General features: G+C 67.6%; 202 protein-coding genes, 3 tRNA genes and 13 pseudogenes (2 of these 218 running past the window's edge). 98 read left to right on the top strand and 120 right to left on the bottom strand.

The window, feature by feature from the left end; genetic code table 11:
* From NC4_RS45170 to NC4_RS22525, 3 genes and pseudogenes are all read left to right on the top strand, one after another.
* Positions 1–88 (top strand): annotated as a pseudogene (locus tag NC4_RS45170) (DUF7873 family protein) (it extends 890 nt beyond the left edge of the window).
* Between the two features lie 566 nt (positions 89–654).
* Positions 655–2,301, top strand: coding sequence for a CocE/NonD family hydrolase (locus NC4_RS22530; protein WP_169814851.1), 1,647 nt, complete (start codon positions 655–657; stop codon positions 2,299–2,301).
* Between the two features lie 87 nt (positions 2,302–2,388).
* Entirely contained in the window at positions 2,389–3,054 is a 666-nt protein-coding gene (locus NC4_RS22525; RefSeq protein WP_067541528.1) for a DUF998 domain-containing protein, read from the top strand.
* An 18-nt stretch (positions 3,055–3,072) separates the two neighbouring features.
* On the opposite strand, the gene NC4_RS22520 is transcribed toward NC4_RS22525, so the two are convergent.
* Positions 3,073–3,561, bottom strand: a complete 489-nt coding sequence (locus NC4_RS22520; RefSeq protein WP_067541526.1) for a MarR family winged helix-turn-helix transcriptional regulator — start codon at positions 3,559–3,561, stop codon at positions 3,073–3,075.
* A 56-nt stretch (positions 3,562–3,617) separates the two neighbouring features.
* On the opposite strand from NC4_RS22520, the gene NC4_RS22515 reads away from it, so the two are divergent.
* The 3 genes from NC4_RS22515 (at position 3,618) to NC4_RS22505 (ending at position 5,669) form a co-directional block, all read left to right on the top strand.
* Positions 3,618–4,232 carry a DoxX family membrane protein gene (locus NC4_RS22515; protein ID WP_157555075.1) on the top strand — a complete coding sequence of 205 codons (615 nt, stop codon included), beginning with the start codon at positions 3,618–3,620 and terminating at the stop codon, positions 4,230–4,232.
* Positions 4,233–4,249: 17 nt separating this feature from the next.
* Entirely contained in the window at positions 4,250–4,663 is a 414-nt protein-coding gene (locus NC4_RS22510) for a nuclear transport factor 2 family protein (protein WP_067541522.1), read from the top strand.
* Between the two features lie 151 nt (positions 4,664–4,814).
* The gene (locus NC4_RS22505; RefSeq protein ID WP_218021265.1) at positions 4,815–5,669 is read left to right on the top strand and encodes a hypothetical protein; all 855 of its coding nucleotides are present in this window, start codon (positions 4,815–4,817) and stop codon (positions 5,667–5,669) included.
* Between the two features lie 3 nt (positions 5,670–5,672).
* Here NC4_RS22505 and NC4_RS22500 read toward each other — a convergent pair whose 3' ends face one another.
* Positions 5,673–6,350, bottom strand: coding sequence for a FadR/GntR family transcriptional regulator (locus tag NC4_RS22500; protein WP_067541520.1), 678 nt, complete (start codon positions 6,348–6,350; stop codon positions 5,673–5,675).
* 218 nt (positions 6,351–6,568) lie between these two features.
* Between NC4_RS22500 and NC4_RS22495 the strand changes: the two genes are divergently transcribed.
* Genes NC4_RS22495 through NC4_RS22485 form a run of 3 tightly spaced genes read left to right on the top strand, consistent with a single transcriptional unit; the run spans position 6,569 to position 10,516 of the window.
* Positions 6,569–8,056: an amino acid permease gene (locus NC4_RS22495; RefSeq protein ID WP_067541746.1), complete on the top strand. Its 1,488-nt coding sequence runs from the start codon at positions 6,569–6,571 to the stop codon at positions 8,054–8,056.
* A complete protein-coding gene (locus NC4_RS22490; protein ID WP_067541518.1) occupies positions 8,053–9,084 on the top strand; it encodes an asparaginase in 1,032 nt (343 codons plus the stop codon). Before NC4_RS22495 ends, NC4_RS22490 begins: the two co-directional genes overlap by 4 nt.
* A 16-nt stretch (positions 9,085–9,100) precedes the next feature.
* Positions 9,101–10,516 carry an aspartate ammonia-lyase gene (locus NC4_RS22485; RefSeq protein ID WP_067541516.1) on the top strand — a complete coding sequence of 472 codons (1,416 nt, stop codon included), beginning with the start codon at positions 9,101–9,103 and terminating at the stop codon, positions 10,514–10,516.
* Between the two features lie 16 nt (positions 10,517–10,532).
* Here the strand turns inward: NC4_RS22485 and NC4_RS22480 are convergent, their stop codons facing one another.
* The 8 genes from NC4_RS22480 to NC4_RS22450 all read right to left on the bottom strand — a co-directional run bounded on the left by NC4_RS22480 (position 10,533) and on the right by NC4_RS22450 (position 19,692).
* Complete coding sequence (locus NC4_RS22480; RefSeq protein WP_084529613.1) at positions 10,533–11,612, bottom strand: serine hydrolase domain-containing protein; 1,080 nt, start codon at positions 11,610–11,612, stop codon at positions 10,533–10,535.
* A gap of 82 nt (positions 11,613–11,694) precedes the next feature.
* Positions 11,695–12,708 (bottom strand): YncE family protein, encoded by a 1,014-nt coding sequence (locus NC4_RS22475; RefSeq protein ID WP_157555072.1) that lies wholly within the window; start codon positions 12,706–12,708, stop codon positions 11,695–11,697.
* 95 nt (positions 12,709–12,803) lie between these two features.
* The gene (locus NC4_RS22470) at positions 12,804–13,274 is read right to left on the bottom strand and encodes a hypothetical protein (protein WP_067541512.1); all 471 of its coding nucleotides are present in this window, start codon (positions 13,272–13,274) and stop codon (positions 12,804–12,806) included.
* 48 nt (positions 13,275–13,322) lie between these two features.
* The gene (locus NC4_RS22465; RefSeq protein ID WP_067541510.1) at positions 13,323–14,063 is read right to left on the bottom strand and encodes a fumarylacetoacetate hydrolase family protein; all 741 of its coding nucleotides are present in this window, start codon (positions 14,061–14,063) and stop codon (positions 13,323–13,325) included.
* A 9-nt stretch (positions 14,064–14,072) separates the two neighbouring features.
* Positions 14,073–16,982, bottom strand: coding sequence for an FAD-binding and (Fe-S)-binding domain-containing protein (locus tag NC4_RS22460; RefSeq protein WP_067541508.1), 2,910 nt, complete (start codon positions 16,980–16,982; stop codon positions 14,073–14,075).
* Complete coding sequence (locus NC4_RS22455; RefSeq protein WP_067541506.1) at positions 16,979–18,295, bottom strand: MFS transporter; 1,317 nt, start codon at positions 18,293–18,295, stop codon at positions 16,979–16,981. The genes NC4_RS22460 and NC4_RS22455 overlap by 4 nt, the downstream gene beginning before the upstream one ends.
* 229 nt (positions 18,296–18,524) lie before the next feature.
* Complete coding sequence (locus tag NC4_RS41750; protein WP_218021264.1) at positions 18,525–18,710, bottom strand: hypothetical protein; 186 nt, start codon at positions 18,708–18,710, stop codon at positions 18,525–18,527.
* Positions 18,711–18,759: 49 nt separating this feature from the next.
* On the bottom strand, positions 18,760–19,692 hold the full coding sequence (locus NC4_RS22450) for a pyridoxal-phosphate-dependent aminotransferase family protein (protein WP_218021263.1): 933 nt from the start codon (positions 19,690–19,692) through the stop codon (positions 18,760–18,762).
* A gap of 92 nt (positions 19,693–19,784) precedes the next feature.
* Between NC4_RS22450 and NC4_RS22445 the strand changes: the two genes are divergently transcribed.
* The gene (locus NC4_RS22445; protein ID WP_067541504.1) at positions 19,785–20,522 is read left to right on the top strand and encodes an IclR family transcriptional regulator; all 738 of its coding nucleotides are present in this window, start codon (positions 19,785–19,787) and stop codon (positions 20,520–20,522) included.
* A gap of 18 nt (positions 20,523–20,540) precedes the next feature.
* On the opposite strand, the gene NC4_RS22440 is transcribed toward NC4_RS22445, so the two are convergent.
* The 3 genes from NC4_RS22440 to NC4_RS22430 all read right to left on the bottom strand — a co-directional run bounded on the left by NC4_RS22440 (position 20,541) and on the right by NC4_RS22430 (position 24,452).
* Positions 20,541–21,920, bottom strand: a complete 1,380-nt coding sequence (locus tag NC4_RS22440; RefSeq protein ID WP_157555069.1) for an FAD-dependent oxidoreductase — start codon at positions 21,918–21,920, stop codon at positions 20,541–20,543.
* Positions 21,921–22,056: 136 nt separating this feature from the next.
* Positions 22,057–22,866, bottom strand: coding sequence for a S1 family peptidase (locus NC4_RS22435; protein WP_067541500.1), 810 nt, complete (start codon positions 22,864–22,866; stop codon positions 22,057–22,059).
* Between the two features lie 98 nt (positions 22,867–22,964).
* Positions 22,965–24,452 (bottom strand): glyceraldehyde-3-phosphate dehydrogenase, encoded by a 1,488-nt coding sequence (locus NC4_RS22430; RefSeq protein WP_067541742.1) that lies wholly within the window; start codon positions 24,450–24,452, stop codon positions 22,965–22,967.
* A gap of 231 nt (positions 24,453–24,683) precedes the next feature.
* Here NC4_RS22430 and NC4_RS22425 point away from each other — a divergent pair, with 231 nt between their 5' ends.
* The 3 genes from NC4_RS22425 to NC4_RS22415 all read left to right on the top strand — a co-directional run bounded on the left by NC4_RS22425 (position 24,684) and on the right by NC4_RS22415 (position 27,161).
* A complete protein-coding gene (locus NC4_RS22425) occupies positions 24,684–25,580 on the top strand; it encodes a bile acid:sodium symporter family protein (protein WP_067541498.1) in 897 nt (298 codons plus the stop codon).
* A gap of 121 nt (positions 25,581–25,701) precedes the next feature.
* Entirely contained in the window at positions 25,702–26,418 is a 717-nt protein-coding gene (locus NC4_RS22420; protein WP_067541740.1) for a TVP38/TMEM64 family protein, read from the top strand.
* 152 nt (positions 26,419–26,570) lie between these two features.
* Positions 26,571–27,161 (top strand): ABC transporter permease, encoded by a 591-nt coding sequence (locus NC4_RS22415; RefSeq protein ID WP_067541496.1) that lies wholly within the window; start codon positions 26,571–26,573, stop codon positions 27,159–27,161.
* Here the strand turns inward: NC4_RS22415 and NC4_RS22410 are convergent.
* Both NC4_RS22410 and NC4_RS22405 read right to left on the bottom strand, forming a co-directional pair.
* Positions 27,145–28,350 carry a lipid-transfer protein gene (locus NC4_RS22410; RefSeq protein ID WP_067541494.1) on the bottom strand — a complete coding sequence of 402 codons (1,206 nt, stop codon included), beginning with the start codon at positions 28,348–28,350 and terminating at the stop codon, positions 27,145–27,147. The genes NC4_RS22415 and NC4_RS22410 overlap by 17 nt on opposite strands.
* Entirely contained in the window at positions 28,343–28,789 is a 447-nt protein-coding gene (locus NC4_RS22405; RefSeq protein WP_439957546.1) for a Zn-ribbon domain-containing OB-fold protein, read from the bottom strand. Before NC4_RS22405 ends, NC4_RS22410 begins: the two co-directional genes overlap by 8 nt.
* A 133-nt stretch (positions 28,790–28,922) precedes the next feature.
* Here NC4_RS22405 and NC4_RS22400 point away from each other — a divergent pair, with 133 nt between their 5' ends.
* The 3 genes from NC4_RS22400 (at position 28,923) to NC4_RS22390 (ending at position 32,521) form a co-directional block, all read left to right on the top strand.
* Positions 28,923–29,672: a GTP-binding protein gene (locus NC4_RS22400; protein ID WP_067541492.1), complete on the top strand. Its 750-nt coding sequence runs from the start codon at positions 28,923–28,925 to the stop codon at positions 29,670–29,672.
* A gap of 320 nt (positions 29,673–29,992) precedes the next feature.
* Positions 29,993–31,462, top strand: a complete 1,470-nt coding sequence (locus tag NC4_RS22395; RefSeq protein WP_157555066.1) for a hypothetical protein — start codon at positions 29,993–29,995, stop codon at positions 31,460–31,462.
* Between the two features lie 102 nt (positions 31,463–31,564).
* Complete coding sequence (locus NC4_RS22390) at positions 31,565–32,521, top strand: hypothetical protein (RefSeq protein WP_067541488.1); 957 nt, start codon at positions 31,565–31,567, stop codon at positions 32,519–32,521.
* 27 nt (positions 32,522–32,548) lie between these two features.
* Here the strand turns inward: NC4_RS22390 and NC4_RS22385 are convergent, their stop codons facing one another.
* Complete coding sequence (locus NC4_RS22385; protein WP_067541485.1) at positions 32,549–33,757, bottom strand: cytochrome P450; 1,209 nt, start codon at positions 33,755–33,757, stop codon at positions 32,549–32,551.
* Positions 33,758–34,010: 253 nt separating this feature from the next.
* A complete protein-coding gene (locus NC4_RS22380; RefSeq protein WP_067541483.1) occupies positions 34,011–34,697 on the bottom strand; it encodes a hypothetical protein in 687 nt (228 codons plus the stop codon).
* Positions 34,698–35,023: 326 nt separating this feature from the next.
* Here NC4_RS22380 and NC4_RS22375 point away from each other — a divergent pair, with 326 nt between their 5' ends.
* The 6 genes from NC4_RS22375 to NC4_RS22350 all read left to right on the top strand — a co-directional run bounded on the left by NC4_RS22375 (position 35,024) and on the right by NC4_RS22350 (position 41,624).
* Complete coding sequence (locus tag NC4_RS22375) at positions 35,024–36,343, top strand: extracellular solute-binding protein (RefSeq protein ID WP_067541481.1); 1,320 nt, start codon at positions 35,024–35,026, stop codon at positions 36,341–36,343.
* A gap of 8 nt (positions 36,344–36,351) precedes the next feature.
* Entirely contained in the window at positions 36,352–37,308 is a 957-nt protein-coding gene (locus NC4_RS22370) for a carbohydrate ABC transporter permease (RefSeq protein ID WP_067541479.1), read from the top strand.
* A 71-nt stretch (positions 37,309–37,379) separates the two neighbouring features.
* Positions 37,380–38,180: a carbohydrate ABC transporter permease gene (locus NC4_RS22365; protein ID WP_245721846.1), complete on the top strand. Its 801-nt coding sequence runs from the start codon at positions 37,380–37,382 to the stop codon at positions 38,178–38,180.
* Positions 38,180–39,586, top strand: coding sequence for a beta-N-acetylhexosaminidase (locus tag NC4_RS22360; RefSeq protein WP_084529611.1), 1,407 nt, complete (start codon positions 38,180–38,182; stop codon positions 39,584–39,586). Before NC4_RS22365 ends, NC4_RS22360 begins: the two co-directional genes overlap by 1 nt.
* Before the next feature lie 85 nt (positions 39,587–39,671).
* The gene (locus NC4_RS22355) at positions 39,672–39,971 is read left to right on the top strand and encodes a trypco2 family protein (protein WP_067541475.1); all 300 of its coding nucleotides are present in this window, start codon (positions 39,672–39,674) and stop codon (positions 39,969–39,971) included.
* Positions 39,972–39,977: 6 nt separating this feature from the next.
* Complete coding sequence (locus NC4_RS22350; RefSeq protein ID WP_067541473.1) at positions 39,978–41,624, top strand: trypsin-like peptidase domain-containing protein; 1,647 nt, start codon at positions 39,978–39,980, stop codon at positions 41,622–41,624.
* Positions 41,625–41,633: 9 nt separating this feature from the next.
* Here NC4_RS22350 and NC4_RS22345 read toward each other — a convergent pair.
* The 4 genes from NC4_RS22345 to NC4_RS22330 all read right to left on the bottom strand — a co-directional run bounded on the left by NC4_RS22345 (position 41,634) and on the right by NC4_RS22330 (position 43,501).
* A tRNA-Val gene (locus NC4_RS22345) sits at positions 41,634–41,708 on the bottom strand.
* A 63-nt stretch (positions 41,709–41,771) separates the two neighbouring features.
* Positions 41,772–42,236: a peroxiredoxin gene (locus NC4_RS22340; RefSeq protein ID WP_067541471.1), complete on the bottom strand. Its 465-nt coding sequence runs from the start codon at positions 42,234–42,236 to the stop codon at positions 41,772–41,774.
* Positions 42,237–42,326: 90 nt separating this feature from the next.
* Positions 42,327–42,749, bottom strand: coding sequence for a DUF3052 domain-containing protein (locus tag NC4_RS22335; protein ID WP_067541733.1), 423 nt, complete (start codon positions 42,747–42,749; stop codon positions 42,327–42,329).
* Between the two features lie 194 nt (positions 42,750–42,943).
* Positions 42,944–43,501 carry an Rv2240c family protein gene (locus NC4_RS22330; protein ID WP_067541469.1) on the bottom strand — a complete coding sequence of 186 codons (558 nt, stop codon included), beginning with the start codon at positions 43,499–43,501 and terminating at the stop codon, positions 42,944–42,946.
* Positions 43,502–43,783: 282 nt separating this feature from the next.
* On the opposite strand from NC4_RS22330, the gene aceE reads away from it, so the two are divergent.
* The 8 genes from aceE to NC4_RS22290 all read left to right on the top strand — a co-directional run bounded on the left by aceE (position 43,784) and on the right by NC4_RS22290 (position 55,740).
* Positions 43,784–46,582: a pyruvate dehydrogenase (acetyl-transferring), homodimeric type gene (gene aceE, locus NC4_RS22325; protein ID WP_245721845.1), complete on the top strand. Its 2,799-nt coding sequence runs from the start codon at positions 43,784–43,786 to the stop codon at positions 46,580–46,582.
* 45 nt (positions 46,583–46,627) lie between these two features.
* Complete coding sequence (locus tag NC4_RS22320; protein WP_439957548.1) at positions 46,628–47,926, top strand: PucR family transcriptional regulator; 1,299 nt, start codon at positions 46,628–46,630, stop codon at positions 47,924–47,926.
* Between the two features lie 128 nt (positions 47,927–48,054).
* Positions 48,055–48,969, top strand: a complete 915-nt coding sequence (locus tag NC4_RS22315) for an ACP S-malonyltransferase (protein ID WP_067541465.1) — start codon at positions 48,055–48,057, stop codon at positions 48,967–48,969.
* 107 nt (positions 48,970–49,076) lie between these two features.
* Positions 49,077–49,376, top strand: coding sequence for a meromycolate extension acyl carrier protein AcpM (gene acpM, locus NC4_RS22310; protein WP_067541463.1), 300 nt, complete (start codon positions 49,077–49,079; stop codon positions 49,374–49,376).
* Positions 49,377–49,385: 9 nt separating this feature from the next.
* Positions 49,386–50,636: a KasA/KasB family beta-ketoacyl-ACP synthase gene (locus NC4_RS22305; RefSeq protein WP_067541461.1), complete on the top strand. Its 1,251-nt coding sequence runs from the start codon at positions 49,386–49,388 to the stop codon at positions 50,634–50,636.
* A gap of 106 nt (positions 50,637–50,742) precedes the next feature.
* The gene (locus tag NC4_RS22300) at positions 50,743–52,173 is read left to right on the top strand and encodes an acyl-CoA carboxylase subunit beta (RefSeq protein WP_067541459.1); all 1,431 of its coding nucleotides are present in this window, start codon (positions 50,743–50,745) and stop codon (positions 52,171–52,173) included.
* A gap of 175 nt (positions 52,174–52,348) precedes the next feature.
* Positions 52,349–53,728, top strand: a complete 1,380-nt coding sequence (dctA, locus tag NC4_RS22295) for a C4-dicarboxylate transporter DctA (RefSeq protein WP_067541457.1) — start codon at positions 52,349–52,351, stop codon at positions 53,726–53,728.
* Positions 53,729–53,973: 245 nt separating this feature from the next.
* Positions 53,974–55,740 (top strand): penicillin-binding transpeptidase domain-containing protein, encoded by a 1,767-nt coding sequence (locus NC4_RS22290; protein WP_067541455.1) that lies wholly within the window; start codon positions 53,974–53,976, stop codon positions 55,738–55,740.
* Positions 55,741–55,826: 86 nt separating this feature from the next.
* Here the strand turns inward: NC4_RS22290 and NC4_RS22285 are convergent, their stop codons facing one another.
* From NC4_RS22285 to NC4_RS39245, 5 genes are all read right to left on the bottom strand, one after another.
* On the bottom strand, positions 55,827–56,243 hold the full coding sequence (locus NC4_RS22285; protein ID WP_067541453.1) for a hypothetical protein: 417 nt from the start codon (positions 56,241–56,243) through the stop codon (positions 55,827–55,829).
* Between the two features lie 144 nt (positions 56,244–56,387).
* Positions 56,388–56,921: a DUF3145 domain-containing protein gene (locus tag NC4_RS22280; protein ID WP_067541729.1), complete on the bottom strand. Its 534-nt coding sequence runs from the start codon at positions 56,919–56,921 to the stop codon at positions 56,388–56,390.
* Between the two features lie 119 nt (positions 56,922–57,040).
* Entirely contained in the window at positions 57,041–57,853 is an 813-nt protein-coding gene (locus NC4_RS22275) for a serine hydrolase domain-containing protein (protein WP_067541451.1), read from the bottom strand.
* A gap of 129 nt (positions 57,854–57,982) precedes the next feature.
* The gene (locus NC4_RS22270) at positions 57,983–59,419 is read right to left on the bottom strand and encodes an amino acid permease (protein ID WP_439957545.1); all 1,437 of its coding nucleotides are present in this window, start codon (positions 59,417–59,419) and stop codon (positions 57,983–57,985) included.
* 240 nt (positions 59,420–59,659) lie between these two features.
* Complete coding sequence (locus NC4_RS39245; protein ID WP_084529654.1) at positions 59,660–60,451, bottom strand: MerR family transcriptional regulator; 792 nt, start codon at positions 60,449–60,451, stop codon at positions 59,660–59,662.
* 352 nt (positions 60,452–60,803) lie between these two features.
* Between NC4_RS39245 and NC4_RS43015 the strand changes: the two genes are divergently transcribed.
* The 3 genes from NC4_RS43015 to NC4_RS43005 all read left to right on the top strand — a co-directional run bounded on the left by NC4_RS43015 (position 60,804) and on the right by NC4_RS43005 (position 62,593).
* Positions 60,804–61,271: an alpha/beta fold hydrolase gene (locus NC4_RS43015; protein ID WP_245721844.1), complete on the top strand. Its 468-nt coding sequence runs from the start codon at positions 60,804–60,806 to the stop codon at positions 61,269–61,271.
* 131 nt (positions 61,272–61,402) lie between these two features.
* Positions 61,403–62,059, top strand: coding sequence for a serine hydrolase domain-containing protein (locus NC4_RS43010; protein ID WP_245721843.1), 657 nt, complete (start codon positions 61,403–61,405; stop codon positions 62,057–62,059).
* Between the two features lie 9 nt (positions 62,060–62,068).
* Positions 62,069–62,593: a serine hydrolase domain-containing protein gene (locus tag NC4_RS43005; RefSeq protein WP_245721842.1), complete on the top strand. Its 525-nt coding sequence runs from the start codon at positions 62,069–62,071 to the stop codon at positions 62,591–62,593.
* Between the two features lie 42 nt (positions 62,594–62,635).
* On the opposite strand, the gene NC4_RS22255 is transcribed toward NC4_RS43005, so the two are convergent.
* From NC4_RS22255 to NC4_RS22245, 4 genes are all read right to left on the bottom strand, one after another.
* Entirely contained in the window at positions 62,636–63,727 is a 1,092-nt protein-coding gene (locus NC4_RS22255) for an RNA ligase (ATP) (RefSeq protein ID WP_067541447.1), read from the bottom strand.
* A 69-nt stretch (positions 63,728–63,796) separates the two neighbouring features.
* A complete protein-coding gene (locus tag NC4_RS45165) occupies positions 63,797–64,072 on the bottom strand; it encodes a hypothetical protein (protein WP_439957544.1) in 276 nt (91 codons plus the stop codon).
* A complete protein-coding gene (locus NC4_RS45160; protein WP_439957543.1) occupies positions 64,069–64,395 on the bottom strand; it encodes a hypothetical protein in 327 nt (108 codons plus the stop codon). Before NC4_RS45160 ends, NC4_RS45165 begins: the two co-directional genes overlap by 4 nt.
* Before the next feature lie 89 nt (positions 64,396–64,484).
* Positions 64,485–65,540: a phosphotransferase family protein gene (locus NC4_RS22245; RefSeq protein ID WP_067541445.1), complete on the bottom strand. Its 1,056-nt coding sequence runs from the start codon at positions 65,538–65,540 to the stop codon at positions 64,485–64,487.
* A 148-nt stretch (positions 65,541–65,688) separates the two neighbouring features.
* Between NC4_RS22245 and pabB the strand changes: the two genes are divergently transcribed.
* Positions 65,689–67,812, top strand: coding sequence for an aminodeoxychorismate synthase (gene pabB / locus NC4_RS22240; RefSeq protein WP_067541443.1), 2,124 nt, complete (start codon positions 65,689–65,691; stop codon positions 67,810–67,812).
* A gap of 37 nt (positions 67,813–67,849) precedes the next feature.
* Here pabB and NC4_RS40445 read toward each other — a convergent pair whose 3' ends face one another.
* Positions 67,850–68,368 (bottom strand): hypothetical protein, encoded by a 519-nt coding sequence (locus tag NC4_RS40445; RefSeq protein ID WP_245721841.1) that lies wholly within the window; start codon positions 68,366–68,368, stop codon positions 67,850–67,852.
* Positions 68,369–68,487: 119 nt separating this feature from the next.
* Here NC4_RS40445 and NC4_RS22230 point away from each other — a divergent pair, with 119 nt between their 5' ends.
* Positions 68,488–70,134, top strand: a complete 1,647-nt coding sequence (locus NC4_RS22230; RefSeq protein ID WP_067541439.1) for a TerD family protein — start codon at positions 68,488–68,490, stop codon at positions 70,132–70,134.
* A 149-nt stretch (positions 70,135–70,283) separates the two neighbouring features.
* Complete coding sequence (locus NC4_RS22225; protein ID WP_067541437.1) at positions 70,284–71,066, top strand: SDR family oxidoreductase; 783 nt, start codon at positions 70,284–70,286, stop codon at positions 71,064–71,066.
* A gap of 209 nt (positions 71,067–71,275) precedes the next feature.
* Here the strand turns inward: NC4_RS22225 and NC4_RS22220 are convergent, their stop codons facing one another.
* Positions 71,276–72,352: a hypothetical protein gene (locus NC4_RS22220; protein WP_067541435.1), complete on the bottom strand. Its 1,077-nt coding sequence runs from the start codon at positions 72,350–72,352 to the stop codon at positions 71,276–71,278.
* A gap of 119 nt (positions 72,353–72,471) precedes the next feature.
* Here NC4_RS22220 and NC4_RS22215 point away from each other — a divergent pair, with 119 nt between their 5' ends.
* The 3 genes from NC4_RS22215 to NC4_RS22205 all read left to right on the top strand — a co-directional run bounded on the left by NC4_RS22215 (position 72,472) and on the right by NC4_RS22205 (position 76,089).
* On the top strand, positions 72,472–73,710 hold the full coding sequence (locus NC4_RS22215; RefSeq protein ID WP_067541433.1) for an MFS transporter: 1,239 nt from the start codon (positions 72,472–72,474) through the stop codon (positions 73,708–73,710).
* Positions 73,711–73,714: 4 nt separating this feature from the next.
* Positions 73,715–74,083: an ArsR/SmtB family transcription factor gene (locus NC4_RS22210; protein WP_067541431.1), complete on the top strand. Its 369-nt coding sequence runs from the start codon at positions 73,715–73,717 to the stop codon at positions 74,081–74,083.
* A gap of 392 nt (positions 74,084–74,475) precedes the next feature.
* Positions 74,476–76,089 carry a flavin-containing monooxygenase gene (locus NC4_RS22205; RefSeq protein WP_067541429.1) on the top strand — a complete coding sequence of 538 codons (1,614 nt, stop codon included), beginning with the start codon at positions 74,476–74,478 and terminating at the stop codon, positions 76,087–76,089.
* A gap of 1 nt (position 76,090) precedes the next feature.
* Here NC4_RS22205 and NC4_RS22200 read toward each other — a convergent pair.
* Positions 76,091–77,129: pseudogene (locus tag NC4_RS22200) on the bottom strand (alpha/beta hydrolase).
* 294 nt (positions 77,130–77,423) lie between these two features.
* Here NC4_RS22200 and NC4_RS22195 point away from each other — a divergent pair.
* Positions 77,424–78,806, top strand: coding sequence for a serine hydrolase domain-containing protein (locus tag NC4_RS22195; protein ID WP_174566875.1), 1,383 nt, complete (start codon positions 77,424–77,426; stop codon positions 78,804–78,806).
* A 254-nt stretch (positions 78,807–79,060) separates the two neighbouring features.
* Here the strand turns inward: NC4_RS22195 and NC4_RS44075 are convergent, their stop codons facing one another.
* On the bottom strand, positions 79,061–81,949 hold the full coding sequence (locus NC4_RS44075) for an ATP-binding protein (protein ID WP_305781639.1): 2,889 nt from the start codon (positions 81,947–81,949) through the stop codon (positions 79,061–79,063).
* Positions 81,950–81,961: 12 nt separating this feature from the next.
* Entirely contained in the window at positions 81,962–82,219 is a 258-nt protein-coding gene (locus tag NC4_RS41745; protein WP_218021261.1) for an AfsR/SARP family transcriptional regulator, read from the bottom strand.
* Between the two features lie 138 nt (positions 82,220–82,357).
* Between NC4_RS41745 and NC4_RS22185 the strand changes: the two genes are divergently transcribed.
* Positions 82,358–82,774 (top strand): PaaI family thioesterase, encoded by a 417-nt coding sequence (locus tag NC4_RS22185; RefSeq protein ID WP_067541426.1) that lies wholly within the window; start codon positions 82,358–82,360, stop codon positions 82,772–82,774.
* 7 nt (positions 82,775–82,781) lie between these two features.
* On the opposite strand, the gene NC4_RS22180 is transcribed toward NC4_RS22185, so the two are convergent.
* The 3 genes and pseudogenes from NC4_RS22180 to NC4_RS22170 form a co-directional block, all read right to left on the bottom strand.
* Positions 82,782–83,036, bottom strand: coding sequence for a hypothetical protein (locus tag NC4_RS22180; protein ID WP_157555060.1), 255 nt, complete (start codon positions 83,034–83,036; stop codon positions 82,782–82,784).
* 115 nt (positions 83,037–83,151) lie between these two features.
* Positions 83,152–84,914: pseudogene (locus tag NC4_RS22175) on the bottom strand (AMP-dependent synthetase/ligase).
* 94 nt (positions 84,915–85,008) lie between these two features.
* Positions 85,009–85,362: an Rv2640c family ArsR-like transcriptional regulator gene (locus NC4_RS22170; RefSeq protein WP_067541422.1), complete on the bottom strand. Its 354-nt coding sequence runs from the start codon at positions 85,360–85,362 to the stop codon at positions 85,009–85,011.
* Between the two features lie 96 nt (positions 85,363–85,458).
* Between NC4_RS22170 and arsM the strand changes: the two genes are divergently transcribed.
* Positions 85,459–86,223 (top strand): arsenite methyltransferase, encoded by a 765-nt coding sequence (gene arsM, locus NC4_RS22165; RefSeq protein ID WP_067541420.1) that lies wholly within the window; start codon positions 85,459–85,461, stop codon positions 86,221–86,223.
* 54 nt (positions 86,224–86,277) lie between these two features.
* Positions 86,278–86,661, top strand: coding sequence for an ArsR/SmtB family transcription factor (locus tag NC4_RS22160; protein WP_067541418.1), 384 nt, complete (start codon positions 86,278–86,280; stop codon positions 86,659–86,661).
* A 13-nt stretch (positions 86,662–86,674) separates the two neighbouring features.
* On the opposite strand, the gene NC4_RS22155 is transcribed toward NC4_RS22160, so the two are convergent.
* Entirely contained in the window at positions 86,675–86,905 is a 231-nt protein-coding gene (locus NC4_RS22155; RefSeq protein ID WP_067541416.1) for a hypothetical protein, read from the bottom strand.
* 155 nt (positions 86,906–87,060) lie between these two features.
* Here NC4_RS22155 and NC4_RS40440 point away from each other — a divergent pair, with 155 nt between their 5' ends.
* From NC4_RS40440 to NC4_RS22140, 4 genes and pseudogenes are all read left to right on the top strand, one after another.
* On the top strand, positions 87,061–87,234 hold the full coding sequence (locus NC4_RS40440) for a DUF6374 family protein (protein ID WP_157555057.1): 174 nt from the start codon (positions 87,061–87,063) through the stop codon (positions 87,232–87,234).
* Between the two features lie 81 nt (positions 87,235–87,315).
* Positions 87,316–88,221 carry a metal-dependent hydrolase gene (locus tag NC4_RS22150; RefSeq protein ID WP_067541415.1) on the top strand — a complete coding sequence of 302 codons (906 nt, stop codon included), beginning with the start codon at positions 87,316–87,318 and terminating at the stop codon, positions 88,219–88,221.
* Positions 88,218–89,326: pseudogene (locus NC4_RS22145) on the top strand (PDR/VanB family oxidoreductase). Before NC4_RS22150 ends, NC4_RS22145 begins: the two are co-directional and overlap by 4 nt.
* Before the next feature lie 18 nt (positions 89,327–89,344).
* Complete coding sequence (locus NC4_RS22140) at positions 89,345–91,114, top strand: SDR family oxidoreductase (protein ID WP_067541413.1); 1,770 nt, start codon at positions 89,345–89,347, stop codon at positions 91,112–91,114.
* A gap of 536 nt (positions 91,115–91,650) precedes the next feature.
* Here the strand turns inward: NC4_RS22140 and NC4_RS22135 are convergent.
* The 3 genes from NC4_RS22135 to NC4_RS22125 form a co-directional block, all read right to left on the bottom strand.
* Positions 91,651–92,106 (bottom strand): UCP032817 domain-containing protein, encoded by a 456-nt coding sequence (locus NC4_RS22135; protein WP_157555051.1) that lies wholly within the window; start codon positions 92,104–92,106, stop codon positions 91,651–91,653.
* Positions 92,107–92,196: 90 nt separating this feature from the next.
* A complete protein-coding gene (locus NC4_RS22130) occupies positions 92,197–93,162 on the bottom strand; it encodes a TerC/Alx family metal homeostasis membrane protein (RefSeq protein WP_218021260.1) in 966 nt (321 codons plus the stop codon).
* Between the two features lie 208 nt (positions 93,163–93,370).
* Positions 93,371–93,799: a nitroreductase/quinone reductase family protein gene (locus NC4_RS22125; RefSeq protein WP_067541725.1), complete on the bottom strand. Its 429-nt coding sequence runs from the start codon at positions 93,797–93,799 to the stop codon at positions 93,371–93,373.
* 114 nt (positions 93,800–93,913) lie between these two features.
* Here NC4_RS22125 and NC4_RS22120 point away from each other — a divergent pair.
* The 3 genes from NC4_RS22120 (at position 93,914) to NC4_RS22110 (ending at position 96,197) form a co-directional block, all read left to right on the top strand.
* Positions 93,914–93,987, top strand: a tRNA-Ile gene (locus NC4_RS22120).
* Positions 93,988–94,174: 187 nt separating this feature from the next.
* The gene (locus tag NC4_RS22115; RefSeq protein WP_067541409.1) at positions 94,175–95,011 is read left to right on the top strand and encodes a hypothetical protein; all 837 of its coding nucleotides are present in this window, start codon (positions 94,175–94,177) and stop codon (positions 95,009–95,011) included.
* On the top strand, positions 94,899–96,197 hold the full coding sequence (locus NC4_RS22110; protein WP_369690781.1) for an epoxide hydrolase family protein: 1,299 nt from the start codon (positions 94,899–94,901) through the stop codon (positions 96,195–96,197). The genes NC4_RS22115 and NC4_RS22110 overlap by 113 nt, the downstream gene beginning before the upstream one ends.
* Positions 96,198–96,202: 5 nt before the next feature.
* Here NC4_RS22110 and NC4_RS22105 read toward each other — a convergent pair.
* The 6 genes and pseudogenes from NC4_RS22105 to NC4_RS22080 all read right to left on the bottom strand — a co-directional run bounded on the left by NC4_RS22105 (position 96,203) and on the right by NC4_RS22080 (position 102,903).
* Positions 96,203–98,064 (bottom strand): annotated as a pseudogene (locus NC4_RS22105) (APC family permease).
* A gap of 228 nt (positions 98,065–98,292) precedes the next feature.
* A complete protein-coding gene (locus tag NC4_RS22100; RefSeq protein ID WP_245721839.1) occupies positions 98,293–99,009 on the bottom strand; it encodes an N-acetylmuramoyl-L-alanine amidase in 717 nt (238 codons plus the stop codon).
* A gap of 76 nt (positions 99,010–99,085) precedes the next feature.
* Complete coding sequence (locus NC4_RS22095; RefSeq protein ID WP_067541405.1) at positions 99,086–99,505, bottom strand: MarR family winged helix-turn-helix transcriptional regulator; 420 nt, start codon at positions 99,503–99,505, stop codon at positions 99,086–99,088.
* Positions 99,495–100,871: an MFS transporter gene (locus tag NC4_RS22090; RefSeq protein WP_067541403.1), complete on the bottom strand. Its 1,377-nt coding sequence runs from the start codon at positions 100,869–100,871 to the stop codon at positions 99,495–99,497. The genes NC4_RS22095 and NC4_RS22090 overlap by 11 nt, the downstream gene beginning before the upstream one ends.
* Before the next feature lie 155 nt (positions 100,872–101,026).
* Positions 101,027–101,599 carry a hypothetical protein gene (locus tag NC4_RS22085; RefSeq protein WP_157555045.1) on the bottom strand — a complete coding sequence of 191 codons (573 nt, stop codon included), beginning with the start codon at positions 101,597–101,599 and terminating at the stop codon, positions 101,027–101,029.
* 314 nt (positions 101,600–101,913) lie between these two features.
* Entirely contained in the window at positions 101,914–102,903 is a 990-nt protein-coding gene (locus NC4_RS22080; RefSeq protein WP_067541399.1) for a zinc-binding dehydrogenase, read from the bottom strand.
* A 147-nt stretch (positions 102,904–103,050) separates the two neighbouring features.
* Between NC4_RS22080 and NC4_RS22075 the strand changes: the two genes are divergently transcribed.
* The 10 genes from NC4_RS22075 to NC4_RS44070 all read left to right on the top strand — a co-directional run bounded on the left by NC4_RS22075 (position 103,051) and on the right by NC4_RS44070 (position 109,551).
* A complete protein-coding gene (locus tag NC4_RS22075; RefSeq protein WP_067541397.1) occupies positions 103,051–103,329 on the top strand; it encodes a hypothetical protein in 279 nt (92 codons plus the stop codon).
* Between the two features lie 223 nt (positions 103,330–103,552).
* A complete protein-coding gene (locus tag NC4_RS22070) occupies positions 103,553–104,758 on the top strand; it encodes a sensor histidine kinase (protein ID WP_245721838.1) in 1,206 nt (401 codons plus the stop codon).
* A gap of 73 nt (positions 104,759–104,831) precedes the next feature.
* Positions 104,832–105,443, top strand: a complete 612-nt coding sequence (locus NC4_RS22065; protein WP_067541395.1) for a hypothetical protein — start codon at positions 104,832–104,834, stop codon at positions 105,441–105,443.
* Positions 105,440–105,853, top strand: coding sequence for a roadblock/LC7 domain-containing protein (locus NC4_RS22060; protein WP_067541393.1), 414 nt, complete (start codon positions 105,440–105,442; stop codon positions 105,851–105,853). Before NC4_RS22065 ends, NC4_RS22060 begins: the two co-directional genes overlap by 4 nt.
* Positions 105,850–106,203 (top strand): DUF742 domain-containing protein, encoded by a 354-nt coding sequence (locus NC4_RS22055; RefSeq protein WP_067541391.1) that lies wholly within the window; start codon positions 105,850–105,852, stop codon positions 106,201–106,203. The genes NC4_RS22060 and NC4_RS22055 overlap by 4 nt, the downstream gene beginning before the upstream one ends.
* The gene (locus tag NC4_RS22050) at positions 106,184–106,786 is read left to right on the top strand and encodes a GTP-binding protein (protein ID WP_084529600.1); all 603 of its coding nucleotides are present in this window, start codon (positions 106,184–106,186) and stop codon (positions 106,784–106,786) included. Before NC4_RS22055 ends, NC4_RS22050 begins: the two co-directional genes overlap by 20 nt.
* On the top strand, positions 106,783–107,643 hold the full coding sequence (locus tag NC4_RS22045) for a cytochrome P450 family protein (protein WP_245721837.1): 861 nt from the start codon (positions 106,783–106,785) through the stop codon (positions 107,641–107,643). The genes NC4_RS22050 and NC4_RS22045 overlap by 4 nt, the downstream gene beginning before the upstream one ends.
* Positions 107,644–107,697: 54 nt before the next feature.
* Positions 107,698–108,042, top strand: coding sequence for a cytochrome P450 family protein (locus tag NC4_RS42995; RefSeq protein WP_245721836.1), 345 nt, complete (start codon positions 107,698–107,700; stop codon positions 108,040–108,042).
* Positions 108,039–109,265, top strand: coding sequence for a cytochrome P450 family protein (locus NC4_RS22040; RefSeq protein WP_067541389.1), 1,227 nt, complete (start codon positions 108,039–108,041; stop codon positions 109,263–109,265). The genes NC4_RS42995 and NC4_RS22040 overlap by 4 nt, the downstream gene beginning before the upstream one ends.
* 163 nt (positions 109,266–109,428) lie before the next feature.
* The gene (locus NC4_RS44070) at positions 109,429–109,551 is read left to right on the top strand and encodes a hypothetical protein (protein ID WP_281186356.1); all 123 of its coding nucleotides are present in this window, start codon (positions 109,429–109,431) and stop codon (positions 109,549–109,551) included.
* A 1-nt stretch (position 109,552) separates the two neighbouring features.
* Here NC4_RS44070 and NC4_RS22035 read toward each other — a convergent pair whose 3' ends face one another.
* The 7 genes and pseudogenes from NC4_RS22035 to NC4_RS22005 all read right to left on the bottom strand — a co-directional run bounded on the left by NC4_RS22035 (position 109,553) and on the right by NC4_RS22005 (position 119,728).
* Entirely contained in the window at positions 109,553–110,350 is a 798-nt protein-coding gene (locus NC4_RS22035; RefSeq protein WP_067541387.1) for an IclR family transcriptional regulator, read from the bottom strand.
* 55 nt (positions 110,351–110,405) lie between these two features.
* Positions 110,406–111,965: a GMC family oxidoreductase gene (locus NC4_RS22030; RefSeq protein ID WP_067541385.1), complete on the bottom strand. Its 1,560-nt coding sequence runs from the start codon at positions 111,963–111,965 to the stop codon at positions 110,406–110,408.
* On the bottom strand, positions 111,962–113,509 hold the full coding sequence (locus NC4_RS22025) for an APC family permease (protein ID WP_067541383.1): 1,548 nt from the start codon (positions 113,507–113,509) through the stop codon (positions 111,962–111,964). The genes NC4_RS22030 and NC4_RS22025 overlap by 4 nt, the downstream gene beginning before the upstream one ends.
* Before the next feature lie 38 nt (positions 113,510–113,547).
* Positions 113,548–115,045 (bottom strand): annotated as a pseudogene (locus tag NC4_RS22020) (aldehyde dehydrogenase family protein).
* Positions 115,039–116,175, bottom strand: a complete 1,137-nt coding sequence (locus tag NC4_RS22015; RefSeq protein ID WP_067541719.1) for an aromatic ring-hydroxylating oxygenase subunit alpha — start codon at positions 116,173–116,175, stop codon at positions 115,039–115,041. Before NC4_RS22015 ends, NC4_RS22020 begins: the two are co-directional and overlap by 7 nt.
* Entirely contained in the window at positions 116,166–117,305 is a 1,140-nt protein-coding gene (solA, locus tag NC4_RS22010) for an N-methyl-L-tryptophan oxidase (protein WP_067541381.1), read from the bottom strand. The genes NC4_RS22015 and solA overlap by 10 nt, the downstream gene beginning before the upstream one ends.
* A gap of 2 nt (positions 117,306–117,307) precedes the next feature.
* A pseudogene (locus NC4_RS22005) lies at positions 117,308–119,728 on the bottom strand (GcvT family protein).
* A 335-nt stretch (positions 119,729–120,063) separates the two neighbouring features.
* Between NC4_RS22005 and NC4_RS22000 the strand changes: the two are divergent.
* On the top strand, positions 120,064–120,819 hold the full coding sequence (locus NC4_RS22000) for a class I SAM-dependent methyltransferase (protein ID WP_067541379.1): 756 nt from the start codon (positions 120,064–120,066) through the stop codon (positions 120,817–120,819).
* Between the two features lie 3 nt (positions 120,820–120,822).
* Here NC4_RS22000 and NC4_RS21995 read toward each other — a convergent pair whose 3' ends face one another.
* Positions 120,823–121,785 carry a cytochrome c oxidase assembly protein gene (locus NC4_RS21995; protein WP_067541377.1) on the bottom strand — a complete coding sequence of 321 codons (963 nt, stop codon included), beginning with the start codon at positions 121,783–121,785 and terminating at the stop codon, positions 120,823–120,825.
* A gap of 159 nt (positions 121,786–121,944) precedes the next feature.
* Here NC4_RS21995 and NC4_RS21990 point away from each other — a divergent pair, with 159 nt between their 5' ends.
* Positions 121,945–122,211, top strand: coding sequence for a GlsB/YeaQ/YmgE family stress response membrane protein (locus NC4_RS21990; RefSeq protein ID WP_067541375.1), 267 nt, complete (start codon positions 121,945–121,947; stop codon positions 122,209–122,211).
* A gap of 73 nt (positions 122,212–122,284) precedes the next feature.
* Complete coding sequence (locus tag NC4_RS21985; RefSeq protein WP_067541373.1) at positions 122,285–122,980, top strand: nitroreductase family protein; 696 nt, start codon at positions 122,285–122,287, stop codon at positions 122,978–122,980.
* Positions 122,981–122,984: 4 nt separating this feature from the next.
* Here NC4_RS21985 and NC4_RS21980 read toward each other — a convergent pair whose 3' ends face one another.
* The 4 genes from NC4_RS21980 to NC4_RS21965 form a co-directional block, all read right to left on the bottom strand.
* Positions 122,985–123,530 carry a hypothetical protein gene (locus NC4_RS21980; protein ID WP_067541717.1) on the bottom strand — a complete coding sequence of 182 codons (546 nt, stop codon included), beginning with the start codon at positions 123,528–123,530 and terminating at the stop codon, positions 122,985–122,987.
* 61 nt (positions 123,531–123,591) lie between these two features.
* Positions 123,592–125,160, bottom strand: a complete 1,569-nt coding sequence (locus NC4_RS21975; RefSeq protein ID WP_067541372.1) for an AMP-binding protein — start codon at positions 125,158–125,160, stop codon at positions 123,592–123,594.
* An 18-nt stretch (positions 125,161–125,178) separates the two neighbouring features.
* Complete coding sequence (locus NC4_RS21970) at positions 125,179–126,135, bottom strand: zinc-binding dehydrogenase (RefSeq protein ID WP_245721835.1); 957 nt, start codon at positions 126,133–126,135, stop codon at positions 125,179–125,181.
* A gap of 242 nt (positions 126,136–126,377) precedes the next feature.
* Positions 126,378–126,450: transfer RNA gene (locus tag NC4_RS21965), tRNA-Asn, on the bottom strand.
* A 175-nt stretch (positions 126,451–126,625) separates the two neighbouring features.
* On the opposite strand from NC4_RS21965, the gene NC4_RS21960 reads away from it, so the two are divergent.
* Complete coding sequence (locus tag NC4_RS21960; protein WP_067541715.1) at positions 126,626–126,871, top strand: hypothetical protein; 246 nt, start codon at positions 126,626–126,628, stop codon at positions 126,869–126,871.
* 15 nt (positions 126,872–126,886) lie between these two features.
* Here NC4_RS21960 and dnaG read toward each other — a convergent pair whose 3' ends face one another.
* Entirely contained in the window at positions 126,887–128,815 is a 1,929-nt protein-coding gene (gene dnaG / locus NC4_RS21955) for a DNA primase (RefSeq protein ID WP_067541368.1), read from the bottom strand.
* Positions 128,816–128,912: 97 nt separating this feature from the next.
* Between dnaG and NC4_RS21950 the strand changes: the two genes are divergently transcribed.
* From NC4_RS21950 to NC4_RS21940, 3 genes and pseudogenes are all read left to right on the top strand, one after another.
* Positions 128,913–129,503 carry an energy-coupling factor transporter transmembrane component T family protein gene (locus NC4_RS21950; RefSeq protein ID WP_067541366.1) on the top strand — a complete coding sequence of 197 codons (591 nt, stop codon included), beginning with the start codon at positions 128,913–128,915 and terminating at the stop codon, positions 129,501–129,503.
* 256 nt (positions 129,504–129,759) lie between these two features.
* A pseudogene (locus tag NC4_RS21945) lies at positions 129,760–130,209 on the top strand (biotin transporter BioY); the annotation flags it as partial.
* Positions 130,206–130,886: an energy-coupling factor ABC transporter ATP-binding protein gene (locus NC4_RS21940; RefSeq protein ID WP_067541364.1), complete on the top strand. Its 681-nt coding sequence runs from the start codon at positions 130,206–130,208 to the stop codon at positions 130,884–130,886. The pseudogene NC4_RS21945 and the gene NC4_RS21940, both read left to right, overlap by 4 nt.
* Positions 130,887–130,891: 5 nt before the next feature.
* Here the strand turns inward: NC4_RS21940 and NC4_RS21935 are convergent, their stop codons facing one another.
* From NC4_RS21935 to NC4_RS21925, 3 genes are read right to left on the bottom strand one after another with little or no spacing between them, the layout of a single operon-like run.
* On the bottom strand, positions 130,892–132,160 hold the full coding sequence (locus NC4_RS21935; RefSeq protein ID WP_067541362.1) for a deoxyguanosinetriphosphate triphosphohydrolase: 1,269 nt from the start codon (positions 132,158–132,160) through the stop codon (positions 130,892–130,894).
* Positions 132,161–132,163: 3 nt separating this feature from the next.
* On the bottom strand, positions 132,164–132,829 hold the full coding sequence (locus tag NC4_RS21930) for a YdcF family protein (protein WP_067541360.1): 666 nt from the start codon (positions 132,827–132,829) through the stop codon (positions 132,164–132,166).
* Between the two features lie 32 nt (positions 132,830–132,861).
* Positions 132,862–133,557 (bottom strand): MBL fold metallo-hydrolase, encoded by a 696-nt coding sequence (locus NC4_RS21925; protein WP_067541358.1) that lies wholly within the window; start codon positions 133,555–133,557, stop codon positions 132,862–132,864.
* A 171-nt stretch (positions 133,558–133,728) separates the two neighbouring features.
* Here NC4_RS21925 and NC4_RS21920 point away from each other — a divergent pair, with 171 nt between their 5' ends.
* Entirely contained in the window at positions 133,729–135,564 is a 1,836-nt protein-coding gene (locus NC4_RS21920; protein ID WP_245721834.1) for a TPM domain-containing protein, read from the top strand.
* A 124-nt stretch (positions 135,565–135,688) separates the two neighbouring features.
* Here the strand turns inward: NC4_RS21920 and NC4_RS21915 are convergent.
* The 9 genes and pseudogenes from NC4_RS21915 to NC4_RS21880 form a co-directional block, all read right to left on the bottom strand.
* Positions 135,689–136,292 (bottom strand): annotated as a pseudogene (locus NC4_RS21915) (response regulator).
* Positions 136,289–137,437, bottom strand: coding sequence for a sensor histidine kinase (locus NC4_RS44065; protein WP_157555042.1), 1,149 nt, complete (start codon positions 137,435–137,437; stop codon positions 136,289–136,291). The pseudogene NC4_RS21915 and the gene NC4_RS44065 overlap by 4 nt, the downstream one beginning before the upstream one ends.
* 191 nt (positions 137,438–137,628) lie before the next feature.
* Positions 137,629–139,065 (bottom strand): molybdopterin-dependent oxidoreductase, encoded by a 1,437-nt coding sequence (locus NC4_RS21905; protein WP_157555039.1) that lies wholly within the window; start codon positions 139,063–139,065, stop codon positions 137,629–137,631.
* A 34-nt stretch (positions 139,066–139,099) separates the two neighbouring features.
* The gene (locus tag NC4_RS44060; RefSeq protein ID WP_281186355.1) at positions 139,100–139,234 is read right to left on the bottom strand and encodes a hypothetical protein; all 135 of its coding nucleotides are present in this window, start codon (positions 139,232–139,234) and stop codon (positions 139,100–139,102) included.
* A gap of 43 nt (positions 139,235–139,277) precedes the next feature.
* On the bottom strand, positions 139,278–142,346 hold the full coding sequence (locus NC4_RS21900) for a condensation domain-containing protein (protein ID WP_067541354.1): 3,069 nt from the start codon (positions 142,344–142,346) through the stop codon (positions 139,278–139,280).
* Between the two features lie 15 nt (positions 142,347–142,361).
* On the bottom strand, positions 142,362–149,411 hold the full coding sequence (locus tag NC4_RS42985) for a non-ribosomal peptide synthetase (protein ID WP_245721858.1): 7,050 nt from the start codon (positions 149,409–149,411) through the stop codon (positions 142,362–142,364).
* On the bottom strand, positions 149,326–153,114 hold the full coding sequence (locus tag NC4_RS21890; RefSeq protein WP_067541349.1) for a non-ribosomal peptide synthetase: 3,789 nt from the start codon (positions 153,112–153,114) through the stop codon (positions 149,326–149,328). Before NC4_RS21890 ends, NC4_RS42985 begins: the two co-directional genes overlap by 86 nt.
* A 6-nt stretch (positions 153,115–153,120) precedes the next feature.
* Positions 153,121–153,834 carry a DUF6875 domain-containing protein gene (locus tag NC4_RS44795; protein WP_369690777.1) on the bottom strand — a complete coding sequence of 238 codons (714 nt, stop codon included), beginning with the start codon at positions 153,832–153,834 and terminating at the stop codon, positions 153,121–153,123.
* A 216-nt stretch (positions 153,835–154,050) separates the two neighbouring features.
* Positions 154,051–155,442 (bottom strand): glycine--tRNA ligase, encoded by a 1,392-nt coding sequence (locus NC4_RS21880; RefSeq protein WP_067541345.1) that lies wholly within the window; start codon positions 155,440–155,442, stop codon positions 154,051–154,053.
* Positions 155,443–155,699: 257 nt separating this feature from the next.
* On the opposite strand from NC4_RS21880, the gene NC4_RS21875 reads away from it, so the two are divergent.
* The 3 genes from NC4_RS21875 to NC4_RS21860 all read left to right on the top strand — a co-directional run bounded on the left by NC4_RS21875 (position 155,700) and on the right by NC4_RS21860 (position 157,549).
* Positions 155,700–156,641, top strand: coding sequence for a hypothetical protein (locus tag NC4_RS21875; RefSeq protein ID WP_067541343.1), 942 nt, complete (start codon positions 155,700–155,702; stop codon positions 156,639–156,641).
* A gap of 191 nt (positions 156,642–156,832) precedes the next feature.
* Entirely contained in the window at positions 156,833–157,132 is a 300-nt protein-coding gene (locus NC4_RS21865) for an ArsR/SmtB family transcription factor (protein WP_067541339.1), read from the top strand.
* 3 nt (positions 157,133–157,135) lie between these two features.
* A complete protein-coding gene (locus NC4_RS21860) occupies positions 157,136–157,549 on the top strand; it encodes a Fur family transcriptional regulator (RefSeq protein WP_067541337.1) in 414 nt (137 codons plus the stop codon).
* A gap of 91 nt (positions 157,550–157,640) precedes the next feature.
* On the opposite strand, the gene NC4_RS21855 is transcribed toward NC4_RS21860, so the two are convergent.
* Positions 157,641–158,606 (bottom strand): hypothetical protein, encoded by a 966-nt coding sequence (locus NC4_RS21855; protein WP_067541335.1) that lies wholly within the window; start codon positions 158,604–158,606, stop codon positions 157,641–157,643.
* A 104-nt stretch (positions 158,607–158,710) separates the two neighbouring features.
* Here NC4_RS21855 and NC4_RS21850 point away from each other — a divergent pair, with 104 nt between their 5' ends.
* On the top strand, positions 158,711–159,334 hold the full coding sequence (locus NC4_RS21850) for a TetR/AcrR family transcriptional regulator (protein ID WP_067541333.1): 624 nt from the start codon (positions 158,711–158,713) through the stop codon (positions 159,332–159,334).
* Positions 159,335–159,349: 15 nt separating this feature from the next.
* Here NC4_RS21850 and NC4_RS21845 read toward each other — a convergent pair whose 3' ends face one another.
* The 4 genes from NC4_RS21845 to recO all read right to left on the bottom strand — a co-directional run bounded on the left by NC4_RS21845 (position 159,350) and on the right by recO (position 162,161).
* Complete coding sequence (locus NC4_RS21845; RefSeq protein WP_157555034.1) at positions 159,350–159,757, bottom strand: CesT family type III secretion system chaperone; 408 nt, start codon at positions 159,755–159,757, stop codon at positions 159,350–159,352.
* Positions 159,754–160,557, bottom strand: coding sequence for an isoprenyl transferase (locus NC4_RS21840; RefSeq protein WP_174566879.1), 804 nt, complete (start codon positions 160,555–160,557; stop codon positions 159,754–159,756). The genes NC4_RS21845 and NC4_RS21840 overlap by 4 nt, the downstream gene beginning before the upstream one ends.
* A gap of 87 nt (positions 160,558–160,644) precedes the next feature.
* Positions 160,645–161,343: a thiaminase II/PqqC family protein gene (locus NC4_RS21835; RefSeq protein ID WP_169814850.1), complete on the bottom strand. Its 699-nt coding sequence runs from the start codon at positions 161,341–161,343 to the stop codon at positions 160,645–160,647.
* A gap of 44 nt (positions 161,344–161,387) precedes the next feature.
* On the bottom strand, positions 161,388–162,161 hold the full coding sequence (recO, locus tag NC4_RS21830; protein ID WP_067541329.1) for a DNA repair protein RecO: 774 nt from the start codon (positions 162,159–162,161) through the stop codon (positions 161,388–161,390).
* Positions 162,162–162,519: 358 nt separating this feature from the next.
* On the opposite strand from recO, the gene NC4_RS21825 reads away from it, so the two are divergent.
* Together NC4_RS21825 and NC4_RS21820 are read left to right on the top strand one after the other, a co-directional pair.
* Positions 162,520–163,041 (top strand): GNAT family N-acetyltransferase, encoded by a 522-nt coding sequence (locus tag NC4_RS21825; RefSeq protein ID WP_218021258.1) that lies wholly within the window; start codon positions 162,520–162,522, stop codon positions 163,039–163,041.
* A 48-nt stretch (positions 163,042–163,089) separates the two neighbouring features.
* Positions 163,090–164,511, top strand: a complete 1,422-nt coding sequence (locus NC4_RS21820; RefSeq protein ID WP_067541328.1) for an amidase — start codon at positions 163,090–163,092, stop codon at positions 164,509–164,511.
* Positions 164,512–164,784: 273 nt separating this feature from the next.
* On the opposite strand, the gene era is transcribed toward NC4_RS21820, so the two are convergent.
* The 6 genes from era to NC4_RS21790 form a co-directional block, all read right to left on the bottom strand.
* Positions 164,785–165,726, bottom strand: coding sequence for a GTPase Era (era, locus tag NC4_RS21815; RefSeq protein ID WP_067541326.1), 942 nt, complete (start codon positions 165,724–165,726; stop codon positions 164,785–164,787).
* 89 nt (positions 165,727–165,815) lie between these two features.
* Positions 165,816–166,133 carry a cytidine deaminase-like protein gene (locus tag NC4_RS21810; RefSeq protein ID WP_067541707.1) on the bottom strand — a complete coding sequence of 106 codons (318 nt, stop codon included), beginning with the start codon at positions 166,131–166,133 and terminating at the stop codon, positions 165,816–165,818.
* Positions 166,126–167,451 (bottom strand): hemolysin family protein, encoded by a 1,326-nt coding sequence (locus NC4_RS21805; protein WP_067541324.1) that lies wholly within the window; start codon positions 167,449–167,451, stop codon positions 166,126–166,128. The genes NC4_RS21810 and NC4_RS21805 overlap by 8 nt, the downstream gene beginning before the upstream one ends.
* On the bottom strand, positions 167,448–168,002 hold the full coding sequence (gene ybeY, locus NC4_RS21800) for an rRNA maturation RNase YbeY (RefSeq protein WP_067541322.1): 555 nt from the start codon (positions 168,000–168,002) through the stop codon (positions 167,448–167,450). Before ybeY ends, NC4_RS21805 begins: the two co-directional genes overlap by 4 nt.
* 23 nt (positions 168,003–168,025) lie before the next feature.
* Positions 168,026–169,096: a PhoH family protein gene (locus NC4_RS21795; RefSeq protein WP_067541705.1), complete on the bottom strand. Its 1,071-nt coding sequence runs from the start codon at positions 169,094–169,096 to the stop codon at positions 168,026–168,028.
* Positions 169,097–169,296: 200 nt separating this feature from the next.
* Positions 169,297–170,190 carry a LysR family transcriptional regulator gene (locus tag NC4_RS21790; RefSeq protein ID WP_067541321.1) on the bottom strand — a complete coding sequence of 298 codons (894 nt, stop codon included), beginning with the start codon at positions 170,188–170,190 and terminating at the stop codon, positions 169,297–169,299.
* A gap of 132 nt (positions 170,191–170,322) precedes the next feature.
* On the opposite strand from NC4_RS21790, the gene NC4_RS21785 reads away from it, so the two are divergent.
* On the top strand, positions 170,323–171,555 hold the full coding sequence (locus NC4_RS21785) for an MFS transporter (protein ID WP_067541319.1): 1,233 nt from the start codon (positions 170,323–170,325) through the stop codon (positions 171,553–171,555).
* Between the two features lie 90 nt (positions 171,556–171,645).
* On the opposite strand, the gene NC4_RS21780 is transcribed toward NC4_RS21785, so the two are convergent.
* The 8 genes and pseudogenes from NC4_RS21780 to NC4_RS21750 all read right to left on the bottom strand — a co-directional run bounded on the left by NC4_RS21780 (position 171,646) and on the right by NC4_RS21750 (position 177,900).
* Entirely contained in the window at positions 171,646–172,398 is a 753-nt protein-coding gene (locus tag NC4_RS21780; protein WP_067541316.1) for a 16S rRNA (uracil(1498)-N(3))-methyltransferase, read from the bottom strand.
* A gap of 4 nt (positions 172,399–172,402) precedes the next feature.
* Positions 172,403–173,554, bottom strand: a complete 1,152-nt coding sequence (dnaJ, locus tag NC4_RS21775) for a molecular chaperone DnaJ (RefSeq protein WP_067541315.1) — start codon at positions 173,552–173,554, stop codon at positions 172,403–172,405.
* A 35-nt stretch (positions 173,555–173,589) separates the two neighbouring features.
* Positions 173,590–174,630, bottom strand: a complete 1,041-nt coding sequence (gene hrcA / locus NC4_RS21770; protein WP_067541313.1) for a heat-inducible transcriptional repressor HrcA — start codon at positions 174,628–174,630, stop codon at positions 173,590–173,592.
* 152 nt (positions 174,631–174,782) lie between these two features.
* Entirely contained in the window at positions 174,783–175,067 is a 285-nt protein-coding gene (locus NC4_RS42975) for a thioredoxin domain-containing protein (protein ID WP_245721866.1), read from the bottom strand.
* A 76-nt stretch (positions 175,068–175,143) separates the two neighbouring features.
* A pseudogene (locus tag NC4_RS42970) lies at positions 175,144–175,305 on the bottom strand (redoxin domain-containing protein); the annotation flags it as partial.
* A 37-nt stretch (positions 175,306–175,342) separates the two neighbouring features.
* Complete coding sequence (locus NC4_RS21760; protein WP_067541311.1) at positions 175,343–176,488, bottom strand: epoxide hydrolase family protein; 1,146 nt, start codon at positions 176,486–176,488, stop codon at positions 175,343–175,345.
* A 97-nt stretch (positions 176,489–176,585) separates the two neighbouring features.
* Positions 176,586–176,861 carry an alpha/beta fold hydrolase gene (locus NC4_RS45155; RefSeq protein WP_067541309.1) on the bottom strand — a complete coding sequence of 92 codons (276 nt, stop codon included), beginning with the start codon at positions 176,859–176,861 and terminating at the stop codon, positions 176,586–176,588.
* A gap of 49 nt (positions 176,862–176,910) precedes the next feature.
* Positions 176,911–177,900 carry an SDR family NAD(P)-dependent oxidoreductase gene (locus NC4_RS21750; protein ID WP_245721832.1) on the bottom strand — a complete coding sequence of 330 codons (990 nt, stop codon included), beginning with the start codon at positions 177,898–177,900 and terminating at the stop codon, positions 176,911–176,913.
* A 94-nt stretch (positions 177,901–177,994) separates the two neighbouring features.
* Between NC4_RS21750 and NC4_RS44790 the strand changes: the two are divergent.
* Both NC4_RS44790 and NC4_RS42955 read left to right on the top strand, forming a co-directional pair.
* Positions 177,995–178,705: pseudogene (locus NC4_RS44790) on the top strand (histidine kinase); the annotation flags it as partial.
* Between the two features lie 573 nt (positions 178,706–179,278).
* A complete protein-coding gene (locus NC4_RS42955) occupies positions 179,279–179,935 on the top strand; it encodes a response regulator transcription factor (protein WP_281186370.1) in 657 nt (218 codons plus the stop codon).
* A gap of 641 nt (positions 179,936–180,576) precedes the next feature.
* Here NC4_RS42955 and hemW read toward each other — a convergent pair.
* Complete coding sequence (hemW, locus tag NC4_RS21735; RefSeq protein WP_084529646.1) at positions 180,577–181,803, bottom strand: radical SAM family heme chaperone HemW; 1,227 nt, start codon at positions 181,801–181,803, stop codon at positions 180,577–180,579.
* A 222-nt stretch (positions 181,804–182,025) separates the two neighbouring features.
* Here hemW and NC4_RS21730 point away from each other — a divergent pair, with 222 nt between their 5' ends.
* A complete protein-coding gene (locus NC4_RS21730; protein WP_169814848.1) occupies positions 182,026–182,928 on the top strand; it encodes an immunity 49 family protein in 903 nt (300 codons plus the stop codon).
* 30 nt (positions 182,929–182,958) lie between these two features.
* Here NC4_RS21730 and NC4_RS21725 read toward each other — a convergent pair whose 3' ends face one another.
* Positions 182,959–183,366: an SgcJ/EcaC family oxidoreductase gene (locus NC4_RS21725; RefSeq protein WP_067541305.1), complete on the bottom strand. Its 408-nt coding sequence runs from the start codon at positions 183,364–183,366 to the stop codon at positions 182,959–182,961.
* Between the two features lie 173 nt (positions 183,367–183,539).
* Here NC4_RS21725 and NC4_RS44785 point away from each other — a divergent pair, with 173 nt between their 5' ends.
* The 6 genes from NC4_RS44785 to NC4_RS21700 all read left to right on the top strand — a co-directional run bounded on the left by NC4_RS44785 (position 183,540) and on the right by NC4_RS21700 (position 189,276).
* Positions 183,540–183,632, top strand: a complete 93-nt coding sequence (locus tag NC4_RS44785) for an Ms4527A family Cys-rich leader peptide (protein WP_353526446.1) — start codon at positions 183,540–183,542, stop codon at positions 183,630–183,632.
* A 119-nt stretch (positions 183,633–183,751) separates the two neighbouring features.
* A complete protein-coding gene (locus tag NC4_RS21720) occupies positions 183,752–185,548 on the top strand; it encodes a nitrite/sulfite reductase (RefSeq protein ID WP_084529580.1) in 1,797 nt (598 codons plus the stop codon).
* Positions 185,549–185,563: 15 nt separating this feature from the next.
* On the top strand, positions 185,564–186,274 hold the full coding sequence (locus NC4_RS21715) for a phosphoadenylyl-sulfate reductase (protein WP_067541302.1): 711 nt from the start codon (positions 185,564–185,566) through the stop codon (positions 186,272–186,274).
* Positions 186,253–187,179, top strand: coding sequence for a sulfate adenylyltransferase subunit CysD (gene cysD / locus NC4_RS21710; protein ID WP_067541300.1), 927 nt, complete (start codon positions 186,253–186,255; stop codon positions 187,177–187,179). Before NC4_RS21715 ends, cysD begins: the two co-directional genes overlap by 22 nt.
* The gene (locus NC4_RS21705; RefSeq protein WP_067541298.1) at positions 187,179–188,477 is read left to right on the top strand and encodes a sulfate adenylyltransferase subunit 1; all 1,299 of its coding nucleotides are present in this window, start codon (positions 187,179–187,181) and stop codon (positions 188,475–188,477) included. The genes cysD and NC4_RS21705 overlap by 1 nt, the downstream gene beginning before the upstream one ends.
* Before the next feature lies 1 nt (position 188,478).
* Positions 188,479–189,276 carry a sirohydrochlorin chelatase gene (locus NC4_RS21700; protein ID WP_084529578.1) on the top strand — a complete coding sequence of 266 codons (798 nt, stop codon included), beginning with the start codon at positions 188,479–188,481 and terminating at the stop codon, positions 189,274–189,276.
* A 23-nt stretch (positions 189,277–189,299) separates the two neighbouring features.
* Here the strand turns inward: NC4_RS21700 and NC4_RS21695 are convergent, their stop codons facing one another.
* Positions 189,300–190,193, bottom strand: coding sequence for a CE1 family esterase (locus NC4_RS21695; RefSeq protein ID WP_084529576.1), 894 nt, complete (start codon positions 190,191–190,193; stop codon positions 189,300–189,302).
* A gap of 118 nt (positions 190,194–190,311) precedes the next feature.
* Here NC4_RS21695 and NC4_RS21690 point away from each other — a divergent pair, with 118 nt between their 5' ends.
* Positions 190,312–190,959, top strand: a complete 648-nt coding sequence (locus tag NC4_RS21690) for an HAD family hydrolase (RefSeq protein WP_174566872.1) — start codon at positions 190,312–190,314, stop codon at positions 190,957–190,959.
* A 124-nt stretch (positions 190,960–191,083) separates the two neighbouring features.
* Positions 191,084–191,845: an SDR family NAD(P)-dependent oxidoreductase gene (locus NC4_RS21685; RefSeq protein WP_067541296.1), complete on the top strand. Its 762-nt coding sequence runs from the start codon at positions 191,084–191,086 to the stop codon at positions 191,843–191,845.
* Here the strand turns inward: NC4_RS21685 and NC4_RS21680 are convergent.
* The 10 genes from NC4_RS21680 to NC4_RS21635 form a co-directional block, all read right to left on the bottom strand.
* The gene (locus NC4_RS21680) at positions 191,832–192,371 is read right to left on the bottom strand and encodes a hypothetical protein (RefSeq protein WP_157555031.1); all 540 of its coding nucleotides are present in this window, start codon (positions 192,369–192,371) and stop codon (positions 191,832–191,834) included. The genes NC4_RS21685 and NC4_RS21680 overlap by 14 nt on opposite strands.
* The gene (locus NC4_RS40430) at positions 192,364–194,274 is read right to left on the bottom strand and encodes an Hsp70 family protein (protein WP_067541292.1); all 1,911 of its coding nucleotides are present in this window, start codon (positions 194,272–194,274) and stop codon (positions 192,364–192,366) included. The genes NC4_RS21680 and NC4_RS40430 overlap by 8 nt, the downstream gene beginning before the upstream one ends.
* Before the next feature lie 548 nt (positions 194,275–194,822).
* Positions 194,823–196,409 carry an FAD-dependent oxidoreductase gene (locus tag NC4_RS21670; protein ID WP_067541289.1) on the bottom strand — a complete coding sequence of 529 codons (1,587 nt, stop codon included), beginning with the start codon at positions 196,407–196,409 and terminating at the stop codon, positions 194,823–194,825.
* Positions 196,410–196,425: 16 nt separating this feature from the next.
* The gene (locus tag NC4_RS21665) at positions 196,426–197,430 is read right to left on the bottom strand and encodes an AurF N-oxygenase family protein (RefSeq protein ID WP_067541287.1); all 1,005 of its coding nucleotides are present in this window, start codon (positions 197,428–197,430) and stop codon (positions 196,426–196,428) included.
* Between the two features lie 145 nt (positions 197,431–197,575).
* Positions 197,576–198,673 carry an Hsp70 family protein gene (locus tag NC4_RS21660; protein WP_067541285.1) on the bottom strand — a complete coding sequence of 366 codons (1,098 nt, stop codon included), beginning with the start codon at positions 198,671–198,673 and terminating at the stop codon, positions 197,576–197,578.
* A 337-nt stretch (positions 198,674–199,010) separates the two neighbouring features.
* Complete coding sequence (locus NC4_RS44780; protein WP_067541283.1) at positions 199,011–200,723, bottom strand: N-acetylmuramoyl-L-alanine amidase; 1,713 nt, start codon at positions 200,721–200,723, stop codon at positions 199,011–199,013.
* 254 nt (positions 200,724–200,977) lie between these two features.
* Complete coding sequence (locus NC4_RS21650; protein ID WP_067541281.1) at positions 200,978–201,418, bottom strand: QcrA and Rieske domain-containing protein; 441 nt, start codon at positions 201,416–201,418, stop codon at positions 200,978–200,980.
* A gap of 91 nt (positions 201,419–201,509) precedes the next feature.
* Positions 201,510–202,085 carry a DUF6529 family protein gene (locus tag NC4_RS21645; protein ID WP_067541278.1) on the bottom strand — a complete coding sequence of 192 codons (576 nt, stop codon included), beginning with the start codon at positions 202,083–202,085 and terminating at the stop codon, positions 201,510–201,512.
* Positions 202,069–202,665: a hypothetical protein gene (locus NC4_RS21640; protein WP_067541276.1), complete on the bottom strand. Its 597-nt coding sequence runs from the start codon at positions 202,663–202,665 to the stop codon at positions 202,069–202,071. The genes NC4_RS21645 and NC4_RS21640 overlap by 17 nt, the downstream gene beginning before the upstream one ends.
* A 12-nt stretch (positions 202,666–202,677) precedes the next feature.
* On the bottom strand, positions 202,678–203,256 hold the full coding sequence (locus tag NC4_RS21635; protein WP_084529644.1) for a sigma-70 family RNA polymerase sigma factor: 579 nt from the start codon (positions 203,254–203,256) through the stop codon (positions 202,678–202,680).
* A 174-nt stretch (positions 203,257–203,430) separates the two neighbouring features.
* On the opposite strand from NC4_RS21635, the gene NC4_RS21630 reads away from it, so the two are divergent.
* From NC4_RS21630 to NC4_RS21615, 4 genes are all read left to right on the top strand, one after another.
* A complete protein-coding gene (locus tag NC4_RS21630; RefSeq protein ID WP_245721831.1) occupies positions 203,431–203,769 on the top strand; it encodes an Rv1352/Rv1906c domain-containing protein in 339 nt (112 codons plus the stop codon).
* Positions 203,770–203,909: 140 nt separating this feature from the next.
* Positions 203,910–204,131, top strand: coding sequence for a DUF397 domain-containing protein (locus tag NC4_RS21625; protein WP_067541272.1), 222 nt, complete (start codon positions 203,910–203,912; stop codon positions 204,129–204,131).
* A gap of 72 nt (positions 204,132–204,203) precedes the next feature.
* Positions 204,204–204,953 carry an SDR family oxidoreductase gene (locus tag NC4_RS21620; RefSeq protein WP_067541270.1) on the top strand — a complete coding sequence of 250 codons (750 nt, stop codon included), beginning with the start codon at positions 204,204–204,206 and terminating at the stop codon, positions 204,951–204,953.
* A 40-nt stretch (positions 204,954–204,993) separates the two neighbouring features.
* On the top strand, positions 204,994–205,746 hold the full coding sequence (locus NC4_RS21615) for an alpha/beta fold hydrolase (protein ID WP_067541268.1): 753 nt from the start codon (positions 204,994–204,996) through the stop codon (positions 205,744–205,746).
* 11 nt (positions 205,747–205,757) lie between these two features.
* Here the strand turns inward: NC4_RS21615 and NC4_RS21610 are convergent, their stop codons facing one another.
* The 3 genes and pseudogenes from NC4_RS21610 to NC4_RS21600 form a co-directional block, all read right to left on the bottom strand.
* Positions 205,758–207,173, bottom strand: a complete 1,416-nt coding sequence (locus NC4_RS21610) for a bifunctional lysylphosphatidylglycerol flippase/synthetase MprF (protein ID WP_084529575.1) — start codon at positions 207,171–207,173, stop codon at positions 205,758–205,760.
* A gap of 60 nt (positions 207,174–207,233) precedes the next feature.
* Positions 207,234–208,217 carry a DUF5996 family protein gene (locus NC4_RS21605; protein ID WP_067541266.1) on the bottom strand — a complete coding sequence of 328 codons (984 nt, stop codon included), beginning with the start codon at positions 208,215–208,217 and terminating at the stop codon, positions 207,234–207,236.
* 67 nt (positions 208,218–208,284) lie between these two features.
* Positions 208,285–209,365 (bottom strand): annotated as a pseudogene (locus NC4_RS21600) (LLM class flavin-dependent oxidoreductase).
* Positions 209,366–209,612: 247 nt separating this feature from the next.
* On the opposite strand from NC4_RS21600, the gene NC4_RS21595 reads away from it, so the two are divergent.
* The gene (locus NC4_RS21595; RefSeq protein ID WP_067541264.1) at positions 209,613–210,017 is read left to right on the top strand and encodes a hypothetical protein; all 405 of its coding nucleotides are present in this window, start codon (positions 209,613–209,615) and stop codon (positions 210,015–210,017) included.
* 100 nt (positions 210,018–210,117) lie between these two features.
* Here the strand turns inward: NC4_RS21595 and NC4_RS21590 are convergent, their stop codons facing one another.
* Entirely contained in the window at positions 210,118–211,077 is a 960-nt protein-coding gene (locus NC4_RS21590) for an ARPP-1 family domain-containing protein (protein ID WP_067541262.1), read from the bottom strand.
* Complete coding sequence (locus NC4_RS21585; protein ID WP_067541260.1) at positions 211,074–212,369, bottom strand: hypothetical protein; 1,296 nt, start codon at positions 212,367–212,369, stop codon at positions 211,074–211,076. Before NC4_RS21585 ends, NC4_RS21590 begins: the two co-directional genes overlap by 4 nt.
* 152 nt (positions 212,370–212,521) lie before the next feature.
* On the opposite strand from NC4_RS21585, the gene NC4_RS40425 reads away from it, so the two are divergent.
* Positions 212,522–212,686, top strand: a complete 165-nt coding sequence (locus tag NC4_RS40425) for a hypothetical protein (protein ID WP_157555026.1) — start codon at positions 212,522–212,524, stop codon at positions 212,684–212,686.
* A 100-nt stretch (positions 212,687–212,786) separates the two neighbouring features.
* Here NC4_RS40425 and NC4_RS21580 read toward each other — a convergent pair whose 3' ends face one another.
* Positions 212,787–214,685 (bottom strand): alkyl/aryl-sulfatase, encoded by a 1,899-nt coding sequence (locus NC4_RS21580; protein WP_067541258.1) that lies wholly within the window; start codon positions 214,683–214,685, stop codon positions 212,787–212,789.
* An 11-nt stretch (positions 214,686–214,696) separates the two neighbouring features.
* Positions 214,697–216,736 (bottom strand): alkyl/aryl-sulfatase, encoded by a 2,040-nt coding sequence (locus NC4_RS21575; protein WP_084529642.1) that lies wholly within the window; start codon positions 216,734–216,736, stop codon positions 214,697–214,699.
* A 206-nt stretch (positions 216,737–216,942) separates the two neighbouring features.
* Here NC4_RS21575 and NC4_RS21570 point away from each other — a divergent pair, with 206 nt between their 5' ends.
* Positions 216,943–217,539 (top strand): TetR/AcrR family transcriptional regulator, encoded by a 597-nt coding sequence (locus NC4_RS21570; protein WP_067541256.1) that lies wholly within the window; start codon positions 216,943–216,945, stop codon positions 217,537–217,539.
* 7 nt (positions 217,540–217,546) lie between these two features.
* Here NC4_RS21570 and NC4_RS21565 read toward each other — a convergent pair whose 3' ends face one another.
* The 3 genes from NC4_RS21565 to NC4_RS21555 are packed head-to-tail and all read right to left on the bottom strand — an operon-like array spanning position 217,547 to position 220,956.
* Positions 217,547–218,659, bottom strand: coding sequence for a zinc-binding dehydrogenase (locus NC4_RS21565; protein WP_067541254.1), 1,113 nt, complete (start codon positions 218,657–218,659; stop codon positions 217,547–217,549).
* A complete protein-coding gene (locus NC4_RS21560; RefSeq protein WP_067541252.1) occupies positions 218,659–219,783 on the bottom strand; it encodes an acyl-CoA dehydrogenase family protein in 1,125 nt (374 codons plus the stop codon). The genes NC4_RS21565 and NC4_RS21560 overlap by 1 nt, the downstream gene beginning before the upstream one ends.
* 9 nt (positions 219,784–219,792) lie before the next feature.
* The gene (locus tag NC4_RS21555) at positions 219,793–220,956 is read right to left on the bottom strand and encodes an acyl-CoA dehydrogenase family protein (protein WP_067541250.1); all 1,164 of its coding nucleotides are present in this window, start codon (positions 220,954–220,956) and stop codon (positions 219,793–219,795) included.
* A 130-nt stretch (positions 220,957–221,086) separates the two neighbouring features.
* On the opposite strand from NC4_RS21555, the gene NC4_RS21550 reads away from it, so the two are divergent.
* Positions 221,087–222,040 (top strand): patatin-like phospholipase family protein, encoded by a 954-nt coding sequence (locus NC4_RS21550; RefSeq protein ID WP_067541248.1) that lies wholly within the window; start codon positions 221,087–221,089, stop codon positions 222,038–222,040.
* Entirely contained in the window at positions 222,037–222,621 is a 585-nt protein-coding gene (locus tag NC4_RS21545; protein WP_084529571.1) for a TetR/AcrR family transcriptional regulator, read from the top strand. Before NC4_RS21550 ends, NC4_RS21545 begins: the two co-directional genes overlap by 4 nt.
* Here the strand turns inward: NC4_RS21545 and NC4_RS21540 are convergent.
* Positions 222,597–223,238: a DUF3159 domain-containing protein gene (locus tag NC4_RS21540; protein WP_067541244.1), complete on the bottom strand. Its 642-nt coding sequence runs from the start codon at positions 223,236–223,238 to the stop codon at positions 222,597–222,599. The genes NC4_RS21545 and NC4_RS21540 overlap by 25 nt on opposite strands.
* Positions 223,235–223,360 (bottom strand): hypothetical protein, encoded by a 126-nt coding sequence (locus NC4_RS44055; protein ID WP_281186352.1) that lies wholly within the window; start codon positions 223,358–223,360, stop codon positions 223,235–223,237. The genes NC4_RS21540 and NC4_RS44055 overlap by 4 nt, the downstream gene beginning before the upstream one ends.
* Positions 223,361–223,551: 191 nt before the next feature.
* Here NC4_RS44055 and NC4_RS21535 point away from each other — a divergent pair, with 191 nt between their 5' ends.
* Complete coding sequence (locus NC4_RS21535) at positions 223,552–224,994, top strand: DUF1254 domain-containing protein (RefSeq protein WP_067541242.1); 1,443 nt, start codon at positions 223,552–223,554, stop codon at positions 224,992–224,994.
* A gap of 168 nt (positions 224,995–225,162) precedes the next feature.
* Here NC4_RS21535 and NC4_RS21530 read toward each other — a convergent pair whose 3' ends face one another.
* Positions 225,163–227,526, bottom strand: a complete 2,364-nt coding sequence (locus NC4_RS21530) for a heavy metal translocating P-type ATPase (RefSeq protein ID WP_067541240.1) — start codon at positions 227,524–227,526, stop codon at positions 225,163–225,165.
* 521 nt (positions 227,527–228,047) lie between these two features.
* Positions 228,048–228,617, bottom strand: a pseudogene (locus tag NC4_RS42945) (serine hydrolase domain-containing protein); the annotation flags it as partial.
* A 475-nt stretch (positions 228,618–229,092) separates the two neighbouring features.
* Here NC4_RS42945 and NC4_RS21520 point away from each other — a divergent pair.
* Positions 229,093–229,437 (top strand): ArsR/SmtB family transcription factor, encoded by a 345-nt coding sequence (locus NC4_RS21520; RefSeq protein ID WP_084529567.1) that lies wholly within the window; start codon positions 229,093–229,095, stop codon positions 229,435–229,437.
* The gene (locus NC4_RS21515) at positions 229,437–230,132 is read left to right on the top strand and encodes a cation efflux transmembrane domain-containing protein (protein WP_067541685.1); all 696 of its coding nucleotides are present in this window, start codon (positions 229,437–229,439) and stop codon (positions 230,130–230,132) included. The genes NC4_RS21520 and NC4_RS21515 overlap by 1 nt, the downstream gene beginning before the upstream one ends.
* A gap of 39 nt (positions 230,133–230,171) precedes the next feature.
* On the opposite strand, the gene NC4_RS21510 is transcribed toward NC4_RS21515, so the two are convergent.
* Positions 230,172–230,686, bottom strand: partial view of a DUF2867 domain-containing protein gene (locus NC4_RS21510; RefSeq protein WP_067541236.1) — the 3' portion only. Its footprint extends 70 nt past the window's final position; 515 of the gene's 585 nt are visible here — the last part of the coding sequence; the start codon falls outside the window, past its right edge — the gene reads right to left on this strand; it ends in the stop codon at positions 230,172–230,174.

The raw sequence follows: 230,686 nt of genomic DNA, 5'->3' as shown, positions 1-230,686 counted from the left end.
GGTGAAGTTCGCCCGCGAGGAGGCCAACAATGCCGAGATCACCCAGCGCACGCTGGGCGACGAGGTCTTCGGATATTTGTTTGGCTGACCCGCGCGCCACCGGCTAGGGTCGGTGGTGCGCAAGGAGCGCAAGCTGAAACAGAAGTTCAATGTGACAGGCCCAGCGGTCAAGTGGAGGTTCGAATCCTCCTCCCGCAACACACGGCGGGATAGCCCAATCGGCAGAGGCACCGCGCCTTCAAGCTCACGTTATCGCTCCAGTTTCAGTATTCGCCGCCGAACGCCGAATCGAGAGAACGGTTTCTCAACGTGAAGGCTGCGGGTTCAACTCCCGCCGGCCCAGCCACCAATGGGCCGTAGCTCAATCGCAGAGCGTCACGTCAACCTGAAACTGACTCCGTTCTTAAACGTGTCGGCGTGTTGCAAATGGGCGGACACCGAAGCCCCGGGGCAGGCTAGGCCCCGGGGCTTCCCGCATATGAAACCGATTGGCACGATGCCGGATTCGACCGTGCGGCCCAACCACGGGCGGTAGCATCTGATCCAGTCTGGCCTGACTATTCAAAGTCCTTGTTTCGAACCACAATTCGTGAGTCCTGCGCTGCCATGATCATGAACTGCGTTCGGGCGGAGCAGGATCGAAAGGATACGGTCATGTCAGAAGCTCATCAGTATCGGTTGCGGTTGCTGGCACCCGACCAGGAGGCCATGGCCGACGCGGTCGTACAGGCCCTGCTCAACGGGAGCACCGCCGGTGTTCCCGAATACCTGGCCGACGATATCGCGGCCGTCCGGAGTCAGAGCAACCTCGGCGCGGTGACCATCGAAGGCGATGGCGGCGTATCGCTCGACGGATTCGCCGCACGTCCGCTGCTCGGCGGCCCGCACCCGCTGATCGTCATGCCCGCGGGCCTGGATGCCACCGGGTGGAAGATGTACGCCGGTGCGATTATTCGACTGTTGATGCGCGGCTACGCCGTTGTCGCCTATACCGAACGCGGACTGCCCGGCTCCGGGGGCGATCTGACCGTCGCCGGGCCCGAGGACGTCGCGGACGGGCTCGCGGTCATCAAATGGGCCATCGACAACAGCGACCTGAACATCGACGAGAATCGGATCGGCATGGCCGGGATCTCCTACGGTTCCGGCATCAGCCAGCTGGTCGCGAACAATCCCGAATCGAAGGTCAAAGCCGTTGCCGCGCTCAGCACCTGGGCGGATCTGGGCGAAGCGCTCTACGACAACGACACCCGGCACATTCTGGCCGCGACCGCCCTGGGGTCGGTCAGCGAGAGTCCCAGCGCCGAATTGGTGAAGATCCTCGCCGACTTCCAGGACAACACCAATATCGAAGGCGTCCTGGATTACGCGAAACCCCGATCACCCGCGCAGATCCCGGAGGCAGAACTGCGGCCCGTGCCGACCTTCTTCACGAGCTTCTGGCACGAAACGATCTTCCCGCAGAACCAGTTGCTCGCCTATTTCGACCGCTTCCCCGGCCCCAAGCGACTGGACCTGGCCGTGGGCGACCATGGCGCGGTGGAGATCCCGGGCCTCATGCTCGGCGTGTACACCCGCACCACGGAGGCCGCCTACGACTGGCTCGACCATTACGTGCGCGAGCAGGACAACGACATCACCCGCGACGGCGTCGTCCACACCGAGTCCATGCACGCGTTCACCACGGCGGCCGCCCCGGATCTGCGCTCCTGGTCGCTTCCCGTGCGGCGCTACCATCTCGCCGCGCCGAACTCCGAATCCACCGACGGCACTTTGACACTGAGCCCGCCGCCATCCTTCGGCCACAGCTTCCAGGCGGACGAGAAGCAGGTCCAAGCCGTGGAGAAGCTCGTCATGGACGGCTTCGCCGAGCGTCTCCTCATGCCCAAGCGCCAGCGCTTCGCGGAGATCGACCGCGCCGCCGCCGGGGTCTGGACCACCACGCCCGTCTTCCTGAAACCGCAGCACATCGCGGGCATCCCGCACCTCGAACTGACCGTCACCCCGTCCACCGAAGCCGTCACCCTGGTGGCCTACCTCTTCGACCACAACCCCTTCACCGGCGCCATGCGCATCATCACCCATGCCGCGACCACGGTGAAGAACCAGCAGCCCAATCACCCGTCTCCGGTGCGCCTGCACCTGCAGGCCACCGACTATCGCATTCCGGTCCTGCACAGACTCGTGCTGGTCATCGACCCGAAGGACCCTCTCTACGGCGACGAAACCGACGCGGGCGCCACCATTGCCCTGTCCGCCGGACAGGACGGGGCCTACATCGACATCCCCATGACATCCTGACCGAATCCGATCCGAAGCCCCGGGCCGGTCCCGGGGCTTTCGGCAGATCAGCGGTCATTCTCGCGCCCTCGCACCGTCTTCATCGGTATGACAACCACATCCACCCCCACGACACAGGCCCGCCGCCTCGTCCCCGCCGTCGGCGCGGGCGCGACGCTGTTCATTGCCGCGGGCATCCTCGGCGGACTCACCCGCGACGGCTTCGACATGGTGAAGAACCCGCTCAGTCAGTTGAGCACCGGCGACCTCGGCTGGCTCAATATCGCCAACTTCGTCATCTCCGGTCTGCTCGTCATTGCGGGCGCCTACGGCGTGCGCGAGGTCCTGCGCGGTCAGCCCGCGGGCGCCTGGGGTCCGCGCTGGCTGGCATTGCACGGGATCGGTCTGATCGCGGGCGGCGTCTTCGTCACCGATCCGGCCTTCGGATATCCGGAGGGCGCGCCCGCGCTCGGCCCCGACACGCTGAGCTGGCACGGCTGGCTGCACGCGGTCGCACCGATCGTCGGCATGATCGGCGCGGTCGGCGCGATGGTGGTCTTCGCCCTGCGCTGGCGTCGCGCCGGACGGAACGGGCTCGCGGTCTACACCGTCGTCACGCTGATCGCGTATGTCGTCCTGGGCTTTTCGGTGCAAGCCACCGTGAACGCCGAGGGTTACTACAACTTCATCCCGCTGTGGATCGCGGGCGTCGTGGTCGCCGCCTGGATGATCGTGCTCTCCCTCCAGGTCCTGTCCGAAACCCGCACCCGCTGACCGGTTTCCGGCCGGGTCTCAGGACTCGGGTTGCGGTTTCGCCCGCACATGGGTCGATCCGGCTCCACCGATAATGGCGTGCAATGTCTTCCGCAGCCGCTGCACCTCGGCGCGCCCCACGATCGCGTCGAGGTGTTCGTCGAATCGGGCCACGATGGCGAGCCCGGCCTCGGCCACCGCCCACCCGGCTGCGGTGAGCCGGATGAGCCGCGCACGCCCGTCCGAGGGATCGGCGACGGTTTCGACATACCCGCGGGTGCCCAGGTAGCGCACCAGTTCGCCCATCGCCTGCTTGGTCATTCCCGCTCGTTCGGCCAGCACCGTGAGCCGGGTGCCGTCCGGATCGATCACCTGGAAGACCGGTGCGTGCGCCGCGCGCACATCATCGAATCCTGCCGCCGCAATGCCCGCGTCCAGCTCCGCGGCCAGGGTGCGCGCGGCCGCGGTCAGCAGATTGCCCAGCGGCGCAGGCCGATCCGCTAGCGGATTAGTCAGGCGATTGACCATCTCCGGACTCCTCTCTACCCTTTGGTCAAGCACCTTACTATCTAGTGGAGTTCGCCATGACAGCACGCACGACAGCACTCGCCTGCATCGCAATCACCGTAGCAATCGAACTGGCCTGGCTACTGATCGGCCACGGTTCCCTCGGCTGGATCACCGCCACCGTGGTCATCGCGATCGCTCTGACGGCCCTCACCGCAGCCAAATACACTCCCCCGCTCCGCATTCCGCGGGTTCTCATCGCCCTGCTGCTGCTCGGTTCGGTCGCCGACCGATTCGGAGCCTTCGGCGGCCCCGGCGCCGCGGGCGTCTCCTGGGGCGATTACAGCGCATTCGTCGACTACACCCGAACCCTGCTGCCCCACTTCGCCACCCCCCTGGCCGCGGTCACCGCCACCACCGCCACCACTCTCGAACTCGGCCTCGGCATCGCCCTCGCCCTGGGCATCCGCACCCGCTACACGGCCACCGCCACCGCAATCCTGCTGGCGGCCTCCACCATCGCCATGCTCACCTCGGTCGGCGTCGACGACATGCTGACCTACGCTGTCCCGGTGATCGCGGCGGGCGCGGCGCTCATCGCGGTCACCGCCGATCGCCCCCCTTACCTCAGAGGTAATCGACCCGCTTCCCGGACCCTGCAAACATCCTCTGCACCAAAAGTTACCGACTAGGCCCGCTGGAGCACCGCATGAGCGTCACTGCCGAAGACACCCGCGCCACCGTCAATGCCTTCCTCGCCGCCCGCGCCGCCGCCGATACCGCCGCCATGACCGCACTCTTCGCGGACGAAGTCGACTGGGTCATCGCCGACAATCCCGGCGTCCCCTGGATTCGCCCCCGCAGCACCGCCGCCGAATGCGGCGCTCAGTTCGCCGAACTCATGTCGCACGTCGTCCCCGAGGACGCCCGGGCCACCATCGACGCCTTCCTCGTCGATGGGACCGAGGCCGCGCTGTTCGGATACGTCTCCGGTACGGTCCGCGCCACCGGCAAGTCCTTCGAGGGCCCGTTCGCCCTCCATGTGACCGTCGAGAACGGCCGCATCACCCGCCATCACCTCTACGAGAACAGTCTCTCCATCTCCCGGGCGTGCACTCCGTAGTCTCCGGCGCGAGCGCCCGGCCGACCTCGTCGGCGGTATCGCGGAGCTCGGTGAGCAGGGCGCCCGCACACGACTCCGGATTCGAGACCGGCCAACTCGCCGTGCAGAATGGCGGTCGGTTCACGCACTCGATCGAGCCGGAGGAATCGCCTTGTCCAGTCCCGCAATTCCGTCGCGATCCGCGGAGGTGCCCACGCGCACGCTGTCGGTGCTGGCCGCCCTGGCCGCGGTCCTCGCCGTCGCCTTCGTCGTCGCTCCGCGCACACTGGCGGCGCGGGAACCGGGTGCGAGCTTCGCCGACGAGCCCGATATTCGTGAGAATTTCGGCGCGGCGTTCGTCGACTACTGGAGTTCCGGGGATCCGGAGTTCTCCGCGGGCCTGGTGCGGATTGTCGATTTCTGGCTTCGCTACCACGCGGCCAAGGCCGTGATCGCCGCGCTCTTGCTGATCGTGCTCGTTTCGCTCGGCGCGCTGCTCTGGAAGGCATTTCTGGGGTCGGGTGGTCGCGGCCCGGGGCGGCAACGCGCCCTGGCATCCGGTGGCGTCCTCGTCACCATGCTCGCGCTGTTCTCGGCGGTGCTGGTCATGGCCAATATTCAGGGTGTGGTGGCGCCGTTCTCGTCGCTGTTCCCGATGCTGACCGACGGGGCCGCGGACGGGCGGCTCGCCGAGACCCTCGGCCAAGTCGGGCAGCGATTGGCCGAATCACCGGATGCGGGCGACCAATCGACGCCCGTAGAGGTGATGGTCGACGACTTCGCGCGCTATCACGTGGCCATGGCGGTGATCGCCGCGAGCGTGGCGGTCGCCCTGATCGGCATGAGCGTGGTGTCGTGGCTGGGCGTCGCGCGATCCACGGACCGGCGCGCCAAACGATTGTCCGGAGCGTTCGGTGCGTTCTCGGCCCTGCTGGCGCTGGCGATGATCGTTGTCACCGTGGCGAATACGACCACCGCGGCGGACTCCGCCCCGGCGCTCGCCGCCCTCTTCGACGGGAGCTGGTGACCCTCAGTCCCCGATGCGGGCGATGGTTTCGGCGACGCGTTCCAAGTGATCGGCCATGGCCAGGCGCGCGCGCTCGGCGGAGCGGGCCTCGATGGCGCGCACGATGGCCTCGTGTTCGCGGTCGGAGTCGGCGCGGCGGTCCTGGGTCAGATTGAGGAATTCGGACTGCACGTCCAGGGCGCGGCGGGTATCGGCGACCGTCGAGGTGAGCATGGTGTTGCCGCTGGCGGCCGCGATGGCGGTGTGCAGTTCGCCGTCGAGGCGGACCCATTCGTGAGCGTCGGTGGTGGCGGCCAGCTGGTCGAGGATGTCGAACAAGCGGCGTAACTGGTCGGGACTGTGGCGATCGGCGGCGAAACCGGCGGCCGGGATCTCGACGAGCTGGCGCGCCTCGATGAGGTCGCGGGCGTCGATTCCGGCGAAGGTCAGTTTGGCGCTCTCCTTGGCGGAGATGACGAAAGTGCCGCGGCCGGTGTGTGTCTCGGTGAGCCCGAGAATGGCGCAGGCTTGCAGCGCCTCGCGCACGACCGGGCGGCTCACGCCGAACTCCTTGGCGAGGGCGATTTCACCGGGCAGACGGTCGCCGACCGCGTATTCGCCATCCTGGATCAGGCTCTTCAGTCGCCGAAAGACCGCCTCCGTAGCGCCGATGCGCTGCACCTGTCCTTCTCCGACCGTCACGCGACCAGTATGGAGACTCGGCCGATGCGGTGCAAAAAGGCTCGGTCCTGCGGTTTCACGGAGTGGGATGACCCGGAATAGACGGGTCGGGGAGCACCGCATTGACAGCGGGTGTGATCCCAATTACCTTCTACCTGTCTTACAGCCTGACAGCCTTACTGCCTGAGCGCTCGAATGCCGTGCTCACGAGGCTGAAGGGGTCCGAGGAAGGTTTCTCCATGCAGCACCACCAACCGCCGCAACCCGCGGCCGACACCCCCGCGCCCAAAGTCGACCTGGGCGACGTCGGCTATCAGAAGGGCCTGCGCAAGCGGCACATGCAGATGATCGCCATCGGCGGTTCCATCGGCACCGGCCTGTTCCTCGGCGCCAGCGGCCGCATGGCGCTGGCCGGGCCGTCGCTCGCCATCGTCTACATCACCTGCGGCATCTTCACCTTCATGGTGGTGCGTGCCCTGGGCGAGCTGGTCATGTACCGCCCGTCGTCCGGCGCATTCGTGTCCTACGCCCGCGAATTCCTCGGCGAGCGCGGCGCGTACTCGGTGGGCTGGCTGTACTTCCTCAACTGGTCCACAACCCTGGTCGCGGATATCACCGCGGTCGCGCTGTACGCGCACTTCTGGTCGTTCTTCGTGCCGGTTCCGCAGTGGGTGCTCGCGCTCGTCGCGCTGGCCGTCGTGGTGGTGCTCAATGTGGTGTCGGTCCGGCTCTTCGGTGAGCTGGAGTTCTGGTTCGCCTTGATCAAGGTCGGCACCATCGTGGTGTTCATGCTGGTGGCCATTGGTTTCATCGTCACCGGGACCGCCATCGACGGCCATGTGCCGGGCATCTCCACCATTACCGACAATGGCGGCCTGTTCCCGAAGGGCCTGGCGCCCATGCTGACCATCGCGCTCGGCGTGGTGTTCGCCTTCGGCGGCACCGAGATGATCGGCGTCGCCGCGGGCGAATCCGACAATCCGCGCGCCGTGGTGCCCAAGGCCGTCAACTCCATCATGTGGCGGATCATCCTGTTCTACGCCGGTTCGGTCGTGCTGTTCACGCTGCTGCTGCCGTGGACGGCCTACTCCGGGGACGAGAGCCCGTTCGTCACGGTCATGAGCAAGATCGGCATTCCGCATGCCGGAGACGTCATGAACCTGGTGGTGCTGACCGCCGCCATGTCCAGCCTGAACGCGGGCCTGTACGCCACCGGCCGCACCCTGCGCTCCATGGCGGTCGCCGGGGCCGCGCCGCGCTTCGCCGCGCGCATGAACCGCAATGGCGTCCCCTACGGCGGCATCCTCATGACCAGCGTGGTCGGCATCGCGGGTGTGGTGCTCAATATGGTGATGCCGCACAAGGCTTTCGAGATCGTGCTGAACCTGGCGGGCCTGGGCATCGTCGGCACCTGGGCGTCGATCATGATCTGCCACTGGATCTTCGTGCGCAAGGCCGAGCGGGGCGAATACCAGCGGCCCGAATTCCGGTTGCCGTTCGCGCCGGTGCTCAATATCGCGACGCTGGGCTTCCTGGTCGCGGTGGTCGTGCTCATGTTCTTCGACGACGAGATCGGACGCATCACGCTGGTGGTGTTCCTGGGCGTGGTGGCCGCCATGGTGGCGGGCTGGTATCGGGTGCGCGGACGGCTCGATTCGGAGGTGCTCGCGCCCTTGACCCCCGCAAGCGATACGGCGCCCGTGAGCGATGAGGCCAAGGGCCTATGAGTGGCCTAGCCGAGCGGGAGCTGCGCGTCGACATCCTGTACACCGGAGGCACTTTCGGCATGGCCGACAGTGGCGACGGGCTGCTCCCGCGTTCCGGAATCGGCGATGAGATCACCGCCCTGGTCGCCGAATTCGCCGCCGCGTCGGGCATCGCGGTCGAGGTCCGGTACGCCGAACTCGACCGCGTCATCGACAGCGCGAACGCCGATCCGGGCACTGCCCGGCGGATCGCGGCGCGGGTGCGCATGCACCTGGCCAAGTCCGCCGCCGACGGCGTGATCGTCGTGCACGGCACCGACACCATGGCCTATGTCGGTGCGCGCATGGCGTTCGACCTGATCGACGTCCCGGTGCCGGTGGTGCTCACCGGCGCCCAGATTCCGCTGGGACTGCCCGGCAGCGATGCCCGCGACAATCTGCACCTGGCCTTGGATTCCATTGCCGCGCAGCCGGGTCCGGGCACCTTCATCGCCTTCGGCACCGCGCTGCATCCCGCCGTGCGGGCCAGCAAGCGCAGCAGCGACGGTTACGACGGCTTCGTGACGCTGCGCAAACCCACGCCGCCGCAGGCGCCGCCCGCGCTTCCGCTGTCCCGGGTGCACACCGGCGAAACTCGTTCGCCGGTCGGTCTTTTCACCGTGTTCCCGGGCATGGATTCGGATCTGCTGGATGCGGCGCTGCGCATTTACCACGGCGGCGTGGTGCTCGAATGCTATGGCGCGGGCACCATGCCCATGCACGGTGATACCGCCATCGAGGCGGTCCGCCGGGCCACCGGCCGCGGCACCCCGGTCGTCGTGATCACCCACTGCGACAGCGGCGCGGTCGATTTGAGCCTTTACGAGCCGGGCCGCGCCCTGCTCGCGGCGGGCGCCATCGGCGGCGGGGATATGACCCGCGAGGCCGCGCTCGCCAAACTGTCCCATCTCGCCGGACTCGACCTGTCCCCCGGTGAACTGTGCCGGTGGATGACCACCAATGTGCTCGGCGAACTCTCCGATTCCAGCCAATCCATCCACGAACACTGACCGCACGGAGCAGAGGATGACCGCAGAAACCCGCACCGAAACCGATTCCCTGGGCACGCTCGAGGTGCCGCGCGCCGCCTATTGGGGCATCCACACCGCCCGCGCGCTGGACAATTTCGCTGTCTCCAGCGAGCAGATCGGGCGGTATCCGGCGCTCATCGCCTCGCTGGCCGCGGTCAAACAGGCCGCGTGCCAGGCCAATCGGGAGCTCGGTCTGCTGGACGACCGGCGCGCGGACGCCATTGCGGCGGCCTGCGCCGAAATCCGTTCCGGCGCACTGCACGACCAATTCCCGATCAATCCGATCCAGGGCGGCGCGGGCACCTCGACCAATATGAACGCCAATGAGGTCATCGCCAATCGTGCGCTGGAGTTGCTCGGCTTCGAGCATGGCGCGTACTCCGAACTGGATCCGCTGGATCACGTGAATCTCGGCCAGTCCACCAATGACGTGTACCCCACCGCCGTCCGGCTCGCGGTCGTCGCGCACATTCGGCTGCTCGTCGCCGCGCTGGGTCGGCTCATCGACGAATTCGCGGGCAAGTCGGCCGAATTCGCCGATGTCATCAAGATGGGCCGCACCCAACTCCAGGATGCGGTGCCCATGACGCTGGGCCAGGAGTTCGGCACCTTCGCGGTCATGCTGCGCGAGGATTGCGCCCGCCTCGAAGAGGGCATCGCGCTGCTGCGCGAATGCAATCTCGGCGGCACCGCCATCGGCACCGGAATCAATGGCCACCCCAGCTATCCGGCGCTGGCCTGCGCACATCTGAGCGAGCTCACCGGGGAGCAGGTCGTCCCCGCGGAGAACCTCATCGAGGCCACCCAGGACTGTGGCGCGTTCGTGCAGGTCTCCGGCATTCTCAAGCGCGTCGCGGTCAAGCTCTCCAAGGTCTGCAACGACCTGCGGCTGATGTCCTCTGGTCCGCTCACCGGTCTGCGCGAGATCAATCTGCCGCCGGTGCAGGCGGGTTCGTCGATCATGCCCGGCAAGGTCAATCCGGTCATTCCCGAGATCGTGAACCAGGTCGCCTTCGAGGCCATCGGCGCCGACCTCACCGTCACCATGGCGGCCGAGGCGGGCCAGTTCCAGCTCAATGCCTTCGAGCCGATCATCGGCTACAGCCTGCTGCGCACCACCGCGCACCTGACCGCCGCGGCCGACACCCTGGCCACCAAGTGCGTCACCGGCATCACCGCCAATCGCGATCTGCTGGAGCAGAACGTGCACCGCTCCATCGGCATCGTCACCGCGCTGACCCCGCACATCGGCTACGCCGCCAGCGCCCGAATCGCCAAGCAGGCCTTGCAGACCGGCCAGCCCGTGAGCGAAATCGCCACGGAGTTCGGCCTGCTCGAACCCGAGACGGTGAAAGCGCTACTGGCTCCGCACCGTCTGGCGGGCCTGCCCGCGCCCACGGCCACCGTCTGATTCGCCGAACTCTCGGCTACCCGCACACGGCGCCGTGGATCATCCGATCCACGGCGCCGCCGCCCGCACCGCCGGTGATCGACAGCACGATGCCCCGGCTGCCGTCGGCGCTGCGCATCGCATGCGAGCTGAACCCGTTGACATAACCCTCGTGGCCGTACGCGACACACCCGCCACCCAGGTAGTACTCGTAGATCCCGAGACCGTAACCGTGGGAACCGTTCACGGGCCGGACAGCGCGCATCTCGGCCAGCAGATGCGGCGGAAGCAGGCGGCCACCGAGCAGCCCCGCCAGGAAGGTATCGAGATCCCGTGCGGTCGAGACGATTCCACCGGCCGCCCAGACATAGGACGGGTTCTGGTCGGTGACATCGACCGCACCCCCGCCGTAGTCGTAGTACGCGCGAGCATTCGGGCCGAGGATGGTTTCCCCCGTCTGCGGGACGCTGGTGGCGAACATCAACAGCGGCAAGGTGATTCGGGAGTAGATATTCGCGTGATAGGGCATGCCCGAGACCCGCTCGATGAGCAGCCCCGCGAGGATGTAGTTGGTGTTGGAGTACGCCCAGCCGCTGCCCGGCGTGAACTGCAACGGCTTGCTGGTCGCCCAGTGCACGAAATCCGAAGGCTCCCAATCACGCCGGATATCGGCGAGGGTATCCCGCACCAGCGGCCCGTGGCCGCCCCCGCCATTGAGATAGTCGGCGAGCCCACTGGTCTGCCCGAGCACCATGCGCACGGTGATCCGGGGATCGACCCCGTATTCCGGCAACCGATCGGCCACCGCATCCTCGAGCCCGATCCGCCCCTCCCCCACCAACTGCAACAGCGCGGTGGCGGTCATGGTCTTGGTGACGCTCCCGATCCGGAACCGCCCGCCGCCGAGCACCGGCACGAGCCACTCCATCTCCTCGACCCCCGCCGACCCGTCCCAGTCCCCGCCGGGCCCGTGCACATGGGCCTGCACACCGGTGGCTCCCGACGCGACGATCCCATCCAGCGCCCGCTGCCACCTCCCGACATCGGCGACAGCGGAAGTCTCGACGGCGCCCGCGAACAGCATCGCGGCGGACAGGACGAGCAGCACTCGACGCATTGGGCGCACAGTAGTAGACAGCAACCCCTCAGCATCGGCGACACGCTAGTCCGAACCGGACGAGATCAGCCGACCCCGCGAATCAGCCCGCCGCACCCGGCTTCAGCACCGTCACATTCCCGGCCAGGAACACATTCACGTAGACCTTGTGCGACACCGGGTCCACGACCACGGTCTGCGGGCTGTCGCCGACCAGCAGCGTCGTGGTCACCGCATTGGTATCGGTATCGATCACCACCACCGGCCCGCCGTCCCCACCGGACGACTTCCGCTTCCCATCGTTCTTGGTGAGGTAGAGCGCGTGCGCCGCGGGATCGATCGCCATTCGGAAGGGCGTCTCCCCGACCTCGATCGTGGCGACCGTCTGGGTCGTATTGGTGTCGACCACGGCAATCGAACCGTCATCGTTCGCGCAGTACGCCCGCTGCGCAGACGGCGCGACCGCCACGCCGTTGGGCGGCCCGCCGCACAGAATCAGAGAGTTCCTCTTGTTCGTCAACGTATCGACCACCGTCAGCAGCCCATTGCTGTAGGTCGTGAGGTACAGCCGGTGCCCGACGGGATCGAACGCCACATCCTCGACGAACTCCCTGACGTCGATGACGTCCTTCTCCCGCTTGGCGACCGCGTCGATCACCGTGACGAACTGCTCGCCGAAATGGGTGACGAACAACGTGTTGGTCGCCGGTTCGAAGACGACGAAGTCCGGATGGTCGTCGACCTCGATGGTGCCGGTCCGCTTCTTCGCGACAGTGTCGACCACCGAGATCGTATTGTCCTGATAGTCAGCGGTATACAACGTGTGCGACTCGACATCCAGCGCCAACCCCTGCGCCCCCGCCCCCACTTCGATCTTGTCGGTCACCTGATCGGTCCGCGTGTCGATCACCCACACGAGCCCCTCGAAATCACTCACATACAGCGCATGCGCCTCCGGATCGATCGCGAACCTCCGCATCGTCCCCTCCGTCGGAATGGTCGCCCCGATCTCGGTCGCGGGCTCGACCTCCCCACCACCGGACCCACCACACCCCACACTGCCCGCCACCGCCACCCCGAGCACCACCGCACAGACCGCAGACCTGAACGAAAGCATTGGACCCTCCTGCGTGACCCGGCATCCGGGGAATTCACGAACCTTTCCCCCTCACGATCGCCCGCCCACCTTCCAATCTCCTTAACAACCACGGCTCAGGCCCGCCGCAAGCTCCGGGATTTCCCCCGCCCGAGCAGCCGAGTCTGCTCACCCTTCAGCAGCGCGAACCGTTCCCGGGTGTACCGGCTCAGTTCTTCTCCCGGGAACTTGATGAGCGAGAGATGCTCGTCGTAATGTCCGGCGGACCACCGCGCCGCCGTGACCTCATAACCGGAGACGTGCGCGCACAACTCCAGCAGCACCGGCGGCACCTCCGTCTCGACGAGCAGATCGGCCTTGGTCACGATCACCTCGCGCATGGCGCGGATGTTCGGGATGAATACGGCCGTGGCCTCGTACGTCCGGGTATTCGACTCCATGAGCGCGAACAACGGCCCGTAGAAATCGCTCAGTTGCAGGTTGATCCGAGTGATTCGCGCCTGCCGCTGGGCGAGCCTCAGGCCGTTGAGGTACGTCGCGAGATATCCGAGGAAGGCCAGTCCGATAGTTACGCTCACGGTCACCACGGATCAGATCGTAAAGCTCAGGGCCTCAGGAGGATCAGCAGTTATCGGTCACCCTGGAGCCGCGACCGTATTGCGGAGGGTGCCGATGCCGGTGATCTCTACTTCGATGGTGTCGCCGGGGGTCATGGGGCCTACGCCGGAGGGGCTGCCGGTGAGGAGGAGGTCGCCGGGGTGGAGGGTGATCCAGCGGGTTATGTAGGAGAGGAGGGTGGGGATGTCGAAGATCATGTCGGCGGTGGATTCGGATTGGACCGTTCGGCCGTTGCGGCGGGTGGTTATTCGCAGGTTCGAGGGGTCTGGTGGGTCGGTTTCGATCCAGGGGCCCAGGGGGCAGAAGGTGTCGGCGCTTTTGGCTCGGGTCCATTGGCCGTCGGCGCGCCAGTCGGCGGCGGTGACGTCGTTGGCGCAGGTGTAGCCGAGGATGTAGTCGTGGGCGCGGGCAGCGGGGATGTTGTGGGCGGGGCGGGAGATCACTACGGCCAGTTCGCCTTCGTATTCGAGGCGGTGCACCTCTGCGGGATGGCGGATTGCGGTGTCGGGGGCGGTGATTGCGTTGGGGGCCTTGAGGAATAGGGAGGGGTGTGGGGGGCGGGGGTGGCCTTTTTCGGTGAGTTGGCTCGTGTAGTTGCTTCCGGCGCAGACGATGGTGCGGGGTTCGCAGGGTGGGAGGAGGGTCAGGTCGGCGAGCTTTCCCACCAGCTCGCAGGGTTCGGCGAGGTCTCGTACCGTGTCGCCTTCGACGACTCCGGTGGCGGCCTGGCCGTCGAGGGTGTATCGGACTATGCGCATGGTGGTCTCCTAGGCTCCGGCCAGGGCGGCGCGGACCAGTTCGACGGGGTGCCAGGCGGTGCGGTCCGCGCCGTGGAAGATCTGCTGGCGGCACGAGACTCCGGTGGCGGCCACGATGGTGTCGTCGGGCTCGGCGGCCAGGGCGGGGAAGAGGCGGTCGCCGCCTACGGTGAGCGAGGTGTCGTAGTGTTCGGATTCGAAGCCGAACGAGCCTGCCACGCCGCAGCATCCGGAGTCGATCTCCGCCACGGTGACGCCGGGGATGCGGCGCTGCAGGGACATGGTGGCCGCGGTGCCGACCTCGGCCTTCTGGTGGCAGTGGCCGTGGTAGACGATTCGCCGCCCGGCGAGCCGGGAATCCGTGCGCACAGTGAGTCTGCCCGCGTCGATCGCTTCGACCAGGAGCTCTTCGACCTGCTTGACCCGGCCCGCCACGTCTCGCACCGCCGCCGAGTCGGGCAGTAGCGCCTTGTGCTCATCGCGCAGCATGAACAGACATGATGGCTCGCACCCGACGATCGGGCCCGGATCAGTTTGTGCGGCAAGGGAATCGATCAGTCCCGCGGCCTTCTTCCGCGCGTCGTCGAGCAGGCCCTTGGACATGCTGGACCGGCCACAGCAACCGCCGCTGGCGAGTTCGACTCGCCAGCCCGCCAGCTCCAGTAGCTCGATGGCCGCCTGTCCGATATGCGGTTCGGTGAAGGTGGTGAACGAGTCGGCGAGCCAGGTGACGGTGCCCAGCGGGGCCGTGGCCACCGTTCGCGGGTGGCGGCGGAACCAGCGAATCAGGTTGGCCCGCTGGAAGACCGGTAGTGGACGGGCGGCGGTGATGCCGAGGGAGCGGTCCATGATCCGGCGCAGGAATCCGACTCGGCCCGCCACGTTCGAGAGCGGAGCGGTTGCCGAGCCGATCCGGTTGAGCAGCCGGATCGATCCGAATATCCGTGAGCGCAAGGGCGTTCCGTGTATTTCGTGGTGATGCGCCAGCGCTTCGGCCTTCAGCGAGGCCATATCCACGCTCATCGGGCATTCGCTCTTGCACGCCTTGCACATCAGGCACAGATCGAGAATCTCGTGCAGCCGTTCATCGCCGAGCGCGGCATGGGGATCCGGTTCGGACAGCGCCTTCACCAGCGCATTGGCGCGCCCGCGGGTGGCGTGTTCCTCATTGCGGGTCGCTATGTACGACGGGCACATCACGCCCGGACCGGCCTTGCGGCACAGGCCGATATTCATGCACCGATCGGCGGCGCCGCGCATACCGCCGACGACCTCGAAGCTCAGCGTCGTCGTCACCGGCGGTGCGGGCGGCAGATGGTCATGGTCCCGCAGGTTCTCGGTCATGGACGGCGCGTCCACGATCTTGCCCGGATTCATGATGTTGCCGGGATCGAAGAGCCGCTTGACCTTTCGCATGACCTCGTACAGCTCATCGCCGAATATCTCGCGATTGAACTCGCTGCGGGCCAGGCCGTCGCCGTGCTCGCTAGAGTTCACCCCACCGTATTCGGCGACCAGATCCTTGACCGCTTCGGCGACAGCCCGCATGGCGACCACCTCGCTCGGCTCGGTGAGATCCACTAAGGGTCGAATGTGCAGGCAGCCCACCGAGCAGTGCCCGTAGAACCCCGCCTCCATCCCGTGCTCGTCGAGAATCTCCTTGAACCGCTTGGTGTATTCGGCAAGATGCGCCGGATCGACGGCGGTGTCCTCCACGAAGGGGAGCGGCCGCCGCGTGCCCTCCCCCGCCGCCATCAACAGGCCGAGACTGGACTTGCGGACCTTCAGCAAGGCCGTCTGATCGGCGGGCGTGACGGCCCGCAGCGTGTGATAGCCGTGCCCGTTCCGCCGCCACAGCGCATCGAGCCGATCGAGATCCTCGACCAGCATCGCCTCGTCGTCACCGCTGAAGGAGACGAACAGCAGTGCACCCGGATCGCCGACGAGAATATCGCCGAGCGCGGCGTATTCGATTTTGCGCCGGGACAATTCGAGAATGGTGCGGTCCATCAACTCGACCTGATGCGCATGCAGGCTCAGCGCGTCGGTGGTGGCCGCGATGGCGCTCACCGCATCGGTGAAGTGACCGACCGCGTACACCGTGCGCGCGGGCTTGGGCACCAGCCGCACCAGGGCATGCGTGGCGATCACCAGGGTGCCCTCCGCACCCACCACGAAGGCGGCGAGATCGAACGGATCGCCCGAATCCGCCAGCCGATCGAGCCGATACCCGCCCGCCCGCCGCCAGAACTCCGGCATGCCCGCCGAAATGACCTTCCGATTGGCGTCGACCAGCTCCGAAAGTCCCCGGTATATCCGGCCTTCCAGCGTCGGCTCGGCGGCCCGGCGCTCCCGTTCGGCCGCGTCGACCGGCTCCAGCCGAGCCCGCGAACCATCCGAGAGCACCACCTCCAGCGCCAGCACGTGATCGATGGTCATGCCGTAGATCAGCGACCCGCTGCCAGCGGAATTGTTGCCGATCATCCCGCCGATGGTCGCGCGATTGCTGGTCGAGGTATCCGGCCCGAACATCAGCCCGTGCGCGGCCACGGCCCGGTTGAGCTGATCCTGCACCACACCGACCTCGACCAGCGCGGTGCGCGCCACCGGATCGACCTCGACAATGCGATTCATATGCCGCGACAGATCCAGCACCAGCCCGGGACCGATGGTCTGACCGGCCAGGCTGGTCCCCACCCCGCGCGCCACGATCGGCGCCCCGACCTCCCCGGCGGCGCGCACCGCCGCGGCCACATCGCCCGCGTGCCGCGGAAACGCCACACCCAGTGGGGTTATCGAGTACATGCTGGCATCGCGGGCGAAGATATGGCGGCTGTAGTCGTCGAAGCCGACCTCACCGTCCATGGTCGAGCGCAGCCGCTGCTCCAGCAGTTCCGCGATAGCCCACGGCCGGGTCATTTGGTAACCTGCGCAACGGATTCGGCGATCGGTTCGGCGGCCGTCGCCGCCCGCAGCTGCTTGCGCAGGGTCAGTACCAGCAGCCCCGCACACCCGAAGGCGACGCCGAAGAACACCTGGGTGAGCGCATATCCGCCCCCGCTGAGGTCACTGAGCCACCCGCCGATGTACGGCCCGAAGAAGCTGCCGAGATTGCCGACGCCATTGATCAGCCCCAGTCCGGCGCCCGCCGCCGCGACCGGCACCAGCTTGGTGACCGTCGCCCAGAACGGCCCGTACCAGGCGATCGAGGCCGCCGTGCCCAGGATCATGGCCAGCAGCACCAGCCATTTCTGTTCCGCCGGAATCAAACTCGCGACGGTGAGGGTCAGGCACGCAAAACCCAGCACGACCGCCATGTGCGCGATATGCCCGCCGCGCCGATCCGCCGAGCACCCGACCGCGATGATGGCGATGCCCGCCGCGAGCTGTGGCAGCATGGCGACCAGCCCCACCTTCATATCGGTGTGGAAGGCCTCCTTCAGCACGCTGGGCAGCCACAGCGTCAGCCCCAGCAGACCCATCTGGGTCAACGTGTAGATGAGCGCGAAGTGCCACACGATCCGGCTGGTGAACGCGGCCTTCAACGTCCCGCGGTGTTGCAGCGGTTCACCTTCGGCGAGTTTGGCCTGCTCGATGTAGTCCCGCTCGACCGCCGACAGCCATCCGGCCTTGGCGGGCGTATCGCGCACCACCGCCAGCCAGGCGATGAGCCCGACGATGAGTGGCGCGCCACCCTGCACGATGAACATCCACCGCCAGTCGAAGTAGGTCAGCAGGGTGCCGGAGAACGGGGCGGCGACAATCGCCGCGATCGGGGTGTACAGCTTGAAGATGGCGTAGGCCCGGCTGCGCTCGGCGAACGGGAACCAGGACCGGATGGTGGCCATGAGCGCGGGCTGCACCCCGCCCTCGGCGACGCCGAGCAGGAAGCGGACCAGCAGCAACTGCCCGACCGACTGGGTGAGACCCGAAGCCATGGCCGCCAGGCTCCACAACACCATCAGGATCGCGATCCACTTTCTGGCGCTCCATCTTTCGGCCATATACCCGCCGGGGATCTGCAACAGCAGATACCCCCAGAAGAAGATGCCGCTCGCCAGCCCCTGCTGCGCCTTGCTCAGCCCCATCTCGTCTTCCAGATGCGGCAGCGCGAAACTGATATTGGTCCGGTCGATGTAGCAGATGACGTAGATGAAGACGATGACCAGCAAGATGTATATCCAGCGTTTCTGGTGTGCGAGACGCTGAATCGGGGAAGTTCGCTTGAACACGACCTACCTCCTCGTAGGCGGCCGGGCGCGCGTGAACGCCGGGCCTGTTTTCGAATCCCAAGCTCGGGCTGGAGCATTGGGGTGAGTCGCCCGGGGCGGAGCATCGAGAGTCGAAACCAGGAGGACGTGTCGCGCGAAGCGGCGATCCAGCGGTGCCGTGGGGATGACGGCGTGCCCAGCGGAGAGCGAAGTGGGGTAAAGCGATCCGGGCCGGTGACCGGCCCCCGCGTCAGGCGGCGCGCAGGACCTCGAGCGCGTCGTTCAGTCCGGCCGGGTCGACGGCGACCCCGGCCAGTTCGAGGCCCATCTGGACACCGCAGAGGGTTCCGGCGAGCATCAGATCGTTGAAATCACCGAGATGCCCGATGCGGAACACCCGGCCCGACAGCTTGCCGAGGCCCGCGCCCAGTGACATGTCGAAGCGGTCCAGGATGATTCGGCGGACCTTGTCCGCATCGTGCTCTTCACCGAGCAGGACGGCGGTCAGCGCGCCGGAATGCTCTCTCGGGTCGGCGCAGAGGATTTCGAGCCCCCCAGCCGCGCACGGCCGCCCGGGTCGCCGCGGCATGTCGCTGGTGGCGCGCGAAAACCGCTGGCAGTCCCTCCTCTTCGAGCATGATCAGGGCTTCGCGCAGCCCGTAGAGCAGATTGGTGGCCGGTGTGTAGGGGTAGAAGCCGCGCGCATTGCTGTCGAGCAGCGGTGTCCAATCCCAATACGACTTCGGTAGTCGCGAATTCTCGGCCGCCGCAAGCGCTTTCTCGCTGATGGCATTGAATCCGAGCCCCGGGGGCAGCATGAGCCCCTTCTGCGAACAGCCGATGGTGACATCGACGCCCCATTCGTCGTGCCGGTAGTCGATCGACCCGAGCGAGGAGATGGTGTCGACGAGAAGCAGTGCGGGATGGTCGATCTCGTCGATGGCCGCTCGGATCTCCGGTATCCGGCTGGTGACGCCGGTCGAGGTCTCGTTGTGCACGACCATGACCGCCGCGATGCGATGGGCCGGATCGGCGGCCAGCCGTTCGGCGACGGCCTCGGGCTCGACGCCGCGCCGCCAGTCCCCGGGAACGAAGTCGACCACCAATCCCAGCCGTTCCGCCATATCCCGCCACAGGCTCGCGAAATGCCCGGTTTCGAAGGCCAGCACGTGATCTCCGGGCCGGAGGGTATTGACCAGCGCCGCCTCCCAGGCCCCGGTGCCCGACGAGGGATAGACGACGACCGGCCCGGTGGTGCCGAACACCGGTTTCAGCCTTTCCATCAGATCGAGCGTCAGTTCGGCGAAATCGGGTCCCCGGTGGTCGATGGTGGGTTGCGCAATGGCGTGCAGCACGCGATCGGGGACATTGGTCGGGCCGGGGATCTGCAGGAAATGCCGTCCACTGTGAGCGGTCATCACACCGAATTCCATTCTGTGCCGTGATATGTCACACTGTGCCCTGAGAAGGTGCAGCAAGGGTAGGGATGCCCGGTCGAGGAGTCAAGACTTTGCGCAATGTCCTGAATACGCTCCGCGTACTCGAAGAAGTCGCCGCCCGCCAGCCCATCGGCGTCGGCGAACTCGCCCGCATCGTGGCCATGCCGAAAAGCACTGTCCAGCGGGCACTTCTGACCCTCGACGAAGCCGGATGGATCCGCCCCGCCGCCGGTAAGATCACCCGCTGGGTCCTCACCACCAAGGCCCTCGCCGTCGGCAGCCGCGCGGGCGGCGACCTCGGCATGCGCGGCGCCGCCCTCCCCATCATGGAAGATCTGCGCAGGCACACCGAGGAGACCGTGCACCTCACCGTCCCCGAAGACGGCCGCATGGTCCTCATCGAACGCCTGGAAACCGACAAACCAGTACGCACGAGCATGGCCCTCGGCCACTCCCTCCCCCTGCACGCCTCCGCCAACGGCAAGGCCCTACTGGCCTTCAGCTCCCCCGAAACCCTCGAACAACTCCTCACCGCCGAACTCCCCCGCTACACCGAAACAACCATCACCGACCCCGACGCCCTCCGCACCGAACTGACCACCATCCGCACCCGAGGCTTCGCCGTCAACCACGGCGAATGGCGCAACGATGTCGGCGCGGTCGCAGCCGCCGTCCTGAACAACGACGGCCACCCCATCGCCAACCTCAGCGTGAACGTCCCGATCAGCCGCCTGAACAACGACACCGAGGCCGCCTGGGGCGTCGCCGTGCGCGAGGCGGCCAGAAGCATCAGCGCCCGGCTGGGCTGAGAACCCAGCCGGACAAGGTCAGCCGCGGCTGTCTCGCCGGACGGCCGTCACCGCCTTGCGGGCGGCTACCAGGACGGGATCCCACACCGGGGAGAACGGTGGGGCGTAGCCGAGGTCGAGGGCGACCATTTGTTCCACGGTCATGCGGGCGATGAGGGCTACGGCGGCTATGTCGATGCGTTTGCCCGCGCCTTCGCGGCCGACGATCTGGACGCCGAGGAGGCGGCCGGTGCGGCGTTCGGCGAGCATTTTGACGGCCATGGGGGCGGCGCCGGGGAAATAGCCGGAGCGGCTGGTGGATTCGATGACGACGGTGACGAATTGGAGTCCGGCGGCGCGGGCGTCCTTCTCGCGCAGGCCGGTTCGGGCCACTTCGAGGTCGCAGACCTTGCTGACGGCGGTGCCGACCACGCCGGGGAAGGTGGCGTAGTCGCCGCCGACGCCGGAGCCGATGATCTGGCCGTGTTTGTTGGCGTGCGTGCCGAGCGGGATGTGCCGTTGGGAGCCGGAGACCAGGTCCAGTACCTCGATGCAATCGCCTCCGGCCCAGATGTTCTCATGGCCGCGGACGCGCATGGCGAGGTCGGTGAGGAGGCCGCCGGAGGCGCCGAGGGGCAGTCCGGCCGCGCGGGCCAGGTCGGTGGCGGGGCGGACGCCGATGCCGAGAACTACTACATCGGCCGGGTATTCGGCGTCGGCGGTGGCCACGGCGCGGACACGGTTGTCGGCATCGGTGCGGATCGAGATCACCTCGGCGTCATCGACGACCTGAATGCCCATGCCCTGCATGGACTTCCGGATCAGGACGCCCATATCGGGGTCCAGCGTGGACATGAGCTCGGAACCGCGGTTGACCATGGTGACCTCGTAGCCGCGGTTGATGAGCGCCTCCGCCATCTCGACGCCGATATAGCCCGCCCCCACCACGACCGCTCGCCGCCTTTGCGTGGATTCCAGGGTGTCGATGAGTGCCTGCCCGTCGTCGAGGGTCTGTACCCCGTGCACCCCCGCCGCATCGATTCCGGGCAGCGGCGGGCGGATCGGCGTCGCCCCGGTGGCGATCACTAGTTTGGCGTACTCGGTCCAACTCTCCGTGCCGGTCTCCAGATCGCGGGCCCGCACCCGCTGTTCGGCGATATCGATCTCGACCGCCTCGGTCCGCAGCCGCAGGTCGATGCCGCGAGCCCGATGCTCCTCGGGCGTCCGCGCGATGAGCTGGTCCCGATCCTCGACATCCCCGCCCACCCAATAGGGAATCCCGCACGCCGAATACGAGGTGAAATGCCCCCGCTCGAACACCACGATCTCGAGCTCGTCAACCGTCTTCAACCGGCGCGCCTGCGACGCCGCCGCCATTCCGGCCGCATCCCCACCGATGATCACCACGCGTTCGCTCATGGGAACCACGGTACGAGCGATCGGCCGCATCCGGCCGCTCCGCCCACGCCTACGGTCCCGCCGACCACAATCACCGTCCGGGACGCCACACCGACCAGCGCACCCGCCGCAGTCCGCGCGCGCCCGTGAATTCGCGCTAGGAGTGGCCGATCGCTTGCCGGAGGAAAGCGGCGTGGACGGCGGTCCGGACGTACACGCCCGGGAATCCCGATCGGGCGCAACCGCTTCCCCACGAGACCAAGCCGACGAGCAGCCCGTCGACAACCGCGGGGCCACCGCTGTCGAAGTTGCAGGAGTCCCGCCCGGGTGCGGCCGCGCACATCATCTGGACGGGATCGAAGACCGAGCCATAGGCGGTCGCGCAGGCCGCATCCTCGATGACCGCGACCGTGGTCCGGCGTAACCGGGCGTTGGACAAGTCGGCGGCGGAGGTCTGCCCCCACCCCTGGACGACAACGGCCGTACCGGGCGCGGAAGAATCCGCCCGATCGCGCTCGAACAATGCGATCACGGCCCGGTCGGGCAGCGGCGGTTCGATCGTGATCACCGCAATGTCATTGTAGTGGAAAGGATTCTGCTCACCATCCAGCGAAATGAACACCGACTCCGCATATTCGGGATGAATGGCTATTTCCGTTGCCGTGACCGTCTCGCCCACATCGGTATTCAGATCCACCCGCCCGAAGGTCAGCCGAAGCAGACCCGGGGCGGCACGGAAGTGCGTCACGCAATGCGCGGCCGTGACCACCTTGTCCGGAGCCACCAGTTGCCCGGCGCAGAACTGCCCCGAAGGCCGCAGCGCCTCGGCCCCGGCAAGGCCGATGGCCGCCAGCCAGGATGGCGATTCCGCCACGACCGTTCCACCGACGACCGCGCGCGCCGGAGCGGGGGCCACCGCCAGAACGATCACGGCACGATTCCACCAGCGCCACATGGGAATAGTCATACCGAATATCCAATGTGGATCCAACGCGACGTTCCGATCGGCGGAGAAAACGAAACCGGCAGATACCCGTGGATATCTGCCGGTTCGGAAAGCGCCGATTACTGTGCGTCGGCCCCCGCCAGCGCGGGCACGGCCGCAGCGTCGTCTTGTGCGCTCAGACGCGGGTACGTCGGGTACTCGATGCCCGAGACGTACTGCACCGTCCGCACGACCTGGCACGAGTAGCCGAATTCGTTGTCGTACCAGAGGTAGAGGATCTCGGTGTCGCCGTCGACGATGGTGGCATTGGCGTCCACGATCGAGGCGGCGCGCGAGCCGATGAAATCGCTCGAGACCACATCGGTGGCGGCGGTGAAATCGAGGTTGCGGCTCAGCGGTCCGGTCAGCGACGTCTGGCGCAGGTACTCGAGCACCTCGTCCCGGGTGACCTCGCGCTGGAGCTGCAGGTTCAGGATCGCGACCGAGACATCCGGCGTGGGAACGCGAATCGAGTTACCCGTGATCTTGGCCTTGAAGTCGGGCATGGCCTTGGCGACCGCGGACGCGGCGCCGGTCTCGGTGAGCACCAGGTTGAACGGCGCGGAACGGCCGCGGCGGTCGGCCTTGTGGTAGTTGTCCAGCAGGTTCTGGTCATTGGTGAACGAGTGCACCGTCTCGACGTGCCCGCGGACGATGCCGAATTCGTCGTCCATGGCCTTGAGCGGCGGCACGATCGCATTGGTCGTGCAGGACGCGCAGGAGACGATCCGCTCGGACTGATCCAGCGCGCGGTGGTTGACGCCGTGCACGATATTCGGGACATCGCCCTTGCCGGGCGCGGTCAGCAGCACCTTGGCGATACCGGGGCGCAGGTGCTGGGCCAGGCCCTCGCGGTCGCGCCACTTACCGGTGTTGTCGATGAGGATGGCGTCGTTGATCCCGAACGCGGTGTAGTCGATCGTGGTCGGGTCGTCGCTGTAGATGAACTTGATCACGCTGCCATTGGCGGTGATCGTGCTGTTCTCGGCGTCGACCTTGATGGTCCCGTTGAACTGCCCGTGCACCGAGTCCCGCCGCAGCAGCGACGCGCGCTTGACCAGATCGTCCGCGCCGCCCTTGCGCACGACCACGGCGCGCAGGTTCAGGCCATTGCCGGATCCGGTCTTCTCGATGAGCAGCCGCGCGACCAACCGGCCGATCCGCCCGAAGCCGTACAGCACCACATCGCGGGGCCCCTGCGGCTCGGCCTTGTTGCCATCGGTGACATCGGCCAGCACCGCGGCGGTGAACTCGGGAATCGAGCGCCCGTCCGCATCGGTCCGGTAGGCCATGACCAGGCGGCCGAGGTCGATCTTGGAGGGTCCCAGATCCAGCTGGGTGAGCGCCTCGAGGAACGGCAGCGTCTCCTCGATCGACAGCTCCTCGCCCTCGATCTGCCGCGCGAACCGGTGGGTCCGCAGGATGCTGATCACCGACTTGTTCACCAGCGATCGGCTGTGCAGCAGGATCGTCACCCCCTTCTCGCGATACAACCGTCCAATAATCGGAATCATCGCTTCCGCGGATGCCTCGTGAGCGTTCCAGCGGTCAAGGTGGTCGTTCGTCAACACAAGTCCTCAGGATTTCCTCGATGTTTGTCGACCGATGCTATCGAGGCCCGCACTATCACATGGCCCCGCTACCCCCTTGTGAGATCGCGGGCGATACCGGCGGAGACGCGCATCACATCGCGGCCACGCCGCTCCGGCCCCACCAGGACTCGGGGCTCGCGCGCGGCCGCCGCCGTGACTACCCTCGTCTGCTGTTGTCTGTGGGGGCTGGGTGATGAGGAGATCCGCATGGGTTCAACGATTTTCGCGGTAGGTTTGCCGATCGCGCTGGCGCTCATAATGTTCGGCCTGGGTCTGACCCTCACCGTCGATGATTTCGCCAGGGTCCTGCGCTATCCCAAAGCGGCCGTCATCGCCCTGGTCTGCCAGATGCTCCTGCTCCCCGCCGTCTGCCTCGGCCTCATCTACCTGTTCGGCCTCAATGGCGCACTGGCCGCGGGCATGATGCTGCTCGCCGCCTCCCCCGGCGGCCCGTCGGCAAACCTGTTCAGCCATATCGCAGGCGGCAATGTCGCCCTCAATATCACTCTCACGGCGGTGAATTCGGTCCTGGCCGTCTTCACCCTGCCCCTGGTGGTAGCCCTGTCCTACAGCCTGTTCCTCGACGACTCGGAGTCGATCGGCCTGCGCCCCGACAAGTTCGCGCAGGTCTTCGCCATCGTCCTGATCCCCGTCGCCCTCGGCATGGTCGTCCACCACCATTTCACCGCCTGGTCCGAACGCAAACGCGGCGCCGTGAAGATCCTCTCGATCGTCGTCCTGATCCTCGTGGTCACCGCCGCCGTGGCCAAGAACTTCGACACCCTCACCGAGAACATCGGCAAACTGGCCTCGATCTGCCTGGTCTTCGCCGTAATCAGCCTCACCGTAGGCTTTTTCGCCCCGAGGCTCCTCCATGTCGACACCGACCTGGCCATCGCCTCCGCCATGGAGATCGGCATCCACAACGGCGCCATCGCCATAGCCGTGGCCACCTCCGTCCTGCACAACAACCCCATGGCCGTCCCCGGCGCCGTCTACGGCGTCCTCATGAACCTCCCCGCCGCAGCCGCCGCTTACCTCCTGGCCCGCCACACCCGCCGACAGCTGCCCACCGGGCGCCAGCCCGTACCGGGCGCCGCCTGACGAACCCGCATGCATCCGGCGGCCGGAAGCGTGATCGGGCCGCCGGTTCGCAGCGCCGAGCGCTTCCGCCCGGCGACCCCGATTCGCACGCCCGGCCGACATGCGGCAGGGTGGGCTCACCATGACGAGCATCGACGGTCCAGCTCCGGCCGGGCGACGGCGGCACGCCGTACGCCTCGCGGTGTGCGCCGCGTTTCTGCTGGGGATGTTCTATCTGGTCGCCATCGCTCGGGTGATCGATGTCGACGGGGTGCGCGAGATGGTCTCGGCGACGGGTCCGGCGGCTCCGCTGGCCTACGCGGTGGCGGCGGCGCTGCTCGGGGCCACATTCGTGCCGGGACAGATTCTGGCGGCGGGGAGCGGCATTCTGTTCGGGCCGTTGACCGGTACGTTCGTGACGCTCGCGGCGACGGCGGGCACGGCGACCATCTCCGCGTTCCTCGGCCGCCGCGCCGGACACGAGAGCGCACGCGCGCTGCTCGGCACGCAGCGCGCCGAGCGGCTCGATGCGCTGATCGAGCGTCGCGGGCTGTGGGCGGTGGTCGGGCAGCGTTTCGTGCCCGGCATCTCGGATGCGCTGGCGTCCTACACCTTCGGTGCACTGGGAATGCCGCTGTGGCAGATGGCCGTCGGCGCACTGATCGGCTCGGCTCCGCGTGCCTTCGTCTACACCGCGCTCGGCGCATCGATCGGTGACCTGTCCGCGCCGCTGACCTACGCCGCGATCACGGTCTGGTGCGTGGTCGCCATTGTCGGAGCCTTCGCGGCGCACCACGGCTATCGCACCTGGCGGCGGTCGGGCGAACCCGCCGAGACCGAAACCACGCCGCCGCGATAGAACCGTCCGGTACCGTCCGAGACGCTGGGACATCGACGCGAGACGCTCACTGATGGAGCGGCCCCGCCGAGCTGCGATCTACTTTTCATGTCACATCGATGTGCACGAAAAACCCACGAAGATCGCAGTTTTCGGAGCAAAGGAGGGGTGTCGTGCCCCAACCGGATCCCCACGGCGCATCCGCCGGGAATGTCCTGAACAACCAGCTCTCGTATCTGAGTTTCGGCCTCACCTGGCTGCTCGGATACGCCGTGTTCGCCTTGGCGCACGGCGACGATCCCCGTCTGCCGCTGCCCTCCGCGGTGCCGATCGTTCTCCTCGCCGGAGGGCTGTTGACGGCCGTGACCATTACCGTCGTGATCTCCACCCGCGCGCAACGCGGCGCCCGCGGTCATGCCGCGGTCATCGGCAACCTGCTGTCCGGGTCCTGGCTGGTCGGCTTCGCCGCGCTGTTCCTCATCATCACCGCCCTCAGCACGGCGCTGGACGAGCCCCTCGTGCACACACTGCTGTGGCCGACCGGCGCGGGTCTCGTCGTCGGACTGCTCTATCTCACAGGCGGAGTCGCCCACCGTGACGTCCTGCAGTACACCCTCGGCGCCTGGCTCGCCGTGACCTCGTCAGCGGCGCTCTTCCTCGACGGGGCGAACCTGTACTGGATGTTGGCCTCGGCGGGTGGCGGCGCCTATCTCGCCGCGGCCGCGCTGGAGCCGCGGCGACGCCGGTTCAGCGCGTGGCGATGATTGCCGACCCGTGACCGAACAGTCCCTGGTTCACCGCGATTCCCGCGCGGGCGTTCTCCACTTGGCGTCCATCGGCCTGACCGCGCAACTGCCAGGTGAGTTCACAGATCTGGGCAATGGCCTGCGCAGGGATCGCCTCGCCGAAGCAGGCCAGGCCGCCGCTGGGGTTGACCGGGACGCGACCGCCCAAGGTCGTTGCGCCGCTGCGCAACAGCTCCTCGGCCCCGCCCGGCTCACATAGCCCGATGTCCTCGTACCAGTCCAGTTCCAAGGCGGTGGACAGGTCGTAGACCTCCGCGAAGGACAAGTCGGCGGGCCCGAGTCCGGCCTCTTCGTAGGCGGCGTGGGCAATGGCCGAACGGAAGGTACGGGGCTGGGGCTGGGGCTGGACGGCCACGGAGGAGTCCGTGGCGAAATCCGGGAGATCGAGCACGGTTTTCGGGAAGGTGGGGGTGACCGTCGACAGCGCGCTGATGCGGACCGGATCGGTAATCCCGTGGCGGCGAGCGTAATCCATCGAGGTCAGCACCAGGGCCGCGCCGCCGTCACTGGTGGCGCAGATATCGAGCAGGCGCAAGGGATCCGAGACGACGGCCGAGGCCGCGATCTCTTCGACCGAAACCTCTTTGCGGTAGCGGGCATACGGGTTGTTCAGGCCGTGCTTGCCGTTCTTCACCTTGACCGCGGCGAAATCGTCGAGGGTGGCGCCGTGCAGGGCCATCCGGCGCCGGGCATAGAGCGCGAAGTAGATCGGGTTGGTGGCGCCGAGCAGGTGGAAGCGCAACCAGTCCGGATCATCGCGGCGCTCACCGCCGACCGGCTGGAAGAAACCCTTCGGCGCGGCGTCCGCGCCGACCACCAGGGCCACATCACACAATCCGGCCAGAATCTGGGCGCGGGCATTGGCAATGGCCTGCGCACCGGAAGCGCAGGCGGCGTAGCTGCTCGAGATCCGCGCACCCGACCAGCCCAGCGCCTGGGCGAAGGTCGCGCCCGCGACGAACCCCGGATAGCCATTCCGAATCGTGTCCGCACCGGCGATATACCCGACATCGCGGTGGTCCACCCCGGCATCCGCCAGCGCGGCGCGGGCGGCGACCAGCCCGTATTCGACGAAATTCCGCCCCCACTTGCCCCATTGGTGCATGCCCGCGCCGAGGACGGCGATATCGCGATTCGTCTCAGTCATTGACCGGCCTCCACATCCACACCGTGTGCTCGGCGTCCTCGTCCTCGTAGAGCGTGCCGACGGCCAGCTCGACCGGCATGCCGACGGCCAGATCGTCCACCGTGTACCCGCGCACGACCTGCCCGAGGATCACCATCTGCTCGACCTCGAGCTCCACCGCCGCCACGACGTACGGTTCGAACGGCTCGGGCGAGACATAGGGCGCGGGCGGCTTGTAGCGCGCGTCCGCATAGGACCAGATCCGCCCGCGCGTGGAGAACAGGTACTCGACGAGCTCGGACCCGTCCTTCGGCGCGCTGCACTGCGGATTACGGCAGGCCAGCGTGTTCCGCGGGAAATACGGTGTGCCGCAGGCACTGCAGCGACTGCCTCGGAGCCGCGCCACACCGTCCTCCGCAGTGAACCAATCGGCCACGGCGGGGCGTTGTTCTTTCTGCACAAGCCGACGGTATAGGAACACGTTCTACTTTGGGGGCGGAATCCGATCCGCCGCCGGGCCCGCGGCGGTACGGTGAGGGCGGATCGAGGACGCGACCACCCCTCCTCGAATCGATCGGGAGTACCGCAACGCGATGGGCGCCGAAGCCATTGACCCTCAGACGATCCGCAATGTCACCATCCTCGGTGAGCCGAGCGAGACGGCGCCCGTCGTGCACCGCCTGCTCCGCCGCGCCACCGGCGCGCAGCCCACGCTGCACTGGGTGACGGACCGCGTCGAGCACATCATCCGCATCGGCGAACGACCGAGCGGTTCCCCCATCCCGGACCTGGAACGATCCATCCGGACCGCCGATGCCGTGGTCGCGGTCGTCGACGCCACGCTGCGCAATGCCGCGCGACTCGACACCGTGCTGCGGATCGCCGATGACCACCAGGTCGCCCGCCTGTGCCTGATCGACGGTCTCGATCGGCTCGGCGCCGATTTCGACCACTGCGTCCGCGCCATCGCCGCCACTCGCGGGGCCATGCCGGTCGTCCTGCAACTTCCCATGGGCGTCGGCGCCGATTTCGACGGTGTCATCGACCTGATCCCGACGGGGGCGACCGAGCCGGTGACCGCCGAATTTCCCGGCAGCCATGGGGAAACCGCCGAACGGTGGTACCGCAGGCTCGTGCGAACGGTGCTCGAGCAGGACACCGCGGAGTCGGTGCGGCAGCTGCATCGGCGCATCCGCGAGCGCACGCGCATCGGCGATGTCGTACCCATTCTGTGCGGCGCACCGCCCCGGACCGAGGACATCACCCCGCTGCTGGATGCCATCACCCGCTGCCTACCGTCCCCCATGGATGTCTGCCAGCCCGAACACGTCCTCGACTATTGACGAATTCGGTAGCTGGACAGCTATTTTCGAATGGAAGCTCGTCGAAACCGGTCGGATGGATATTGAAATAAGCGGATTCGCTTGAGAATTCAACGCAAACCGAGCGCTATTGGAGTTATGCGGTAGTAGCATGATGAGCGGGATCAATGAGTAACTCCCAGTGAGGTAAAGCCATGCCCGCCAACAGTATTCTAGACAAAGCATTGAAAGACGCATTGTCGAAGGCCGCCAAGCTCGATAAACAAGGAATTCCTCCGGCCGATACCGAAGATCTTTTTCCCGGCCGCACACCCACCAATGTAGAGCTCGTTCAAGCGTGCGTGGACTTCTACCAAAAGAACCGCTCCGTATTGGACGGCGCGGTGCGCGATGTCGTCAACTTCTACGACAGCCCCGACGGCGTCGCCTATGTCAAGGCACTCGAGGGTTCGTTCGAGAGCGGGCTGCCCAATCACCCCCTCAGCGTCGACCTCGCCTCGGAAATACTGCGCACCGGCGACTTCGAGGTGGCGTCCGCCCATCCACAGGGGTTGCGCGGCTTCGGCATCGGCGTCTCCGCCGGGGTGAGCGCCGTGATCGGCCTGCTGGCGGGCGCCGACGTCGTCTTCGATTTCAAGGATGAGGCGCAGGTGCACGGCCGCGTCTGGGCGGGCGGTTCCGTGAAGGGCGGCCTGTCCGTCAATACCGGTCTGGAACTGAGCTTCTGGGTCGACAAACCCGTCACCGGCGCCATCGCGGGCTGGCTGCTCGATCTCTACGTCCCGATTCCGGAGTTCCCCTCCACCATCGTGTTCATCCGCTTCATGTACATCAAGCAGCGCGCCGAGGGCACGAAGGATTTCGACTTCAGCGGCGTATCCCTGCAGTTCCCGCTGGGCATCGGCCTTCCCATTCGCCGCTCCAAGGGTATGGACGGCGTCGTCGCCCTCTTCGCCGCCAGCCAACACGCCTGGGACCGGCCGCGCCGCGCCACCCTCCAGGTCGTCAACAAGGCCACCGGCGTCTCCACCATCGCCGTGCGCGAAACCGCCACCCTCCAAGCCACACTCACCAATACCTCCGGCCGCGACGTCGCCCTGAGTTCGGGCGCGACCATGACCATCAATATGCCGTCGTATTTCACCGACGCCGATGTCAGCGCAATGAACATCAACTATCCCGGATGGACATTCGCCGATGTGGACGGCAAATTGACGCTGACCCTGTCCAAGAACTCCACCTGGACCTCCGGCACCGACATGCTCCTCGTCATAACAAATGTCGCGAGCAGTAACCAGCCCCCGGCAGGTCAGCAGTCCTACCCCGGCAAAATCCTCGTCGGCCTCAACGACATCTCTTTCGACGCCCCCATCGCGGTCTCCGCCGACTTCAGCCTCGTCTGGGCCAACTCCCAGGCAAAGCTGGATTGGACGGCAACCGTCGACCCCACCCTGTTCAAACTCACCGGCGACGGCGCGGGCACCGTCACCGCCTACGCCCAACCCGGCAGCGTCTTCGTCACCCTGACCACCGCCGTGGACACCACCGGCGCCACGTGGCAACTCGGCTACGTCTTCAACTACAACACCAGCATTCCCGGCAAATCCATCCCCAAGGTCACCGCCGCCTGGTGGAAGGCGGACACGACGAAAACCAGCAAGACCTACTACCCCGGCACCCCCTCCGACCAGTCCGGCGTTCCCTCCGTCGCCTGGTACGGCGGCACCAAGCAAAGCAGTAGCTCGATATCGGTCACCCCGACCTTCAGCACCCAATCCCCCCGCCCCGGCGGTGAAAAACCCCGGCGCTGACCACCTCTGATAAACGCGACCCCCGGATTCCCACCGGGGTCGCCTTTTCGCGCAGGAGCGAAACACGGTGAGCGCCCGGAGGCGGCGCGTAGCATCGATTGCATGTCCGACGCGGAGGGGATCGGCGGGCTGGGGCGAAAGTACCACGGCCGCAATGATCGGATGCTGACCAAAATCAACTTCCTGGCAGGGCGTCTCGAGGCCGCCATGCCATGGGGAACCGCGGCCCACCAGGTAGGGCCCGAATCGATAATGCACGGTCCGGAGCCACTGGAACAAAGATCGAGGGCGGTCCTCGACAGCGGTGACGAGCGGTTCGTGATTGTGGCGAGGGAGGATCTCGAGTACTGCACGGAGAACTTCGTGTCGGACTCGCAGGCGATCATGCGCGTGTGGGACCCGCCTGCCGCCATTTCGACGGTTCCTGGTCGAGGCGGCGTCGAGTCGGTGGTCGGCATTCTCCGCGACCCGGTCGAGCACACCGATTTCATACAGATCGCGACCGCGTATGTACGGCAACCGGATACCACCGTTCAAACCCTGAACTTCATTGTGTCGCCGAATGCGGCTCACGATTTGGAGGGTGTCCGACTACTCGTACTCGGAGTCCTCGCCACACTTGCCCCCGGCCCGCGGCGGCTCGAAACCTCAGCCGGGGTACGACAACTCACCGAACCGGGCGACCCATTCGAACTACGGATCGCCGTTCCCGACGGATGGGTGGCGACCCTGCAGCACGGCCCCGACTTCCTGGTGTACCAGGTCGAGCGAATGAGCCCGTTCAATGGCGCCACCGCGGTATTCAGCTTCTACGTGGGCCACCACCCCCGTGTGCTGCCGCCACCGGAACCAGACGACCCGATCATGCCGATATTCGGAGAACCCCGCACATGGGTGCGGCAGCGCGAGGACCATTCCGACCATCACGAAAAACGCGAGCTCATCGTTGCACTGCCGAACGAACGCGGCCTGGTCTACGCCATAGCCGTCACCAACGACCCCGCGCTCTGGTCGGAACTGGAATCGATCGCGGCATCGGTCACCGCGCCGTACTCCTGAGAAATAGCCGCCTGCAATGGATTCCGGCTATGCGGTGCCGAATCGAAGCGGCAGGATAATCGGGCCGGTCGGGCCGAGGGTGGGCCCCGGCTGGGCGGGTCCGGCCGCCATCGGATGCGGCAGCCTGCGGGCGAGAATCGGCAGCGCTTCGGCGATTTCCGCGCGAGCCAGCGGTGCGCCGAGGCAGTAGTGAATGCCGCCGCCGAAGGTGAGTTGGGGGGCGGATCGTAGTGCGGTGATATCGAATTCGGCATCACCGAAGGCGGCCGGGTCGGTGTGGGCGGCATTGGAGAGGATATTGATGAAGCTGCCCGCCGGAATGGTGAGGCCCTCGAAGTCGATGGTCTCATCGGTGACCCGCCAGATCGTATTGACGCCCGGGGCGACCCGCATGATCTCCTCCACGGCGCGTGGCGCCAGGCCGGGATCAGCCGCGAGCATGCGCCACTGGGCGGGGTAGTCCAGCAGGGTCTGGACGGCCAGCCCGAGCTGCTGCCGCGTGGTGTCATGCCCGGCGAAGAGCAGTGCGCTGGCCATATTCCGCAGCTCGACCGGCGAGAGCCGGTCACCGGCTTCCTCCGCTGCGATCAGCTCGGTGAGCAGGTCATCGCCCGGACTGCTGCGGCGCTGTTCGATGAGCGCGTCGATGGCGTCGCCGAGCGTGCGGATGGCCGTCTCGATTCGGTCCAGATGCGCGGCCGCCGACACCGTGAAGATCAGCCCGATCTCCTTGGGCAAGCGCCGGAAAACCTCGCGCTGCTCCGGCGGAACGCCCAGCAGCTCGGCCAGGATTCGCGCCGGATACCTGTCCGCGAAGTCCGCCATGAACTCGCATTCCCCCGCCCGCACAAGGGGTTCGACCAGTTCCTCGGTGACAGCGCGCATGACCGGCCGCAGCCGGTCCACCGCGGTGCGCGTGAACGCCTGACTCACCAGCCGTCGCAACCGCGCATGATCTGCCCCCCCGATACTGGGTAGCACCGACCCGATCCACTCGACCGCCGGACCGGAGGTAATGCCCTGCGCGGCAAGCGATTCCACTCCACCCCAGCGAACCCTGCGATCGGCCAGGAATGCGGTGGCCTCCCGATGCCGCAGGATCGCGTAGCCGATCGGGGTTCGGGCGTACCAGTTCGCGGCGCGGGCGGCGGCGACCTCGGGCGAGTCCGGCCGGAACTGCGGATCGAGCACATTCAACTCGGCGACGCCACTGTGGATGTTCGCGCTGGCTGACATGGGATCTCCCTCCCACCCATCGGCCCGCCCACTGCGAACCGGTCCACCCGACGCTACGGAGCGTCGACGGCCCGGCCCATCCCAGATTTCTCGTATTTATCCGCCCGGGCCGCCGGTGAGCAGTCCGGTGAGCTGCCGTCTGCTCCGAATCCCGGCCTTGACGAATATCGAGGTCAAATGCGTCTGCACGGTCAACGGGAAATGAACAACCGTTCGGCGATCACCCCCGTGCTGCATCCCGCCAGGACGAGATCTACGATCTCCCGCTCCCGGGCAGTGAACCCGAACGCCGCGTACAGCAGTGGGGCCATCGCCCCCCGGATTGGCTTCCTGCACCACGAATGCCACCTGATCCCCCCTCCGCGGACGCATGCAGCGAGACCCACCGCCCGGTATCCGCCAGTACCCGGGCCCAGGCCCGCCCCTCGACCCGAGCCCGCTCCGCGAGCGCCAACATCGCGAACGGCGCTCCTTCTCCCGCGGACGCGTCACCCGCACCCAACTCGGTGAGCCAGGACCGCGCGGGTTCGGACACCGACACCACCTCCCCCGCCGCGCCCAGCACCACCACGCCCGGCCACCGATTCACCCCGCCCGGCACCGCGCGAGCCCGCACGCCCGCCCGGCGCAGCCCCCGCCCCAGCACTCCCGCCAGATCATTGGCGAAGTCCCGCTCGTCACCCGTGAAGTCGCCCGGCGCCTCCCGAAACAGCGAAACATTCCCCCAGCACTCCCCGTCGGCAATCAGAGCCGTCCGCAGCTCCCCGGTAATATTGTTGGGCCGCAACAACTCCCGGTACCGGACACTCCGATCCAACTTCCCGCCGGTCACCTCGCTGAGCACCCCGCTGTGCCGCGGCCCTCCGGCCAAGCGGGCAAACGAGTTGTAGTCCTCCGGAAGATAGGCGAACCGAGCCACCCCGGCATCCGGCGCGGGCATATTGTGCGCCCGATACCGGTCTCGATGAAGCTCCCCGGATCCATTGTGTGCCAGCACCCCGCATCGTGCGGCACGGCCGCGGCCAGCAGCGCCCCGGCCGCATCGATCAACTCGGCGGTATCGACCTCCGCCTCCGCCAACCGAACCAGGCGTTCGAACACTCGCTCGCGACTGCGACTGGTCACTCCCCCAGTGTCGCAGAGTGTGAAGCAGGCCACATGCGCCTATTGAATGTGATCCAGGTTGATGCTAAAATTTAGATGGCATAACCCGCAATGATCGTTGCATAATTTGCAATCGTTGAGCGTGACCTTAGAAGGTACCTGATGTCGCACCGAGACTTCCGGCCGAAAGTCGTTGGCGGACTGACTAAACGCGCACTCATCGCCGGAGCCGCGATACTCCTGTTCGCCGGATGCGCACCGGTGCAGTCGAATCCGGCGGGCGAGGGCGGCGACGCGAAGACCGGCACCGTCCGGGTCTGGCTGTTCGACGAGGCCAACCGCGCACCCAAGGAAGCGGTCATCAACGAGGCCATCGCCGAATTCACCTCGGGCAAGCCGGATGTCGAGGTCGATGTGCAGTGGGTGCCGGTCGCGGCCCGCGCCGACAAGTTCGCGGGCGCGTTCAACGATCCGAGCAACGCCCCCGATCTGGCCGAGTTCGGCAATACCGATCTCGCCGGGTACGCCGTCACCGGCGCGTTCGCCGATCTCAGCGGCGATATCGCGTCCTGGCCGGAAGGCAAGGACCTCATCGGCTCGGTACTCGACACGGCGAAATTCGATGGCAAAACCTACGGATTGCCGTGGTTCACCGGTATTCGCGCGCTCTACTACCGCACCGATGTGTTCACCGAACTAGGACTGCGCCCACCGTCGACGCTCGCCGAACTCGCCGACACCGCCCGCCGCATCCGCGCCGCCAAACCCGATCTGTACGGAATCGCGGTCGGCGGCAAGTACACCTACGCCATGCTGCCGTTTCTCTGGGCGCACGGCGGTGAACTCGCCGTCAATGACGGCAGCGGCTGGAACGCCGCGGTGAACTCGGACCGGGCGAAGGAAGGCATCACCCGCTACACCGAACTGATCCATGACGGCATCTGCCCGCCCGCGCAATGCGCCGATCTCACCGGCACCCAGAGCGTCACCGCCTTCACTGGCGGCAAAGCCGGAATGACCATCGGCGGCGACTTCAACCGCAAGGCAATCGATCAGGGCGCGGTCAAAGGCAATTACGCGGTGATCCCGCTACCCGGCGCCCGAACCGATTCGGTCGCCCCGGCCTTCGCGGGCGGCAACCTGCTCGGGGTGTTCAAGGCGAGCGAACGGCGCGGCCTGGCAGTCGAATTCGCCGAACTGCTCGCGGGCCCGAAGTATCAGGAGAAGATGTACCAGGCGATGGGCAACCTGCCGACCTTGAGCGGCGTCCAGAACAAGCTCGCGGCGAACGATCTGTTCCTGCTGCCGTTCGTCCAAACCCTGCAGGCGGGAACGAAGTTCGTGCCGATCACCCCGGCATGGTCGAAGATCGACAGCCAGAACATCCTGCCCACCGCGCTGCAGCGGATCTCCACCGGCGCCGAAGCTCCCGGTCCGGCGTTGGATACCGCGGCGGCCGAGATGAACAAGGCGTTCAAGTAGGCCCACCCATGGCTGTCACTGAACTGCCGGTGCTGAACCCGGCCACCCCACCCGTCCCGAAACCCCGCCGCCTGCACCGGGATACCGTCACCGCGTGGCTGTATCTCGCCCCCGCCGGGTTGCTGCTGCTCGCGATCCTGGTATATCCGATCTATCAGATCGTGCTGATCTCGTTCTACGACTACGGGCAGGAGCAGGCCGCGGGCGCGGCGCCGCCGCGCTGGGTCGGGCTGGGCAACTATCGCGAGCTGCTCGGTGACGGCCAGTTCTGGACGGTGCTGGCCAATACCTTCGGGTTCGGCGCGGTCTGCGTGATCGGCGCCTTGGCGGTCGGCACCGGTCTGGCGGTGCTCGCCACCCGGGTGCGCACGGTGCCGCGCACGCTGTTGTTCCTCGCCGCACTCGGCGCGTGGTCGACACCCGCCGTGGCCGGTTCCTACGTCTGGCTGTTCTTGTTCGACACCGACTTCGGCCTGGTCAACGAGACGCTGTCCGGCATCGGCTTCCGCTCCATGGACGGCCACTCCTGGACCTACGGCACCCTCAGCGCGTTCGGATTGGTTGCCGCCGAGGTGATCTGGTGTTCCTTCCCGTTCGTCATGGTGACCATGTACGCGGGCATCAAGGCGATACCGCGGGAGGTGCTCGAAGCCGCGGCCCTGGACGGCGCGTCGACCTGGCGCACCACGCGTTCGGTGATCCTGCCCATCCTGCGACCGCTGCCCTTCATCGCGACGGTGCAGTCGATCATCTGGGATTTCAAGATCTTCACCCAGATCTACGTCATGACCAATGGCGGCGGCGTGGCAGGCCGCAACCTGGTCCTCAACGTGTACGCCTACCAAAAGGCGTTCGCCGGACAGGAATACGGGCTCGGCTCGGCAATCGGCGTCGTCATGACCCTGCTGCTGTTGTCGATCACCGGCCTCTACATACGCACCCAGCGACGGAGCGACGCATGGTAGTTAAATCCTTGTCGCCCAACCGAACTCATCCACGACGAGTAGGCCGTCTGGTCACCGAGACGATTACGGTGGTGATCGCCAGACTGGTCGCCTTCCCGCTGTACTGGATGGTCCTGTCGGCGATCAAACCACCGGGCGAAATCCAATCGGCCGCACCGAAACCGTGGACTCTCGCCCCGAGTTGGGACAGCTTCGGCCGGGTCCTGTCGATGAACGGTTTCGGCCGCTACTTCCTCAACAGCCTGCTCATCGCCGTTGTGGTAGTGGCATTCTCACTGCTGCTGTCCTTCCTGTCCGCGGTGGCGCTGACCCGTTTCCGCTTCCGCGGCCGAACCGTGCTGCTGGTCATGATCCTCGTCGCCCAGATGATTCCGGTGGAGGCGCTCACAATCCCGCTGTTCTTCCTGATGCGATCCATCGGCGACACCGCCCCCGCCTTCGGTCTCAACGAACTCGGCTCGATCATTCTGGTGGACTTGGTGTTCAGCCTTCCGCTGGCAATCTGGCTATTGCGCGGTTTCACCGCCGCGGTGCCCGTCGAACTCGAGGAAGCCGCCAAAATCGACGGCGCGAGCCGACTTCGATTCACCTGTCAAATCCTGCTCCCCCTGGTGCTGCCCGGCCTGGCCGCGGTGAGCGTCCTGTCGTTCATCCACGCCTGGAACGACTTCCTCTTCGCCAAGACGTTCATCATCTCGAAGACCGAGAATCAGACTCTGCCACAAGCGGTTCTGGTCTTCTTCAAGCCGGAGGACACGGACTGGGGCGCAGTGATGGCAGCCTCGACCCTGATGACGATTCCGGCGCTCGTGGTGTTCATTCTGGTGCAACGCAAGCTGGTGTCCGGTCTCGACGGGGCGGTGAAGGGCTGATGCCAGGTTTCGACACGCTGCTCCCCCGCCCGGTCTCGGCCACTCCGCTCCCCGGAGTCTGCCCCTACCCCGCCGAAATCGTAGAGCGCACCGACACCTCCCTCCCCGCCGAGGGCTACCGCCTGACGATCACCCCAACCGGCATCGAACTGCACACCTCCGACAACGCGGGGCGGATCCATGCCCGGCAGACGCTCCGGCAATTGGCCGGGCCGGACGCCTTCCGCGCCGCCCCCATCCCCGGCCGCCCCCTCACCGTCCCGTGCGGCGTCATCGAGGACTACCCCCGATTCAGCTGGCGCGGTTGCCTACTCGACGTCGCCCGCCATTTCCGCACCAAGGCCGAGGTGCTGCGCTTCATCGACCTGCTCGCCGCACACAAACTCAACGTCCTGCAACTACACCTCACCGACGACCAAGGCTGGCGCATAGAAGTCCCCGACTTCCCCCGCCTAACCGAAATCGCCTCCTGGCGAACAGGTTCCATGGTGGGCCGCCACGACGGCCCAGAACGCGACGGCCGCCCCCACGGCGGCTACTACACCACCGACGACCTCCACGAAATAGTCGCCTACGCCGCCACCCGAGCAATCACCGTAGTCCCCGAAATCGACATCCCCGGCCACTCCCGCGCCGCCATCGCCGCCTACCCCGACCTAGGCCCCGCCCCCGAAACCCCGTGGGAGGTCTGGACATCCTGGGGCATCAGCACAAACCTCCTACACCCCTCCAACTACTCCCTGACCTTCTTCCGCCAAGTCTTCGACCACGTCCTCACCATCTTCCCCTCCCAATTCATCGGCCTAGGCGGCGACGAGGTCCCCGGCGCCACCCCCGCCCACGCCCAATTCGTAGCCGACCTGGCCACCCACCTGACAGCCCGCGGCCGCACCCCCCTGGGCTGGGACGAGGTCCTCGAAATCGCCCCCCTCCCCCCAATGGTGATCGGCGCATGGCGCGACAACGCCGCAGCCACCCGAGCCACCCGAGCAGGCCACCAGGTCGTCCTATGCCCCGAATCCCACTACTACCTGGACCACCGCCAATCCGACCACCCCGCCGAGCCCATCCCGGTCGGCTACGTCCAATCCCTCCAACACGTCCACTCCTACACCCCCGCCGACAACCCCCGAATCCTCGGCATCCAGGCCCAAATCTGGACCGAACACCTGGACACCGCCCGCCGCATCGACTACGCCACCTTCCCCCGCCTGTGCTCGATAGCCGAAACCGCCTGGAGCCCACCCCCTCACAACTTCACCGAATTCCTCCCCCGCCTCCGCGACCACCACCTCCCCCGCCTATCCGCCCTCGGCGTCAAATACCGCCCCCTCGACGGCCCCCACCCCTGGCAAACCCGCCCCGACGTCCCGCCCACCGCACACCGACCCCTGCCGACTCCCTAGCAGCATCAGTACCGTTGCAGTGCGGGGTAATTCGCAAGATACTACTGCGAACGCCCACCCTCGCCGACGCACGCTGGAGGTACCCGTGATCGAACTCTCCGCCTTCATCCAGGACCTCCGGGAGGAACTGAGCCAGGCGATCGCCACCGGCGCGGGCCACGATCTGCGATTCGAGCTCGGACCCATCGAACTGGAGGCATCGGTGGCGGTCACCCGGGAGGCCGGGGCCGGTGCGAAGGTTCGCTTCTGGGTGGTGGACGCGGATGCACAGGGGAAACTTGCCGATGCGAGGACACAGACCGTGCGCCTCACGCTGAGCCCGGTGCTGAATTCGACCGGACGCAGTCCCTATGTGTCGGGCGACGAGGCTCCCGGCGAACGCTGACCGTAGATGAGCGCCGGAGGCGCCGGTGGGTTGGACGCCGACCGGGTCGCCCAAATCGTCACCGGGTCACGCGGATCGGGGTACCGGGTCACCACCGACCATGTGCTGACCGCGAATCACGTTGTTGCCGAGTCGGATACAACCTTGGTCCGGTTCCGACCCGACCAGCCCGGCGAGTGGGAGGCCGACGGAACTGTCGTCTGGCGCAATGCACGAATCGATGTCGCGGTCCTCCGGCTGGACCTGAGCCGACGACCCTCGCAGGCGCTGCCACCGGTGGAGTACGGCCGACTCCCGGAGCGGGACCTGCAGCTGGAATGCAGTCTCATGGGCTATCCGCTGTTCAAGTTGCGCGAGGACCCGCCGATCCCGGGTCTGGAAACCACCCGCTACCGCGACTCCGCGCATGTGCGCGGACACACCTCCCCCTGGTCCAATCTCCGGGAGGGCACGCTGGCCGTGGTCGGGCTTCCAGAGCCCGCGGAACTCCCGAACCCACCGACGGGTACCGCCCCGTCACCCTGGGAAGGCATATCAGGATCCGCACTGTGGTCCGGTGGCTGCCTCATCGGCGTGGTCCAATCACACCATCGCACTGACGGTTTGGGTCAGCTCGCGGCCAGCAGAGTCGACTTCTGGCATCGGTATCTGACCGAGGACGATGCCGCGCGGTTGCGCGACCTCATCGGGCTGCGCTCCACGGCAGAACTGCCTGTCGTGGACGCACCGCACCGCAGCCACTTGCCCGATGGGCCCGGTCGGCTGGGCGAGCAGATCCTCGAGCACAAACTCGATGGTTCCGTCACGAGTCTGTGCTTCGGGCCGGATCGCAGTCTGTTCGCCGCGGCCGACAAGGGCCCGATTCGCCGCTGGCGCACCGATACCGGCGCCCAGCTCGAGTCCTTGTCACCACGCACCTGGCGCGGAATGCACGACGGCGTACGGGTGGCGGCCAGCGAGGAGGACGGCACACAGATATTCCTGCGCCACGGCCATTCCGTCGTGGTGCAGGAGCAGAGCGAGTTGCGCGAAATCGTCAGGTTGATACCGCTCGGCTTCCTCAACCACCAGAGCAATGGCCGCTACGCCATTACCGACTGGTTGTGGAGATTCAAATTGCACACCGCGGCAGGCGAATCCGTCGCGAGCTTCAGCAATGCGGTGGCTGTGGCGCTCTCCGGCGACGGCAGTACGCTGGCCGTTGCCACCGACATCCTGCGAGGCGGCAGCACGGTGCGGGTGTACCAGCTCACGGACATGTCCACGCACACGGTGATCGAGCCGGACCAGGCTTGGGGCCGCGCCATCCAGATCGCGCTGTCCTACGACGGCACCCGCCTCGGCTACGTCACCGCCCGCACCGCAGGCGTCATCGACGTCCACACCGGCCTCCCCATCATGCCCCGCGCGGGCAGCGGCGACCTTCTGACCCAATCCTTCCCCGGCGCAATGGGCTTGGTCTGCACCCCCAACAGCCACCTACTGTGGCTGGCCAGCGGAAAGGTATGGCAACTACGCGGAAACCGGCGTGACGACCGCGCAGTCCTCCCCCGCAGCTCCGGCTACATCCGAATCACGATCAACCGAGACGGCACACAACTAGCGGCAGGAGACCGCGACGGATGGGTCCGACTCTGGAAATGGATCGACTAACAAATCGAATGGTGAGCGCAGAGGGGTTCGAACCCCCGACCGCTGGTGTGTAAAACCAGTGCTCTACCGCTGAGCTATACGCCCGGACGGGTCCCGGGTAGCCGGGCGCCGGATGGTGTCTCGGACCTTGCGGTCCGGGGCAACGGTCTATGAATCTAGCGCGGTTAGGGCTTTCTCCCAAGCCTGCTGGTCACGGGGCTCTCCGGGGCCGTTCATTTCGGCGAAGCGGATGATGCCGTCCTTGTCTACTACGAAGGTGCCGCGGTTGGGGTAGCCGGATTTTTCGTTGAAGACGCCGTAGGACTGGGCTACTTCGCCGTGGGGCCTGAAGTCGGAGAGGAGAGGGAAGGTGTAGTCCTGTTCGGCGGCCCAGATTTTGTGGGTGGGCGGGGGGCCGACCGAGATGGCGAGGATTTCTGCGTTGTCGTTCTGGAACTTGGGGAGTTCGTCGCGGACCTTGCAGAGTTCGCCTTGGCAGATGCCGGTGAAGGCCAGGGGGTAGAAGACGATCAGGACGTTCTTCTTGTCACGGAAGGACGAGAGGGTTACTTCCTGGTTGTTCTGGTCCTTCAGGGTGAAGTCCGGGGCGACTACGCCGACCTCTAGCGGCATGCGGGAACCTCCATCTGTCGGGCATTCGGGCAGGCGGCGGCTCACCGAGAGGTGAGCGCCGTCTGGCGAAAACCTTAGCGAAGACGCGAGTTAGCGCTGCTTCGAGGGCGTTTTGGGCTGCGTGAGTTTGGTACCGGTCCAGGTGCCGAGGCTTACCGGGGTGGTGGAGGTCAGTCCGGCCGGTGTGGCCGATTCTGCGATCTCGCTCGGGTCGACATGCCCTGGCTGGCCGGTTTTGGGTGTGAGGACCCAGACGATACCGTCGTCTGCGAGCGGGGTGGTGACATCCATCAGCTCGTCGACCAGGTCGCCGTCGCCGTCCCGCCACCAGAGCAGTACGACGTCCACCACCTCGTCGGTGTCCTCGTCCAGGAGTTCGGAGCCGACGACCTCTTCGATATCCGCCCGCAGGTCGTCGTCGGTATCCTCGTCCCAGCCCAGTTCCTGAACCACCATGCCGTGTGCAATGCCAAGCTTCTGAGCGTAGTTCTGCGCGTCCGCCGCGGCGACCACGGTGGTGTCCTCCTCAACTCCCGAGACAATAGGTAGTTGCAAGCGAACATGGTTATGGCCTTCAGCGCAAGCCGATCGACCGAATTCGCACCCCAAATGTCTTATGTGAGACCCGTGAGTCTGTGCACCGACACGCCGCGCCGGGCACATTTCACCCGACACGCCGCCCATATTCGCGCCGCTCACAACCGGTTTCACCGTGCGGGGCAGGCGCTCCGCACCGCGTTCAGCGCGTCGTTCACGGTCCGACTCGCCTCGTTGAGCGGCGCGACCGAGGAAGTCGACGACATCTTGCGCACCTCGGCCGCCAGCGCCCGCGCCGCGTTCACGTAGTCGGTCAGCTTGGTCGCCAGATCCGTCGGCAGGTCCGCTCCGGAAGCGTTCACCTGTGTCTCGACCGTGCGCGCCGCGTCATCGAGCGCATTGGCCGCGGTGTCCCGCTTCTGCGCTTGATCCGCCGTGTTCCCGTCGTGGGCGTCGACGAAGTCGTTGTAGCGATCCACAGCCGTCCCGGTCGTGGTCCGGAACGGATTGCAGTTGTCAGCTATCGCCTTCGCCTGCGCCGCGGCCTTCTTCGAGGATGTGGCCGCCGCCGAAGACGAAGCCGCTTCGGCCCGAAACGACGTGGCCGCAGCCTGATCGGCCGTCGGAGTACCCTCGACCGAGTTGGCGCAACCTACGAGAACTAAGCCGACGCCAAGGGTCGCAGTAGTGCAAAACATCCCGAACCCGCGCGGGTTCAGCAGCTTCATCGTCCTCCCCGTTCCGCCTCGGCCGGTTCCCTGGAGACCGTACTGGATTTCCGTCTGACATGATGACCTGGGACGCATCATGCACAAGGATGTAAGATGTGCCCCAAACCAATCGTTACGGGTATGCCGCACATCAGCGACTACCCGGGGTAATGACGCCATGATGTCCCACCCCTGTGTACGAGGAGCAAATGTCTTGACCGACCTGATGCACCCGACCTCTTCGTCGAGTCCCACCAACGGACCGGCGCGCAAACCCCGGCGGGGGCGGGGCGGGTCCGAGTGATCCGCGAGGGGGTGGCGTCATATCTGCCGGACATCGATCCGGAAGAGACCAGCGAATGGCTGGATTCCTTCGACGAGATGCTCCAGCGCGAAGGCCCGGGCCGCGCCCGCTACCTCATGCTGCGCCTATTGGAGCGCGCCGGTGAACGCCGCGTCGCTATCCCGGCGCTGACCTCCACCGACTACGTCAACACCATCCCCACCGAGAACGAGCCGTGGTTCCCGGGCGACGAGGAGGTGGAGCGCCGCTTCCGCGCCTACATTCGCTGGAACGCCGCGGTCATAGTGCACCGCGCGCAGCGCCCCGGTATCGGTGTGGGCGGCCATATTTCGACCTACGCCTCGTCAGCGGCTCTTTACGAGGTCGGCTTCAATCACTTCTTCCGCGGCAAGGACCACTCGGGCGGCGGCGACCAGATCTTCATCCAGGGCCACGCCTCCCCCGGCATCTACGCCCGCGCCTTCCTCGAGGGCCGCCTGACCGAAGACCAGATGGACGGCTTCCGCCAGGAGTACTCGCACGGCGGTCCGGGCCACGGCCTGTCCGCCTACCCGCACCCGCGGCTCATGCCCGACTTCTGGGAATTCCCCACGGTCTCCATGGGTCTGGGCCCGATGAACGCCATCTACCAGGCGCGCTTCAACCACTACCTGCACGATCGCGGCATCAAGGACACCGCCGATCAGCATGTCTGGGCGTTCCTCGGCGACGGCGAAATGGACGAGCCGGAATCGCGGGGCCTCATCCAGGTCGCGGCCAACGAGGGCTTGGACAATCTGACCTTCGTCATCAACTGCAACCTGCAGCGCCTCGACGGCCCGGTCCGCGGCAACGGCAAGATCGTGCAGGAACTGGAGTCGTTCTTCCGCGGCGCGGGCTGGAATGTCATCAAGGTCGTCTGGGGCCGCGAGTGGGACGCCCTGCTGCAGGCCGACCGCGACGGCGCGCTGGTGAACCTCATGAACACCACCCCCGACGGCGATTTCCAGACCTACAAGGCCAATGACGGCGCCTACGTGCGCGAGCACTTCTTCGGCCGCGACCCGCGCACCAAGGAACTGGTCAAGGGCCTGTCCGACGGCGATATCTGGAACCTCAAGCACGGCGGCCACGACTACCGCAAGATCTACGCGGCCTACGCCGCGGCCATGGCCCACAAGGGTCAGCCGACGGTCATTCTCGCCAAGACCATCAAGGGCTACGGCCTGGGCAAGCACTTCGAGGCCCGCAATGCCACGCACCAGATGAAGAAGATGACCCTCGACGATCTGAAGGCGTTCCGCGACGTGCAGCGCATTCCGATCACCGACGCCGAGCTGGAGCGCGACCCGTACCTGCCCCCGTACTACCACCCCGGCCAGGACGCTCCGGAAATCCAGTACCTGCTGGACCGCCGCAAGCAGCTCGGCGGCTACCTGCCCGAGCGCCGCACCAAGGCCAAGCCGCTGCAGCTCCCGGGCGACGAGCCCTACTGCTCCATCCGCAAGGGTTCGGGCAAGCAGTCCGTCGCCACCATCATGGCCTTCGTCCGCCTCATGAAGGAACTGTTGCGCGACAAGGGGATCGGCAAGCGCATCGTGCCGATCATCCCGGACGAGGCCCGCATCTTCGGCATGGACTCCTGGTTCCCGTCGCTCAAGATCTACAACCGCAACGGCCAGCTCTACACCTCGGTCGACGCGGAACTCATGCTCGCCTACAAGGAGTCGAGCATCGGCCAGATCCTGCACGAGGGCATCAACGAGGCCGGTTCGACCTCGAGCTTCACCGCGGTCGGCACCTCCTACGCCACGCACGGCGAGCCGATGATCCCGCTCTACATCTTCTATTCGATGTTCGGCTTCCAGCGCACCGGCGACGGCATCTGGGCGGCCGCGGATCAGATGGCCCGCGGTTTCGTGCTCGGCGCCACGGCGGGCCGCACCACCCTGACCGGTGAGGGCTTGCAGCACAACGACGGTCATTCGCTGCTGCTGGCGTCGACCAACCCGGCGTGTGTCCCCTACGATCCGGCGTTCGCCTTCGAGATCGCCCACATCGTGCGCGACGGTCTGCGCCGCATGTACGGCGGCGGCGTGGCCAACAGCTATCAGGAGGCCCTGCCCGGCACCGATCCCGAGGCGCATTCCCAGCACCGCGAGTTCGGCGGCGAGGACATCTTCTACTACATCACCCTCTACAACGAGCCGCAGTCACAGCCCGTGGAGCCGGAGAACCTGGATGTGGAGGGCCTGCTGCAGGGCATCTACCTCTACAAGCCGGGCGCGGCGGGCGATGTGCGCGCCCAGATCCTGGTCGCGGGCGTCACCATGCCCGACGGCCTGCGCGCCCAGCAGATGCTGGCCGAGGAGTGGGGCGTTCAGGCCGATGTCTGGTCGGTGACCTCGTGGGGCGAGCTCCGCAAGGAGGCCCTCGCCAAGGAGATCGCCAAACTGCGCCACCCGGAACAGGATCCGGGCCTGCCCTATGTCACCAAGGTCCTCTCCCAGGCGCAGGGCCCGTTCGTGGCCGCCTCGGACTGGATGCGCGCGGTCCCGGATCAGATCCGCCAGTGGGTCCCGGGCCAGTTCATCTCCCTGGGCACCGACGGTTTCGGTTTCTCCGACACGCGCCCCGCGGCGCGCCGTGTCTACAACGTGGACGCGGCGTCGATCGTGGTGGCCGCGCTGTCCGGTCTGGCCAAGGAAGGCAAGATCGACCAGGCCAAGGCCGCCGAGGCCGCCGCCAAGTACAGCATCGACGATGTGAACGCGGCTCCCAAGGCGGCACCCGGTTCCGAGGGTGGCGACGCATAACGCACGATTAACACTGTGGAACGTAAACCGCCGAGGCCGCGCCGGATCAACGAAGGTTCCTCCGAACACGAGGTGTACCTCCCGACCGGCGCGCTCTCCCCGAACCGGCAGACCCGCGATCCGCTTCCCGACACGCTGCTCAAGCGGGTGAAGCAGTTCTCGGGTCGGCTCTCCACCGAGGCCGTGGCCTCGATGCAGGAGCGGTTGCCGTTCTTCGCCAATCTGGATGCCGCGCAACGCGCGGGAGTCCAGTTGCTGGTGCAGACGGCGGTGGTGAACTTTCTGGAGTGGTTGCAGGACCCGGAAAGCGATATCCGGTTCAGCCTGGACGCTTTCCAGGTCATCCCGGACGATCTGGCGCGGCGGCTGACGCTGCGCCAGACCGTCGACATGGTCCGCGTGGCCATGGAGTTCTTCGAACAGTGGCTACCGGCCTTGGCGCGCAACGACCGGCAGCTGGTGGCGCTCACCGAGGCGGTACTGCGATACGGGCGGGAGCTCGGTTTCGCGGCCGCCTCGGTGTACGCCAGCGCGGCGGAATCCCGCGGCGCGTGGGATACCCGCCTGGAGGCCCTCGTCGTAGACGCCGTGGTGCGCGGCGATACCGGCCCCGAAATGCTCTCCCGCGCGGCCACTCTCAACTGGGACGCCACCGCCCCCGCCACGGTCCTGGTCGGCACACCCCCGAAAGATCAAGTGGCGGCGGTCGTCGGCTCCGTACACGGCATCGCCGCGCGACACGGCCGCAATGCTCTCGCCGTCGTGCAAGGCACCCGCCTGGTGATGGTCGTCAGCGGCCATCTGGGCGACACCATGTACCCCTCCCCCTTCCTGGCCGACCTCCTCGGCGAGGTCTTCTCCGACGGCCCGGTCGTCATCGGCCCCACGACACGCACGCTGTCCGCCGCGCACATCAGCTCCGTGGAAGCCATGGCCGGAATGGAGGCCGTCGTCGGCTGGCGCGGCGCGCCACGCCCGGTGCACGCCTCGGAATTGCTACCCGAGCGAGCTCTGCTCGGCGACCGCGCCGCTGTGGAGGCTCTCAACGACAACATTGTGTTACCGATGGCCGCCGCCGCGGACTTGTCCAATACCTTGGACGCCTATCTGGATTGTGGTGGAGCAGTCGAGACCTGTGCTCGGCAACTGTTCATCCATCCAAATACCGTGCGTTATCGGTTGAAGCGCGTAGCCGACATCACTGGCCGCGATCCGATGAATCCGCGCGATGCCTACGTGTTACGTATCGCCGCCACCATAGGCAGGCTGACACGAACCCGTAACGAATCACCTACTCCTACCTCAGAGATCCCAGTAGTCACAGATCCGAAAGAGGGGATGTAACGCGTCCACCGAATCGGACGATCGGCGCAACTCACCTCCCCTTTTGTGGACTCCCCACAAAAGACCCTCCGAAGCTTCATTCGCGCCGACATCTCTGGAGACCGGCCTCACAGTGTTCTCTTAGAGGCGTGATCGCATTGCTCGCCCCTGGACAGGGCTCTCAGACACCCGGCATGCTCACTCCTTGGCTCGAACTTCCCGGCGCTGCTGATCGCATCGCGCTGTGGTCGAAGGCCTCGGGGCTGGACCTGCTGCGGTTGGGCACCACCGCGACCGCCGAAGAGATCACCGATACCGCGGTTACCCAACCGCTGGTCGTCGCGGCTGCCCTGCTTGCTTTCGCGGAAATCCCGCAGGACTCGCTTCCCGCGGACACCATCGTCGCCGGACACTCTGTCGGCGAACTCGCCGCTGCCGCCGTCGCCGGAGTCATCTCCGCCGACGACGCCGTGGCACTGGCCGCCCTCCGCGGTGCGGAGATGGCCAAAGCGTGCGCCCTCGAGCCGACCGGCATGTCGGCGGTGCTCGGCGGTGACGAGAACGCCGTGCTCGCCCGGCTCGAGGAACTCGGCCTGATCCCGGCCAACCGCAATGCGGTGGGTCAGATCGTGGCAGCGGGTAAGCTCGGGGCGCTCGAAGAACTCGCGGCCAACCCGCCCGAGAAGGCTCGCGTTCGAGCACTGCCGGTCGCCGGCGCCTTCCACACCGCGTTCATGGCTCCGGCCCAGGACGCTGTCACGGAGGCTGTTTCCAAGATCGTGCCCGGCGAGCCGACGCGAGTGCTGCTGTCGAACTTCGACGGTCAGCCGGTCGTCTCCGGCCAGGATGCGATCGATAAGCTCGCCGCTCAGGTCACCCGCCCCGTGCGCTGGGACCTGTGCACCGAGACGATCCGCGCGGCAGGCGTTTCCGCGGTGGCAGAATTGCCGCCCGCGGGCACCCTGGTCGGCATCGCCAAACGGGAGCTCAAGGGCACCCCGAACCTGGCGCTGAAGACCCCCGCGGACCTCCCCGCGCTGGCAGAACTCACCACCGCGGACTAGCTTGACTCGCGGCCTGCTCCACCAACGGCGATGGAGCGCTTCAGGTCGTGGCAGGAAATCAGTACCCCACATCCCCACTACACGAAGACAAGAAGGGAGCCACCACAGTGGCCGCTCTGACCCAGGAACAGATCGTCGAAGAGCTCGGCAAGATCATCGAAGAGGTGACCGGTATCGAGCCCTCCGAGGTGACCATCGAGAAGTCCTTCGTCGACGACCTGGACATCGACTCGCTGTCGATGGTCGAGATCGCCGTTCAGACCGAGGACAAGTACGGCGTCAAGATCCCCGATGAGGACCTGGCGAGCCTGAAGACCGTCGGCGACGCGGTGGCCTACATCCAGAAGCTCGAGGCCGAGAACGCGGACGCGGCCGAGGAGCTCAAGGCCAAGTTCGGCGACAAGTAAGGCCGACACGTGACCACTCCTTCCACCTTGAATGGGAACTTCCCCAACGTCGTCGTAACGAGCATGGCGGCGACCACGGCGATCGCCGGTGACGTCGATGCGACGTGGAAGGGCCTCCTCAACGGCGAGAGCGGGATCGACGTCCTCGAGGACGACTTCATCGAGGAGTACAACCTTCCGGTTCGTATCGGCGGGCACCTGAAGGTGTCGCCGGACACCCTGCTGGATCGCGTCGAGATCCGCCGCATGGCTTATGTCGAGCGGCTCGCCATGGTCCTCGGTCGTGAGGTCTGGAAGAACGCCGGTACCCCGGAGGTCGACCCGCTGCGGCTGGGTGTGGCCATCGGCACCGGTCTCGGTGGCGGCGACGCCCTCATCGATTCGGTCGACAAGCTGAAGAACGGCGGCTACCGCAAGATCTCGCCGCTGGCCGTTCAGATGGTCATGCCGAACGGTCCGTCGGCCGTCGTCGGTCTCGAGCTCAAGGCGCGGGCGGGAGTGATCACTCCGGTCTCGGCGTGCTCGTCGGGTTCGGAGGCCATCGCCAATGCGTGGCGGATGATCGTCATGGGTGACGCCGATATGGTCGTCACCGGTGGCGTCGAGGGCTTCATCGACTCGGTGCCGATCGCCGCGTTCTCGATGATGCGTGCCATGAGCACCCGCAACGACGATCCAAAGGGCGCCTCGCGTCCGTTCGACAAGGATCGCGACGGCTTCGTCTTCGGCGAGGCGGGTGCGCTCATGGTCATCGAGACCGAGGAGCACGCCAAGGCTCGTGGCGCCACCATCCACGCCCGTCTGCTGGGCGCGGGTATCACCTCCGACGGCTTCCACCTGGTGGCGCCGGATCCGGAGGGCAGCGGAGCGGCTCGCGCCATGCAGCGCGCGATGCAGACCGCGGGTCTGTCCGCCAAGGACATCACCCATGTGAACGCGCACGCGACTGCCACCCCCATCGGTGACACCGCGGAGAAGAACGCGATTCACAAGGCGGGCGTTCAGCACGCCTCGGTCTACGCGCCCAAGTCCGCCCTGGGCCACTCGATCGGCGCCGTCGGCGCGCTCGAGTCGGTGCTCACGGTCCTCAGCATCCGGGACGGCATCGTCCCGCCGACGCTGAACCTGGACAACCAGGATCCGGAGATCGACCTGGATGTCGTGCACGGCGAAGCTCGCCGTCAGGACATCGAGTACGCGATCAACAACTCCTTTGGTTTCGGTGGGCACAATGTCGCGCTCGCCCTCGGCCGGTACTGACATCAGATCCGGTCAGTAAGACAAGCGGTCCCGGCGGGGCTCTCGGATGGCGATCCCGCACCCGAGTTCCCCGCCGGGACTTCGACATTCTTCAGAGGAGTCCGCCATGACCATAATGGCTCCCGCGCATGCTGGTACCGCGACCGATCCCCGTGATCCGCTGGGCCGGTTGCAGCGCTTCTTCGATCCCGGCACCGTGCTCCCGCTGCACCCGCGCGACAAGTCCGGCGTGCTCGCCGCCATCGGCGAGGTCGACGGCGTCCGCACCGTGGCCTACTGCTCCGACGCGACCGTTATGGGCGGCGCCATGGGCGTCGAGGGGTGCAAGCACATTGTCGATGCCATCGATACGGCCATCGACTCCCAGATTCCCGTTGTGGGCCTGTGGCATTCGGGCGGCGCCCGCCTCGCCGAAGGCGTCGAGGCGCTGCACGCGGTCGGACTGGTCTTCGAGGCCATGGTCCGAGCGTCCGGTCAGGTTCCCCAGATTTCGGTGGTGCTCGGCTTCGCCGCCGGTGGCGCCGCCTACGGTCCCGCGCTGACCGATATCGTGATCATGGCCCCCGAGGGCCGTGTCTTCGTCACCGGCCCGGACGTGGTCCGCAGCGTCACCGGTGAGAACGTGGACATGGCGACTCTGGGCGGGCCGGTCACCCACGGCAAGAAGTCCGGTGTCTGCCATATCGTCGCCGATGACGAGGCCGATGCCATGCACCGCGCGCGTCGCCTCGTCTCGATGTTCGCCGAGCAGGGCGAATTCGATCTGGTCGCCGCCGCGCACGGCGATGTCGACCTCAAGGCCATGCTGCCGGAGTCGGCCAAGCGCGCCTATGACGTGAAGCCGATCATTCACGAACTGCTCGACAATGTCGGCGAAGAAAGCTCTTTCGAGGAATTGCAGGGCGGGTACGCGCGCTCCATCGTCACCGGGCTGGGTCGGCTCGGCGGGCGCACCGTGGGTGTGCTGGCCAACAACCCGATTCGCCTCGGCGGCTGCTTGAACTCCGAAAGTGCCGAGAAGGCAGCGCGTTTCGTGCGGCTGTGCAACGCCTTCGGCATTCCGATGATCGTGGTCACCGATGTGCCGGGCTATCTGCCGGGCGTCGGTATGGAGTGGGAGGGCGTGGTGCGCCGCGGCGCGAAGCTGTTGCACGCCTTCGCCGAAGCTCGGGTTCCGCGCGTCACGCTGGTGACCCGCAAGATCTACGGCGGCGCCTACATCGCCATGAACGCCCGCTCGCTGGGCGCGACGGCCGTGTATGCCTGGCCGGGCTCCGAGGTCGCGGTCATGGGCGCCAAGGCCGCGGTCGGCATTCTGCACAAGAAGGCCATTGCCGCCGCGCCGGAGGAGGAGCGCGAGGCGCTCATCGAGCAGCTGACCGAGGAACACGAGCGGATCGCGGGCGGCGTCGAGCGCGCCATCGCCATCGGCGTCGTGGACGAGGTCGTCGATCCGGCCAAGACGCGGTCCACCCTTGCCGCCGCACTGGCCGCGGCGCCCGCCACGGCGCAGCACAACAAGAACATTCCGCTGTAACCAGCCGAAACGGGGAACGCGGGCGGTCTCTCCATTGAGACGGCCCGCGTTCTTGTTGTGGGAGTACCCATTTCGGCGGCGACTATGCCTGCCGTCCGGCGGATATATGGGTTCGTTTCGCGGTGGGCAACAGCGGCGACATCCCGGTGACACGGACTGCTTCTAGCGTTCCGGCATGTGCGAAACTCTCGAAAAGCCCGCGGAATCGGCTCCGGCGCGCCGGACACCCTGGTATCGATCGCTGTTCGCGCAATTGGCGGTGGCGGTGGTCGCCGGGATCCTCGTCGGCGCGGCCTGGCCGGAGTTCGGGGCGGATCTGAAGCCGCTCGGGGACGGGTTCATCAAGCTGATCAAGATGGTGATCGCGCCCATCGTGTTCTGCACGGTGGTGCTCGGCATCGCCCATGTCGGCAATCTGAAGTCGGTGGGGCGGATCGGGATCAAGGCGCTCATCTACTTCGAGGTGATCACCACCTTCGCGCTGGTGTTCGGGCTGGTCGTGGGCAATCTGGTCGAGCCCGGATCGGGGTTCAGCATCGATCCGCAGACGCTGGCGACCGACGCGGATCAGATCGCGAAGAAGACCGGCAATGGCGAGCTCCCGCACACCGTGGAGTTCCTGATGAACATCATCCCGGGCTCGCTGATCTCGGCGTTCGCGGAGAACAAGCTGCTACAGGTGCTGTTCGTGGCGGTGCTGTTCGGCGTGGCGCTGGCCAAGTACGGGGAGAACGGGCCGCCGATCCTGCTCGAGCTCATCGATCATGCGAGCCGGATCCTGTTCATCGTCATCGGCTGGATCATGAAGCTGTCGCCGATCGGGGCGTTCGGGGCGATGGCGTTCATCATCGGGCAGTACGGGCTGAAATCCCTTGGCAGTTACGGGAAGCTGATCGCCTGCTGTTACGGTGCGGCCGCCCTGTTTCTCGTCGTGCTGGCTGTGGTGACGCGGGTCTTCGCGGGTGTGAGTCTCTGGAAGTTCGTGCGCTACATCAAGGATGAGCTGTTCATCGCGCTCGGTACCGCGTCGACCGAAGTGGTGCTGCCGCGCATCATGGCCAAGCTGGTCGATGCGGGCGCTTCCCGGGCGACCACGGGTCTCGTTGTGCCGACCGGCTATTCGTTCAATCTGGATGGCGCGACGCTGTATCTTGCCGTCTGCGTGCTCTTCCTGGCCCAAGCCGTCGGCGTGGATCTGAGCCTCGGCGAGCAGATCACCGCGCTCCTGGTACTCATGCTGACCTCCAAAGGCATGGCGGGCGTTCCCGGTTCCTCGTTCCTGGCCTTGTCGGCGACCGTCAGCGCCATCGGCCACGGCTCCATTCCCGTTGCCGCCGTGGCCATCCTGCTGGGCGCGGACCGCATCATGGACTCCATGCGGGTCACGGTGAACCTGCTCGGCAATTGCGTCGCCACGCTGGTGGTCGCGAACTGGGAAGGTCAACTCGACAAGAACCGCCTGACCCGAATCCTGAACGGCGAACCCGTCGAACCCCTCGACGACCCGGATCCGATGTCGGAGGCGACCCGGCCGATGACACCCGAATTGGCATGATGCCCGATCCTGCTGCGCAAGGTGAACCACGAGCGGCCGCGTAGAGGACACATACGCGGGCCACAGGATGTGGCTCGCGCAGCGGCGGGGCGAGGTTCGCGCTGGAACGCACTGCACCGGTGAAACACTGGTTCAGGTCCCGGCCGCGAAGGGTCTGCGGTCGTCTACATCGGCAACTGCTCCCCCGAGCGCGCGGCCAGGCGCGTCTACCTGGGAATACGGGAACGGTTGGTAGGGTCGCGACGGTGCGTACCCCCTCCAGGATTGTCACCCTGTTCGCGGTGCCCGCGTTGGCACTGGCCGCTTGTTCATCGGGCCCGGAGCAGCCGGAGACGGTCGCCCAGCAGTTCGCCGATGCCTTGAACGCCGATGATGTCGCAGCCGCTGCGGCGCTGACCGATGATCCGAACGCGGCGTCGGCAGCGCTCGGCGGGCTTTACGACGGGCTGGGCAAGGAGGTACGCTACGAGGTGCGCGAGTCCGGGAAGGACGGCGACAAAGACACTTTCACGCTCGCCGCCACCTGGAAACTCGGGACCGACGGCAAGCACGAGTGGTCCTACACGACCTCCGGCACCGCGGCGGATTCCGGCGGTTGGAAGGTGCACTGGAATCCGGCCACCGTCGCACCGGGTCTGGACCAGGGTCCGCTGTCCTTCGGACCTTCCTATCCGCAACAGCCCGCCCGGGTATTGGACTCGACGGGCGGCGAACTCATGGCCCAGCAGATCGTCACTCTCGTCAATCTCTCCCCCGGTGCGGACACCGGCGCGGTCGCGGGCTTACTGAGCCCTATCGCCCCCGGCATCACCGCCGCCTCCCTGCAATCGGAACTGGACGGCGCACAGGGCAAGTCGATCACCGCGATCAGCCTGCGTCCCGCCGATCTGGCCCCGATCGAAGCGCAGCTCGCGGCCCTGCCCAATGTCACCCTGGCCCCGCAGACCCGCCTGCTGACCACCGATAAGACCCTCGCCTCCCCCACCCTGTCCGGCCTGGCCGACCTGTGGCAGCAGAACGCCGACGCCGCGGCAGGCTGGGCGGTGCGCGCCAAGACCGCCGACGGCAGCACGGTGCGCATCGCCGGTCAGGATCCGAAGCCCACCACGGACATCCGGACAACCATCGACCTGGCCCTGCAACAGGCCGCCGAATCCGCCCTCGCGCCAATCGAACAGCCCGCCGCGATCGTCGCCCTCCAGCCCTCCACCGGCAATGTCCTTGCCATGGCCCAGAACCCGGCCGCCGACGCCCAGGGCCCCATAGCCCTGACCGGCCTCTACCCACCCGGCTCCACCTTCAAAACGGTCACCGTCTCCGCCGCCCTGCAAGCGGGCCTGGTAACCCCCGACACGGTCGTCCCCTGCCCCGGCAGCGCGAATATCGAAGGTCGCCGCATCCCCAACGACAACAACTTCGACCTCGGCCAGGTCCCCCTCCACACCGCCTTCGCCCAATCCTGCAACACGACAATGGGCCAGTTAGCCGTACAGTTACCCGCCGACGGACTAACGAATGCCGCCGCCCAACTCGGCCTCGGAATCGATTACGTAACCCCCGGACTCACCACCGTCACCGGCAAAGTCCCCCTCACCGAAACCCCCGCCGAACGCGTCGAAGCCGGAATCGGCCAAGGCAAGGTCACCGCCACCCCCTTCGGCATGGCCCTGGTCGCCGCCTCCATCGCCCACGGCTCCGTCCCCGCCCCCACCGTGGTCACCGGTCAGCCCGGCCCCCCCGACCGCGCCCCGACAGCCCTCCCACCCGGCATAGCCGACCAAATCAAATCCATGATGCGCGAAACGATCACCGGCGGCACCGCCACCGCCCTCCGCGACATCCCCAACCTCCTAGGCAAAACCGGCACCGCCGAATACATCGACGACACCCACGCCCACGGCTGGTTCGTAGGCATAGCCGACGACCTGGCCTTCGCCGTCTTCATCAGCGACGCAGGAAGCTCCGCCCCCGCAGTAGAAACCGCAGGCCGCATCCTCCGCACCCCCCGCTAACCGCAAGCAGGTAATGGTGTGGGTTGTTTGCGGCGTGTCGCCTGCACCATTACCTGCTCATTGACCCATGGGTGGTCGATGGCGCGTCAGGAGAGGAGGCGGATCTTGTCTTGGGATTCGTTTTGGCTGGCGCACTGTTGGAAGGGGTTTGAGTCGCCTTGGCGTTCGCCGCAGACCCAGCGGATGTTGTCGATGACCACCGGGATGTCGCCTTCGGGTTGTTGTTTGCGGGCGTCGGCGTAGGCGTTGACTACCGACAGGGCGGTCGGGCAGAAGTCTGGGCCCTTGGTGGTGAAGGCTACGACGGCGAGGTCCCAGGGGCCGGTGCCGCAGTGGACCGGGTCGCCGAGGGTGGGGGTGTCGTCGGCGCGGACGGTGGTGGGGGCGGGGGTGGTGTGACCCGTGTGGGGGTCGGTGTCGGTGTCGGAGCAGGCCGTGAGGGCGGCCAGAGTGAGGGTGCCCGCGGCGATCAGGGTGAGCGGACTGGTGGTCCTCTGCTTCAAGGGGAAACTCCCTTCGTGGCAGCGCGTTTCGGGGATGGGGCATCGTTCGTCCGGCGGTCCCGGGCGGTGGTGCTCATCGTGGGCAATCCGGGCCGGCAGCTCGTTCGTGCGGGACGGGCGGAGCTCCGTCGTAGAGCGGTGCGGTCAGCCTACGTCGCGGCGGAGCCAGGTGATCTCCGCGCCTTCGCCGCCGAGGCGGTAGGGCTCGAGGGCATCATCCCAGGCGGTGCCGAGGGCGCGGTCTATTTCGGCGGCGATGTCGGAGGCGGAGTGGCGGCCTTGGGCGCGGGCCGATTCGACAATCGAACGCAGGCGCATTTCGCCAACCATGACGTCACCGTTCGCGCTCATGGCGCCGTTCCAGAGGCCGAGGCCGGGGACGAAACTGTAACGTTCGCCGTCGACGCCTTCGCTGGGGTCCTCGGTGACTTCGAAGTAGAGCACGGGCCAGTCTCGCAATGCCTTGGCTAACCGGCCTCCAGTACCGACCGGACCGTACCAATCGGTGGTCGCACGCAGATTTCCCGATGATGCGGGCTGAGCTGTCCAGCGGAGTTTGGCGGGCGCCTTGAGCGTTGAGGTGAGCGCCCATTCAATGTGCGGGCACAGCGCGGCCGACGACGCATGAATATAGACGACTCCAGACGTCGCCTCCGCGAACTGACTAGACGCGCGCACCACTGACACCTCCGGCTTCGACGAGGGACGTCTTCCCCAACGACCCCGAGAGCCGACGTTGCCCGAGTTTACTGGAGTGCCCGGAGTTACGAGTGTTACTTCTTGGACGTGTCGGAGTTCTACCCGAACTCCGCGATCACGGCATCGCTGAGGGTCGGCCACGCCATCCGCGCCCAGTCGCCGAAATTTTCGTCCGCCAGCGCCAGACACGCCATGCCGACTTCCGGGTCGACCCACAGAAAGGTACCGGATTGTCCGAAATGGCCATATGTTCCGGGCGAGTTCGAACCACCCGTCCAGTGCGGCAATTTGTGATCGCGGATTTCGAAGCCCAGGCCCCAGTCGTTGGGGCGCTGCGAGCCATAGCCGGGGAGCACGCCATTGCGATCCGGGAATTGCACTGTGGATGCTTCGGCGAGCAATTCCGCACTCACGATCTCGGGGTTCAGCAATTCGACAGCGAACCGCAGCATGTCTGCGACCGAGGAGCGCGCGGCATGTCCGGCGGACCCGGACAGCCCGGAGGAGGTCATGCCGAGCGGCTCGAAGACGGCCTCATACAGATAACGCTCGAAGGGAATGCCGGTCTGCCCGGACACGAAATCGGCCAGCACCTCGAAACCGGCACTGGAGTAGATCCGCCGCGCACCAGGTTCGGCCAGCACCTCGGTGGTGTCGAAGGCCAGCCCGGAGGTATGCGCGAGCAGATGCCGCACGGTGGACCCGGGCGGCCCGGCGGGCTGGTCGAGCTCGACCGCACCCTCCTCCACCGCCACCAGAACCGCGTACGCCACAAGGGGTTTGGTCACCGAAGCGAGCCGGAACACCCGCTCGAGATCCCCCTCGGCGTCGACCACTCCCCTGTCCTTGACCACGACACCCGCCGCCGCATGTCGAACCGGCCACCGTTGAATCTGCTCCAGCGCTCGCACACCAAGAGCCTACGAGCTACGCCGCCCCCGCAACCGCCCGCCCCGAAATCCCGCGCCAATCTGAAACAACGTCGACCGGGAACTGGTGGCGGTGGCCTCTCGGCCGATGCCGCCACGGATTCCCGGTGATCAACTGTCCAGGGCTGGCTGGGGTTCGGTCTGGGCGGGTTTGTTCAGGGCGGAGCGGCGGCGGCCGTAGGTGAAGTAGACGACCAGGCCGACGGCGGACCAGAGGGCGAAGGCGAGCCAGGTCACGCCGGGGAGGTGGGCCAGCAGCCAGACGCACATGGCGACGCCGAGCACGGGGACCAGCGGCACCAGCGTGCGGAAGGTGCGCGGCAGATCGGGTTTCGTGCGGCGCAGCACCAGGACTCCGATATTCACCAGCGCGAAGGAGAGCAGGGTGCCGATATTGGTGGCGTTCACCAGCTCGCCCAGCGGGACCAGCGCCGACAGGACGGCGACCACGCCGCCGACGACGAGCGTGTTGACGGTCGGCACCCGCTTGGCCCCGACCTTCGACAGCACCTTCGGCATGAGCCCGTCACGGGACATGGCGACCAGGATGCGCGTCTGCCCATACAGCACGGTCAGCACCACCGATGCGATGGCGATCACCGCGCCCGCGGCGAGAATGGTTGCGGGCCAGCCCCTTCCGATCACCTGCTCCAGCACGGTGGCCAGCGACGCACCCGAGCTGCTCACATCGTCCACACCGACGGCGGCGACGGCGGTCAGCGCCACCAGCACGTAGACGAGGGTGACGATGCCGAGCGAAATAATGATGGCGCGCGGCAGATCCCGCTGCGGATTCTTGGCTTCCTCACCGGCGGTGGAGGCGGCGTCGAATCCGATGAAGGAGAAGAACACCATCGAGGCCGCGGCGCCGATGCCCGCGACCCCGGCGGGCGCGAAGGGCTGCAGGTTGTCGGAGTTGAACGCGGTCACGGCGACGACCACGAAGAAGATCAGCACCGAGATCTTGATCAGCGTGGTGATGGTTGTGACCCGCGCGCTCTCGCGGACGCCTTCGAGAAGCACCGCGGTAGCGATGAGCACCACGACCGCTGCGGGCAGATCGATGATGCCGCCCTCACTGGGCGCGGCCGACAGGGCTTCGGGGATGCGCCAGCCGATGGTCGAGCCTAGGAACTCGTTCAGATACGAACCCCAGCCGACGGCCACTGCGGCGACGGATACGCCGTACTCGAGCAGCAGGCACCAACCACAAACCCAGGCGATGATCTCGCCGAGCGTGGCATAGGTATAGGAGTACGCCGAACCGGACACCGGGACGGCGCTGGCCAGTTCCGCGTAGGACAGCGCGGAGAACAATGCCGCGAGGGCTGCGATGGCGAACGAGATCACGACCGCCGGACCGGCGAGCGGTGCGGCCTCGCCCAGTACGACGAAGATGCCGGTACCCAGCGTCGCGCCGACGGACAATGCGATCAGCGGGATCAGGCCCATGCTCCGCCGGAGCGCGGAGTGCTCCCCATCCGAGGCGAGTTGTTCAACAGGCTTGGTCCGCAGCAATGATGCGGTAATCCGATTCAGTCCGGGCACGTGCTGCCACGCTACCCGGTGGGGTCGCATCAGCTAAAAGACAGCACTCCATCGGGTGTGTCCGCTTCAACCCCGGTGGGGTCTGAAATACACCTCGCTCCGAAACCGCTCGTGCGGCTCTACCGGCGTTCGCAAAGCGAAACGAATAGTGGGGTCACCTCGCCTGCCGTACCCGGCCTCGGCTCCCCAGTTGGGAGCCGCCCCTCACGCCCCAGCCTGGCTGGATGGCCCTGGTTACGTTCACAGACCAACCCCAAAGAGCAAAAGCTCGAGACCCAAGCGCAAAAGCTCGAGTTCACACCCACTGCGTTTGGTGCACACCCGAAATGGGCGGCCAAATTGGGGTGTGAACCGACGGTAGGGGGTGTGAAGTGGCGGGACGGCCCGACCGAAGTGGACAAAACGGGTGCTGGGGCGGGCGGGACGGCGAGTGCGGTGTGGCGCGGCCCCGGAGCGGCAGCGGCCAGGGTTCACACCCACTGTGCTTGGTTTACACCCGATATCGGCGGCCAATTGGGGGTGTGGACCGGCGATTGTGGGTGTGAACGCTGGGTGGGCGACAGGCAGAGGTAGCTCGGGTCGGGTTGGCAGAGGCGGGTTTGCGCACGCTGGTTGGTGCCGCGCGCCCTCCAGGGGGCGGGGATGTGGAGGCGGCTTGGTTATGTCGGCTGGGTGGGGGGGTGAGGGGGTGGTCAGGAGGGATTGCTGGTGGCGGGTTAGGAGGGCGTGGCGGCGGGTTAGGGATTCGATTTGGGCTTCTAGGTGGGATAGGCCGTCGGTGACTACTTTTCGGGATTGGTCGCAGTGTTGGTAGCCGGTGTCGGTGGCGCAGGGGAGGAGTTGTCGGATGGCGCGGGTGGGGAGGCCCGCTTCGAGGAGGTCGCGGATGCGGGTGACGGTGGCGGGGGCGTCGTCGGCGTAGGTGCGGTAGCCGTTCGAATCGCGCTGCGGGACAAGTAGTCCCTGTTCCTCGTAGTAGCGGAGCAGGCGGGTGGGGACGCCGGTTCGGTGGGACAGTTCGCCGATCAGCATTGTGAGCTCCCGCACGTCGAGTTGACCTTCACACCCATGTCAATGCCTAACGTCGCCGCCATGACGAACATTTCATCGCAGCTTCCGGTGCTCACCACGACGGTGACCGGGTCGGGTCCGGCGATCGTGCTCGCGCACGGTGCGGGCGGCGGGATCGCGGCCAACTTCGGATCGTTGATTCCGCTGCTGGCGGCGGACCACCTGGTGATCGGGTCCGACTATCCCGCAGACGACACCGTTCTCGAATTGGATTCCCTGGCCGATGCTCTGGTCGCCGAGGCGGTGGCGGCGGGTGCGGAGGAGTTCACGATCGTCGGGTATTCGCTCGGCACGGCGGTGGCCGTGCGGGCTGGTGCTCACGGCCGGTTTCGCACGGGCGGACAATCGGGCGCGGGCCAATGTCGAGCTGTGGCAGAAGTTGCTGGAAGCCGGGGATCGGGAATCGTTCGCGCGGGTGACCCTGCTCGCAGGGTTCAGCGCGGACTTCGTGAATGCGATTCCGGCCGAACAGCTTCCAGGACTCCTCGACCAGATGGCGGCAACCGTTCCGGGCGGTACCGCGGCGCAGGCCGCACTGGTGGCCGCGGTCGACATCACCGCAGACCTCCCTCACATCGCGGCGCCGACCCTGGTCATCGGACTGACCGGCGACCTGCTGGTCGACCCGGCCGGTGCGCGCGCACAAGCGGCAGCCATCCCGGGCGCCCGCCACCTCGAGTTGCCCGGCGGGCACGTCGTCATGGCCGAGCAGCCCGAACCCTGGCATGCAGCCGTCCTCGAATTCCTGGCAAACAACCCGGCCGCCACAGCCGCAGCCTGACCGCATTCGGTGGCGCCCCGGCACCGATGCGCGCGACGGCTGGCCGGGCGGGGGGGGGCGGCGCTCGGGTTTTTGGCGAGGGCGTCGCCGCTGGCGGGTTGTTTGGGCGGGCTCTATACGATCGGGGCATCATGAGTGCGCGTGTCGAGATCCATGGCGAGGTGGAGCCCGGTTTTGGGCCCGTCGCCGATGCTTTCCGCCGGAATTTCGCCCGACATGGGGAGATCGGGGCGGCGGTGGCCGTGTTCGAGGGGGATCGGCCGGTGGTGGATTTGTGGGCGGGGCATCGGGATCGGAAGCGGGGGCGGGCGTGGGAGCGGGACACCATGGCTCCGGTGTGGTCGTCGACCAAGGGGATGGCTGCGTTCGTGATCGCGTCGGCGGTGTCTCGGGGGCTGCTGGAGTATGAGGCGCCGGTGGTGAAGTACTGGCCGGAGTTCGGGGTGCGCGGGAAAGAGTCGATTACCGTGCGGCAGTTGCTGGATCATCAGGCGGGGCTGGCGGCGCTGGATCGGGCGGTGAAGCTGAAGGATATGGCCGATCTGGATGGGCTGGCGGCGATACTGGCCGATCAGAAACCATTGTGGCGGCCGGGGACTCGGCACGGGTATCACCCGATTACGGCGGGGCTGTATCAGGGAGAACTGATTCGGCGGGTGGATCCCGCGCATCGCACGCTGGGGCGGGTGTTCGCGGAGGATTTTGCGGGGCCGCTGGGCGTGGATTTCCATATCGGCATGCCGGAGGAGATCCCCATGGATCGCGTCGCCGAGCTGTCGGCGACCTAGGGGCTCGATGTGCTGCGATACGAGCGGGATCTGCCGGTGCGCATCGGAATTCAGCTGTTCGCCAAGCACGGGCTGTCGTTCGAGGCGTTGAACAGCCCGCAGGTCGGTGCTCCGGCGCGGGCCGCGCGGCGGGAATTCCTCTCGGTGGAGAGCCCGGCGGCCGGTGGGGTCGGCACCGCTCGCGCCCTGGCGCGGGTTTATGGTGCGGCGGCGGGGCAGACCGGTGAACTGCCCATCGATCGGGAACTGCTGGAGCGCTTGGGTTCCGCGAATACGGCGGATGACGTCCCGGCCGAGGATCTGGTCCTGCTCACGCCCAGCCGGTATCACCTGGGTTTCCGGAAGTCGCGGGGCGGCTTCCGATTCGGGTCGGACAAGCGGGCCTACGGCACCACCGGATACGGCGGATCGTTCGGATTCGCCGATCCCGCAACGGGTTTGGGTTTCGGGTATGTCATGAACCGGCTCGGGATGGCCGTGCTTGACGATGTCCGGTCGCGCAATCTGCGCGACGCGCTGGTGCGCTGCCGCTGAACCGCGGCGGGCGGGCGGCCCGGAATGGGGCCGCCCGCTTGCTCACTCGTATTCGGTGCCGCCGTCGCGCAACAGGTACGCATTTGAGACGATCTTGCCGATGGCGCGGCCGCCGAGGATTGGCGACTGCGGCTCCACGACCGGACGGACCACCAGGCCCTCACGGATATTCGCCGCCGAACCGGAGACGGTCTCCTTGCCTTCCGCCAGGGCCAGCAGCAGCTCGGCGTCGTACGGTCCCTCGTACAGCACCGGCACCCGCGGCACGGTAATGCCGAGATCGCCCAGCACCGTGCCGATTTCGGCGTGGGCGAGCCAGCGCACCGGCTCCGGAGCCGGATCGACCACGACGTCGAACAGCGCGAAGCCGAGGGTTTCGTCATGGGCCGCCGCGGCGCCGTAGTGCAGGTCCTGCACACCCGCGCCGAACACCTCGCCGAAGAAGCCGACGCGGGTCAGCCCGAGGGCTTCGCTGAGCTTGCGCGCGGCCTCGACCAACCCGAACTGCCGGATGGCGCGCCAGTACAGGTTGCCGTCGGTAGGCGTCAGGGCCAGGGACTGGCCGCCGAGCCCCTTGGAGGACACCAGGACCTGGTCGCCGTCGCGCAGATAGGTCATCAGGCAGGCGGTGCCGTGGATCTTCTCGGTGGCGACCACGGCCTCACCGGGCTCGAAGATGTCCGGGTAGCGCTTGATGTTCTCCACGTCGATCCAGCGGATCAGATCCGGCGCGGATTCCACCTGACCCGACATGGCGACCGGTACCGGCGGCGCCCATTTGGTGATGCCGAGCAGTTCGGCGAAATCGGTGCGATCCGCCTCGGCCGCAGCGAGATCGACATCGGCCAGCGCGGCGGGTAGCGCCACGATGCCCTGCGAGATCTCCCCGCGCAGCCGCACGATCTTCACCCGATTCTTCTGCGACCCCGCGAGTTTCCCGGTCAGCCCCAGCTCCTCGATCAATGCCTCGGGCAGGACCGCCTGCTCGGGAATATAGATCGCGAAATCACCGGTCGTGAACTGTCCCTTGGCGACAACGGCGCGATACAGCCCGACCTGGGCGAGTTCGAGCCGGTCCGCATTGGTGTGCGGGTGGACGGTCAGTCGTTCGACGGCGACTTGCAGGGTTGACATCGGAATCCCCTCCTCTGGATCGGGCCAGAGTAGGGTGCGGGACCGGTTCCGGTCGAAGGGTTTTCCGCGCTAGACCTGCTCGACATCGTGCACGTGGTGCACGAGATCGTGGATGAAGTAACTGGCCAGGGATTCCACCGTGAACTGGGAACCGTTGCTGCGCTTGGCCACCCGGCCCAGCTCGGCGCCGGGGACCGCGGCGAAGGCACGCGAGACGGTGTCGGCGGCGGCGCGCAGTTCGGTCGCGACCGCGGCGGGCCGCTGGCTGCCGTAGTCCTCGGCGAGGGCGGTGACGTCCTGATCCCAGTTGGCGAACATGGGGATGCCGTCGGCGTCGATGGTCACCGACGGGTCGTAGCCGCCGACGGGTCGTAGCCGCCGATGACGGGGCCGGGGCGGGCGGAGGCGGTGCGCGTGATGTCGAGGCGGTGCTCGAAGATGCGGCAGACATCGCGCACATGGGCCGCGTACTCCAGGGCCGACCAGGTCGAATCGCCCGGGCGCACGGCGGCGTCCGGGCGTTCGAGGGCGGCGGCCAAGCGCGCGGCGCTGTCGCGGGTCAGACCCGGGACCGCCTCGAACGAGATGGTCTCCGGATCGAATCCGCAATCGGTGCAGGTGCGCTCGAGCACCCAGGTCCAGTCCTTGGCATCGGGAACGATCGACATGCCCGATAACTTACGGTGTCTGAATCTTTTTGGCCAGCAATATTCTGCCATCGATCGGCAACATCGCGACAAGTTGCCGGACCGGCCGTTCAGTCCATGATCCGGTGCGCCTTGTCGAAGAGCTCCAGGGTGATGGCGTGCAGGAAATCGCCAACCTGCTTGGGCGCCTTGCCCGCACACGCCCGGGCGTAGGTGCCCTCCAGGACGATGCCGAGCTTGAAGCAGGCCAGCACGGTGTACCAGGCGACATTGCTGATGTCGCGATCGGAGAACTTCGCGTAGTGCGCCGCCATCTCCTCGGGCGTGGGCAATCCGCCGACCGCGCCGAGGCTGCCGACCAACGACGCACCGGTGGTGCCGGGTTCGAAGCGGGTGGCGATCTGCCAGCCGAGGTCCAGCAGCGGGTCACCGATGGTGGACATCTCCCAGTCGACCATGGCCGCGACCTCGGGGCCGTCGTAGCGGAACATCATATTGACCAGATGACAGTCGCCGTGCAGGATGCCGGGGCGGGCGGGCGCGGGGCGATTGCGGTCCAGCCAGTCACCCACCTGCTCGAGACCCGGGATCTGCGGACCGGCGTAGCCCTCGTTGCTGCCGTAACCCTCGAGCTCGGAAAGCCAGCGCGGGACTTGACGTTCCAGGAAGCCCTCCGGCTTGCCGTAATCGGCCAGCCCGAGCGCCTCGTGGTCGAGGGAGCCGAGGCGGGAGATGGCCTCGACGGCGGACAGACCCATCTGCCGCCGGATCTCGGGATCGTTCGCATGCAGTTCGGGGAGTTCGGTCTGCGGGTTGAAGCCGGTGATCGGCTCCATCAGGTAGAAGGCCGCGCCGATGAGACCCTCGTCGCCACAGGCCGCGATCACCTTGGGCGCGCGGATACCGGTGCCGTCGAGGGCGCCGAGAATGCGGGATTCGCGGCGGATGACATTGTTGCTGGCGGTGCACAGATGCTTGGGGCCGCGGCGCAGGACATAGTCGCGGTCGCCCCGGGTGAAGCGCAGCATGATGTTCTGCGTTCCGCCGCCGAGGGGTTTGACGCCGGTGAATTCGCCACCGGGCAAGCCCTGTTCATCCATCCATTTACCGACGATCGCGAAATCCACGACGTCGCGATCCACCTCGACGGGCTGCGCTACAGACATGCCTCACATTGTGCCGTAGGCCACCAAGAGAACTGCAGGCATACGCCCGCAGTAGCCGGGGTGGCGGAATTCACCCAGGTCAGACGCATGCGTGTCGTAGGCACCGGTACACCGTGCGTGGCGCGGGTAGGCGTAATGTGCGTGCCAAATGCGCACGCTGCTGATCGACAACTACGACTCGTTCACCTACAACCTGTATCAGCTGATCAGTGAGGTGAACGGGATCGAGCCCGTGGTCGTGCGCAATGACGAGGTCGCCCGGGTGAGCGAACTCGATCTGGACGGGTTCGACAATATCGTCGTCTCCCCCGGGCCCGGGCGTCCGGATGTTCCCCGCGATTTCGGGATTTCGGCCGCGGTGATCGCACAGGCGGAGCTGCCGTTGCTGGGGGTGTGCCTGGGGCATCAGGGCATTGTGATCGCGGCCGGGGGTGTGGTCACCGCCGCGCCCGAGGCGCGGCACGGGTATCCGGATCTCATTACCCACGACGGGCGCGAGTTGTTCGCCGATGTGCCGCAGGGGTTCACGGCGGTGCGGTATCACTCGCTGTGCGCGGGAACGCCGCTGCCGGATGAGCTCGAGGTGACGGCCACCTCGCCGGACGGGGTCGTCATGGGCGTGCGGCATCGGACCCGGCCGCAGTGGGGCGTGCAGTTCCATCCCGAATCCATTGCCAGTGAGCACGGGAAAACGATCCTGCGCAATTTCGCGGAGCTGACCGAGGCGCGACGCAAGGGGCCCATAGCCTTTCGGAGAACCGAAGCGGCGCGGCGAGTTTCCCATCCTGCGCCGCCACAGCACGCCGACCCGGGCGTCGAGTACCGGGTGGAGCAGGTGGCGCTGGAGCGCGCCGTGGACGCGGAGATCGTGTTCGATCGGCTGTATGCGCAGTCGCCCAGTGCTTTCTGGCTGGACAGCGAGCATGTCGAACCGGGCCTGGATCGATTCTCCTTCCTGGGCGATGCGGCCGGGCCGCTGGCGGAGACGGTGCGCTACCGGGTCGGTTCGGGGCACGTGGAGGTCGAGTCCGCGGCGGGACGTCGCCTGGTCCCCGGCGGGGTCCTCGACTATCTGGCGGCTGAGCTACACCGACGCCGGATCGAATTCCCGGACGTGCCTTTCGATTTCGTCGGCGGCTATGTCGGCTATCTCGGCTACGAGATGAAGGCCGAGTGCGGCGCGACCGCGGCGCACCGCGCGCCCACGCCCGATGCGCAGTGGATCTTCGCCGATCGGCTGATAGTGGTCGATCACGAGGCGGGGCGAACCCATCTGCTGGCCTTGGCGGAGCCGAATTCCGTTGCCGCCGCGCGGGAGTGGCTCAGCGCGACGGAAGCCATCCTGGAAACCGTTCCGAACTGGGAGAATCCGCCGGAGACGGTATTGCGCACCGAGGAGCGGACCGTCGCGCCGCTGCTGACCAGGGGCCGGGAGCGCTATCTCGCCGATGTCGAGGTCTGCCGGGAACAGCTGCACGCGGGCGAGTCCTACGAAATCTGCATTACCGACAGCGCCTACGTCCCCGCCAAACCGACCCCGGACAGCGCGGGCCTGAGCGTCTACCGCACCCTGCGCCGCTGCAATCCCGCACCCTACGCGGCCTTCCTGCGCTTCGCGGATCTCGAGGTGGCCTGCTCCTCCCCCGAACGCTGCCTCAAGATCGACCGCGCCCGCACGGTCGAAAGCAAGCCCATCAAAGGCACCGCCCCCCGCGGCCACACCCCCGCCGAAGACGAGGCCCTGGCAGCCGAACTGGCCCTGAGCCCCAAAACCCGCGCCGAGAACCTCATGATCGTCGACCTGCTCCGCAACGACCTCGGCCGCGTCTGCGAGGTCGGCTCGGTCCACGTCCCCAAACTCATGGCCGTCGAGACCTACACGACCCTGCACCAATTGGTATCCACCGTGCGCGGCACCCTCCGCCCCGACCACGACGTCATCGACTGCCTGCGCGCCTGCTTCCCCGGCGGCTCCATGACCGGCGCACCCAAACTCCGCACCATGGAAATCATCGACACCCTCGAAACCGAAGCCCGCGGCATCTATTCGGGCACCATAGGCTTCCTGGGCCTGGGCGGCACCGCGGACCTCAACATCGTCATCCGCACCGCAGTCCGCCACAACGGCCGCTGGCGCATAGGCGCCGGTGGCGCCGTAGTCCTCGATTCCGACCCGCTGGACGAGTACCACGAAATGGTCTGGAAAGCCGCCGCCTCCCTCCGCGCCCTCCCCGGCCTGGCCGCCACCCCCACCCCCTCCCTCCCCTCCTGACCGCCGGTTCACACCCACTGCCGCTGGTTCGCACCCCTTATCGACCGCCCGAAGTGGTGTGAACCAACGGAAAGGGGTGTGTACCCGGGCTACTTGCGGCGGGACCGGGGCGGCTTCTCCTGCGGGGGCTCCGGTTCGGGGGGGGTGTGCGGGTGCCGGTTAGGCGGCCCAGGAGGGAGACGCCGGGGAGCTTGTCGAGGCGGTGGAAGACGTCTTCAGTGAGCGCCGTGACGGCTTCCAGGCGGGTGAGCATGCGGTCGTAGGCGGCGAAGGCGGGTTCGGCCAGGGCCAGGGTGCGGTCGAGACGGTCGATGGTCGAGTTGAGGCGGTCGACGGCGATGGTCAGGTTTTCGATGAGGTCGGGGAGTTGGGTGGCCAGCTGGACCGAAGCCGGGGGGAGGCGGACCGCGGTGTCGAAGGCTGTGCTGGCGGTGAGCTGGGCCGAGTCGAGGGCTTGACCGGCGGCGGTTTGGGCGGCGGCGGTGGGGACGCGGGAGCTCTGCGGTTTGGCGCGGGCGGGCGGGGGTTTGCGCGCCGGGTCGGTCGGATTGCTCATGGTTCCACTGTGCATCACCGAGTGGCGCGTGGATGTTTCGGATCGGGCACGGTGCGGCGACCGGGGGATCGTGCAGGCTGGCGGGCGTGTCGGGGGCGCGTGGCAAACTTCGAATCACAATGAAACTCACCAAGGGTGGCCATGCGCCGGTTCCGACATCGCTTCTGACGGTTGTCCTTTCGTGGCAGTCGGAGCACGAGGTGGATGCGCATGCCTTACTCCTGACCGAGGGCGGGCAGGTGCGCTCGGATCGGGATTTCGTGTTCTTCAACGCACCCCGGCACGTGTCGCAGGCGGTGACGCTCGATCAGGAGCCGGGGCCGGGGACCGCGCGGTTGTCGGTGTCGTTGCCGCGCACCGAGTCCGAGGTGCGGCGGATCGTGCTGACCGGGTCGGTGGACGGCGGGTCCTTCACCGATGTGCCGGGGCTGGTGCTGACGGTGTTCGATCACAACCGCCCGGTCGCCTGGTTCGAGATCGCCGATTCGGATTCGGTGCAGGCCATGATGTTCGGGGAGTTCTATCGCCGCGAGGGGCAGTGGCGGTTCCGGGCCATCGGGCAGGGGTGGGCCAGCGGGCTGGCGGGGATCGTGACCGAGTTCGGCGTGCAGGTGGACGAGCCGGGGGCACCACGGCGGTCGCCGGAGCCGGAGCGGTTCTCGATCGAGCGGGAGCGGCGGGTGATGCCGCCGCAGCCGCCGCCGAATCCCGAACGCGCCGACTGGCATCCGGATCCGGGGGTTGGGGCGAGGTTGCGGTGGTGGGACGGGTCGGAGTGGACGGGTGCGACGCGGCCGCGGTTGCCGGTCGATGATCGGCACTGTCCGCGGTGCGGGCGGCCGCGGCGGCGGCGGTTGTTCGGCGCGCCCGGCCCGTGCCGGGAGTGCACCGGTGAGATCGAGGACTATCTGACGGCCTGGCGCGGGCGGGTCGAGCGGATGCTGCGCACGGTGGGCACGCAGGGCGAGGACTGGGACGCGCTGTGGACCGCCCTGCGCTACCAGCGGATCGAGGAGGCCAGGGCGTTGGAGACGCTGCGGCCGCTCGCGCACGATCATGTGGAGCGGCTGGTGGCCTTCGCCTTCGCCGACGGCGCCATCGAACAGCCGGAGATGGAGGCCTTCGACCGGGCGGTCACCGCGTTCGGGCTGGGCGGACCGCTCATCGAGGATCTGCGCCGCCGAATGCAGCGCGGCCGCATGCTCACCCGGCTGCGTTCGGGCGAGCTGCCGGTGCTCCCGGCCACGGGCCTGCACCTGGATCCGGAGGAGCAGCTGCACCTGGACGTGCCCGCCATTCACATCCGGCAGCTGGCCCGCGGGCCGAAGCACACCGAGGGCCGCCTCATCTGCAGCAATAAGAAACTGCGCTTCACCGGCTCCGATACCGGCTCCGAAATGCTGTGGACGCGTGTGGTTTCGGTGACCTCGGAAGGCGGCCGGGTCATGGTCGCCGCGACCTCCGCGCGCGGCGGGGCGGTCTTCGAGGTGGCCGATCCCGACCATGTGGCCGCGGCCATGGAAGGCGCGCTGCGCGTGGCGAAGCGGCTCGCCCTCACCCCGGGCCGCCGCGACACCCGTTCCATCCCACAGGAAGTCAAGGCACAGGTGTGGCAGCGCGACGGCGGCAAGTGCGTGGAATGCGGCGACAGCCACTATCTGGAGTTCGACCACGTCATCCCGCTCAGCCGCGGCGGCGCGACCAGTGCGGCGAATCTGCAAATCCTGTGCCGCGCATGCAATCGCGCCAAGGGGGCGCGCATCTGACGCGCGGGCAGCGCACCGGCATCCAACCGCACCGACGCGCGGGCGGCACCCGAATGTGGGCTGTCCGACACGATGCGATGAATCATGTTGAAGTACCGGTTCGAAGGGTCCTAACGTCCGCAGGGAGCGCATCGGAAAGGGGATTCGACATGCAGGTGGCGGTTTTGGGCGGGACCGGAATGCTCGGCGCGCCGGTGGTGCGTGATCTGGCGGCGCGCGGGCATACCGTGCGCGTGCTCACCCGCAACCCACCCGCCGATCCCGTGCCCGGAACCAGCCACCATCCGGTGAATCTCGCTACCGGCGCGGGTCTGGACGAGGCGCTCGACGGCGTCGCCACGGTCGTCGACGCGGTCAATCACGCGGGTGTGCGCAGCGCGAAAGTCATGGTGGACGGGGTACGTTCGCTGCTGGCGGCCGAGCAGCGCGCCGGGATCGAGCATCACGTGGAGATCTCGATCGTCGGCTGCGATCGGGTGCCGTTCGGCTACTACCGATCCAAGGCGGCTCAGGTACACGTGGTCACGCAGGGCCCGATCCCGTGGACCCTGTTGCGCGCCAGCCAGTTCCACGAACTCATCGACAGCATTCTGGGCCTGTCCGCGAAACTGCGCGTGGCGCCGCGCAGTTCGATCCGTTTCCAGACGGTCGACGTGACGGCGGTGGCCGCGCGGCTCGCCGAGGCGGTCGAGGCCGGGCCGTCCGGCCGCATGCGCGACATGGGCGGCCCGGCCGTCCACACGCTGACCGAGCTCGCCGCGATCCGCCGCGAAGTGCTCGGTCACGCCCTGCTTCCCGTCCCGCTTCCGCCGCTGGGCCGGGTGCTACGACGCCTGCGCGACGCTGCGCTGTGCCTCGACGACAGTGGCGAGGCGGTGTCGTACGACTACGCCGAATGGGTGCGGCGGCGATACGGGAAGCCAGGGAGCTGACTCCGGTTTCGTCTGGTTGAACTGCTTCCATCCTGGTCTCGCGGCGCTCGTTCGAACATCGGGAATTCCCCCGATAAACCACGTATTCGTGCCCGGGGTGGGTGCGCCGCAAGAGGTAGGGCCGAGCCGTCCGAGGTACGACTTCGAGGCCGGTCGGGGGCTACTTCGTGCGCAGTCGACAGGGTTCACGCAGGGGATGCGGTCGCTCGTCAGCGCATGACGCGGCCGACGGCCGGTTCGGTGCAGAACCGGGCGGTGGCCTCGTCCGGGGACAGCCCGAGCCCGGCGAGCCCGCCGTCGTCGGCCACCGTGCAGGTGTATCCGGTGACCGTGCCGTTGGCATCCTCGGTCGGCCGCACCTCGGCGGTGACGAGGGCGCGCAGCGTATCCGCGTCGAAGGTCCAGAATTCGATATCCCAGCTGGCATGGCCGATGCGGGCGGAGACCACGGTGCTCCCCGACTCGGACGTGTCGATGCCGATACCGGTCAGCTCCCCGGCCCGCCGGAGTTCGCCCGCATCGTCCGCACGGTAGACGGCGTAGCGGGTGTTCGCGTCGGCGAGTGCCAGCGGAATCATGAGTTCATCGCGCCCGTCGGCGTCCAGATCCCGGACGCGCGGGCCGGATGGTACGCCGGTGTCCTTCTCGGTGAGGGTCTGCACGCGGGCGCCGGAGGCGTCGAGCACGGTCACGGTGGTGATGGTGCGCCCGTCATTGCCGGTATGGCGCACCTCGAACGACAGCCCGGTGCTGTCGCGAGATTCCAACAGGCAGTCGGGAGGCGTTGCGGCCGTGCCGATATCGCCGCACGGCGGTAGGTCCGAGATCGGCTCGCCCGGCGCGGCCCCGGTGGTGGGCGCGACGCTCGGACCGGCCTCCGGCGCGCCGGATTCGGGCTGCGCGGTGCCGTGCACGGTGCAGCCGGTCACCGCCAGCGCCGAAACCGCGGCCAGGCAACAGGCCGCCAGGTGCCTCCCCATGAGGGCGAGGATAGCGGCGGATTGCCCGGGTCGACAGGGAACAACAGGACAATTCACCAACTCCGGCGCATAAACCGTGGGCAGCGGCAATGCGGTGGCGGTCGGGTTCGGATACCGGTCGCACTCGGCATGGACAGCCGCCAGCGCCCGCGTGGACGGGGTGGCCGTGACGCCGGGGGCGATGCGCACGCCGACGCGCTCGGGACCGATGGCGACGGCCCATCCCGTGGGGGAAGGGACGCAATCCATAGCCGCATCGGCGGTGGCGATGCGGCCGAGGCCGGATTCGGCCGCGCCGCCGAGCACCGGTCACCAACGGCGCGATGGCAGTTCGCCGGTGCCGGATTGCCGCCGACAGCGCGCAGGCGCCTGCCCACAGGACATCATGTGCACATCTGCGCACACATTGGCCTATAGTGGGCGGCATGATGGGCGTACTGCGGCACCGGCGATTCCGGAGGTTGTACACCGCGCAGGTGGTTGCGCTGGTGGGCACGGGGCTGCTGACGGTGGCCCTGGGGTTACTGGCCTACGACCTGGCCGGGGCGGACGCGGGAGTCGTGCTGGGGACCGCGCTGGCGATCAAGATGGTGGCGTATGTGGCTGTGGCGCCGGTTATTTCGGCGCTCGCCGAGAAGGCGCCGCGGACGACGCTGCTGGTGTCGGCCGATGCGGTGCGCGCCGGGATCGCGGTGCTGCTGCCGTTCGTGACGCAGACCTGGCAGATCTATGTGCTGATCGCGCTGCTGCAGTCGGCGTCGGCGACCTTCACACCGGCGTTCCAGTCCGTGATTCCGGCGGTGCTGCCGGACGAGGAGGACTACACGCGGGGATTGTCACTGTCCCGGCTGGCCTACGATCTGGAGTCGCTGCTGAGCCCGATGCTGGCCGCGGCCTTGCTCAGCGTGATCAGCTACCACCTGCTGTTCGTCGGCACCGCAGCGGGTTTCGTGGCCTCGGCGGCGCTGGTGCTCACCACTCACCTACCCCGGCTCAGCGCCGATCGCGCGACCGGCCCACTCGTGCAACGCATTACACACAGCGCACGCCTCATGCTCGACCGCCCGGTGCTGCGCGGCCTGCTGGCCATGAATCTGGTCGTGGCGGCCGCGACTTCGCTGGTGGTCGTGAATACCGTGGTGTACGTGCGGGATCGGCTCGGCGGCAGCAATACCGGTGTGGCACTCGCGCTGGGCTGCTTCGGATTCGGGTCCATGGCGGTGGCCCTGGCGACGCCGCGAGCCTTGCGGGCCGGGAGCGAACGCCGGTTCATGATGACCGGCTGCCGGATCCTGCCGGTCGCCTTGGCCGCGGCGGCGGCCATCCCCCTGCTGCCTCCGGCCGCGGGCGCATCCTTGCTGGCCATGACCTGGATCGCGCTCGGCGCGGGCACCTCCATGATCAACACCCCGGCCGCGCGCCTGCTGCGCGCCCAGACCGATCCGGCCTCCCGCACCGCCGTCTTCGCCGCGCAGTTCTCGCTCTCGCACGCGTGCTTCCTGCTCACCTATCCGATCGCGGGCGTGCTCGGAGCGGTGGCGGGACTGCCGATGACGGCGGTCACACTGGCCCTCCTCGGTACACTGGCAGCTACAACAGCTGCCCGCGCATGGCCGGTATCCGTGCCGGTGCGCACCGAGGCGGTGGTATCGGCAGGAAGGTGACTCGATGGTGAGCAAGAGCAATGCGAAGGCGTTGCCCTCCGCCAGCCTCACCCACCCCGTCGACCCGGATCAGGCCCGCCTGGACGCGGCGACCGCCACCTTCCGCATGCTGTCCGATCCCACCCGCCTGCACATCCTCTGGATCCTCGCCGACGCCGAGGCCGATGTCACCGCGCTCACCGAGGCCTGCGGCGCCTCGCGCACCGCGGTCAGCCAGCATCTGGCCAAGCTGCGTTTCACCGGGCTGGTGGACACCCGCCGCGACGGCCGCCGCATCATCTACCGCATTCGCGACGGACACCTGGCCCGTCTGGTGCGCGAGGGCCTGAATCACGCCGATCACGTGGTCACCGGCGAACCGGTCCACGAATAACCCTGTACCGCAGACACCCCCGCCGGCTCGGCGGAGACGCCCCTCATTGACGCCTCCGCCCAAACCGTTCGCCGCCCCGTACGAGGAGGCCGGCCGTTCGGCGAGTCGCTTCCCGCCATAGCTTCATGATTCCCCCTCGGCCGGTGATCACACCACCGAAATCGCAAGTACGGCAATGTCATATCTGCGAAGTTGGGCGCTTACCTGGACGAGCGATCACCGGGAAACCATGGCGGCGTTTCGCGAGTGGCCGCCGCCACCAGTTCCCGGTGGTCGATGTTTCACCTTCGTATGGGCTCCTGGTCAGTGGGACGAGAGGTCGCGACCTGGCGTTCGGGCGCTGACGATATGCCTATTCGAAATATCGCTAGACGAATGGTGAGAGGTCACGCATGCATCCCAGCGCCGAGCAGGCCGGTCCCTACGATGTGATCATCATTGGCGCCGGATTCGCCAGACTCTATGGCGTCCACCGGGCGGCGCGGGCCGGGCTGAACGTGCTCGGACTCGAGGCGGGCGAGGGTGTGGGCGGGACCTGGTTCTGGAATCGCTATCCGGGCGCGCGGTGCGATGTGGAGAGCGTGGACTACTCCTACTCGTTCGATGCGGAGCTGGAGCAGAGCTGGACGTGGACGGAGCGGTTCGCGGCGCAACCGGAGATCCTCGCCTATATCAACCATGTGGCGGATCGGTTCGGGCTCGAGCAGCGGTATCGGTTCGGGCGGTTCGTGACGGCGGCGCACTTCGACGAGGCGGAGTCGGTGTGGACGCTGCGCACCGAGAGCGGCGAGGAATACCGGTCCCGCTTCGTGGTTTTCGCGACCGGATGCCTGTCCGCGCCGATCAAGCCGAATATCCCGGGCGTGGAAACCTTTGCGGGCGAAGAGCTTTTCACCGCGCGCTGGCCGGAGGAGGGAGCGGCGCTGGAGGGCAAGCGGGTCGGCGTGATCGGCACCGGTTCGTCCGGCATCCAGGTCTCCCCCATTATCGCGCGGCAGGCGCGGGCGCTCACCGTATTCCAGCGGTCGGCCAATTTCAGTGTGCCCATGCCGAATCGGCCGTGGACGCCGCGGGAGCAGGAGGAGATCCGCGCGACCTACCGGCAGCGGCGGGAGAAGTCGTACTACGCACCGGCCGCGACACCGCACGCCAGCATTCAGACCAAGGCCCTGGAGTTGAGCGCCGCCGAGCGCGAGGAGGCCATGGAGGATCGCTGGAATCAGGGCGGGGTGCTGTTCAACAAGGTCTTCCCGGATCAGAACAGCGATATCACCGCCAATGAGCTGGTCCGCGATTTCGCGGTGGCCAAGATTCGCGCCAAGCTCGACGATCAGCAGGTGGCGGACGATCTGATTCCCACCGATCATCCGATCGGCACCAAGCGGATCTGCACCGATTCCGGCTACTACGAGATGTTCAACCGGCCCAACGTGTCACTGGTGAACCTGTGGCGCGAACCGATCGAGGAGATCACGCCGACCGGCGTACGCACCGCGAACAAGTTCATCGAACTCGACACCCTGGTGTACGCCACCGGTTTCGATGCCATGACCGGCGCCCTGCTGCGCATCGACATTCAGGGGGCGCGCGGGTCGCGACTGGGCGAGACCTGGGCCGACGGTCCGCTCACCTACCTCGGCTTCGGCATCCCGGGTTTCCCGAACATGTTCAGCATCAACAGTGTCGGCACGCCCTCGGTGATGGCGAATATGGTCCTGCACTCCGAGCAGCAGCTGGACTGGGTGCTCGCGCTGGTGGAACACTGCCGCGCCAAGGGGATTCGCAGTGTCGAGGCGCGGGAGGAGTCGGCCGTGAAGTGGACCGATCACCTCATGGAGGTCGCCGAGGGCACGCTGTTCGTGAAGGCCAACTCCTGGTACATGGGCGCCAATGTCGAGGGCAAGAAGCGCGTATTCATGCCCTACATAGGCGGATTCGGCAACTACCGCCGCTTCTGCGACGAGGAGCGCGACAACGGCTACCCGAACTTCGAGCTCGGGACGTAGGTCAGGCGGGCAGGCCCAGTCCGGCCGCCAGCACCGGCCAGGACTTCTTCAGGTCGTCCTGCCAGTAGCCCCAGGAGTGAGTGCCGGTCGGCTGGAAGTCGAAGGTGGCCGGAATACCCAGCTGGCCCAGCTTGGTCGCCAGATTGTGGGTGCAGTAGTTGGTGCCCGCCTCGATGACGCCGCCGACGGTCACCTGATTGGCCAGGCCGCCCGGGCCGGGCAGGGTGTGCGGGCCATCGAGGGTGTCCCACTGGCCGGGCACGCCGGAACCGCTGGAGATGAACAGGTTCAGTCCGCGCAGCTAGCCGGCGTGCACGTAGGGATCGTTCTCCGCCCACATAGGATCGCCCTTGGGCCCGTACATATTGTCGGTATTGCCGCCGCCCGCGGCGACCACCAGGTTCACCATGTCGTAGCCCAGCGGATCACTGATCTGCGCGCAGCCGCTGTAGGAGGCCACCGACTGGTAGAGCCCCGGCTTGGCGATCGGCAGCTGCAGCACCGAGGTACCCGCCATGGACAGCCCGGCAATGGCATTGCGCCCGTTGGTGTTCAGCGCGCGATCGATGAGCGGCGGCAGCTCCTCGGTGAGGAAGGTCTTCCACATGTTCACGCCGAGTTTGGGATCCGGTGCGCGCCAATCGGTGTAGTAGCTGAACGCGCCGCCCACCGGCTTGCACCACATTGACGTTCTTGTCGGCCAGGAAGTTCAGCACATCGGTCTGCTGCTGCCAGGTGGCCTTGTCCTCGCCGCCACCCGCGCCATTGAGCAGATACAGCACCGGCGCCGGACCCGAGGTATCCGCGGCCCGCTGCACATCGATCTCGATGTTCTTGCCCATGGCGGCGGAGTAGACCTGCAGTTTGACGGTGCGGTCGCCGGTGACTTCGCTCGAGACGATGCGCGAGCCGGCGGCGGAGGTGCCCGAGGGGTCCACGGCGGGCGCCGGGGCGGCGGTCGCGGTGCCCGCTGCGACCGGTAGCAGGACGGTAGCGGTCAACGCTACAACTGCGCCGCCCCAGGTCTTCGAAACACGCACGCCGGATAACTCCTCAGCAAATCGGTGAATTTTCCAATCGGAAAGATCAACCGCTCACACTGCCGGAGAGCGCTGAGCGTTTGCTGGCCTGAACCTGACAGCAGCCTGAGAGGGCCGTTACACAACACGCGGACATCTCCCACCACGCATCAGGTGTGCGCCGGGTCACTGCCGCAAGAGGCTGTCGGCGCACTGTCAGGGCGCTATCAGCGGCGGTGAGCACTGTGAGTGCACACCGGATGCACGGCCGACAACACAGGGGCCGGGCGCGAAGAGAGAAAGAGAATCGCTGAAATGTCGAACGCCGAACTGTCGAATGTCGCGCTGGCGGAGATCGTCGAGACCATGGCCACCACGTTCGGGATTCCCGGCGTCGTGGCGGGCGTGTGGGTGCGGGGCCGGGCGGTCTTCGCGGCGCACGGCGTGACCGGCGTCGAGCACCCGCTCCCCGTGGACGAGCACACGCTCTACCAGCTGGGCTCGATCAGCAAGTCGTACACGGCGACCGCGATCATGAAGCTGGTCTCCGAAGGCAAGATCGACCTGGATGCGCCGGTCCGGACCTACGTCCCGGAGCTGGTGCTCTCCGATGAGACGCACGCCGCCGCGATCACTGTGAAGCAGCTGCTCAACCACACCGCCGGATTCGATTGGAGCCTGGTCAACGACACCGGCGAGGGCGATGACGGGCTGGCGAAGTTCGTGGGATCGCTGCGCGAGATCCCGCTGATCGGCGCGCCCGGCGCGCGGGCCTCCTACAGCCAGGGCGCCTACAATCTGGTCGGCCGGATCATCGAGAACGTGACGGGCCTGACCTTCGAGAAGGCCATTGCGACCCTGATCCTGGAACCGGCCGGTCTGTCCAATACCCACTACTTCCTGAACGACATCATGACCCGCCGCTTCGCCATCGGCCATGAGCGCGAGGAGGACGGCGCCCTGTCGGTGCAGCGGACCTGGAAGGGCGCCCGCGCCAATAATCCGGGCGGCGGCATCTCCTCCTCGGCCGACGACCTGTTGCGCTGGGCCCGTGTGCATCTCGCCGACGGCCGCGCCGACGACGGCGCCACCGTGCTGCCCGGTGACGCCGTGCGGCAGATTCAGCAGCCCACCGTCGAACTGCGCGCCAGCCTGCTCGGCGACGCCTTCGGCCTGTGCTGGTTCCTGCGCGAGATCGACGGCGTGGCCACCTACGGCCACGGCGGCTCGGTCTACGGCCAGTTCGCCGAACTGCTCATCGTCCCCGAGCACGACTTCGCGATCGTCGTCATGTCCAATGCCAGCCCCGACGGCATCCCTGCCAACCAGGCGATCGTCCGCTGGGCGCTGCGGCACTACCTCGGCGTGATCGACGCCGACCCCGAGCCGCTCCCCTACGACGCGACCCGCGCCGCCGAGATCGCGGGCGAGTACGGCATCGACGCCATGACCGCGACCGTCGCCACCGACGGCGATATCCTCACCCTGGACTGCCGCATCCGCCCCGAGCTCCGCGCGGCCTCGGAAGCCGAACTCCCCCAGGATCACCCGCCGTTCGTCCTCGGACTGCTCCCGAACGACGAATACATCATCACCGAGGGCTCCTTCAAGGGTCAGCGCGGCTTCTTCAGCCGCGACGACTCCGGCGCCATCACCGGCCTCGACCTGGCGGGCCGCCTCTTCACCCGCGCCTCGTAGCAACCCGATCGACCACCGTGCAGCCGGGAATTCGGCAGCGGCCTCCCCGAGAGATCGCCGCCGAATTCCCGGCTGTCGGCGTGCGCCGCGCATTCCGGCGGCACTGCAGCGACCTTCACCCGAACTACTCGCGACGCTCACCTCCGGGTGCGAGCCCGCGCAGAGGCGGCTGGGCCCAACCTATTCGGCGCATTCGAACCGGCGCGGTCGACGGTGGCTCACCGCTCCTCGCCGCGCACCCGGGTGCGCGGCGGTCAAGAGGTCGTGAGCGGTTGGCCACACTCCTCGGACAGGCTGGTCAGGGCGGCTTCGTGAGGAAGATCGGCGCCGCGGTGGTAGGCCGAGTGGAAGGCCTCACTGCCCAGGCGGGTGGTGAGGGTTGCTCGGAGGGCGTGCAGTTCGGGCTCGCCCGAGTCGAATACGCCGCGGATCGCGGCGCTCAGGCCCAGTGCGGTCGCGGCGGCCTCGGGGCGGTCTTCCAGGAGGTGCAGTTTGGCCAGGAGTTCGGCGATCTGGGCGGCGGACTGTGCGGTGGAGGCCGTATCACCATTGACGGCGGAGGTGGTGAGCAGGGACGGGAGGATCGCGCGGGTTTCGGCGGTTGCACCGGCGGTGAGGCGATTGGCGGCGCGGGTGAACAGGATTCGGTTCGCGGCGGACTTGGCGATGGCGGCGGGGAGGCGTTCGAGGCGCTGTTCCAAGTGGTCCAGGTCGCGGTCGGCTTGTGGGATGTCGCCTGTGCGGCGGTGGTATTCGGCGCGGATCAGCAGGATGAGGGCGTCCAGGCGGGTGTAGCCGAGCGCGGCGGCCAGTTGCTGGGCGGCCTCGATGTCCCGGAGGGCTCCGGGCAGGTCACCGGCCCGCATGCGCTCTGTCGCCAATTCGGTTCGGCTGACCAGAATGTCGTCTTCCATGCCCAGTTCGGAGGCGACGGCCACCGCGCGCGAGTAGGCGGCGAGGGCGGGCTCGTGCTCGCCGCGCAGCGAGTGATCGCGCGCCACGGCGAGCAGCGTCATGCCCAAACCCCAGCGGTCGCCGACAGTTTCGAAGCCGCGCAAGGCTTCTCGCCGGGCGTCGGCCCCGGCGGGCTGGTCGCCATTGCCGGTCAGGGCGATATCGCGGGCGAAATTCGCACTGGCCCGCACCCAGGGATCCGGCCAGGCCAGCGCCAATTCGAGCTGCCGCTCACCGAGTTCCGCATCACCGGTGATCGACGCGAGCATCGAAGCCCACAGCGGCAGTCCCGGATGGAAATGCAGCGCCCCGGTCCGCTCACTCTCCGCGAGCAGCGACTCCGCCGACGCAGACTCCGTGAGACCCGACCCCGCCATCGACTGAATCACCCGGAACGCAGCCCGAGTCGCCTCCGGCAGCGCATCCCCCAACCGCAGCACCTCCGCCAGCGAGGTCTCGAACTGCGTGCTCATCCCCCGAATTCCCCAGTACCAGAACAAGGCCCGAACGAACCGCGCCGCCTGCTCCGCCCCGGCCGCAGGGGAAGCCGGATCCGATGCCGCGGCGGCCAGGGTCATGCGGAGGGCGGCGGCCATATTGGGGTGTTCGGCGTCGAAGACGGCGATGGCGCGGAGTTGGTCACCGGCGCGGAGGAGGGGTTCGTTTTCCTCCGCGAGGGATAGGAAGTGGTCCGCGAAGCGAGGGGTGAGGTCGTCGAGAGAGTCGGTGAGTTGGTCTGCGGCGTAGGCGCGGACGGTTTCCAGCATGCGGTAGCGGGGGTGGTCGTCGTTGGATCGGGTGACGATGGATTTCTCAACGAGGGTGTCGAGGGTGTAGATGATGTCGGCGGCGGGGAGGTCCGGACCGGAGCAGATCGCTTCCAGGGCTTCGACTGTCGCGCCGCCGGGGAAGAGGGACAGGCGGCGGGCGAGGATGCGCTCGGGCTGTTCCAGGAGGTCCCAGCTCCATTCGACCAGGGCGAGCAGGGTGCGCTGGCGAGGTAGGGCGGTGCGGCTGCCGGAGGTGAGCAGGCGGAAGCGGTCGTCGAGGCGGCGGGCGATCTGGTCGACGGTCATGGAGCGGAGTTTGGCGGCGGCCAGTTCGAGAGCGAGGGGCTGGCCGTCGAGTTGGCGGCAGATTTCCACGACCGGGCCGACGGTGCGGTCGTCGAGAGTGAAGTCGGGGCGGACCGCGGTGGCACGGGCCAGGAACAGCTGCACGGCCGAGAACTGCTGTGCCGCAGTTGGTTCGGGGGTGCCCGCCGGGATGGCGAGGGGATCCAGATGCCAGAGCGTCTCGCCGGTGATTGCGAGGGGCTCGCGGCTGGTGGCGAGGATGCGCAGGAGCGGCAGGCGGTCGAGGAGATGTTCGGCCAGTTCGGCGGCGGCGCCGATGAGGTGTTCGCAGTTGTCCAGAACCAGTACGGCCGCACCGACATTCAGGAGTTCGACGAGGCGGGCGGTCTGGTCGGCGCGGCGTTCGTCGGAGCTGTCGTCGAGTGCGCCCGCCACGGCATCCGCCAGCTGGTCCGGTGCGCCGACTTCGGCGAGAGGTACGAAAAACACTGGGCCGCTGTCATACCGGTCCATGGCTTCCAGGGAAAGGCGGGTCTTGCCCGCTCCGCCCGGGCCGACAATGGTGACCAGCCTGGAGTCGGCGAGCAGGTGACTCAGCCGATCCAGTTCGGCATCGCGGCCGATGAAGCTCGTCAATCTCGCGGGCAGCCGGTTGGCAACGGGTTCCCTACGCGCGACCGGTGTTTCGAGCTCCCCACGCAACAGCGCCAGATGCGTCTCGCGCAGTTCGGCGGACGGGTCGATGCCCAGTTCGTCGTCGAGGCGGGCGCGCATCTCCTCGTAGGCGGCCAGCGCATCGGACTGCCGCCCGGCTGCGGCCAGCGCCCGCATGCGCAGTGCCGCCAGTCGTTCGCTGAGCTGGTTCTCCTCGGCCGCCTTCTCCAGCTCTCCCATGATGTCGGCGTACCGGCCCACCCGCAGTTCGGCCTCGAACCAGTCCTCCGTGGCACCGGCCCGCAGATCGGTCAGGCGCGCGGCGACCGCGCGCACGAACGGCGCGTCCGCCACATCACCGAGCGCCTCGCCGCGCCACAGCCCCAGGGCCTCCCGGAATATCGCGGCGGCGGCCTCTACGCGCCCGGCCGCGAGTTCCTTGCGCCCCTGCCGCACCAGGTCTTCGAACCGCTATGCGTCCAGCCGCACCTCCGGCAGCCGATACCCGCCCGCCCCGAGCTCCACGGTTCCGACCCCGCGCAGGGCTTTCCGCAGCCGCGACACCAATGCTTGCAGTGCACCGGCCGCCTCGCCCGGCGCCTCCTCGCCCCACAGCCCGTCGATCAGCGCACCGACCGGCACCGCCCCGCCGCCTTCGAGCCCCAGCCGAGCCGCCAGCATCCGCACCCGCACCCCGCCGATCTCCACCGGAGACCCGTCATCCGCCACAACCTGAACCGGCCCAAGCACACCTACCCGCACCGGGAGAGTCTCGCAGAACCCGGCCGCGGGTGACACTTCCGCTGACCGCGGGCTTTACCCGGGAGGTAATCGACCTGCCGCGCGCACTGCGGCAGAGTCGATCCCATGACCGATATCGACACTGTTCTGGACCCGATCGGCACACAGCTGTTCGCCACCATGCCATTCAGCGAGAAGCTCGGTATCGAGGTGCTCGAACACGGGCCCGAACTGGTGCGCACCCGATTGGCGTGGGACGAATCGCTGTGCACGCTGGGCGGGACGATGCACGGCGGTGTCCTGATGTCACTGGCCGATTCGACCGGCGCGGTCTGCGCATTCCTCAATCTGCCCGACGGCAAGCAGGGCACCACGACGGTCGAATCGAAGACGAATTTCCTGCGCGCGGTCCGCTCGGGCCACGCCACCGCCTCGGCCCGGCCCATTCACGCGGGTCGCAGCTTCATCGTCGTCGAAACCGAAATCCACGACGACGCCGGAAAACTCGTCGCGAAAGTCACTCAGACGCAGGCGGTGCTCTGAGAGTCGGTCAAACCGGCGTGCACTCGATGGTTTCGAACTTGGCCTGACCGCGCCATTCCGGCCGGGCCGCATAGCGCGCCTGGTTCTTGCCCTTGCGCACCTCGACCGTGACGGCGGGCAGCTGATTACCGGACCAATCCTCGGCGGTACAGCGGTAGGTGAAGCTGACCTCCGCGTTCGCGGTGCCCACGGCGGTGACCGAGAGCGCCGACAGCCCCATGGCTTCCGCGACGGACCAGCGGACGATATTTCCAGTGCGCACGAAATCTCCTGCACGGATCGGGGTCACGAGCACGCCGATTCTCGCACGATCGCCGCGGATTCGCGGCGGGAGCGGGATATCGGCTGCTCGGGGACGTATTCCGGATGGCTCCGGATCAGGAGTACATCTCCTCGATGACACTCGCGTAGCGCTCGTTGATCGGCTTGCGGCGCGGTTTCATGGTGGGGGTGAGCAATTCCCCGCCGGGCTGCCAGAACTCGCTGACGATGCGGAACTTCTTCACCTGTTCGATGCGCGAGAGTTTGGCGTTGGCCTGCTCGATCGCCGCGGCGATAACACGCTCCACCTCGGGATTCGCGGCCAATGCCGCGGGATCGGCGGCAATGCCGTGCTTTTCGGCGAAAGCGGCGGCCGCATCCGGATCGAGGGCGATCAGCGCGCAATTGTATTTACGATTGTCGCCGATGGCGATGGCCTGGCCGACGAGCGGCGCGAACGCCTTGATCCAGTTCTCGATATTGGACGGCGACATATTCTTGCCACCGGCATTGATGATGAGTTCCTTTTTACGGTCGACAATGCGCAGGTAGCCGTCGGCGTCGAGTTCGCCGATATCGCCGGTGTGCAGCCAGCCCTCCGAATCCAGGATCTCGGCGGTCTGCTCGGGCCGGTTCAGATAGCCCTTCATGATGAGCGGCCCGGCCACCAGCACCTCGCCGTCCTCGGCAATGCGGATCCGCATGCCCTGCACCGGCTTTCCGACCGTGCCCAGGAGCAGCCGTCCCGGCGGGCACAGCGTGGCCATGCCCGACAGCTCGGACATGCCCCAGGCATCGCTGACCTCGATGCCGAGGCCGTTGAAGTAGCGCAGCAGTTCCGGCGAGACCGGCGCGGCGCCGGAGATGGCGACCTTGATGTCGTTCAGGCCCAGTGCGGCACGCACTTTCGACAGCACCAGGGCATCGGCAATGGCGTGCTGGATGCCCAGCAGCGGTCCGACCGACTCACCCGCGAGCCGGGCATAGGAGACCTGACGGCCGACGCCGACCGCCCAGTGCGCGAGTGCCGCCTTGGCTCCGGTGGATTCGGCCAGCTTGTCCTCGATGCCGGTGCGCAGCTTCTGCCACACCTGCGGGACCGCGCCGAGCAGGGTGGGGCGGCAATCGGCAAGGCCCGGGGCGAATCCGGTGCGATCGGCGACGGTGGTGATGGTGGAACCGACGTACATGCTCAGATACAGCGCCGACCAGCGATCGGCGATGTGAGCCGACGGCAGGAACGACAGCACGCGTTCGTTGTGGTCGGCTCCGGCCAGGCTGACGGTGGCCTCCGACATGGCGACCATATTGGCGTGAGTGATCTGCACGCCCTTGGGCGCGCCCGTGGTGCCGGAGGTGTAGATGAGGGTCAGCACATCATCGGGTTGCACCGCGCGCCAGCCGATTCGAAATCGAAGTCCGCATCGACCCGCGCGGCGAGGTCCTCGAGGCTCAGGGTTTCCGCATCGCCGCCGTCGATGCACACGATGTGCCGGACCGCGGTTCCCGTGCGCCCCTTGGCGATCACCGGCAGGAACTGGGATTCACACACCACGACCTCGGCCCCGGAATCGCCGAGCAGATGGTTCAGCTGCTCCGGCGAGGAGGTATTGTACATCGAAAACGGCGCCGCCCCAAGGTGAACCACCGCGGTGTCGATTGGATAGAACTCCGGCCGATTGGCCAGCATGAGTGCGACCTTGCTGCCGTGCCCGACGCCCAGCGCGGCGAATCCGCCCGCCAGCGTGCGCACCTGTCGTCCCCAGTCGCCGAAGGTCAGCGTGCTCGCATCCCCGGCCGTGCGTACCGCGACCTCCCCCGCATACCGGGCGATAGTCGCCTGAAACGCCGCGCACATGGTGGCCGGTGCTGCTGTCATGAATCCGGGTGCTCCTCGTTCGATCGGTTCGACCGCGCGTCAGCATACGCAGGGTGAACCGATTTGCCCGATTCAGGCAGGGGAAGCGCGGTTCTCAGCAGCAGTTCGGATCCAGCACCAGACACAATGCCGCGAGCGCCTCGCGGCGGGCGCCGTGCTGCACGGCCATCCCTTGCCGCTCGGATTCCACGAATCCGGCCTTGCGCAATTGCCCCAGGTGATGACTGACGGTGGACTCGGCGAGCTCCACCAGCGCAGCCAGTTCACCGGTGCTCATGGTGGCGCGCGAGGTCAGCAGGATCGACATCAGGCGCACCCGCGCCGGATCGGCGATGGCCTTGAGCCGCAAGGCCACTTCGAGCGCCATCGGCTCGTCGATCGGCTCGGCGGCAACCGGTACGCAACAGACCGGGGCGGACATATCGATCACGGGCAGCGGCTTGGGCACGAATCCACCCTATCGAGGATATTGACATATGTCGAAAGGGTGGCAAGCTGGAGGTGTCCGATGATTTCGATATATGTCTCACAGGTAGGTGTCATCATGAGCGATCCCGGACAGGACGAGATCCGCGAGGCGGTCCGTGCCCGATATGCCACGGCGGCAACATCATTCAAGCAATCCGGCGGCTGTTGCGGTCCCGGCGGATGCGGCGATACGGCAACCTTCGACGAGGCGGGCTTCGGCAATCGCCTCTACCCCGAGGCCGATCGGGACGCGATTCCCGCCGACGCCGTGGCGGCGAGCCTCGGCTGCGGCAATCCGACCGCCGTCGCCGAATTGCGCAGCGGCGAGACCGTTCTCGACCTGGGCTCCGGCGGCGGCCTCGATGTGCTGCTGTCCGCGCGGCGGGTCGGCCCGTCCGGCACGGCCTACGGCCTCGACATGACCGACGAAATGCTCGACCTGGCGCGTGCGAACGCGGCCGCGGCCGGGGCGGAGAACGTCGAATTCCTGCGGGGCGCCATCGAATCCATTCCCCTGCCCGACGCCTCGGTCGACGTGGTCATCTCCAACTGCGTCATCAACCTCTCCCCCGACAAACCCGCCGTCTTCGCCGAGACCTTCCGCGTCCTGCGCCCCGGCGGCCGGTTCGGCGTCACCGACGTTATCGCCGAGGATCACCTCACCCCCGCCGACCGTCGCGCCCGCGGTAGCCACACCGGCTGCATAGCCGGTGCGCTCTCGGTGAGCGAGTACCGCTCCGGCCTGACCGCCGCCGGATTCACCGAGATCGAAGTCACCCCCACCCATCAGGTCGCGCCGGAGATGCACTCGGCGATCGTGAAAGCCGTCAAACCGCGTTAGCTCGGCGGCTGCGCGCATATTGCCCACCGATTCGATATGCGTCACTATCGATGAATGCCGAAAGCCGGGCGGCTGCACCTCACGGTCGTGCCCTCCTCATCCTGCGGAGCCACGCCCCTGACGCGAGCACCCCTGTCCGCCGCGGCCGCCACCACCCTGGCCCCGGCCTTCGCGGCCCTCTCCGATCCGCTGCGCCTGCGCATTCTTTCGATGATCGCCGCGCACCAGGGCGGCGAAACCTGCGAATGCGACCTCACCACCGCCTTCAACGCCCCCGGCCCCACCCTCACCTACCATCTCCGCATCCTGCGCGAAGCCGGGTTGCTGTCCCGTGAACGCCGCGGCCCCCAGCTCTACTACCGCATAGAACCCGAAGTCCTGCACCAGCTTTCACAGCTGCTGGGCACCACACTCGATTCGGTCTTCATCGACCGCTAGGCCGGGCGGCCCCTCAGAGCTGAACAGCGCCGCACGACGGACAGGTCGCGACGTCACCGGCGAAACCGGCGGAGCCCATCTCGACTGCCACTTTCTGCAGCTCATCCTTGATTTCGAGCACCTTCGCCTCGTATCGCAGATGTCCATCCAGCCAAGCGGACTCGCCGAGTCCGCTCTCGGCCGCCATGCGCTCGAGGAAACGAGCCGCCACGTCCCCCAACTCGACCGTTATCGGCTTCCGCATAGCGCTCGATCCTACGAGCGCTCGGATCGGCCGGGCAGGGAACTCCGCAGATCCAGCGGTCCAGTTCGTAAGTTGCGGACCAGCGGAATTCTGCGGGTGACGGACACGCGGATTACTCTAGAGCAAACGTTCGACTCGAGGTAATCTGCCGGACCATGCCGGAACCCGCATCCCTCGCCATCGCCCAGATCGGCGAGGTGCATCGCCAGTTGATCAAGGCTGCGGTGTTCGGCAAGCAGCTGACCCCCGACCAACTCGAGCGCATGGCCGAGCTGCTCGCCCAGGGTCTGCGGAATCTAGATGTAACTCCTGGTTCCACACACGCGTAGAATGTTGCTACGCTCACGTAGCAATGCGGTGGCTGCGGGTGGTTTGCCCCGGTCACGGACATACGAACACCAGAAGTATCGATGAAGCTACTTCCGAAGCTCGGCCGCCGTGTGGTGACCGAACCCGGTGAGGTAGCCCTGCATGCCCGCAATGTGCGGTTCGACTGGTCCCATACCGAGCCGGTGTGGATGAAGGACGAGCCCATTGCCTCGCATGTGCTCAATGCGCTGAGCATGCTGCTGCCCGAGGGCGAGCGCATGTTCCTGGTCACCTTCGGGGAGGCGCTCGAGCTGGTCCGGGACGAGAAACTGCGCGAGGCCATGATCGGGTTCATCGGGCAGGAATCGATGCACGCGGAGAGCCACAACGATGCGCTCGAAGAGGTGCTGAAGACCCACGGGTACGACGTGGAACCCTATGTGCGGCAGGCCGAATACCTGTTCCGCAAGACGCTGGGCCCGCGTGAGATGGGCACGCCCGCGGCGCAACAGCAGCAGCTCGTCGAGCGGCTCGGGTTCATTGCCACGCTGGAGCATTTCTTCGCGTTCCTCGGCGACTGGATCCTCAATACCGATCTGGAGCAGTTCGACAGCGATGCGCAGATGCTGGATCTGTTCCGCTGGCACGGCGCCGAAGAGGTCGAGCATCGGATGGTCGCCCATGATGTGGCCGAGTACTTCGAGGTCGGCTATGTGCGGCGCGGCGCGCTCATGCTGATCGTCTTCCCGCTGTTCATCGCGCTGCTGGTGCGGGGGGCCAAATACCTGGTGCATCAGGATCCGAATCTGCCCAACCACCGCTATCCGATGCTCATCGGCCGCATCTTCGCCTCCATGTGGCGGGGTGCGCTGCCGGGTGTGCCGTCGCTGTTGATCAGCGCGCTGTCGACCTTCAAGCCCGGGTACTCCCCCGAGCCGGTGGGATCCACCGCCCAGGCCGTGGCGTATCTGGCGCAGTCACCGGCCGCCCGGATCATGGCCTCGTGAGCGCGAGTCGTCAGGTCCCGGCGCAGCTGCCACTCGATCTCTACGGCAAGAATCGCCAGGACCGCGCCACGCGCGTGTTCGAGCTGATCGCCGAGACGCGGTTGCGCTGGACCACCGTCGTCAATCGCAAGGAACCGCCGAATCCGTTGGACGACAGGCGAATTCCCCTGGTGGTCGTGGAGCGCCGGGTGGAGGCGCACGATACCGATGTGATCAGCCTGCTGCTCACCGCGCCGGACGGGCGCAAACTGCCGGAATGGCGGCCGGGTGCGCATCTGGATCTGGAGTTGCCCTCGGGGCGGGTGCGGCAGTACTCGCTGTGCGGCGATCCGGCCGATCAGCACAGCTATCGCATTGCAGTGCGGCGGATTCCGGACGGCGGGGCGGATCCCGCGAGGTGCACGACGCCTTGAAGGTCGGCGCCGCGGTGGTCGTGCGCGGGCCGCGCAATGCGTTCCCGTTCGTGCTGCCCGGCTACGGATCATCGGCCGCCCGAGTGCATTTCGTGGCGGGCGGCATCGGGATCACCCCGATTCTGCCGATGGTGCGGATGGCGCACCGGCTCGGCGTGGACTGGACGATGGTGTACACCGGCCGCAGCCGCGACACCATTCCGTTCCTGTCCGAGGTCGAGGGCTTCGGTGAGCGCGTCACCGTCCGCACCGATGACGAGCACGGCCTGCCCGATGCGCGGGCGCTGCTGCCGGGCATCGGCGCCGACACCTCCGTGTACTGCTGCGGCCCGGTGGTGATGACTCAGGTCATTGCCGATGCCGTGCGCGACATGCCGGGCGTGGAACTGTATTCCGAACGGTTCTCGCCGCCTCCCGTCGTCGACGGCACCGCGTTCCGGGTCGAACTGGCGCGCACCGGCGGGACCGTCGAGATTCCCGCCGACAAGTCCGTACTCGAAGAAGTTCTGAAAGTCCTTCCGGACAGCCCCTATTCGTGCCGCCAGGGCTTCTGCCGCACCTGCCGGGTGCGGGTGGTCTCCGGCGAGATCGACCACCGCGACACCGTGCTCACCGCTGCCGAGCGGGACGTCGGCGACATGCTCATCTGTGTATCCCGTTGCGACGGTGACCGCCTGGTGCTGGACCTCTAGCACCCGTTTCAGGAGAAGATCGTGACCGATCAACCGACCATCATCCCCGCCGCCGAGCGCATCGTCCGCAATGGCGAATTCGAGCTCGCCGTCTACGAATACGGTGAGCCGTCCGCCGAAACCATTGTGCTGGTGCACGGTTGGCCCGATGACAACCACCTGTGGGATCGGGTGGCGCCGCTGCTGGCCGACCGCTTCCACGTGGTCACCTACGACACCCGCGGGCACGGGCGCTCCACCCGGACCGATCGCACCGAGGACTACCGGCTGGAGAACTTCGCCGCCGACCTGTTCGCCGTCGCCGACGCGGTCTCACCGGACCGGCCGGTGCACGTGCTGGCCCACGACTGGGGTTCGGTCGAGGCGTGGGAGGCCGTCTGCGAACCGCGGGCCGCCGCGCGGATCTCCTCCTTCACCTCGGTCTCCGGGCCGAACCTGGACCATCTCAGCGCCTGGGTGCGCGGCAATCTGTCGCACGGCAAAGTGTGGGGTCCGTTCACGCAGCTGCTGTCCTCGACCTACACCGGCCTGTTCATGACTCCCGGCGTGCCGCGCGTGGTGCTCAAGCCGCTGGGCACCGAGAAGATGTGGTCGCGGTTCGTCGGGCTGATGAACGACACCTCGCCGGAGAACATCAAACTCGGGCCGGAATTCCGGCGCGACTTCTTCGACGGTATGCGCATCTATCGCGCGAACATCCTGCGCCGCATGGCCGAAACGCGCGAGCGCCGCACCGAGGTGCCGGTGCAGTTGATCATCGCACGCCGCGATGTGGCGGTGCGCCCGGCCGGATACGACGACACCCAGGACTGGGCGCCGACTTTGTACCGCCGGGAGGTCGGCGGCGGGCACTGGCTGCCGTTCTCGCATCCCGAGCTGTTGGCGACCGCGACCGCCGAGCTCATCGACTCGCTGCGCACCGGAGTCGTGCCGCGCGCGTTGCGCCGCGCCGAAGTCGGCGGGGAGCAGCGGGCTTTCGAGGATCAGCTGCTGGTCATCACCGGCGGCGGCAGTGGCATCGGCCGGGAGACCGCGCTGGCGTTCGCCCGCCTCGGGGCCGAGGTGGTGCTGTCCGACATCAACCTCGACGCGGCCAAGGACACCACCGAACTCATTGCACGCGAGGGCGGTACGGCGCATGCCTATCAGCTCGACGTCTCCGATGACGGCGCGGTCGCCGAGCACGCCGCCGCGGTGATCGCCACGCACGGAGTGCCCGATGTTCTCGTCAAAAATGCGGGTGTGGGTCAGGCCGGAGATTTCTTCGACACTCCCGCAGCGGAATTCGACCGCGTGCTGAAAATCAATCTGCACGGCGTAATCAATGGCTGCCGGACCTTCGGCAAGGCCATGGCCGACCGCGGTCTGGGCGGACATATCGTCAATCTGTCGAGCATGGCGGCCTATACCCCGCAGCGCGGATTCTCCGCTTACTCGACCAGTAAGTCGGCGGTCTTCATGTTCTCCGATTGCCTGCGGGCGGAGCTGTCGGGCAAGGGCATCGGCGTGCACACCATCTGCCCGGGCATCGTGCACACCAATATCGTTGCCGCCACGCGATTCGCGGGCGTCTCGGCCGAGGAAGAGGCCGCCAAGCAGCAGAAATACGACAAGCTGTACGCGGCGCGGCGGTACGGGCCGGAGAAGGTGGCGGCGCAGATCGTCAAGGCGGTCGAACGGGATCGGGATGTGGTGCCGGTGATGCCGGAGGCGTGGATGCAGTACCGGTTCAACCGATTCGCCCCGGCGGTCGCGCGATTCTTCGCGGCGCGGGTCAAGCTGACGTAATTCGGTACCCAATGGATTGTCCGTCCACACCTTTCGACCTCCCCCGAATTACCGGGTCTGTCGCAGTGAATAGTGCGGCAGTAGTTTTCGGCTAGCACAATAGAAGGTGCCGCTCGCTCGGGGGGAGCCGAGTCAGGGGGACTCGGCCAGGTAGCCGACGGGCGTGGGAGGGAATCCGATGATGACCGTAGGAATCGTCATTGCCGTACTGATCGACCTTGCCGCCCTTATCGGCGGGGTCGCGATGTGGCAGGACGGACAAGGCAGGCACCGCAGTCGCGGCCGGTCGGGTCGCTGGGCCGGGTACTCCTCCGGTGGCGGCTCGGGCGGTTCGAGTAGCTACAGCTCGGGCAGCTACGGAGACGGCGGCGGAGGTGGCTGCGGCGGGGGTGGTGGCGGCTGCGGTGGCGGCGGAGGTGGCTGCGGCGGGGGTGGTGGCGGCTGCGGTGGCGGCGGAGGCGGCTGCTGAGGCGTAATGCCGTCCCATGAGTGAGAGCCGGTGCGGTTGTGCCGCACCGGCTCTCGGCTGTCTCCGGTCAGTCCTGCTCGCGCAGCGAACTCTCGATGAAGGCGACCCGTTCGGCCGGTATGCCCCACGGGTCGTCCACCCCGGCCTTGGTGTCGAGATCCCAGATCACGCAGTCCTCCCCCGGCCGCGCCACCAGCGTCCACGCCACGACGGTCCGGCCCAGCTGATCCACCATGGGATCCGCGGAGGTGTCGCGTGACCCCTCATCGGCCGGATAGTGGTGCAGGAACTGCCCGTACGCCGCCGAGCAGAAGCGCTCGTATCGCAGCGTGCACAGAATGAATCCGTGCCAGGCCTCGTCCACGGCGCGTGACGGCATTCCGATAACCTGCCCGTCCCGCATGGCGGCGCCGCAGCACCGCAACCATTGGCGCAGAACGGTTTCCACGAGTTCGCGCGGCTCCCAGGGGCAGTTCTTGAAGATGGCGTCCAGGAGTTCGAAATTGTCCACAACCGTGTTCATTTCGTCGATCCCCGGGCTCCGAAAGCGTTGCAGCAACATGACCCACGGTACGTCCGGATCCGGACGTACCGCATGGCACAGCTTCTGGGGTCAGGCGGTGGCGGACTCGAGTTCCCGGCCGCGGGTGGCGCGCAGGCTGGTCAGGGTCACCGTCACCAGCACCACCACGATCACCACCAGCGAGGCCGCGGTCGGGATGGTCGGCACCCCGCTCCAGACGCCGTGCGCCCAGTGCAGCACCAGCTTCACGCCGATGAAGGCGAGGATCACCGCCAGGCCGTAGGCCAGGTGCACCAGTCGCGACAGCGCCGCGTGCAGCACGAAGTACAGGGCGCGCAGGCCCAGCAGCGCGAACGCGTTGGTCGCGAACACCAGGAACGGATCACCGGTCACGCCGTACACCGCGGGCACCGAGTCGACGGCGAAGACCACATCGGTGGCCATGACGGCGACGACGACCAGCGCCAGCGGGGTGAGGGCGCGTCGCCCGGCCTCCCGGACGGTCATGCGGGTACCGCGGTAGTGGTCGGTGACCGGCATGAACCGGCGCAGCAGCCGCACCGACCGCATCGTCGAGATGTCGACTTCCTGCTCCTGCCCGCCGACCGCATCGACCAACAGCTTCACGGCCGTGATCAGCAGGATCACGCCGAACAGCAGGAACGCCCAGTCGAGCGTGGCCAGCGCTGCCGCGCCCAGCGCGATGAAGATGCCGCGCAGCACCAGCACGCCGACGATGCCGTACAACAGCACCCGCTGCGCCAGCGCCGCGGGCACCGCAAACGCCGACAGCAGGAGCATGAACACGAACAGGTTGTCCACCGACAGCGACTTCTCCAGCAAATAGCCGGTGAAGAACTCCATGCCCGTCGCGCCACCATTGTGGAACCACAGGAACACACCGAACGCGACCGGCAGCGCGATATAGAAGACCGTCCACCCGATCGCTTCCCGCATGGACACCTCGTGCGGCTTGCGCGTCAACGCGAAGTCCAGCACCACCAGCGCCAGCACGACAACAATCGTTCCAACCCCACAACCAGGGCGTACCAACACTTTCGACAGCGGCAGAACCAGCCAGAACAGACATACTCACAGGACCTCCTCGGCATGAGAAATCAGCCGAGGTCTCCTTCACCCATGTCCGTGGGCAACCACCCGGGGGCAACGACGGCGTCGCCCGTACTGACCGGAATGATTCTTGGGAAGTACTCCCCTCTGCGCGACAGAATAGCCGAACCTTAACTCAACTGTCCAGTTACCCCTACCTGGGACTGAGCACCACCACCGCCAACGGCCGCGACGTCATCCTCTGATACTGCGCATACCGCCCCCGATTGACCTTGTCCGCCAGCCCGAACCGCCGCCCATAATCCGGATCATCCGGATACGTGGCCCTCGCAGTAACGGCCACCCGCCTGGTCCCCACCTGAATCTCACACTCCGGCGAAGCCTTCACATTCGCCAACCACCCCGGCGGCCGCGCCGACCCCCCATTGGACGCAGTAACCAAATAATCCCGCCCATCCCGCGCATAAGTCAGCGCCGAAGTCCGCTCCCGCCCCGTCCTCCGCCCCACAGTCCGCAACAACAACGTCGGATTCCCGAACAACACCCGATGCCCCACCACCCCCCGACTCTTCTCATAAACCCACTGATGCACCTCGAGCACCTTCACAAACAGACTCGCCATCATTCCTCCCGATCCATACCCCCTACGCCACCGTAAGTTCCCCCGCGCCCGAGTAGGCATCGACCCACCCGAAGCGGTAGCATCGCGAGGCCCACTGGAGATCTCCAGCGGTCAGGGGCGGTAGCTCAGTCGGTTAGAGCCGTGGACTCATAATCCATTGGTCGCGGGTTCGAGCCCCGCCCGCCCCACTTTTGCCCCCTGAACAGCGCGAACAGCCACTCGAGATCGTAAGATGTGTCGATCCAAAGGTATTGCGGCCGAGTTGTTGTACCGAACCGGTCTGTGTGCGGCGGTCGAATCCGGCGCTGACCAATCTTGTGAACGCTGCCTGTAGCACCCCGAGATGCGTCCAAGGCCAGGACAATCAGAAGGGTGATGGAGCTGATCCTGACCGATGAGCGACGTAACGAGCTTGTGGCCTTGCTCGGCGACGAAGCGAGGCTGCGTGCCGCATATCCCGTTGTCGCGGACTATCTCTCTACCGCGCCGATGCTGGCTGGTACCGGGGATGACCGTGCCGACGCTGCGTTCGATCTCCGGTTGGTCCACTACCTGACCGGGGGTGAATCGGCTTCCGGGAATCCGTACTGGGACATCGTGGGGCCATCGGTGCATGGGCGGGAGAACCGCCGCGTGGTGAACGGAGGTCGGCTGAAGGGAAGTGCCCGGCTTGGCTATGCTCAAACCGTTCTGCAGGCCGCATACGCCTACGCTGTCCCGGCACCTGGGACCATCGCATGGGTTGCCCAATTCTGTTCAGGTAGAACAGTTGTCGAGCTTGGTGCCGGGCGTGGCTATTGGGCTGCGCAGCAGGCGCGGGCTGGGTTGAGAGTCGAAGCGTATGACTCCGAACCGCCGGATGCGACTGCCAATCCATCATTTCCAGAAACAGCTGGGCAGCTCGACGTCTGGTACCCGGTTGCAGATCGCGATGCTTACAAGGCGCGCAGCGACGACCAGGCCGGTCGCGTCCTGTTCCTGTGTTGGCCGCCGGGATGGGGAAATACGATGGCCTCGGTCGCAGTGGACGAGTTCGAGCGCGCTGGCGGGGACCGGCTGATCTTCATCGGCGAACCCAAGGGCGGCAAGACCGGTGACGATGCGTTCTTCGATGCCCTCACCGCGAAATGGGAGCTCGAAACCCAAGACCCGCAATTCGTTTCGTGGTGGAATCTCTCTGACATCGCACAGGGTTGGGTGCGGCGCGCCTAGCCCTGGCTGTCGCTTTCGGGGTCGGGCGCTATCCGAGGAGGTGATCGTTGTGGCGGGGATCGAGCCGTTTCGCGTCGACGTTCCGCAGGAGCAGGTGGATGACTTGCGGGCGCGGTTGGGGGGTACTCGGTGGCCGGATGAGTTGGCGGGGTTGGGGTGGTCGTATGGGGTGCCGGTGGGGTATGCGCGGGGGTTGGCGGAGTATTGGGGGGAGGGGTTTGATTGGCGGGCGGCGGAGAAGCGGCTGAACAGCTTTGCGCAGTTCATTACTCGGATCGACGGGCAGCGGGTGCATTTTCTGCATGTGCGGTCGGCGGAGCGGGATGCGTTGCCGCTCATCATTACTCATGGGTGGCCGGGATCGGTGGCCGAGTTCTTGAAGATTATCGAGCCGCTGACGGATCCGGTGGCGCACGGGGGTGCGGCGGGGGATGCGTTTCATATTGTGGCGCCGTCGATTCCGGGGTTCGGGTTCAGTGGGCCCACCGGCGAGACCGGGTGGGATATCGAGCGGGTGGCGCGGGCCTGGGCGGTGTTGATGGGGCGGCTCCGGTATGAGAGGTACGGCGCGCAGGGTGGAGACAGCGGGTCGGTCATCTCGCCGATGCTGGGGCGGCTGGATGCGGCGCATGTCGTCGGGGTGCATGTCAACGGTGGTCTCGGGTTTCCCACCGGCGATCCGGCCGAGTTGGAGGGACTCACACCGGACGAGTTGGCCAGGCTCGAGCAGTATCGGGATCTGGACCGCGGCGGGTACGCGATCATCCAGTCGACGCGGCCGCAGACACTGGCGTTCGGGCTGAGCGATTCGCCTGCGGCACAGCTCGCTTGGATCGTCGAGAAGTTCAAGGAGTGGACCGATCCGGCGCACGAACTGCCCGAGGACGCGGTCGATATCGACCAGCTGCTCACCGACGTCAGCATTTACTGGTTCACCGGGACCGCCGCCTCCTCGGCCCGCCTGTACAAGGAGGGCCAGCAGGCATGGGGTTCCACGGCGCCCTACTCGGGACTACCACACGGCGTCGCGGTGTTCCCGGGCGACGGCGGGGTCCGGCGCATCGCCGAACGCGAGCACAATGTCGTGCACTGGTCGGAATTCGATCGCGGCGGCCACTTCGCCGCCATGGAAGCCCCGGACCTGCTGGTCGAGGACGTCCGAACCTTCTTCCGCCCCTTGCGATAACAACCTCAGCTGTCCACGTGGACGTGCGGGCGCTGCGAGCGCCGGGGTACCGCGCGGCGCAGGATTTCGCGAGTCACCGGGGCCACCTCGCCTTCGCCGAAGAACATGAAGCGAAGGAGGTTGATCAGCGGATTGCCTTCCGTCCATTCGAAGTAGACGTGCGGGATGACGCCGGTGCGGTCGCGAATGGCCAGCAGGATGGCGGCAATGGAGTTCAGGACGGCGGCGGCTTCGACACTGAGGATGCGGTACTGCGCCACCTCCACCCCGGTGACGAGGAGATGGGTGCTGAATTCCGAAGGGTCCTTGACGATCACCTCGAGGAAGAGAATCGGATCGGCGTCGGGGATATGGCTTTCGCGGCGCTGATCAGCTTCCTTCTCCGCGTATTCCTCGGGCTGCCGCTGGTCGATGTCGTGGGTGACGATGCGGATCTCGCCGCGGGCGGCCAGATCGTCGATGACGCGGGCGGCCTTGTCGTCGAAAGTCACTTGGACGGCCCGGAGTTCGAAGGCGCGACGGGCGCGGGAGGCGAAGGACACCACGATGATCGCGAGCACGAACAGCAGGGCCAGATGCACGCCCTCGGGCTTGGCGATGATGTTGTCGATGGTGGTGTACACGAAGATCAGTGACACCGCACCGAAGGGGAACACCCTGCCGCGCTGCTGTTTCCGCCAGGCGGACAGCGTCACCGCGACCGCCGCCGAGGTGATCAGGACGAGCACGCCGGTGGCGTAGGCCGCGCCCTGAGCCTCGACGCTGGCATCGAAATACCAGGTGATGCCGAAGGCCACGGTGGCGAAAACCAATACCAGCGGCCGCATTTGGCGCGCCCACTCCGGCGCCATGCCGAACCGCGGCAGATAGCGCGGAACCAGGTTGAGCAGGCCCGGCATGGCCGAAGCGCCCGCGAACCAGAGGATGGCGATGATGCTGACGTCGTAGACCGTGCCGAAGGCATTGCCGAGATGTTCGTGCGCCAGATACGCCAGCGCCCGGCCATTGGCTTCCCCGCCGGGCTGGAAGGCCGATTCCGGAATGAGGATGGTGGTGATGAAGCTGGAGACGATCAGGAAGCAGCTCATGATGATCGCCGCGGTCGTCAGCAGCTTGCGGGCGCCGATAATGCGGCCGCGCGGGAAATCGTCGGAATCGCCCGGATCACCCTTGATCTGCGGCATGACGGCGACACCGGTCTCGAATCCGGACAGGCCGAGCGCGAGTTTGGGGAACACCAGCAGCGCGACGCCGATCATGGCGATCGGGCTGCCGTGCTGCGCGGTGAGCAGATGCCCCCAGTCGGTCACGAGGTGCGCATGGCGGATCACCTCGATCACCCCGACGACGGCCACGATCAGATTCAGCGCCAGGAATAACGCGACCAGCGTGACCGCGATACCGATGGCCTCGGTGAATCCCTTCAGGAACACCGCCGCCAGAGGGCCAGCAGCACCAGCGTGATGAGCAGGTTGTGCCCGTGCATGAAATCCGGCGTGTACGGATTCTCGACAATGTGCGCGGCGCCGTCGGCCGCAGACAAGGTCATGGTGATGGTGAAGTCGGTGGCCGCGAACCCGAGTAGCACCAGGATCAGCAGCTTGCCCCACCAATTCGGCAGGAAATTGGCCAGCATGGCGATGGACCCGCCGCCGTGCGGGCTCTCCTTGGCCACCCGCCGATAGACCGGTAGCGCGCCGAGCAGGGTCAAGGCCACCAGCACCACGGTGGCCAGCGGCGACAGCACACCCGCGGCGAGCGCGGCGATACCGGGTTGATAGCCGAGCGTGGAGAAGTAGTCGACACCGGTCAGGCACATGACCTTCCACCAGGGATGCCGGTGTTCCTTCGGCGTGTGCTTGACCATGGGCCCGGGCAGCTGCGCGGCTTGTTCGCCGGAATCCTCGAGCAACCAGGCAGCGAATCGCGAGTGGGACCGTTCGGTGGTCGTGGTCAAGTGATTCCTCCCGGAACCCGTCAGTCCGGTTACCCGAAACCAGCAATGTCGCGGCCAATTTACTCACGGCAAACCGGGCAGACGGATGCACCGCGCGGCGAGTCGCGCACGCCGGTGTGCTGGCCGGATGCGGGCGGGTCAGCCGACGTACGCCGCGATGGCATCCGCGATGGCGGTCGCGAATCGCGCCCGCCCATCCGGGGATTCGATCAGCGCGGCATCGCCGGGATCACGCATGTTCCCGCATTCGACCAGTGCTGCCGGACGTTCGGAGAAGTTGAGCCCGGCCAGATCCGGACGCGGATTCAAGCCGTCGGAACCGACATAGGTGGACGGCACGAACCCCGCGCCGACCATGCGGTCGCGCAGCATGGTGGCCAGCCGGACCGAGGGCTCACCCTGGGCGTCATTGAGCGGTGGCGAAGAGTGGGCAACATGGAATCCGTGCGCTCCCGCGGCCGCGCCGTCGGCGTGAATGGACACCACGGCCGCCGCGCCGACCGTATTGCCGAGCGATCCGCGCTCGTTCACGCACGGCCCGGCCCCGGTATCGCTGTCGCGGGTCATGATCACCCGAATCCCCCGCAGCGTGAGCGCATCCCGCACGCGCAGCGCCACATCCCAGTCGAACTCGTGCTCGGTGTAGCCGCTATTGGCATTGGTGCCGGTGGTATTGCACGGTTTCGTACCGCCGCGACCGTCCGGGACGTGGGCATTGATGACATCGGGTTGTGCGGCGCCGCCGCCATTGTGACCGGGATCGATCACCACGACCTGCCCGAATATCGGCTGCGCGGGCGCGGCCTCCGCTCCCCCGCTCGCCGCCATCAGGAGTGCACCGCAGAGTGCCGCCATCGCCTTCATCCGTCGCTGTCGCACCACCCCACCGTAGGAGACGAGCGGCGAAACCAGGACCCGGACAGGCCGGAATTCACTGTTCGAGCTTGTGGAGCACATCACGCAGCGCGCGCAATTCCGCCGCGCTGAGCTCGGCGACGCGCGGCGGCGCGGGGTCGGGGGTGGCCAGCGCCACGGCCACCACCTCGCGCCCGGCCTCGGTGAGCGACACCAGTTTGCGCCGCCGATTGCCCGCATCGATCTCACGCACCACCAGGCCGCGCTCCTCGAGATCGTTGACCGCGACGGTGGTCGCAGGCGCGTCCATGGTGGCGGCGTGCGCGAGTTCCTTGACGGTCAACGGTCCCCCGCGCAGTCGGCGCAGAATGCGAATCCGGCTGAACGGCAACCCAGTTCGCTCGATGACGGCGCGCTTCCAGGCATCGCGGGTATCCATCACCACATGGGTGAGCAGCCGCCAGACCTCATCGGGTGTGGGAGTGTCATCCGGCATGGGCTGGGGCCTTCTGTTCGAGCAATGGTGCGACGCGATCCCGCGTACCGTACGCCCACGCGGTATTGGCGGCCATGCCGAGCCCGACCACGGCGGCGGTCAAAGCCGTGATGGTCCACCACAATCCGCCACCGGCCAGCGCACCGCACAGGGCCACGCCGATGCTGATGCCCACCTGCCTGCTGGTGGAGGCCACCGCCGAGGCCGCCCCCGCCCGATCCAGCGGCATCCCGCTCACGGCGGCCGTGGTGATCGGCGCGTTGACCATGCCGAAACCGATTCCGAATACCGTGAATACGCAGATCAGCATCCAGACCGGAGTATCGGGCCGCAGCTGGGCCAGGCCGATGGCTGCCAGCGCCATGAGCGTGCCCGCCGCCAGCAACGAGGGCTTCGTGCCGCGATGGCCCACCAGCCGCCCGGACAGCGGGGAGAAAATCAGCATGCCGAGCGCCATCGGCAGGTACAGCAGACCGGTGTGCACGGCCGAGAAGCCCCGGGTCCCTTGCAGATACATCGACATATCGAACAGGAACGCCCCCAGCGCCGCGAAGGCGCAGACCGCGATGACGGTGGCCGAGGCGAACGGGAAGCTGCGGAAGAAACGCAGATCGATGAACGGCGACGGATGCCGGGCCTCGTGCCACACGAATCCGGCCAGCGCCGCGCCGCTCACCAGGAACAGCACCGGCATGCCTTCGATCAGGCCGAATACCAGCGTGAACAGCAGCAGAATCGCCAGCACCTGACCGAGCGGGTCGATACCCCGCCGGGTGGCCGACTTCGATTCCGGCACGAAGACGGTCGTGAGCACCAGCGCCACGGCACAGATCGGCAGGTTGATCCAGAAGACCGACTGCCAGCCCAGACTGTCGATCAACCCGCCACCGACCAGCGGACCCAGGGCAGTCGAAATACCCACCACCGCACCCCAGACGCCCACCGCCCGCGCCCGCTCCACCTTCCCGGTGAAGACGGTGGTGATGATCGACATCGCCACCGGATTCAGCATCGATCCGCCGATGGCCTGCAAAAACCGTGCACCGATGAGGATTTCGATGGTCGGCGCGAGACTGCACAACAGCGATCCGACCGCGAAGACGAGCAGCCCGATCCGGAACATCCGCTTACGCCCGAACCGATCCGCGGTGGCCCCCGACAACATGAGCAGGCTGGCCAGCGTCAACGTATAGATATCGACAATCCACTGCAACCGCGACAGCGAGGCCCCCAGATCCTCCTGAATCGCGGGCAGCGCCACATTCACGATGGTCGCGTCCATGGACGAGATGAGCAGGCTGAGACAGCACGTCACCAAGACCAACGTCTTCCGATTCTTGCTCAACTCGCCAATAGTTGTAGACACACAATTATTGTGAAACTAAAACCTTCCCGAGCGCACCCCCCCCTCCCGTGCGCCCCGTCACGTCCGCCGAATCTGAAACACCGTCGACCGGGAACTGGTGGCGGGGGCTACTCGGCCGATGCCGCCACCAGTTCCCGGTGATCGCATGTCCAGGATCAGAACCGGGCCAGGAGGTCGGCGAGGACGGTGGGCATGGCGGCGAGGACGTCTTCGGTTTGGTCGTCGGAGGTGCCGTAGGTGTGGGCGGTGACGGTGAAGGCGGTGCCGAAGGAGGCGGAGGCGACCTCGGGGACGCCCATATCGGACCAACCCCATTTGGTGCCGGTTACGTGCGGGAGTTGCGCGGTGCCCCAGTCCTGGACGGTGCCGTCCACGGCGACCTCGCTGGGGTCGGTCATCCATTCGAGGACCGGGCTCTCGGGGTCGCTGCGGAGTTTCACCATGAGGAAGTCGGCGACGTCGGCGGTGCTGGTCGAGGACATGGCCCAGTCGTCGTTGCCGCGGGTGGCGGTCAGGTTGTATTCGGCGGCGATCGAGTCGATCGCGTACGGGTACTTCGCCGCCATGGCGGCGGCGGCGCCATCGTCGGAGTGGCGAATCATGCGCTCCCCCAACTGTTTGTCCTCCGCCGAGCCGTCACCGTGCCGGAGCGCGTAGTCGGCCATGTAGAGCTTGGCGATCGATAACGCGGCGCGCGTCTCGGTTTCGTTGGCGGTCCCCCACCGCACCTCCGGGACCATTGATCGCAGGGAGATCGCCGTGCGCTCGGGCACCGGCTCGGCCCGGCCCGGATCGGGCAATCGCCATTCGGGGGTGGGCCGGCGCGGCGCTGTCCCATTCGGATCCACTCCGCCCGGCTCGGCTGCGGCCGGGGACGCCAGCAATACACACGCCCCTGCCGCTATCGCCCCGATCAACCCAGCTCGATAGCGCACAGCCACCTCCGCGTCGAGTTCGACCCGCATCCAGCTTGCCCGGACGCGGGCCCGGTACCGGCGAAGATGTTCCCGACACGCCGGACCGGGGCACGGATCCGATCGGATCAGACCGTGAGAATGGTGCGGCCGATGGCGGCGCGGGCGGCAATGGCGGCGTGCGCGGCGGCGGCCTGGTCCAAGGGGAAGCGCTGGCCGATGACGACCTCCAGCCGCCCGGCGGCAGCCTCGGCCTGCGCCTGTTGGAGCAGGGCGTTCCAGTCGATCTCACCGGCGCTGATCTCGAACAGCGGGACGATGGAAATACCCTGTGCTGCAGCTGCTTCCGCGTCGAAGGCCGCGAATCCGCCTGCGGCATTGCCGTATCCGAGAATCCGGCCACCGGCCACGATGGCGCCCATGGCCGCACGGCCGATCTCGCCGCCCGCGCCGTCGAGCAGGAGCTGGACGCCGCCGGTGAGCTTCTCAACCTCGCCGACCCAGTCCTCGCCCGAGTAGTCGACCACGGCGTTCGCGCCGAGCCGCTGTGCCAGCTCGAGTTTCGCCGCGCCGCGGCCCGCCGCGACTACCTGTGCGCCCGCCGCGCGCGCCATCTGGATGAGCAGCGTGCCCAAGCCGCCTGCGGCGGCGGTGATCAGCACCCATTCGCCGGGCTCGATGGCGGCCCGCGCCATGACCGCCAGCGCGGTCCGGCCGTCGTGCACCAGCGCCACCGCCTTGCCCATATCCAGCCCCTCGGGCACGGGCACCAGGCTTTCCGCCTTCGCGAGCGCCTTCTCGGCATAACCGCCCGTCGGCGTCCCACTGCCGATCCCGCTGGCGGCCGTCGAGGTGGCGACCCGCTTGCCGACCCACCCGGCATCCACTCCCGCCCCGACCGACTCCACGACCCCGGCGACCGCCCCACCAGGCACGAACGGCGGCTCCACCGGGAAGAAGTCCTTCGCCCACCCGCTGCGCATCAGGGTGTCGAGGAACATGACGTCGATCGCCTCGACCGCCACGACCACCTGTCCAGCACCGGCCACCGGTTCCGGCGCCTCCGCCACCGTGAGCACCTCCGGATCCCCGAACGCCTTGGCCTCCACAACCCGCATCTCTCTGCCTCCCATTTCGACGAGCAATCGACTACACAACCCTCGAACCTCGAGCACTGTTGAGGTCAAGCCGTAACGCCCGGATTACGCCGCAGGCGAACGACCCGACCCGTATCCGATGCACCTCGATGCTGGACGCCGCCGGGGGTGACGCTGTTGTTGCCCGAGATTCACCTGCCCGATTACCGGGGCGCGGTCGGCAGTATCCCGGCGCTCGCTGACGCCATTCCCGCGCTGGTCGGCACCGCCCGCGCCCCGCCGCGGACGACGTGGACCAGGAGATCGGTGAATATCCCCTCGACCTGGATGATTGAGAGCATTCCGGTATATGGCCACGGAAACGGCGGCGACACAGCGGATTACGGCTTGGTTGCGGGCATCTTGCTCACCGGGATCGCGCTTGCCGGGCCGTTCGCCCTCGGGTAGCGCGGACCGTCTCAGAAGCCTATGCTCGTCCGCTAGGTTCGAAACCTCTTGCCGGTGCGCGTATTTGACGTGGCAACCGCGGGGTGCGGCCGCATCGGGGTAGGTGCCCCGGTGAACGTGAGTGCGGAAGTGCGAAAGCTTGTCGGAGTCATCTAATCCTCCGGACGGTACGAACGAAGCCGTTCGGAGTGCGCGTCTGCCGGTTCGGACGCTGCTGGCGTGCGTGGTACTCACCACCGCGGCCGTTGCGGCGGGCGTTTACGCTGCGCCGGAGGACTTTCGAATACCGCTGATGGCGGGCGGGGCGACCGCGGCGGTGCTGTTGTGCGTGGCCGTCACCCTGGCGGTGTACTACCGCGCCCAGGTCAGGCAGGCGCGGCAACTGGCCGCGGCGGCCGAGGCCCAGGCGCAGACCAGCATCGACTTCACCGTGACCGACGCCGATGCCCGGATCGCCGCCGCGCAGGCCGCGGCCGAGGCGCGGATCGTCGAGGCGCATGCCCGGGTCGAACCGCTGGAGCAGTCCATCGCGGCCAAGACGCGCGAGGCCAAGGACAGCGACAATCGGCGCGCCGCCGCCATGGCCGCCTTCGCGGGTGCGGCCGGGCGCATGCAGGCCATGAGCACCAGCATGCTGGCCGAACTGCGTGAGATGGAGCATCGGCACGCGGATCCGAAGGTGCTCGGCGATCTGCTGGAACTGGATCACCGCACGGCGCAGGCCGGACGACTAGCGGACAGCATCGCGGTGCTCAGCGGCGCGCGCACGGGCCGCCGCTGGGCCAAACCCATTGGCATGGAGTCGATCCTGCGCGGCGCCATGGGCCGCGTCGCGGGCTATCAGCGAGTGCGCCTGCGCGCCGTGGCCGAGATCGCCATTGCCGGGCACGCGGCGGAGGGCGTCATGCACGCCCTCGCCGAACTCCTCGACAATGCCTGCAACTTCTCCCCGCCCACCACCGAAGTGCACGTCTACGCCGCCGAGGTGCCCGCGGGCGTGGTCATCACCATCGAAGACAGCGGCCTGGTCATGAGCGAATCCGCCCTGCGCCGCGCCGAATCCACGGTGTCCGGCCAACCAGGCCGGAGCTCGGACCTCTCCTCCCTCTCCGGCACCCGCCTCGGCCTGGCCGTCGTCGGCCACCTGGCACGCAAACACGAACTCACCGTGTCCTACCGCCCCTCCGCCATCGGCGGCTCCGCGGTCGTCGTGGTGGTCCCCCGCGAACTGACCACCCGCCTCGAACGCAACACCGGCTCCCTCACAGCCGTCGCAACCCTCCCCACCCGCCCCTCCACCGACACCCACCGCGTCCTCACCACCCACGCCGACACCCTGCCCTCCCGCACCCCGGCCGGTGAGCGCCGCGAACTCCCCACCCGCCAGCGCCGCGACCGAGGACCGAGCACTGCCGTCGCTCGCCCCTGATAAGGTCCGCAGCCTTCCCTCCCGCCCTGTTGCAGGTGAGAGGCGCGAATTGCCCTCCGGGACTGGAGCGAACGTGCGCCAGGAACTCCCCTCCCGCACGTCCGATGGTCAGCATCGCGAACTGCCTTCCCGCGCAGCCGACGACCGCGCGCTGCCCTCTCTGCCCACCTCGGGTGCGAGCGGAGAACTGCCGCACGGGGTCGACGCTGGCGATCAACAGCAGATGGCGGGCGAGGCGCGCGAGTCCGATTCCCGTGCCGGGTACTTGGGCATGGTGCCCGGGATGGGTGGCTCGGGGCATTCCGGGCTCGAACCGGCGTTGTCGTCGGCGGATACGGGGCTTTCCGACAGTGCGCAGGCGCTTTTCGGCGCGCCGCCGCCGCTGGCCGATTTGGATCCCGCGCATTCCGCGTATGCGCCGTCGGCCGATATCGCGTCCATTCCGGCGGAGTCCGGTGACGGATCCGCTACGCCCGTTGGGTCCGGGCTGCCCAGGCGGCGGCGTGGCAGCACGCTGGCCGCCGTCCATCCCGATGGGCTGTCCGCCCCCGGTACGCCGCCGCCCGCCTCGTTCCGGCCGCCGTCGCCCTCGAATATGGGGGCGTTCCAGCGTGCGATGAACGGTGGCGACAATGGCGGCAATACAACACCTTCCCCGTCCGCGCCCTTGGAGACCGATCGATGACACCCTCCGCCACGCAGCTGGGCTGGCTGCTGGAGCAACTGCTCGTCCGTATGCCGCGCGCCAGGCATGCCCTGTTGCTGTCCGGGGACGGGTTGAAGATCTGCCATACCGCCGAGTTGGGCAATGACAGTGCCGATCAGCTGGCCGCCATCGCCACTGGGATACAGAGTCTTTCGCATGGCGCGTCCGTCGAGTTCGGGGACGGGCGCGGCGGGGTGCGGCAGTCCATGACCGAGTTCTACGGCGGCATCCTGTTCATTGTGGAAGCCGGTGTGGGAGCGCATATCGCGGTGGTCGCCGCCGAGGACGCCGATGCGGGGCTGGTCGGCCACAATATGCGGGAACTGGTAGAGCAGCTCGGTGAACACCTCGCCGCCGCGCCCAGAGTCCGGGGAGCGAGCGTGTCGTGACCAGGCCAGACGAGAATCCGGACCGGCTGTACACGCTGACCGGCGGCCGCAGCCGCCCGGATTCCGACGCCTTCGATCTCGTCACTCTCGTTGTGAGCGAATGCGATCCGTCGCCGGGCATGCAATCCGAGCATGCCGCCATCCTCGATATGTGCCGCCGCCCCACCGCGGTCGTGGAGATCGCGGCCGAATTGCGGCTCCCCGTCGGCATCGCCACCATCCTGCTCTCGGATCTGCTGCACGCCGGGAAGATCACCGTGCGGAATCCGAGCTACACCACCGGCGCGTGGAATTCGCTGCCCGACACCACCACCCTGGAGAAGGTGCTCGTTGGACTCCGCAATCTCTGACCCCCGGCCCGCCCGCGCCGACGCACCGCTGAGCGCCAATGCCAGCCAGGGTCTCAAGATCGTCATCGTCGGCGGATTCGGCGTCGGCAAGACCACCATGGTCCGCTCCTTCAGCGAGATCCGCCCGCTCGACACCGAAGCCACCATGACGCAGGTCGGCTACGGCGTCGACGATGCGACGCTCGCCCCCGAAAAGTCCACCACCACGGTGGCTTTCGACTTCGGCCGCATCACCATCGACGACGAGCACGTGCTGTACCTGTTCGGCGCGCCCGGCCAGGAACGCTTCTGGTTCCTGTGGGACCGGCTGTTCACCGGCGCGCTGGGGGCGATCGTGCTGGTGGATCCGCGCCGTATCACCGACTCCTGGTACGCCATCGACCGGCTCGAGCATCAGCGCACGCCGTTCATCGTGGCCTGCAACAACTTCGGCGACTCCGCCACCGTGGACGAGGTGCGCGACGCCCTGGATCTGGATCCGCAGGTGCCGCTCATCGAATGCGATGCCCGCCAGCGCGAGTCCTGTAAGAGCGTGCTGATCACGCTGGTCGAATACCTCTACAACCCGGAGATCTCGCAATGACCTCGCCCGCGCAAGCCGGTGGCTGCCCGGTGCAGCACGGCGTCGTCCCGCTCAGCGGCCCCCGCTTCCACACCGATCCGCATGCCCTCTACAACGAGATGCGCCGCGATCACGGCGCGGTGGTGGCGGTGGAGCTACCCGGCGGGGTGCCCGCCTGGCTGGTCATCGGCTATCGGGAGATGCATCAGGTCACCAACTCCCCGGAGCTGTTCCCCCGCGATGTGAGCCTGTGGAACCAGTGGGGCAATATTCCGGAGGACTGGCCGCTGCTGCCCATGGTCGGCCAGCCCATGCCGTCCATCTACTTCACGGCCGGGGCCGAGCACCGCCGCCACGTGGCCATGGTGGAACCCGCCCTGGAAGCCGTGGACCCCTTCGAATTGCGCCGTGTCACAGAGAATCTGGCCGACGGCCTGATCGATGCCTTCTGCGGCCGCGGCACCGCCGATCTGGTGGCCGAATTCGCCGAACCACTGCCGGTCCTGGCGCTGGCCTGGCTCATGGGCATTCCCGACGAGGAGGGCCCGCACCTGGCCTGGACCATGAAGACCCTGGCCGACGGCGGCGCGGATGCCCAAGCGGCACATATGCAATTCGGCCAGGCCATGGCCCAGCTGGTGGCCCGCAAGCGCGCGGTCCCCGGCGACGACGTGGTCTCGCGCATGCTCGCCTACCCCGAGCCGTTCACCGACGAGGAGTACATGCTCGACCTGATGACCGTGGTGGCCGCCGGTCAGCTGCCGACCTCGGACTGGATCGGAAATTCGGTGCGGCTCATGCTCACCGACGATCGCTTCGCCGCCGCCCTGGGCGGCGGCCGCCGCAGTGTCGGCCAGGCCATGAACGAGGTGCTCTAGGAGGACACCCCCACCCAGATCCTCGCCGGTCGCTGGGCCGCCCGCGATACCCGCTTGGGCGACAAGGTGATTCGCGCCGGAGACATGCTGCTGCTCGGCCTGGCCGCGGCCAATGCCGATCCGTATGTGCGCCAGCAGGTCTCCGATGCGGCCGTGTACACCGGCAACAGCGCGCATTTCGCGTTCAGCCACGGCGAATACCGCTGCCCGTTCCCGTCCCAGCATATTGCCGAGATCATTGCCCGGACCGGCATCGAGGTGCTGCTGGACCGGTTGCCCGATATCGATCTGGCGGTGCCCGCGCAGAATCTGGTCCGGCGGCCGTCTCCGTTCCTGCGCGGAATGACTTCTCTCCCCGTTGTTTTCAGCCCAGTTCGCGCCGTCGGAGGTTTCCAGTGAGTTCTGCATGCCCGCACTCCATCGCCATCGATCCGATGGTGGGCGATCTGGCCGGGGAGACCGCGCGCCTGCGCGCGGCCGGGCCGCTGACTCGCATCGAGCTGCTGGGCGTTCCCGCGTGGACCGTCACCGACCATCAGCTGGCCCGTCAGCTGGTGACCGACACCCGGCTGGTCAAGGACATCGAATCCTGGGGGCTGTGGACCTCGGGCGTGGTGACCCGGCAGTGGCCGCTCATCGGCATGATCGATGCCGGTCGCTCCATGTTCACCGTGGACGGGGCCGAGCATCGGCGGCTGCGCATCAAGACCACCCAGGCGCTGACCCCGCGCCGCCTCGAAGCGCTGCGCCCGTCCATCGAGCGGCTCACCAAGGAACTCCTGGACAATCTGGAGGAGGCGGGCCGCGACGGCGCGGTCGTCGATCTCAAGCAGGTCTTCGCCTACCCGCTGCCCATGCGCGTCATCAGCGAGCTCATGGGCGTCGAGCGCGCCGATCAGCCGATGCTGCTGGAGGCATACAAGAAGTTCTTCTCGATGGTCACCCCGCAGGACGAGCGCTTGCAGGTCATCGAGGATCTGGACGTCTACTTCACCGAGATGGTGCGCCGCAAGACCGCCGCGCCCGGTGACGATCTCACCAGCGCGCTCATCCTGGCCGACGAGGGCGGCGAGCCGCTCACCGAGGAGGAGGTGGTCGGCAATCTCAAGGCGCTGGTCGCCGCCGGGCACGAGACCACGGTCAGCCTCATCCTGAATGCCGTGCGCGCCTTGCTGATCCGGCCCGACCAGCTGGAGCTGGTCCGCAAGGGCGAGGTGGAGTGGAAGCAGGCCATCGAGGAGACGCTGCGCTTCGACGGCCCGGTCATCCATCTGCTCATGCGCTTCGCCACCGAGGACATCACCGTCGGCGACACGGTCATCGAGAAGGGCGAGGGCGTGGTGATCTCGTACCGCGCCGTGGGCCGCGACACCGCGATTCACGGCGACGATGCCGATGAATTCGACGTGACCCGTCCGACCGCGGGCCGCAATATCTCCTTCGGCTACGGTCCGCACATCTGCCCGGGCGCGGCGCTGGCCCGGCTGGAGGCGGCCATCGGCCTGCCCGCCCTGTTCGACCGTTTCCCCGGACTGCGGCTGGCCGTACCGCCGGAGCAGATCACCAATCTGCCGGTGCTCACCCAGAACGATGTGGCGGCCTTCCCGATTCACCTGTCCTGAATTCGAGGCCCCCGTCCTCCGAGCATGACGGGGGCCTCATTCATAGTTGCTGCACATTTGCTCACTGCGCTTTAACTCATTACCTTCGATAAGAGTCAGGGTTCGGCAGCGGGTGAAGGGGTCAGTGATGTCAGGCAGGCACAGGAGATTGCACGCACCGAGCATGCGGGTGGTGTTGCCCTTGATCTTCGTGCCCATGTCCCTGCTCGCCGCCGCCTTCCTCGGGCTGGCCGCGGGGGTGCTGCTCGGGGTGTACGCGCCGGACTCGGTGCCCGTCCCGCACTGATTCAGCCGGTGTGGCCGAGGCGGCGGCCGATCACCCGGCAGGATTCGACGGCCTGGGCGGCGATCTCCGGAAACCGTTCCGGCGCAAGCCGATACGACGGCCCCGAGACACTGAGCGCGGCGATGATGCGGCCCTCGGCGTCCCGGATGGGCGCGGCGACGGCATTCAGGCCGATCTCAAGCTCCTCCTCGCACGCCGCCCAGCCCCGCTCGCGCGCCTGCGTCAACTGTGCGCGCAGCACACCCAAATCGGTAATCGTATTGGGCGCGAAGGATTCCAGCCGTCGCGCCAGCCGCGCGCGCAGCTCGGTGGCGGGCAGTTCCGACAGCAGCGCCTTACCGCTGGAGGTGGCGTGCGCCGGGCAGCTCTGGCCCACCCAGGTCCGCAGCGCGATGCCCGCCGAGCCCACGGCCTCGACGACATTCACGATGCGATCGCTGTCGAGGATGGCCACATTGGTGGTCTCGCCCAGCCGCGCCGCCAGCTCATCGCAGACGTCCTGGCTCTGCCGCGGCAGATCCATATGCGCACTGGTGGATCCGGCCAGCCGCACCACCGTGAACCCGAGCCGGTATTTTCCGCGTTCGGAGAGTTGCTGCACATAGCCGCGGGATTCGAGCACGGCGATGAGTCGCGACACCGTGGATTTGTGCACCCCGAGTTCGGCCGCGATCTCGGTGACCCCGGCCGCCCCGAGTTTGGCCACGATCTCCAGGGCGGCCAGTGCGCGATCTACCGACTGCACCGCTGCCGCCCCGTCTCGACGATTGCCGGACCCCTCGCCCGCTCGCGTAGCCATAACACGACCAGTGTATGCGGCGCTGGGTTTTCGCTGTGGCGGTGACATCGCGCGCTCACGACGCCGCCGACTTGATCAGATCGGCGCACTTCTCCCCCATGACCATGACGGTGATATTGGGGTTCACGGCGGGCAGTTTCGGCATGGCCGAGGCATCCACGACCCGCAACCGCCGCACGCCTTTGACCCGCAGCTGCGGATCGAGCACCGCCATGGGGTCGTCGGCCGCGCCCATGCGGGCGGTGGCGGCCGGGTGATAGACGGTGTTGTGGGTGCGGTGCATATAGTCCAGGAGCTCGTCATCGGTGACGGCCTCCGGTCCGGGCGCGAGTTCGCGGGCCACCCAGTCGCGCAGCGCGGGCTGCTCGGCAATGCGGCGGGCCAGGCGGATGCCGTGCAGCATGACGCGCTCGTCGTGGCCGTCCGGATCGCTGAAGTAGCGCGGGTCGACCCGAGGCTTGTCCCGGAAGTCACGCGAGCGCAGTCGCACGGTGCCACGCGAATGCCCTTGCGTCACATTGGGAGTCAGGCAGAAGCCATTGTCGGTGGTGGGATAGCCCCAGCGCACGGTGTTCATGTCGAAGGGCACGCTGCCGTAGTGCATCATGAGGTCGGGCTGGGCGAGACCGTCCTCGGTGGTGGCGAAGACGCCGATTTCCCACCACTGGGTGCACGCGGTGATCATGGGCCAGGCGGCCTCCCAGAACACCAGGCCCTCGACGTGATCGTCGAGATTGGACCCGACGCCCGGCGAGTCTGTGCGCACCGGAATACCCATGTCCCGCAGATATTCCGCGGGACCGATACCGGAAAGCATGAGCAGCTTCGGCGTGTCGATGGCCCCGGCGCTGACGATCACCTCCCGCACGGCCAGCACCGTGTCGAATCCGGTGAGGTCCGGCCGCCGGTACCGCGCTCCGATCGCGGAATTCGTTTTGTCGAACAGGATTTCGCTGGTCCAGCAGCCGGTCCGCACGATGAGGTTGGGCCGCGTGCCCAGGATCGGATGCAGGTACGCGTGCGAGGACGACTGCCGGATATTGTCGCCGTCGGCATTGATCTGGAACCAGCCCGCGCCATTGCGGACGGTCTCACCCCGATTGAATTGCACGGTGGGCAATCCCACCCGGGCGGCCGCCTCCAGCACGGCGTATCCGCACGGATCCTTCGGCGGCACATCCCGTATCTCCACCGGGCCGCTGTCGCCGTGGTGCGCCTCGGCGGCCGTATTGCGTTCCAGCTTGGCCACATACGGCAGCAGCCCGTCCGCACCCCAGCCGATGGCGCCCATGGCTTCCCACTCGTCGAGACCCTCGGCGGGCGGATGGAAGGCGATACACGAATTGTGCGAGGAACATCCGCCGAGCACCTTGGCCCGCGCTTGGCGCAGGAAGCTGTTGCCGCTGTCCTGCGGTTCCACCGGATAGTCCCAGTCGTAACCGGATTCGAGCAGGTGCATCCAATCGGCCAGGCGCAGGATCCGGTCGTCGCCGACATCGGAGGGTCCGGCCTCCAGCAGGCAGACCGTGACGTCCGGGTCCTCGCTGAGCCGGGCGGCCACCACGCATCCGGCCGAACCGCCGCCGATGATCACATAGTCGAAGGTGTCGGTCATGACGCCGCCCGAACCGCCGGGGCCGCGTGCGAGGCGAGCACGCCGATGACGCGAGTTCCCCGCAGCCCGTACCAGATCAGGCCCGCCGCCAGAATGGCGCCGATGTAGAGGAACGCGCCCCAGGTGTAGTACCAGGGACTGCCGTAGATGGCCGCGGGCGGCCACGCCAGATTGATCGCCATGCCCAGGCCCCACAGCACGGCGAACACATTGACCGCCATACCCCAGCGCCCCATGGTGAAGTACCCGCCCGCGGCCAGATCCCGCGCGGGCCAATTGCCGCACAGCCGCTGGTACAGCATGGGCGCGGTGACGCCCAGGTACGCCAGGTAGATCATGATCACGGCAATGGAGGTGATGACCGTGAACACCTTGGGCTGGCCGATATTCACCACCAGGATGAGCGTCGCAAGCACGCCGATCGCCACCGCGGGCACCACCGGAGTCTTGTGCTTCTCACTGACTCGGGCCAGCTGCGCGCTGAACGGCAGCGCATTGTCGCGGGCCATGGCGAAGGTCAATCGGATGGCGGCGGTGTGCACGGCCAGGGCGCACACCGTCACCGCGATGACGATGCACACCAGCATGATCTTGCCCAGGGTGCCGCCCATCACCTGTTCGACAATGTATTGCAGGCCGCCGCCCACCGTGCCGAGCATGTCGTCGTCGAGATTGGGCGCGGACAGCACCGCGAACACCAGGATGGCGCCGCCGATCACGAAGGAGGCCAACAGGGCGCGCAGAATCGCCTTGGGCGCGGTGCGGCGCGGTTCCACCGTTTCCTCACCGAGCGAGCTGGCGGTGTCGAAGCCGTACATGACGTACCCCGAGGCGAGCGTGGCGATCAGGAAGGCGCCCAGATATCCGCCGCTCTGCTCGGCGCCGTAACCATTGGCGGAGAAGAAGACATCGGGCCCGCGGGTGACGTGCAGACCCAGGATGACCGCAATGGCAACGGCCGCAACGAGTTCGATGAAGACGCCGGTGCTGTTGATCATGGCCATGAGGCGCACGCCGAAGGCGTTCACCACCGTGGTGAACACAATGAGCACCGTACCGAGCAGCACCGCGTTGGTGGCGAAATCCTGTGCCCCGAAGCCGTCGCCGATGATCTGGAATCCCTCCCACAGCCGGGGCAGATTCAATTGCAGCGCCAGCACGACCGCCGCCAGGCTGACAATGGACGCGGTGAGCATGAGCCAGCCCGCCGACCAGCCGACGAACTGATTACCCAGTTTCTTGGCCCAGTTGTAGACCGAGCCCGCCACCGGATATTTGGCCGCCAGTTCCATGAAGCAGAGCGCGACGGCGAGCTGGCCGACGAAGACCAGCGGCCAGGACCACAAATACCCGGGTCCGGCGGTGCCGTAGCCGAAGTAGAACATCTGGAAGGTGCCGGTGAGGATGGAGATATAGCTGACGCCCGCGGCGAAGCTGGAGAATTTGCCGATTCTGCGGCTCAGGGATTCCTTGTAGCCGAAGTCGGCCATGCCGTGGTCGGGGGTGGTCGCCGGGGTTGGAGTGGGGGGACGGGTAGTCGTCATGACGGCCCAACTTTCAGAAATATTGCAGCAAGAGCTATTCAGTTGTCAGCGGCGAACCAGCCGCCCACCGAGGGTGCGGTGTTGTGCCATATGTGTTTGGTCTCTTGATATTCGGACAGGGCGCTGGGGCCCAGCTCGCGGCCGATTCCGGAGCGGCCGAATCCGCCCCATTCGGCGGCGGGGGTGTAGTAACCGAAGTCGTTGAGCCACACCGTGCCGTGTCGAAGGGCGCGGACGAGGCGTTCACCGCGGGCCGTATCGGCGGTGCGGACACCGGCGGCCAAGCCGTACGCGGTGTCATTGCCCAGTGCGATGGCCTCGGCTTCGGTGGTGAAGCGTTCGACGGTGAGGATGGGGCCGAACGTCTCCTCCTGCACGATGCGCATCCAGCGCTGGCAGTCGTCGAAGATGGTGGGCAGGTAGTAGCTTCCGGATGCCAGGGCTGGATCATCGGGGCGCGCGCCACCGGTGACCAGCTTCGCGCCTTCGGAAATGCCCAGCGCTACATAGGCTTCCACTTTGGCTCGGTGCTGTTCGGAGACGAGCGGGCCGGTTTCGCTGGCCGGATCGAGGCCGGGGCCGACTGTGATCCGCTCGGCGCGCCGGACGAGCGCGGCCACGAAGTCCTCGGCAATGGACTCGTGCACGATGAGTCGTGTTCCCGCCGAACATACTTGGCCGGAATGCAGGAACGCTCCGGTCAGCACCGCGTCCACGGCGCTGTCGAAATCCGCGTCGGGAAACACGATGTGCGGATTCTTGCCACCGAGTTCCAATGCCACCCGGGTGATGTGGGCGGCCGCATTGCGGGCGATCGACTCGCCCGTGGCGGCGCCGCCGGTGAAGGATACGAGATCCACGTCGGGGGTGTCGGTCAGCGCGGAACCGACTGTGGCCCCGCCGCTCTGGATCAGATTCACCACCCCGGCCGTACTCCGGCCCGATCGATGAGCCGCACCAGGGCAATGGTGCTAAGCGGCGTGACCTCGCTCGGCTTGGCCACCATGGTGCATCCGGCGGCCAGCGCGGGCGCGATCTTCCACGACATCTGCAACAGCGGATAGTTCCACGGCGCGATGAGCGCGCACACCCCGACGGGCTCACGCACCACCCGGCTGATGATCGCCGGATTGCCGGTGTCGACGAGCCGGTCCGCGCCGGTGGCCGCCAGCCGCGGCGTAGTACCGGAAGACCGCGATCACATCGTCGATGTCGATATGGCTCTCGCGCAGGGTTTTTCCGGTGTCCAGGGTCTCTATCCGGGCCAGCGCCTCGCGTTCCGCGCCGAGCAGTTCGGCAATGCGTTCCAGCAGGGGCGATCCGCTCGGCCACCGGTGTCGACGGCCACCCACCGGTATCGAAGGCGGCGCGCGCGGCGGCCACCGCCGTCACCGCATCGGCGCGATCGGCCTCGTCCACGGTGACGATCACCGTGCCGTCGGCCGGATTCACGATATCGCGGGTGCCGCCACCGGCTGCGTGCACCCATTTGCCGTCGATATACAGATTCGGCGCACTACAGAGCTCGTCTAACATTGCGCGTCGCCGATCCGCTTGCGGGTCCATTCGTGGAATTCGGCAATGTGGTGCTCGGCGGGCACCAGCACCCCGCCCTGCCGATACGCCCGCGAGGACATGGCGGGCTGGGTGCGTTCACACGCCGCGAAATCCTGTTCGTTCACCCTGTGGAACAGTTCCACGGAATGCTCGAGCGCACCGCCGGAACGGACCACATCGGGCGCATAGAGCCAATCGCATTCGACAATGGTCCGGTCGTGCGCCATCGGGTACATGCGGTGGAAGATGACGTGATCGGGCACCAGGTTCACGAACACCGTCGGGCGAATGGTGATGGCGAAGTATTTGCGATCCTGCTCCGGCGCCAGATCGGGCAGCGGATCGAAACCGGCGCGACCGTCGACGGTGAATCCGGCTATGCGCTCGCCGAATTCGGCGCCGTGGCCCACGTAGTACTGCGCGGCGTATCCACCGGCGAATTCCGGCAGCACCTCCACCAGTTCGGGATGAATGGTGGCGCAGTGGTAGCACTCCATGAAGTTCTCGACAATGAGCTTCCAGTTGGCGGCCACATCGTAGACGACGCGTTTGCCGACCGTGAGGCGGTCCATGCCGTAGTGGTCGATGGCGGCGGGATCGCCCAGTCTGCCGGTGACCGCGCCCATGACATCGGTGTCGAAGGACGGCGGATCGTCGGCCAGGCAGACCCAGGCGTAGCCCAGCCATTCCCGCAGCGCGACCGGCACCAGACCGTAGGCGATACGGTCGATGGGTGCGCCCGAATCATCGTGCAGGGACTTGATATTGGGTGCGGCGACCAGCTTTCCGTCCAGCGCGTAGGTCCAGGCGTGGTAGGGGCAACGCAGCGTACGGCGCACCTGCCCTTCGGATTCGGTGCAGATCATGGCCCCGCGATGGCGGCAGATATTGAGGAAGGCGCGCAGTTCGCCGTCCTGCCCGCGCACCAGCAGCACGCTCTCGCGGCCGACCTGGACGCGGCGGAAGACGCCCGGCTCCCCGATATCCGATGTGCGGGCCGCGCAGAACCACATGGTTTCGAAGATGTGTTCCTGCTCGGCGCGGAAAACCGCTGGATCACAGTAGTACTCACCGCCGAGGGTGGGAATCAGGTCCGAGGTCACAGGGATACCAGCCTTTGCGGAGCGAACAGATCGATGGGGTGGCCGGTCGTCCCCGTCATGGCGAGCTCCGCGAGGATCTCGCCGACGACGGGCACGAATTTGAAGCCGTGACCGGAGAATCCGCAGGCGACAGTGACCGCGGTGTGCGCCGGGTGGCGGGCGATGACGAAATGCTGGTCGGCGGTATTGGAGTACATGCAGGTGGCGGTGTGGATGGCGCGACCGGCCAGCGCGGGCAGCAATTCGGTGACGCGCGTGCGCATTTCGGTGATCTCGTCGGGATACACCGTGCGATCGATGGTGTCCGGACCGCACGCGGTGCCCTTGCGGAAGAAGGCCGTCTTCACGCCGCCGTCGGGGCCGTCGATGGCCGGGAACCCGTAGATCTGTGCGCCCGCGTCGTTCTCGGCGATGTAGATGGGGTCGTGGTCGAAGTTCTTGCTGCCGTTGACCGGATCCAGCCAGTACATGACCTGGCGTTCGATCTCGATGGCGACACCGAGATCGGCCAGCAGGGCGGGAGCCCAGGCGCCGGGGCAGATCACCAGTTGCCCGGCGGAGTAGCTGCCCGAGCCGGTGGTGACGGTGACCCCGGCGCCGCTGTCGTGCCAGTCCTCGACCTGCTCGCCGAAGCGCAGGGTCGCGCCCGCCGCCGCGGCCAGATCCAGATGTGCGCCCACGGTGAGTTCTGGGCGCGCGAATCCGGCCTGTTCCTCGTACAGCCCGATGTGCTCGGCGCTGGGCGTGAAATTCGGGAAGCGGGAACGGATCTCACCGGCTGACAGGATCTCGTGCGGCAGCGACCATTCCTCGGCGGCGCGCCTGCTGCCCGCCACGGTCTCGCAGCCCGGTGGACCGATGTAGAGACCGCCGGTGAGGCGGTACACCTCGTCGCCGGAGTCGCGGGCCAGCTGTTCCCACAGCTCGTAGGCCCGCAGCAGCAGCGGCACATAGGCCGGGTCCTCGAAGTAGGACTGGCGGATGATGCGGGATCCGCCGTGGCTGGAGCCCTTGTTGTGGGCGGGCGTGAATTTCTCCAGGCCCAGGACACGGTGGCCGCCGCGGGCGAGGCGACAGGCGGCGGCGCTGCCCATTCCGCCCAGGCCGATGACGATGACGTCGTAGGTGTCGGGCATGGTTACCTCCGGATCAGCGACATCTCGGGATCGACCACGGGTTCGGCGTGCACCCGGGCCGTGAATGTGTGTGTCAGATAGTCGATTTCGACCGGATCGCCGGGCCGCACGGTGGCGGGCAGCCAGGCGTAGGCGATGGTACGGGCAATGGTGGCGGAATAGCCCGCGCTGGTGACGTATCCGGCCACCGCGCCGTCGACCGCGACCGGCTCCTTGCCGAGCACGACGGCATGCGGATCGTCGAGAACGACCGAGCGCAGGATCTTCTCGGGCGATGGGGCGGCATCGAGGGCTTGTTTGCCGAGGAACGACGGTTTGCTCATGCGCACGGCGAACCCGACTCCGGCGGCCTCCGGGGTGTGTTCGGTGGTCATGTCGGCGCCCCAGGAGCGGTAGCCCTTCTCCAGGCGCAGGCTGTTGAAGGCAATCCGCCCGGCGGCGACGACCCGATGCTCCGCACCGGCCTGCCACAGCAGATCCCACAGTGCCGCACCGTGTTCGGCGCTCGTGTAGATCTCCCAGCCGAGGTCGCCGACATAGTAGACGCGCAGCATGGTGACCGGGATGCTGCCCAGGAAAGTGCGCAATGCCTTGAAATATCCGAAAGCCTTGTGCGACAGGTCGTCCGCGCACAGCGGTTGCACCATCGCCCTGGCCTGCGGGCCCCAGACGCCGACACAGCAGGTGCCGCCGGTGATGTCGCGCAGGGTGACGGAGCCGTCGCCGGGCAGTCGCCGGATGAACCAATCGAAGTCCAGGGGCCCGTTCGCGCCGACCTGATAGTGCTGATCGCCGAGCCTGGCCACGGTGAGATCGCTGCGGACACCGCCGTTCTCGTCGAGCAGGAGCGTGTAGGTGACCGCGCCGGGCTTCTTGCCGACGTCATTGGTCGTCAGTTCCTGGAGGTAGGCGGTCGCGCCCGCGCCGCTCACCTCGTAGCGGGTCAGCGGGGTCATGTCGTACATGGCGACATGCCGTCGCGTCCAGGCGGCTTCGGCGATCGAGATGGGCGAGTAGAAGCTGCTCGACCATTCGTCGCGGGGCGGGAATTCGATGCCCTGCGCGGTGAGTTCGTCCACCAGTCCGGCATTCGCCTCGAACAAGGCCGGGCGTTCCCAGAGGCCGCCCTCGAATCAGAACGCGCCCAGTTCCCGGTGCCGGGCGTGGAACGGGCTGGTGCGCACATCCCGTGGCGCAGCGCGGTATTGATGCGGGTGAATGATGTCGTACACCTCGACGAAGGCCTGCACGCTGGTGCGCCGGACGAAGTCAGGGCTCAGGGCGGCCGCTTCGAAGCGATACAGATCGACCTCGTGCAGATCGATGCCGGGTGTGCCGTTCACGATCCACCGCGCCACCACACGCGCGACGCCCGCCGAATGCGTCACCCAGACCGCCTCGGCCACCCAGAATCCGGCCAGCTCGCGATGCTCGCCCAGGATGGGGAAACCGTCCGGGGTGAAGGAGAAGATGCCGTCGAAGCCCTCGTCCACCTTGGTGTCCCCGAGCGCGGGCAGCAGGGCGCGGCTCGCCGCCCAGGCCGGTTCGAACTCGGACTCGGTGAACGGCAGCATGGAGGGCATGGGCTCGTTCGCGGTGTCGCGCAGCAGCTCCCGCATATCGACCGGCCGGGGTTCGTGGCCGTAGTAGCCGATGCCGATGCGGTCGCCGTAGGTGCGGTAGTACAGGTCGGCGTCCTGATGGCGCAGGATGGGCAGTTGCCCGCCGTCGAGCGCGGGTACCGGTGCGGTCTTGGCGAATTGGTGCGCCATGGGCACCAGCGGCACGGTGAGACCGACCGTGCGCCCCAGTTCCGCGCCCCAGAAACCGGCCGCGCTGACGACGATATCAGCGGGGAATTCGGTGCCTTCGGCGGTGCGGACGCCCCGTACGCGCCCGTCCCGCTGCAGGACCTCGACCACCTCACAGTCACCGAGGAATCGGGCGCCTCGCGCGACGGCCTGCCGCGCCTGCTCCTCCGCTGCGCGGACCGCCAGCGCCAAACCGTCCGTGGGCGTGTGGAATCCGCCGAGTATCCGATCCCGATCGAGGAGCGGGAACAGCTTCGCGCATTCGCCGGGGTCGAGCAGGCTGCCTGCGATTCCCCAGGATTTCGCCCACCCGTGCCTGCGGTGCAGATCCCGCCAGCGCTCCGGGGTGGTGGCGACCTCCAGCCCGCCGACCGCGTCGAAGGCGTCCAAGGCGGTGAACTTCTCCACCGTGTACCGGGCCAGCTCCGCCATGGTCTTGGATCCATTGGTCTGGAACACCAAACCCGTTGCGTGCGAGGTGGATCCGCCCGTCCGGAACAGTGGCCCCCGATCGAGCACGGTGACGTCGGTCCACCCCAATCGGGTGATCTCCTCGGCCAGGCCCGTGCCCACGATTCCCGCACCGATGATGACGACTCGCGGCTGAATCACCGCGCCTCCAAGTTGTTGCGTATTGCGCACCAAGTGCCGTAATACGCAACTATGCTCCGCCCGGCCGGATACCCTGTCAGCCGGAACGACGAAATACGTATTCCCTTTGTTTCCTGCATGTTTCACCGTCCGACCAGGACTGTCGGAGGGGGTCGGGACGGCGGTCCGCGCTGCCCGGCGGCCACTCGCTCACCGCGCATCGGCATGCGCCCCGCATCCTCCGGAGGGCCGCCGTCGATCTCGTGCGCGGACTCGCCGGGCTCGTCGCGCGGGGATCCGGCCAACCTCTGCCAAGATCAGCATCTGTCCGGCGACTACGCGGAGTGAGGTGGGTGATGGCCGATCCGTTCGAGGACGGCGGCGAGCTGACCGCCGAGCGGTTGCGACTGCTCGGCGAAATCCTCAACGAACCCAGCATCGCGGTGCTGCGGACGCTGGGTATCCGGCCCGAATGGCGGTGCTGGGATATCGGTTCCGGCGCGGGCCATATCGCCAACTGGATGTCGGCGACCGGGGCATCGGTGCTGGCGACCGATTTGCACACGGGCCGCATCCGGGTGCCGGACACGGTCGACGTGGCGGTGCACGATGTGCGGACCGATCCCCTGCCCGGGCGTTTCGACCTGATCCATGCCCGGTTGCTGTTCATGCGGCTGCCCGAGCCCGAACGGGTGGTCGCGCGACTCGTCCCGGCCTTGAAGCCCGGCGGGGTGCTGATGATCTCCGACTGGGATCGCCCGGAGACCGAACCGGTCATCAACGCACCCGACGCCACCAGCGGGGCGGCCGCCGAACGCGTCACCGCCGCGCTGCGTGCGGCGGCGGGTGCGGCCGGAATCGATTTCGACTGGGCCCGGCGCACGCCCACGGCCTTCCTCGCCGCCGGACTGTCCACCGTGACCACGCACACCGCGAGCACCACCTGGACCGGCAATAGTTCCGGCTGCCGGTTGCTCGCGCTCTACAGCAGGCTGCTCCAGACCTCGCCCGCGGCAACGGCAGCGCTGCGCGACGATGCCGCCGCGCTCACCCAGCCCGAACTGATGTTGTGGTCGCCGCGGCTGTTCACCACCACCGGGCGGGCGCGCTGACGCTCAGCGGCCGTGCAGGGTGCGCAGGTAGGCGTTGTAGTCGCGGAGTTCGTCCGCCGCGGCCGCCGCGGCCGCCGCGGAAAAGCGTTCGGCCCTGGCGTTCTCGCGCTGTTCGTCGCGGCGCCAGCGAATCGCGAAGATGGTCACGATGATCAGCGCGGCGGGTTCACCGTAGGACCAGGCCAGCGAGCCCGCCAGTTTCTGATCGGCGAGGACGTCCACGCCCCAGGCGGCGGGCGGGTCGGCGAACACGGCGATCATCGGGGTCGAGCCCATCATGAGGACGACGCCGATGAACACGTGCAGGGGCATCTCCAGGAAGATGTCGAAGAAGCGGCCCAGATTGCTCTGCCGCATCGGCAGCGGGCCGGTGGACAGCACCGGGATGATGAACAGCAGGCCGGACACCAGGAACAGCAGTTCCAGGGCGATATGGCCGGGCCAGCGGGATCCGACGGTGTCCAGCAACGGGGTCAGGTACAGGCCGTAGTAGCTGAACAGGAACAGCGGGATCGTCACGCCGGGATGCAGGAGGATTCGGCCGATCCGGCCGCGCAGCCCGGCCAGCGCGGTCGCCAGCACCACGCGGCCCGCGCCCCGATGCGAGGTCGCGCGCAACAGCAGCAGTCCGGGCGAACCCAGCACCCACAGCGGCGGGATCGCGATGGACAGCGTGAGGTGCTGAAACATCCAGATGCTGAAGAGTTTGTACCCGTAGCCCTCGATGGCCAGACCCGTAACCGCCACCAGCGCAGCGCTTCCGGTCATGAAGCAGGCGGTCCGCCACCAGGGCCAGTCGCGGCCCGCGGCCTTCATCCGCCATACGCCCCAGCCGTAGAGCACAGCGGCGAGGATTCCGAGCGCAGGCAGCACCGGCACCGGTTGCGGATTCCAGGCCAGCAGTGCGGGCAGCGTCGGCGCCACCTCCGGCAGATGCACCGCGCCCGCACTCACCATGGCCCGCATCCCTCCCGCTGTCACCCAAACCTACGTAGGAGAATAGTAGATTGCCCGATTCGCACTGTTCGCCCCCGGGGGCCACACTGATGTATTGCGACACGCTCATCGGGTATCCCGTGGCTGTTACCGTCGAATTCGCGGAACCTCCAAGGTAAGGAGCACGCCATGTGGGGCATCATCACCATGATCATCATCGGCCTCATAGCCGGTGCCATCGCCCGCCTCATCGTTCCCGGCAAAGAAGACTTCGGCTGGATCCTCACCATCGTCCTGGGCGTGGTCGGCGCCTGGGTGGGTGGCACCCTGGGCAGCCTCGTCTTCGCCCCCCACGAATTCACCATCCGCCCACCGGTCGAGCACACCTTCATCGGCGCCATCATCGGCGCGGTGCTGGTCCTGGTCATCTACAAGTTCATCCGCGCCCGCGTCTGAGCCGATGCACCGCGGTCGGCCGACGCCGCGAATCGGCCGACCCGACCGGCGCGCCGCAAATACGCTGGGCCCCATGACGAACCAGACCGCGGCCCGGGAGCACAGCCACCCCTTCGTTCCCTACCAGCCGCCTCGCCTCGACCAGGCCGAGGGCATTGCGCGCGGGGCCGATTTCCACGACTTCCTCGAAACCCGGCGCAGCGTACGCTTTTTCGCCTCGGACCCGGTGCCGCGCGAGATGATCGAGCTGGCGGTGGCGGCCGCGAATACGGCGCCGTCCGGGGCGCATCATCAGCCGTGGAAGTTCATCGCGATCAGTGATCCGGAGGTCAGACATCGCATTCGCGAGGCGGCCGAGCACGAGGAGCGGATCAACTACGAGGGTGGTCGGCTGCCCGAGGCGTGGCGAACCGCGCTGGCGCCCTTGGAAACCGACTCGGACAAGTCCTACCTGGACGTGGTTCCGTGGATCGTGGTCGTCTTCGCGGAAAAGAGCACTCCCCTGCCCGACGGCGATCTGCGGAAGAACTACTACGTCAACGAGAGCGTGAGCATTGCCTGCGGCCTGTTCATCGCCGCCCTGCACACCATGGGCCTGGCCACGCTGACACACACACCGAATCCCATGGCATTCCTGAGCGAAATCCTGCACCGTCCCGCCACCGAACGCCCCCACAGCCTGTTCCCCATCGGCTACCCCGCGCCGGACTGCGAAGTCCCCGCCCTGACCCGCAAACCCGACGCCCTCGAATTCTTCCCGCCCGCCTGAGGCCCTACCGGATCGGTTCCGCACTGGGCCACCGGAATCGGAGCTCCTCCCCCACGCGCAACTCCCGCCAGACGGGCGCCAGCGCATCGAGCCGCTCCCCGATCCGATCGAGCGCCGCCGACGTATCCGCATCCAATTCGGCCGCCGCCGGAGCCCAGTCCGGCGGCCGCGCCGACGGATCGTGCCTGCGCACCCAATGCACCAGCGAAAGCCCCGCCAACCGTTCCGACAACCCCATCTCTCGACCGCTGGAGTGATCGCCGTCCCGCATCCGATCCTCCTTCTTACGCTGCTTGCGCGCCTGCCGCCGCTCCTCCCGGCTGTCCCGCCGCCCCTGCGGCACCGGCCGGAACATTCCCCCGCCCCGCGCCGCCCGACCGAACACCGCATCGGTCAGCCCCAGCTCACACTCGACCACGTAATGAGCCAGGTCGTGCGGCACATCGTCGTGATACCCCGGAGCCGGATCCAGCTCCCGCACCCCGTGTACGGCATCGGAGACCACCGTCGAATACCGTCGCGCACCCGTCCGCTTGAAGGTCACATCCACGGCCACACGGTAGGCCGACACCGGCCCTCGGGCATCCGAATTTCCTCCGGTGGGAGTTCCCTCAATCGTGGGGCGCGGACTCCCGTGCCACGTGGCTGTTTTGCAGCTGCCGCTTGTAGATCTTGCCGCTGTCGTCGCGTGGCAGGGCGTCGACGATCCGAAGGTGGGTGGGGATCTTGTAGTCGGCGAGTTGCCCGCTCAGCGCGACACGCACGCTGTCGGCGGTGAGAGCGGAACCCGGGCGCGGGAGGATATGCGCGGCGACCGCTTCGCCGAGATCACCGCTGTCGGGCACGGCGAACACCGCGACATCCTCCACCTCGTCGAGCGCGCTGATGGCGTTCTCGATCTCGGCGGGATAGATGTTCACGCCGCCGCGGATGATGATCTCGGCGGCGCGCCCGGTCAGGTACAGGAATCCGTCCTCGTCGACATAGCCGAGGTCGCCGACCCACAGATACCCGTCGACCGGTGTGGACGGTGCTCCCAGGTTGAGGTACTCGAACGTCGGCCAGTAATCGGCGCCGCGGACATGGACGCGGCCGGATTCGCCTGCGGCCAGGGGGTTTCCGTGCTCGTCGGCAATGAGCACACCGGAGCCGTCGGCTCCCCGGCCGACGCTGCTCGGGTGGGCGAGCCATTCGGCGGCGCTGATCCAGGTAATGGTGCCCGCCTCGGAGTTTCCGTAGAACTCCCACAGCGCATCGCCGAACATCTCGATCGCCGCCTTCTTGACGGCCGGAGGGCACGGGGCGGCGGAGTGAATGATGCGGGTCAGCGACGACAGGTCGTAGCGGGCGCGCTCGTCCGCCGGGACGCCGAGAATCCGCGACAGCATGGTCGGCACGATCTTGACCTGCTGAATCCGATGCCGGTCCACCAACTCCAGGAAACGGCGCGGATGAAATCGGGGCATGATCACGATATCGGCCCCCATCCGCAGTCCGAGCACCGCGACCGCATTGGGACTGGTGTGATACAGCGGCCCTGCCACCAGCATCCGCACGCCAGGCGCGAGACCCATACGAGTAGCGGTGGCGCCCGCGATGGACAGCAACTGCTGCGGAGTCATGCGTTCCCGCGCAACGCCTTTGGGCTTACCGGTGGTGCCGGAGGTGTAGATCACGCCCATGGAATCGGCGATCGCGCCCTCGATGTGCCCGACAGGCTCGGGGTGCGCGCCGATCCATTCCTCGAGCAGCGGGTGGCGGCCCGTGGGTGTGGCGAGGGCCGGATCGAGCCCGGCTGCGTCGAGAAGTTCGGCTGGCATGCCGATTTCGACGATGACGGCGGCACTCCCGACCGCCGCGCGAGCGGCTTCCACGGTGGCAACGAACTCGGTGTGCGCGAAGATCAGCCGAACCTCGGCGTCGGCGATCACGTGCCCGACCTCGGCGGCCGTCCAGCGGGTATTGATCGGCAGCGGGTTACCGCCGGTCGCGGCGATCCCCACGGACACTTCCAGGAATTCGATGTCATTGCGCGCCATGACGGCACACTTGTCGCCCCGCCCGATGCCCGCGGCGATAACCGCCGAACCGATGCGACCGGCGCGCGCCAAGGCATCGGCCTGCGTGCGAGTACGTGTGCCACAGGTGAGCGTAGGCGCGCCCCGGCCGACATCGTTCATTTCTCAGATCACTTTCTGTCAGGCGCGGGGCCGGGTGTAGAGGCGGCCGACGACCTCGCCACGTTCCAGTCGGCCGAGACTCTCAGGAAGCGTTTCGAACGGTACTTCCTCGAGAACGGGTTGCATGCGCCCCGCAGCGATGAGGTCGAGCACCTGGCGAACCTCCTCGGGTTCGGAGCCGATGGAACCGTGCAGTTGAATCATCCGATTCACCAGATCCGCATTCCGCACAGCGGTTTCGGAACGCCCCAGGCCCACCAGCACAATCCTCCCCCCGGCGCGGACCACGGCCCCCGCGTCAGCCGTGGTGCTACCGACACCGGCGAAGTCGACGATAAGATCCGGTGCCACCGCAGCGAGCTCACCGATGTCGGTATAGCACTCCCGAACACCGAATCCACGTGCCGCATCGAATGTTCCGGTATTGATATCGACCCCGTAAACGGTGCACCCGCAGATATCGGCGACCACCGCACCCATCAACCCGAGCCCGCCGAGCCCAATGATCCCAGCCGTCTGCCCCGCCTTCGCCTCACCAATGGTGCGCACCGCGTGGTACGCAGTCGCCACCGAATCGGTCGCCACCGCGGCCTGCGCGAAGGAAACCCCGTCGGGTATCCGAACCAGCGCACCCTCATGCGCGAGCACCTGCTCGGCATACCCCCCGTCATACCGGATCCCCGGAACCAAGCTCCAGTCGTCCGCGAGCGCCCCCCGCACCGAATCAATAGCCAACACAACCCACTCCCCAACCCGAAAACCGTCCACACCCGCCCCGAGCACCGCAATCGTCCCCGCCACCTCATGCCCCAACGTGATCGGCACAGGCGTACCCGGTATCGCCCCATGCAGCACATGAATATCGGTGTGGCACAACCCCACCGCCTCCACATCGAGCACAACCCACCCCGCCTCCGGCTCCGGCCCGGGCACATCCCGAAGCTCCAACGCCGCACCCACCCCAACGAATTGCATAGCTTTCACGGTCAATCTCCTGAAATGCTCGGATCCAGCCCAACATTCACATGACCGCCCCTGCCCGAGCGCCGCCCGCGTTTCTAACAGCCAGCCAACAATCGGTCAACTTCCCAGACCAAAACCCACGACCCCCACGAAGCACCCGAATCCCTGAAGACTTTCTGCCCACAGAACTACCCCAGAAACGAGTCCGGCCCCTGACCGTGCGAACTTCTTCGCTGGTCAGGTGCCGGATTAGGCTCCCCCATCTGGACTCGAACCAGAAACCTGCCGATTAACAGTCGGCTGCTCTGCCAATTGAGCTATAGGGGATTGTTTCCCTGTCGGCCGCTCGGGCTGACGGGAAGAAACTTTAGCGTATGGGTTGTTCACTTCCCAAATCGCGCTTCTAGCTGGGGGGATGTGGTCGGTGGGGCGGATCGACAGGGGGGTGGGGTGTCGGGCAGGATGTAGGCGGGGGTTGGGCTACTGGGAGGAGTTCTCGGAGATGCTGCGGTTGGTCATCGGTATTGCGGCCGGTTATGTGCTGGGCGCGAAGGCCGGGCGGGCTCGGTATGAGCAGATTAGTAAGACCACGCGAGCTATCAGTGAGAGTCCGGTCACACGGAAGCTGGTGCAGGTGTCGCGGCAGAAGCTTGCCGACAAGTTGAGCACTCAGCCGAAGCTCGAGCCCATGGTGCCGCTGGATGAGCGGACCACCATTTTGGTGCCGCACGATCAGCTGCGGCGGTAGACCGCCGCAGGGGCCTCAGCTGCGGACGCTGAAGTCGTCGGAGTTGCCCATGGCTTGTACGAGCAGGCTCTTGCGGTACTGCTCCAGTGCTACGAGGTCGCCGAACAGGGCCATGTATGCCTCGGGCTGTTCGGTGGAGGAGATGCGCTGGAGTTTGGACTTCAGTTCGGCGATTTGGCGACCTACCCAGGCTTCCTGGGTGCGGGCCAGGACGCCGGTGATGAAGCGGGGGATGGCGTCTGCGGACTTCACCGGTAGCGGTTCGGCGGCGAGTTCGGAGACCAGGGCGCGCAGGGTGAGGTCGTCGGTGTTGTCGGCGACGGCGTTGACCCATTCGGCGCCGCCCAGACCGCCCGATGCGCCGCCTGCTTCGGCGATGGCGGCGCGGACGGCGACGTAGGCGGGGTGGGTAAAGGCTTCCGGCTCCAGGGAATCGAAGATGGGGCCTGCGAAGGCGGGGTATTGCAGGGCCGCGGCGAGGGCCTGGCGTTGCGGGAGCATGCCGGGATCGCTCGGGTTGGGGCGGGGGGCGGGCTGATCGGCGATCGGTTGGCGCACTTCGCGATCGGGGACGGTCTTGCCGCCGCCGCGGGCGAGTTTGCGGGCCTCGTCGCCGACACGGCGGACCACGAGCTGGATGTCGTCCCAGCCGACCCAGCCTGACAGTTTGGTGGCGTACGCCTTGCGCAGGGCGTTGTCCTTGATCTGCGCCACCACGGGGACGGCCTCGCGCAGGGCTTGCACCTGCTGTTCGGGGCTCATGTCCTTGGTGGCCGGATCCTGGTACTTCTCGACGATGCCGCGAATCACGAACTCGTACAGGGCGACTCGGCGGGCCACCAGATCGCGGACGGCGCCGTCGCCATTGCGCTGGCGCAGCTCGCACGGATCCAGGCCGTCGGGGGCGATGGCGATATAGGTCTGCCCGGCCAGTTTCTGGTCGCCGGAGAAGGCTTTCAGGGCCGCGGCCTGACCCGCGGCGTCACCGTCGAAGGTGTAGATGATCTCGCCGCGCCAGAAGTTGTCGTCCATGAGCAGGCGGCGCAGGATCGCGAGATGTTCGTCACCGAAGGCCGTACCGCAAGACGCCACAGCGGTTTTCACGCCCGCCAGGTGCATGGCCATCACATCGGTGTAGCCCTCGACCACAATGGCCTGATGGCCCTTGGCGATCTCACGCTTGGCGTGGTCCAGGCCGTAGAGCACCTGAGACTTCTTGTACAGCACCGTTTCCGGGGTATTGATGTACTTCGCCGTCATGGTGTCGTCGTCGTACAACCGGCGTGCGCCGAAGCCGACGATATCGCCGCCGAGATTGCGGATGGGCCACAGCAGGCGGCGATGGAGGCGGTCCATGGGGCCGCGCTGACCCTGCCGGGACAGGCCCGCGGCTTCCAGCTCCTTGAACTCGAATCCCTTGCGCAGCAGATGCTTCGTGAGGGTGTCCCAGCCCGACGGCGCGTACCCGCAGCCGAACTGCCGCGCGGCATTGGCATCGAAGTTACGGTCGGTCAGATACTTTCGCGCCGCCTCGGCCTCGTGCTCACCCAGCTGCGCCATATAGAACTCGTGCGCCGCGGAATTGGCGGCGACCAACCGGGACCGGGTCCCGCGATCGCGCTGCACCGAGGTGCCGCCGCCCTCGTAGCTGATCTTGTAGCCGATCCGGTCGGCCATCTGCTCGACGGCCTCGATGAAACCGACATGCTCGATCTTCTGCAGGAAGGCGAAGACATCGCCGCCCTCGCCGCAACCGAAGCAGTGGTACACGCCCAGATGCGGGCGCACATGGAACGACGGAGTCTTCTCGTCGTGGAACGGGCACAGCCCCTTCATGGACTGCGGCCCCGCGCTCTTCAAGGCGACGTATTCACCAACGACGTCCTCGATCCGAACACGTTCACGAATCGCCGCGATATCGCGGTCAGGAAGTCGGCCGGCCACGCAGCGAGTCTAGCCGCGTCCCACCGACACGCTCGACCGGGACGCACGGCTGGACACCGGACCGAATGCCCTCTCGACCCCATGCCAGGATCTACCGGTGCTCAGCCTCTACCACCCCGCCCGCACCCCCGTGCACAACGTCCCCGCCGGGACGAAGCTGCTGGTGCTCGCGACGGCGGGCACCGCCCTGTTCTTCGTCTCCTCGATCACCTGGCTGGCAGCCGCCCTCACTCTGGTGCTCGCCCTGTACGCGCTAGCCCGCATCCCGTGGCGCACAACCGCCCGCCAAACCCTCGGCCTGCTCCCCTTCCTGGCCTTGATCATGCTCGCGCAGATCCTCTTCACCGGCTGGCACGCCGCGATCCTGGTAGGCGAACGCCTGCTCACCCTGGTCCTGCTGGCCAACCTGGTGACCTTGACCACCCGCACCTCAGCCATGATCGACACCATAGAAAAAGCCCTCACCCCCCTGAAGCCCCTCGGCGTCCGCCCCGAACGCGTAGGCCTCCTGGTCGCCATGACCATCCGCTTCATCCCCGTCATCCGCGAACAAGCCGACCTCGTCCGCTCCGCCCAACGCGCCCGCGGCATCGACCGCAGCACAGTCTTCCTGATCCCCCTCCTGATCCGCACCCTCCGCATGGCCGACAACGTCGGCGAGGCCCTGGACGCCCGCGGCCTCGACTGATCGCGGTTCACACCCCATTCCGTTGGTGCACACCCCTTATTGGCCCGGAATAACGGGTGTGGACCGACGGGAAAGGGTGTGAACGCTTCTATGGGGGAGGCATAGCGCGAGGTAGCCGACGCGGGTGGCGGGCTGTGGGCCCCTTAGGATGCGTCGGTGCGAAGTAGGGATTTGGCGCAGGTTGCGCTGTTTGCTGCGATTATGGTTGTGCTCGGATTCTTTCCGCTGATTCAACTGCCGGGGGGCGTTCGCGCCGTTCACTTCGCAGACGCTGGGGGTGATTCTGGCGGGGGCGATTCTCGGGGCCAGGCGGGGTGGGCTGGCGATTCTGTTGTTCGTGGTGCTCGTGCTGGTCGGGTTGCCGGTGTTGCCGGGTGGGCGGGGCGGGCTGTCGGTGATCTTCGGGCCGACCGGTGGGTTCGTGCTGGCGTATCCGATCGGTGCGTTCGTGATCGGGCTGTTGACCGAGCGGCTGTGGAAGCAGTACAACCTGCCCATTGCGCTGGCGATCAACTTCCTGGGTGGTGCGGTGGTGCTGTATGCCATTGGAATTCCGTGGATGGCGGTCGCGGCGGATATTTCGCTGTCGAAGGCGATCACGACCTCCGTGGCGTTCATTCCGGGCGATGTGGTCAAGACGGTGATCGGCTCGCTGGCCGCCATTGCGGTCCGCCGGGCGTATCCGCTGATCCCGGCGCGCGCATGATCGAGCTCACCGGCGTCTCGCATCGCTTCGGCGAGCGCGAGGTGCTGCGCGGCATCGATCTGACGCTGCGCGAGGATTGGATCGCCGTCATCGGCTCGAACGGCTCCGGGAAGTCCACCTTCACGCGACTGCTCAATGGCCTCCAGGTGCCCACCGAGGGCCAGGTGCGGGTGGACGGCCTCGATACCCGCAAGCAGGGCAAGGCCGTTCGCCGCCAGGTCGGCTTCGTCTTCCAGGACCCGGACGTGCAGATCGTCATGCCCACGGTCGCCGAGGACCTGGCCTTCGGCCTCAAACACCACGGCCTCGGCAAGGCCGAGATCGCCGACCGCGTCACCGAAGTCCTGGCCGACTACGGCCTCACCGACTACCGCGATCATCCCGCGCATCTGCTCAGCGGCGGTCAGAAGCAGATGCTCGCCATTGCCGCCGTGCTGGCCGTCCGCCCGAAATACGTGATCTTCGACGAGCCGACCACGCTGCTCGACCTCCGCAACAAACGCCGCATCACCACGCTCCTGCACGACCTCCCCCAGCAGGTGGTCGTCATCTCCCACGACCTGGACCTGCTCACCGACTTCGACCGCGTCCTCGTCTTCGACGAAGGCCACATCGTGGCCGACGGCCCACCGGCCGACAGCATCGCCCGCTATCTGGAGATGCACTCGACCAGCTGATTCCGTCAGGGGATCACGGCCGCGACGCGCTCGAGACGGCTTTCGGTGTAGGAGGCGATCTGGTCGACGATCACGCGCACCCGAGCCGTGTCATCTTTGGCCGCGTCCCACCAAGGTAGGAGGAGTCGGTCCAGGCCGTTGGGGGCCACGGCCAGGAGACGGTTGGCTACCAGGTGGATGCGTTCGCGTTGACCGGTTTGGCGGACCTGGTGGATGGGGTCGGACAGGACATAGCGCAGGGCAACGGTTTTGAGGACGGCGACTTCGGCGGCGACTATGCGGGGGACTTCGAGGTCGGCCGCGTAGCGGGAGAGCTGGCGGGAGCCGAAGGCGGCGCGGGTGGCCTCGACGGCTGCCGTGGCGAAGCGGCCGACCAGGTCGCTGGTGAGACGTTTGAGGGCGACCGAGGCGGTGAGGGAGCCGTCGTAGTTGGTGGCCGCGACCACGACCGGGAGTTCGGAGAGGCGTCCGGCTGCGGCGATCAATTCGTCGGCGGTGAGCGACGGGTGCTGGCGGGCGCCCAGTTCGGCGAGGGCGGCCTGTTCGATGGGGTCCGACAGGGCGCGCAGGTCGATGCGGCCGACAATGATGCCGTCCTCGACATCGTGCACCGAGTAGGCGACATCGTCGGCCCAGTCCATGATTTGGGATTCCAGGCATTGACGGCGCTCGGGCGCGCCCTTGCGGACCCAGGCCAGGCGGTCCATATCCACGTCGTAGGCGCCGAATTTCGAGCCGGGACCCGTTCTGCCCCAAGGGTATTTGATGACGGCGTCCAGGGCGGCGCGGGTGGGGTTGAGGCCGTAGCTGTGGCCTTGGTCGTCGAAGACCTTGGGTTCCAGGCGGGTGAGGATGCGCAGGTTCTGGGCATTGCCTTCGAAACCGCCGTGGGCGTCGGCGAATTGGTCGAGCGCCTTCTCGCCATTGTGGCCGTAGGGCGGATGGCCGATATCGTGTGCGAGACCGGCCAGGTCGACCAGATCCGGATCACAGCCCAGACCGTCGGCAATGCTGCGGCCGATCTGCGCGACCTCCAGCGAGTGGGTGAGCCGGGTGCGCGGGGTGTCGCCGTCGCGCGGACCCATGACCTGGGTCTTGTCGGCCAGCCGCCGCAGTGCCGCGGAATGCAGTACGCGGGCCCGATCCCGGGCGAACTCGCTGCGCCGCTCGGGCGTCGGCGACCAGCTCAGCCCGGCGGTGCGGTCGGTTTCGGCGACCAGGCGTTCCCGGTCGTGGTCGTTGTAGACCCGGTCGTAGTCGATGCGCGCGTCCATAACTCACTGATCCGCGGTGTATTTGAAGTCGGCCGAATAATGCGTGAGCTTGTACCAGAGCAAGGCGAAGGTCTCGCGGAAGATGCCGTGTGCCTGCGATTCCCGCGTGTACACGGCCGGGCCGGTGCGGGTCGGCGCGGTCCACGCCGCGAGCCCGGCGTCGCGAGCCATGGTGCGCGTACGTAGCGAATGCCACGGATCGCTCACCAGCACCACCGATGTCTTCCCCCGCGCCAGCAGCGCTTTCGACACCGCCTCCACGCTCTGCAATGTGTCCGAACCGGTTTCGACCGCCAGAATCCGATCCCCGTCGATACCACGGGATTTGAGATAGTTCTTCCCCGAGGCGGCCTCGGTGTAGTTGTCGCCGATCTGCTTTCCGCCGACGGTCACAATGAGCGGGGCCACACCCTTCTGGAAGAGCTTGTACGCCTGGTCCAATCGCGCCTCGAACACCGTCGACGGCGTGCCGTCGTACTGTGCGGCCCCGAGCACCACGATCGCGTCCGCCGGTGCGTAGTCGGTGATCCGCGCCACCTGCGACACCCGCACCGCCGTGCCGCCTACAACCAGCACGCCCATGATGAGCGCTCCGGCCAGCAGCCGCTTGGCCCAGCGCCAGCTACCCGCGACGCAGCCGCGGGGTTCGTCGTCGACTTCCCAAGTCATCCAAGCCGGTTCGGGGTCGCGGTTCCGGAGTTTTACCAACCGCGCCGCCGCCACTCGGGCAATGCGGTGCGTTCCGCTCCGAGGGTGGTGTCGTCACCGTGGCCCGGGTACACGACGGTGTCGTCAGGATACCGGTCGAACAGCTTCGACTCCACATCACCGAGTAGCGAGGTGAACTCCTCCGGCGAACCGGTTTTCCCTACTCCCCCTGGAAACAACGAGTCGCCGGTGAACAGGTGGGCGCGACCGTCGCCGTCGGTGAGCGCCAGGGCCACCGAACCGGGCGTATGCCCGCTCAGGTGCGCGACCTCCAATTGCAGCTCACCGATGCCGATCTTGTCCCCGTCCGCCAGCACCCGCTCCGGCGGCACGGGTAGCGCCTCGGCATCGAGTGCGTGCGCGGCGGTGGGAATCCCGGTCGCGGACACCACATCCTGTAGCGCCCACCAATGATCCGGATACCGATGCGTGGTGACCAGCAACTCGACCCGATCCGCGGCTTCCTGCCCGATCAGCTCGAGAATCCGCTCCGCCTCATTGGCCGCGTCGATGAGCAGCGTCGCGCCCGTGCCGGTGCACTGCACCAGATAGACATTGTTGTCCATGCCGCCGACCGACATCTTCACGATGCGCGCGCCCGCCACCGCACGCTGCTGCGGATTGGAGCCGGGGGCGACATGTCCCGTGTACGGGGAATCGATCGTGATCACCTCTCCGATCGTAGTCATCGCCGCCGACACGGGTGGCGGGAAGAAACTCCTCGCACCCAGACACGGCGGATAGATTCGACGCATGCCGCTCCGTAAGCAGCTGTCCGTGATCGTGACCGGCCTCGCACTGGCCCTTTCCTCGCCGCCGCGCCGGGCGCGGCGGAGGAGCCGCAACGGCTGCCCACCTATGTGACCGACAGCGCCGGAGTACTCAGCGGCGGGCAGACCGCCGAACTCCAGACCGCCATCGACTCGCTGTACGCGAAGGATCACGAGCGCCTGTGGATCGTGTACGTGCGCAACTTCGGCGGACTGGACGCGAACACCTGGGGTGATCGGACCGCGACCGCCTCCGGCTTCGGGGACCGGGATGTGCTGCTGTCGGTCGCGGTCGAGGACCGCGCGTACGCGTTCACCGGGACGGTGCCGGATTCGGTCACCGACAAGGAACTGGATCGGCTGCTCATCGACAAGGTGGAGCCGAAGCTGCGCGCGGGCGACTGGGCCGGAGCGGGTTCGACAACGGCGAACGGGCTGTCGGACGCGATGAATTCGTCCGAGGGTGGAGTGAGCTTCCGGACGATTCTGGTACTGCTGGCGATCGTCGCGCTGATCGTGCTCGCCTTGTGGCTGTGGTCGCGCACGCGCCGCAATCGGCGGATGCGCGCCGACGTCGACGCCGCGCGGACCGTGGACCCGACCGACACCACGGCACTCACCGCGCTGCCGCTGCCCGCCCTGGACGCGCGGTCCAAGGAGATCCTCGTCGATATCGACAATGCCATCCGGACCAGCACCGAGGAATTACGCCTGGCCACAGACGAATTCGGCGCCACCGCCACCGCGCCCTTCAGCGCCGCATTGCAGGCCGCCGAGAAGGCTCTCGCCAAAGCCTTCTCCATCCGCCAGCAGCTCGACGACGACATCCCCGAGACGCCCGATCAGCAGCGCACCATGCTGGTCGACCTGATCAGCACCTGCGGCCGCGCCGATCGCGAACTCGATGCCAAGGTCAGCGAATTCGACGCCATGCGCAACCTGCTCATCAATGCCGGAAACCGCCTCGACGCGCTCACCCGCGATGTCGTGGACCTCACCACACGCGTCCCGAACTCGGACACCACGCTGGCCCAGTTGCTGGCCGCACGCCCGCCGTCCGTTCTCGCCCCCATCCGTGACAACGTGACCATGGCGAAGGAGCGAATCACCTTCGCGGAGAGCAGCATCGAGCAGGGCCGCGACGCCGTGGCCAAACCCGTCGGCCAGCAGGGCGGCGCCGTGGCCGCGATCCGCGGCGCCGAATCCGCTCTGGACGCCGCGCGCACGCTGCTGAACGCCGTCGACACCGCTGCCACCGATATCGAGCAGGCCCGCGCGGGCCTCCCAGGCATCATCGATGAACTGCGCCGCGATCTGGCCACCGCCGCCACCGCGCAATCCGCCCTCGACAAGGCGAATACCGATGGCCCGGCCAATCCGCTCGGCTCCTTCCAGCAGGCGGTGGCCGCCGACACCGTCCTGGACAAGGCGATCGCCGCCGCCACCGACCGCAAACTCGCCGCCGAGGAACTCACCCGCCGCCTCGATCAGGCCCTCACCGCCGCACGCTCGCAGATCAGCGCGGCCTCCGATTTCATCAGCACCCGCCGCGGCGGCGTGGACGCCGAACCCCGTACCCGCCTGGCCGAAGCCCAGCGCAATCTCGAACAGGCTCAGCACCTCTCCGCCTCCGATCCGGCCCAGGCCCTGCAATCCGCCCAGCGCGCAACCGAACTCGGCGCCCGCGCCCTGCACACCGCCCAGGCCGCCGTCCGCGACTGGCAAGCCCAGCAGCAAACGAGTTCCAACTCCCAAGCGGGCGCCATCCTCAGCGGCGTCCTCCTCGACGGCATGATCCGCGGTATGGGCACCGGCTACCGCAGCAGCCGAGGCGGATTCGGCGGAGGCGGTAGCGGCGGCTACGCCCCCGGCTCCTTCGGCGGCTCCTCCGGCTCCCGCCGCATCAGCCGCGGCGGCCGCTTCTAGCCCCACTCCCTCGGCTCCCGCTCAGCGGCCGCTGCTCGCGATCAAGATCAGCGGGAACTGGTGGCGGCATTTCGCGTGTAGCCCCCGCCACCAGTTCCCGGTCGGCGCATTTTCACTTCGGGAGTCAGAGCCAGCCGAGGCGTTCGGCGGTGCGGACGGCTTCGGCGCGAGTTCTGGTGCCGGTTTTGCCGATTGCGGCGGAGAGGTGGTTGCGGACTGTGCCTTCGGAGAGGTGCAGGGTTTTCGCTATGGCTGCGGCGGTGGCGCCGTCGGAGGCCGCGGCCAGGACTTCGCGTTCGCGGGCGGTGAGGGGGGAGGTTCCGGTGGTGAGGGTTTCGGTGGCCAGGGCCGGGTCGACCACGCGCAGGCCCAGGTGGACGCGGCGGACTGCGTCGGCCAGTTCGCGGGCGGGTGTCCTTGACGACGAAGCCGCTGGCTCCGGCGTCTATGGCGCGGCGCAGGTAGCCGGGGCGACCGAAGGTGGTGACCATGAGAATGCGGACTTCCGGATGGGCGGCGTGCAATTGGGTGGCGGCCGAAATACCTTCCAGGCCGGGCATTTCCACGTCCAGGAGCGCCACGTCCGGGTGGGTGCGCTCAACGGCGGCGAGCACCTCGTCGCCGCGGCCGACCTCGGCCACGACCTCCAGATCGGGTTCGAGGCCGAGCAGGGCGGCGAGCGCGCCGCGCACCAGCGCCTGATCGTCGGCGAGCAGCAGTTTGATCATTCCAACTCCCGTGTCGCGGCCGCCGGAAAGCGGGCCAGCACCTGTAATCCACCGCCGGGGCGGTTGGTCACCGTCAGCGTGCCGCCGGTGGCCCGCACTCGCTCCCGCAGTCCGGACAGTCCGGAGCCGAAGCGCGTTCCGTCGGCCAGCCCGCTGCCGTCATCACTCACTTCGATGCTGGTCGGGGTCACCCGCACGGTCGCGTGCCAGGCGCCGCTGTGCCGCACCATATTCGTGACGGCCTCGCGCAGCACCCAGCCGAACACAATGCTGTGCCGGATCGGCAGCTCATCGGAGTCCGGCAGCTCGGCCTCGATCTCCGCCGCCCGCAAGGCCGTTCGCGCATTCGCCAGTTCCCCCGCGAGCGAGACCTCCCGCAGCCCGCCGACCGTGGACCGCACCCCCGCCATCGATTCCCGCGCCAGCCGCTCCACATCCGCCATCTCGGCCTTGGCCCGTTCCGGATCCAGCTCCATGAGCCGCTGCGCCAGTTCGGTCTTCACAGTGATCACGGTCAGCGAATGCCCGAGAATGTCGTGCACATCCCGCCCCACCCGCAATCGCTCCTCCGCAATGGCCAACTCCGTCAACCGCCGCCGCGCCTCGTCGAGCTGCTGATTCCGCCGGATCAGTTGCCGAATCCCGCCCACCGCCACCGCCGCGAGCCCAATCGACTCCATGGACGCCCACGCGGGCGCCTCCCCCGCCACGACCTGCGGCACCACGGTCGTCGCAACGATCACCCCGATCACGACCGGCACCGCCCGCCGCACCGGCACCATGAACGCGATGAACGAGGCCAGATACACCGCGAGCCCCAACGCGTCGGACCGCAAGGTGACCGCCGCCGCCCCCATGAGCACGGCCATGACGATCAGCGGCCCGACCACCAGCCGCCCATCCGGATCCGGCCACCGCCCCCGCAGCGCCTCCGAACCATCCCCGCCCCGCCCCGGAACCCGCAACGCGCCCCAGAACGCCCCCACATAACAAACCCCGAACGCCACCACGACAACCAGCGTGTACCACCGCGCCCCGGCCTCCCTCAGCCCCCAAGCCTCCCGCAGCGGATCAACCAAATACACCGACCACACGGCCGCGAACACCCACCCGAACCTGCGCCGCCGCGCAATGCTCTCCCTCACTTCGCTGTCCCGCACACCGCCGGACGCTACCCGAGCGAACCACCCATTCATGCCCTGACTATCCGCGCCCAGCCCCTCCCCCACCCCGCCCATCCGTCACGACTCCCCCCATGACAGACGTCACGACCCGCCAGCAGGTAATGGTGCAGGCGTCCTCTCGACATTTGCCTGCACCATTACATGCTCGACGGCTAGGCGGTGATGGTGATGGTGTGGAGGCCGCCTGGGCCTCGGGGGAAGGGTGGGCGGAGTTCTGGGTTCTGGGTTTGGCCGGTGCGGCTGATTGTGCGGGCTTGGATGGTGTGGGTGCCCGGGGGGAGGTCGATGATGGTGCGCCAGCGGCGCCAGGCGGCGGGGGCCAGTTCGGAGCCGAGTTCTACTGGGAGCCAGTCGGTTTCGTCTACGCGGATTTCGACTGCGGCTACGCCTTCGGATGGGGCCCAGGCTACGCCCGCGATGGTGCATTTGCCGGAGCCGGGGCTGCCGCAGGAGGCTACGTCGATGCGGGCTTCGGGGCGGACGAAGAGGGGGTCGCTGGTCCAGCCGCGTTTCCACCAGCAGTCGATGTGCGTGTCGTCGGAGAGTTCGAGTTCGGACAGCCATTTCGCGCCGGTGTATTGGCCGTATAGGCCGGGGACGAAGACGCGGGCGGGGAAGCCGTGTTCGGGTGGGAGGGGTTCGCCGTTCATGCCGATGACCAGGTAGCCGGGCCATTCGCCGGTGCGCAGGGGGGCGAGGGGGAGGGAGATGGTGTAGCCGTCCACGGCGCGGGTTACGAGGCGGGTCGCGCCGGATTCGGGGACGGCGTGGTCGAACAGGGCGGTGAGGGGGACGCCGAGCCAGCGGGCATTGCCTGCGCGGCCGGAGCCTACGGTGTTGTGCACGCAGACCATGACGGCGTCGAATTCGACCGCCTGGTCGGCGAGATCGCGCAGGGACAGGCGGAGCGGGTGGGCGACGCGGCCGGTGATGGACAGCCGCCAGTGCGTCGGATCGATGCGGGGCGGGCGCGAATTCACGTCGGCCACATAGAACCTGCCCGCCGTCGTGATGAGGGGCGACAGGCCGGGTTCGGTGCCGAATCCGTCCTCGGGGATGGGGGCGTGCGCGCCGCGCGGGCCGAGGCGTTGGACCTGGTCGCGATGGCGTTGATCGGCGCGGCGCACCAGTGTTTCGGCGGCGGCGAGGAGGCCGAGGCCAGTTGCCGCCCAGAGCAGTCCGCCGCGGACGCGGCGCGGCGGGCGGCGCAGGCCCGAGCACAGCACACCGGCGGCGGCGAGACCGCCGAGCGCTCCGGCAATGGACGGGTCCGGGCCGCGGAGGGCCGTGGATGCGGCGCCTGCGCCGAAGGCCGCGGCGGCGGGGGTGCGCAGGCGGTCCGGGAGCGCGGCCAGGGCGGCGGTGGTCGCGACCGCGCCGAGGACGACTCCGGCGCGAGTGGTCTCCTTGTCGTGTTTGCCCGCCATCGCGACGGTCGCCTCGACCACCGGCACCGGCGCGGTGTCGGCCAGGAGCCGACCGACCCCGTCGATCATCGAACCGCCCCGGGCGGCGGCGACCAGTTCTCCGGCGCCGAGCGCCCCCAGACCCACCGCTGCCGCACCCAGCAGCCGACCTTTACCGTTCACCGACACAGCTCGACCTTCCGTAACTCCCCGACCGTCACGGCCCATTGTTCCCCAGGCCGGGTACGTCCCAGCGGGTTTCGACGCAGGACTCGTGGCGCATTTCGACGCGGGTGAGAACTGCCGGACCGGCCACCACGGTACGCCTGCCGGGGCGGTCGCCGGTCGGCATCACCGGCCATGCTCGGGCCGGAATCTCGGCGGCCGAGATTGCCTCAGCGGCGGAGGTACTCGTCGACTGCCGGGCCTATGAGAGCCAGTGCCTCGGGCGTCACCAATTGGTTGTGGCCGAAGACGACCTGGCGTTCGTCGATGTCCCCGGCAATGTACCGACGCCAGGTGCCGACGTTCGGGGTCGGATCGGTATTGCCGGAGGCGGTGAAGAACAGCAGATCGCCGTCGAAGACCTCGGGGCGATGCGCGGCGATCTGGCGCAGCAGGTGTTGCAGATCGCTGTAGAGATGATCGATCTCGGTGGCGGAGAACGAGATTCCGGCGGCCTCCAGGAGTTCGGCGGCTTGTTCGACGGTGATGCCCTCGTATTCGGGCGGCACGTCGATCCCGCCGAACTCCGCGAGCAGCAGGGCCAGCGGCGGAATGGCGGTGTCATCGGGGATGGCAACATCGGCGCGCGCGTCCATCATGATCAGCGACGGCACCTGCTCCCCGCGACGGCGCAATTCGACCGCCATGGCGTGCGCGAGCGGGCCGCCCGCGGAGTACCCGAGCAGGTGATACGGACCGTGCGGTTGGACGCGGCGGATCTCCTCCACATACCGGATGGCGAGATCGTGCACGGTCCGGTCGGCGGTGCCGCCGTCCACCACGCCCGGGGACTGCAAGCCGTAGACGGCGTGCGCACGGTCGATGTACTGCACCAATCCGCCGTAGCACCAAGCCAATCCGACCGCCGGATGCACGCAGAACACGGCCGGACCGCTGCCGGTCGGGCGCATGGGCAGCAGCACGCGCATGGACGGTTCCACATCGGGTTGTTCGGCGGCCTCGGCGAATCGAATGGCCAGCGCGGCCGGGGTGGGATCGAGGAACATCCATTGCAGCGGCATGGGGATGCCGGTCTGCTCGCGCACCAGCGTGACCAGGCGCACGGCCGCCATGGAGTTGCCGCCGATCTCGAAAAAGTTGTCGTCGATACCGATTCGCGGAAATTCGAGGACGGTTTCGAAGGCGGCGGTGAGGGTGCGCTCCACCTCGTCGCGCGGGGCGCGGTAGGCGCGGCGCGGTTCGGGGGCTCGCGGACCGGTGTGCACCACCGCTGCGTCCTCGCCGTGAATCCTCGCCGTGAGCGGCGGTAGTTCGCCGGGGACCTCGAGATCGCCGACAGGGGCGTCCGGGGTGGCGGTCAGCGCGGTGAGGAGGGCGACGAAACCGTCGGCCATGGACTGGGCGGTGGGTCGGTCGAACAGGTCGGTGGCGAAGGTGAGCGAGGCCGTGATGCCCGCCGGTTCGCCCGCCTCGCCGAATTGTTCGGCCAGCATCCATTCGACATCGAACTTGGAGCCGGGCGCGGGAGCTTCCAGCGGGCGAATCGCCAAGCCGGGGAGATCGGTTCGCGCGGTCCGCAGATTCTGGAAGGCCAGCAAGACCTGGAACAGCGGATGGTGGGCGGTGGAACGCACCGGCGCCAGGGCCTCCACCAGGCGTTCGAAGGGGAGGTCCATATTGCCGTAGACGGCCAGATCGTCCTGTTTCGTCGCGGCGACGACGGCGCGGAAATCGGCGGTCGCGTCGATGCGCGAGCGCAGGACCACCGTATTGACGAACATGCCGACGAGATCGTCGAGTTCGCCGTCGCCGCGCCCGGCGACGACCGAGCCGATGGCGATATCCGGCTGACCGGACAGTCGCGCCAGCAGGATCGCGAGGGCCGCGTGCACCACCATGAACGGGCTGGCGCCATGTGTGCGTGCCAGCACTTGCAGGCGGTCGTGAACCATTGCCGGAATGGCGAATTCGATGCGGTCGCCGATACCGGACGGCAAGGTCGGGCGTTTGCGGTCCGTAGGTATCGCGTGGACTTCGGGCAGGCCGGTGAGGCGAGTGCGCCAGAACTCCAGCTGTTCGCGGGCGAGACCGTTCGGGTCGTCGTCGGAACCGAGCAGGTCTCGCTGCCACAGTGCGTAATCGGCGTATTGCAGCGGGAGCGGCAGCCATTGGGGTTGTGCGCCCGCCGCGCGAGCCGCGCAGGCCCACAACACATCTCGTGCCAGCGGGGCCATGGACCAGCCGTCCGCGGCAATGTGGTGCACCGCCAGCGCCAGGACCGTGCGTTCCGGGGCGGTGTGCACGATGCAGACGCGCAACGGGATTTCCCGGGTGATATCGAATCCGCGGGCCAGCTGCGCTGTCAGCACCTCACCGATTTCCGCTGTGCCGAGGTCGATTTCGGTGACGGGCGCGATACCCGTTGCGGCGGAGAGGATCTCCTGATAGGGAACGCCTTCGGGGCTCAGGGGGTAGATGGTCCGCAGTGCCTCATGCCTGGCCACCACATCGTCGACTGCCGCGCGCAGGGCCCTGATATCCAGTGTCCCTTCGATTTCGAACGCGCCGGGAATGTTGTAGATCGGCGAACCCGGGTCGTAGCGGTTCAGGAACCACATGAGCTGCTGCGCCGCCGACAAGGGGATGCGCTCCGGGCGGGGCCGGGGGCCGAGCCGGGGACGACCGGACGCGGCGCCGGAGGCGATGAGGGCGGCCAGTTCCGCCACGGTCGGCGCGTCGAAGAGGGCGCGGACCGGCACCGCGGTGTGCAGGGCCGCTCCCAGCCGGGCGACCACCCGGGTGGCAATGAGCGAATTGCCGCCCAGCGCGAAGAAATCGTCATCGCGCCAGACTTGTTCGATACCGAGCACCTCGGCGAAGACGGCCGCGGCCGCCTCCTCCTCCGGACCGTCGGGAGGCTGCCGGTCGCCGAGGTCGAGCTGGGGCGCGGGCAGGGCGTCGCGGTCAAGTTTCCCGTTCGCGGTACGCGGCAGGTCGTCCAGCACGACGATGGCAGAAGGCACCATGTAGGACGGGAGTCGTTGCGCCACAGCCTTCTTCAACCGAGTCGGGTCGATGTCCTCGCCGGGGGCGGGTACCGCGTAGCCGACGAGCACGCCGCCGCGGTCATTGTCCCGTACGAGCGCGACCGCATGGGCGACTCCCGGTTCGGCGGTGAGTGCGGCTTCGATATCTCCGAGTTCGATGCGCAATCCGCGCAGCTTCACCTGAGTATCGGTGCGCCCCAGATATTCCAGATTCCCGGCGCGTCGCCGCACCAGGTCACCGGTGCGCTACATGCGCTCACCGGCCGTGAACGGGTCGGCGACGAACCGCGCCGAAGTGAGATCGACTCGGCCGAAATAACCTCGTGCCAGTGCGATTCCGGCCAGATACAGCTCGCCCACCACGCCGTCGGGCACAGGGTGCAGGCGGTCGTCCAGCACCAGCGCGCGCAATCCGGGTGCGGGCGCGCCGATGGTGATCGGATCGCCAGGACGCAGTGGCGCGCTGCCGGTGGCCCACACTGTGGCCTCGGTCGGCCCGTAGTCGTTGAAGTGCAAGCGGCCCGGCGCGGCCCAGGCCGCCACCAGTTCCGGCGGGCAGGGTTCGCCACCGGTGATGATCATTTGCAGCGCATCGAGCCCGGCCGGATCCACGGTGGACAGCGCCGAAGGCGTGATGCCGATGTGCGAGACCCGTTCGCGGGCCATGAGTTCGGCGAGATCGGGACCGGCGAAGACGGTCGGCGGCGCGACCACCAGCGTCGCGCTCGCACCGACCGCCATCAGCAGCTCGAGTACCGAGGCGTCGAAACTCGGTGAGGCGACGTGCAGTACGCGTGAATCCTGGCCGATGCCGTCGCGGTCGCGCTGCGCTACGGCCAGATTCGCCAGACTCGAGTGGGTGACGACCACGCCCTTCGGCGCGCCCGTGGAACCGGAGGTGAAGATGACGTAGGCCGGGTTGTCCGGACGTGTTGCCCGCGTGGCCATCCGCCCTTGCTCGGTCTGCGGTGCGATCGGCTCGTCCAGGTTCCACCAGTCCACGGCACCCGGCAGCCGGTCGCGCTGTGCGGAGACCGTCAAGCCGAGCCGGACGCCGGAGACCTCGATAATGCGGGCAATGCGGTCTGCCGGATAGGCCGGGTCCACCGGAACGAATGCGGCGCCCGTGCGAGCGACCGCCCAGACCGCGAGAACGGATTCGATCGATCGTGGAATGCCCACGGCCACCAGTGTTTCCGTTCCTGCTCCGGCGTGCAGGAGTTGCGCGGGCAGCAGTTCGGCGCGCTCGTCGAGCTCCCGATAGGTCAGCCGCCGATCCCCGCAGACCACCGCGACGCCGTCCGGATTGGCGGCGACGGCCTCCGCCATGAGCTCGGCCAGAGCGCGGGGCGCGGCGGCGGGCGGTTCGGCCATCCGCAGCGCGTCGGTTTCACCGGCGGTCAGCAGATCGATATCCCCGACCGGCGTTTCGTGCTCTCCGGTGACGACGGTGAGCAGCCGCACCAGCCGATCGGCCAGCGCCGCCACGGTGGGCTCGTCGAACAGGTCGGTGGCGTAGCAGCAGCGCACCTCCAGGCCGTCGCCCGTGGCGATCACGGTGAAGCTCAGATCGAATCGGCTGTTGGTCTGCGGTAGCTCCAGCGGAGCGACATTCAGCTCCGGCACCTCCAGTTCCGGAATCGTCAGATTCTGGAACACCAGCATGACCTGCACGATGGGATGCCGCGCCTCGGAGCGTGCCGGTGCGAGCACCTCGACCAGCCGCTCGAAGGGCACATCGGCCTGTTCGAACGCGGCGAGATCGATATCGCGTATCCGGTCGAGCAGTGCACCGAAACTCTCTCCTGCGCGAATCCCGGTGCGCAATACCAGCGTATTCACGAACATGCCGACCAGATCATCGAGTTCGCGCCGCCCGCGCCCGGCCACCGGCGTACCGATGACCACATCGGATGTGCCGCTCATCCGAGCCAGCAAGGCCGCCAAGGCCGCGTGCACGACCATGAACGGCGTGGCCCGGTGCGTGCGGGCGATCCGCTCGATCGAGCCCGTGACCGCACCGTCGACCCGGGTCGTCCACTCCCCCGCGCGATGGGAGGCCCGCGCGGGGCGCGGGCGATCCGTCGGCAGTTCCAGGTGATCCGGTACGCCCGCCAGCGTGCGCGACCAGTAGTCGATCTGTCGCGCCAGCAGCGACTCCGGATCCTCCTCGGCTCCGAGCCGAGCGTGCTGCCACAGCGTGTAATCGGCATACTGCACCGGCAGCGGTTCCCAGTCCGGCACCTGGCCTTCGGATCGAATCGCGTAGGCCGCGGCCACATCTCGTGTCAGCGGAGCCATGGAGAAACCATCCGTGGCAATGTGATGCGCGACCAGCACGATCACATGCTCCTCCGGCGCGATCCGGAACAGCCGCAGCCGCAAGGGAACCGCCGCGGTGACATCGAATCCCGCTGTCACCGTGCGCACCACCGCGGCAGGCAGTTCTTCGACCGACACATCGACCGGCTGGAGGTCCAGCGGCACCTGGTCGACCGTCAGCACCTGCTGCCCGCCCACACCGTCGATATCGGGATAGACCGTCCGCAGCGTCTCGTGCCGCTCGATCACATCCCGCAAGGCATCTCGCAGTGCATCATGATCCAGCCGACCCGAAAGCCGCAGCGCCACAGGTACGTTGTACGCGGGTGATGCCGGATCGTAGCGATTGACGAACCACATCCGCTGCTGCGCCGGAGACAACGGCACGCGATCCGGCCGCACTCCGCGCACCAGCGCGGGCTCCGCCGAATCGGCCCGCGCACCCGTCAGCCGCCGCGCCAACTCCCCCACCACGGGCGCCTCGAACAACATGCGCACCGGCACGGCCACCTGCAATGCCGCACTCAACCACGCCGAAACCCGTGTGGCGATCAGCGAATCCCCGCCCAATGCGAAGAAGTCGTCGCGCGCCCCGACCCGCTCGTTCCCCAGCACCTCGGCGAAGATCTCCGCGATGAGGACCTCGAGGCCGACCGGCGCAACGTATTCCGCCTGAGCCACCACCGGTTCCGGCAAGGCCCGCAGATCGACCTTCCCGCTATCGGTCCGCGGCAGCTCGTCCAGCACCTGAATGCTCGACGGCACCAGGTACCGCGGCAGCCGCCCCGCGATCCACACGTGCAGCTCGCTCGCGGTCAGTGACCGCTGCACCGTCGACTCCGGCTCGGACGCTGCACCTTTCGCCGTATCGGACACGGTGACGTACGAGCACAGCGCCATTGCCCCGGTGGAGGTTCGGTGCGCGATTGTGATGGCCGCCTCGACCCGGGGATGCGCCATCAGGGCCACGTCCACTTCACCGGGTTCGACGCGGATACCGCGAATCTTGACCTGGTGATCGGTGCGCCCGACGTACTCGAAACCGGCTGGTGTGCAGCGCATCAAGTCGCCGGTCCGATACAATCGCTGCCCGGCCGAGTAAGGATCCGGAACGAATCGCGTGGCGGAGAGATCCGGGCGGGCGGCGTACCCGCGGGCGACGCCGAGGCCGCGCACGTACAGTTCGCCGACCCCGCCCAGCGGGACCGGGCGCAGCCAGCTGTCCAGCACGAGCAGGGTAGTCCCCGGAACCGGGTGCCCAATGATGGACGCGGTGTCCGGCGTCATCGGGTCGCAGTAGGTGACGGCGACGGTGGTTTCGGCAGGGCCGTAGGTGTTCACCACGTGCCGCCCCTGCCCCATACGCGTAATGAGAGCGGGCGGGCACGGTTCACCGCCGAGAGCGATGAAGCGGACGCCGGAGAGGTCGGCCGCCTCGAGGGTGCCCAGCATGGATGGCGTGCAAATGAGGTGCGTCGCAGCGCCTTCCGCGATCACCGCCGCCAGCTCCGCACCGGCGTTCGCCTCCGGCGGGGCGATGACGAGCGTGGCACGCGCCGCGAAGGTCGTCAGCCACACCGAGATCGCGGCATCGAAAGCCGGATTCAGGCAGTGCAGCACTCTCGATTCGGAATCGATCCGGCAGCCCTCGGCGGTCGCGGCAACCAGATTCGCCAGCCCCGAATGGGTGACGACCACACCCTTCGGGGTCCCGGTCGAGCCGGAGGTGAAGACCACGTACGCCGCGTGCTCGGGCCGCAGGGGAGCCAGTCGCTCGGCGTCGGTGACCGGATCGGCCGACCGAGTGCCGAGTTCGGCGGTGACCGCCAGATCGTCCAGCGCGATCCACTGTGGCCCCTCTGGCAGCGCCCCATCCGTCTCGCTGGACTCGGTCGCAGACTCCGGGCGCGACATGGCGATGCCCAGAACCGCATCGCATTCCGCCGCGATCGCGACAGTCCGAGCGACCGGTTGGGTCACATCGACGGGCACGAAAGCCGCGCCGGTCTTCGCAATGGCCCAGATCGCCAGCATGGCCGCTGCCGAGCGCGGCAGGGCCACCAGCACCGCATGCTCGGGACCGGCCCCAGCGTCGATCAGGAGGCGCGCCAGGCGGTTCGAAAGGGCGTCCAGTTCGCGATACGTCAGGCGCCCTTCGAAGGAGAGCGTGCTCGGGGGCGTGACGCTGCCCCCATGCCCCGGGTCGCCGTCGGACCGCCTGTTCGAGGTTTGTGTGTCACTGCCACCGCTCTGCGCCGCACGGGTGGCCATGGCAATAGCGGCGAGCAGGCCGTTTCCGGTCCCGGACTCCAGGTCTGGATGGGCGGTGACCACTGCGAGGGTGTCCGGCAGCGCGCCAGCGGTCAGGAGGTCGGGGAGCAATTGGGTCGGGTGGGTCGGTGCTCCGTGGACTATGGCCGGACTCTCGACCGGGTCGGTGCTGTGGAGTTGGCTGGTGCGGCGGTGAGGGTTCTCGGTGAGGGCGTGGAGTAGGTGGGCCAGGGCGGTGGCGATCGAATCCGCTTGGGCCGCTTCGAAGTAGCGGGGGGAGCGGGTGATCTCCAGGCGGAGGCCGTCGGTGGAGTAGGCGGCCAGGGAGAGGGGGTAGTGGGTGCCGTCGTGGGCCTGGATGCCGGTTATGGCGAGTTGGGCTTGGCGGGTGGCGGCGGTCAGGGAGGCGGCGTCGACGGGGTAGGACTCGAAGACGGTGGCGGTGTCGAACAGGGGGCCGAAGCCTGTGCGGGCGTGGATTTCGTCCAGGCCGAGGAATTGGTGTTCGGCCAGGTCCGCCTGTTCGCGCTGGATGCGGGAGAGGAGGGCGGCGAGGGGTTCGGCCGGGTTCAGGGTGATGCGCACGGGGACGGTGTTCACCAGCATGCCGATCATGCGCTCGGCGCCGGGCAGCTCCGGCGGGCGGCCGGAAACCGTTGCGCCGAAGACGATATCGGCGGAACCGGTGAGTTCGCCCAGGAGCAGTGGCCAGGCGGCCTGCACGATGGTGTTCACGGTGACCTGGCAGTCGGCGGCCGTGGCGCGCAGCCGGTCGGCCAGGCCGTCGGGCAGCGGAACCTCGTGGGCGACAGGGGCGGTCGCGGCATCGGCGCGCGGGGCGGTCGGGGCGACCAAGGTCGGGCCTTCGAAACCGTCGAGGGCGCGGGACCACGCCTCCCTGGCCTGGTCGGCATCGCGCCCGGACAGCCATTCGAGGTACCGCCGGAAGGGTTCCGGTGATCCGAATCCCGCTGCCGTTCCGCCGGTTTCGTAGAGTCCGATGAGTTCGGCGAACAGCAACGGCATGGACCAGCAGTCGAGGATCAGGTGATGGTTGGTGATGACGAGCCGGAACCGGCGCTCCCCCAGCGCAATGCACAGGAACCTGATCAGCGGCGGCGTACCGACCGCGAAGGGTGTGCGCAGCTCCGCGGCCGCGATCTCGTCGAGTTCGGCCTCGGACGCGCCGAACGCCTCGAGATAGGCGCACGGCGCCGCCACCTCGGCGGCGATCACCTGAACGGCTCGATCACCGGACTGTACGAACCCGGCCCGCAATACCTCGTGCCGCCGGACCAGCGCCTCGGCCGCGCCCCGCAGTCGCTCGATATCGACATCGGCCTCAACATCGATCACGGCCTGCACCGAGTACCCGTCCGAGCTCCCGTCGGCCAGCTGCGCCTGGAACATCAGCCCCCGCTGCAATGGCGTCAACGGCCACACATCGTCGAGGCGCACGTATTCGCGTTCCCACGAGTCGATTTCGGCCTGCGTGGCCTCCAGCAGCGGCAGATCACTCGGCGTGAATCCCCCGACCGTACCGGCCGCCAGCTCGGCGATCTCCCCGACCGCCGAAACCCATTCCCGCGCCGGCTCTTCCACATCGGCGAGATCCACGGCCCCCGCCGCGAACTTCCACACGGCCCGAATGCGCTGCTCCCGTTCGGATTCGAGCGTCACCGCATCCACCGACACCACGGCCGCCAACGGCATATCCGGATCCGCATGCCCACCGAGCCGATCGGCCATCGACACCGGAACCCAGTCCGCCTCCACCGCCACATCCGGCAACTGCCCGAGATAGTTGAACCCGACCTGAGGCTCCCCCAACCCGGCCAACTCCCCCGCCGTCCGCGAATTCAGATACCGCAACAGCCCATATCCGAACCCACCACGCGGAACCGCCCGCACCTGCTCCTTGACCAGCTTCAACGCCGCCTCAGCCGCACCCAAACCGGTGGCCGCATCCCCGTCACTCGCCGACATCGGTTCGGGGCCCACCACTACGGGTCCCAGGCGCACGGGGACCTGTGCGGTGAACCAGCCCACGGTGCGGGACAGGTCGGCGCCGGGGACCGCGGCCTCGTCGCGGCCGTGCCGCTCGACCGCGACCAGGGTTTCGGCGGCGGCCGCATCGAATTGCCCACGGCGCGTGCGCCATCGCGCCAATGCGAGAGTGAGGGCGGCGAGCAGAGCCTCCTCCACGCCGCAGCGGTATGCGGCGGCGATCCGGCCGACCAGCGCCGCCGACGCGGCGGCGGGCACCTCGACCTCGATGCGACCGGCAGTGCCGTGCGTGTCGACCGCCGGATCCAAACGCCGTCGGCCCAGAACCGCATCGGTGGCCAACACATCGCGCCAGTGCTCCAGCTCGTCGAGTGGCCAGCTCTGGCTCTCCGCCCCACCCTCGGTGGGGACGTCTGCCGCAGCTGAAGCTTCCGAGATGTCCTGCGCGCCTATCGCGCTGGCTGGGACCGGTTCCGAGGCGAGGGTGTTCAGGGCGTGTGCCCAGGTGCGCAGGGAGGTGCCGGTCGCATCCAGGGTGAGTGTGGTTCCGGCCGAGATCTGGGACCAGGCGGAGATGAGGTCGGGGAGCAGGATTCGCCAGGAGACCGCGTCACAGGCCAGGCGGTGGACGGCGATCAGGAGGCGGCCCGGGGTCGTGGGTCCGGGGTCGAGGTCGAGCCAGGTCAGTGCCAGCATGTGGCCGGTGCGCGGATCGAGGCGGTGGGCTGCCGCTTCCAGTTCGCGCTCGATGGTGTCGGGTCCGGCCTGCGCTGTCGGGGGAGCCGGTTTCGCCGCTTGAACCACCGCCGGTGGTCGGCGCTTCCGCAGCAGGTCGTGTGGGCCAGTCGATTCGGGTGATGAGGCTCGCGGCATCGGCGACATGCGGTGGCGGGACTTCGAGTTCGGTCCCGGTGTCGGTGTCGACCACGCGAGCGCGGAGCATGTCGTGGCGTTCCACGAGGGCTTGGACGGTGCGGCGCAAGGCATCCGGTTCGATGCCGACGGGTAGGCGGACAACCATGGATTGGGCGAAATGCTCCCACCCGGGGCGGGCCAGGAGCCAGGCCGCGATCGGTGTGAGTGGCAAGCGGCCGATACCGCCGCCCGGCAGTTCGGGGAGCTTTTCGGTGTGGTCCTCCGGGGTGACGGCAATGGCGGCCAGCGCGGCGGGCGTGCGGTGTTCGAACACCTCGCAGGCCGAGAAGACGAGCCCCGCCGCGCGAGCGCGCGAGACCAGGGTAATGGCCATGATCGAATCGCCGCCGAGGGCGAAGAACGAGGTATCGGGGCCGACATCGGGGGTGCCGAGGATCTCGGCGAAGAGGGCGCACAGGGTGCGTTCGGTCTCGGAGGATGCCTCGCGCTGCCGGACCGGCTGTGTCACAACGGGTTCCGGAAGCGCGCGCCGGTCCACCTTGCCATTGGCGGTGAGCGGAAGCGCGCCGAGCACAGTGACCGTGGCGGGGACCATGTACGGGGGCAGGCGGCGTGCCGCGTGATCGAGCAGGTCGGCCTCGCTCACAGTGGCGTCCGCGTGCGGTACGACATAGGCGGCCAGCATGGCATTGCCGCTCGGGCCGGGACGGGCCACCGTCACGGCGATCTCCACGGCCGCATGGGCATTCAGCACCGCGTCGATCTCACCGAGCTCGATGCGCATGCCGCGCAGCTTGACCTGGAAGTCCCCGCGCCCGACGTACTCGAGCACACCGGATTCGGTCCAGCGCACCAGATCACCGGTGCGATACATGCGGGCGCCCGCCGGACCCCAGAGCGCGGGCACGAACCGCTCGGCGGTCAGGCCCGGACGCCCGACGTATCCGCGCGCCACACCCGGGCCGGTCACGTACAGCTCTCCGGCGACGCCGGTCGGCACCGGCCGCAGCCAACGATCCAGCACCAGCATTCCCGCGCCCGCGATCGGATCGCCGAGACCGGCGTTCTCCCCCGGCACCAGGCCCTCCGTATGCGTGACGGCCACGGTGGTCTCGCTGGGCCCATAGGAGTTCAGCAGCGCCCGCCCGATCCCGAAGCGCGCCACGATATCCGGCGGCGTCGGCTCACCGCCGGAGGACACCGCATGCACACCGTCCAGCGCATCCGGTTCCAGCGTCGACAGCACCGCGGGCGTCGAGCACACCTGTGTGATCGCGTATTCCCGTACCAGTCTGGCCAGTTCCGGTCCCAGCACCGGATCCGTGTCCGCCACAACCAATGTCGCGCCGTTCGAGAACGCCATCAGCCACTCCAGCACCGACGCGTCGAAACTCGGGTTCAGGCACTGCAACACTTGCGATTCGGTTGTTACGAAGTAGGCATCGGTAATGGCATTGGTCAGCGCCAGCAGACCGGCATGGGTTGCCACCACGCCCTTGGGCACACCCGTGGAACCGGAGGTGAACACGATGTAGGCCGGATTCTCGATGCGAGCAACGCCGTTCAGCTCCTGCGGCGACAGCGGCGCGTCCAGCACGTCCGCGGCGACCTCGAGCAAGCCGTCGAGCGTGATCCACCGCACCGACCCGGGCAGATCGGCGACGGACTTCTCGAATGTCAGCCCGATCCGCGCCCCGCATTCGGCGGCAATGCGTTCCATCCGGTCACCGGGCATTCCGGCACCGATCGGCATGAAGGCCGCGTCCGTCTTGGCCACCGCCCACAGCGCCACCATGGCCTCGATGGAACGCAGAAGCGCCAGCAGTACAGCGGATTCCGGACCGACCACGGTCGAGCCGGGCCCGCTGGTGCGCAACAGCGTGCGCGCCAAGTCGTTCGAGAGCGCATCGAGCTCGCCGTAGCTCAGCTGCCGACGGCCGCAGACCACCGCGACACCATCCGCTCCGCCCAACCGCCGACCGTAGGCCAAGAGCTCGGGCAGCAACAGCGGTTCCAGCGCGAACGATCCATGCGCCCCCGCGAGCAGCGGCCTCTCGTCCTCGGTGCAGTACTCCAGCTCCGCAAGCGGAGTATCGGCCTCGGCCGACAGCAGCGACTCCAACACCGTCAGGAATCGCCGATGGTGCCTGCCGAGCGAATCCTCTTCGTAGAGCCGGGGATTCGCCGCGAAATCCACATGGATCGGCGCATTCGCCCCGTGCTGGTAGAAGTTGACGAACAAATCCTCGATCGGCCCCGACGTCACCACGTTCAGGCTCGAGTCCAGCCCCGCGAAATCGATCCCCGCCGGGAACAACATGATGTTGATGACCGGCCCCACCAGCCCCCGCCCGAACTCCGGCCCGCCCGCGACATCGGACGTCGCCGGGCCCGCCGCGCCGGGGCGCACATCGGAACCGGCCGATCCCGCGGTGTCCACCGGACCGGCCGCGTCGCTCGCGCCCGGGATCGTCTCCACCGCAGCGAATCCCGGCTGGACGGAGGCATCCGCACGCATGTCCTCGTGGCGGAATCGCTGGTGGCGCAGGGCGCCCGAGGCCGCTACTCGCACGGCGTCCAGGACCTCGCCGACGTGTCCGTCCCGCGGGACCCGCACCCGCAGCGGCACCACATTGGCGATCATGCCGCCGGAGCGGCGCAGCATGGCGGTGGTGCGGCCGGAGACCGGCAGGCTCAGGACCACGTCCTCGGTGGCGGTGAGGCGGGCGTAGTAGAGGGCCACGGCGGCCATGACCACGGTGGCCGAACTGGTGTCGAAGCGGCGCGCCGCGCTCTCCAGGCGCGTGGCGGTCCGTTCGGGCAGTTGGGCGCGGGCCTCCCGGGCCAGGGCTCGGGCGGGAGCGGTGGCCGAGACCAGGCTGCAACGGTCGGGCATGCCCGCGGTGATCTCGTTCCAGTAGCGCTGGTCGGTGGTGAAGCGGCTCGATTCGCGGTACGCCATCTCGGCCTCGTGCACCTCGAGCAACGAGGACGCGGTGCCCGGCGGGGCCGGCTCCCCGCGGACGGCGGCGTTGTAGAGCTCCGCGACCCGGTGGAGCATGGTCACCGAGCCGTATCCGTCGATGAGGATGTGGTGCCCGCGGGTGTACCAGAGGTGGTGGTCCGCGCCGACGCGGAGCACCGTGGACAGCCCGGTGCCGGTACCGGTCAGATCGATGGGCACGGCCACGTCGGCGCGCATCCATTCGAGGTCCTCGGCCACCGGATCGGCCCGGTCACCGAAGTCGAGGTAACCCACCGCCGGTTCGATATTCGGATCGACCACTTGGTACGGCCGATCGTCGATATCCACCAGCCGCAGTACGCCGGAACCGAATTCACGCCCGGCGATCCCCCCGGCACGGCGCAGCGCCGCCAGATCCAGCGGCCCGCGCATCTCGATGTACTGGGCCTCCGAGAGCGGCACGCTCGGATCCAGCTGCTGCGCGTACCACATCCCCAGCTGAGCCGGGGACAGCGGAAATACGGTGGCGGTCTGTTCCGCCGCTAGTTCGCGCGTCATGGTTCCTCACCGGGATGCGGGCGTACAGGATTCGTCTTCGGGCTGTTCCTCGTACGCCGGAACCCAGATGTCGGGCCGAGACGTCAAGCGCCCCACCATGACCGCCCGTACATGCGCGGGCACCATGGGTGCGAACTTACGCACATAGGCGTTCATCCATTCCGGCTTACCGAGCAGGAACGGGAAATCGGTTGTCATCATCGAACGCACCACCAGCATCGGCAGCGGCGCGTCCAATAGCCGAAAATCCTTGTTCCACAAGCCCGGCTGATCACATCCCGGGTAAAATTGCCCGAGCATCGTTCCCTGTTCCACGAATTTGGTCTTGAATTCCTCGTGGATCTCATCGATGAGTGAATAGTCGGTAAGGTTCGGGAACACCGTGATCAATGCACGCAGTACGGAGGTGGAACTGCCGTTCCCCGTAGGCAGTTCGGGATACACCTCCAGTGCGTCCTTGATGATCGCCCGAACCCACATCGGTCGTGGCTCCGCGGCCGGGACCTGCGCCAGCCAGAGCAGATCACGCCGCATGGACGGTCGGACATACGGGCATACGGGCCCGTCTCGGCCCAGTTCATCACTGGGCTGGGTCAGAAAAGATTCGGCCCAAGATCGAAAAGCCGCTACCGTCGACCTAGCGGCTGGACAAGATGATCCGGTGTCCCCCAATGAGACCCATTGCAGCCCCGAGCGGGGGCCAGTAACACGCTCGCTCATGACTCACCTCGGCAGAATCGAGCAACAGCGAAGAGCGCCGTTGCCCATACATCTATTCCATAGTGCGCCGGTCATGGGTCGTTAACACGAGTAGTGCCATACCTGAATTACGCTATAGCGCCCCAAATTCCGGGGGCATCGAAATAAAGAAAAGACCGGTCAGGCATTGACCGGTCTTTTCTATATGCCTACTCTCAGGCGGCTGTAGGGCTGCTCTCAGGCGCCGATGAGACGGGCCGCCAGGTAGCCCTCTACTTGATCTAGAGCGATCCGCTCCTGGGCCATCGAATCCCGCTCACGCACCGTGACGGCGTGATCTTCGAGCGTGTCGAAGTCCACGGTGATGCAGAACGGGGTGCCGATCTCGTCCTGACGGCGGTACCGGCGGCCGATCGCGCCCGCATCGTCGAATTCGACATTCCAGTTCTTGCGCAGCGTGGCGGCCAGATCCTTCGCCTTGGGCGAGAGATCCGCATTGCGCGACAGCGGCAACACCGCAGCCTTCACCGGGGCCAGGCGGCGATCCAGCCGCAGCACCGTACGCTTCTCCATGACACCCTTGGCGTTCGGCGCCTCGTCCTCGGTGTAGGCATCCACCAGGAACGCCATGAGCGAGCGGGTCAGACCGGCCGCGGGCTCGATCACGTACGGGGTGTAGCGCTCACCGGACTGCTGATCGAAGTAGACCAGCTCCTTGCCCGAATGCTCGGAATGGGTCTTCAGGTCGAAGTCGGTGCGGTTGGCGACGCCCTCCAGCTCACCCCACTCCGAACCCTGGAACTGGAAGCGGTACTCGATATCCACCGTGCGGGTGGAGTAGTGCGAGAGCTTCTCCTTCGGATGCTCGTACAGCCGCAGGTTCTCCGGATCGATGCCCAGGTCGGTGTACCAGGCCATACGCGTGTCGATCCAGTACTGATGCCACTGCTCGTCCTCGCCCGGCTTGACGAAGAACTCCATCTCCATCTGCTCGAACTCGCGCGTGCGGAAGATGAAGTTGCCCGGCGTGATCTCGTTGCGGAAGCTCTTGCCGATCTGGGCGATGCCGAACGGCGGCTTCTTGCGCGCGGTGGTGGCGACATTGTCGAAGTTCACGAAGATGCCCTGCGCGGTCTCCGGGCGCAGGTAGTGCATGCCCTCTTCGGATTCGATCGGGCCCAGGTAGGTCTTCAGCATCATGTTGAAGTCCTTGGGCTCGGTCCACTTGCCCGTGGTGCCGCAGTCCGGGCACACGATGAGCTCCATGGCGACCGAGTCCGGGTCGTCGATCTTGTGCTTCTCGGCGTACGCCTCCTGCAGGTGGTCCTGCCGGTGCCGCTTATGGCAGTTGAGGCATTCCACCAGCGGATCGTTGAACACCGCGACGTGACCCGAGGCCACCCACACCGGGCGCGGCAGAATGATCGCGGAGTCCAGGCCGACCACATCGTCGCGGCTGGTCACCATGGACCGCCACCACTGCCGCTTGATGTTCTCCTTGAGTTCGACACCCAGCGGCCCGTAGTCCCACGCCGACCGTGTGCCGCCGTAGATCTCGCCGCTCGGGTACACCAGGCCCCGGCGCTTGGCGAGGTTGGCGACGGTGTCCACCTTCGACTTGGGTGCCACTCGAGATATCTCCATCCGGTCCGGAAGATTGCAAGGGATCAAGTCAAGACTATCTGCACGGTGCTAGGGGTTTTACACCCACTCGGCCTAGGCGGGCCATGGATCACATTCGGCCGTGCCCGAAAGGCCCGAATCGAGCCGTACATTCGGTTCGGTTGGGGGATAGTGAAAAGGCACAGGCCGCCGAGCGCGGACCGCCTGGGGAGGGCGTCGCGCGGTAGCGGCGGCGCGGGACGAGGTTCCGACGGGGGTCGGCCATGCAGAATTTTCCCTTCCAACCATTCGACGACGCCTGGGCGCGGGCGGCCGAGACGCAGGCGCTGCGAGCCCATCGGCGGAAGAAACGCCTGATCAGCATTGCGGTGGTCGGCAGCGTGGCGGCGCTGCTCGCCGTGGCGGCGGTGGTGCTGCCGCGCCTGGGCGGCGACGAGCCCGGTACGGCCACCGTGGCGACGACGAGCGCCCCGCCGACTTCGGTGGCGAGCACCACCAAGGTCGATCTGGACCAGCCTTTCAACGGCTCGCCCGCGGCGTGGTGGCCGGAGGGTGCGGCGGGGATCGTGCCGCCGCCCGCGACGGCGGTCGGGCGGTACTCGGCCGAACAGGTCGCGTTCGCCTTGGACAGGGCGAAACTGCTGATCATCCTGTCGCGGCTGAACGCGTACACGATCAGGTACCACGATGCCGAACCGGCGCAGCGGCTGCTCGCGCCGCTCCAGGTGTCGCGAGATATCCGGCCGCTGCTCGTCGCCGGGGACGAGGAGAAGACGTGGTGGCTGCAGGAGCGGATCCACCCCGATTACGACCTGCTGCCCGTGACGCCGCGGGTTACCGGGTCGATGACCCTGTCGGTCAATGCGGAGGACGACCTGGTGGTTCACACCGACTACTTGATCGCCTACGCCTTCCATACCGCCGATCCGCCGGAGCTGACCGAGTACTTCGACATCGTGTCGGTAGTCCGCCATCAGGTGGAATACCTCCTGGTCGACGGTGCGCAGTGGACCGAGGATTCGCAGGGCATGTGGATCGGCACCGCCACCGGCTTCTCCTACTCGGTGAACTGCGGCCTGAACAAGGAGGGCTTCCCGGCCCCCAACTACAGCAATCCGCCCGGCTCCTACGGAACCCCGGACACTCGGACGCCGGAGTCGTACTTCGATCCGACGCTCCCGATCGTCACCGAATCCGGATGCTGATCGGCTCGCCGCGCGCCTTTCCCGCGCGCCTATTTGACATGCACACCTGTGCATACGGATACTTGGCATCGATTTCCAATAAGGAGTTGGTTTCGATGACCACGGACAGCGGTGCACCCTTGCGGCGTTCCCGCGTCGCGACCGAGGCCCCGGCCGCGATCCCCCACGACCCGTACCCGTACCGGTCGCCCATGCCGCCCGCGGTGCCGTCGCGCACGATTCTCGATTCCGCGGGAGAATTGCTGCGCGCCCTAGCCGCGCCCGTGCGCATCGCCATTGTGCTGCAGCTGCGCGAATCGCCGCGCTGTGTACACGAACTGGTCGATACGCTCGGGGTGACGCAGCCGCTGATCAGCCAGCATCTGCGCATCCTCAAGTCGGCGGGCGTGGTGCGGGGCGAGCGCACCGGCCGTGAAGTGATCTATGAACTCGTGGACGAACACCTGGCGCATATCGTGATCGACGCCGTCGCCCACGCCGAGGAAGGGTGACCCGTGGGAAGCACCGAGAAGACCGTGGGCGTCCGCAGCACCCGGCAGCGCAGCGCCATCTCCGCACTACTGTCGGACATCGACGAATTCCGCTCCGCGCAGGAGCTGCACGACGAACTCCGCAAACGCGGTGAGGGCATCGGCCTGACCACGGTCTACCGCACCCTGCAATCCCTCGCCGAGGCAGGCATGGTCGACGTCCTGCGCACCGACTCCGGTGAATCCGTCTACCGCCAGTGCTCCACCGGCCACCACCATCACCTGGTCTGCCGCAACTGCGGCAGCACCGTCGAAGTGGAAGGCCCCACCGTCGAAGCCTGGGCCGACGCCATCGCCGCCGAACACGGCTTCAGCGACATCAGCCACACCATGGAAATCTTCGGCACCTGCCGCCCCTGCACCAACGGAAAGAGCTGAACAACGCTGACGCGAGGTCGTGGGGGCTTCGCCACCAATACAACTCGCGCCCCGTGCAGTTTCTGCACGGGGCGCGTTTGTTTGGTTGCGGTCAGGCGGCCGGGGCCAGTTCCGGGGTTTTCGCCGGGGCGGCGTCTCGGGTGCGGAGGGTGGCGAAGGCGAGGAGGGCCAGGGCCGCGGCGGACCAGGAGAGGAGGACTGTCAGGGGGGCTGCTGCGGCGGCGCCGTCGAAGAAGGCTACCGAGCGGATGAGGGAGGCGGCGGCGCCGGGCGGGAGGATCTGGCCGAGGGCGCCCCAGGGCTGGGGGAGCATTTCGGGGGCGGAAGTGGCTGCGGAGAAGGGGTTTCCGATGAGGAGCATGGTCAGGGCGGCCAGGCCGATACCGGCGCGGCCGATGGCGGCGGCGAGGCCGACTACGGTTCCGGCTACGGCGAAGGAGACGAGGGCGGCGATGGCGGCCATGGTCAGGTAGTTGCCGGGGATGAGGGACAGCCAGCCTTGGACGATGCTCATGCTCAGCAGGCCGCCGAACAGGGCGAAGGTGGTCAGGCCGAGGGCTCGGGCGGGGATGGACGGGACCAGCAGGGTGAGCAGGACACCGGCGGCGAGGCCGGACATGACCAGCGGGAGCACCATGGCGCCGAAGCCCGCGCCGCGCGGGTCGTCGGAATCGGCGGCGACGACATCCTCGACGGGGGCGGGGGCGCTGCCGGAGAAGGACTGGGCCATGGCCGAGAGCTGCTGGGCGACAGCGGGGCTCGCGGCGGAGGCGATGAGGGCACGGGGCTGTCCGCCGGTGACGATGGCGCCGTAGACCTCGCGGTCTTCGATGGCGGTGCGGGCGGCGGCCTCGTCCGCGAAGGTGCGGATATCGAAGGCGTCGGGGCTCTGAGCGGCCAGTTTCTCGGCGACCACGGCCGCTTGCGGGCCCGCCACGGCAATGGGCAGATCGCGGGGGGCGATATTGGCGGCGGGCCACGCGAAGGCGATGAGCATGACGGCCTGGATGAGAGCGGCGGCGAATCCGAGGGCGACGGCGCGTTTCGTGGTGTTCATCAGAGTCTCTTCCAAAAAAGCGAAGGTTCGTTCTTTTTGCTGGGACAACTCTGACATCCCACTGTCAGCTTGTCAAGAACGGATATTCGTTTTACTTTGGGAGCATGCCCCGAGTAAGCGAAGAACATCTGGAACGCCGCAGGCAGCAGATCCTCGACGCCGCGCAAGCGTGCTTCGCCCACAAGGGTCTGCACGCCACCACCATGCAGGACGTCTTCGCCGAATCCGGCCTGTCCGCGGGCGCGGTCTACCGCTACTTCAAGTCCAAGGACGACATCATCGAGGCCCTGACCGCCGAGGCCGCGGTCGATCTGCGGGCCGCCCTCACCGAGGCGGTGCACGGCGATCCGGTCCCCACTCCCCCGGAGCTCATTCGCACCATCGCCGAACAGATCATCGCCCTCAGTGGTCCGGGCGGTCCGGTGCGCCTCATCCCCCAGGCCTGGGCCCTCGCCCTGACCGATCCCAATATCGCCGACTACGTCCGCACCAATATCGGCGGCATCCGCCGCCTCTGGCACGACTACGCCGAGCGGATGATCGCCGTCGGCTGGCTCCCCCCGGACGCCGATACCGACGCCGTGGCCAAGGCCCTGCTGGGCGTGCTGCCGGGCTTCATCCTGCAGCACCTCATCCTGGGCGATGTCGATCCCGACACGCTCGCCCGGGGCATGGCGCAGCTACTGCCGCACTACACCCCGCTCGTTCCGGAAATCACCCACAACTGAACGGGTTTCGGCGCGTCAGGGCAGCAGGCCCTGGCGCGCGCGGCCCGCGCCGGAGAGCACCAGCAGCAGCATGGTGGTGAGCGCCTCGTCGTCCAGACCGGCCGCCGGGAAGGTGTAGCGCAGGATCACATCGGCCTGCTTGTCGTGGCCGACGACGGTGATCGAGCCGAACTGCAGCGCGGCATTGCGTTCGGCAACGCGCTTGTGCAGCTGCGGTTTCAGCGGCCGGTCCCAGGCCAGCACACAGGTCAGCGTGAGCACATCCAGGCCCGGCGCGAGGTTGACCGCGCGCAATGAGCACAGCGCACCGTCGAATTCGAAGCCGAGGCCGCCGTCCTCGATGCGCACATCGACGTCGTACCGGCCCAGGCACGCCCCAGCGCGGGCCTGCAACTCCTCGGCCGGAGTCAGCTCGTCGCTCACTTCACGCCGCCGAACCGGCGATCCCGCTTGGTGTACTCGAGGCACGCCTCCCACAGGTTGCGGCGATCGAAATCCGGGAAAAGCGTGTGCTGGAACACGAATTCGGCATACGCCGACTGCCAGATCAGGAAGTTCGAGGACCGCAGCTCACCCGAGGGCCGCAGGAACAGATCCACATCCGGCATATCCGGTTCATCCAGATACCGCGCGATGGTCGCCTCGTTCACCTTCTCCGGATCCAGCTCCCCCGCCGCCACCCGCCGCGCGATTTCCCGTGCGGCATCGGCGATCTCGGCCCGCCCGCCGTAATTGACGCACATGGTGAGCGTCATCACGGTGTTGTCCTGGGTGAGCTCCTCCGCGATCTCCAATTCCTTGATCACGCTGCGCCACAACCGCGGTCGCCGCCCCGCCCACCGCACGCGAACCCCCATCTCGTGCATCTCGTCGCGCCGCCGCCGGATCACATCCCGGTTGAACCCCATGAGGAACCGCACCTCGTCCGGACTCCGCTTCCAGTTCTCGGTGGAGAACGCGTAAGCCGACAGCCACTTCACCCCGATCTCGATACAGCCCTCGACCGTATCCATGAGCACGGCCTCGCCCCGCTCGTGCCCCGCGGTCCGCGGCAACCCGCGCTCCTGCGCCCACCGCCCGTTCCCATCCATCACCAGCGCCACATGCTTGGGCACGAACTCCGCCGGAATGGCGGGCGGCGTCGCCCCCGACGGATGCGGCGTCGGCGGGCGAACAGTGCGCAGTGCTGTGGAGGGCTTACGGTTACCGATCACGCCCCCTATCCTGCCCGACGCCCCAACCCGCCCGACTTCGACCACGGGATTCGCACAACACCATCACGAACTCCGCGCATCGGGCCGACCGAACGGTCAGGGCAGACCCTCGACCAGGGAATTCCAGAAGGCCGTTTCGTAGGCATGCAGCAGCCGCGGTGCGCGGGCGATATCGCCGGGATCCTCTCCCGCGGCCAGACCCGACGCGATCACCGCGGTGGCCTGTTCGGCGAATCCCGGTGGGGATTCGGCAAAGAACCCGAAGAACCGGATCGCCGAATCACCCATCCCGTAACGCGAGCCGAGCGCCGAAGCGGCTCGCCCGCAATACGATCCCCATTCCTCCAGATTCGCCACCATGGCAAGCGCCACCTCGGCCGCCGTTCCGAACATCGCCCGCTGCGCGATATAAGCCGCATACGCCTGAGCGAACGGCTGCGGCTCGTACGCCCGCAGATCCTTCTCACTCAGACCGAGCGCCGCCGCGAAGTCGAACAACAAGGCTAGAGCCTGCGCCTCCCCCTGCGCCAACGACAGAAACAGCTGCCCGGACGGCGGCTCCGGATACCGAGCCCCCAGGAGCGCGAAACTTCGCCGGTCACTGCCGACGATCCGATATTCCTCCCCCGCCAGCCACTCCAGCCGTTCCCGCGGAATCTCCCGCCTTTCCAATAGATCCAGGAATCGATTGGAGGTCGCGGCGGCCGAGATCTCACTCCGGGCCTGCGCGACCAGTTCATCAGCGGTGCGGTCGCCTATGTCTTCCAGCGCAGCACTCGCACCGGCCGCTGTCAACGCCCTCCGCGATCGGGAAGTGCTCGGCGGACAGCGCGGGACGATCAGCCGACGGTGGATTCGGCGTGCTCGAGGGCCTCGTGGGGGCGGGTGCGTTCGATCAATGGCAGCGTGCGGAGTTGGCGTTCCAGATGCCATTGCAGATGGGCTGCGATCAAGCCGCTCGCTTGGCGGCGCATGTGGTCAGGGATCGCATTGACGCCGGACCAGTCGCCGCGGTGCAGGGCACTCATGTGGTCGAGGACGCCGACCATGGGGGTGGCCGCGCCCGGGGGGCGGCAGTGGACGCAGACCGCGCCACCGGCGGCTACATGGAAAGCGCGGTGCAGGCCGGGGGTGGCGCAGCGGGCGCAATCGTCGAGGGCGGGCGCCCAACCCGCGAAACCCATGGCGCGTAGGAGGAATGCGTCGAGGATCAGTCCATGGGGGCGCTGGCCGAGGGCGACGGCGCGCAGGGCGCCGGCGGTGAGGGTGTGCAGGCGGGGAGCCGGGGCGCGCTCCTCACCGGCCAGGCGTTCGGCGGTTTCCAGGACGGCGCAGGCGGTGGTGTAGCGGCCGTAGTCGGCGACGATATCGGCGGCGAAGGATTCGACGGTGTGGACCTGGGTGACGACGTCGAGATTGCGGCCGGGGTGTAGTTGCACGTCGATATAGGCGAAGGGCTCCAGTCGCGCCCCGAATTTGGAGCGAGTGCGGCGCACACCCTTGGCGACCGCGCGAACCAGACCGTGCTGGCGGGTCAGGAGGGTGACGATACGGTCGGCCTCGCCCAGCTTGTGCTGGCGCAACACCACCGCATGATCCCGATACAACCGCACCGCAACAGTCTCGCACGAAGGACCGACCCGGGAGCACAGTGTCGCCGCGCGTCCGCCCAGAGCGCAATCCCGCCCCACGCGCCCCGCGAACACAGTCCGCCCGCAAGCACCATCCATCCACGCGCCCCTGCGAACGCAGTCCGCCCATGCGAACCCGCTACGGGCGTAGTCCGTTCGTGCGGCCGTAGCGGTCGCGGAGGCCGGAAATCTGTGCGGACCAAGGATCCTCCGCGGATCCGACTCGGCTCGGGTCGCAGTGCTGCCCAGGCTGCGTGCAAACGTGATCGGCGGTGACGCCGGTGCCGGGCGGGCGGTAAATCTCTGGCCGTCGGGGTGTGGGGGCGATCATGATGGGGCGGTGACCAATTCGGAGATAGTGTCCGAGCCGGTGCTGGAGGCCGGGCTCGACGAGGAGCGGCTGGCGTTTCTGGAGGAACGGCTCGACGAGTACAACAGCAGGCATTCGCCGGTGCTGCGGCGGCTGAATCAGCTGCCCGAGCAAGGGGATGAGCCGGTGCAGGTCTATCTGGTCCGGGAGGGGCGGATGATCGGCGGGCTCACCGGGCGGACCTGGGCCGACTGGCTGGTCATCGATATGTTCTGGGTGGACGAGGAGTATCGCGGGACGGGACTGGGCGGACGGCTGCTCACCGCTGCCGAGGACATCGCCCGGGAGCGGGGCTGCACCCGCGCGCACCGAGACCTGGGATTTCCAGGCGCCCAAGTTCTATCTCGGCCACGGCTTCCGCATTGTCGGCGAGATTCCCGATTTCCCGCCCGGAGCGGTCGAGTACATCCTCGCCAAGGACATCGCCTGACAGGAGCGTCTCGAGGGGCTCACACTCCCGCACCAGTCGGGCGACAGACATTGGACGTGTGACCAGAATCGCGCTACGTTTCCCAGATACGGCAGGGAGACGGGGTTCACATGACGACGGCGTCGGTTGACGAATACGGGCTGGCGGCACTGGCGGCGGCATTGGTGAAGGGTGAGGTCACCTCGGTGGCGGCGACCGGTGCGGCACTAGATCGCATCGACGCCAGTCAGAGCACGCTCAATGCCTTCCGGATCGTGCGGCGGGAAGCGGCGCTCGTGGAGGCGGCCGAGGCGGATCGCAGGATCGCCGCGGGCGAGCGGGCGCCGCTGCTCGGGGTGCCCATCGCCATCAAGGACGACACCGATCTCGCCGGGACGCCAACGGCTTTCGGCTGCGGCGGGGATTTTCCGGCCAAGACCGAGGATGCCGAATCGGTCCGGCGCCTACGGGCCGCCGGAGCGGTGATCGTCGGCAAGACCAATCCCTGCGAACTCGGGCAGTTGCCGTTCACCAGCGGTGATGCCTTCGGGCACACCCGCAATCCGTGGAGCGCGGGCCATACGCCCGGCGGCTCCTCCGGAGGATCGGCGGCGGCGGTCGCAGCCGGATTGGTCCCCGCCGCACTGGGTTCCGATGGGGCCGGATCGGTGCGCATCCCGTCCGCGTGGAACAACCTGGTGGGTATCAAGCCGCAGCGCGGGCGGATCTCCACTTGGCCACTGGCCGAAGCGTTCTACGGGCTCACCGTGAACGGCCCGCTCGCGCGCACGGTCGCCGATGCGGCGCTGCTGCTCGATGTCGCCGCCGGACCGCATTCCGGCGATAAGCACACCCCGCCCGCCCTGAACGTCTCGGCAGCCGTCGGCCGCGATCCGGGCCGCCTGCGCATCGCCCTGTCGCTGCGAATCCCCTTCACCGCCACCAAGACCGCGCTCGACCGCGAGGTGGAGGCGCGGGTGCACGCGACCGCGAACACACTGCGCCGCCTGGGGCACGAGGTGACCGTCGCGGATCTGGACTACGGCGTGCTCATGGGCGCGACCTTCCTGCCGCGCTCCATGGTGGGCATCCGCGAGGCCCTGGACCGCCTGCCCGGCGCGGTCGTCGATCCGCGCACCAAATCCAACGCACTCACCGGCCGCGTCCTGGGACCCCTGCTGTTCGCCGCCCGCCAGGCGGAACCGCTGCTGCGCATGCGAATCGGCCGCTTCTTCAACGACTACGACCTCGTCCTGGCCCCCACCACGGCCACCCCTCCCCCGGGCGTGCACGAGATCGACGACATCGGCAACTGGGCCACCGACGCGCTCATCACCGCCGCCTGCCCCTACACCTGGCCCTGGAACGTATTGGGCTGGCCCGCCGTCAACGTCCCCGCAGGCTTCACCGCCACCGGCCTGCCCGTCGGCGCCCAGCTCATGGGCCCCGCCAACTCCGAACAGCTCCTCGTTTCCGTTGCCGCCCAACTGGAATCGGAACTGAAATGGCACGAATCCCGCCCCACTCCGTGGTGGCCCCGCCCCGCCACATAACCCACCCCGCCAGGTGACCCTTACCCGCCAGATAACCGGCCACATTGGGTGACCCCACCGCACTGGGTGACCCCACCATCTTGAGTGGCCCCACCGCACTGGGTAACCCCACCACATTGGGTGGCTCTCACTGGGTGCCCGCCCACCGCCTAGCTGGAATCCCGTGAGTTCACACCCCGTATCGCGGGTGCACACCCTCTACACAGGGTGTGGACCTGCGACATGGGGTGTGGACTGGGGAGATCGACGTGCTGCCGCGCTGGGGAGCGGGGGTTAGAAGCCGAGTTTGCCTAGTTGCTTGGGGTCGCGCTGCCAGTCTTTGGCTACTTTCACGTGCAGGTGGAGGTAGATGCGGACGCCCAGGATGTGCTCGATTTGTTTGCGGGCGTTGGTGCCTACTTCTTTCAGGCGGGAGCCGCCCTTGCCGATGATGATGGCCTTCTGGCTGGGGCGTTCGACGTAGAGGAGGGCGTGGACGTCGAGCATGCCGGGGGCGGAGCGTTTGCCCTCGGATTCGTCTTCGTTCTCTTCGCGCTCGAGGACTTCCTCGATGACCACGGCGAGGGAGTGCGGGAGTTCGTCGCGGACGCCTTCGAGGGCGGCCTCGCGAATGAGCTCGGCCATGAGGGTTTCCTCGGGCTCGTCGGTGAGCTCGCCGTCGGGGTAGAAGGCCGGGCCCTCGGGCATTTTCGAGGCGATGACGTCGATGAGGACCTCGACCTGTTCACCCTTGACGGCCGATACCGGCACCACATCGGCCTCGGGGCCGAGCAGCTGGGAGACCGCCATGAGCTGGTGGGCGACCTGGTCGCGGCTCACCTTGTCGATCTTGGTGACCACGCCGAGCAGGGTGGTCTTGGGGGCCATGAGCTTGACCTGCTCCACGATCCAGCGGTCGCCCGGACCGATCTTCTCGTCCGCCGGAATGCAGATGGCGATGACGTCGACCTCGGAATAGGTATCGCGCACCAGATCATTGAGGCGCTGGCCGAGCAGGGTGCGCGGGCGGTGCAGACCGGGGGTGTCGACCAGGATGAGCTGGGCGTGCTCGCGGTGCACGATGCCGCGAATGGTGTGCCGGGTGGTCTGCGGGCGCGAGGAGGTGATGGCGATCTTCTGCCCCACCAGGGCATTGGTCAGCGTGGACTTGCCGGTATTCGGACGGCCCACGAAACATACGAAGCCCGAACGGAATTCGTCCTTGGAATTGCTCACTCGAATACCTCCGACTCGGTTTCCAGATCGAAGCCCTCGGGAATGCCGGGCCGGGTCGCCGGATCGCCCTCGACGGGACCCTCCAGCACTTAGAACACCGCGCCCTTGGCATCGGTGAAAATGATTCGCGCCGTGGGCGATACCTCGCGCACCGCGGCCACGCCCTGATCGGAGAACTTGCCCGCGACCACGACCGCGCACTCGAATCCCTCGGCGGCACTGGATACGGCGGCCGCGACGGCGGCCTGCAAGGCGGTCAGCCGCAGCGCCGCCAGGCTCACCTCACCGGCCGCGTAGGTGCGCCCATCGGTATCGCGCACCGCCGCGCCGCCGCGGCCGCCGGTCCGCCCCATGGCGCCACGAGCGAGGATCAGCAGCTTGTTGTCCTCGGCATCCAGTTCAGTCATCGCCTTCTCCATCCTCGTGTGCGCCGCCGCCCGGCTTGTGTTCGGCCGGTTCGGTTCTGGTCTTCTCCGGGGCGCGGCGCACCACGACGGTGTGCACCCGCACCCGCCCGCGGGTGTCCGCGCCGCCCTCCCCGCGCAACTGCAGGCCGTGGATCACGGCCTTGGAACCCGGCAGCGGGACGCGGCCCAGGGCGTGTGCGAGCAGGCCGCCGACGGTGTCGACATCCTCGTCGTCGATCTCCATATCGAACAACTCGCCCAGGTCCTCCACCGGAAGTCGTGCGGAGACATGGTATTTGCCGTGGCCGATATCCTCGACCGGGTTGATCTCGTCGGTGTCGTACTCGTCGATGATCTCGCCGACGATCTCCTCGAGCACGTCCTCGATGGTGACCAGCCCGGCAATGCCGCCGTATTCGTCCACCAGCAGCGCCATATGGTTGCGGCGGCGCTGCATTTCGTCGAGCAGGGTGTCGAGCGGCTTGGAGTCGGGCACGAAGACGGCCGGGCGCATCACATCGCGCACCCGCACCTTCTTGCTCCGATCCGCGTACGGCACAAGGTCTTTCAAATAGACGACGCCGAGAATGTCATCGGCGTTCTCGCCGATCACCGGAATCCGCGAATGCCCGGACCGCACCGCCAGATTCATGGCCTGCGAGGCCGTCTTGTCGGCCTCGATCCACACCATCTCGGTGCGCGGCACCATGACCGCGCGGGCCGCGGTCTCGCCGAGTTCGAAGACCGACTGGATCATCCGGCGTTCCTCGTCGTCCACCACGCCGCGCTCACCGGCCAGATCCACGACCTCGCGCAGTTCGATCTCGGAAGCGAAGGGGCCGTTGCGGAATCCCTTACCGGGGGTGATGGCATTACCGATCAGGATGAGCAACCGGCTCACCGGGCCCAGTATGGTCCCGATGGCCTGCAAGGGCAGCGAAGCGCCCAGCGCCAGCGAATACGCGTGCTGGCGGCCGAGCGTGCGCGGCCCCACCCCGATCACCAGATAGTCGACCAGCACCATGACCGTCGCGGTCACCAGCAGCGCCTCGAGCTCGTCCATCCAGTTCAGCAGCACCGCCGCCAGCAGCACCGTGGCGCTGATCTCGCACAGAATGCGCAGCAGCACCATGAGATTCACATAGCGCGGCCGATCGGCGATGATGCGCTGCAATCTCGCCGCGCCGGTGCGTTCGGCGCGCACCATATCGTCCACGCGCGCGGCCGAAATGGTGTTCAGCGCCGAATCCAGCGCCGCGAAAATGCCACCCGCCGGAACCAGCACGATCGCCAGCACCAGCAGAACGAATGAATTCACGCCGGGTCCAGCGGATCACCGGCATCGGTGAATCCGGTCTTGCCCAGCAGCCGCCGATCCCGCTCGGCCAGTTCGGCGCGCACCTGCGCCTCGCGCAGGCTCTCGTACCAGCCCTCCAGCAGGGAGGCCTGCAGCGCGAACATCTCCTTCTCCTCCTCCGGCTCGGCATGGTCGTAGCCGAGGAGGTGCAGCACGCCGTGCACGGTCAGCAGGGCGAGCTCGTGGGCCGTGGAGTGCCCGGCCTTCTCGGCCTGCTGGGCCGCGAATTCCGGACAGAGCACGATATCCCCGAGCATGGAGGGGCCGGGCTCGGCGGCATCGGGCCGCCCGCCCGGCTCCAGCTCGTCCATCGGGAAGGACATGACATCGGTCGGACCCGGCAGGTCCATCCAGCGCATGTGCAGATCCGCCATGGTGTCGAGATCGACCAGCACCATCGACAGCTCGGCCGCCGGATGCACATCCATCTGACCGATCACGAACCGCGCGACACTGACCAGCTCTTCTTCGGATACCTCGATACCCGATTCATTGGCGATCTCGATACTCACGCCGCTAAGGGTATCGGCCTAGGTCAGCGTCGCTCCGCGCGGCTCGCGGCACGCCGCTGCGCCCGATTTCCCGGATAGTGCACGGCCGCGGGCGGGCGGCTCTCCGACTCGTAGCGGTCATAGGCGTCGACAATGGCTCCGACCAGCCGGTGCCGCACCACATCCGCGCTGGTGAGCTCGGAAATGTGGATATCGTCGATATCGGTGAGGATCTCCGTCGCAGCCCGCAGGCCCGAACACGAGCCGTTGGGCAGGTCGACCTGGGTGACGTCACCGGTCACCACGATCTTGGAGCCGAAGCCCAGCCGGGTGAGGAACATCTTCATCTGCTCGGCCGTGGTGTTCTGCGCCTCGTCGAGAATGATGAACGAATCGTTGAGCGTGCGACCGCGCATGTACGCCAGCGGTGCGACCTCGATGACGCCCGCGGCCATGAGCTTGGGAATGGCCTCGGGATCCATCATGTCGTGCAGGGCGTCGTAGAGCGGGCGCAGATACGGGTCGATCTTCTCGTTCAGGGTGCCGGGCAGGAAGCCCAGCCGCTCCCCCGCCTCGACCGCGGGCCGGGTCAGGATGATGCGGTTGACCGCCTTGGTCTGCAGCGCCTGCACGGCCTTGGCCATGGCCAGATACGTCTTGCCGGTACCGGCCGGGCCGACGCCGAACACAATGGTGTGCGCGTCGATGGCGTCGACATAACGCTTCTGGTTCAAGGTCTTCGGCCGGATGATCTTACCGCGCCGGGACAGGATGTCCAGGCTCAGCACCTCGGCCGGAGAGTCGGAGCAACCCTCGGTGAGCATGGAGTAGGTGTGCCGCACGGCCTCCGGGGAGACGACGCGATTGCGGGCGGTCAACGCCACCAGCTGCGCCACCACGCGCTCGGCCAGGGCCACGTCGGCCGGTTTGCCGGTGAGGGTGACGGAATTGCCGCGGACATGGATGTCGGCATCGAGAAGCCGCTCGAGTTCACGCAGGTTCTCGTCAGCCGAACCCAGGAATCCGAACACCGACTCCGGTGCCAATTCGATGCTGGAACGAACGGTCCGCCCCGCCGACCCGGACCCGTTGCCGCTGGCCCCGATACCAGCAATGGGTGTGTTCTGGTCGCCGATTTCGCCTGGTGTTCTCAAAAGTGGCTATAGCCTGCTTTCCGGTCTCGAGCCTTGTCTCGTTGATGAAAGTCTAGCGCCGACCACTGACAGCGCCCAGTGAATATAGGGCTACCAGCTGCGAAGACGTCCAACCGTCATGCCCTCGAGCCGTGCCGGTGACCGGAAACGGCCGCCGATCCTCAGCCCCGCTGACTCGCCCAGTCGAAGGTGAAGTCGCGGAAGCGGCGAACCGCCTCCGAGGGCGCGGCCGACGGGGACCAGACCATGCCGACCTCGCGCACGGCGATCGAATCCGCCAGCGGGAGCAGGACGAGGCCGGGGTGCGGGGTGTTCATGGGTGCGTCGTCGAGCGGCAGGATGGAGACGCCCAGACCGACCGCGATGAGCCCGGCGATGGTGGTCAGATTGCTGCATTCGAAACTGATGCGCGGCCGGAAATCGGCTGCGGCACAGAGGTCTTCGAGGACATGCCGCATGCCGAAGCCCGGATGCATGGCAATGAAATCCGATTCGGCGGCGTCGGACAGGTGGACGTGGCGGCGGGTGGCCAGGCGGTGGTCGGCCGGGACGGCCAGCCCCAGGCGCTGCCGCAGCAAGGGGCGCCAGCCCACCCGGGGCGCGGTGGGTTTCGGGGATACCAGGCCCAGATCGGCGGTACCGGCGAGCACGAGATCGGTGACGCTGTCGGCGGCATCCTGGGCGAGGGTGAAGGTGACGCGGCCGGAGGTGCGGCGGAAGCCCGCGATCAACTCGGGCACCACGCGTGCGCCGAGCGAATGCTGGAAGGCGAGCCGCACCACGCCCTTGGCCGGATTCGCCAGATCGGCGAGTTCCATTGCCGCAGCGTCCATCTCCGCCTGGGCGCGGCGCGCGTGCTCGTAGTAGACGCGGCCGAAGTCGTTCAAGGTCAACCGTTTTCCGTGCCGGTCGAACAGCCGCACCCCCAGCCGCCGTTCCAGCCGCGCCAGCATCCGCGACAAGGTGGGCTGCGCCAGATGCAGCCGCTCCGCCGCCGCCCCGACCCGCTCGAGCTCGGCAAGGGTGGTGAACCAGTACAGGTCGTCACCCGGCACATCGACCTCCCGTGCAGCACGTCACGTCCGCAGTGGCAGCTTTCGCACAGACCACCACTAATGCCTCCAGTGCATGAACTCCGAGATTATTATGCATTTCCTTCCGAAGAGATAGTTGCCCATGCTCAGGAAATGACCGCCACCGCCGCCCCCGACGCGCCCGTCGCCACCCGGCACGACCGCCGCATCACCCTCGCCCTGTTCGCCGCGGGCCTGACCACTTTCGCCTCCATGTACAGCGCCCAGGCACTGCTACCGAGCCTGTCGGCAGCCTTCGGCGCGACCCCGGCACACGCGGCCCTGGCGGTCTCCCTCACCACGGGCCTGCTCGCGGTGGCGATCATCCCGGTGAGCATGCTCTCGGACCGCTTCGGCCGCACCCACGTCATGCAGGTGTCCGCGGTGACCACCGCGGCCATCGGACTCCTGCTGCCCTTCGCGCCGACCCTCGAGAGCCTCCTGGTCGGACGCGCCGTACAGGGCATCGCGGTGGCCGGGGTGCCCGCGGTGGCCATGACCTACCTGGCCGAGGAGATCGGCGCTTCCGGGCTGGGCGCCGCCATGGGCGTCTATGTGGCCGGTACCAGCGTGGGCGGCCTTGCGGGACGGTTGATTCCGGCGGTCACCCTGGAAGCGGCCTCGTGGCGGTGGGCCGCAGCGGCGGTGGCGGTGGCAGCGGCAGGGTCCACGTTGTGGTTCCTGAAGGCCCTCCCACAGTCGCGGAATTTCAGCCCGCGCCCGCTCGGAATCCGTACGCTGACCACAGATTTCGCGGGTCACCTGCGCCACCGCACATTGCTGCCGCTCTTCGCGCTGGCCTTCGTGGTGGCGGGCGGCTTCACCGCCATCTACAACTTCCTCGGCTACCGCCTCACCAGCACCCCCTTCGAATTGTCCGAGGCCACAGTCGGTTCGGTATTCGTCATGTACCTCGCGGGCACCACGGCCGCGGCCTGCGCCGGACGCCTGGCCGATCGCCTCGGCCGCGCCGGGGTGCTGCTCACCGCGATCGGAACCATGGGCCTCGGCCTGGCTCTCACCGTCCCGAACCGCCTACCGCTCATCCTCCTCGGCGTATTGCTCTGCACCGCAGGCTTCTTCGCCGCCCACGCCGTGGCCAGCGGCTGGGTCGGCGCAGCCGCGCAAGGCAACCGCGCCGCCGCCTCCTCCCTCTACGTCTTCGCCTATTACGCGGGCAATTCGGTAATCGGCGGCGGCGCGGGCCTCGCCTACGGCCGCGATGGCTGGCCCGGTGTGGCGATCTATGTTTCCGCTCTCGTCTTCGCCGCCGCCGTACTGGCGACATGGCTGCACATCACAACGCACAGCCGACCGGCCGTCCGGACGGCTCCGGGTCCGCGCTGACGCTTCGGCCCAGGGTTGGGCGGGCGGCAGGCCACCTCGCCCCGGGGTGTTCGATCGTGGCCGAAGATCGACTACCGTGCGCCGGTTCTGCTACCAGCGCGTGGTCAGTGCGCCGAGCGCGCCTACGGCGACCGCGGCGGCGGTGGAGGTGCGCAGGACGGTGGGACCGAGGAGGACGATGTCCGCACCCGCCGCGGACAGGGCACTCAGTTCGGAGTCGTCGAGGCCGCCTTCGGGGCCGACGATGAGGACGACTTCGGGGGCATCGGCGAAAGGCAGGTCTTTGAAGCGGGATTCGCCGGATTCGTGGAGGGCTGCCACTATGGCGCCGTTGGACTTGGCGGTGCGGACCAACTCGAGGAGGTCTCGGGTGGTGTGCAGGTCGGCTACGTCGGGGATGTAGGGGCGGCGGGATTGGCGGGCTGCCTGTTTGGCGGCGGTGCGCCATTTCTCGACGGCCTTGTGGGCCTTGGCCTCCCAGTTGGAGATGCAGCGGGCGGCCTGCCAGGGGACGATGGCGTCGGCGCCCGCCTCCGTCATCAGCTCGACGGCCAGTTCGGAGCGGTCGCTCTTGGGGAGCGCTTGGACCACCGTCACCTGGGGGGTGGCGGGGGCGGCGAGGCTGCGGGCGAGGCTGCGGGCGAGGACCTTCAGTTCGAGGCGGTACTTTTGGGCCGCAACCACTTCGGATTCGGCGACCACACCGTGTCCGTCGGACAGGGTGATGGGTTCCCCGACCCGGATGCGGCGGACGGTGGCGGCGTGGCGGCCTTCGGGGCCGTCCAGGACCGCCGTCGCACCGGGGGCGGGGATGTCGTCGAGGTAGAAGACGGTGGCGGCCACCGGGTCAGCGTCCGCTGAAGGAGGCGCGGAGGCGGGCGAACAGGCCGCTGTTGTGCTCGGACTGGGTGGAGAGCACTTCGGTCCGCTCGGTGGCGCGCAGGCCCTTGTACTTGCGCAGCAGTTCGGTCTGCTTGGAGTCCATCTTGGTGGGGACCACGATGTCCAGGTGGGCGATGAGGTCGCCGCGGGTCTGGGCGCGCAACTTGGGCATGCCGTGGCCGCGCAGGACCGACGCCTCGCCGGGCTGGGTGCCCGCGGGGATGGTCAGTTCGACGGGGCCGTCGAGAATGGTGTCGATGACGACGGTGGTGCCGAGGGCGGCGTCCACCATGGGCACGCGGATGGTGCAGTGCAGGTCGTCGCCGTCGCGGACGAAGGTGTCGTGCGGCTGCTCGACGATCTCGACGTAGAGGTCACCGGCGGGGCCGCCGCCCGGGCCGACCTCGCCCTGCGCGGCCAGGCGGACTCGCATGCCCGCGGCCACACCGGCCGGGATCGGCGCGGCGATCTCGCGGCGCGAGCGCACGCGGCCGTCGCCGCCGCACTTGCGACAGGGATCGGGAATGGTCTCGCCCGCACCGCGGCAGGTGGGGCAGGGCCGCGAGGTCATGACCTGGCCCAGGAAGGAGCGCTGCACGCTCTGCACCTCACCCGCGCCGCCGCAGGTCTCACAGCGCACCGGCTTGGAGTTGCCATTGGTGCCCGCGCCCTGGCACAGATCGCAGAGGATGGCGGTGTCGACGGTCAGATGCTTGGTGACGCCGACCGCGCACTCCTGCAACGACAGTCGCGTCCGCAGCAGCGAATCCGCGCCGGGCTGCACGCGCCCGCGCGGCTTGCGCGGACCGGAACCGCTCATGCCGCCGAAGAACGCCTCGAACACATCCCCGAGGCCGCCGAATCCGGCGCCGGAGAAGCCGCCGCCCATACCGCCGCCGTTCTCCAGCGGATCACCGCCCAGATCGACGATGCGCCGCTTCTCGGCGTCGGTCAGCACCTCGTAGGCGGTCGACACCTCCCGGAATCGCTCCTGCGCCTCCGGATCCGGATTGACGTCGGGATGCAGTTCACGCGCCAGCTTGCGGTAGGCGCGCTTGATCTCCTGGTCGGTCGCGTTACGTGCGACGCCGAGCAGTGCGTAATAGTCCCGTGCCACTTGCGCTCTCTAGTCCTGTTTCGTCTTCCGCTTGCTCACCGTTCGGAGAGCACCTCACCGATATACCGTGCGACCGCCGCGACCGATGCGATGGTCCCCGGATAGTCCATGCGGGTCGGGCCCAAAACCCCCATACCGCCTAGAACGGTACCGGGCATGCCGTAGCCGGTGGACACCACGGCCGTGCCGCGCATCTGCTCGACTTCGGTTTCCTCGCCGATCTGCACGGTAACGGTACCCGGATGCTGGGCGGCTGCCAGCAGCTTCAGCACGATGACCTGCTCTTCGAGCGCTTCGAGCACCGAACGCAGCGAACCGGGGAAACCATTGCCCGCGAAATCGAACGCGCTGCGGGTGAGATTGGCGGTGCCACCCAGCACAAGCCGCTCTTCGGGATGCTCGACGAGGGTCTCGACCAGCACCGTGGACACTCGCACCAGCACATCGCGCAGCCGGGCGGGCGCGTGCTCGGGGAGTTCGGCCACCGCGGCCGAGGCGATGGCGAGACGTTTGCCGTCCATGGCTTTACCGAGCATGCCGCGCAGGGCGGCCAGATCGTCCTCGCCCACCACATTGCCCAGATCGACCAGGCGCTGATCGACGCGGCCGGTGTCGGTGATCACCACCAGCAGCAGCCGCGCCGGATTGAGCGCCACGACCTCGAGGTGGCGCACGGTCGAGGCCGACACCGTCGGGTACTGGACCATGGCGACCTGCCGGGTCAGCTGCGCCAGCAGCCGCACCCCGCGGCGTAGCACATCGTCGAGGTCGACGCCGCTTTCCAGGAATTCCATAATGGCCCGCCGCTCCGCATTCGACAGCGGCTTGACCTCGGAGATGTGATCGACGAACTGCCGATAACCCTTGTCGGTGGGGATGCGGCCGGAGCTGGCGTGCGGCTGGGCGATGTACCCCTCGGCCTCCAGCACGGCCATATCGTTGCGGACGGTGGCGCTGGAGACGCCCAGATTGTGCCGTTCCACCAGGGTCTTGGACCCGATCGGCTCCTTGGTCGAGATGTAGTCCGCCACGATCGCACGCAGGACCTCGAGCCGACGCTGCTCGGTACTCGACATGGGGCCCCACCTCCTCGCTCGCTGTCGGGACGCGTGTCACCGCCTCGTAGGTCTGGCAGTGATCACGCGGATTCCCGGATATCCGAATCCAGTTTAGTTGCCCATTGGCAAATTGCCTGCGCGCCGGTCGTCACCCGGACGAGGGCTGTTCGTCACCTGGGCGTCGTACCGGGTTTCCACTTGATGCCGCAGCCGATGCTGGGCACGTGCGGTTCGGGGACCGGACGCCCGGCCAGCACCTCGGCGACGGCGGCGCGCAGCACCGAACCGTCGGAGGGCACGGTATTGCCGGGCGTGGCGGTGTCGAAGCGGCCGCGGTAGGCCAGCTTGCGGTCGGCGTCGTAGAGGAACAGATCCGGGGTGTAGGCCGCACGGTAGGCGCGGGCGACCTCCTGCGAATCCGGCGCGCAGGACCTGCTCGCGCAGACGCTCGGCATTGTCGTCGGGATAGTGCTCGATGTCGTTGCTGCAGACGGCGACGGCGGCCAGGCCGCGCGGGCGCAGCTCGGCGGTGACTTCGCCGAGGGCCGCCTCGATGCGCCGGACGTAGGGGCAGTGATTGGACAGGAAGATCACCAGCAGCGCCGGGTCGGCGGCGAAATCGCCGAGCCGGACCTTGGTGCCGTCCACCGCGGGCAGGGTGAAATCGGGGGCGGGCGTGCCGATCGGGACCATGAACGATTCGAGCGCCATGTCTTTGTTGTGCCCCGCCCTATTGTGCGCCAATCAGTTCCGTGAAGAAGGCGCGGATGTCGGCGACCAGCAGCTCCGGGGTCTGCATGGCGGCGAAGTGGCCGCCGGTGTCGAATTCGGTCCAGCGGGCAATGGTATTGAGCTGTTCGGCGAAGCGGCGGATGGCCGGATCGGTCGCGAAATTGGCGACGGCGGTCGGCACCGTGGAGCGGGTGGGCTGATGCTGGGCGTGCAGGGTCTCGTAGTACAGCTGCGCCGAGGAGCTGCCGGTATTGGTGAACCAGTAGACCGAGACGGTGGCGAGCAGATGATCGCGGTCGATCCGATCCTCCAGCGCGCCTTCGGTTCCGGTCCAGGAGTGGAATTTCTCCACGATCCAGGCCAGCTGCCCGGCGGGAGAATCGGCCAGGGCGAAGCCGAGGGTGTGCGGGCGGGTGCCCTGGATCTGGAAGTGGCCGCCGTCGGAGAGGAGTTTGCCCACCAGCGCCAGCTTGCCACGTTCGCGCTCGCTCAAGGTGGCGACCACGTCGTCGGTCATGCCGCCGAAGGGAATGAATCCGAAACCGGCCGCATTGACGTGCACGCCGATCACCCGGTCGGCATCGAGGCGGCCGATATTCGGGCCGATGAAGGAGCCGAAGTCACCGCCCTGCACGCCGTAGCGCGGATAGCCCAGGCGGCGCATGAGTTCGGCGTAGGCGCTCGCGATCCGGTAACCGTCCCAACCGGTATCCGCGGCCGGGCCCGAGAAGCCGAAGTTCGGATGCGACGGGATGATCAGGTGGAATGCGGGCCCGCCGTCCTCGGGATCGGTGAGCGGTTCGATGACATCGAGGTACTCCAGCACCGAGCTCGGCCAGCCGTGCAGCATGACCAGCGGTGTCGCATCGGACCGGTGGGATCTGATGTGCAGAAAATGAATTCGCGCGCCGTCGATGACGGTCGTGTACTGCGGATAGGAGTTGATCCGCTTCTCCCACGCCTGCCAGTCGAAACGCTGCGCCCAGTGGCCCGCCAGCTCCCGCAGATAGTCCACGGGAACCCCGCGATCCCAGCCGACTCCCGGAATCTGTGCGGGCCAACGGGTTTCACTCAGCCGCTGGCGCAGATCCCGCCATTGCGTCGGCGAGACCTCGATCCGGAAGGGAACTATGTCGTCGAACATGACGATTCCTCGCGTGCGGGACATGGAGCTCTGACCGCAGCAGCGTAGACCCGGGCGCGACCGGACGCGCGGAAACCGTGTGCGCCCAGGCGCACGGCTATCCACGCGCCGCTGCCGCCACGACTGCCGCGACCTCGCCGAACCGGGTGCCGAGGCCGGAAACCCGGGAGGTGACCTTCGGATCGTGCACCTGCGCGATCACCGCGTCGCTCGCCGGGCTCCGTAGCGGATTGTCCACGGCCACCACCCGATAGCCCTCCGCGCGCAGCTCGCTCGCCACCCCGTCCCAGATGCTCGGATCGGAGAATGCGCCGTGCACCAGCACGATCGTCGGCATCGGAGCCGCGAGCGCGGGTGCGGACGGGGCGAACACCAGAAACAGTCACTGTATCGCCGCCGGTGGAGCCGAAGCGCGCGATCGCTCAGGCGTGGGCGGTCTTTCCGCCGTCGATGACCAGTTGGGCGCCGGTCATGTAGGCGTGTTCGGATGAGGCCAGGGTGAGGGCGAAGGCGGCGATCTCGGCGGGGGTGGCCAGGCGGGCGAGGCCGGGGATGTTCAGGCGGGCCCACTGGCGCATGAAGACCTGGTAGGCGTCGTCGGGGACGGCTTCCATTCCCGCTGCGCGGCGGACCAGTTCGGTATCGGTGGTGCCGGGCACCAGGGCGTTCACGCGGATGCCGTCGGCGGCGTAGTCCAGGGCGGCCGACTGCACCAGGCCGACCAGGCCGCGTTTGGCGGCGGTGTAGGCGGCGCGGCCGCCGTCGGTGGCGAGGGCATTGCTGGAGGAGGTGACGACAATGGTGCCGCCACCACCGCGAATCATGTGTGGTACTTGGTATTTCATGGCCAGGAACGCGCCGCGCAGATTGGTGTCGACGACCTGGTCGAATTCGTCGGCGCTGTATTCGTGGAGCTTCTTCTGAATGGTGATGCCCGCATTGTTGAATGCCACATGCAGGCCGCCGTACTTGGCGACGGCAGTGTCGACGAAGTCCCGGACTTCGGCTTCCACCAGCACATCCGCGCGCAGGTAGGTGGCTTCCCCTCCGGCATTGCGAATCTCGCGTTCCACGGCCTGCCCGCGATCGACACGGCGGCCACAGAATGCCACCTTGGCGCCCTCGGCCGCGAAGAGTTTCGCTGCCGCCGCACCGATCCCGGAGGTGGCCCCGGTAATGAGAACCACCTTGTTCTCGAAACGGCGTAGCCCGCCGGATTGCGGCACGGGCGGATTGGAGTCCGCGCCGAGCGCGACGCCCGCCGCCAGCCCCGCCGCACCGGCGGCGAGACCGGAGGCGGCCATGGCGCCCAGAAGTCCTCTGCGGCTGGGCTTCGCGGGGTTGCCCGTCACCGATTCCGACGGGACGGGCGCGGCCGTTTCGGCCGCGGAGATGATGCTGTCGTCGCTCATGGCTCCCACTGTCGAGCGTGGCGACGCCTGGCAGATCCGCCCGATGGCCGGACTTCCGGCCGCCGGATGGAGTCGTCTCCTCCCTGGGTAGGAGATGCGCGCGCCCCCGCCGGGGCATGATGATGACGTGGATACGACCGGTATGACCCGAGGCGTCGATTGGTTGCTCGACGCGCGGTCCCTACCGGTGCGCATGAGCGTGTTGACCGCGCTCGCGATCGGTTGTCAATTGCTGCTGGTGAATTCACCCAGCGGTATCGACTGGGCGCTCGCCCTCGCATCGATCGCGGCCATCGCGGGCGGCGCGCGCTGGCCACTGCTCACCTCACTCGGAACAACAGCCGTCCTGATGCTCGGTTTCGAGATCGGCGACGCCGGACCGCTGGTCCCGAAGGTCGCCGCCGGTCTCGCACTCACCGAACTCGCCGCCCGGCGCGGCGGCACCCAGCCGGTGCTGGGCGCGGCCGCCCTGGGCGGCGCGTACCTGTTGCACACCACGGGCGGCGCGGCAGCCACCGGCTACCGGGCCATCGTCATGGCCGGACTGCCACTCGTATTGGGCTGGCTACTACGCACGGCCCGCGAAGCCGTGCACACCGCGCGCCGCGAAGCCCGCGAGATCGCGGAACGCCGCCGCTCGGAAGTGGTTGCGGCGCGGGCCTGGGAGCGCACCGCCATCGCCCGCGAACTGCACGACCTGATCGCCCACCACGTCTCCTCCACCGTGCTGCGCGTCAGCGTCGCCCAGCACGCCCTGCCCGATGCGCCGCCGGTGGTCCGCGAAGTCCTCGACGACGTGCACACCAGCGGCGTGCAAACCCTCGCCGACCTCCGCAAACTGGTGACGATCCTGCGCAATCCCGAGGCGGACGGCGAATCCTTCCTCGCCCCCGGCGATCTGCCGGACGCGCTGCGCGCCGCCGTTGATCGGGCGCGCGGCCTCGGCCTGCGGGTAGCGACCGATATCGACGGTGAGATCACCGCGGTCGACGCCATGACCGCGCTCACCCCTGCTCCGCCTGACCCAGGAGGGCCTCGCCAATGTGACCAAACACGCGGGCGTGAAAGCCGATGCCAGACTGGGCATCTCGACCGGAACCGACGGCGTGCACTTCGAACTCAGCGACAGCGGCACCCCCCACGCGGTAAACGGTCGCGGCTCGAAGCGCCTTACCACCAGCCTTCCCCAAATGGATCCCGGCCACCTGCCCGCGAGCACAGCCGCAGGACACCCGCTCGGTACGAGACCAACCACCGGCCTAGGCCTGATCGGCCTGCGGGAGCGCGTCGCACTCCTCGGCGGCACCCTGACCGCCGCGGCCTCCGGAGCGGGCTGGCGGCTCGCCGCGCACCTCCCCGTCGAAGCCCGGGAGGCACTGTGACAGTGCGCGTCCTGATCGTCGACGATCAGCAACTGGTGCGCGCCGGACTGCGCATGCTCTGCCAAACCGCAGGCGACCTGGAAGTGGTCGCCGAAGCCGCGACCGGCGGCGACGCCGTCCGCCTGGCGGCCGACCTCCGCCCCGACGTCGTCCTCATGGACCTGCGCATGCCCGGCATGGACGGAATCCGAGCCACCGCAGCCATTCTCGCCGCCCACCCCACCACCAAGGTCCTAGCCCTCACCACCTTCGACGACGACGATCACCTCTACCCCGCCCTAGCCGCAGGCGCCTTCGGCTTCCTCGTCAAAGACACCGCCCCCGCCCAACTCATCGACGCCATCCGCCGCGCCGCCACCGGCGAACGCACCTTCTCCGGCGACGTCCTCCACCGCGTCGTGGACTCAGCAGTAGCCGCCGTCTCCGGCCACACCGCCGAACCACCAATGCCCACACCGGCATTCGGCCTGACCGACCGCGAAGCCGAAGTACTCACACTGGTCGCCGACGGCCTCTCCAACGCCGAAATCGCCCAGCACCTACACATCGGCATCACCACCGTGAAAACCCACATCACCAACCTCATGGCGAAAACAGGCGTCTCGAACCGAGTCCGCCTAGCCGTCATGGGCCTCCGCGCAGGCGAACGCTAACCCCACGACCACCCTCTCCACCCCACTTCCAGCCCGCGCCATAACTACCGATCAGCGCTGCCCGAGCTAGGTGAACCTGATTCCCCCTTCACCGGCCCGCCGAAGGCGAACCCGACCCGCCCCACCGAGTTGATCCATCCGAACCAGTCCGCCGCAGGCGAACCGTCGATGACTGTCGGTGCAATCCAGTCCGCGCATCAAGCCTGTTGACTGTTCGGGACCAACCGTCGCCCGCATGCCCTGGTCTCTGCTGGACTTCTGGCCCCACGAGACCACAAGCCCGTCAGTTGGTCTGCCCGCCAGCTGGTCTGCCAGCCGGTGGTGTTCTTCCCAGACGTCCGCTCAAGGTTCCGCCGGAGGCGAACTGTCAATGACTGTCGGTGCAATCCGGTCCGCGTATCAACCCAGTTCGTCCGGCTGTAGGGAATTCTTTTCGGGCAGTTCTGGGTGGGTTTGGGCCGTCTCGATTTTGGACTGAGCGGAGCGTGCGTCGGAGCGGGGGAGCGAAGCGGAGGAGCTCCGGCGTGCGCGGAGGGAGGGAAAAATCGAGACTCAGGGGCCCAAACCCCGCCCGGAGCGAAGCGGAGGGCAAATTAAACACAGCCACGAGCGTTCCTGATCAGACCCACCCTCAACCCTTATCAGCCCAACAACGCGCGAACCACCCCGTCGGCAAGCAGCCGCCCGCGATCAGTCAAAACCAGCCGGTCGCCGCAAAGCTCAGCAAGACCATCCGCGATAACGCGCTCAGCGGCAACCCAACCAGACCCATCCAACTCCCCGACCGGCATCCCCGCACGCAACCGCACGGTAAGCATGACCCGTTCGGTATAACGCTCTTCCTCACTGAGCGCCTCGAACCCCGCAGCTGGCAACCCCCCGAGTGCAACCCGATCCGCGTACCGCGCAGGGTGTTTCACATTCCACCACCGCATCCCACCGACATGACTGTGCGCACCAGGCCCAGCACCCAGCCAGTCACCGCCATCCCAATACCCAAGGTTGTGACGGCACCGCGCGTCCTCGTTCGCAGCCCAGTTGGACACCTCATACCAGTGCAATCCCGCCGCCGCGAGGCGCGAGTCGATGCGTTCGTACCGCGCCGCGAGAACATCGTCGTCCGGTGCCGGAAGTTCCCCCCGCCGCACGCGGCGAGCCAACGCGGTGCCGTCCTCGACGATCAGCGAGTAGGCAGAAACGTGATCAACCCCCGCGCTCAGCACCGCGTCCAGGCTGGCATCGAGATCGGCGTCCGTCTCCCCCGGCGTCCCATAGATCAGGTCCAGATTGACGTGCTCGAACCCCGCGGCACGAGCCTCCTGCGCGGCGGCCACAGCCCGCCCGGGAGTGTGGGTGCGGTCAAGAATCTTCAACACATGCCGAGCAGCGGACTGCATACCCAGCGAGACCCGAGTAAAGCCCCCGTCCAAGAGTCGCTCGAAGAATTCCGGCGACGTGGATTCAGGATTGGATTCCGTAGTCACCTCGGCGCCAGGCGCAAGGGCGAAATTATCGCGAATCGCGGTCATGACATCCGCCAACCCGTCGCCCCCGAGCAGCGAAGGCGTGCCACCACCCACGAACACCGTCTCGACCGCAGGAGTCACACTCGGCAGCCCCTCGAATTGTTCAGCAGCCGTAGCCAATTCCCCACGCAGCGCCTCGAACCAGGACTCCGGCGAGGCGGACGTCCCCAACTCCCCCGCAGTGTAGGTATTGAAATCGCAGTACCCGCACCGCGTCGCGCAGAACGGCACATGAATATAGATCCCGAACGGCCCCCCGCCGAAATCGCGCAACACCAACCCCGCCGAGTCGGCCCCTGTGGGAGCGGTCGCGGTGGTGGAAGCCGGGGCGGTCGAGGTCACCCACCCAGTGTGCCCGGTCGCCCAGGTCACACCGCACGGGGCTGCCACCACCCGCCCCGCCCGGGAAGCGGTATCGCCCCGCCCGAGAAGTCACTCCGGCGCGCGACGTGACCATTCGGGGCATGCGGGTGTCGGTGGGTCCGATTACATTCCAAGGGATTTCGGAGGAGGCTCGGTCGGCGAGCCGGGGAATGGGGAAGTATGTGGGATGACGGCCAGCGGATGACCGAGGTTGTCGAACGGCACGAGATGGATGCCTCGGCGGTGGCGGTGGTTGATGCGGGGTCGGTCGCCCCTGTGCTCTTCACCTCGCCTATGCCTCCGGTGTTGCCGGATGGTCCGAACTTCGCGCGCTCGTTTCCCGGCGAGATGTTGGCGCATACGCTGCTCTTCGATCCCCATGCGGTGGACGGTCAGGCGCTGTACTTCGCGCAGATGACCGAGCAGACCATCACCAAGCGATTCCGGGCGCCGGGCATCGAGTCCGGATTCGATCGCTACGACAAGGTGACGGGGTGGCGGGCGGCCTTCTGGTGGGCGCTGATCGGGCGTGATGCGGCCGCGCTGGACGAGCTGGTCGACTATCCGGTGTCGCGCCTGCGGGAGTACGGCGACAACGCCTTCGACGACTGCCAGTACGAGTGGGCGCGGATACTTCAGGAGGGCTGGCGCTACGGCGCGGAGACCGTGGCCGATCAGGCGTGGGGCCTGGATACGACCAGCCGGATGGGCGCCCAGCATGTGCTGGATCAGCTGGTCCGGCCGTCCCTCGAGGTGTTCGCCCGCATGGCCGCGCGCGATCAGGACGGGTTCAGTTGGGAGCTGGCCAATGCGCTGCGCCGCCATCGCGCCTTCTTCGACCGGGCCGCGTGGTGCCACGATCCGGAGGGCGTGATCTCGCTCCCGCTCCTCGGGCTGGCGTGCTGGGCGCACGATTCGGGCCTGCGGATCGAGGTCGAATCCGAGTATTTGCCTTTGGGTTTGATCCTCCGACCGAACTGGATGCACTCCCCCGAACTGGCCGCGGTGGCGGCGGCCGCCGCCGCGGCGACGCAGGCCGAGGCGACGCTCAAGGTCGATGGGACGCTCGAGTTCGAGGTCACGGCGGTCAAGGCACCGGACTGACCGGTCGCGCGCGGCGACCGGTCGCGGGCGTCAGTGATCGACGACCGGGGTGTTCTGGCAGAAGGTGAGCAGCCAGCGGCCGTCCTCCTTGGTCATACCGTAGAGCGGCGATCCCTCGGACTGGAGTTCGTCGTCGTGGTTGAAGTACTGCTGGCGCACCTTCACGGCCGCCACGTCCGGGCGGATGAACCGGACGAAGAACGGCTCGTAGGTGGCGTAGCCGTCCTTGGTCGCGCCGACGATGACCTTGCGGGTGAACTCCGAGATCTCGTCGCGGCCATTGAGGAATTTGCCGCCGCCGGTGGTCCAGATCGCGTCCGGGTGGAACGGGGCGAGGAAGGCGTCGGCGTCCTCGGCACGCTGCGCCACCTGCACGGCCGCCACCACGGCGTGGATGGCTTCGATCTCGGCGGCGGTGTCGATGTCTGCGGTTGTCATGACACAAATCTTTCAACCTGAACGGGGGTCGAGGTCAACCCCCGACTGTTTCGGGCATTGATCTATGCGACGTGTCACAAATCAGGTCGGCTGTCCAGGGGATTTCCCGGTAAAGTCCGGAAAATATCGGCGGACGGTCGGAACGACCCCGCTGACATGGCACAATAACCCTCATGACTGGACTTGGAGTACGACTCGTGGCGCGCCGCCATGTCGACTTCAAGCGTGTCTGCAGCGCGAGCTGTCTGCCGGAAAGCCTCCGGTAGAACGGCTCCCATTCTCTCCGGGACGGCGTCCTTCGCGACGCCGCTAATGCCGGTTCGCTGATATCGGAGGCGTGAGTCAGCCCCTCCCGCCTGCCCGCAAGACCTTCAGGAGCACCCCGATGACGTCGAGTACCGACGCCGGTCCTTCCAGTTCCGAAAACGCCCGCCCCGAACGGCCGCAACGGCCCGCCGGTGAGCGCCGCGTGCGGCCGGACCGTCCTCGTTCGGACGCGCCCGTCGCGCCGCGCGAGCGCACCGGCAAGCCGGTCCGGCGCAAATCCGAGGGGCAGTGGGCGCTCGGCTACCGGGAACCGCTGAACGCCAACGAGCAGTCCAAGAAGGACGACAACCCGCTCAATGTGCGCGCGCGTATCGAGAACATCTACGCCAAGGGCGGATTCGACTCGATCGACAAGGCCGATCTGCGCGGCCGCATGCGCTGGTGGGGTCTCTACACCCAGCGTGAGCAGGGTTACGACGGCACCTGGACCGGCGACGAGAACATCGACATTCTCGAGGCCAAGTACTTCATGATGCGGGTCCGCTGCGATGCGGGCGCACTGAACACCCGGCAGCTGCGCACCCTCGGCGAGATCTCCACCGAGTTCGCCCGCGACACCGCGGATCTGTCCGACCGCGAGAACGTCCAGTACCACTGGATCGAGATCGAGAACGTGCCGGAGATCTGGCGGCGGCTCGAAGAGGTCGGCCTGCAGACCACCGAGGCGTGCGGCGACTGCCCGCGCGTGGTGCTCGGCTCGCCGCTGGCCGGTGAATCGTTCGGCGAGGTGCTCGACCCGACCCCGGCCATCGAGGAGATCGTCAAGCGCTACATCGGCGACAAGAAGTACTCCAACCTGCCGCGCAAGTTCAAGACCGCCATCTCCGGTCAGCAGGACGTGGTGCACGAGATCAACGACGTCGCGTTCATCGGCGTCGAGCATCCCGAGCACGGTCCCGGCCTAGATGCGTGGGTCGGCGGCGGCCTGTCCACCAATCCGATGCTGGCCCAGCGCCTCGGCGCCTGGGTGCCCCTCGACGAGGTGCCGGATGTGTGGGAGGCGATCGTCTCGCTGTACCGCGATTACGGCTACCGGCGGTTGCGCACCAAGGCGCGCATCAAGTTCCTGGTCAAGGACTGGGGCATCGAGAAATTCCGCGAGGTGCTCGAGACCGAGTACCTGAAGCGCAAGCTCATCGACGGTCCCGCGCCGGAGAAGCCGGAGCGGCCCATCGACCATATCGGCGTGCAGAAGCTGCGCAATGGTTTGAACGCCATCGGCTTCTCCCCCATCGCCGGTCGCGTCTCGGGCACCATCCTGACCAAGGTCGCCGATATCGTGGCGTCCATCGGCTCCGATCGGGTGCGATTCACCCCGTACCAGAAGCTGATCGTGCTCGATGTGCCCGACGACAAGGTCGAATGGCTCATCGACGAGCTGAAACCGCTCGGCCTGCACGGTCGTCCGTCGCATTGGCGGCGGAATCTGCTGGCGTGCAGCGGTATCGAGTTCTGCAAGCTGTCGTTCACCGAGACCCGTAAGCGGTCCCAGGTGCTGGCGCCCGAGCTGGAGACCCGGCTGGCGGACATCAATGCCGACCTCGATGTGCCCATCACGGTGAACATCAACGGCTGCCCCAACTCCTGCGGCCGGTCCCAGATCGCCGATATCGGATTCAAGGGCATGCTCGTCGACGACGGCGAGGGGAATCAGATCGAGGGCTTCCAGGTTCACCTCGGAGGCAGCCTCGGGCTCGACAGCGGTTTCGGCCGCAAGCTGCGCCAGCACAAGGTGACCAGCACCGAGCTCGGCGATTACATCGAACGCGTGGTGCGCAACTTCGTCAAGAACCGTGACGCGGGTGAGCGTTTCGCGCAGTGGGCTGTCCGTGCCGATGAGGCCGATCTGCGGTAGTTGGAGGAAACAGCAATGACCACAACCAAACTCGCCGAAGCCGAGCTGCGCGCCCTCGCGGAGAATGGCGCGGCCGAACTCGGGTCGGACGCCACCGCGCAGGAGCTGCTGGCCTGGACCGAGGAGAACTTCGGGTCCAACTACATTGTCGCGTCGAATATGCAGGACGCCGTGCTGGTGCAGCTGGCGGCGCAGGTGCGTCCGGGTGTGGACGTGCTGTTCCTGGATACCGGCTACCACTTCGCCGAGACCATCGGCACGCGCGACGCGGTGGAGCTGGTGTACGGCGTGAACATCGTGAACGTACAGCCGGAACACACTGTGGCCGAACAGGATCAGCTGCTCGGCAAGGATCTGTTCGCCCGCGACGCCGGGGAGTGCTGCCGCCTGCGCAAGGTGGTGCCGCTGCAGAAGTCCCTGGCCGGTTACAACGCCTGGGTCACCGGCATTCGCCGCGTGGAGGCCCCCACCCGCGCCAACGCGCCCCTGATTTCCTTCGACGAGGGCTTCGGGCTGGTGAAGATCAATCCGATCGCCGCCTGGTCCGACGAGGAGATGGCCGAGTACATCGAGGCCAATGGCATTCTCGTCAATCCCCTTGTGGAAGAGGGATATCCGTCCATCGGTTGCGCTCCGTGCACACGGAAGCCGGAACCGGGATCCGATCCGCGATCCGGCCGCTGGGCCGGGCTCGCCAAGACCGAATGCGGGTTGCACGCCTCATGACTTCCCTCGAGACAGATTTCGACACGCTTGCCGCGCTGGAGTCGGAGTCCATCCACATCTTCCGCGAGGTCGCGGGCGAGTTCGAACGACCGGTGATCCTGTTCTCCGGCGGCAAGGACTCCACCGTGCTGCTGCACCTGGCGCTCAAGGCCTTCTGGCCCGCGCCGCTGCCGTTCGCGCTGCTGCACGTGGACACCGGGCACAACCTGCCCGAGGTTCTCCAGTTCCGCGACCACGTGGTAGAGAAGTACGGGCTGCGGCTGCATGTCGCCTCCGTCGAGGACTATCTGGCCGACGGGCGGCTCACCGAGCGCCCGGACGGCATCCGCAATCCGCTGCAGACCGTGCCGCTGCTGGACGCCATCAACGAGAACCGCTTCGACGCGGTGTTCGGCGGCGGCCGCCGCGACGAGGAGCGTTCGCGCGCCAAGGAACGCATCTTCTCGCTGCGCGACGCCTTCGGGCGCTGGGATCCCAAGCGGCAGCGGCCGGAGCTGTGGAACCTGTACAACGGCAAGCACGCTCCGGGTGAGCATGTGCGCGTGTTCCCCATCTCCAACTGGACCGAGCTGGATATCTGGCGCTACATCGCCCGCGAGAACGTCGAGCTGGCCAATATCTACTACGCGCACGAGCGTCCGGTGTACCTGCGCGACGGCATGTGGATGACGCCCGGCTCCTGGGGCGGGCCGCGCGAGGACGAGGAGCTGCTGATCAAGTCGGTGCGCTACCGCACCGTCGGCGACGGATCCACCACCGGCGCAATCATTTCCGATGCGGCCGACAACGAGGCGATTCTCGCCGAGGTGGCGGCCTCCCGGCTCACCGAACGCGGCGCCACCCGCGGAGACGATCGCGTCTCCGAGGCCGCCATGGAAGATCGCAAGCGAGAGGGTTACTTCTGATGTCCGACCTACTCAGACTGGCCACCGCCGGCAGCGTCGACGACGGCAAGTCCACCCTGGTCGGACGCCTGCTGTACGACACGAAATCCGTGCTGGCCGACCAGATCGACGCGGTCACCCGCGCCTCGGTCGACAAGGGCCTGTCCACGCCGGACCTGTCGCTGCTCGTGGACGGCCTGCGCGCCGAGCGCGAGCAGGGCATCACCATCGATGTGGCGTACCGCTACTTCGCCACGCCCAAGCGCTCTTTCGTGCTCGCCGACACCCCCGGCCACGTGCAGTACACCCGGAACACGGTGTCCGGCGCGTCCACCGCGCAGCTGGTGATCCTGCTGGTCGATGCCCGCAAGGGCGTCATCGAGCAGACTCGCCGCCACGCCGCCGTCATGGCGCTGCTGGGCGTGCCGAAGCTGGTGCTGGCCGTGAACAAGATCGACCTGGTGGACGATCCGGCCGGTGTGTTCGACAAGATCCGCGCCGAATTCACCGAGCTGACAACCAAACTCGGCTGGGCCGCCGAGGATGTCGTCGAGATCCCGGTCTCCGCGCTGCACGGTGACAATGTGGCCTCCCGCTCGGAGAACACCCCGTACTACGACGGCCCCTCGCTCATCGAGCACCTGGAATCCGTTCCGGTCGATGCCGACAGCACCCGCCACAAGGTCGGGCTGCGCTTCCCGGTGCAGTACGTGATCCGCCCGCGCACGGCGGATTACCCGGACTACCGCGGCTATGCCGGTCAGGTTTCCGCGGGCACCGTCACCAAGGGCGACGAGGTCGTGGTGCTGCCGTCGGGCACCCGCACCACCATCGAGCGCATCGACACCCCCGACGGCGAACTCGCCTCGGCCCAGCCCGGCCGCAGCGTCACGCTGATTCTGGCCGATGAGGTCGACGCCTCCCGCGGCGATGTCATCGTCGCCGCCGAGGACGCCCCCGAGCCCATCGACTCCTTCGACGCCACCGTGTGCTGGCTCGGCGACAAGCCGCTGCGCCCCGGCGCCCGCCTGCTCCTCAAGCACGGCACCCGCACCACCCAGGCCATTGTCGGTGTACTCATCGAGCGCTTCGACGAACAGCACCTGGCGGCGGACCCGTCCCCGGAGTCCCTGTCCCTCAACGACATCGGCCGCATCTCGGTGCGTGTCGCCGACCCCGTCGTGGCCGACGACTACAGCGTCAACCGCCACACCGGCAGCTTCCTGCTCATCGACCCGTCCGGCGGCAACACCCTGGCCGCGGGTCTGGTCGGCGACGCCCTCACGGCAGTCGAAGTCGGCCCCGAGATCGGAGCCTGATATGACCCCGTCCGGCCACGGCGCATTCTCGGCCGTCCCGCCGGGCGGGTCATACGGCCGCGGCTGCGCACCGGCCTTGATCGCGGTGGCACACGGCAGCCGCGACCCGCGTTCGGCCGCCACCATGCACGCCGTGGTCGAGCAGCTCGCCGCCGCCCGCCCCGATCTCGATGTGCGCCTGGCCTTCCTGGATCTGAGCACCCCCTCGGTCGAACAGGTCGTGGACGCCGTCGCCGCCGCGGGCCACACGCACGCGATTGTCGTGCCCCTCCTGCTCGGCAGCGCCTTCCACGCCCGCGTCGACCTCCCCGGTCTCCTCGCGACGGCGCAAGCCCGCAACCCTCGGCTGCAACTGACTCAGGCCGATGTCCTCGGCCCCGACCCGCGACTCATCGCCGCGCTGCGCGACCGAGTGCTGGAAAGACTCGCGCCGACCCACCCCGCAACGCGATTGGGCATTGCCGTGGCGGCAGTCGGCTCCTCCTCGGCGGCAGCCAACGCCCGCACCGCCGATGTGGCCCGGCGGCTCGCGGCGCTCACCGGTTGGCACACCGAAATCTGCTTCGCCACAACCGAGCCCACCGTCGTGGACGCAGTCGCCCGGCTCCGCGCCCGCGGCGCGGACGACATCCTCGTGGCCCCATGGTTCCTGGCCCCCGGCCTCCTCACCGACCGCCTCGTGGCCGCCGCGCCGAACGTGCTGCACGCCAACGTCCTCGGCCCGCACCGGGCACTCACCGACATCGTGTCGAACCGCTACGACGCCGCGATCACCTCGGCCCTCGCCCTGTCGGCCTGACCCCGCCGGTCCGTCCCGCCACGTTACGGGTGGGATTTGAAGAAGTCCCAGATGAGGTCGGTGGCGGAGATGCCTGCGGTGGCGTCGGGGAGGGAGCCTTGGGTTGCGCCGGGCCAGGAGTGGAACATTTCGGGGAGGCGGTAGACCTGGACTTCGCTGCCGTCGGCGCAGGTTGCGGTGGTGAGGGTGATACTGCGAGGGAAATTGGTTAGGGCGGGGGCGGGGGTGCAGCCGAGGCGTTCTTGCCAGCGGGTGATGCCTGCTTCGAAGCGGTCGGCGTAGCGGTCGCGGCCGCCTAGGAAGGTGAGGACGGGGACGGGGGTGGTGGGTTTGTAGGTGGGGGCGTCGGTGGGGGTGCCGATGAAGCCGCCGCTGACCGGGGCTATGGCGGCGAAGGTGCCGGGGAGTTCGACGGCGAGGCGGAAGGACATGTCGCCGCCGTTGGAGATGCCGGTGGCGTAGACGCGGGTGGGGTCGGCTTTCCAGGTGGTGGTCAGGCGGGTGATGACGGCTTTGATGAAGCCGACGTCGTCTTCGCTGCCGCAGCAGATCAGGGCGTTGAACGCGCCGGAGGCGCCTTCGGGATAGGCGACCAGGAAATTCTCGGTGTCCGCCTTGGCGTTCAGGGCGGACAGCTCGGTGATTTCGGCGGCGTCGCCGGGGCGGGGGTGCAGGGCTATCACGAGGGGCAGCGCGGTGGCGGCGGTGTAGCCCGGCGGTGCGTGCACGACATAGGAGCGGGTCTTGCCGCCGAATTCGAAGCGGACGGTGTGATCGCCGGGGCCCGGGGTCTCCGGCTGGGTGGCGGCGGTGGTGGACGCGGTGGCGTCGGTGGACGGGGAGGAACTGTCACACGCGGTCAGCGCGAGCGCGGATAGCGCTATGGCGGCGACGGCGATCGTGCGGAAGCCGAACATCGAATCACTATGCCACGCTTGACTTCTCCGACTGTCCGGATTGCGGGCATCGAACGACTCCCGTTCCGGGCGGTGCGGCTGCCGCGGCGGGCGCGGGTTCAGCCGATACGCTGGTCGGATGATCAAGGCCGTGGTGTTCGATGTGGGCGAGACGTTGATCGACGAGACTCGGATCTGGAGCCGGTGGGCGGATCGGCTGGGGGTGCCGCGGTTCGCCCTGCTGGGGGTGATCGGCGGGATGGCGGCGACGGGGCGGCCGCTGCTGGAGGCGTTCGACTTGGTGCGGCCGGGGATGGACGTGTGGGCGGAGGAGGCCGCGTGGGCCGCCGCGGAACCCGAGAGCCTGCGCAACAACTTCGACGAGGACGACCTGTATCCGGATGTGCGACCGGCGCTGGCGGAGGTGCGGCGGCGGGGCATTGCGGTGATCATTGCGGGAAATCAACCGCCGCAGGCGAAGTCGGCGCTGGAACGGATGGAATTGCCGGTGGACGCGATCTACACGTCCGCGGAGTGGGGGCTGGAGAAACCGGATCCCAAGTTCTTCACCAAGGTCGCGGAGGTGGCGGGGGTGGCCTGGGTGGAGATCGCCTATGTGGGCGATCGGATCGACAATGATGTGCTGCCCGCGCGCGAGGCCGGGATGCTGCCGGTGCTGATTCGACGGGGGCCGTGGGGTTATCTGAGTTCGGAGTTGCCGGGAGCGCTGTACGCCAACGTGGTGGACGACCTGCACGCCCTGCCGGATCTGCTCGCGCCCGCCTGACCCGATCCCGGATTTCATGACGCGTCACAACGCGACGGCGAATTTCCGCCAGCGCGGCCCTCTCGACCGGAGTTGTATATGACGTGTCAAGTACATCAGCTCTTCATCAAAGGGGAACGTAGTCATGGGATCTCGGTTCGAGTCGAAGGTTGTTCTGATCACCGGCGCCACCTCGGGGATCGGGCTGGCGGTGGCGCGGCGGGTGGCCGCCGAGGGCGCCGCCGTCGTGCTGGGTGCGCGCGGCAAGGAGGCCGGAGACAAGGCCGCCGAGGAGATTCGGGCGACCGGTGGGCGGGCGCTGTTCGTGCCCACCGATGTCACGGTCGAGGCGGACGTCGCCCGGCTGACCGATGCGGCGCTCAGCGAATTCGGCCGCCTGGACGGGGCTTTCAACAATGCGGGGGCCATCAATGCCTTCGGGCCGATCCAGGACATCACCGAGGAGGCTTGGCGGGCCGATCTCGAGTTGAATCTGACGGCCATCTACTTCGGGCTGCGGCACCAGGTTCCGGCCCTGCTCGGCTCCGGCGGCGGGGCCATTCTGAACAACGCCTCGAATCTGGGCGTGGTCGGCATGGGTTCGGTCGCACCGTATGTGGCCGCCAAGCACGGCATTGTCGGGCTCACCCGCGCTGTGGCGCTGGCGACGGCGGAGCAGGGGATCCGCGTGAACGCCATCGTCTCCGCGGCGGTGGACACCCCAGCCTTCCGCAATTCGATGGGCACTACTCCCGAAGGCGTGGCCGCCACCGCGGCCCTGCATCCGATGAACCGCATCTCGCAGCCCGAGGAGATCGCCAACTTCGCCGCCTTCCTGCTCAGCGACGAGGCCAGCTTCATTACCGGCGCCGCGCTCGCCGTGGACGGCGGATTCACCGCTCGCTGAGTGCGATCCGGCAGTCGTGAGAGCGACGACCGAGCCCACCATCGCGCCGGGCACTGGAGGCGCGAAGGTGGGCCGGTCGCAAGCGACGTCGGAATGGAGCGGAGTGGACCACGGCTCCACCACCATCCGCGTCGCCGTCTAGTGCGGGCTCAGCGGTTGCCGCCCCCGCCTCCCCCGCCGCCACCGCCAGCTCCACCGCCACCGGTGCCGCCGCCAGCTCCACCGCCACCGACACCACCGCCACCGACACCACCGCCACCGCCAGCTCCACCGCCGCCGATTCCGCCACCCGCACCAGCTCCGCCGCCGCCAGTTCCACCACCGGCACCAGCTCCGCCGCCGATTCCGCCGCCAGTTCCGCCGCCGCCGTTTCCGCTACCGCCGGAATTGGCTCCGCCGCCGCCGGTTCCACCACCGGCGCCACCACCGGACGTGCCGCCACCACCTTGGCCGCCTCCACCGCCGGAACCACCGCCGCTGGCTCCACCCCCGCCACCGGTTCCACCCCCGCCAGTGCCTCAACCACCGGTACCGCCACCGCCGGTATCGCCAGCACCGGAAGTGCCACCGCCGGTTCCGCCAGTGTCACCACCGACGGAGGTGTCACCACCGAGGTCACCGCCTGAAGTGCCTCCGCCGCTGTCGGTGCCACCCGTCGTTCCACCGGTGCTACCGCCCGCGGTCGTGTCGCCTCCGGTGCCGCCGCTCGTATCCCCGGTGGTCGTTCCTCCGGAGGTGGTGTCGCCTCCTGTAGTCCCGCCGTCGGAAGGTGTTCCGCCGGTTGTCGTTCCGCCGGTGGCGGGATCGCCGGTCGTCACGCCGCCGTCCGTCGTCGTATCGGGCGCCGGTGCGGGGGCGCTGTCCGGGGCCGGTGCGGTCTCGGGAGCGGGCACGGCGCCAGGGGCGGGCGCGGTTTCCGGAGCCGGAGCAGTTTCGGGCAGCGGGGCAGTCTCGGGAGCCGGTGCGCTCGGGACGGTTTCAGCGGCGGGGGTCGTGCCGGGCAGGTCGGCCGGAGCGGGTTGTGGGAGGGCCGCGCCCGGCTGCGTCACCTCCGGCGCCTTGGGGAGGCTGACCGCGGGCAGCTGATTCGGGATGGCGCCGACGGCGACGCTGAGCTCGGAGTAGTTCCAGAACGGCAGCGGGTTGGTGAATGTCGCCGGATTGGCGTAGGTCCCATTGCGAAATGCCTGCGGATCGCAGCGGTCCCCGGGCCCGTTGCTGGTGAAGCCGCGGTTCTTGGTCGCCTCCACCGGCCGCCCGCCGACCCAGTTCTGGGTGACGGTGGTGGTCGGGCCGCGCAGCGCCGCCGCGGTGACGGCGTGCGCGCCGCCGCCTCCGCCGTAGGCGCTCGCGACCTCGTCGAAGACGAGCACATCGCCCTGGCCGATACCGCCGCCGGTCGCGCCCACCGGTCCCGGTGCGGCCTGTAGCCCCGGCAGCCCGCCGGTGGGGCCGCCGAGCACGGTGGCCGCCGACATGGCGAGCGCGGAAGCCACTGCCGCACCGGAGAATACGGCCGCGCGCGGTGCGTAGCGTCCGATGGCGGAGCCGGTGTCGACGCTGCGGGCGGCGGCAATGGCCGCGCCGATGGCCACGGTGTGCGCGGGATCCGGCGCCATGACGATGGGTCGGCCGAGGTCGGCGAGCACGCGTCCGACCTCGGCCGGCCGCGCCGCGCCGCCGATGAGCAGCACGCGGTCGATATCGTCGAGATGCAGCCCGGCCCGGTGCACGCAGGAGCGCACCAGCCGTAGCGAGTTGCGAATATGCCAGCTGCGCAGGCGATTCGTATCGGAGGCGGGCACCACGGCCGAGACCGGCTGCGAGGCACCGGGCGCGATGCTGCGCGCATAGCGGGCCAGCAGGGTGCCCAGCGGGCGGCCGCCGTATTCGTGGGAGCGTTCGGCGCGGCCGAGAATGCCGCGCTCCTCGGGATCCTCCTCGGTGCGCACCACCGCGATATCGAAACTGTTGCCGCCGAGGTCGTAGACCAGCGTCAAACCCGCTCCGGAGACGCCGTATTCGGCATCGAGCCATTCCACCGCGGCCACGGGTTCGGGCATGAGCAGCACATCGGCCGCACCGGACCAATCCAGGGCCCGCCGCAGCCGGGTGACGTATTTGTCGGGATAGCACGCGGGATAGGTGGTGACGGCCGGGACTTCGGGCGCATGCGCCTCGATGAGACCGTTGACAACGGTGGCCACCAGATCGGCGGGCGACCAGATCCGCCCGCCGATGACCACCGGATCCGGCTCGGTCGTGAGATCGGCGAAATCCGTGACAACCGGGGCGAATCGGGGAATTCCACCAATTCGCGGCCCACCGGCACTGTCGAAGGTGACGGCCGTGCGCCGAACACGCACGGCGGGCCGGTTTCGTTCACCGGCCGTGGTCGCCCATACGGAGTTCACTGTGCCGATGCTCATGCCAAAGCCAACAGTCATCGCTATCCCGTCAACGCACCGAGACCACGGCCTCACGGGCGTACCAACCATGTGGTCGCGGTCGTTTTCCAAACAGCGCGTTCAGGTTAGCTGGCACATGCCGGATGTGAATATCGAATCGGGAGAAAAGATCTCGCGACCGGTAGCGAAGTTGGCAAACTACTGGTCAGGCAACTATGTCGCATGGACCGAGCCGAACTGGACACCAACACCATTCGATTGCAGCTACAACACAGCGAACGAATATTGGAAACCAACCGGTTCGCGATGAGTGTCCGAAAAACAAAACCGCAACGTCAGTTTGGGAGCGCAGATTGCCGATCACTGGTCGGTTGCTACCGCCGAGTTCCCAACTCGTGGCCGCCCATCGCCCGTGACTCACAGTGAATTCGCCTCTACTGCCCGAGTTGTCGTTCCGGGCAAACGCAGTATTACAACTCACACAACACAATTCGAAATGAAAAAACAAACCGACCGCCCCTGTGAAAAATCACGAGAGGCGGTCGGATTCGAGACCGTTTCGAAGCAGCCTACCGACTGCGCACCAACAGTGGCAGTAGTCGCCGCGGTCGGTTCACCGCGCCGCCGCGCACCACCTGCGGCCGCCGCGCTCCGACCAGTCGGTCGAATTCGTGGCCGCCACCGGCCGGTTCGGCCAGCCGCCCGGCATTGAAATCGTCGACCAGTTGCCGCACCGTCTGCTGTGCGCAGGACTTGTTGGTCCCGATAAAACCGGTCGGTCCCCGCTTGATCCAGCCGGTGACATACGTACCCGACACCACCGAACCACCGGCGCTCTCCAGCACCCGGCCGTCGAGATTCGGGATGATCCCGGCATTTTCATCGAATGGCAGTCCCGGCAGCGGCACCCCGCGATACCCGACGGAAGTGAGCACCAGGCCGGTCTCCAGCACCTCGGCCTCCCCCGTCGCCTCGGCCCGCACCGCACCGTCGGCTCCGGCGACGAGCGCATTGCGCATCACCTCGACACCGGTCACATGGTCCACGCCCGTGAACGCCGTCGGCGCCGACAGATACCGGAACACGATCCGCTTGCGCCCGCCGGTCGGCCGATCGGCCAGCTCGCGTAGCAGCTTCAGCTTCTGCCGCACCTTCCGCGGCATATCCGCGCTCGGCTCCGGTATCTCGCCGTCCACCACGATGTCCACATCGGCACCCAGCAGTCCCACGAACTCCGGCACCGTGAAGGCCGATTCCGCGGGCCCGCGGCGGCCGAGCACCACCACTTCCTCGATCCTGCTGCGCCGCAGGGCCGCCAGCGCCTGCGGCGCCACATCGGTCCCGGCGAGCAGCTCCGGATCGGTGGTCAGCAGCCGCGCCACATCCAGGGCCACATTGCCATTGCCCACGACGACCGCGCGCCGCCGCGTCAGATCGAAGTACCGTCCCGCCTGATCGGGATGCCCGTTGTACCAGGCGACGAAGTCGGTCGCGGAGACGCTGCCCGGCAGCCGCTCACCCGGAACGCCGAGCTTGCGATCACTCGACGCGCCGACGGCATAGATCACCGCGTGGTGATGCGCCAGCAGCTCGTCGTGCGAAATATGTTCGCCCACGGCCAGATTCAGGTACGATCCGAATCCGGGCTGCGCGGAGATCACATCGAACAGCTCGGACACCTTGCGGATCTTGGTGTGATCCGGCGCGACACCGAATCGCGCCAGCCCGTAGGGCGTGCGCAGCCGATCGATCACGGTCACCGAAACGCCAGGCTGCGTGAGCAATTCGTCGGCCGCGTACATGGCCGAGGGCCCGGAGCCGATAATGGCCACCCGCAACGGTTCCCGCCCCGCCTTGACCTCCGCCGCCGGAATCGGCCGCGCCAGCGGGGGCCTCGGCCGCGCCTGCCGATAGAAGTCGGCATTGATCTCGATGAACGGCTGCTGTTCCGCGGTCAGCTTTTTCGACGACACGATGGCGTCGACGGGGCATGCGGTGGCGCACGCCCCGCAGTCCACGCACGCCTGCGGATCGACGTACAGCATTTCCGCCGTCAGGAAATCAGGCTCGTCCGGCGTCGGATGGATGCAGTTGACCGGGCACGCGTACACGCACGACGCGTCGCTGCAACAGGATTGGGTGACAACGTACGGCATTGTACGTCCCCCCGCCTCAGGCTGCCTTGCCGGAGCGGATCGGCTCCGAGCGGTAGCGCGAGGACGGCCCGTCGATGCGCAGGATCTTCCAGACCCGCTTGGCGATCGGGTTCATGAGCCCGATCTCGTGGGCCAGCGCGCGCACATCGATGTAGTAGTCGCTGAAGACCTGCTTGGCCTCCTTGGAGCCGTAGAACAGCTCCTTGCGCACGGTGTCCGGAATATCGAATTTCTTGAAGAACGACCGGGGCGGGGTCGCGATGGCGCGGCCCAGGATCCACATGACGATGGGCATGGCGATGGAGAGCACGAACCGCTGCGGCATGGCCTGCTCGGGCACGTGCTGCTTGAGGAACTCGTGCGCGAAGGAGATGTGGCGCGCCTCCTCGGCGACGTGAATCGCCATGACGCCGCGCATGATCGGATGCACTTCCTCGCCGGAGCGCAGGATCTGCTTCTGGATGTGGTCGATCGGCTCCTCGCCGACGAGCACGGCCATGAAGAACAGATTGGGGAACATGACCGCCACGGGCACGCCGAGGTGGCGCAGCTGGCGCACCAGCGGGCCCATACCGGGCACGTCGGCGCCGATGCGGTTCACCATCTCCTGGAACATCAGGGTGTGGTTGAGTTCCTCGGCCATCTCGTGGGTGCAGTACCGGAACTCCGGATCGCCATTGGCCAGTCCGAAGGTGTGCTGCACCATGCCGCTGATGAGAATGGACTCGAATTGCAGTCCGGCCTTGGCCACATTCGCCTGCCGGTACTTGCCGATGGCGATCTTCTGCTCATCGCTCAGCGCCTGGTACCAGGGGTGGCGACCCAGCGGGTCGGCGGAGCGAGGCAGGATCCAGCGCTCGGGCTTGGCATCGACGTCGAAGTCCGGGTTCTCCCAGTCGATGTCCTCATAGGGATCGAAGTGCTTGTTGACCGATCCTTCCGACAGCAGCAGCAGCTTCTGCGCGTACTCCAGCGCTTCGGCAACCACGGGATCGTCGATGGGTGTCGCGGTCGGAGACATCGTCGTCACCTCTCCAGTCAGCGTATTATCTGTACCCAATGGTTACAGCAAATCGGAGTACCGTCAACATGCACTAGCAGGATGCTTGCACAAGTCGCCGTCACGCGCCGAGTTTTGGCGAGCAAACCGGCCGGTAACCTGCGGATCAGATGGCGGCGACGCGGGTCACCCGCCGGAACAGATCTGCTAGCACGTGGTGCCGATGCGCCGCCGATTCCTGCGCCAGCACCGCCTGCCGGGCCGCGATGGCCGCGCCGTCGGCAATGGTGCGCTCCGGATCCGGGGCCACGGTGACCGGCCGGGCCAGCTGGGTGGCCAGCACCCGCGCCACTTCCGGCGGGCGCGCCGCGCCGCCGACCACCAGCACCCGGTCCACATCGGCCATGGTCACATCGGCGATGCGCAGGCAGCGATAGACCAGTTTCAGCGAGGTCATGATGTGCTCGGTGCGCAGTTCCCCGGCATCGGCATCGTCGACCATGCGATTGGCGATCGGCCCGTCGGGCGTGCGCCGCATCTTCTTGGCCACCAGCCCGCCGAAGGCCCGCCCGCCGAAATCGGCGGAATGCTGCGGTATGCCGACGATCGGATTGCTGGGCGCGCCCGCGCCCACCCGCACCAGCGTCACATCCAGCCCGGAGCCGCCGAGGTCGTAGATGAGCGCCAGACCCGGCATGAGCGGACCGCGCTGGACGCGCAGCCAGGTGGCGGCGGCAATGGGCTCGGCGATCAACTCCGCCCCGGCCAGCCCGACCGCGTCGAGCGCCGTGCGCAGATCGGTCACCAGATTCGCGGAGTACCCGGCCGGATGGGTGACCGCGATGCCGGTGTCCGGCCGCGCCGTCTGTCCTGCCGGAGCCTTCCCCAGCACCTCCTCGATCACGCTATTGGCCACGGTGGCAATGAGATCCGCGGCCGAGAGCGCTCGGTGACCGACCCGCGCGACCGGCGCACCCCGCTGGGTGAGATCGGCGAATTCGGTAATGACCCGCCCGTGCCGCGGAATGCGGCCGACCCGGGCGGTGCCGGACGAGTCGAAGGTGAGGGTCGTGCGCCAGGTCGTCGGCGGCGCCCCCTTGCGTCCCGGTGGATATTTGCCCGCCCGATCGGCCGCTGTCGCGCAGACCGTATTGACCGTGCCGATACTGAGTCCCACACCGAACGCCATCACATCCACCTCGATCGACGAGCCGTTCATCGAAACCAGTTCCGGCAGCGGACCCTGGACCCGACCCGAATTCATGCAACTCCTGCGCCGGATGCTTGCCAACCACCGGACACGAAGTTGTCCGCAACTGCGCCTCTTCGGGGAGACAGCCATGCTGGCCAGCACGGCTACGGAGGACAGACCTTCAACCATTCCAGGTCGCGAAGTGTTTGCGCTCCCCCGCCTCCCCGAGAATTCAGCGCCCGGCTGAGAGCCGTTCGCCGACCTGCACGCGTGCCGCCGGTTGGGAGCCAACCCGATTTTGGACGTACCCCACGAGTTACCCGGACCGTACGAAATCAGCTGTCGCGTTTGCGAAAAACAGATCGCCCCCGGCTCCAGTCAACCGGAGCGGGGGCGATCTTGGAGCGAGTTACTTGGCCTGGGGCGTCAGCACCGACGAGGACAGGACCGACACCAGGGTGTAGGCCAGATTGACCAGGTCGGAGGCGACGCCGTGATTGCCCATGAGCATCTTGGCCAGCGGGCCCAGCATCTGGATCGCCGTCTGCACCAGGGTGCTCATGGACTCCACGTCGACCGTCTTGGAGTTCTTGTCCGACGGCGCCTGACCACCCGGATTCGTTTGCGCGCCAGGGCTTGTCTGGGCACCCGGACCGGTCGGGGCACCCGGGCTCGCCTGACCGCCGCCCGGGGCCTGTGCGCCCTGGCCGGACGGCACGCCCGGGTTGTAGTGCGCACCCTGATTCGCACCCGGGTTGGTCTGCGCACCCGGTGCGGTCGCACCCGGCGCGGCCCTGCCGGGAACCGTGCCGCCCGGAGCCGGATTCTGCGGCGCCGAGATCGGCTTGACGGCCACCGGAGCTTCGAGGGTCGCCGGGCCGATGGCGGGCCGCGACGGCTCCTTGTCGGCCGGTACGGGCTGCGGCTGTGCTTGCGGCACTTGCGATGGCGGGACGACGGGCGCCTGCGGCTCGGCCGGAGCGGGCTGCGGCTCGACGAGCCCGGCCTGCGGCTGGGGCGCGACCTGCGGTTGCGGTGCGGCCTGCGGGGCCGCCTGCGGCTGGGGTGCCGCTTGCGGCTGCGCTTCGGCACCCGGCACCGGCTGCACCGGTCCGGGTTGAGCCTGTCCCGGCTGAGCCTGTCCCGGCTGAGCTTGACCCGGCTGCGCCTGCGGCTCGACCGGTGCGGGTCCGCCCTGCGGCAGCGCCTGCGATTCGGGCGCGGCCGGAGCCTGCGTCGGCACCTCGAATTGCGCGGGCTGTGCGGGTTGCGCGGGCTGAGCCTGCGGTGCGGGCGCGGCGCCCGCCTGATCGGCGCCGTTCGGCTCGATCGGCAGCCCGAGCAGATATCCGACTATGCCGGTGGTGATCGTGACCGCGTGCCGCAGTTGGCTTTCCGGCGTTTCCAGCTGCACCGCGTCCTCGGCATTGGCGCCATTGCCCATTTCGAGGAAGACGTCGGGCACCCGGGTCAGTGCCGGTCCGGCCACATCGGAGCGGGTCTGCAAACCCTCGACCGCGCCGTTGTGTGCGGCGGCCGGGAATCCGGCCTGCAGATAGGCGTCGCGCATGGCCTTGCTCGCGATCAGCCCGGCCCCGGCCTGGACCTCATTGGCCTTGGCATCGGGAATCGGCAGCTGCGGCACGATGAGGTGGAAGCCGTGCGCCTCGGGGGCGGCGCTGTCGGCGTGAATGCTGATGGCGATATCGGCGCCGGATTGATTGGCGGCCGCGGCGCGTTCGTCGATGCAGCCGCCCCAACCGGTGTCGTCCGGGCGGCTCAGCACCACGCGCGCACCGAGCCCCTCCAGCGAGGTGCGCACCAGCTGCGCCACATTCCAGTTGACGGTGTGCTCGGGTATGCCGTTCAGCGTGGTCATACCGCTGGTCTGGCAGTTCTTGGTGCCGCCGCGGCCGTCGGTGACCGGGCGCGAGACATCCTGATTGTGGTTGGGCCCCTGATGACCGGGATCCAGGAAGACGGTCTTCCCGACGAGCTTCTGGGGCAGTTCCGGCAGGACCGGATCAGCATGGGCGGTGACCGGCACCAGACCGGCCACTGTCGAGAATGCCGCGGCCGTAACGGCGGTGAAGATACCGGCCTTGACCATGTTCGGCTTCATACGCGGTGACGGCGCTCCCGGGAACGGGGCGCCCCTCCCTTCCCACTAGTAACACCAAACCCAGCTGTTAACTCTGGCAACTCCAGTTACCAATTAGCAAGCCACGTGATCGAACTGTTACCAGTGGTCAGAAGGTTGGAAAGCGCTGATCAGCGGTCCCGAGACCGCGTCGGGCAACCGACCACTTGCCCAACTATCCCGCAATTCCGGGCGCCCACCGGGGCGACGCGCCCGGAGACTTCCCGGACGGTCCGCTACCCGGCGAGGATGCGATCCCCCTCGACTCGCACGGCGCGCGCGTCGAGCGGGCGGGGGGCAGGTCCGCCTGCCACGCTGCCGTCCAGATTGAAGCTGCTGTTGTGGCATTTGCAGTTGATCGTGCCATTGCTGACCTCGGCCACCTTGCAGCCCAGATGCGTACAGGTGGAGGAGAAGCCCTGATAGTTGCCCGCGGTGGGCTGGGTGATGACGGTGTCGCCCTTGATGACACCCCCGCCGACCGGCACCTCACCGGTGGTGGCGAGCTCGGCGCCGTCCTGCTTCTCCTGCTTGGCGCCATTGTCGGACGCGGCCGCGGCATTGTCGTTCGCACCGTAGGTGTCACACGCGGCGACGGTCACCACGGCGGCGGCCGCAATGCCCGTGGCCGCCAGGGCGCGGCGGCGATCGATCTGGAAAGGGGTGTGTTCGGTCATGGGAGTACTCCTCCATCAGGGCAGACTCGTACCGTCGGCCGCTGCTTGTTCGACGTGTGGGCGGGGCGCGGGGTTCACCCGAGGGGCTGATTCAGGACCCGAACCCTTTGACCCGGAAATACCAGACCGCCGAAGTGAACCAGAGTCCGGCGAATCCGGTGAACAAAAGCCCGCCCGCGACCGGGAGCGCCCAGCCGGGTAGCCCTTTGCGGGTGAGCAACAGCATCTTGGTCACGAAGATGCCGTAGACCAGGCAGCCCAGCAGCGAATGCCACAGGACCCGGGTGGTGTAGTCCTCGAAACCGAAGGCGTAGAAGCAGTGCACCGCCACCGGGACGCTCACCAGCACCGCGATCCGGCCGGACCACACGTGCAGGACCGAAGTCCACCGTCCGCCGCGGATCCCCGGAATCTGGCCGTACATGACCAGGGCGCTCACGACCTGGCCGAGCGCCAGCACCACCACCACGGTCGCCATCCAGGATTTCACCGCGCCCGGACTGGAGAACCCGGCCAGGCTGACCGCATAGCCGCGGGGTTCGTGGGTCGAGGCGTAGACGCCGAGCGCGATCGAGGTGGCCGCACCGGCCAACACTATGAGCGCGATGGTGAGAGCGGCGGCGCGCGGCGCCGACTCGCGGGGCGTGGGTTCAGAAATCGCTGTCATCGCCGTCGACCTTCCGGGCATTGGGTGCGAGATCCGGTGCGGGAACCGTGGATCCGTCGGCCTTGCGGCGGACTCCGGTAATGGAGCCGTCGGGCCGGACGATCCAGCTGTCGCGGCCGGAATCGGAGCGGGCGATATACAGTCCGGCCGGGGCCTGCACCGGCGGTGCCGTGAATTCGTATTTCTTGCCCGCCAATGTCAGTGTGCCGCTGAGATCTTCACCTTCCAGCGCGGCTTCGAGATTGGAATTGTTGCCCGTCAATGTCATGCGCCCGGAACTGGCCGCGCCGCTGAGCCAGGTCTCGACGGAAACACCGTCACAGGCATAGGCGACGGCCTTCGCTCCCGTGACCGTGACGGACAGCGTAATGGGCCGCCCGGAGGCGGTCTGAATATCGGTGACATAGTCGGCCTGGGCGGGGAAGGCCGAAATCGTCGTGGCGCCGGGGGAATTCGGGGAAGTGGCGGTCGGCGCGGTCGCCGAAGGATGGTCCTGACCGGTGACATAGTCGGCAATGAGCAATCCGCCGCCGAGTGCGGCGACGGCGGCGAGGGTGAGGAATGGTCCGGCCAGTTTCATGGCGTGGTCCTTCTATGCGCTGAGCGGCAGACGGCGCAGCGAGCGGAGGGCGTAGTGCACGCGGGTCTTGACGGTTCCGACGGGGACGCCGAGATCGGCGGCCACGTCCTGATAGGCGCGGTCGCGCAGGATGACCTGGACGACGGCGTCACGTTGCGGATCGGGCAGGTGGGCGAGGAGTTCGGCGACCAGCAGGCCGTCGGAGACGGATTCGGCGAAGTCCGGTTTGGCGTGGCGACCCTCGGCGAGTTCGCCGATCTCGTCCCAGCTGGTGTCGCCGGGGCGGGCGGCGCGAACTCGGGCGATATCGGTGAGCACATTGCGTTCGATGGTGAGCAGCCAGGTACGGACGCTGCCGCGGGCGGGATCGTAGGTGGCACACGCCTTCCAGGCCCGCAGCAGGGTTTCCTGGACGGCGTGTTCGGCGAGTCCAGTGTCACCCAGGCGGCGGACGGCACGCCAGTGCAAGAGGGCCTTGTCGGCGGCGAGTACGGCAGACAGGCCGGAGTCGGTACAAAGACGGGCACAATGAGAGGTGCATCCGGGTGAGCCGGTGGGCACGGCGTCCGGGAGGGGTCGAAGTCTTCTCATGCCCTGAATATCGTTGGCGGTACCTGGAACGACATCGGTGGTTTCTGCCCAATTCCAGCGAACCACCAAAACAGACCGACTTTTCTGATAAACCCCTCCCCGGGAGATGCGGGGATCGCCCGAACCGCCCGGCCGTGAGGAACGGGAGGTCAGCAAGCTCGAGGGAGGAAAACCGTGCGTGTACGCGCGCTTGGAACCGCGGGGGCCATGGCCGCCGCACTGATGCTTTTCACATCCGGTCTCGCCGCCGCCGAACCGGCAACGGAGATCACGGTGGACGGCCTCTACCTGGTCAATGTCGACCTGAAGCCGGGCACCTACCTGGCCGACGGGACGCCGGATCCGGCCACCGGCGGCTGCTGGTGGCGGCGGTTGTGGCATGCCCAGACAGAGTCCGATTACAACGACCCGAACTACTACATCATCGCCAGCGATTTCACCCGCACCAAACCGGTGCGCGTGGTCATCGAGGCCGGGGATGTCGCATTCAGCACCCAGAATTGCGGCGCCTGACGGCTGGTTCCGGACGTGCACACCGGTTCGTTCGGCTGAACAATTCAGGATAAATCGGACATTGATGTAGAACGGTTTCTTTTTGGGTACCCCCGTCAGCGGCACCGCATCGCACGGTCCGTACACACCGGAGGTACACCATGAACCAATCCGATCCGTCCCAGCACCTTCGATTCGCCTGGCGCAAGAGCAGCTTCAGCGGACCCAACGGCAATTGCGTCGAAGCGGCCCGCCTGCCCGACGGCAGTGTGGCCGTACGCAACAGCAATGATCCGGACGCGGGCATTCTGCTGTTCCGGAAGTCGGAGATGGCCGCGTGGATCGCCGGGTGCAAGGCCGGGGAATTCGACGACCTCGCCTAGCTCCCGCCGACTCGGAAAATCGGGAGAGCCGCCCCACCGCCGGGGCGGTTCTCCCGTCGTAGGGTGGCCTGCATGACGAGGCGCAAGATTCTCATAACCGGTGCGAGTTCGGGCCTGGGCGCGGGCATGGCCCGCGAATTCGCCCGGCGCGGCCGCGATCTGGCCCTGTGCGCACGACGGGTGGCGAATCTGGAGGAGTTGCGCGCCGAACTGCTGGCCACCCATCCGGACATCACGGTGGCGGTGCGCGCCCTAGACGTGGACGATCACGCGACGGTGCCCGTGGTCTTCGGTGAACTGCGCGAGGAACTGGGCGGGCTGGACCGGGTCGTGGTGAATGCGGGCATCGGCAAGGGCGCGCTCGTGGGCACCGGGCGCGCCGCCGCCAATCTGGCCACGGCCACCACGAATTTCGTGAGCGCCCTCGCTCAGGCCGAGGCCGCCATGAGCATCTTCCGCGCCCAGGACGCCGGGCATCTGGTGCTCATCTCGTCCGTGAGCGCGGTGCGCGGACTGCCCGGGAAGAAGGCCGCCTATTCGGCCAGCAAGGCCGGGCTCTCGGCGCTGGGCGAGGCGCTGGCGATCGAGTTGCGCCGCAGCCCGATCAAGGTCACCACCGTGCAGCCGGGTTTCATCGCCACCGATCTGTCCGCCCGCGCCGGTGACGCCAAACTCGTTGCCCCGCTGGACAAGGGCGTTCGGGCCATGGTGGCCGCCATCGAACGGGAGGCGGTGCGCGCCTCGGTGCCGGAATGGCCGTGGCGGGCGCTGGCCGCCGTCATGCCGCTGCTGCCGCGCGGCGTCATGGCGCGTATGGGCTGAACCTTCCCCCGCCCGCCTCGCCCCAACTAGGTTGGCCCACATGGCGAAATTCACGACCTGGGACGGCTTGCAGCTGAACTACACGGTGTGGGAGGGCGAGGGCACGCCGGTGGTGCTCCAGCACGGCATCGTCGCCGATACCAATGCCAACTGGATGAGCGTGGGGGTGGTGTCGGCGCTGCAGCGGGCCGGGCATCACATTGTCTCCCTGGATGCGCGCGGGCACGGGCGCTCGGAGAAACCGCACGATCCGGCGCGGTACTCCTGGCAGGCCATGGCCGCCGATGTGCGCGCGCTCTACGACGAGCTCGGACTGGATCGGGTCGTGCAGGTGGGGTATTCGATGGGCGGCATCATCTCGCTGCTGGTCGCGGCCGCCGACCAGCGGGTCGAACGGCTCGCGGTGGGCGGTATCGGCTCCGGCGTGGTGGACTGCGGCGGCATCGACTGGCGGGTGATCGCCGCCGAGGACGTCATCACGGCCATGCGGGGCGACGGGGTCGGCGCGCCCCCGATCGCGCGCATGTTCCGGATCCTGGCCGATGCGGTCGGTTCGGATCGCGAGGCCATCGCCGCGGTGGCCGCGGCCTTGAACGAGGCCCCGATCAAGAGCGTCGCGGATATCTCGGTGCCGACGCTGGTGCTGGCGGGCAATTCGGATCCGTTCGCCGCCGAACCCGAGCGGCTGGCCGCGGCCTTCCCGGACGCCGGGCTGGCGGTGGTGCCCGGCGATCACCTCATGGCCGTCGCCGATCCGGGATTCTCGCAGGCCCTGGTCGAATTCCTGGGCTGAGCGGCCCGCCGTCAGTACTGGCGGCGGTGCGGCACGAATTCCAGGGTGAGCAGCGCCGCCGCCGCGATCAGCACCTCGCGCATGCGCACCAGCACGAAGCGCTGATCGGCGAACGCGTGGAACTTGCGCAGGAAGCGGTACAGCGATTCCAGCCGAATGAGCGGATCGCCCAGGCGCACGGCCAGATACACCAGTTCGGCCACGCGCGAACGCTGCTTGTCGGCGAAGAGCTCCGGAAAGGCCGCGAACGCCAGCGAGATTCGGGTGATGCCGTGTGCGCGGGCGTAATCGACCAGGTCGAGGATCATGCGCTCGTCCAGGCCATTGGGGGCGTCGTGCCGCCGCCAGGGCACGTCCAGGCTCAATCCCGTTCCGTCGCCGGAGATCCCGTAGCGCTGGAAACCGGCGATACGGCCGTCGGCATCGCGTGCCAGCACCACCAGCATGCCGGGGTTCCGGCCGTCCAGCAGATGGTCGAGGATCATGGAGAATCCGCGCGTCTGCCGCCCGCTCCCCCATTCGTCGACAATGCCCAGCAGCGCTTCGCGCTGATACCCGGTGAGCGCGGTCTCGGGCAGGATCTCGGTGGTGACGCCGAAATTCCGGGTGCGGCTGACCGCTTGGCGCAGATTGCGGAACCAGCGGCCCGCCATATCGAAGTCGCCGACCTCGAGAACCACATCGCGGCCCACGGCAATGGCGCGCAGCCCGCGATGGTCGAGCGCGCGCTCCTGCCACAGCCGCGTGAGCTCCGGGCTCGCACCCAGCACCGCAATGCGCCAGCCCTGCTCACCCGCGAAAACCGAGAACTCGCCCACCAGTTCGGCGAAGACGCGCCGATCGCCAATGGGATCGCCCGCGACCACGGCAATGCCGAACCGCGTCCGATAGGCAATGGCCGCACCGGCGTCGGCGCTGAAGAAGTAGCTCTTGGACGAGTGCAAGGCGAACGGGGCCAGCGGATCTCCCGCACTGCGCCGCACCAGCTCGGCCACCCGCGGCAGCTGTTCGGGCTGCGGCCTGCTGCCCACCGGCAGCATGAGCACGAAGCCGCTCGCCGCGATCAGGACGAACCCGACGGCCGGATGATGGTCGCGGTAGCTGAGATTCGCCACCACCAGCACCACGACCGCCGCGGTGAGATGCACCAGGGTGACCGGCCTGCGCAGGTGCAGCCCGCGCGCGATGAACAGCCCCGCCATCGCCACCGCCAGGAACCACACGTGATCAGTACCGTGCCGCGGGGTGCGCTCGGCCGCCCACACCAGCACCAGACTGCCCAGCACCAGCACCCCGATGAGCGGCATGCGGGCGCCCGGCCCGGCCGCGAACGCTCGTTCGCGATAGCCGCTCAGCGTGGTCGGCCGCACCGCCGCGCGTTGCTCACCTATGCGTCCCCCGCTGTTCGTTCCGCCCGCCTTCCCCATCACCGCTCCCTCTGCTCCTACCCGACACACTAAGTCGGACAAGCTCACCGGGGCACGCGGTTATTCCAGCCAGGGCGGCGGCGGGGTCGCCAGCACCGGGTCGGTAATGCCGCCGGGGCAGGCCAGGGCGGGGGCGTCCCAGCCCGCCAGCTTGGCGCTGTTGGCGTAGACGGAGCGGTAGAACTCGAGGACTGATTCGACCGGATTCGCGCTCTGCCAGGCCGCGTCGTAGGAGTAGTAGGCCGATCCGGCCGGTACCCATTTCGCTTCCGCAGGGCGGATCGGCAGGGCTCGCAGGCCATCGGGTTCGGGGTAGGCGTAGGAGTAGAAGGTCGGCTCGGGCACATCGTCGTCGCCGTACCAGAAGCCCGCGCTGATCTGCTCACGCGAATACGATTCGCGGGTGGGCGCTTCCACCGTCGCGGCCGGGGTCAGCTTGCGCTCGGAGAACCGCTGCACGGCGAGATCGAAGGAATGCCAGAAGAACTGGACCGGGCTGGTCTTGCCCGAGTACCCGGCGCTGTGCTCTTCGAGAATGCGGCCCACCTGGCTCAGTACCCGGAAGGCGCGCTGCGCGGCCGCGGGGTCGTAGTGGTGGTGTTCCTCGTCCTGATCGAAGGGCCGCTTGTGGTCGGGCAGCTTGTAGGGCTGTGGCTGCGCGATGGTGACTTCCACGCCCAGGTCGCGCAGCCCACGCATGCTCTCGGCGTAGAAGCTCGCCACCGACTGCCCGCCCAGCGGGATCTCCGCCTCGATCCCCCGCGTGCCCGCCATGCGCAGCACATGATCGAAGAAGTCGAATTCGCAGGTGAACACCGGCCCGTCGGCGGCGCTGCCGAGCGGCACGGTGGTCCAGCCGCGCGCGGTGAGCCGGTAGGTCATATGCCACCAGTGGTTGCGGCGGATGCCCTTGGCCAGCGCGACCTTGCCGATGATCTGGGAATAGCGGTGCAGCGTCTCCTTGGTGGGCCGCCACTCCTGATACGGGAGGGCCGGGAGGACCTCCCGGGTCGCGGTGCCCGGTCCGACGGCGGATTCGGCCATATCTCTGCCCTTTCGTGTGAACGATGCGGCACAGCTCCTGCCATGCTACTCAGCTATCGAGCGGCTATCACTCCGGTGCGGCGGCGCTCACCCGCGCGGCCAGCCGTGCGGCATGGGTGGGCCCGTCGGGGACGTGCGCCGGGCGCAGCGCGTCGAATTCCTTGCGCAGCACCGGGATCACTTCTTCGCCCAGGAGATCCAGCTGTTCCAGCACCGTCTTCAGCGGCAGCCCGGCATGGTCCATGAGGAACAGCTGGCGCTGATAGTCGCCGAAGCTCTCGCGGAAGGTCAGCATCTTGTCGATGACCTCCTGGGGGCTGCCGACGGTGAGCGGGGCCTGTTCGGTGAACTCCTCCAGCGACGGCCCGTGCCCGTAGACCGGGGCATTGTCGAAGTAGGGCCGGAATTCGCGCATGGCGTCCTGGGAGTTCTTGCGCAGGAACACCTGCCCGCCCAGGCCCACCACGGCCTGATCGGCGGAACCGTGGCCGTAGTGCTCATAGCGGCGGCGGTACAGCTCGATGAGCCGCTGGAAGTGTTCCTTGGGCCAGAAGATGTTGTTGGCGAAGAACCCGTCGCCGTAGTACGCGGCCTGCTCGGCGATCTCGGGGCTGCGGATGGAACCGTGCCAGACGAACGGCGGCAGATCGTCCAAAGGCCGTGGCGTGGACGTGAATCCGCGCAGCGGCGTGCGGTGCTCGCCCTCCGAGTTCACCACGTCCTCGCGCCAGAGCCGGTGCAGCAGATGGTAGTTCTCCAGGGCCAGCGCGATGCCGTCCCGAATGTCCTTGCCGAACCAGGGATATATTGCCGCGGCCCATCATGAGATCCACCCGGCCGCCCGCCAGATGCTGCAGCATGGCGAAGTCCTCGGCGATCTTCACCGGGTCGTTGGTGGTGATGAGCGTGGTGGCGGTGGACAGGATGAGGCGCTCGGTGCGCGCGGCGATATAGCCGAGCAGGGTGGTCGGCGAGGACGGCACGAAGGGCGGATTGTGGTGCTCGCCGGTCGCGAACACGTCGAGGCCCACCTCCTCGGCCTTCTGCGCGATGGTGACGATGGCCCGGATGCGCTCGCCCTCGCTCGGCGTCCGGCCGGTGGTGGGGTCCATGGTCACGTCGCCGACGCTGAAAATTCCGAACTGCACGGGTCCTCCTCGGGCTCGCCTCCACATTTGGTGGATATAGCAACCAATTGAACCACGGGGCATCCGGGCATATTCCGGGCGCTACCTGGGCCACTGCGCGCCGGTGAGAATACTCGCAAACTGTCTGCGACAACAACGAAACACCCAGTAGTGCAATATCTTTCGCAGTATCCTGAATATTCCCCGCGCAACGCCGCGCCGCGCCGAGTTCTATGCGGCCCCAACCACGAACAGGGGGTAGATCCGCATGGCGGACATCACCGTCGGTACGGCATACGCCGTGGTCGTCACCGCGGTCGCCGACCCGAGGCAGGTCGAGGGACTGGAATGGGACCGGGCCGTGGAGTATCTGCCGAGCCTGGATTCCCGCGCCATGCAGAATTGGGTCCGATCGCAGGAGGGCAAGGAAGCGGCGGTGCGGCACGGGGTGGTCATTCCCGGCTCGCAGCGCAAGGTCGCCTCGCGGCAGCCCTATCGGGAGGTGTGCGTGCCCGCCGCGGAATATCAATTGTTCAGCGCCGCGGTGCGCGCCCGGCCGCGCCTGGCGCTGGAAACGGCGCGGCGGGAAGAGGATTCCCGCCATCGCCTACTGCTCGGAGTAGGGACGGGACAGGCGGCCGACGCGAATGACAGGTCGATCAGTTTCGCTTAGCAGGCGAAGTTACATTCATCATCTGGAATGATGCTGTACCTGTCGTGCCCGGCTCAGTTCCCGTACTCCTATTCAAGTCCCTGTTCGATTGTGGCGCAACTCATTTAACGGCGAACAGCGACGCGTACACCAGCCGGTCGTGCTCGCCGACGAGCTGCCCGGTGAGGCCGTCGCCGGTCACCGTGTGCAGCCGCAGATCGAGGTAGCGCTCCTGCTCCACGGCCCGCACCTCGGTGGCGGCGGGCATCCACGACAGCACCCGCTCGGCCTCGCGCGCCCGCTCGCGCTCGAGTTCCGCTCGCAGCGTGGCCAGGTCACCGGCCGCGAACGGCTCGGGCTCAGCGGGCTGCGGCTCGGCGTAGTGGGCGGCGACGCTGTAGGCGAAGCACACCAGCGCCATCCACATCTCGGCGAAGTACCGCGGATCGGGCGCGATCTCGAGACCCGCGAACTCCTCGCCGACGAAGAACAGCGCGCCCAGCTGGCCGGGCAGCAACTCCAAGCGGCTGCGGAACTGCGTGAGCACCGGTCGCTTCCGCGTGAGGATCTGCTCCAGATGCCCGCGCGAAGGCAGGCCGTAACCGGCGCTGGTGCTGGCGATATCGCTCCACAGCTTCGAATAGTCCTCGACGCCGCGCCGGGCCAGGGCCTTGGCGCGCAGCTCCAGGGGCAGCACGAAGAACCACTGATCGCGACCCTCGAGGTAGCCGCCCTGGGCGGCCTGGACGCAGACGGCGTCGTCGAAGCGGCGGGTCTCCCCCGCGCCCAGGAACGCCGCCGAGCACAGCGCGTGATTCTGCGCGCCCTCCTGGATATAGCCGATGTGCAGGGGCACGATGGCCACCCCGGAGGCCGCGCCATTGTGCAGTTCCACGCTGCCGTAGCCGACCACGCGGTGCAGCTTCAGCCCCGAGCGCGGCGGCACGATGCCGGGCCGCTCGGGACCGTGAATGGGCACCATGGTGAGCGCGCCCGCGCGCTGCGGCTCATTCAGCCGGTAACCGGTCAGATCGACGGGTGCGCGCACCAGGGTGTCGAGTCGAGTCGTGGTGCGGGTCAATGGATTGCTCCTTCCATGCGGTTGGCCAGGAAACGCAGCGCGGTGGCGCGAATCCAGGCCGCACCGGGCGGGCAGTGGGCGAACAGCCACGGCAGCAGCGCGGCGAAATCGTCCTGATGCCAGAAGCCGTGGGCGGGCAGGGCGGGTGCGGGATCGCGCAGCGCCAGGGCATCGCTCCCGGTGAAGGTGGCGCGGCACAGCACGATCGGGGTGCGGACCTCGATATAGCGCAGCGTCTCCACCACGCGGGCGAGATCGCCGGGCAGCCGGTTCTCGTAGCCGTCGGTGACGATGGCGACGAGATCCGGTGCGGCGTCCAGCGCGTCGAGCAGGCCGACGGCCAGATCGGTGGGCCCGGTCTGACCCGCGCCGACCTCGACGACGGTGAGCCGCTCGCACACCTGCGCCAGCACCAGTCGCAGCGCTTCGGCCTGCGACAGCAGCGCCCATTCGCGATCGCCGTACCCGCGCATGGAGTCCGACCCGTCCAGCATCAGCGCCACGTGCCCGGCCAGCCGCGGCAGGTCACGGGTCGCCGCGGCGACGTAGCCGGCCAGCGCGGGCCGCAATTCGGCCACGGGGCCGCCGCGGTACACGTGCACCAGGGTGGCCGCGATATCGCCGCGACTGGTGGTGGTGACGACCGGCTCGCGCTCGCGCACGGCCTCCAGCGGCGCGATGGGCTGCCGGGGCAGCGGCGCGCCGTAGGTTCCGGGCCGGTACAGCGCCCGCACCCGCTCGCTCGCGGCGGCCGGATTCGCACTGAACCGCAACAGCTTTCGATGCAGCTCCGCCGAGTCCAGCTCTCCCTCCGCGATCAGGCGCGCGCAGCCGCGCGCGGTGGCCTTGCCGAGCGCGTGCTCGAAGCAGTCGACCAGCGCCGGATGCCGGGCCACGATGATCTCCTCCGACTCGGGATGATCCAGCACGAAGGCGACCACGGCGCGCGTGACGTGCTTGTTGTTCACCCGCATGCGGCGCAGCGCCAGCAGCACGGTCACGACGAGCACCGGCGGCAGCCCGAAAAGCAGTGCGCGCGTCGACTTCTCGAGAATCTCGCGACTCCCCTCGCCCATCCCGGCGCGCGAGGCCGCGAGGATCTGCAGGAGCACGCGGGCGCGCTGCTGTTCGTGCACGCCAGGCACCAGGGCCAGCAGCGCGTATCCCTCCGGATCGGCGGCATAGGCCCCGCGGTGCAGTTCCGCATCGTCCCACGCCACGACACCGGCCCGGGACAGCACCAGGGGCGTGCGGTGGGTACGGAGGTGGTCGAGCATGACTGCGGTGTTCATTCCGAAAGTGTAGGAAGCTTCACAATCGCGAGCCATTGATTTTCTTTGCGCTACAGACTATTTGACTCTCCCCGGGAATTACCCCGACAGCGTGCGCCGCACCTCCCCGAATTGCGGCTAACTCCTGGCTACGCGCCATTGCCTCGCTCGGGGTGCTGGTGCCCCTGGCCGTGCACTTCTCGGGACATGCGGCGGCGCATCGGCCCCTGGAGCGCTGGAAGGAGTGGACCACGCGGCACCACTACAGCATCATGGCCGTGCTGTTCGTCATGCTCAGCGCGAAATCGCTGGGCGACGGGATCAGCGGGCTGCTCTGAGGTATACGGAAATGGGGCCCTGCCGACCACCGGCAGGGCCCCATTTTCCCGTGATCACGACAGCGTGATCACGCCTTCGCGTCACTGTGAGATGAGGGAATCACGGTGTGACAATGGCGAAGTCCGGGTCGGGCTCGTCGAACAGGCCCGCGAGTTTCATGAAGCTCTGTATGTCGCCCTCGATGGTGATGGCGCCGGATTGCACGGCCGCGCCGATGTCCTGCCCGGCGAGCAGGACGCCGATGAGGGTCGCGCGGGCGAGAGTGAAAGTCACGTCCGGGGGCGGCAGTTTGTCGCCGTCGCGGCGGTCGTAGTGCACCAGCAGGCCATTGCGCAGTTCGAGGCGGTGGGTGCGCATCTCATCGGTGAACTGCCAATCGCTGACGGCCTTCTCGTTCCAGGCCTTCGGTCCGTCCAGGCGCAGCGCCATGGCGTCGAAGACCTGCTCGATGGTCAGCGCCGCCAGCATGGTCGGCGAGCTGGCCTTGGTCGGCGTCCCCACATTGCCATTGCGCAATTCGTAAGCGCCCATGAGGAAGAAGTTGCGCCAGGTGGCGTTCTCCGCGCCGTAGCCGAGTTGCTCGTAGTTGCTGGCGAGCAGGGTTTTCGCGGCCTCGTTGGCCGGGTCGGCGAAGATGACGTAGTTGACCACCTGCGCGACCCAGCGGTAGTCGCCGTTGTCGTAGGCGATGAGGGCCTTGCGCAGCACCTCCTCCGCGCCGCCCATGAATTCCACGTGCCGCTTGGCGGATTCGACCGGCGGGTGCTCCCACAGGTGCGCCGGATTGCCGTCGAACCAGCCCATGTAGCGCTGGTAGATGGCCTTCACGTTATGGCTGACCGAACCGTAGTAGCCGTGCGTGTTCCACGCCGCCGCGAGAGCCGGTGGCATTTCGATCATTTCGGCGATCCCGCTGCCGACATAGCCCTGGTTCAGCCGTCGCAGCGTCTGATCGTGCAGGTACCCGTACAGATCCCGTTGAAGCGAAAGGTATTCCACCAGTCGCTCGGTGCCCCAGGTCGGCCAGTGATGCGAGGCGAACACGACATCGGATTCGCGCGCGTACAGATTGATGGACTCGGTCAGGTACTGCGCCCACACGTGCGGGTCGCGCACCAGCGCACCGCGCAATGTGAGCAGATTGTGCAGGGTGTGAGTCGCGTTCTCCGCCATGCAGAGTGCGCGATGGTCGGGGAAGAAGAAATTCATCTCCGACGGGGCCTCGGTGCCCGGGGTGATCTGGAAGACGATCCGCACCCCGTCGAGGATCTCCTCCTGCCCGGTGTAGGTGATGTCCTTGGTCGGCGCGATGAGCGTGACGGTGCCGGTCGAGGTGGTCTGCCCGAGGCCCGCGCCGATCTGCCCCTTCGCCCCGCGCGGCAGGGCCGCGCCGTACATGTAGGCCGCGCGGCGCGCCATGGCCGTTCCGGCATAGATGTTCTCGACCACGGCATGTTCCAGGAATCCGGCGGGAGCCAGCACCGGGCACCGCCCCGATTCGGCGTCTGCGACGGTGGTGACGCCCCTCGCGCCACCGAAATGGTCCACGTGCGAATGGGTGTAGATCAGGCCGGTCACCGGCCGCTGCCCGCGATGGGCGTAGTACAGCTCCAACCCGGCCTCGGCGGACTCCGCCGAGATGAGTGGATCGATCACGAGCACACCGGTTTTGCCCTCGATCAACGTCATGTTCGACAGATCGAGACCGCGGATCTGATAGATCCCCTCGGTCACCTCGTACAGCCCCTGCCGGATGTTCAGCCCGGACTGCCGCCACAGGCTCGGATGCACCGAGGCCGGGCAGGAACCCTTCAGAAATCCGTAGGAGTCGTTGTCCCACACGACATTCCCATCGGAATCCTGGACCACGCCGGGTTCGAGCGCGGCAATGAAACCGCGATCGGCGTCGGCCTGATCGGCGGTGTCACCGAAGGGCAGTTCGGCGGTGGCCCGCTGGTGCTGTTCGAGAATGTAGGTGCTCGGATCGACTGCGCTCAACTGTCTTCTCCTTACGGCGTGACAATGTTGAAGTTGGGGTCCGGCTTATCGAAAAGTCCCTTGAGCTGCGCGAGTACGGCCATACTGCCGTCGACCTTGATATCGCCCTTGGCAATGGCGTCCTGCATATTGCCGCCGCCGATCATGTTCTGGATGAACCCGCCGCGGGTGAGGGTGATGGTGGCGTCCGGGGCGGGCAGCCCGTCGTCCGGCCACCGGTCGTAGTGGATGAGCACGCCATTGCGCAGTTCGGCGCGATGCACCCGGTCGTCGTTGTCGCTGAACTTCCAGTCCGTGGTGACCTTGGCGTCCCACGCCTTGGGGCCGTTGACGAACAGTGAGATGGCGTCGAACGCCTGATCCACGGCCAGCGCGGCCAGTAGGCCCTTGGAATTCGCGGCCGTCGGCGTGCCGAACGAGCCATTGCGCAATTCGTACGCGCCGGAGAGATAGAAGTTGCGCCAAGTGGCGTTCTCCGAGCCGTAGCCGAGCTGTTCGAAGGCGCTGGCCTCCAGGTCTTTCGCCTTCTTGTTGTCCGGGTCGGCGAAGATCACGTAGTTGGTGAGCTGCACCGCCCAGCGGAAATCGGCGTCGTCGTACGCCTTTTGCGCCTTCTTCAGCACCGCGTTCGCCCCGCCCATGGCATCAACGTGCCGCGTGGCATTGTCGACCGGCGGGTGCTCCCACAGATGCGCCGGATTGCCGTCGAACCAGCCCATGTAGCGCTGGTAGATGGCCTTCACATTGTGGCTGACCGAACCGTAGTAACCGTGTGTGTTCCACTGCTTTTCGAGCGCGGGCGGCATCCGCATCTGCTCGGCGATCTCGCTGCCCACATAACCCAGATTGAGCATGCGCAGCGTCTGATCATTGAGGTAGCCGTACAGATCCCGTTGGGTGGACAGGAAATCCACGATCTTGTCGGTGCCCCAGATCGGCCAGTGGTGCGAGGAGAACACCACATCCGATTGGCGCGCATACAGATTGATGGACTCGGTCAGATACTTCGACCACACGTGCGGGTCGCGCACCAGCGCACCGCGCAGCGTGAGGATATTGTGCAGCGTGTGCGTGGCGTTCTCGGCCATGCACAGAATGCGGCGGTCGGGGAAGTAGAAGTTCATCTCCGACGGGGCCTCGGTGCCCGGGGTGATCTGGAAGACGATGCGCATACCGTCGATGACGTGCTCTTCACCGGTCTTGGCGACCGACACCGTCGGATCGATGAGGGTGACCGTGCCGACCGAGGTGGTCTGCCCCAGCCCCGCGCCGATCTGCCCCTTCTCACCGCGCGGCAGGGCCGCGCCGTACATGTACGCGGCGCAGCGGGCCATGGCCGTTCCGGCGTAGATGTTCTCCGAGACCGCGTGCTCGAGGAATCCGGAGGGAGCCACCACCGGGCATGTGCCCGCGGCCACGTCCTCGCGGGTGGTGACGCCCAGCGTGCCGCCGAAGTGATCGACATGCGAATGCGAGTAGATGAGCCCGGTCACAGGCCGGTTGCCGCGATGCTTGCGGTACAGCGCCAGCCCAGCGGCGGCGGTCTCGACGGAAATGAGCGGATCGATGACGATGACGCCGGTATCGCCCTCGATGAGGGTCATCTGCGACAGGTCCAGCCCGCGGATCTGATAGAAGCCGGGCGCGACCTCGTAGAGGCCCTGTTTGATGGTCAGCTGCGACTGCCGCCACAGGCTCGGATTGGCCGAGGACGGGCAGGAGCCCCGCAGGAATCCGTAGGAGTCGGTATCCCAGACCACCTTTCCCTTGTCGTCCTTGATCACGCCCGGTTGCAGCGCCTCGAGGAAACCGCGATCGGCGTCGGCGAAATCGGTGGTGTCGGAGAACGGGTAGGCGTCGAGGACCTTGCGGTTCGCCTCGGCAATGGCATCGGTCGGATCGGTCTGCGTCGCGGACGGATTCACCTCGTCCGACGAGCCGCAGCCGGTCAGGGCCCCGCCCACGCCGACCGCGGCCAGGGCCGCCGCGCCGACGCCGAGCATGCCGCGCCGGGATACCCGACCGGGCCGTTCCTTGTCCGAATTGTCCATGTCTTCGGGCTTGCCGCCGACGATCACCGCGCGCTCCTGCCTCTCTATCGAGCCGGTACCCGCGAACCAGCCAAGCATCGATAGCTGAAAGTTCGCGGAATGACACTCACTCTAGCTTTATTACAGTCAGACTGCAATAGTGATGGCATGCAGAACGCACGAACCCGCTCTCGCCCGGTCGCGGCGCGCTGTGATCGGATACAGGCATGAGTGACGACGGCACGACAGCTCGCCGCCGCAGGCGCAATCCGGAGCAGACCCGCAAGGCGATCCTCGACGCCCTGATCGAGGCGCTGCAGGCGGGCCGGTACAGCCCGACCGCCAAGGAGCTGGCGGCCACCGCGGGCGTCTCCGAGCGCAGCGTCTTCGTGCACTTCCCGGATCTCAACGAATTGCGCATCGCGGCCGCGAGCGCGCAGTCGGACTATGTCGAAACGCTGCTCGTCACATCGGATCCCGCACTGCCCCTGGACCAGCGCATCGACGCCGTGGTGCGCCAGAGCGAGGCCGCCTTCACCGCGCAGCGCAATCCACGTCCGCTGGGATTGCTGGAGTCCAAGACGATTCCGGCCATCGACGAGCGAATGCGGGCGACCGACAAGCGCATCCGGGACGCGCTGGCGCACACCTTCGCACCCGAACTGACCCGGGGCGGCGACGAGGACACCGAACTGCTCGATCTCCTCGAGGCCACCGCGACCTGGGCCTACCGGCATCAGCTGGTCGACCGGCGCGGACTGTCGCAGCGCGCGGCCTCGGCCGCCATCGGCCGCGCGCTGCGGGCGCTGCTCAGCGCCGACTGAGCACGGCTCAGTTGCGATCGAAAACGATGACCTGGCGCACGGCCCTGCCCTCGGCGAGCAGGTCCATGGCCTCGTTGATGCGCGACAACTCGATGCGATCGGAGATGAGCCGCTCCACCGGGAGCCGCCCCTCCCGCCACATCTGCTCGTAGCGCGGGATATCGCGCGCCGGAACGGCCGAGCCGAGATAGCTGCCCACCAGGGTGCGGGCCGCGGCGGTAATGCTCAGTGCCGGGATCTGCGCCACGGCGCTCGGCGCGGGCAGGCCCACGGTAATGATGGTGCCGCCGGGAGCCGTTGCCGCATAGGCGGTTTCGAGCGCCGCCGGATGCCCGGCGCACTTCACCACGTAGCGCGCCCGAATGCCTTCCGCGCGCAGCCGATCCGGCGTGTAGACCTCGCTCGCGCCGAGTTCCTCGGCCATGGCGAGCTTCTCCGGCAGCCGGTCCACGGCGATCACGCGACCCACGCCGATGGCCTTGGCGACCAGCAGCGCCGCCATGCCGACGCCGCCGAGCCCAACCACCATGAGGCTGTCCCGCGGGCGCGGGTCGGCGACATTGAGCACCGCTCCCCCGCCGGTCAGCACCGCGCAGCCGAACAGCGCCGCGATCTCGGCGGGGACATCGGCGCCGACCGGCACCACCGAGGCCCGGTCCACCACCACGTGGGTGGCGAAACCGGAGACCCCGAGGTGATGACGGACGCGGTCACCGGCGCGCGTGAGGTGACCCGGGTGATGCAGCAGCTCCCCGGCATTGTTGCTGCGGGAGCCCTCCGAACAGGGCAGTTGCCCGCCTCGTTCGCAGGCGTCGCACTTCTCGCAGCGCGGCAGGAAGGACATGACGACCCGTTGCCCTGCAACAAGATCCGATACCCGCGCACCGGTCGCGATCACGGTGCCCGCCGCCTCGTGCCCGAGCAGCATGGGCAGCAGCCGTGGCCGATTGCCGTCCACCACACTGAGATCGGAGTGGCAGATGCCCGCCGCCTCGATGGCGACCAGGACCTCGGTGGGTCCGGGATCGCCGAGTTCGAGTTCGCTCACGGCGATCGGCCGCGACTGCGCGTAGGGCCGCGCACGGCCGATCTCCTCGAGGACCGCGCCGGTGGTACGCATCAGATTTCGACCATCTGATGGTCGGCGACGGAGCGGCTCAGGAAGCGCAGGTGGTCGCTGGAGTCGCCGAGGGTGTGTTCGATGGCGGTGAGCCGCGCGGTGTAGTGGCCGACCGGGTATTCGGCGGTCATGCCGATGCCGCCGTGCATCTGGATGGCCTCCTGGCCGATGTGGCGAGCGGAGCGGCCGATGCGCAGTTTGGCGCGCGAGGCCACCACCGGGTCGACGATGCCGTCGGCCAGGGACATGGAGGCGTACAGGCTCATGCTGCGCGCCAGCTCCAGCGAGACGTACATATCGGCGGCGCGCTGGGTCAGCGTCTGGAAGGTGCGCAGCGGAACGCCGAACTGCTTGCGGGTCTTCAGGTATTCGGCGGTGAGCCGCAGCGATTCCTCCATGCAGCCGATGGCCTCGGCGCACAGGGCGGCCTGGGCGGCGGCAATGGCGGCGGTAATGGCCTCGGTGACATCGACGGCCTCGCCGAGGGGTTCGGCCGCAACACCGTCGAATTCGATATCCGCGCCGCGCAGCCCGTCGTGGGTGGCGAAGCCGGTGCGGCGCACACCCGCGGCCGCCGGGTCGACCAGGAACAGCCCGAGGCCGTCCCCGACCTTGGCGCTCACGATCAGCAGATCGGCGCAATCACCGTGCGGCACCGGATGTTTGCGGCCGGTGAAGCGCCAGCCGTCGCCGTCGCGGGCGACGTGGGTGGCGCCTTCGGTCGCGGGCCAGCGCAGACCGGGCTCGGCATGGGCGAAGGCCAGGCGCAGCTCGCCCTCGGCGACCTTGGGCAGCAGCTCCTTGCGCTGTGCGTCGGTGCCGACGCGGGCGATGAGACCGCCGGGCAGCAGCGCGCAGTCCAGCAGCGGTTCGGGGGCCAGGCGGCGGCCGAGTTCGGTGAGCACCAGCATGGCCTCGATGGGGCCAGCGCCCATACCGCCGTCCTCCTCGGCGAAAGTCAGCCCGAGCAGGCCGATTTCGGCGAAGGTGCGCCAGAGCTGCGGGTCCCAGCCCAGGTCGGTGCCGACGATGTCGGTGCGGCGTTCGGGGGTGTAGCCGCGGGCGAGCACGTCACGAACCGTGTCGCGCAGCATTTCCTGTTCGGTGGTGAGATCGAAATCCATGGCGCTGCCTCACAATCCGAGGATCGTCGAGGCGATGATGCTGCGCTGCACCTCGTTCGATCCTCCGTAGATCGATGTCTTGCGGTAGTTCAGGTAGGTGGCGGTGCTGCGGCGCGCCCAGTCCGGGCTCGCCTCGTCCTCGCGGGCCAGCGAATCCGGTCCGGCGATATCGACGAGCAGTTCGGTGACGGCCTGCTGGAGTTCGGTGCCGCGCAGCTTGAGGATGGACGACACCGGGTTCGGCTTGCCGTCGGCCGAACCCGCGGCGACCCGCAGCTGCACCAATTCCATTGCCAGCAGCTCGTTTTCGAGTTCGGACAGGCGGGTGGCGAACAGCGGATCGTCGAGCAGGGTCTGCTCGCCCAGCTTGGTCTGCTTGGCGTGCTCCTTGGCCAGCCACAGCCGCACCTTGGTCTGGCCGACGGCGGCAATGCCGGTGCGCTCGTTGCCGAGCAGGAACTTGGCGTAGGTCCAGCCCTGGTTCTCCTCGCCCACCAGCTGATTCGCGGGCACCCGCACGTTCTCCAGGAAGACCTCGTTGACCTCGTAGCCGCCGTCGATGAGCTCGATGGGCCGCACGGTCACGCCGGGGGTGTCCAGGGGGAACAGCAGCATGGAGATGCCCGCCTGCTTCTTGACCGACGGATCGGTGCGCACCAGGCAGAACATCCAGTCGGCGGACTGGGCGGCGGTGGTCCAGGTCTTCTGACCGTTCACGATGTAACTGTCGCCGTCGCGCACGGCGGTGGTGCGCAGCGAGGCCAGATCGGAACCGGCCTCGGGCTCGGAAAAGCCCTGGCACCACCAGATGTCGAGATTGGCGGTGGGCGGCAGGAAGCGCTCCTTCAGCTCCTGGGAGCCGAAGTGGGCGATGACCGGGCCGATCATATTGGCATTGAAGGTGAGCGGTTCGGGCACCGAGGCCAGCTGCAGCTCGTCGTGCCAGATATGGCGCTGAATGGGCGTCCAGTCCCGGCCGCCCCATTCGACCGGCCAGTTCGGCACCGCCAGCCTGTGCGCATTGAGGATGCGCTGGGTGGTGACGATGTCGTCCTTGCTCAGGTGCTGGCCGTGCCGGGCGCGGTTGCGGATCTCGGCCGGAATCTCGGTGCGGAAGAAGGCGCGGAGCTCGTCACGGAACGCGAGCTCGTCGTCGGTGAGCGCCAATTGCATGCGTTGACCTCCAATTTCGGGACGACCGGGACACAGGCGCGCCGCGACCCCGTCGATGCCGAATATGATACATAGTAGGTCCAACGTCTCAAATACTCCGATACGATGAGATCGACAGAAGGGAGCATCCGTGCCGAACACCGATCCGGCCCTCGGCGTCGGCGAACTCCTCGCCCGCCGCCACCGCGAGGCGAGCCTGCCCGGCAATCGCACCGACGGTCATCGCCTGGCCCTGGTCATCGAGGGCGGTTCCTCGCGCGGGGCGTATTCGCACGGCATGGCCATGGGCCTCGAGGAACTCGGCGTGCTCACCTGCTTCGACGCCGTCTACGGTGCGTCGGCCGGTGCGCTCAACGCCGCGTGGCTGCTGTGCGGGCGGGCGGCGACCGCGCGCCGGGCCTGGAATCCGGAGGTGATCAATCGCGTCATCTCCCCCGCCCGCGCCCTGCGCGGCGGCATTGTGGTGGACACCCGCTACCTGGTGCACACCGTGTACGAGCGCATCGTGCCCATGGACTTCCCGGCCATCCTGGCCAATCCGATCACCTTCCACCCCATGGCCACCGACGCCGATACCGGTGCGGCGGTGGATCTGCATCCCGGGCTCACCGATGTGCCCGCGGTCCAGGCCGCGCTGCGCGCCACCACCTGCCTGCCCATCCTGGCCGGACGCCCGATGCACATCGGCGGCCGCCGCTATGTCGACGCCGGACTCTCCGAATCCGTGCCCATCCGAACCGCATTCGCGCAGGGCGCCACCCGGGTGCTGGTGCTGCGCACCCGCCGGGCCGATGAGACCTCGCGCCCGCCTTCGGGGTTGGAGAGCCGCGTGGTGGCCCGGTTCCTGACCAGGCACGCACCCGGCACCGTGGCGGCCTGGCGCTCCCGCGCCGAGCACCAGCACCGCGAGGAGGCGGAATTCGCGACCGATCCGGCCGTCCTGCAGATCCGGCCGCCGCACGGCGCACCCGATATCGGGCGCGTGGATCGCGATCACGGCGTCCTGAGCCAGGCCCTCGAACTGGGCCGCGTGGCGACCGCCCGCACTTTGGCGCCATTCCTGACCCCTATGCTTTCCCAGTGAGCAGCGGCGCGGGAACCAGGACACCGGGGCGACCGGCATCGGCCAGTCCCGAGGACGTACTGAACGCCGCCACCGCGGTTTTCGTGGACGGTCAGCGCATCGACGTCAATGCCATCGCCACCCAGCTGGGCGTCAGCCGCGCCAGCGTCTACCGCTGGTTCGGCTCCCGGGACGGCCTCGTCGGGGCGGTGCTGAGCCGCCAGCTCGAACGCATGGTCGCCCACACCGACCGCCGCTGCCGCAGCACCGGCGAGAAGCGCCTGGAAGAGGTGCTCAACACCACCGTGCAATGGCTGGTCGACCACGATTCGCTGCGCACCTACTTCGACAACGAATCCACCGCCGCCCTGCGCATGATCACGCGCAGCGACGGACCGGTGCACCAGGCGGCGGTGGCCATGGTCGAGCGGCTCATCGAAAGCGCCGAGGCGCAAGGTTATCGGCCGCCCATCGAACGGGCGACCCTCGCCTACGCACTGGTGCGGCTCTGGGAAGCGTTCCTCTACAACGACGCCGTGGCGGGATTCCGCGGCGATGTGGAACGCCTGCGCCAGGTTCAGACAGCGCTGCTGCGCACCTGATTCAGCGAGCGCCGCACCCACAGCCAGGTCACGGCGAGCATGAGCACCAGCGCCGGTTTGCCGAGAACCAGTGCGACGGAACCGAGTAGCACCACCTTGTCGGTCAGATACAGCGGCACCATGATCACCAGGTGCGCCGCCCAGAAGACGAACCAGGCCAGGGTCACCGTGCGGTGCAACGCGATTCGCGCATCGGGATCGGCGTGCTCGGCGGGTTCCAGCCCGATCTTGCGGCACATCCACCGGCTGAGCGGGCGACCGGTGAGCAAGGTGAGGCCGAAGGCGAGCGTGGCGACCGCGCAGATCAGCAGATCCGGCAGATAGAAGCCGCGGCCCTCGCCGGTAATGCCCACGAACAGCGAGAACACCACCACGACGAGCAGCGAGACGGCAACGACCCGAATCGAGTCACCTTTCAGCAATCGGAAGAGCGCCATACCTCCGGCGACCCCGAGCGCGAGCAGCACGCCGAATTTGGCATTCACCGCCACGTACCCGATCAGGAAACCGATGGCCGGAGCCGCACCGTCGAGGATGTGCCCGGGACCGCCCAGCGCGCGGAACTTGCCCCACGCCTCGGCGGCTCCCGAGCGCGGCCGCTCGACGGTCTGCCTCACATCGAGCCCCAGGACTGCAGCAAATAGGTGATATTCGCGGCCAGCTGGGTGACCGTGGTCGCCAGATCGAGGGTCGCGGAGCCGAGGTTGATGATCGGGAAGTTCATGGTTCCTGCTTTCATTCGGAGCTCTATTGCAGTTTAACTGTAATAATGGAGATCGATGCGGGCAATGCCGATATGACTCGGCTCGCCGATGCTCGTGGCTGTGGCCCGCAACACAGAACGGACCTCCGGGGCCACATCGGGTCGAATCAGCAAATCGATAGCTATGCTCCGGTGGCGCTCCCACCCGGACCGATAAGGAGAGTGACATGCAGAACCATCAGGTGACGCGGCGCTGGGTACTGGGTACTGGTGCGGCGGTGGCGGCGGGTCTCGGACTGGCCGCGTGCGGCTCCGGCGATGACAAGCCCGCATCGTCCGGCGATGCGTCGAACGACCCGAAAGCCATTGCCGCCGATGCCTATACGTTCGGGTATCCGCTGGTGCTCATGGACGCCACCCGGGCGGCGCTCGGCTTCACCAACCAATTCGTGAACGCCACCACTCTCCCCGAGCCGGACGACCGGCTGGTGGTGCGGCTGAATCTGGACACGCTTTACTCGCAGGCCTGGCTGGATCTGGGCCCCGAACCCCTCGTCCTCCAGGTGCCCGGCATGGAGGCCGACAGGTACTGGCTCATGCAGATCACCGACGCGTGGAGCAATACGCGCCAGAACCCGAGCAGTATTCGCCCGCAGACGGCGGCGGGAGCGACCTCGCCGCCCTTCACCTATCTGGTCACCGGCCCCGGCTGGTCAGGTCGGGTGCCCGAGGGCATGACCCGCCTGGACCTGCCCACGAATACCGCGTGGGTACTCGGCCGGATTCAGGTCAACGGCACCGAGGACGTGCCGCGCGTGCTGGAGCTCCAGAATCAGCTGAAGCTGGTGCCGCTGAGCGCGTGGCTGCGCGGCGAGGACGCCGCGACCGGGCGGCCGTTCATCCCGAACCCGAGCCAGACCCCGCCGCCCGCGCAGGTGGCGGCCATGGACGGGCCCGCGTTCTTCGACAAGCTGTGCGCGCTCATGGCCGCCAATCCGCCCGCACCGGCGGACGCGCCCGCGCTGGAACGGTTCGCCACCATCGGCCTCGAGCCAGGCGCGACCGTGGACGGCCAATCCGCGCAGGCGCTGAACGACGGTGCGGCCCAGGCGAAGACGCAGATTCCGAAGTACGACGATCCGCGCACCAAACAGGAGAACGGCTGGACCTTCTCCACCGATCTGGGCGCCTACGGCACCAACTACGCGCTGCGCGCCCGCACCGCCATGCAGGCCCTGGGCGCGAACCTGGCCCAGGATGCGGTGTACCCCACCGTATTCGCCAAGGCCGACGACGGGGGCGCGAAAGTGCGCTACCGCCTGCACTTCCCGGCCGGTCAGCTGCCGCCGGTGGATGCCTTCTGGTCGCTGACGGCCTATGACGCGGACAGCTATCTGGTCCCGAACGCGGCGGATATCTACGCCATCGGGCACGACGTCCCGATCGTCGTGAATTCCGACGGCACGGTGGATATCGCGGTGCAGAACGAGGATCCGGGCATCAGTGTGCCCCAGGGCAATTGGCTGCCGATTCCGGCCTCCGGGAACTTCTCGCTCTCCATGCGGCTCTACGGCCCGAAGCAGGAGGCGCTCGACGGGGGCTGGAAGCCCCCGGTGCTCACTCCGGTGCGCTTAATCAGGCGAGTCCCCAGGCCTTCAGCAGGTAGGTGATGTTGGCGGCGAGAGCGGTGACCGAGTTCGCCAGATCGAGCGCAGCGGAACCGAGATTGATGATCGGCATAGCGTTCTACTTTCGATTCGGAGGCACAGACGCACTCCACAGTAGTTGCGTGCGCTAACGATGTGCATCGTGAATCGACTCACAGCTCATCCGGGCCGTCAGTGCTGTTCGGGCAGGTGCAGGCGTTTAAGCGACAGTGCGTTGAGCGCCACGATAATGCTGGACCCGGACATGGACATGGCGGCGATCTCCGGGCGCAGCGTGAAGCCGAACGCGGGCTCGAGGACACCGGCGGCAATGGGCAGTGCGAGGGTGTTGTAGCCGACCGCCCAGGCCAGGTTCTGCCGCATCTTGCGCAGCGTGCCGCGGCCGATGCGCAGCGCGGTGGGCACATCGAGGGGGTCGGAGCGCATGAGGACCACATCGGCGGTCTCGATGGCGACATCGGTGCCCGCGCCGATGGCAATGCCCAGATCGGCGCGGGCCAGCGCGGGCGCATCGTTCACGCCGTCGCCGACCATGGCGACTTTCTTTCCGCCGGACTGCAATTCGGCGATCTTGTCGGCCTTGTCGCCGGGCAGCACCTCGGCGATGACGGTGTCGATGCCGAGTTCGGCGGCGATCCGTTCGGCGGTGGCGCGATTGTCGCCGGTGAGCATGACCACCTCGACGCCCATCGCGTGCAGATCCCGCACGGCGGCGGCGGAACTGTCGCGGGGCGCGTCGGCAATGCCGATGACAGCCGCCGCCCGGCCGTCCACGGCGGCCAGGACCGCGGTCTGTCCCGCACCCGCCACCCGGTCGCGTGCGGAGGCCAAGTCGCCCAGGGGAATTCCCTCCCGCTCCAGCAGCCTGCGATTGCCGATGACCACCCGGCGGCCGTTCACGGTCGCGGTCGCGCCGTGGCCGGGAACGTTCTCGAAGTCTCGCGCCCGAACGCCGTTCGCGCCCTGCGCCTCGGCATGGCGGACGACGGCAGCCGCCAGCGGATGCTCGGATTCGCGTTCGACGGCGGCCAGCAGCGGGAGGAGTTCGGCGCTGCGCACCGCGCCGTCGGTGATGATCTCGGTGACCTCCGGCTCGCCCTTGGTGAGGGTGCCGGTCTTGTCCATGACCACGGTCTGGATGCGCGCGGAATTCTCCAGGGCCACGGCGCTTTTGAACAGCACACCGCGTTTCGCGCCAAGCCCGGTGCCGACCATGATGGCGGTCGGCGTGGCCAGGCCGAGGGCGTCGGGGCAGGTGATGACGACGACCGTGATGGCGAACAGCATGGCCTTGGCGAAGGTGGCGCCCGCCAGCAGCCACACCGTGAGCGTCAACGGACCGCCGATGAGCGCCACCAGGACCAGCCAGAAGGCGGCGCGGTCGGCCAGCCGCTGGCCGGGGGCCTTCGAATTCTGGGCCTGCTGCACCAGATTCACGATCTGGGCGAGCGCGGTATCGGAGCCGACCTTGGTGGCGCGCACCCGCAGCGTGCCGTTCTCGTTGAGGGTCGCGCCGATGACCTGCGCGCCGGGTTCCTTGTGCACCGGCAGGCTCTCACCGGTCACCATGGACTCGTCGACGTCGCTCTCGCCCTCCGCCACCACACCGTCGGTGGCGATCTTGGCGCCCGGGCGGACCAGCAGCACGTCGCCGACAATGACCTCGGCCGTGGGGATTTCGGTCTCCCGGCCGTCACGGATCACCACGGCCTGCGGCGGTGCGAGATCGAGCAGGGTGCGAATGGCGTCATTGGCGCCGCCGCGCGCCCGCATCTCGAACCAATGGCCCAGCAGCACGAAGGTGGCCAGCATGGTGGACGCCTCGTAGAAGACCTCGCCGCCGCCGGTGAGCGTGATGGCCAGCGAATACAGCCAGCCCGCACCGATGCCGACCGCGACGAGCACCATCATGTCGAGGGTGCGCGCCCGCAGTGCGCGCACGGCCCCGGTGAAGAAGATAGTCGAGGAGTAGAAGATCACCGGGAGGCTGAGGATCAGCGCCCAGATGTCCTGGCGCAGGCCGAACGGGGTCGGCACGTGCAGCCCGAACATGTCCGAGGCCATCGGCGACCAGAGCATCACCAGCAGCGAGAAGACCAACGCGACCAGGAAGCGATTGCGCATATCCCGTGCCATGTCCGCCATGGACATCCCCGCGTGACCATCATGGTTGTGCTCGTCCGCGCCATGGCCCCGCTCGTCCACGGCGTGGCCCTGCTCGTCCGCGCCGTGCGCCGCGGACTCCCGCTTCGCGCCCTCGTGCTTCGCGGGTTCGGCCAGCGGATCGCAGATGTGGTTCGGCACCGATTGCCCGGCGCAGTGCAGGCCGCACTCGTGCACCCAGTCCCGCAGGTCCGCGACCGAGGTCAGGGCCGGGTCGTAGACCACGGTCGCGGTTTCGGAGACCGGATTGGGCTGTACCGACAGCACCCCCGGCCTGCGGCCCAGCACCGTCTCGACGACCCGCTGCTGGCTGGCCCAGTGCAGGCCGCGCATGTCCAGCACAGCGGTGCCCGGTTCGTTCTGCCGATCCATCTCGCCGCTCCTTCACCACCCGGGTGCACGATCCCTCTCGACGATATTCCCACCGGGGGTACTGATCGCGCAACCGGAGGTGCGGCGGCTAGCGAATGCCCGGGGTCGCCGGATCCGATCCGAAGCAGCCGACGATGTAGCAGCCGGGCGGCCAGTCCGACACCGGCGGGGCCAGCGGCTTGTCGAGGCAGGTCAGCAGGCCGCAGCCGGGATAGGCCATGGGGGCCGAGGCCGAGGGCGGCGAAGGTGGCGTCGGGATTGGTGATCATCGGGTCGGCCAGGCTGACATCGGGCCGCTCCTCGTAGGGGCCCGGATCGGCCAGTGTCGGCGAGAGGAAGGACGCCTCGAGGGCGCGCAGCACCTCGTGCGGGAAGCTGACCGCGTCACCGGGGATGGTGATGCCGGTCCAGCTGATCATCAGGCCCAGGCTGGGCACGATGATGTTGTCCTGGCGCATCATGCCGCCCATCTGCACGGCGTCGGCGGGCAGGCCCGGGAAGGTCGACCCGCAGCCCTCGCCGTTGACCACGAACAGGAACCCGTAGCAGGGGTTGATGTCATTGGGCGTGGTCGCCTGCGCCAGGTAATCCTCCGAAACCACTTGGGCGCCACCCCAATTGCCGTGGTTCATGACGAGCAGGCCGAGCTTGGCGAAATCGTCGGGCGGCAGGATGAGATGGGCGTAACCGTAGGTGTTGTCGCTGCGGTCCCGCGCCCAGTAGTAGTCGGTGGCGAGAATCCCCAAGGGGTCGAACAGCTTTCGTTGCGCGTACGCCTGGAAGTCCTCACCGACGGCCCGCTGCACCACATAGGCGAGCAGGTCCACGGCGCGCTGGCTGTACTGCCACGAGGTGCCCTGCGGATAGACGATCGGCATGGCCACCGCCTGGGCCACCACATTCGGATCCAATTGCACCAGGCCGGTGAGACCCTCCGAGGCCACCGCCACCTGCATGCCCGAGGTCTCGGTGAGCAGGCTGCGCACCGTGATCGCCCGATGTTCCGAATCACCCAGGCCCACAGGCAGATAGCGGTCGATGGGGTCGTCCACCCGCAGCTTGCCCTCGTCGACGGCGATACCGGCCACCATGGAGACCACCGGCTTGGTGGAGCTCCACAGATTCCACGGCATCCCGCCCGCGCGGTCGTTGGTGGGGCCCACGGCGACCTGGCAGTTGTTGCGGAAGACCTGGAAGGTGAAGCGCGTCCGGTCGGCGGCGAATTCGGTCGCCTTGCGCAGCAGCGCCGAATCCAGGCCCACCTCTTCGGGTGTCGCGGTCTGCGGGGCGCGCCCGCTGCTGACGTCACACCACTTCAGGCCGTCGGGCGCGGCCTGGGCGGCGGGCATGACGACCAGCATCATTGCCGCCGCCAGTACCGAAACCACCATGCCCGCCAACGAACGAATCACCCAGTCCTCCTCTGCCGCACTTCCGTTCGACTCATCGGCAGTTTCGGGCACTCGTTATCGATTCGTAGCCCCCGAATTACTTGGGCGAGGGTTTCCGGGGCGGGTCCGTGACCTCCGGATCCTCGGGTACAGAATTTCCTGAATACAGATTCTGATGTACTGTCAGGGCGTGGATACCCTCCTGCACATCGACGCGCTCAGCCGTTTCGGGCATGCGCTCTCGGACTCGACCCGGACCCGGATCCTGCTGCACCTGCGCACGGGTCCGAGCTATCCGTCCGATCTGGCCGACAGCATCGGGGTATCCCGGCAGATTCTCTCCAATCACCTGGCCTGCCTGCGCGGATGCGGTCTCGTCGTCGCGGTCCCCGAGGGCCGCCGCAGCCGCTACGAACTGGCCGATCCCCGCATCGGGCACGCGCTCGACGATCTGCTCGGACTGGTGCTGGCCGTCGATCCGAACTGCTGTCCGGACGCCGGGACGAAGGAGTGCTGCTGATGAGCGCACCCCTCGGAATGCCGTCGCTCATCCGCGCACCCGGCCCCACCCCGGAGCGTCGCGCGGTCCTGGCCCGGCGCATCCGGCTGCTGGTGGCCGCGACCATCACCTACAACGTCGTCGAGGCGGTGATCGCCCTCGCCGAGGGCACGCGCGTCTCGTCGGCGGCCCTCATCGGTTTCGGCTTGGACTCGGTCATCGAGGTGTCCTCGGCCGCCGCAGTGGCCTGGCAGTTCTCCGCCCGCGATCCGGCGCGGCGCGAACGAATCGCCTTGCGCATCATCGCGTTCTCGTTCTTCGCCCTCGCGTTCTACGTGAGCGTCGATGCCGTACGGTCATTGCTCGGCGTCGGTGCGGCGCGGCACTCCACCGTCGGGATCGTCTTGGCCGCGGTCAGTCTCGCGATCATGCCGATCCTGTCGTGGCAACAGCGCCGCGCCGGGCGCGAATTCGGTTCCGCCTCGGCGGTGGCCGATTCCAAGCAGACCCTGCTGTGCACCTATCTGTCGGCGGTGCTGCTGGCGGGCCTGCTGTTGAACAGCCTGTTCGGGTGGTCGTGGGCCGATCCCATTGCGGCGCTCGTCATCGCCGCCATTGCGGTGAAGGAGGGCCTGAACGCCTGGCGCGGCGATACTTGCTGTGCCACAACGCCACTCGCCGCCGCCGCGAACGACGACTGCGCCTGCTGCGACTGACGGCCTGCCCGAACAACACGGTCCGCGGCCTCGATCGATTCAACCCGCGGTCTGGAGCCGCCACTCCCGGCCGATCCCGCGCAGCAGCGCCGGATACACCAGCGTGTACCGGATCGGCTTGATCCCCACCATGTACACCCGGCCCAGCAGACCGTTGGGCCGCACCAATCCGGTCATCTGCGCGTAGTAGCCGCCCGTGCCGTCGGACACCCAGCCGAGGTGCAGCAGCACGTGCACGGTGCGGTTGGCGCTCTCGGCCAGCCACTCGTCGTGGGTTCGATACACCGACGTGAAAGGGACATCGGACATATCGGGTCCGCGGTCACCCCGCAGATCCGCGGGCAGGCGATCCCGCAGCGAAGCGACCCGCCTGCCGACGCGCTCGCGCGGCTTGTCCCAGCCGAACAGCGCGCCCAGCTTCCAGCGCAGCGCGAACAGCGCGCGCAGTATCGGATTGCCCTCGATGGCCTTGTCGTCCGGGCCGGTCATCTGCCGGACCAGCCGATCCAGATCGTCCGGACCGCCCGGGGTCGGCAGCGCCCAGACGTCCTCGA

This window comes from Nocardia crassostreae (assembly GCF_001613405.1).
Lineage (GTDB): Bacteria > Actinomycetota > Actinomycetes > Mycobacteriales > Mycobacteriaceae > Nocardia > Nocardia crassostreae.
The sequence above is the reverse complement of the archived record's forward strand: the minus strand, read 5'-3'. Positions and strand labels throughout refer to the sequence as shown.

What these genes read in the sequence shown, in the direction of transcription:
- NC4_RS22155 (WP_067541416.1), bottom strand. Translation starts at nt 86,905, where the DNA reads ATGCGGAAGCCGATAACGGTCGAGTTGGGGGACGTGGCGGCTCGTTTC.
- NC4_RS22030 (WP_067541385.1), bottom strand. Translation starts at nt 111,965, where the DNA reads ATGACCGACACCTTCGACTATGTGATCATCGGCGGCGGTTCGGCCGGA.
- NC4_RS22135 (WP_157555051.1), bottom strand. Translation starts at nt 92,106, where the DNA reads ATGAACACGGTTGTGGACAATTTCGAACTCCTGGACGCCATCTTCAAG.
- NC4_RS21670 (WP_067541289.1), bottom strand. Translation starts at nt 196,409, where the DNA reads ATGCCGTACGTTGTCACCCAATCCTGTTGCAGCGACGCGTCGTGCGTG.
- NC4_RS22510 (WP_067541522.1), top strand. Translation starts at nt 4,250, where the DNA reads ATGAGCGTCACTGCCGAAGACACCCGCGCCACCGTCAATGCCTTCCTC.
- solA (WP_067541381.1), bottom strand. Translation starts at nt 117,305, where the DNA reads ATGCCCGACACCTACGACGTCATCGTCATCGGCCTGGGCGGAATGGGC.
- NC4_RS21855 (WP_067541335.1), bottom strand. Translation starts at nt 158,606, where the DNA reads ATGAACACCACGAAACGCGCCGTCGCCCTCGGATTCGCCGCCGCTCTC.
- NC4_RS21520 (WP_084529567.1), top strand. Translation starts at nt 229,093, where the DNA reads ATGTACTGTCAGGGCGTGGATACCCTCCTGCACATCGACGCGCTCAGC.
- NC4_RS22375 (WP_067541481.1), top strand. Translation starts at nt 35,024, where the DNA reads ATGTCGCACCGAGACTTCCGGCCGAAAGTCGTTGGCGGACTGACTAAA.
- NC4_RS22100 (WP_245721839.1), bottom strand. Translation starts at nt 99,009, where the DNA reads ATGGCGGCACTCTGCGGTGCACTCCTGATGGCGGCGAGCGGGGGAGCG.
- dctA (WP_067541457.1), top strand. Translation starts at nt 52,349, where the DNA reads ATGTGCGAAACTCTCGAAAAGCCCGCGGAATCGGCTCCGGCGCGCCGG.
- NC4_RS22045 (WP_245721837.1), top strand. Translation starts at nt 106,783, where the DNA reads ATGACCTCGCCCGCGCAAGCCGGTGGCTGCCCGGTGCAGCACGGCGTC.
- NC4_RS22215 (WP_067541433.1), top strand. Translation starts at nt 72,472, where the DNA reads ATGATGGGCGTACTGCGGCACCGGCGATTCCGGAGGTTGTACACCGCG.
- NC4_RS21685 (WP_067541296.1), top strand. Translation starts at nt 191,084, where the DNA reads ATGGGATCTCGGTTCGAGTCGAAGGTTGTTCTGATCACCGGCGCCACC.
- NC4_RS21650 (WP_067541281.1), bottom strand. Translation starts at nt 201,418, where the DNA reads ATGACCGAACACACCCCTTTCCAGATCGATCGCCGCCGCGCCCTGGCG.
- NC4_RS22410 (WP_067541494.1), bottom strand. Translation starts at nt 28,350, where the DNA reads ATGACTGAGACGAATCGCGATATCGCCGTCCTCGGCGCGGGCATGCAC.
- NC4_RS21935 (WP_067541362.1), bottom strand. Translation starts at nt 132,160, where the DNA reads ATGGACGCGCGCATCGACTACGACCGGGTCTACAACGACCACGACCGG.
- NC4_RS21785 (WP_067541319.1), top strand. Translation starts at nt 170,323, where the DNA reads ATGACCGCCACCGCCGCCCCCGACGCGCCCGTCGCCACCCGGCACGAC.
- NC4_RS21995 (WP_067541377.1), bottom strand. Translation starts at nt 121,785, where the DNA reads ATGCGGGCCATGGTGAGTGCGGGCGCGGTGCATCTGCCGGAGGTGGCG.
- NC4_RS40445 (WP_245721841.1), bottom strand. Translation starts at nt 68,368, where the DNA reads ATGAGCAATCCGACCGACCCGGCGCGCAAACCCCCGCCCGCCCGCGCC.
- NC4_RS22440 (WP_157555069.1), bottom strand. Translation starts at nt 21,920, where the DNA reads ATGAGCGAACGCGTGGTGATCATCGGTGGGGATGCGGCCGGAATGGCG.
- NC4_RS42975 (WP_245721866.1), bottom strand. Translation starts at nt 175,067, where the DNA reads ATGCCGAGCGTCTGCGCGAGCAGGTCCTGCGCGCCGGATTCGCAGGAG.
- NC4_RS22160 (WP_067541418.1), top strand. Translation starts at nt 86,278, where the DNA reads ATGCCGAAAGCCGGGCGGCTGCACCTCACGGTCGTGCCCTCCTCATCC.
- NC4_RS21535 (WP_067541242.1), top strand. Translation starts at nt 223,552, where the DNA reads ATGCAGAACCATCAGGTGACGCGGCGCTGGGTACTGGGTACTGGTGCG.
- NC4_RS21610 (WP_084529575.1), bottom strand. Translation starts at nt 207,173, where the DNA reads ATGGGGAAGGCGGGCGGAACGAACAGCGGGGGACGCATAGGTGAGCAA.
- NC4_RS22195 (WP_174566875.1), top strand. Translation starts at nt 77,424, where the DNA reads ATGTCGAACGCCGAACTGTCGAATGTCGCGCTGGCGGAGATCGTCGAG.
- NC4_RS21930 (WP_067541360.1), bottom strand. Translation starts at nt 132,829, where the DNA reads ATGACTTGGGAAGTCGACGACGAACCCCGCGGCTGCGTCGCGGGTAGC.
- NC4_RS43010 (WP_245721843.1), top strand. Translation starts at nt 61,403, where the DNA reads ATGAGTGCGCGTGTCGAGATCCATGGCGAGGTGGAGCCCGGTTTTGGG.
- NC4_RS22380 (WP_067541483.1), bottom strand. Translation starts at nt 34,697, where the DNA reads ATGCCCGCGCCGGATGCCGGGGTGGCTCGGTTCGCCTATCTTCCGGAG.
- NC4_RS39245 (WP_084529654.1), bottom strand. Translation starts at nt 60,451, where the DNA reads ATGCTGATCGGCGAACTGTCCCACCGAACCGGCGTCCCCACCCGCCTG.
- NC4_RS22480 (WP_084529613.1), bottom strand. Translation starts at nt 11,612, where the DNA reads ATGCGTCGAGTGCTGCTCGTCCTGTCCGCCGCGATGCTGTTCGCGGGC.
- NC4_RS21605 (WP_067541266.1), bottom strand. Translation starts at nt 208,217, where the DNA reads ATGGCCGAATCCGCCGTCGGACCGGGCACCGCGACCCGGGAGGTCCTC.
- NC4_RS22490 (WP_067541518.1), top strand. Translation starts at nt 8,053, where the DNA reads ATGAGTGGCCTAGCCGAGCGGGAGCTGCGCGTCGACATCCTGTACACC.
- NC4_RS21595 (WP_067541264.1), top strand. Translation starts at nt 209,613, where the DNA reads ATGGCGGACATCACCGTCGGTACGGCATACGCCGTGGTCGTCACCGCG.
- NC4_RS21695 (WP_084529576.1), bottom strand. Translation starts at nt 190,193, where the DNA reads ATGTTCGGCTTCCGCACGATCGCCGTCGCCGCCATAGCGCTATCCGCG.
- NC4_RS22185 (WP_067541426.1), top strand. Translation starts at nt 82,358, where the DNA reads ATGACCGATATCGACACTGTTCTGGACCCGATCGGCACACAGCTGTTC.
- NC4_RS41750 (WP_218021264.1), bottom strand. Translation starts at nt 18,710, where the DNA reads ATGTCACTGGGCGCGGGCCTCGGCAAGCTGTCGGGCCGGGTGTTCCGC.
- NC4_RS22525 (WP_067541528.1), top strand. Translation starts at nt 2,389, where the DNA reads ATGACAACCACATCCACCCCCACGACACAGGCCCGCCGCCTCGTCCCC.
- NC4_RS21720 (WP_084529580.1), top strand. Translation starts at nt 183,752, where the DNA reads ATGACGTCGAGTACCGACGCCGGTCCTTCCAGTTCCGAAAACGCCCGC.
- NC4_RS22530 (WP_169814851.1), top strand. Translation starts at nt 655, where the DNA reads ATGTCAGAAGCTCATCAGTATCGGTTGCGGTTGCTGGCACCCGACCAG.
- NC4_RS22485 (WP_067541516.1), top strand. Translation starts at nt 9,101, where the DNA reads ATGACCGCAGAAACCCGCACCGAAACCGATTCCCTGGGCACGCTCGAG.
- NC4_RS22370 (WP_067541479.1), top strand. Translation starts at nt 36,352, where the DNA reads ATGGCTGTCACTGAACTGCCGGTGCTGAACCCGGCCACCCCACCCGTC.
- NC4_RS40440 (WP_157555057.1), top strand. Translation starts at nt 87,061, where the DNA reads ATGCCGGAACCCGCATCCCTCGCCATCGCCCAGATCGGCGAGGTGCAT.
- NC4_RS22230 (WP_067541439.1), top strand. Translation starts at nt 68,488, where the DNA reads ATGAAACTCACCAAGGGTGGCCATGCGCCGGTTCCGACATCGCTTCTG.
- NC4_RS21570 (WP_067541256.1), top strand. Translation starts at nt 216,943, where the DNA reads ATGAGTGACGACGGCACGACAGCTCGCCGCCGCAGGCGCAATCCGGAG.
- NC4_RS21645 (WP_067541278.1), bottom strand. Translation starts at nt 202,085, where the DNA reads ATGACAGCGATTTCTGAACCCACGCCCCGCGAGTCGGCGCCGCGCGCC.
- NC4_RS44780 (WP_067541283.1), bottom strand. Translation starts at nt 200,723, where the DNA reads ATGAAGCCGAACATGGTCAAGGCCGGTATCTTCACCGCCGTTACGGCC.
- NC4_RS21660 (WP_067541285.1), bottom strand. Translation starts at nt 198,673, where the DNA reads ATGAATTCGGGTCGGGTCCAGGGTCCGCTGCCGGAACTGGTTTCGATG.
- NC4_RS21620 (WP_067541270.1), top strand. Translation starts at nt 204,204, where the DNA reads ATGACGAGGCGCAAGATTCTCATAACCGGTGCGAGTTCGGGCCTGGGC.
- hrcA (WP_067541313.1), bottom strand. Translation starts at nt 174,630, where the DNA reads ATGTCGAGTACCGAGCAGCGTCGGCTCGAGGTCCTGCGTGCGATCGTG.
- NC4_RS21700 (WP_084529578.1), top strand. Translation starts at nt 188,479, where the DNA reads ATGACCCCGTCCGGCCACGGCGCATTCTCGGCCGTCCCGCCGGGCGGG.
- NC4_RS22150 (WP_067541415.1), top strand. Translation starts at nt 87,316, where the DNA reads ATGAAGCTACTTCCGAAGCTCGGCCGCCGTGTGGTGACCGAACCCGGT.
- NC4_RS22245 (WP_067541445.1), bottom strand. Translation starts at nt 65,540, where the DNA reads ATGTCTGTAGCGCAGCCCGTCGAGGTGGATCGCGACGTCGTGGATTTC.
- NC4_RS21575 (WP_084529642.1), bottom strand. Translation starts at nt 216,736, where the DNA reads ATGGACAATTCGGACAAGGAACGGCCCGGTCGGGTATCCCGGCGCGGC.
- NC4_RS42985 (WP_245721858.1), bottom strand. Translation starts at nt 149,411, where the DNA reads ATGCTGGCACTGACCTGGCTCGACCTCGACCCCGGACCCACGACCCCG.
- NC4_RS21975 (WP_067541372.1), bottom strand. Translation starts at nt 125,160, where the DNA reads ATGAACGATGTCGGCCGGGGCGCGCCTACGCTCACCTGTGGCACACGT.
- NC4_RS22035 (WP_067541387.1), bottom strand. Translation starts at nt 110,350, where the DNA reads ATGGCTACGCGAGCGGGCGAGGGGTCCGGCAATCGTCGAGACGGGGCG.
- NC4_RS22435 (WP_067541500.1), bottom strand. Translation starts at nt 22,866, where the DNA reads ATGACTATTCCCATGTGGCGCTGGTGGAATCGTGCCGTGATCGTTCTG.
- NC4_RS21875 (WP_067541343.1), top strand. Translation starts at nt 155,700, where the DNA reads ATGCAGAATTTTCCCTTCCAACCATTCGACGACGCCTGGGCGCGGGCG.
- NC4_RS21705 (WP_067541298.1), top strand. Translation starts at nt 187,179, where the DNA reads ATGTCCGACCTACTCAGACTGGCCACCGCCGGCAGCGTCGACGACGGC.
- NC4_RS21715 (WP_067541302.1), top strand. Translation starts at nt 185,564, where the DNA reads ATGACCACAACCAAACTCGCCGAAGCCGAGCTGCGCGCCCTCGCGGAG.
- NC4_RS21665 (WP_067541287.1), bottom strand. Translation starts at nt 197,430, where the DNA reads ATGTCTCCGACCGCGACACCCATCGACGATCCCGTGGTTGCCGAAGCG.
- NC4_RS44785 (WP_353526446.1), top strand. Translation starts at nt 183,540, where the DNA reads ATGACTGGACTTGGAGTACGACTCGTGGCGCGCCGCCATGTCGACTTC.
- NC4_RS22515 (WP_157555075.1), top strand. Translation starts at nt 3,618, where the DNA reads ATGACAGCACGCACGACAGCACTCGCCTGCATCGCAATCACCGTAGCA.
- NC4_RS44060 (WP_281186355.1), bottom strand. Translation starts at nt 139,234, where the DNA reads ATGCCGACCGGCGACCGCCCCGGCAGGCGTACCGTGGTGGCCGGTCCG.
- NC4_RS21615 (WP_067541268.1), top strand. Translation starts at nt 204,994, where the DNA reads ATGGCGAAATTCACGACCTGGGACGGCTTGCAGCTGAACTACACGGTG.
- NC4_RS22025 (WP_067541383.1), bottom strand. Translation starts at nt 113,509, where the DNA reads ATGACGACTACCCGTCCCCCCACTCCAACCCCGGCGACCACCCCCGAC.
- NC4_RS21555 (WP_067541250.1), bottom strand. Translation starts at nt 220,956, where the DNA reads ATGCAATTGGCGCTCACCGACGACGAGCTCGCGTTCCGTGACGAGCTC.
- NC4_RS22225 (WP_067541437.1), top strand. Translation starts at nt 70,284, where the DNA reads ATGCAGGTGGCGGTTTTGGGCGGGACCGGAATGCTCGGCGCGCCGGTG.
- NC4_RS22210 (WP_067541431.1), top strand. Translation starts at nt 73,715, where the DNA reads ATGGTGAGCAAGAGCAATGCGAAGGCGTTGCCCTCCGCCAGCCTCACC.
- NC4_RS22520 (WP_067541526.1), bottom strand. Translation starts at nt 3,561, where the DNA reads ATGGTCAATCGCCTGACTAATCCGCTAGCGGATCGGCCTGCGCCGCTG.
- NC4_RS22115 (WP_067541409.1), top strand. Translation starts at nt 94,175, where the DNA reads ATGGAGCTGATCCTGACCGATGAGCGACGTAACGAGCTTGTGGCCTTG.
- NC4_RS21820 (WP_067541328.1), top strand. Translation starts at nt 163,090, where the DNA reads ATGACGACGGCGTCGGTTGACGAATACGGGCTGGCGGCACTGGCGGCG.
- NC4_RS22205 (WP_067541429.1), top strand. Translation starts at nt 74,476, where the DNA reads ATGCATCCCAGCGCCGAGCAGGCCGGTCCCTACGATGTGATCATCATT.
- NC4_RS22425 (WP_067541498.1), top strand. Translation starts at nt 24,684, where the DNA reads ATGGGTTCAACGATTTTCGCGGTAGGTTTGCCGATCGCGCTGGCGCTC.
- NC4_RS22465 (WP_067541510.1), bottom strand. Translation starts at nt 14,063, where the DNA reads ATGCGCATAGTCCGATACACCCTCGACGGCCAGGCCGCCACCGGAGTC.
- NC4_RS22350 (WP_067541473.1), top strand. Translation starts at nt 39,978, where the DNA reads ATGAGCGCCGGAGGCGCCGGTGGGTTGGACGCCGACCGGGTCGCCCAA.
- NC4_RS22255 (WP_067541447.1), bottom strand. Translation starts at nt 63,727, where the DNA reads ATGTCAACCCTGCAAGTCGCCGTCGAACGACTGACCGTCCACCCGCAC.
- NC4_RS21850 (WP_067541333.1), top strand. Translation starts at nt 158,711, where the DNA reads ATGCCCCGAGTAAGCGAAGAACATCTGGAACGCCGCAGGCAGCAGATC.
- NC4_RS22495 (WP_067541746.1), top strand. Translation starts at nt 6,569, where the DNA reads ATGCAGCACCACCAACCGCCGCAACCCGCGGCCGACACCCCCGCGCCC.
- NC4_RS22360 (WP_084529611.1), top strand. Translation starts at nt 38,180, where the DNA reads ATGCCAGGTTTCGACACGCTGCTCCCCCGCCCGGTCTCGGCCACTCCG.
- NC4_RS21960 (WP_067541715.1), top strand. Translation starts at nt 126,626, where the DNA reads ATGCTGCGGTTGGTCATCGGTATTGCGGCCGGTTATGTGCTGGGCGCG.
- arsM (WP_067541420.1), top strand. Translation starts at nt 85,459, where the DNA reads ATGAGCGATCCCGGACAGGACGAGATCCGCGAGGCGGTCCGTGCCCGA.
- NC4_RS40430 (WP_067541292.1), bottom strand. Translation starts at nt 194,274, where the DNA reads ATGAGCATCGGCACAGTGAACTCCGTATGGGCGACCACGGCCGGTGAA.
- NC4_RS22330 (WP_067541469.1), bottom strand. Translation starts at nt 43,501, where the DNA reads ATGAAGCTGCTGAACCCGCGCGGGTTCGGGATGTTTTGCACTACTGCG.
- NC4_RS21990 (WP_067541375.1), top strand. Translation starts at nt 121,945, where the DNA reads ATGTGGGGCATCATCACCATGATCATCATCGGCCTCATAGCCGGTGCC.
- NC4_RS21515 (WP_067541685.1), top strand. Translation starts at nt 229,437, where the DNA reads ATGAGCGCACCCCTCGGAATGCCGTCGCTCATCCGCGCACCCGGCCCC.
- NC4_RS21760 (WP_067541311.1), bottom strand. Translation starts at nt 176,488, where the DNA reads ATGTTCGACGACATAGTTCCCTTCCGGATCGAGGTCTCGCCGACGCAA.
- NC4_RS21530 (WP_067541240.1), bottom strand. Translation starts at nt 227,526, where the DNA reads ATGGATCGGCAGAACGAACCGGGCACCGCTGTGCTGGACATGCGCGGC.
- NC4_RS22095 (WP_067541405.1), bottom strand. Translation starts at nt 99,505, where the DNA reads ATGCCGGATGACACTCCCACACCCGATGAGGTCTGGCGGCTGCTCACC.
- NC4_RS21865 (WP_067541339.1), top strand. Translation starts at nt 156,833, where the DNA reads ATGCCGCCCGCGGTGCCGTCGCGCACGATTCTCGATTCCGCGGGAGAA.
- NC4_RS22475 (WP_157555072.1), bottom strand. Translation starts at nt 12,708, where the DNA reads ATGCTTTCGTTCAGGTCTGCGGTCTGTGCGGTGGTGCTCGGGGTGGCG.
- NC4_RS22420 (WP_067541740.1), top strand. Translation starts at nt 25,702, where the DNA reads ATGACGAGCATCGACGGTCCAGCTCCGGCCGGGCGACGGCGGCACGCC.
- NC4_RS22400 (WP_067541492.1), top strand. Translation starts at nt 28,923, where the DNA reads ATGGGCGCCGAAGCCATTGACCCTCAGACGATCCGCAATGTCACCATC.
- NC4_RS21925 (WP_067541358.1), bottom strand. Translation starts at nt 133,557, where the DNA reads ATGACTACGATCGGAGAGGTGATCACGATCGATTCCCCGTACACGGGA.
- NC4_RS21970 (WP_245721835.1), bottom strand. Translation starts at nt 126,135, where the DNA reads ATGCAATTCGTTGGGGTGGGTGCGGCGTTGGAGCTTCGGGATGTGCCC.
- NC4_RS21985 (WP_067541373.1), top strand. Translation starts at nt 122,285, where the DNA reads ATGACGAACCAGACCGCGGCCCGGGAGCACAGCCACCCCTTCGTTCCC.
- NC4_RS21725 (WP_067541305.1), bottom strand. Translation starts at nt 183,366, where the DNA reads ATGACAACCGCAGACATCGACACCGCCGCCGAGATCGAAGCCATCCAC.
- NC4_RS22385 (WP_067541485.1), bottom strand. Translation starts at nt 33,757, where the DNA reads ATGTCAGCCAGCGCGAACATCCACAGTGGCGTCGCCGAGTTGAATGTG.
- NC4_RS22300 (WP_067541459.1), top strand. Translation starts at nt 50,743, where the DNA reads ATGACCATAATGGCTCCCGCGCATGCTGGTACCGCGACCGATCCCCGT.
- NC4_RS21635 (WP_084529644.1), bottom strand. Translation starts at nt 203,256, where the DNA reads ATGAGAAGACTTCGACCCCTCCCGGACGCCGTGCCCACCGGCTCACCC.
- NC4_RS44795 (WP_369690777.1), bottom strand. Translation starts at nt 153,834, where the DNA reads ATGAGCGAGCGTGTTACTGGCCCCCGCTCGGGGCTGCAATGGGTCTCA.
- NC4_RS22450 (WP_218021263.1), bottom strand. Translation starts at nt 19,692, where the DNA reads ATGACCGCTCACAGTGGACGGCATTTCCTGCAGATCCCCGGCCCGACC.
- NC4_RS21640 (WP_067541276.1), bottom strand. Translation starts at nt 202,665, where the DNA reads ATGAAACTGGCCGGACCATTCCTCACCCTCGCCGCCGTCGCCGCACTC.
- NC4_RS22340 (WP_067541471.1), bottom strand. Translation starts at nt 42,236, where the DNA reads ATGCCGCTAGAGGTCGGCGTAGTCGCCCCGGACTTCACCCTGAAGGAC.
- NC4_RS22110 (WP_369690781.1), top strand. Translation starts at nt 94,899, where the DNA reads ATGCGTTCTTCGATGCCCTCACCGCGAAATGGGAGCTCGAAACCCAAG.
- NC4_RS22460 (WP_067541508.1), bottom strand. Translation starts at nt 16,982, where the DNA reads ATGACCCGGCCGTGGGCTATCGCGGAACTGCTGGAGCAGCGGCTGCGC.
- NC4_RS21810 (WP_067541707.1), bottom strand. Translation starts at nt 166,133, where the DNA reads ATGACTGAACTGGATGCCGAGGACAACAAGCTGCTGATCCTCGCTCGT.
- NC4_RS21585 (WP_067541260.1), bottom strand. Translation starts at nt 212,369, where the DNA reads ATGAACACCGCAGTCATGCTCGACCACCTCCGTACCCACCGCACGCCC.
- NC4_RS21560 (WP_067541252.1), bottom strand. Translation starts at nt 219,783, where the DNA reads ATGGATTTCGATCTCACCACCGAACAGGAAATGCTGCGCGACACGGTT.
- NC4_RS22125 (WP_067541725.1), bottom strand. Translation starts at nt 93,799, where the DNA reads ATGGCGAGTCTGTTTGTGAAGGTGCTCGAGGTGCATCAGTGGGTTTAT.
- NC4_RS22060 (WP_067541393.1), top strand. Translation starts at nt 105,440, where the DNA reads ATGACACCCTCCGCCACGCAGCTGGGCTGGCTGCTGGAGCAACTGCTC.
- NC4_RS21750 (WP_245721832.1), bottom strand. Translation starts at nt 177,900, where the DNA reads ATGAGCGACGACAGCATCATCTCCGCGGCCGAAACGGCCGCGCCCGTC.
- cysD (WP_067541300.1), top strand. Translation starts at nt 186,253, where the DNA reads ATGCGGGTTGCACGCCTCATGACTTCCCTCGAGACAGATTTCGACACG.
- NC4_RS21625 (WP_067541272.1), top strand. Translation starts at nt 203,910, where the DNA reads ATGAACCAATCCGATCCGTCCCAGCACCTTCGATTCGCCTGGCGCAAG.
- NC4_RS45160 (WP_439957543.1), bottom strand. Translation starts at nt 64,395, where the DNA reads ATGTCGATCGTTCCCGATGCCAAGGACTGGACCTGGGTGCTCGAGCGC.
- NC4_RS22000 (WP_067541379.1), top strand. Translation starts at nt 120,064, where the DNA reads ATGGCCGATCCGTTCGAGGACGGCGGCGAGCTGACCGCCGAGCGGTTG.
- NC4_RS21690 (WP_174566872.1), top strand. Translation starts at nt 190,312, where the DNA reads ATGATCAAGGCCGTGGTGTTCGATGTGGGCGAGACGTTGATCGACGAG.
- NC4_RS21730 (WP_169814848.1), top strand. Translation starts at nt 182,026, where the DNA reads ATGACCGAGGTTGTCGAACGGCACGAGATGGATGCCTCGGCGGTGGCG.
- NC4_RS22390 (WP_067541488.1), top strand. Translation starts at nt 31,565, where the DNA reads ATGTCCGACGCGGAGGGGATCGGCGGGCTGGGGCGAAAGTACCACGGC.
- NC4_RS22080 (WP_067541399.1), bottom strand. Translation starts at nt 102,903, where the DNA reads ATGCGGGTTGTGGAGGCCAAGGCGTTCGGGGATCCGGAGGTGCTCACG.
- NC4_RS44070 (WP_281186356.1), top strand. Translation starts at nt 109,429, where the DNA reads ATGCGGGTGGTGTTGCCCTTGATCTTCGTGCCCATGTCCCTGCTCGCC.
- NC4_RS21565 (WP_067541254.1), bottom strand. Translation starts at nt 218,659, where the DNA reads ATGCGTACCACCGGCGCGGTCCTCGAGGAGATCGGCCGTGCGCGGCCC.
- NC4_RS21890 (WP_067541349.1), bottom strand. Translation starts at nt 153,114, where the DNA reads ATGACGCGCGAACTAGCGGCGGAACAGACCGCCACCGTATTTCCGCTG.
- pabB (WP_067541443.1), top strand. Translation starts at nt 65,689, where the DNA reads ATGCGCACGCTGCTGATCGACAACTACGACTCGTTCACCTACAACCTG.
- NC4_RS21940 (WP_067541364.1), top strand. Translation starts at nt 130,206, where the DNA reads ATGATCGAGCTCACCGGCGTCTCGCATCGCTTCGGCGAGCGCGAGGTG.
- NC4_RS44055 (WP_281186352.1), bottom strand. Translation starts at nt 223,360, where the DNA reads ATGAAAGCAGGAACCATGAACTTCCCGATCATCAACCTCGGCTCCGCG.